This is a genomic window from Streptomyces africanus, assembly GCF_030816955.1.
In the GTDB taxonomy this organism is placed as follows: Bacteria; Actinomycetota; Actinomycetes; order Streptomycetales; family Streptomycetaceae; genus Streptomyces; species Streptomyces africanus.
Genome location: NZ_JAUSYP010000001.1, coordinates 333,916 through 563,512, shown reverse-complemented (window position 1 = coordinate 563,512; position 229,597 = coordinate 333,916). Strand labels below are relative to the sequence as shown.

Here is a 229,597-nt window from a genome sequence, read left to right as displayed (position 1 = left end):
TCGTCGTCTTCCTGGTGATGATCGCCGTCACCCAGGCCGGCAACAGCCAGTTCCTGTCCGAACAGGGCATCAAGGACCTGCTGCTGAACGCGACGATCCTCGTGCTGGTCGCCACCGGCCAGTCCCTCGTCGTCATCACCCGCAACGTCGACCTGTCCGTCGGATCCACGCTCGGCATCAGCGCCTTCGCCGCCGGCACGTATCTCCAGGGCGGCGGCAACGCGGTCGTGGCGATCGCGCTGGCGATCCTGCTCGGCATCGGCTTCGGACTGCTCAACGGCCTGCTCGTCAGCCTCGGCCAGGTGCCCGCGCTCGTCGTCACCCTCGGCACGCTCTACATCATCCGCGGCGTCGACTCCATCTGGGTCGGCTCCAGCCAGATCACCGCGGCCGATCTGCCCGGCGGATTCGTCGACTTCGGCTCCGGCGGCATCTCGGCGGTGCCGTACCTGGCGCTGATCGCCCTGGTGGTGTTGGTGGCGACGGCCTATTACCTCAAGCACTTCGCCAGCGGCCGGGAGCTGTACGCCCTGGGTTCCAACCCCGAGGCCGCCCGCCTCGCCGGCATCCCCGTGCGCAAGCGGATCCTCGCCGCGTACACCTTCTGCGGCGCCCTCGCCGGGCTCGCCGGCGCGATGTACCTCGCCCGGTTCGGCAACGTCGACTCCGGCACCGGCAACGGATACGAACTGACCGTCGTCAGCGCGGTCGTGGTCGGCGGTGTCGTCTTCACCGGCGGCTCCGGCAGTGTCTACGGCGCGGCCCTCGGTGCGCTGCTGCTGACCTCCATCAACAGTGTGCTGCCCGCCCTCGGCGTCAGCTCCGTGTGGGTGCTCGCGATCAACGGCATCCTGCTCATCCTCGCCATCGCGGTCGACCGGATCGTCGCGCTGCGCGTGGCCTCCGCCCTGAAGAAGAGGAACGCCCGCCATGGCTGACATCTCCCTGAGCCGAGCGATCCGCTGGGACACGGTCGTCGGCGCCCTCCTCATCGTCGTCCTGCTGTTCTCCTTCGGCTTCGTCGACGGGTTCGGCAACGCGCTCAACCTGTCGTTCCTGATCGGCAACACGCTGCCGATCGCGCTGATCGCGCTGCCGATGACCCTGCTGGTCGTCTCCGGGGAGATCGACCTGTCGGTGGCGTCCACGGCGGGGCTGTCCGGCGCGGTGATGGGCGCGCTGTGGAACCAGGGCATGGCCATCGAGACGATCATCCCGATCTGTCTGCTGCTGGGTGTCGTCTGCGGGCTGGTGAACGGACTGCTGGTGACCAGGCTGGGGTTGCCGTCGCTGGCCGTCACCATCGGCACGCTCGCCGCGTACCGGGGTATCGCGCAGATCGTGCTCGGCTCCGACGCGGTGACCGACTTCCCCACCCAGTACCTGGACTTCGCGGCCGGGCGCATCGGCGACACGTTCATCCCGTACGCCTTCCTGCCGTTCCTCGTCCTGCTCGCCATCGCCGTGGTCGCGCTGCACGCCACGCCGTTCGGGCGGTCGCTGTTCGCGATCGGGGCGAGTGAGGAGGCCGCGCGGTTCGCCGGGATCCGGGTGAAGCGGCAGAAGCTGCTGCTGTTCACGGTGACGGGGCTGATGGCTTCCCTCACGGGCATCTTCTGGGCGTTGCACTACGCGAGTGCGCGGTACGACAACGCCACCGGCCTCGAACTGTCCGTCGTGGCCGCCGTGTTGCTCGGCGGCATCGACTTCGACGGCGGCAAGGGCACGCTGGGCGGCGCGATCGCCGGGGTATTCCTCCTCGGCGCGCTGCAGAACGTGATGAGCCTCCAGGACGTGTCCGCCCAGTCCCAGATCGTCGTCACCGGCGTCCTGCTCGTTCTGTCCGTGCTCGGCCCCCGGGTCGTGCGGCAGATCTCCACAGCGAGGGCGGGCCGCAGAGCCGCCTCGACTCCCACCTCATAACTCAGCCCTTCCTCGTAAAGGACCAACGCCATGCGCAAGTCGACCCTCCGCCGCAGCTGCGCGGCCCTCGCCACCGCCACCTCGCTCGCCCTGGCGCTCACCGCCTGCGGCGGGGGCACCACCAAGAAGGACGTCGCGAACGAGGGCGGGTCCGCCGCCACCGCCGGCAAGGCCGACCCGAACGCGGCCACCAAGAAGGGCCTCACCGTCGGGTTCCTGCCCAAGCAGGTCAACAACCCGTACTTCACCTCCGCCGACAAGGGCGGCGAGAAGGCGCTGAAGGAGCTGGGCTCCAGCTACAAGGAGGTCGGCCCGTCCAGCGCGACCGACACCTCCGGGCAGGTCAGCTACGTCAACACGCTCACCCAGCAGCAGGTCGACGCGATGGCCGTCTCCGCGCAGGACCCGGGCGCCCTGTGCACCGCGCTGAAGCAGGCCATGAAGAACGGCATCAAGGTCGTCACGTACGACTCGGACACCACCGCCGACTGCCGCAACGCCTTCGTCTCGCAGGCCTCCGCCGAGGACCTGGGCCGCACCGAAGTGCAGCTGCTCGCCAAGCAGATCGGCTACAAGGGCGAGATCGCGATCCTGTCCGCCGCGCAGACCGCGACGAACCAGAACACGTGGATCGACTTCATGAAGGACGAGCTGAAGAAGCCCGAGTACAAGAACATGAAGCTGGTGAAGACCGCGTACGGCAACGACGATGCCCAGCAGTCCTTCCAGCAGACCCAGGGCCTGCTCCAGGAGTACCCGAACCTGAAGGGGATCATCTCCCCGACCACCGTCGGCATCAAGGCCGCCGCCCAGTACCTGTCGGGCTCCAAGTACAAGGGCAAGGTCAAGCTGACCGGCCTCGGCACCCCCAACGACATGCGCAAGTACGTCAAGAACGGCACCGTCGAGGCGTTCGAGCTGTGGGACCCGGCGAAGCTCGGCGAGCTGGCCGCCCGTACCGCCGTCGCCCTGTCCTCCGGGCAGATCACCGGCAAGGAGGGCGAGACCTTCAAGGCCGGCTCCATGGGCGAGTACACCATCGGCAAGGACGGCGTGATCAGCCTCGGCAAGCCGACCGTGTTCGACGCCAAGAACATCGACCAGTTCAACTTCTGATACCCGGAGGGTTGTTGATGCAGCGCGTGTGCTTCCTGCTGAAGGTCCGGGCGGACCGCCTCGACGAGTACCGCGAGCGGCACGCCGCCGTGTGGCCCGAGATGCTCGACGCCCTGAAGGCGACCGGCTGGCACAACTACTCGCTCTTCCTGCGCGAGGACGGACTCCTCGTCGGCTACCTGGAGACCGAGGACTTCGCGGCCGCCCAGGCCGGAATGGAAGCCACCGACGTCAACGCCCGCTGGCAGGCGGAGATGGCGCCGTTCTTCGAGTCGCTGGACGGCGCCCGGCCCGACGAGGCCATGAAACCGCTCACCGAAGTGTTCCACCTCGCCTGAACAATGGAGTTCATGAGATGCGCAGACGTACGTTGCTGGCCGCGGCCTTCGCGGGAGCCGTGGTGACCCCCGCGCTCGCCTCCGGCACCGCGCGGGCCGCCGACCCCGGGCCCTCCGTCACCCGGACGGGCACCACGACCCTCGACAGCCAGGCCGTCTTCTTCGTGTCGTACGACGGCCTGGTCAACAACAACTCGTTCCAGAAGAACGGTCTGCTGACCTACAAGGGCTACCAGTACGCCGTCTGGTACACCGCCGACCGCAACGCCGTCGTCGGACGACGGGTACTCGGCGGCAGCACCTGGTCGACGGTCAAGGTCGGTCACACCCTCAAGGCCGACGACTCCCACAACGTCATCTCCATGGGCGTCTCCAAGGCCGACGGCCGGCTGCACCTCAACATGGACTCCCACAGCGACGGCTTCACCTACGTCAAGTCGGCCGCCGGGCTCATGGACAACCCGGGCGGGCTGAGCTGGACCGCGAGCCGCTTCGGCGCGCCCCAGTCCACCCTGGACGGCCTCGCGCTGACCTCGCAGTTCACCTACCCGCAGTTCATATCGACGCCCGACGGCAAGCTCCAGCTGAGCTACCGTGTCGCCGTCTCCGGAAACGGCCGCAACGCGCTCGCCGAGTACGACGGCACCAAGTGGACCAACCTGGGGGAGTGGTCCGGCTCCACCGGCACGTACACCAGCGAGCACGGCTCCTCGACCGCCCGCAACATGTACTTGCACGGCATCGACTACGACCGGAACGGCCGGCTGCACTCCTTCTTCACCTGGCGCGAGCAGAACGGCGCCGTGATGTGCAACAGCGGCGGCATCACGAACCACGACACCGGCTACGTCTACTCCGACGACCGCGGCCGCACCTGGCGCAACAACGCCGGCACCGTCGTCGGCGTCACCGGCGGCTCCGACAAGGTGTCCGTGACCGACGCCGGCCTGGTCGTCGACCCGCTCAACCCGGACCACTCCCTGATGAACCAGGAGAGCCAGTTCACCGACTCGGCGGGCCGGCCGCACGCGATCATCTCCTACGTCCCGGGCCGCTTCGGTCAGTGCACCACGGACTACGTGGCCGACCGCACCGCCAACGGACGCGCCTTCCACGTCCGCAAGAACGCCTCGGGCTCCTGGCAGAAGACCGAGATCCCGGTCCCGCTGAACTCCAGCCAGCGCACCAAGCTGATCCTGGACAAGTACGACAACGCCTACGCCATCTTCCCCTTCGGGCGGATCGCCGGCGCCTCGGCGGCCTCCGGCTACACCGACTGGAAGATCCTGTTCGACGGCAGCGGCCTCAACGCCTTCGGCGAGGTCGTCATCGACGAGACGCGCGTCGCGCAGGACGGGGTGCTGTCCTTCATGTACCAGGAGAAGTCCAGCGGTACGACGCCCTCGGCGCTGCACGTCGTCGACTTCCGGCTGCCCGCCTGACCGCGCCCGGTTCCCGGGGCGGCGTGCCGTAATGTGAAGCCGCCCCGGCCGCCGCCCCCTCGTCTCCCCCTGGAGGTCCCTGCCCGATGGCCCAGTCGGTGGGTATCAAGGACGTCGCCCGCGCCGCCGGAGTCTCCGTCGGCACGGTGTCGAACGTGATCAACCGCCCGGACACGGTCGCCACCGAGACCCGGGCCCGCGTGCTGTCCGCGATAGACCGGCTCGGCTACGTCCGCAGCGAGTCCGCGCGCCAGCTGCGCGCGGGCCGCAGCCGCATCATGGGGCTGCTCGTCCTCGACATGGGCAACCCCTTCTTCGTCGATGTGGCCCGCGGTGCCGAACGCGCCGCACGGCAGGCCGGGCTCGGCGTGATGGTCTGCAACAGCGCCCAGAGCCCGGGCGAGGAGGCCGAGTACCTGTCGCTCTTCGCCGAGCAGCGCGTGCGCGGTGTGCTGCTCACCCCGGCCGACGCCACGGGCCGCAACATAGAGGCGTTCCGCCGGCACGGCATCCCGTTCGTCCTGGTCGACCGGGTCGCCGAGGGCACCACCGAGTGCTCCGTCTCCGTCGACGACGTCGCGGGCGGCGCCCTGGCCGTACGCCATCTCGTCGACGCCGGGCACCGCTCCATCGCCTACGTCAGCGGCCCGCCCGGCCTCAACCAGGTCCGCGACCGGCGCACCGGCGCCCTCGAAGCGCTCTCGGAGGCCGGGCTCGGCCCCGACGCGCTGCGCGAGCTGCCCACCGAACGGCTCGACGTCGCCGCCGGCCGGGACGCCGGCGCCCGCCTGCTCGGCCTCGCCGACCGGCCGACCGCCGTGTTCTGCGCCAACGACCTGCTGGCGCTCGGTGTCCTCCAGGCCATGTACGCGGCCGGTGTCGGCGTCCCGGACGACCTCGCCATCGTCGGCTACGACGACATCGAGTTCGCGGCGGCCGCCGCCGTCCCCCTCACCTCGGTACGGCAGCCCGCCGTCACCATGGGCGCCATGGCGGCCGACCTGCTCCTGGAGGAGACGGAGGAGGACGGCCCGGCCCGGCCGCACGAGCACCGGAGGGTCGTCCTCCAGCCGGAGCTGGTGGTCCGCCGCTCCAGTCTGTCCGCCCGCTGAGCCTGAACCGCCGTTCAGGAAGATTTCATGATCCGAAGGGGCCACCCGCGGACGCCCGCTGTGATGAACTGGGACGCGGTCCGAAAATCCGTCCGTCCCGGGAGCCCTGTTGACCTTCAGCTACCGTCAGCCCGGAGTCGTCCTCACCGACCGCCGCTTCACCGTCCCCCTCGACCACGGCCGCCCCGGGGGCGAGACGATCGAGCTGTACGCGCGCGAGGTCGTCGCGAGCGACAAGGCGCACCAGGACCTGCCGTGGCTGCTCTACCTCCAGGGCGGGCCCGGCTTCGGCGCGGACCGCTCCGTCGGCAGGCCCGGCTGGCTCGGCCGCGCGCTGAAGGAGTACCGCGTGCTCCTCCTCGACCAGCGCGGCACCGGCCACAGCACGCCCGCCAACCGGCAGACGCTCCCGCTGCGCGGCGGCCCCGCCGAGCAGGCCGACTACCTCACCCACTTCCGGGCCGACTCGATCGTCCGGGACTGCGAGGCCATCCGCGCGCAGGTCACCGGCGGCGCCCCCTGGACCGTCCTCGGCCAGAGCTTCGGCGGCTTCTGCCTGACCACCTACCTGTCCCTGGCGCCCGAGGGCCTGGCCACCGCCGTGATCACGGGCGGACTGCCCTCCCTGGACGCCCACGCCGACGACGTCTACCGGGCCGCCTTCCCGCGCATCGAACGCAAGGTCACCGCGCACTACGCCCGCTACCCGCAGGACGCCGAACGCGCCCGCCGGATCGCCGACCACCTCCTGACGCACGACGTGGTCCTGCCGAACGGCTACCGGTTCACCGTCGAGGCCTTCCAGTCCCTCGGCATCGTCCTCGGCACCGGCGACGGCACCCACCGCCTCCACTACCTCCTGGAGAACGCCTTCGTCCGCACCCCGCAGGGCTTCACGCTCTCCGACGCGTTCCAGGAGCAGGCGCAGGGCATGCTGTCCTACGCCCGCCACCCGCTGTACGCCCTCATCCACGAGGCCATCTACGGCCAGGACGCCCGGCCCACCGCCTGGTCGGCGGAGCGGGTGCGCGCCGAGTTCCCGCAGTTCGACGCAGCGAAGGCCCTCGCAGGAGACGAACCGCTGCTGTTCACCGGCGAGTCGATCCACCCCTGGATGTTCGACTGCGACCCGGCGCTGCGCCCCCTGCGCGAGACGGCCGACCTGCTCGCCGCCCGTACCGACTGGACACCCCTGTACGATCCGGCCCGCCTCGCCGCCAATGACGTACCCGTCGTCGCCGCCGTCTTCCACGACGACATGTACGTCGACACGGCCCACTCGCTGCGCACCGCCCGCGCCATCCGCGGCCTGCGCACCTGGGTCACGGACGAGTTCGAGCACGACGGCGTCCGGACCGGCGGCCAACGGGTCCTCGACCGGCTGCTGGAGCTGGTGCGGAACGAGGCGTGAGGGCGCCCGGAGACGTGGTGATGTCGGCGGCGCGGATTAGTCTGCGGGCATGACGACCACTCAACTCCAGCCCATGCCCGGCGACTGGCGGCGTGCCCTCGCGGTCGTGGCCCACCCCGACGACCTCGAGTACGGCTGCTCTGCGGCGATCGCGGCCTGGACCGACGAGGGCCGCGAGGTCGCCTACGTGCTGGCGACCCGGGGCGAGGCGGGCATCGACACACTGGAGCCCGAGCGGTGCGGTCCGCTGCGGGAGCGTGAACAGCTGGCGAGCGCGGCGGTGGTCGGCGTGTCGGCCGTGGAGTTCCTCGACCACAAGGACGGTGTCATCGAGTACGGCACCGCCCTGCGCCGCGACATCGCCGCCGCGATCCGCCGGCACCGGCCCGAGCTGGTCATCACGCTCAACCACCGGGACACCTGGGGCGGCGTCGCCTGGAACACCCCGGACCACGTGGCGGTCGGCCGGGCCACGCTCGACGCGGCCGGCGACGCCGGCAACCGGTGGATCTTCCCGGAGCTCACCGAGCAGGGCCTTCAGCCGTGGGACGGCGTGCGCTGGGTCGCCGTCGCCGGTTCCAGCAGCCCCACGCACGCGGTCGACGCGACGTCCGGCATGGAACGCGCGGTGCGCTCACTGCTGGAACACCGCACCTACATCGAGGCCCTGACCGACGAGGACCCGGAGACCTACGTCCGCGGCTTCCTCACCCGGCACGCCGAGGCCACCGGGGAGCGGTTCGGGGGCAAGCCGGCGGTGGCGTTCGAACTGTTCAGTAGATGACCGGGGAGGCGGGGCAGGCCACGACGTCGGCGAGTCCTCGTTTCGTATGCTGAACGTCATGCGAGATCACAAGGCCGCTCAGGCGGAACTGCGCGGCGACTGCGAGCGGTGCTTCGGGCTGTGCTGCGTCGCCCTGCCGTTCGCGGCCTCGGCCGACTTCGCCGTGGACAAGGACGCCGGCACACCCTGCCGCAACCTGCAGAGCGACCACCGCTGCGGCATCCACGCCAGGCTGCGGCAGAAGGGGTTCACCGGCTGCACGGTCTACGACTGCTTCGGCGCCGGGCAGCAGGTCTCGCAGATCACCTTCGGCGGCCGGGACTGGCGGTCCGGACCGCCGGAGCACGCCCGCCGCATGTTCGACGTCTTCCCGGTCGTCCGCCAGCTGCACGAGCTGCTGTGGTACCTGACCGAGGCGCTCGCCCTGCCCGCGGCCCGTCCCGTCCACGCCGATCTGCGCAGGGCCCTGGAGAAGACCGAGAAGCTGACCGGGCTGACCCCCGAGGAGCTCGCCGGACTGGACGTGGCGGCGCACCGCCAGGAGGTCAACGTCCTGCTGCTGAGGACGAGCGAGCTGGCCAGGGCCGGCACCAAGGGCCGCAAGAAGAACCGCCGGGGCGCGGACCTCATGGGCGCCCGCCTCAAGGGGGCCGACCTGCGCGGTGCAAACCTCCGCGGCGCCTACCTCATCGCCGCCGACCTCACGGGCGCGGACCTGCGGGACGCGGACCTGATCGGTGCCGACCTGCGCGACGCGGACCTCACGGACGCCGACCTGACCGGGGCGTTCTTCCTCACCCAGCCGCAGCTGAACGCGGCCCGGGGGAGTGCCGGGACCCGGCTGCCCGCGTCAGTCACCCGCCCCGGGCACTGGACAGCGCAGGTCTGAGGCCGGCTCCCGCACCGGCGTCCGCCGCTCGGGGTGCAGCCGCAGCCCCTCCGGCATCAGCGTCAGCCGCTCGGTCACGCGCAGCCGGTACGCCGGGTCGGGCCGCAGCTCGTAGCGGCGCAGCAGCAGGCCGAGCACCAGCGTCGCCTCGTGCAGGGCGAACTGGCGCCCGATGCAGGCCCGCGCCCCCGTCCCGAACGGCTTGAAGGTGTGCGGGGCCCGGGACCGTACGGCCTGCGCCTCGAAGCGGTCCGGGTCGAACCGCTCGGCGTCCGCGCCCCACACCTCGGTGTCCCGGTGCAGCATCGGCGTGAGCACCAGCGCCCACGCCCCGCGCCGCATGGGATGCTCCCCGGCGAGCACCGTGTCCTCCCGTGCCTCCCGGGCGAAGGCGGGTGCGGTGGGCCACAGCCGCAGCGACTCGTCCAGCACCCGGCGGACGTAGCGCAGCCGGGCCACCTGCTCGTAGGCCGGTTCCGCCGTGTCGCCCCAGACGCGGTCCACCTCGGCGCGGGCCCGGGCCGCGACCTCGGGGTGGCGGGAGAGGTAGTGCAGCGCGAAGGAGAGCGCCCCGGAGGTCGTCTCGTGGCCGGCGATGAGGAAGGTGATGACCTGGCGGCGGACGTTCTGGAGCGCCAGCCGCTCCCCGGTCTCGGGGTGGGCCGTCTCCAGCATCCGGTCGAGCAGGTCCCCGTCTCCGCTCCCGGTGGCGCGCCGGACCCGGATCAGCTCGTCGACCGTGCGGTTGAGGTGGGCGATGTCGGCCGCGTTGCGGCGGCTCGCGCTCCGCAGCAGGAGCGGAGCGAGCGGGAAGGGCACCGTGTTGAGCCGCTGCGCGTACGTCAGCGTGCCGACCATCGCGGTCACGAAGGGATGCGGCCGTGAGCGTTCGAACGACCCGAAGTCATGGCCGAAGCCGGTGCGCGCGATCGTCTCCAGCGTCAGCTTGGTCATGTCGCCGGGCACGTCCACCGCCCGGCCCGAGGCCACCGCCCGGTCCCAGTGCTCCGTCAGCTGCCGGGCGACGGCCAGCATCATCGGGTGGTAGCCGGCCATGGCCTCGCGGCTGAACCCCGGGGCGAGCACGTCGTGCGCCAGCTGCCAGTTCGGCTCGTGGTTGTACGCCGTGAACAGGCCGTCCCCGGCGACCGGCCGCAGGTTCGCTATGCCCAGCCCCACATGCTTGGCGAACCGCGCCTCGTCCGCGAGGTCGGCCGCGTGCCGGGCGCCCCACACGAACACGAACTCCTTGCCGAAGGCCTTCCGGCGGAAGACCGGGCCCAGTTCGCGGGCGTACCGCAGCGAGTCCTGGAGGGGAGTGCGGCGGTTCACGCCCACCACGTCACCGAGCAGCGGGATCCGGTGCGGCGGGTGCGGGATGCGCTCCAGCTCCGGCCAGCCCAGCTCGGCACTGCGGAACCCCTTCGGCAGCCCGTCCCGTGTCGGCGCCTCCGTCATGACGCGATCTCCCTTGATACAGCGGTGGGTTCGCACGTGTTGTACGTGGGTTCAATAGCGCGGTTCAGTCTGGTCCCGTTGTTGAACCGGCGTCAAGTACAGTGCGGGCATGGCCGCGAACCAGAGCGGGCGCACGCGCCGCCGGCTCAGCACCGAGGAGCGCCGGGAGCAGCTTCTGTCGGTCGGGGCGCGGCTGTTCTCGGAGAGTCCGTACGACGACGTGTGGATCGAGCAGGTCGCGGAGATCGCCGGGGTGTCGCGCGGGCTGCTGTACCACTACTTCCCGACCAAGCGGGACTTCTTCGCGGCGGTCGTCGAGCGCGAGAGCGAGCGGATGCTGCGCATGACGGCGGCGGTGCCCGGCGTCCCGGTGCGCGAGCAGCTCGCGGGCGGCCTCGACACGTTCCTGGAATACGTCCGGGCCCACGCCCACGGCTACCGCGCCTTCCACCGTGCCGACGCGGCCGGGGACCAGGCGGTGCGCCGGGTCTACCAGCGGGCCCTGGCCGCGCAGGAACGGCAGATCCTCGCGGCGCTCGCCGAGGATCCCGAGTTCGGCCCGGCCTTCGAGGAGCGGCCGGAGGTGCGGCTCGCGGTGCGCGGCTGGCTGGCGTTCACCACGTCCGTCTGTCTGGAGTGGCTGCGCGGCACGGAGTTGAGCCGGGATCAGGTGCGTGAGCTGTGTGCGCGCGCCCTGCTGGGTGTTCTCACTGTCTGAACGGCCTCGTGAAGATCACGTGACGTGGTTGGCTCACGCTCAGATCTTCGGTAAGTTAGGCAAGGCTTACCTAAGGAGGTCTGGGATGGGTGACGACAGCCACGACGGCAGCCACAGCTGGACGGCGGCCCCTGCCGCCGCGGAGCGGGCGCGCTCGGTGCTCGCCGCGGCGTGGTCCTGCTCGGTGACCGCGGAAGGCACGCGGGAGGAGCTGGTCGGCGCGCACACGGTGACCGAGGACGGCCGGGTGCTGTTGGACGTGCCCGGGGACAGCGCCCTGCTCGGGGCCGCGATCTGCGCGCCCCGCGGCGAGCCGTCCGCGGTGCTGGAGTTCGCCGACGTGGCGCCCGTCCCCGTGCGCAGCCGGATCCGCGCCCGGCTGTGGCTCGCGGGCTGGTTCACCGTCGAGGAGGAGAGCCGGCTGGCCTTCCGGGCCACGCGCGTGGTGCTGCGGCAGCCGTCCGGGGCCGTGGTCGTCGACCTCGACGATTTCGCCGCTGCCACGCCCGACCCGCTCGCCGCGGCCGAGGCCCGGCTGCTGACGCACCTCGCCGACTGCCACGCGGACGCGGTCGAGCGGCTCACCCGGCTCGTCGACTCCTACAGCCTGCACGGCGCGGTCCGCGTCCGGCCGCTCGCCGTCGACCGGCACGGACTGACCCTGCGCATCGAACGCGCCCGCGCCCACGGCGACGTACGGCTCGCCTTCCACGCACCCGCCGACGACGTCGCGCAGCTCACCGAGCGCATGCACGCCCTGCTCGGCCAGGCGACCGCCGCGGCCTGCCCGCGGGCCCTACAGCGGCAGCGCACAGACGGCGACCGGTGACGGAAACGGTTCACCGGCGCGCCGCAGCGCGCCGCTCGCCCCGTCCACGCTGAAGACGGTCACCGTGCCGGACTTCTGGTTCGCCGCGAACAGCAGCGTCCCCTCCGGCGAGAGGGCGATCTGGCGCGGGAAGTCCCCGCCCACCGGCACGGTGTCCAGCAGCTTGAGCCGGGCGCCGTCCGCCTCGACGGCGTAGCGTGTGAGGCTGTTGTCGCCGCGGTTGGCGAGGAAGGCGTGACGGCCGTTCGGGGTCACCAGGAACTGCGCCGGGTAGCTGGTGCCCGGACCGGTGCCCGTGGACTGCGGCTCACCGACCGTGACGCGACCGGAGGCGGGGTCGTAGGCGCAGACCGCCACCGTGTTGTCGACCTCGTTCGCGAGGTAGGCGTACCGGCCGCCGGGGTGGAACGTCAGGTGACGCGGGCCCGCACCGGGCCGGGTCCGCGCCTGTGCGACCTCGGTGAGCCTGCCGGCCTTCTCGTCGAACCGGTACGTGTAGACGGTGTCCGTACCCAGGTCCACGGCGAGCACATGCCCGCCGTCGGGGCTGGTGAAGACCTGGTGGGCGTGCGGACCCTCCTGGCCCGGACCCGGTGCCGGACGGGAGTGCCGGACGAGATCGGTCCGCTCGCCGAGGCCGCCCGAGGCGTCGATCGGATGCACCGCCACACTGCCCGAGCCGTAGTTCGCGCTGAACAGCCAGCGCCCGCCCGGATGCACCGACAGATGGCAGGGGCCCGCGCCGCCGGTGCTCCGGCTGCCCAGGATCTTCCGGTCGGACAGCCGGACGGCCGTCACGGCACCGTCGTCGCGCTCGTTCACCGCGTACAGCGTGTGGCGGTCCGGGTGGATCGCGAGGTACGACGGGTTGCCGACGCCGGTGAGCGTGCCCGTGCCGCTGATCCGGCCCGTCGCCGCGTCGTACGTGGCCAGGCCGAGGCCCTTGCCGCCGCCCTCGACGGAGGTGTAGGTGCCGAGGTAGAGGGGGCGCGGGCCGGACGGACGCCGGGCCTCGCGGGACGGGCTCACGCTCGCCTCGGGAGCCGTCGGGGGCGTCGGCGCCGGCGCGTCGTCGCAGGCGGGCAGCGCCGCCGCGGCGGCTCCGCCCGCCAGCGCGCCGACGAACCGGCGCCTGCTCCAGCCACCACTGCCCATGTCGCCCCTCAGGTCGTCACTCGTCCCCGCCGCGACAGCCACCTTGGCGTGGATCACCCGCCGGGTGCAACAACGGCACCGGGCGTTGCGCGGGCGCGGTCCACTCCAGGTGGTCGCTCAGCGAGAACGCTCGCCGACCCCCGTACGGTTCCGCCACATCTGCTCCTGGACGCCCAGGCGCTCCCGCAGCCGCGTCAGGCGCGGCATCCGCACGCGCTGCTCCCGCGACACCTGGTCCAGTTCCTCGAACAGGCGCCGGGTGCGGTGCTCGGTGTCGAGTTCGTCGAGGATCCGGTTGACCTCCGTCAGGACGGCACCGAGCAACTGCCAGTGTTCCGTCTCGCGCTCGGCCTCCTCGCGCAGCAGCAGGGCCAGCTTGTCGCGGGTGCCCGCCGCGGTGCGCAGTTCCGCGGTGAGACGTTCCTCCGCCGACTCGGCGCTCGCACTGAGGTGGGTGGTCACCAGCACCGCGAAACTCACCACCGCGTCGGCGATCTCGGACAGCAGCTGCTCCAGCGCGGCGCCCGTGTCGGACTCGAACAGCGGCTCCGGCGCGCGCTCCTTCGCGAGGTCCGTGAAGGAGCGCGCGAGCACGCGCAGGACGACCGTGCAGATCTCCAGGGTGTCCAGGCCGGTGCGCAGCACCACCCGGTGCAGCAGGCCCTCCCGCACGCGCGGGTTGAGCCGCAGGCTGTCCTCCGCCTGCCGGAGCGCCGCGTCCACCTCGACGATGTCGTGGTCCAGGCGCCGCGCCTCGTGCAGCCGCTCCGCCGCCTGGTCCGGGGGCGTACCGCCGGCGGCCTCCTCGCCCATGCGCAGCATCAGCTGCCGCAGCCGGCGCGCCAGCCCCTCGATCGACTCGCCTGCCTCCTCCACCCACACCGGAGGAGCCAGCAGCAGATTGCAGCCGAGCCCGACGACCGCGCCGATCAGCGTCTCCACCACCCGGGCCCAGGCGGTGTCCCCGACGGTGGTGACGCCGAGCACCAGCATCGCGCTGATCGCGACCTCGGGTACGTACTCCTCCACCCGGACCAGCCGTCCCACGGCCAGCGAGGCCACGAGGAGCAGCGCCAGGCTCCACCAGGTCAGGCCCACCAGGAGGCTGAACGCGATGGCGACCAGGACGCCGGTCACCACGGCGTTCACCCGCCGGAAGCCGTTGGTGAGCGTGGCGTACAGCGTCACCTGGACGACCAGCAGTGCCGTCAGGGGAGCGGTGAGCGGTGCCGGCTCGGGGCTCAGCCGCAGCGCGATGACGTACGCGATCGTCGCCGCGGTCGCGGACCGCACCGTCTGGACGACCACCGGGTCCCGGCGCTTGTGCAGGATCCGCCTGGCGTGCGCCGTCCACTCACGTACCTCTCGCATCCTCGGGCTGTTCCCCTTCCCTGGCGCATCGAACGCGTTCATGAAGGACGTTAACGCCGAGGGAAACCACGGGCGACCGAGGGCCTCAGGCGTACACCTTGTCGAGGAAGGCGGCCAGATGGCCCCGGGTCCGCTCGATCTGCTCCTGCAGGGTGAGGCTCTCCTCGAAGCGGGTCCCGTTCTCCGGCACCTTCTTCCCGCGCAGGTACAGCGAGCAGGCGAGGTCCGTGCACATGTACGCCCCGACGGAGTTGCCCTCACGTCCGGCCGCTCCCGCCTTGCGCGCGGTCATCAGCGACACACCGCCCCGGGGGTGCGTCGTCAGGCACAGCGAACACATGCTGCGCTGCAGAAAGCCCCGCTGCGCCGCCTGGAACCGCATCGCCAGGCCGACGACCCGCCCCTCGCGCTCGGCGACCAGATAACTCCGGTCGGGCGCCCCCGGATCCCGCCACCCGAGGAAGTCGAGATCGTCCCAGGGCCGCTCGGCGAGGTCCCGCGGGACGGTCAGACGCTTGGCCTCTCCCTTGGAGCAGTTGACAAACGAGTTGCGGATGTCCTGTTCGGTGAGTGATCTCATGGGAGGGCTCCTGGTCGTCGTCGGCGAAACCTAGGGGCCCTAGGTTTCGGGGTTCAGGGTAAAAGCATCGACGAATGGGGAGCCAGTGGATTTTCCTCAGGGCGCGTCGGCGCGCGCACGGGCGGCGCTGCGCCATGTGGCGGGCGGCTCGTCAGGACCCGCCGTCGATCCGCGAACGCGGATCACGCTGAACTTCCACCCGGATCGGTCGGCGGGCGAGGTGCCCGTTCTCGTGGCGCTCGCCCGGGACGGCGCCTACCACTCGCAGTTCGTCACCGGCACCAGCAACGGCGGCCTCACGGCCCGCCCCGGCGGCGACCGGTGGCGCTGGGAGAGCCGGATCTTCGGCGGGGCGTACGACGAGGCGGCCGCCCAGGAGCGGCCCGTGTACGGCGCCCTGAACTTCCGTCGGCAAGTGGTCGGCGCGGCGCCGCGCTTCGGCTCCTCGCACTTCCGGCTGCGCGCCGGCGTCCTGACCCGCGCCACGTTCTGCTACCCCGACAGCGCGGCCGAGCCGGCCGACTTCGGCGTGGCGGCCGGCATGTCGCTCATCGCGCTGGCCGAGGCGGACGAGCGGGACGCCCTCGACGACTACATCGAGGCGCACGTCCACGGCGGCGTGGACCTCGCCCGGGACGTGGAGGCACTGGTGCTCGACGCCTGCTACCGCGGCACACCGGTCGAGGCCGCGGCCCGGCGCCTGCCCTGCCCCGTCGAGTGGCACCCCGGCTACCGGATCACGGTGGCCGGACTGCGGCGCCACGCCGACTACCGCGGCCGGGAGTACGCCGAACTGGGCGCGCGGATCGCCCGGGACGGCCTCGTCGACCCGCGGGCCATCGGCGACGCCGCCCGGACGGGGCGGTACGACCTGCAGGACCTGAAGAAGGTGTGGCACACCCTCGCCCGCTTCGGAGCCCCGGAGGGAGCGGGCACCGCCTACTCCGCGGCCGGGGCCTGTGGCGGCCAGACCCCTGGGGTGAGCACCCCCAGCGCATAGGCGCGGGCCACCAGTTGGGTGCGGTTGGCGGCGTGCCAGCGGGAGGACAGGCGGCGCAGGTGGTAGGTGACGCCGTCGGTGGTGAGGCCGGTCTCGCGGGCGGCCCGGGCCGTGGTGGCGCCGGCGGCCAGCAGGGCCAGGATGCGGGCCTCCATGGGGGTGACCCGGGCCTGCTCGGCGGGCGGGGCGGTGGAGGGGGCGCGCTCGCCCTCCACGCGCAGCATCACCAGCAGCGCCGGTGTGTCCTCGACCGTGTCGCTCACCGGGTCCGCCGTCAGCTCCCCGTACCGCTCCGCGCCGCCGGGTGCCTCCCAGCAGACCGACACCTGGTAGCGCGAGCGGTGCCGCAGGCGCAGGGCCTGGGCGATGCGCTCCACCTGCGTGGCCTCCCGCGGGCTGAACAGGTCCAGGACGTCACGGCCGCGCAGCCGCCCCGGCGTCGTACCGCACTCCGCGGCCATCGCCGGATTGGCCAGCAGCACCGCGCCGTACACATCGCACACCGCGACCGGCATCGCGACCCGGTCGAAGAGGAGCAGGGCGCGGTTGCGCCATGTCACGGCCTCCTGCCGGGCCTGGTCCACGAGCTTCTCCTGCCACGCCGGGTCGCCCCCGCGCAAGAGCGACGCATCTGCTTGTACTACACAATCATGTAGGGCCGCGGCACGGCCCGCCGGGTCCCGTGGATCACGCTGGACCGCAGTACTTCCGTACCGCGAAAGGCAGTTGCCGCGTCATGCGCCCCACCGCACAGACCCCCCGGCCGCAAGACGGCCTCCCCGGCGTCCCCGTCGCCGACATCTCCGGCACCGGACCCGGCGACGCGCCCATCCAGCAGGCCATGGACCTGATGCGCGAGCACGGGCCGGTGTTCGTGCGGCGGCTGTACGGACGCGACACCCTGTTCGTGGGCGACCTGGACCTCGTGGCCGAACTCGCGGACGAGCAGCGGTTCGCCAAGCACATCGGGCCCGGCCTGGAGAACGTCCGCGAATTCGCCGCCGACGGCCTGTTCACCGCGTACAACGACGAGCCCAACTGGGCCAAGGCGCACGACATCCTCATGCCCGCCTTCGCGCTCGGCTCCATGCGGACCTACCACCCCGTGATGCTGAAGGTGGCCCGCAGGCTCATCGCGTCCTGGGACCGCGACGCCCGCGCCGGACACCCCGTCGACGTGCCCGGCGACATGACGCGCATGACGCTCGACACCATCGGACTCGCTGGATTCGGCTACGACTTCGGCTCCTTCGAGCGTTCCGAGCCGCACCCCTTCGTCGAGTCGATGGTCCGCTGCCTGGAGTGGAGCATGACCCGCCTCGCCCGTGTCCCGGGCCGGGACTACTCGGCGGCGGACGCGGCCTTCCGCGAGGACTCCGCCTATCTCGCCCGGGTCGTCGACGAGGTCATCGCCGCCCGCACCGGCACCGACCAGAGCCAGGCCGACGACCTGCTCGGCCTCATGCTCACCGCCGAGCACCCCGCCGACGGCAGCACCCTCGACGCCGCCAACATCCGCAACCAGGTCATCACCTTCCTCATCGCCGGCCACGAGACCACCTCCGGCGCCATGTCCTTCGCCCTGTACTACCTCGCCAAGCACCCGACCGCGCTCCAGTTGGTGCAGCGCGAGGTCGACGAGCTGTGGGGCGACCAGGCCGACCCCGAGCCCGCGTACGACGAGATCGGCCGGCTCACCTACACCCGCCAGGTCCTCAACGAGGCGCTCCGGCTGTGGCCCACCGCCGCCGTGTTCTCCCGGGAGGCCCGCGAGGACACGCTGCTCGGCGGCCGCATCCCGCTGCGCGCCGGGCAGTCCGCCCTGGTGCTCACGCCGATGCTGCACCGCCGGCCCGTCTGGGGCGACAACCCCGAGCTGTTCGACCCCTCCCGCTTCACGGCCGAGGCGGAGGCCGAGCGCCCGGTGCACGCCTTCAAGCCGTTCGGCACCGGGGAACGCGCCTGCATCGGAAGGCAGTTCGCCCTGCACGAGGCGACGATGCTGCTGGCCATGCTCGTCCACCGCTACCGGCTGAGCGACCACGCCGACTACCGGCTCCACGTCAAGGAGACCCTCACCCTCAAGCCCGAGGGCTTCACCCTCACGCTCACCCCGCGCACGCCCGCCGACCGCGCCCACGCGCCGCTGCCCGGCGCCGCCCCGGTCCGGGACTCCCGGTCGGCCGAACCGCAGGGCCTGCCCGCCCGCGTCCGCCCCGGCACCGCCGCCCTCTTCCTGCACGGCAGCAACTACGGCACCTGCCGCGACTTCGCCGCCCAGCTCGCCGACGAAGCCGCCGCGATCGGCTGCGAAACCCAGGTGGCACCCCTGGACGCCTACGCGGGCGGCCTGCCCACCGACCGGCCCGTCGTCATCACGGCCGCCTCCTACAACGGCCGCCCCACCGACGACGCCACCGCCTTCGCCGCCTGGCTGGAGGAGACCCACGACCTGTCCGGCGTGACCTACACCGTCCTCGGCGTCGGCGACCGCAACTGGGCCGCGACCTACCAGCACGTCCCCACCTCCATCGACGAGCGCCTCGCGGAGTCCGGCGCCGCCCGGCTGCTGGAGCGCGCCGCCGCCGACGCCTCCGGCGACCTCACCGGCACCGTCCGGGAGTTCACGGCGGACCTCCGCACCGCCCTGCTGGAGCGGTACGGAGACCCGGACGCCACGACCCCGGAGCCCGAGCCAACGGCCGCCTACGAGGTCCGCACCCTCACCGGCGGCCCGCTGGACGCCCTCGCCGAGCGGCACGAGCTCGTCCCCATGCGGGTCACCGAGGCGTACGACCTCACCGCGCCCGGCTACACACGCCGCAAGCGGTTCCTCCGCGTCGCGCTCCCGGACGGCGTCACCTACCGCACGGCCGACCACCTCACCGTGCTGCCCGCCAACCCCCCGGACCTCGTCACCCGCGCCGCCGCCGCGCTCGGCACCGACCTCGACACCGTCCTGGACATCCGCGCCACCCGCCCGCGCCGCGACGGCATCGCCGTCGACCGGCCCGTGACGGTACGGCAGCTCCTCACCCACCACGTGGAGCTGCAGGAGCGCCCCAGCGCCGGGCAGCTGGCCGCCCTCGCCGCCGCCAACCCCTGCCCGCCGGAGCGCACGGCTCTGGCCGCCCTCACCGACGACCCGCGCACCCTAGTGGAGATCCTCGAGGACCACCCGGCCCTGCGCGGCGCCCTGAACTGGCCGCAGCTCCTCGACCTCCTCACCCCGCTGCGCCCCCGCCACTACTCCATCTCCTCCTCGCCCGCCGTCGACCCCGGCCACGTGGACCTGATGGTCTCGCTGCTGGAGGCGCCGGCCCGCTCCGGCAGGGGCCTCTACCGGGGCACCGGCTCCGGACACCTCACCACCCTCCAGACCGGCGACACGGTGTACGCGCGCGTGCAGCCGTGCCGCGAGGCCTTCCGCATCGACGCCACCGGCGGATCCGCACCGGTCGTCATGATCGCGGCCGGCACCGGCCTCGCCCCGTTCCGCGGCGCCATCGCCGACCGCGCGGCGGCCCTCGCGGGAGGCGCCGAACTCGCCCCGGCCGTCTGCTACTTCGGCTGTGACGCGCCCGACGCCGACTTCCTGCACGCGGGCGAACTGCGCGCCGCCGAGAGGGCCGGAGCCGTCTCGCTCCGCCCCGCCTTCAGCGAGGCGCCCGAGGGCGAGGTGCGGTTCGTGCAGCACCGCATCGCCGCCGAGGCCGAGGAGGTCTGGGCCCTGCTGACCGCCGGGGCGCGGGTGTACGTCTGCGGGGACGGTTCGCGGATGGCGCCCGGAGTGCGGGAGGCGTTCCGTACCCTGTACCGCAAGCACACGCCGGGCGCCGACGAGACGGCCGCCGAACAGTGGCTCGACGGGCTGGTCGCGGACGGGCGTTACGTCGAGGACGTGTACGCGGCCGGCTGACCGAAGGCGAAGGGCGAGGTGGGCGCACGGTGGTGGACTCCTGGGAACGGGCCCGGCACATCCTGGAGGCGGCGGGCCTGGACCCCGGCCGCCTCGCCCACCTCGCCCCGCTGACCGGCGGCACGTACAACACCGTCGAGGAACTCCGCCTCACCGACGGCACCCGTTACGTGCTGAAGGTCCCGCCCGCGGCGGCCACCCCCGGCCTCCGCCACGAGCGCCGGCTCCTCGTCTCGGAGGCCGAGTTCTACCGCTCGGCCGCCCGCGCCGGAGTCACCGCACCGCAGCTCGTGTCCATGGGGGACGACTTCCTGCTGATGACGGCCTGCCCCGGCGACTCCTGGGACGGCTCGCTCACCGACGCGGAACAGACCGCGCTGCGCACGGAGCTGGGCCGCCAGACGGCCCTGCTGCACCGCGTGACGGGCCCCGGCTTCGGCTATCCCTCCGGCGCCCTCGGCCCGCTGGCCCCCGACTGGCGGACCGCGTTCACGACGATGTTCGACGCCGTCCTCGACGACGCCCGGCGCTACGGGGCGCGGCTGCCCCGCCCCGTTGACGCGGTGGCCCGTACCGCCCGGTCCGCGTACGACGCCCTCGACGAGGTCACCGTCCCGTGCCTCGTGCACTTCGACCTGTGGAGGGGCAACATCCTGGTCGACCGCTCGGGCGGCGACGCCCGCATCGGCGGCCTCATCGACGGGGAGCGCATGTTCTGGGGCGACCCCCTGGCCGACTTCGTCTCCCTGGCGCTGCTGGGCGACATCGAACGGGACGAGGCGTTCCTGGCGGGCTACCGGGAGGCCGACGGCAGGGCCCGTTTCGACGCCCCCGCCCGCCTCCGGCTGGCCCTGTACCGCGCGTACCTGTACCTGATCATGCTCACCGAGACGATTCCGCGCGAGGTCGGGGAGGAACAGGAGCGCTGGGTGCAGGAGAGGGTCGCTCCGGAACTGATCGCGGCCCTGGACGAGATCGAGGGGGCGTCCCGGCCTCCCTGTGAGCTCACCTCGTGAACACCCTGCCGGAGCGGGCACCGCGCTGAGGTTTCTCAGGTCACCGCGGAGGTACTCGCGTGGCGCCCGGACCAGTGAAGGGAGCACGCCGTGACCGACCACCGCCTCGAAGGACCCGGCGAGAACGGTGACCCCGTGCCGCGGGACATGCCGGACCAGCAGGCCGACGCCGGCGAGGACCCGTGGGAGGTCGCCCCGCGCTTCACGGGCACCGGCAAGGACCGGAAGGACGACGAGGACGAGGCCGACGAGCCTGCCGACGACGTCCCCGACACCGACGAAGCGGGGACGGGACGGCAGGGCGAACCGCGCTCGGGAACCGTCCACCCCGAGCATCCGGCGCCGGACGAGTCCTCCGCCTGATCCTCCGCCGGAGCGCCGTTCAGCGCTCCGGCGGTGTGAGCGCCGATGGCCGCAGCCGACCGTGGGGGCCGGCTGCGGCCATCGGTCGTCCTGGCCGGGGGACCCGCGGTCAGCCCACCTTGCGGCCCCGCAGCGGTTCCGTGCGTGCGCCCGCGCCCTGCTGAAGGCCCTGGAGGAACTCCTGAAGCACCTCCGTCGCCGTGTGCTCAGGCCGCCAGCCGAGTTCCGCACGCGCACGCGTGCAGTCCATCAGGGGCAGCCGCAGCACCGCGTCGAACAGGTGCGGGGAGGCGGGCAGCAGGTGCAGGCCCCAGGCGGCGGCGATCGCCGAACGGGCCGCGGTGCGCGGCAGCCGCACCGGGCGCGCACCGAGCATCTCGCCCAGCACCTGTGCGTCGACCGACTGCTCGGCCGCCAGATTGAAGGCACCCCGGGCGTCGGAGTGCACGGCCAGCCGGTACGCGTTCGCCGCGTCGTCCGTGTGCAGCGCCTGCACCCGCAGCCCCGGGATGTCGGGCAGGAAGGGCAGCAGCTCCGGGCGGGCCAGCGGGCCGGGCAGGAAACGCCCGCCGAAGATCCGGCGCTGCTCGCTCGCGGACTGCCGCTTGAAGAGGAAGGCGGGCCGCATCCGCACCACCCGCGTCTCGGGGTGGTCGCGCTCGAACGTGTCCAGCGCGCGCTCCAGATAGGCCTTCTCCCGGCAGTACGCGGCGTCCGGCCAGCCGTGCGTCGGCCACGACTCGTCCACCGCCCGGTCCTTCGGGCCCGGCGAGTACGCGCCGACCGACGAGGCGTGCACCAGCGCCGGCACGCCCGCTTCGGCCACCGCCTCGAACACCCGCATGCTGCCGAGCACATTGGTGCGCCAGGTCGCCGCCGGGTCGTGCGTCGGCTGGAACGCCCAGGCCAGATGGACCACCGCGGCGGCGCCCTGGAACTGCTCGACCAGATCAGCCTCCTCGGAGGCCAGGTCGACCGCCGACCAGTCCGTCTTCGGCGGCGACCAGTCGGGGATCCGCCGCGCCAGGCCCAGCACGGAGGTGACCTCCGGATCCTCCGAGAGGAGGCGCACGACGCTGGTGCCCACGTTGCCGGTGGCGCCCGTGACGACGACCCTCATGCCTGTTCCGCTGCTCACCATCCGCTCCTCTCGGCCGCGACCGTCCTCGGAGAGGACCGAGTACCCGAGTCGGGGCGAACGCACCGGGGCAGCCGATCGCGCGCGGGCAGAGGAAAGCCCCGGCCGGACGGGGGAATCACGGCCGGGGCGGCTCAGGAGGTGGACGTACGGCCCGGGGACACCGTCCCCTCCGCACCCACATGTCGTTCAACGGGGAACTACCTCTGGGTGTTCCGGGCTCGGACCTGTTTCCCGGTGATGTGTGTCACCGCTCCTCGTGCTCCGGGAGGATCTCTACCCACAGGTTCTCGGCCTGGAGCAGCAGTGTGCCGAGCACCGCCGTGTGCTCGGCGCCCAGCCCGGCGTGCTCCCGCAGCCTTTCCTGCAAGTACCGGTGCAGCTCCCGCATCCTCTCCTCCCTGTCGTCGTCCGGGCGGGGATCCGCGCTGCCGTTGAGCAGGCGGTCGGCCTCCGTGTTGCAGACCTCCCCGAGCATGTCCAGCAGATCCGCGTACGAGCGAAGGGCCGCGCCCTCGGGCGGGGCGGGCGTGCGGTTGCCGTCCACGGCCACCGCGAGGGCCCGGGTCAGGGCGGTGACGTGCCCGGTGACACGGCTGAGGCGTTCGTCCTCGTCCGGCGGCGGCAGGGGCATGTGCGGAACGCGGTGCAGGGCGCGCAGCGGGCCGTAGGTCAGGCGCAGGCTCTCCTGGCTCCAGCGGCGCGCCGAGCGCAACGCCTCCAGATGGTGCTCCAGCCGTGCCGAGGCGTTGAGCCAGCCGGCGGCGGTCTGTGCGTCCCAGTCGCCCTCGTGCAGGTCCGCGGCGATTGAGCGCAGCACGTCGCCCGATTCCCGGGCGAGGGTCGCGAGGTTCTCCCGGACGTCCCGCAGATGGATCGGCGGCAGCACGAGCGCGTTGACGGCGACGCCGATGACCGCGCCGAGCGCCGCCTGCCCCACCCGGTGCCCGACGCCGGCCAGGCCGGCCATGCCCGAGGTGAGGGTGAACAGCGCCGTGGTCGCCGCGTAGATGCCCTGGTCGCCGAAGCGGGGCCAGTTCGAGAGCAACATCAGCACGGGGACGGACAGGGCGAGCGCGCCCGTCGTGTCGCCGGTGAGGGCCAGCGTCGCCGAGGCCAGCACGGTGCCGACGCAGATCGCGCCGAACTGCCGTGCGCCCTGGACGAGCGAGCTGTAGACGGTGGCCTGCACCAGCACCAGTGCGACCCACGGCGCCATCAGGGCCAGCGGGTCGCCCATCCAGACGCCGCCCACCAGCCAGGCGATCACCGCCGCCGCGGCGGCCTTCAACGACTGGACGACCAGGTCCCGCTCCCGCCCGGGCTCCCGCCAGGCGGCCCGCACGGCCTCCACGACCCGCCGCGCCTCCCGCCGAACGGCGTCCAGCGGCCGCACGGAGCGGACGCCGTGCCCGAGGTCCTCCATCCGCTCCCGCAGGGCATTGGCGGCCACCCGGCTGTCCACGGCGCTGCGGGCCCGGGTCTCCCGGTCCTCCCGGTCTTCCCGGCTGTCGGGCGGTGCCTCCTGGGTCGTCTGCGTGTCCGTTGCTTTGCGGGGCGGTGCCTTCTCGGCTGTCCGGCTGTCTGTCGCTCGGTGGGCCCCCGCCTCCCGGGCCGACGCGTCGTCCGTCGTCGCCGCGTCCGGCCGTGCCTCCCGCGATACCTGGCTGTCACTCGTCTCGTCGGGTCCCGTCTCTCTGGCCGACGGGTTGTCTGTCGTCCTGTCGGGTCCCGTCCCCCGGGTCGACCCCCGGGAGGGGCCGGTGTCGTTCGTTGTCGCGGCTTCGTCCTTTCGGCGGCCGAAGGCGTGAGCCGCCCGTCGAACCACACTCCTCACACGCGTCATGCGCTGCGAGTATCCGCGTGACCGGGGGTTTCACGCCGCCTCATGCCAGCGGACTGTCCCGCAGGGACGACAGAAGGTGCGCGGGGTCGGCGTAGACCGCGTCCGCGCCGGCCTTCTCCAGGTCGGTGCGCGGGATGCCGCCGCACAGGACGCCCACACAGCGCACCCCGGCGCGGCTGCCCGCCCGCATGTCCCACACGGTGTCGCCGACGAAGACCGCACGCTCCGCCGGCACCCCGGCCAGCTCCAGGGCGTGCTCGACCGGCTCGGGCGCGGGCTTGCCCTCCTCCACGTCGTCGGCGCTGGCCGTGGCGGTGATGGCCTCGTCCGCGTCGATCGCCCGGCGCAGCGCGCTCAGCTCGGCGCCACCGGCGGAGGTGGCCAGTACCACGGCCCAGCCGTCCCGGTGCAGCCGCCGCAGGAGCGCCCCCGCCTCGGGCAGCGCGGGCAACCGGTCGAAGTACTGCCCGTACAGCGCCTTGTGCGCGGCGCTGATCGCCGCGTCCTGGTCCGTGTCCCGGTCCTCGCCGAGCAGGTGCGCGACGAGGTCGGTGGAGGCCAGGCCCACGGCCCGGTGAACGGCGTGCATCGGCACGTCGTGGCCCGCCTGCCGGAAGGCCTCCCACCACGTCACGACGTGCAGGTGGTTCGTGTCGACCAGTGTGCCGTCGACGTCGAACACGGCAGCCCGTTCCGCCTTCGCCATGCGTACGATCCCTTCCTCTCAGCCCACTCTCCGGCCCGACCGGGTACCACCTCAGCCGCCCGCCACGCCGGACGGCACCCGCCGCTCACGGGTCCAGGCCAGCAGCTCTTCCAGGGACCACGTGGTCACCACCCGCTCCGGCGGCACCCCGCACTCCTCCGCCCGCGCACACCCGTTGATCTGCCAGTCCAGCTGCCCCGGCGCGTGCGCGTCGGTGTCGACCGAGAACAGCACCCCCGCGTCCACGGCCCGGCGCAGCAGCCGCCGCGGCGGGTCGAGCCGCTCCGGCCGGCTGTTGATCTCCAATGCCGTGCCCGTCTCCGCGCACGCCGCGAACACCGCGTCCGCGTCGAACTCCGACTCCGGCCGCCCCCGCCCGGTCAGCAGCCGCCCCGTGCAGTGCCCGAGCACGTCCGAGTGCGGATCACGGACCGCGGCCACCATCCGCCGGGTCATCGACCGGGCGTCCATCCGCAGCTTGGAGTGCACCGACACCACCACCACGTCGAGCCGGTCCAGCAGCTCCGGCTCCTGGTCGAGGGAGCCGTCCTCGAGGATGTCGCACTCGATGCCGGTCAGCAGCCGGAACGGCGTCCAGGTCTCGTTCAGCTCCGCCACCACGTCCAGTTGCTCCCGCAGCCGCTCGGCCGACAGCCCCCGGGCCACCGTCAGACGCGGCGAGTGGTCGGTCAGCGCCGCCCACTCGTGCCCCAGCGCCGCCGCGGCCCGGCCCATCTCCTCGATCGGACTGCCGCCGTCCGACCAGTCGGAGTGCAGATGGCAGTCGCCGCGCAGCAGCGCCCGCAGCCGCTCGCCGCCCCGTACGGCAGGCGGCTCCTTCGCCTCGCCCTCCAGCTTGCGCAGATAGCCCGGCTCCTCACCGGCCAGTGCCTCCCGTACCACCTGCGCGGTCTTCGGCCCGACCCCCTTGAGCGACTCCAGCGACCCGGCGTCCGCCCGCCGGCGCACCTCGTCCTCGCCCAGCTCCTTCAGCACCCGGGACGCCGTACGGAAGGCGCGCACGCGGTAGGTCGGTGCCAGGGACCGCTCCAGCAGGAAGGCGATCCGGTCCAGTGCCTCGACGGGGTCCATCGCCACCTCCACCTCAAGGGTTCCCCAGCGCCCGGCGGGCCGCACGACGGGCGCGCGGTTTGCCCGGTACGCACCCGGGTACTGCGATGCCTCGTCCCGAACGCGCCGACGAGGAGGCCGCCATGCCCGACCCCACCGCACCCCCCGGCAAGGTCGCCGTGATCACCGGCGCCGACTCCGGCATCGGCAGGGCCACCGCCGTACGGCTCGCCGAGGCGGGCATGGACGTCGGCATCACCTGGCACAGCGACCACAAGGGAGCGGAGGAGACGGCCGAGGAGGTCCGGGCGCACGGGCGGCGGGCCGAGGTCGCCCGGATGGACCTCACCCGGCTGCCCGACGCCGCCGACACCGTCGACGAGTTGTGCGAGCGCCTCGGCCGTCTCGACGTGCTGGTCAACAACGCCGGGACCGGCACCATGACGCCCTTCCTCGACCTGGAGCTGTCCGACGTGCGCGAGGTCCTCGACGTCGATCTGGTCGGGCCGTTCCTGTGCGGGCAGAAGGCGGCCCGGCACATGATCAGGCAGGGCGACGGCGGGCGGATCGTCAACATCACGTCCGTCCACGAGCACCAGCCGCGCGTGGGCGCCGCCCCGTACTGCGCCGCCAAGGGCGGTCTCGGTCTGCTCACGCAGGTCATGGCGCTCGAACTCGCGGAGTACCGCATCACCGTCAACGCCGTCGCACCCGGCGAGATCTCCACGCCCATGACCGGGCAGGAGGACACCGACCCGCACACCGAGAGCCGTCCCGGCGTGCCGCTGGGCCGGCCCGGCGACGCCCGCGAGGTCGCCGCCGTCATCGCCTTCCTCGCCGGCCCGGACGCCTCGTACGTCACCGGCGCCTCCTGGAGCGTCGACGGCGGCATGCTCCGGATGGGCCCGCAGGCCGGCTCGCACCTGACGAGCGACGACTGGCGCCGCCCCTGAGCGGTCCGGCCCCTCCGGTCGGCGGCTGGACCCGGCACTACCGCCGGTTGCGCTCTAGGCTCGATGCATGACCGAAAGCGCGAGCCCGTACATGTCCCACCCGCGGATCATGGTGCTCGGGGTGCAGCCGGGCACACCGCCGTTCCGGATCGTGCAGATCGACGGCCAGGTGGTCGGTGAGGCCAAGGCCGTCATCGACGTACTGTCGGCCGCCGCCGCGTTCGGCATCACGGTCCATGACCTGGACGATCCGGACGTGGTCCGCTGGGTCGGCGGCGACAAGTTCACCTGGACCGTGCACTAGGCCTCGACCGTGCACCGAGTCGACCGTGCACCAGGTCTCGACCGTGCGCTAGGACTTTTCGGGCGCCGGCTTCTTCCCCGTCCGTACGCCGCGGGGCCGGCGCGCGTGGACCGCGCGGCTCAGGCGGCGGCCCAGGAGCAGGTAACCGATCAGCGCGCCCCCGGTGTTCAGGATGACGTCGTCGACGTCGAAGGCGCGGCCGGTGACCAGCGCGCCCTGGGCGAACTCCACCAGCAGCATCACCACGGCGGTCAGTAGCAGCACGCGCAGGATGCCGCGGGTGCGCGGGGCGACGACGGGCACGAGGACGCCGAAGGGGACGCCCAGCAGGATGTTGCCGCCGATCTGCCGGACGGCGTCCCGCAGTTCCGGCTGTTCGAGATAGGCCCTCAGGGAGCGCCCCGGGTGCAGATTGGTGTGGGTCAGCGCCTCCGACGCGGGCGACGGCTGGAGCGTGAGCCGGGCCAGCACCACGGCGAAGGCCACCATGAACGCGAAGGCGCACAGCATCGCCAGCAGCCGCACGGGCAGCGGCAGCTGGTGTCGCTCGCGGCCGGAGCCGGCCGTACGGGGACGTGAGGCTGCACCGGCCATTTTGTCCTCCAGTCTTCAACTTCCCTGGGTGATAAAGCGGTTACCCCCGGGTGCGCCGACGATGCCGCCGGGGGCCGTTCCCGGACACGGTTTCCCCGCCGTCCGCGGGGGCACTCCGCCCTGGGAGCCGCCGCGCGCCGTCGCGTCCCGCGGCCGGGGCGGTGCTTGGATGACCGCCACAACGATCAGCGCCCGTGGAGGTGGCGTGTGAACCGGCGTACGACGCTCCTCGCCGTGGCAGAGGTACCGCTGTGGTGGGCCGCGCTCACCGCGCTGTGGCTGGTCTTCATCTCCACCGTCGACCCGCTGGAACTCGCGGTCGGCGCGGGCGCGGCCCTCCTCGGGGCGCTCGCGGCGCGGGCCGCGCGACGGGCGGTGGCCGGACGGTGAACGGCTGGATCCTCGCCGCGACGCTCACCCTCGCCGCCGGCCTGACGGCGTCCCTGTGGGGCGTCGCCACCGGACCGCTGCGGCGCCGGGTCGTCGCCCAGAACCTGTCCACCGCGGTGGCCTGCCCGGGCCTGCTGCTCCTCGCGCAGGGCTACGACCGCCCCTCCTACGTCGATCTCGCCCTCGTTCTCGCCCTGCTCGGCCCGGTCGGCACGCTCGTCTTCGCCCGGCTGCTCGCCGGCGAACTGGCCGAGGACCCGCCCCGCGCCCGGGGCGTGACCTGGGCGGCGGCCGGCCTCGGGGCCGTGGTCGTGCTGGCGCTGTGCGCGGTCACGGGGCCGGGCCGGGCGATGGCGAAGCTCCTGGTGACCGGCGCCCTGCTGATCGGCGGCAACCTCGTCGCCTCGCGGGCGCTGACCGGAGGGGCCGGAGGGGCCGGTCGTGTATAGCGCCGGGCAGGGGAGAGGGCAGCCGTGGACGAAGCCGTGATCGCCGTCGCGCTGGTGCTGGTGGCGGCCTGTGCGACCGTGGCCGTGACCACCCGCGACCCCGTCCGCCAGGCCCTCGTGCTGTCCGTCCTCGGTGTCGTGCTCGCCGTGCTGTTCACCGTGCTCCAGGCCCCCGACGTCGGACTGTCGCAACTCGCGGTCGGCTCCGCGCTCACGCCGCTGTTGCTGCTGCTGACGGTCCGCAAGGTGAGACGGCGCGGGCAACGCGAGGGGAGCGGGAAGTGAGCCCCCGCACGCGGCTGTGGCTGCTCGCCGTGGGCGGCGCGGGCGTCGCCGCGCTGCTCGTCGCGGCCTGCCTCGGCCTGCCGGCCTTCGGCGGTGACCACCACCCCTACGGCGACCGCGCCGTCGAGGCGTCCCTGGCCCACCGCACCGCCAACACCATCGCCTCCGTCAACTTCGACCAGCGGGCCTTCGACACCCTCGGCGAACTGACCATCCTGTTCGCGGCCGTGCTCGGCTGCGTCGTCCTGCTGCGCCAGACCCGCGACGAGCACCGCGCCCGGCCCGAACCCGCCGAGGTCGCCCTGCCCGTACGCCGCTACGCCCTGCTCGTGCTGCCCGTCGCCCTGCTCACCGGCCTGTACGTCATCGCGCACGGGCAGCTCAGCCCCGGCGGCGGCTTCCAGGGCGGCGTGGCCGCCGCGACCGCCCTGCACCTGCTGTACCTGGGCGCCGACTACCGCGCCCTGGAACGCGTCCGGCCGGTCGCACTGTACGAGGTGGGCGACGGGGTCGCCGTCTGCGCCTACCTCGTCACGGGCGTCGCCGCGCTGCTCGGCGGCGCCGCCTTCCTCGCCAACACGCTGCTGCCGCACGGCACCTTCAACACCCTGTCCTCCGGCGGCACCGTCCCGCTGCTCAACGCCGCCGTCGGCATGGAGGTCGCCTGCGCCGTCGTCGTGCTGCTCGCCCGCTTCCTGGACCAGGCCGTCGAGATCGAGGAGGAGAGCGGAACGTGAGGCCGCTGTGATGGACGTGTTCGCCTACCTGGTCGCCGCGTGGGTCTTCCTGGCCGGCTGCTACGGCCTGGCCACCAGCCGCAATCTCATCCACGCCGTCGGCTGTCTGTCGGTGTGCCAGTCCGCCACCTATGTGCTGCTGCTGGCCGTCGGCTACCGGGACGGGGCCACCGCGCCCGTCTTCTCCGACCTGAAGCCCGGCGCACGGCCGGTCGTCGACCCGGTCGTGCAGGCCCTGGCCCTCACCGACGTCGTCGTCGGCGCCACCGTCACCGCACTGCTCCTCGCCCTCGTCGTGCAGGTGTCCAAGCGGCACGGCACCGTCGACCCCGACGAACTCTCCGAGCTGCGCGGCTGATGCACCACCTGCTGCCGCTCCTCGTCGCCGTCCCGCTGCTCGGGGCCGCCCTGCTGGCCGCCGCCGGCCGTCGCGTGCCCCGGGCCGCCGCCGAGTCCGCCGGCTGCGCGGTCTCCGCCGGAACCGCGGTGCTCGCGGTCGTGCTCCTGCTCGACTCCCCGCCACCGCAGGCGGAGTGGGTGGGCGGCTGGGTGCCCGTGCGCGGCGAGAGCGTCGGGATCGTCCTGGTGGGGGACGGGCCGGGGCTCGGCATGGCCGCGCTCGCCTCGACGCTGACCCTGGCCGCCCTGGTGTACTCCTGGCACTACTTCGACGAACCGCCGCGCGGGCACACCGGATCGTTCCCGGCGCTGCTGCTGCTCTTCCAGGCGGGCATGTGCGGCTTCGCGATCGCGGGCGACCTGTTCAACGCGTTCGTGTGGTTCGAGCTGATGAGCGTCGTCGCCTACGCGCTGACCGGCCACCGGGTCGAGGAGGCCCGGGCCGTGCAGGGCGCGCTGACCTTCGGCGTCGTCAACTCGCTGGGCGCGTACGCGATGCTGATGGGCATCGGGCTGCTGTATGCCCGCACCGGCGAGCTGGGCATGACGCGGATCGGGCGGGTGCTGGACGCGCACGGTCCGCCCGACGCGGTGGTCCTCGCGGGATTCGTCCTGGTCCTGACCGGGCTGCTGGTCAAGGGCGCGGCCGTCCCGTTCCACTTCTGGCTGCCGGACGCGCACGCCGTGGCCCCCACCCCGGTCTGCATGCTGCTGTCGGGCGTCATGGTGGAGCTCGGCGCCTTCGGCGTGTGGCGGACCTACGACACCGTCTTCTCCGGGCCGGGCGGGCTGCCCGCCGCCGACGTGGAGCGGGCCCTGGTGGCGCTCGGCGTGCTGACGGCGGTCGTCGGCGCGGTCATGTGCTGGTACCAGCGGCACATCAAACGGCTGCTGGCCTACTCGACCGTCGCCCACATGGGGCTGTTCCTCACCGGCATCGGCACCCTCACCCCGGAGGCGGACGACGGGGTCGCCCTCTACATCCTGGGACACGCCGGTGTGAAGGCGGCGCTGTTCGCCTGCACGGGCATCCTCCTCGACCGGTACGGCTCGGTCGACGAGCACGCGCTGTACGGCCGGGCCCGGCGGCTGCGCGGAGTGGCCGTGCTGTTCGTCGCGGGCGGTCTCGGCCTCGCCGGACTGCCGCCGTTCGGCACGGCGCTCGGCAAGTCGGTCACCGAGGAGGCCGTGGGCGGCCCGCTCACCGTGCTGTACGTCCTGGCGAGCGCGGTGACCGCCGGGGCCGTCCTGCGGGTCGCCGCGCGCGTGTTCCTCGGCCTCGGTCCCCGGCCGGAGGAAGGGGACGCGTACGAGACCACCGGCTCCGGCGAGGCGCCCGAGACCCGGCAGCGGCTGAGCCGGGTCCCGGACACCATGACGGCCGTCCCGGCGGTGCTGCTCGCCGGATCCCTCGCCGTCGGTGTGGTCCCCGGCTTCGGCGGCACGGTGGGGCATGCCGTGCAGGAGGCCGGAACCGGCGGCCTGGTGCACGTCTCCGTGCACTGGACCCCGCTCGGCGTCCTGCTCGGCCTCGTGTCCACCGCGCTGGCGCTCGCCCTCGCGGCGGTGGCCGTCACCCGGCCGCGGCTGTTCGCCGCGCCGGACCGTGCGCCGGCGCTGCGGCGCCTGCAGTCCGGGCACGTCGGGGACTACGTCGCGTGGCTGCTGGTGGGCACCACGCTGCTGGGCGCGCTGGCCCTGCCCGGAATCCTCGGGAGCTGATCAGCTCCCGTACGAGACGCGCACCTCCTCGAAGCCCAGGGAACGCAGCAGACCTTCGAGCATGCCCCTGGTGTTGCCCTCGGCGCGGGCGGTCAGCTCGCTCTCCTTCGCCGCGTCGCCGATGTGCCGTACCGCGAGTTTCTGCACGGCCTGTTCGCCGCCCGGGTTGTCCGAGAAGAGGTCGCCGAGGCGGTCGAGGAGACCGCGCTGCTTGGAGACCGCGTAGGAACGGTCGGGGTCCAGGGCCGGCTTGCCCAGCCGCGCGTGCGGCAGCCGGAGCGTGGCGGACGTGCGGTCGCCGTTGACCTGCACGTCGTCGTCGCCGACCTTGCCCAGGTCGACGTAGGCGTCGACGGTGCCCGCACCGACGTACAGGGTGCGGGTGCCGCGGATCGCGTCGGGGAGGAACTTGGCGTCCTTCTCCAGGTCCACGACGACCTGGAAGTTGCCGGAGGCGGCGTCGTAACGGCTGAGGTCCTGGATGGACTTCAGCAGCGCGGGGCCGGACCGGTCGTGCGTTTCGGTGCCGAACAGGTCCTTCAGACCCGGGATCACGCTCAGCCGGATCCCGGCGAAGAACACGACGAGCACCAGCACGAGGGCGCCCACCACCTTCGCCCAGCCGGGCACGCGCCGGGGGAGACGCTTGACGGGAGTCGTCATGCGACGGCCCTCCTTCCTACTGTCCGGATGCCCGTCACGGGCCTTGCCAGACCGGCGGGTTGAGGACAGGAGGACGTCAGCGGAAGCACCGCGGGGCGCACGCGGGCGTCATACCGGGCCGGAGGCCGCCTCCGGCTGCTCCAGGGCCGCGTCCAGCGTCGGCTGCGGGGGCAGCAGCCGGGACAGGCCGGTGATCCGCAGGACGCGCAGTGTCAGAGGGTGGGCGCAGACGAGGAGGAGCTGCCCTTCCCGGTCGAGCACCCGGCTCCTGGCCCGGTACAGCAGCCGCAGGCCCGAGCAGTCGAAGAACTCGATCCGGCTGAGGTCGATCACGACCCGGGCGGCGCGGCGGTTCGTCTCCCGGTCCAGGTGCGGGGCGATCTCCGTGGCCGCGGCGAGGTCGATCTCGCCGCGGAACTCCAGCACCGTGTGTCCCCGTTCCTGGCGGACGCGCAGATGCCGGGTGAGCGGTGCAGGTTCCTGCCGCACGACGAGATCGCCTCCAGCCTGCTCCGTGCGTGGGGAGGGGCCGCGGTCCTCAGAACCGTTCCCCGCCCTGCAAGTTACCCTCCAACGAGTGAATTTGAGCATGTTCGATTGACATATGTCTCTGAATTGCGGCCGAGTTGGCCGAGGTTCGCGCGGGGGCGTGCGCGGGCGTGAGCGCAGGCGTGATTCCGGGCGTGCGCCTCGGGGCACGACAGGGTGCCCCGGGCTACGACAGGGCGTGCCAGGCCTTGATCAGGGCTTGGCGGAACTGCTCGGTCTGGTGTGCCGTCAGGTCGCGCACCATCCGCTCCTCCAGCTCCCGGACGGGCCCGGCGTACTGTGAGAGCAGCTCCCGCCCGGCGTCGGTGAGCAGAATCAGCAGCTCGCGGCGGTTGCGGGGGTTGCGCTCCCGGCGCACCAGACCGCGGCCTTCGAGGGAGCGGACGAGGTCGGCGATGGACTGCGCGGTGACGAAGGAGTCGCGTGCCAGCTGGGCCGCCGACAGTCCGTCGTGCCGCTCCAGGACGGTCAGCGCGGTGTACTGCAGAGCGGTGATCCCGGAGGGCCTGACCAGGTCGTCCAGGTGGGAGCGCACGACGAGCTCCACCTGCTTGACCATGTAGAGCAGGGAAGGGGGCGCCTTGGTCACCTGTGCGTCGAGCATGGAGGCAGGTTAGACCATTGACAGGAAACCTGTCTGTAATGAGACTGCGAACCAACAGGAATCCTGTTTGTTGAAATCTTGGCGACGACGCTGAGGAGCGGCGATGACCACCTTCGAGAGGGAACCCGGACAGCTGTTCATCGGGGGACAGTGGCGCGAGGCCGCCGACGGGGCGCGCACCGAGGTGGTCGACCCGTCCCGGGGCACGGTCGTCACCACCGTCGCGGAGGCGGGCCCGGCCGACGTCGACGCGGCCGTGCGGGCCGCCCGCGAGGCCTACGACGACGGCGCCTGGTCCGGCCTGAGCGGCCGCGAGCGGGGCCGGGTGCTGCACCGCGTCGCCCAGCTGATCCGAGAGAACGCCGACGAGATCGCCGCGCTGGAGAGCCTCGACGTCGGCAAGCCGATCACGCTGTGCGGCGCGGTCGACGTGACGAACGCGGCCAACGACTACGAATACTTCGCCAACCTCGCCCAGAGCCAGGACGGCGCCCTGCGCGACACCCCCATGAACGCCCTCGCCTACACCCGGCGCGAGCCGCTCGGCGTGGTCGCCGCGATCACCCCGTTCAACTTCCCGCTGATCCTCGCCGGCAGCAAGCTCGGCCCCGCGCTGGCGGCCGGCAACACGGTCGTCCACAAGCCGGCCGACGAGACCCCGCTGAGCGCCCTGTACATGGCCCGGCTGCTGACGGAGGCGGGGGTGCCCGACGGCGTGGTCAACGTCGTGACCGGCAGCGGACCGGTGGCCGGCGAGGCGCTGCTGCGCCACCGCGGTGTCGACAAGGTCGCCTTCACGGGCTCCACGGCGATCGGCCGGCACGTGGCGAGCGTCGCCGGCGAGGCCCTCAAGCCCGTCACCATGGAGCTCGGCGGGAACGCGGCCCACCTCGTCTTCGAGGACGCCGACCTGGAGAAGGCGGTGGGCGCGGTCATCAAGGGCTTCGTCTTCAACACCGGCCAGTTCTGCATGGGCGGCCCGCGCCTGCTGGTGGCCCGCTCGGTGTACCCGACGCTGCTCGGCATCCTCGCCGAGGCCGTACCCGGCGTACCGGTCGGCGACCCGCGCGACCCGGCCACCGTCATCGGCCCGATGGCGGCCGAGAAGCACCTGAAGAAGGTCGAGGAGTACGTCGCCCTGGCCCGCAAGGAGGGCGCCCGGATCGTCTGCGGCGGCGAGCGGCTCGACCTGGACGGCGGCTACTACTACAAGCCGACCGTCATAGCCGACCTGTCGAACGACTCCCGGGTGATCCAGGAGGAGATCTTCGGCCCGGTCCTCACCGTGCAGCCCTTCGACGACGAGGACGAGGCCGTGGCCCTCGCCAACTCCACCCCCTACGGTCTGGCCTCGGGCGTCCAGACCACCAACCTCGCCCGCGCGCACCGGGTCGCCGACCGGCTCCAGGCCGGCATCGTCTGGGTCAACGACTGGGCGATGCTCGACCCCGCGGTGCCCTTCGGCGGCGTGAAGGACTCCGGCTACGGCCGCGAGTACGGGCCCGAGGCCCTCGCCGGTTACACCAAGGTCAAGTCCGTCGTCGTCTCGCTCGACTGAGACAGTCGTCAAGGAGCTCTTGCGATGCCCACCACCACCCGTGCCGCGGTCGTCGAGTCCGGCGGCGCGCCCTTCACCCTCTCCGACGTCGTCCTCGACGAACCCGGCCCGCACGAGGCGCTGGTCCGCATGGTCGCCACCGGCCTGTGCCACACCGACCTCGGTGTGGCGAGCGGCGGACTTCCCTTCCCGCTGCCCGGGGTCCTCGGCCACGAGGGCGCGGGCGTCGTCGAGGCCGTCGGCTCCGCCGTCACCGGCGTCACACCCGGCGACCACGTCCTGCTCTCCTTCACCTCCTGCGGCGACTGCCGCAACTGCCGCGGCGGGCACCCCGCGTACTGCGCGACCTGGCTGCCGCTGAACCTGCTCGGCGGCGGCCGGGCCGACGGCACGAGCACCATCAGCCGCGGGGGTCAGGCCCTGGGCGGGCACTTCTTCGGCCAGTCCTCCTTCGCCGAGCGTGCCCTGGCCGACGAGCGCAGCCTCGTCAAGGTCGACCCGGACGTGCCGCTGGAGTCCATCGCCCCGCTGGGCTGCGGCGTACAGACCGGGGTCGGCGCCGTCTGGAACGTCCTGAAGCCGGACACGGGCAGCACGGTCGTCGTCCTGGGCGCCGGAGCGGTCGGTCTGTCGGCCGTGATGGCGGCGGCCCTCACCCCGGCCACGCGGATCGTCGCCGTCGACCGGGTCGCCGAACGCCTGTCCCTGGCGACGGAACTGGGCGCCACGCACACCGTCGACACGAGCGGGACGGACCTCGCCCCGGCCCTCGCCGAGATCACCGGCGGCCAGGGCGCGGACGGTGTCGTGGAGACCACGGGCAACGTCGGCGTCCTGCGCCAGGGCGTCGACGCGCTCGGCGCCCGCGGCACCCTGGTCGTGGTCGGCGCCCCGCCCTTCGGCACCGAGGTCGCCCTGGAGGTCAACGGGCTGCTCGGCGGCAAGCGGATCGTGGGCCTCACCCTCGGCGACAGCGAGACCCAGACCATGATCCCCGCGCTGGTCCGCCTGGTGAAGGACGGCCGGCTGCCGCTGCACCGCCTGATCGGCACGTATCCCTTCGGGGACATCGACCGGGCGGTCCAGGACATGAGGTCGGGCAAGACGATCAAGCCGGTTCTGATGTTCTGACGCGGCCGGCCGTCATGGCCGGTCCGCATGAGAGCTCGGGGGCGCGGTGGACCGGCGGGTGCGGCTTTGCCGTGGCTTGTCGCGCAGTTCCCCGCGCCCCTTTGGAGCGCTCAGTCGTTCACCAGGACCAGCTTCCCCGTCGTCCGGCCCGTGTCGCCCGAGGCGTGGGCCTGCGCGGCGGCGGCCAGCGGGAAGGTTCCGGCGATCGTGGCGCGCAGCCTGCCCGTCCCGGCGAGTTCCGCGATCGTCTCCATGCCGGCGCGGTCGGCGTCGACCAGCATCCGGACCGCGCGTACACCGAGCCGCTCGGCTTCCTCGTAGAAGTCGTCCGAACCACCCGGCAGGATCGACACCACGACGCCGCCCGGCCGGAGCACGCGCAGGGAGCGCAGGGCGTTGTCGCCGCCGATCGTGTCCAGGACGACGTCGACGTCCTTCACGGCCTCGGTGAAGTCCGTCTCCCGGTAGTCCACGGTCTCGTCCACGCCGATCTCCCGCAGGAACGCGTGCTTGCCCGCGCTCGCGGTGCCGATGACATAGGCGCCGCGCTCCTTGGCGATCTGCACCGCCACGTGCCCGACCCCGCCCGCCGCGGCGTGGATCAGCACCCGCTGCCCGGGCCGGAGGTCCGCGTGTTCGGTCAGCGCCTGCCAGGCGGTCAGCGAGACCAGCGGGAGCGCGCCCGCCTGGACGTGGTCGATCCCGGCCGGCTTGCGGGCCAGGGCCCGCACCGGAGCGACGACGTACTCGGCGTGCGAACCGTGCCCGTACGGATACGGCAGCATGCCGAAGACCTCGTCACCGGGCGCGAACGCCGCGACACCGATGCCGACGGCCTCCACCACCCCGGAGACGTCCCAGCCGAGGACGAAGGGCGGCTCGCCCAGGAAGCCGCCGGTGGCGCGGTGCTTCCAGTCGGTCGGGTTGACCCCGGCGGCCCGCACCCGGACCAGCACCTCGTTCGGCCGGGGCGCCGGGCGCTCGACTTCCACTTCCTTCAGGACCTCCGGACCGCCGAGGACGTCCTGGCTGATGGCTCGCATCGTGTTCTGTGTGCTCATGGTCATCCAGCGTGCCCGCCCGCGCCCGGCCCGCCAATGGCAGGATGGCCAACCTTCGATAGGATCGTGCCATGCGACGTGAGCGAGTGGTGGTCCTGGCCCTGGACGGCGTGTATCCGTTCGAACTGGGCATCCCCAGCCGGATCCTGGGCGCGGCCGACGACCGGTACGAGGTGCTGACCTGCTCGGTCGACGGCGGTCCGGTGCGTACGAACGCGGACTTCGGCGTCACCGTGGAGCACGGCCCCGAGGCCCTGGCCACGGCCGACACCGTGGTGATCGCGCCCGTCGCGCCCGCCCACCTGACCGACGAGGTGCCCGGTGACGTCCTGGACGCACTCGCGCTCATCCGGCCCGGGACGCGCATCGTCTCCATCTGCACCGGCGCCTTCGTCCTCGCCGCCGCCGGGCTCCTCGACGGGCGCAGGGCGACCACCCACTGGCAGGTCGCCGACCACTTCCGGCGCATGTTCCCGCACGTCGACCTCGACCCCGACGTGCTGTTCGTCGACGACCACCCGGTCCTCACCTCCGCCGGAGCCGCTTCCGGCGTGGACGTCTGTCTGCACCTGGTCCGCAAGGACCACGGCAGCCGCCTGGCCAACACCGTCGCCCGCCGCTGCGTGGTCCCGCCGTTCCGGGACGGCGGCCAGGCCCAGTACATCGAACAGCCCGTCCCCGAACAGGGCGCCGCGAGCACCGCGGCCACCCGCTCCTGGGCGCTGGAACGCCTCGGCGAACCGCTCACCCTGGCCGACCTCGCGGGCCATGCCCGGATGAGCCTGCGCACCTTCGCCCGCCGCTTCCACGACGAGGTGGGCCTCAGCCCCGGCCGCTGGCTGATCCAGCAGCGGGTGGCCCGGGCCCGGCATCTGCTGGAGACCAGCGACCTCACCGTCGACCAGATCGCCGGCCGGGTCGGCTTCGCGACCGGAGCCTCCCTGCGCCAGCACCTGAGCGCGGCCATCGGGGTGACCCCGCAGGCCTACCGCCGCACGTTCCAGACCGCCCGCTGACCGGGCCACGACCCGGCGTCCGCTCAACTGGACGGGCAGCAAAGCCATTTGTCGACCTGTTGCCTTCTGTCGGAGCGTGACGGAACCCTCACGTCCGGCGGGGGGTGAGGTTGATCCTCTCAGGCGTAAACCCGATAAGGTTCCCATCGACGCCGCGAGTTGGCGCGATCGCGTCCAGCCGACTCGCAGTGCGTACTCATGAGTGCGGTCCACCCCCCTGTTCGATCGTGTTGCTTCGAAGGATGCAGATGGAACTCGCCACTCCGCCACCGGCGGCGCGGGCCCCTGTCGCCTGGTACAGCTGGTGGTTGATGCCGCTGGGCTTGGGAGGCGGGGCGGTTGCCGCCACGTTCATGAGCTCGGAGCGACTAACCACGGCCGTCGCCGGTGTCGCGGCGACTGCGGCCAGCGCCGTGTGCGTACGTCTGCTGCTGCGCACTCGCGCTCAACTCCACCGCGCGGAGGGCTCCTTCCGCACCACGCAGGCCGAGCACAACCAGCAGTGGCAGCAGCATGTCGCGGGCCTGGAACGGAAGTTCTCAGCCGAGCGCGCCACCCTGGAGTCCCAGCTCACCGAGCAGAACGCCTCGTACGAGCGGCGCCTCGCCGAGCAGAGCGCCACCTACGAGTCGCAGCTCGCCGACCAGTCCCGGGCCTACGAGGAACGGCTGGCCGAGCAGGTCAGGTCCTACGAGACCCAGCTCGCCGACCAGGCCGAGGTCTGGCAGGAGCAGCTGTCCCACCAACTCGCCGCCGTCGCCCGGCTCGCCGACGAGCAACTGCCCGATTCGATGGCCAAGTTGCGCTCCGGTGAGGCCATCGACGACATCCTGCCCACCGTCAACCAGTGCGCCAAGGTCAGTTCCGACCTCCAGGCGGAACTGCGCAAGCTGCTGCGCACCGCCCTGATCGGCCTGGAGGCGGAGTTCGACCGCTCCACCACCGCCGAGCAGGCCGTGATCAGCATCGGCAACCGCATCCACGTGCTGACCAGCAAGCTCCGCGGCCGGCTGCACGAGATGCAGGGCGAGCACGGCAGGCTCCCGGCCGTCGCACGCGGTCTGATGGAGCTCGACCAGGAACTCGGCCCCGCCGACTCGCTCGCCGCGAGCATCGGTGTGCTCGGCGGCTCGGACCGTCCGGGACGCCAGTGGCAGGAACCGCAGCGGCTGCTGAGCGTGGTGCGCGGCGGCATCGGCCGGATCAAGGACTTCCACCGCGTCCAGGTGCGCCATCTGCCCGAACTCGGCGTCGACGGCGGCCTGGTGGACCACCTGACCCTGATCTTCGCCCACCTCCTGGACAACGCGGCCCGCTACTCGCCGCCCACCGAGCCGGTGCTCATCTCCGGCAAGGAGGTCCCCAACGGCGTCGGCATCGAGATCCAGGACTCCGGCAAGGGTCTGAGCGAGGAGAAGAAGCGCGAGGCCGAGCACGCCCTCGCGGGCACCGCGCCCGGCGCGGGCCTCGGCGGCATCACCGAGGACGCGAGCATCGGCCTGCGCGTCGTCGGCGCCCTCGCCCGCCGCTACGGCATCCGGGTCACCTTCGCGGACTCCCCGTGGCTCGGCACCTCCGTGGTGGTCGTGGTCCCGCACAAGTACTTCAGCCCGCTGCCCGCGGCCGCCACCACCCAGGCCGCGCCCACCCCGGAGGCGCGTACCACCGCGGCCGCCCCGGCCCGCGAGACGGTCACCGCACCGGCGGCGGCCGCGCAGCCGGACAGCGTGGAGACCACACCCGGCGGACTCCCGCGGCGTCGCAGCAAGCGGAACGAGACGGACGGGCCCAGGCAGGCCGAGCGGACCGACCGGAGCACGGCCGTCTCCGCCGTCCCGCCGGACGCCTCCTTCTCCGGTCTCGCGGCCTTCGCCACCGCCGGACGCAACGCCGCAGAGGCCTCCCAGGCGGCCGACGACCGCGAGACCCCCGCCGGACGCGAGTCCACCGAGCACCGCACCGAAAAGAGCGACTAGTCCTCATGACGCAGCAAGGAACAGATGTGAGCTGGGCGCTCCGCGATCTCGTCGAGAGCATCCAGGAGATCCATTTCGCCCTCGTGGCCTCCAGCGACGGCAAGGCCATCACCTCCTACGGCGCCGAAGACCCCGACGACGTCGACCGCTTCGCCGCCGTGGTGGCCGGCCTCCAGGCCCTGGCCCAGCCGGTCGCCGAGCAGTTCCCCAAGTACGCCGGGCAGTTGCGCCTCGCGATGATCGAGGTCGACGGCGGGCACCTCTTCGTCGTCCGCGCCGGTGTGGAGACGTACCTCGGTGTCCTCGCCAGGGAGGGTCTCGACCAGGGTCTGCTCGGGCACCAGATGAGGGACCTGGCCCGCAGGATGGGTGAGCTCCTCGGCACCACTCCGCGCCTGGAGGAGCACTCTGGATGAGTGCTCCCCGCAGGCCGTCGGACCCGTCCGGTCTCGAGCGCTACTACGTCCTCACGGGAGGGCGCAGCGGACCGGGCGGTTCGGCGTCGAGCCTCGACGTGGCGACTCTCGTCGTTTCCCGCGCCGCCCCATTACCGGGCATGCAGCACGAGCACGAAGAGATCCTCCGGCGCTGCCGCGATCCGCTGTCGGTCGCCGAACTCGGCGCCCACCTCGGGCTGCCCTTCAACATTCTCGCGGTGCTGCTGTCGGACCTGCTGGACGCAGGCCGGGTGGAAGCCCGTGATCCCATCCCGGCACACGACGCCGGCCGCGGGCCCGACCTCGCGCTCCTTGAGGAGGTACTCAGTGGACTTGAAAGGCTTTGACCAACCCGGAGGGCGGGCGGCCGGGGACACCCGCTCGGTGAAGGTGATGATCGCCGGCGGGTTCGGCACCGGGAAGACCACCATGGTCCGGTCGGTCAGCGACATCAAGCCGCTCACCACCGAGGAGACTCTCACCCAGGCCAGCGTCGATGTCGACCGTCTCATCGGCGTCGCCGACAAGACGCAGACCACCGTCAGCCTGGACTTCGGCAAGATCGGCATCAACGAGAGCCTGGTGCTGTACCTGTTCGGCACGCCGGGCCAGGAGCGGTTCTGGTTCCTGTGGAACGGGCTGTTCAAGGGGGCTCTCGGCGCGATCGTCCTGGTGGACACGCGCCGCCTGGAGTCCAGTTTCCGGGCGATCGAGGAGATGGAGCGGCAGGACGTCCCCTTCGTCGTCGCGCTGAACGTCTTCCCCGACTCGAAGAACTACCCGGTCGAGGAGATCAGGGACGCCCTGGACATCCCCGACCACACCCCGGTCCTGGCCTTCGACGCCCGCGACCGGGCCTCCAGCCGTGACGTCCTCGTCGCCCTCATCCACCACCTGAAGGAACGCTCGGCCGTGGCCTTGGAGCCCCGATGAACGATGAGACCGCCCTGCACGGTTGCCCCGTCGCCCACCACGCCGCCGAACTGACCCGGCTCTACGGCCCGGAGGCCGCGACCGACCCGGCGGGCATCTACGAGCGGCTGCGCAAGGAACACGGCCCGGTCGCCCCCGTCCTGCTCGAGGGCGACGTGCCCGCCTGGCTGGTCCTCGGCTACCGCGACAACCGGCGGGTGCTCGACAACCCCCGCCAGTTCAGCCGGGACGCGCGGATCTGGCGGGACTGGCGGGAGGGCCGGATCGAGGAGACCTCGCCGATCATGCCGATGGTCGGCTGGCGCCCCGACTGCGTGTCCCAGGACGGCGAACCGCACCGCAGGCTGCGCGGCGCCGTCACCGACGGGCTGCAGGCGGCGGCCGTCCGGGGCATCCGGCGGCACGTCACGCACTTCGCGAACAAGCAGATCGACGCGTTCGCCGACGCCGGGCGCGCCGACCTCGTGGCCGACTACGCCGAGCAACTGCCGATGCTCGTGCTCACCAGGATGCTGGGCCTTCCCGCGGCGGACGGGCTACGCCTGATCGAGTCGTGCGCCCAGGTCTTCAAGGGCGGTGAGGGCGCCCTCGAGCACAACGAACAGATCATGCAGATCCTCGCGGAACTCGCCGAGCGCAAGCGGGCCGAGCCAGGCTCCGACTTCGCCACGGCCCTGCTGGAGCACCCGGCCGGCCTCGACCACGACGAGGTCGTCAGCCATCTGCGCCTGGTGCTGATCGCCGCGCACACCACCACCAGCAACCTGCTGGCCCGGGTCCTGCAACGGGTCCTCACCGACGCCGCCCGGCTGTCCGGTCTGGTCAGCGGGGAGCTGAACATCTCCTCAGTGGTGGAAGAGGTCATGTGGGACACCCCGCCGCTGTCCGTGCTGCCGGGCCGGTTCGCGACCGCCGACCTGGAGCTCGGAGGCCATCACGTCCAGGAGGGAGAACTGCTCATCCTGGGCCTGGCCGCAGGCAACCTCGACCCGGAGGTACGGCCCGACGCGGCCGTCGCCGTGCAGGGCAACCAGTCGCACCTGGCGTTCAGCGCCGGACCGCACGAGTGCCCGGGGCAGAACATCGGTCAGTCCATCATCGAGATCGGCGTGGACGTCCTGCTGCACCGGCTGCCGGACCTGCGCCTGGCCGTACCACCGGAAGAACTCAGCTCGACCGCCTCCACGTGGGAGTCCCGGCTGGACAGCCTGCCGGTCGAGTTCGCCGTCTAGACCACGCCGGCAGACCGTTGCCCGGCCGGCTTCCGGCCGGGCAACGCCGTGCGTGGGTGCAGGCGGTGGCTCACACGCCCAGCAGGTCGTCAACCGAGCTGCGTCCGGGGAGTTATTCATCGCCCTTCAGCAGCGGCCGTTCGGGGCGTTTGCGGTGGGGGACGATCAGGCCGGTGCCGAGGTAGGCGCCGTCGCCGGGTACGGCCATGCCCTGGCGGTGCTTTCGCGTCCGCGGTGGGGCCGGGCACAGGCTGGCCCTTACCACCACCAGGCGGGTGCGAGCAGCGGCCCGAGCCTTCAGGATCGAGGCGTCAGCCGTCGAGCCAGTCGCCTGCGACGCCCGTGGGACGGTATCCCGTGGCGTTCCAGAGGAAATGCGGGTGGGCACAGCCGAACATGTAGGCGAGCAGTGCGGTGTCTTCCCTTCCGGTCTGAGGGTCGTGCAGGGTGTGGAACCTCTCGGATCCGACTACGCCGGCGTCTTGTTGGACATGACGGGCACGGTCCGGCGATGGTGCGGCGCTGGATGCCTCCACGGCGGCGATGTAGGTGCGGCGCAAGATCTCCCATGCGCTGTCCGTGTTGCCGTACCACGGGCCGTGCAGTGCTTCGAAGGCATGGAGCTCGGCGTCGAAGAGGGGCCACGTCCGGGGGTATTGGGCTCGACAGCGTGCGGACAGCTCGGCGGTCCGGGTGCTCAGGGCCGGTGCGGTGGGCCGCGGGGCGATGGTGAGGGTGGTGCCGTGGGTGAGGATTCCGGTGCATGGGTTGGGCTGCAGGTCGCACAGCGGGCACTCCTCGGCCGGGGGGAGGCCCTGGGTGATGCCGTCGAACCACAGGGCGTGGCGGCCCGTGAGCCCCATCCAGACGATGGTGGTGGTCATCAGCCAGGTGTTCCACATCGGGCTGTGGGCCTCGGGCATGCAGCCGTACTTGACGAGGGCTATCGCGCAGGCAGCGTAGAGCGCCTTGGTGTGGGTGGGCATTTCGGCGAGCCAGAAGTTGCTGATCTCGCCGGTGAGGGCGTCGGCTCGTACATCGGCCATGTCGTCGATGACGCGGCACAGCAGCAGGGAGGCGAGGTTTTCTTCCTGCCAGAGTTCGGTGTCGGGGGCGACGTGCCAGAACAGGCAGTCCAGCATCTGCAGGGCTGAGTAGGCGCTCTGGTTGAGCGGGTTGGTCTGAGGGAGCATGACGCTGCCCGCATCGTGCTGTTGGAGCCAGTACTCGTCGACGGATCGCTTGTGGGCTGCGAAGAGTCCGGAGACCAGGGCCCGTGCGCTGTTGGTGCTGAAATTCTCGGCCAGGCGGCCTTCGACGTGTCGGGTGAGGCGCGTTGTGTCGATGGTGTCGATCACGCGTTTGTATTCGTGGAAGACGAGGATGTCGTCCTCGAAGCGGTGGCGGTGGCCGAGGTCTCGTTCGAGGTCGTTCATCTGCCGGGTCCAGGACCATCCACCGGTCAGGACGCTGTCGAGTTCCCGGCGGTATGGCCAGTTCTTGACGGTGAGGGGACGACCGGCGCTCTGCCGCCAACGGTAGTCGTCCAGCGTGCGTGCGGGGGGCGTGGGCAGCCGACGGCACAGAGGGCAGGCGCAGACGGTTGTCTGCTCCTCCTCGCGCGGCGGGGTGAGTGCCCGGCTCCTCCAGGCCCCTTCCAGCATCGTGCAGGTCAGTCTGCAGACCTCAATGTCGGTGCTGACTTGGGGGAAGGCTGCTTCGATCATGCGCAGGCTGGTGTCGAGGTGCCTCAACCTGGCGTAGCCCTCCTCGTCGGGCGGGAGGAACGCGGGCCGCGCCAGGTGGAGGGCTCCCTCCACCTGCAGCGTGGTGCTGGAGTGAGGGGGGCCGAATGCGTTCAGCCGCTGCTGAGCGGCGTTCTGGGACCTTCGGTACTGCTCCGTGCTCCCATTGATGTGTTTCACCAAGAGGCGGGCCAGGGTGTTCCCCGCCTCCGTGGGCTGGAGCTGGGCGCTTGGCTGCGCCGGGAGCGAGCTGTCGGCGGACGCCTTCGGAACAGCACCTGCGACTCGAGATTTCACACCGGTCTCCTAATAAGCTGTGGTCCTGGCAACGGAATCGATCGACCGTGGTCGTTGACCGGACGTGTCTGGGAATCTTCTGTACTTTCCGCGACGGCCTCGCCGGACAGCCGGACTCACGCGACCGGCTTTGGCTCCTGCTGCGAACGAGCGCGAGGGGCACGACTGCTGCGTTGACGGCACTCCTGGTGCAACGCGAGCACCTGCATCGCCGCCTCAGCTGTGTTGATCAGGAAGCACTCGCGGCCCGTCAGGCGTAGCGCGACCACTGGGTCCGAGATGTGCTACTTCGCTCGGGGGGTGTGGGTGGCTGACAGGGGTGTCGAAGGGCAGGTCGAACCGGACGTCCTGAGGCATGCGCTTCCTTTCGGGATACGGACCGCAGAGTCCCCCCCACCCCTGCGAGCGGACGGTGCCGTGACCACCCGCACACTCGAACTGGGCTTCGCAGTCCGAAAGTTGAACCGAGAAGCGGTACGAGGCTGCCCACGACGTGAATAAGCCATTCCGTGACCCCGCCGTGATCTCCGTTACTGCCCGAAGCACATGAGCTGCGTATACTCCCTCATCCCTCACCCGGTACCGGCTTGTCCACCGGGCCTCCGGAGGCCCGGAACGCCACACTGGTCGGAGTCCGTTCGATGACTCTCCAGGAGGCGCACCGACGATGACGTCCGCACCCGCACGCAGCACTGAGCAGCGCACGAAGGACACCCTGCACCGTCTCGAACACGACGTGGACGCCTGGGTCGCCACGGCCGGCAGCACGTCGGGGACCCCGTATCTGGTCCCGCTGTCGTTTCTGTGGAACGGCTCGTATCTGCTGTTCGCCACACCCGCGTCGAGCCCCACCGGGCGGAATCTGGCCGCGACCGGCCGCGCCCGCGTCGGCATCGGGCCGACCCGTGACGTCGTCCTGGTCGACGGCACCGTCGAGACCGTCCAGCCCGGGGAGCTGACCGAGCAGGACGCCGAACTCTTCGCCGCCAAGACCGGGTTCGACCCCCGTCGGCTGGCCACCCCGTACCTCTACTTCCGCGTCGTGCCGCAGCGGGTGCAGGCCTGGCGGGAGGCCGACGAGCTGGACGGCCGCGAACTCATGCGCGACGGACGGTGGTTGACGGCCGACTGAATCGGCCCGACCGGGATAACCGCAAGGTACGAGGCCGCGGGGCACGACCGCCCCGCGTCCGGAATCCTGCGGAGGAGACATGGCACTGGTGAAAGCGGGTGTCCTGGTGCTCGACTGTGCCGAGCCCGAGAAGCTCGCCGTGTTCTACAAGGAGCTGCTGGAGGGGGAGGAGGCGGACGCGACCGCCAACCGGGTGGAGATCAAGGGCGCCGACGGTTTCCGCATCGCCCTGCGCCGGGACGTCAACGCCACCCCGCCCAGCTGGCCCCGCCCCGAGAACTCCCTCCAGGCGCACCTGGAGTTCGTGGTGGACGACCTCGACGCGGTGGAACGCCGGGTCATCTCCCTCGGCGGACGCCCCCTGGAGGCCAAGGAGCCCTCGGGCCCCCTGGAGGAGCGCGGCTACGCCGACCCGGCAGGCCACTCCTTCACCCTGCGCCGCACCCCACCGACCGCACCGAAGCAGGGCTGAACGGGGCGGCGGGGGAGTGCGCGTGACCCCTCGCGCAGGACGGGCCGGCCCCGCCCGCCGCACCGGCGGGCGGGGCCGTGCCGTTCTCAGTCGCGGCCGCCCTTCTCCCCGGCCGGCCAGGTGCCGGTGGAACGCTCGATGGCCTTGGCGCCCGCGCGGTCCACGGCGCTGCGCACCACGGCGAAGATGGCGCCCTGGACCGCGGCGGCCAGCAGGATCTCCCCCCAGCCGCGGTCCTTGTCCAGCGCGTCGGGCGCGTCCTCCTCGTTGCGGATCGCCATCCAGGTCTTGCGGAAGGCCAGCCCGGCCAGCCAGCCGCTCGACCAGCCCAGCACGAACCCGAGGGGCTGGTAGGCGAAGGGCAGCTTCTTCTTCTTGGCCACGTGAATCTCCTTGGTCGGTGAGGGGTGGGTGGGTGGTCAGGATGTGTGGGCGGCCGGGACCCGCTCCTCGGCGCGGACCGGCCCGGGCGGCGTACCGTCACCGAACGGCCGGCCGCCCAGCTCCTCGCGGTGGTGCGGGGTCAGCCAGCCGGACAGGTCCGGGCCCAGCGGCACGATGCGGGTCGGGTTGATGCCCGTGTGCACCTGGTAGTAGTGGCGCTTGATGTGGTCGAAGTCGACGGTGTCGCCGAAGCCGGGCGTCTGGTAGAGGTCACGGACGTACCCCCACAGCACCCGGTTCTCCGTCAGCTTCCAGCGGTTGCACTTGAAGTGGCCGTGGTAGACCGCGTCGAAGCGGACCAGCGTGGTGAACAGCCGGATGTCCGCCTCGGTGATGGTGTCGCCGACGAGGTACCGCTGCCGTTCCAGCCGGTCCGCGAGCAGCTCCAGCCGCCGGAACACGCCCGCGCAGGCGGTCTCGTACTCCTCCTGCCCGGTGGCGAAACCCGCCCGGTACACGCCGTTGTTGACGTCCTCGTAGACGTCCGCCATCACCTCGTCGATCTCGTCGCGCAGCTTGTCCGGGTACAGGTCGGGCGCGCCCTGCCGGTGCAGGGCCGTCCATTCGGTCGCGAGGTCGAGCGTCAGCTGCTGGTAGTCGTTGGTGACCAGCTTTCCGCTGGGCACGTCCACGATCGCCGGCACGCTGACACCGCCGGGGTAGTCCGTCTCCCGCCGGTCGTACGCCTCACTCAGATAGCGGATGCCGAGGACCGGGTCGAGGCCGTCCTCGTCCAGCGTGAAGCGCCAGCTGCGGTCGTCCTGGACCGGGTCGGCGACGGCCAGGGACAGCGCGTCCTCCAGGCCGAGCAGCCGCCGGGAGACCAGCGACCGGCTCGCCCACGGGCAGGCGCGGCTGACGACCAGACGGTAGCGGCCGGCCTCCACCGGCCAGCCGTCCCGGCCATCGGCGGTGATCCGGTCCGAGAAATGCGCCTTGGACCGCTTGAACCTGCTCCTTCCGTAGGCGCTGTTGCCGTCGTCGCCGTCGTCGCGGCTCATGGGGATGACCTCCTTCGGCGTACGTGTGGCCTGCTTGTCGTGCGTGTGCCCTGGTGAACGCGTTCCCCTTTTTCCGCCGACGGCACGGTGTGAGCACCGCCGACCGGGGCAATCGGCGTGGGTGAGTGCAGAAGGATCTGATCGGAGGACACGCGTCACCGTGCTGGTGGCGCTCGCTGCCAACCTGGTGATCGCGGCGGCCAAGGCGGTCGGCGGCCTGGCCGCGGGATCACCGGCACTGCTGTCGGAGGCGGCCCACTCGGTGGCCGACAGCCTGAACGAGGTGTTCTTACTGGCTGCGCTGCGCCGCAGCCGCCGCCCCGCCGACCGGCGTCACCCCTTCGGCTACGGCAAGGAGCGGTTCTTCTGGTCGCTCCTCGCGGCCGTCGGGATCTTCGTCATGGGCGGCTGCTTCTCCTTCTTCCAGGGCTTCGAGGCCCTGGCGAGCGGAGCGGAGGAGGAACTCGGCGGCTATGTGGCCGGCCTGATCGTGCTCGGAATCGCCCTCCTCGCGGAGGGCGCCTCGCTGCTGCGCGCGCTGTACCAGGTGCGCCGGCAGGGCGGCATGGGCGCCGGGCTGCGCGACCCCGCCCTGCGTACGGTCGTCGCCGAGGACGGCACGGCGGTGCTCGGCGTCACGCTGGCCATCATCGGCATGGCGCTGCACATGGTCACGGGCCAGGTGGTCTGGGAGGCGTCCGCGTCCCTGGCGATCGGCGCGCTGCTGGTCTACGTCGCCTACCGGCTGGGCCGGGACGCCCGCGACCAGCTGATCGGCGAGGCGGCCGACCGGGAGGCGAGCGGGAAGATCCGGGAGTTGCTGCGGGCACAGCCCGAGATCGACAGCGTGGAGGCGCTCTTCACCATGAAGACGGGCCTCGACTCGGCCCTCGTGGCCGCCCGCGTCGACCTCGTGCCCGGCCTGGACAGCGAGCGCGTCGAGGACGTCGCCGTCCGCATCAAGCGCTCCATCGCCCGGACGGTCCCCGAGGCCGACCAGATCTTCCTCGATGTCACCGACCATCGCGCGCAGGAGGCAGCGGAAAGCCCCGCCGCGACGGGGGAACGCGGCGGGGCCTGACCCACGCGTGCCCCGTCGCCGACGGTTCATGCACCTCCCCGGAGAAGTTTTTCGCCGACCATCCGGACGGGCGGTCGGCTTCTCCGGCCCGCTCCGCGTGGTCGTCGTTCCGGGCGGGTCGGGAGCGGACACCACGGAGGCGTGCCCGGCGTCCCCGGGGCCTCGCGGGAGGGGCGGCGTTCCGTGCTCAGGCGAACGGGCGGTGTTCTGGGCCTCGGCGGCGGGCGGTGTTTCGGGCCTCGCTCGGCCGGTGGTGTTGGGCGCCCTGGCGGCCGGGTGGTGTTTCGGGCCTCGGCGGGAGGGTGGTGTTCTGGGCCGCGCTGGGCGGGTGGTGTTGGGGGGCTCGGCTGGCGGGTGGCGTTGGGGGCCCTGGCGGGCGGGTGGCGTTCTGGGCCTCGCTGGGCGGGTGGTGTTGGGGGCCCCGGCGGACAGGCGGCGTTCCGGGCCCCGCCGGGCGCGCGGCAACCCGTGCCCGCCGGACGGGCGAGGGCCGCTTCGCCCCTCCCTTCGGCCGGAGAACGGGTGGCTGGGCGGCCGGCCGCTGCCGGACCGCCCGGACTGCGCGTCCTCACCCGGCCGGAATGTCCGCCGGGGGCGCGCCCGAAGGCCTCCCGTCTCACCCGCCGTCGGCCGGCTCCAGCACGAACACCGGGATCTCACGGTCCGTCTTCTTCTGGTAGTCGGCATAGGCCGGATACGCCGCGACGGCGCGGTCCCACCACTCGGCCTTCTCCTGGCCCGTGACCTCACGGGCGGTCATGTCCTGCTTCACCGGACCGTCCTGGAGCTCCACATGCGGATCGGCCTTGATGTTGAAGTACCAGACCGGGTGCTTGGGCGAGCCGCCGAGGGAGGCGACCGCGGCGTACCGTCCCTCGTGCTCCACCCGCATCACCGGTGTCTTACGCAGCTTGCCGCTCCTGGCCCCCCGTGAGGTCAGGACGACCACCGGCATCGTCGAGCCCTGGAGGGTCGTGCCCTGCGTTCCGCCGGAGCTCTCGTACAGTTCCACCTGCTTGCGTACCCACTGTGTCGGGCTGGGTTCGTACTCGCCTTGGAGGGGCATGGCATCCGTCCCTTCGTCGTCTCACCGGTTGACCGGCATCCGCCTTCAACATCGATACGCCCGCGAATCATCCGTAAACCCACCGCTCTTATCCCGGAGCCACTGCCATCCGCACGGCCAGGACCGTCATTACGCCGCTCGCCACCAGTGCCGTACCCAGCCGGCCCCGGTGACCGGTCAGCGCCCGCCCCAGCAGCGCTCCGCTCCCGGCGAGCAGCGCCTGCCAGCTCGCCGAGGCGGCGAAGGCGGCGAGCACGAAGACGCCCTGCTCCGGAGGTCCGGCCGGGCCCGCGGCCCGGGAGCCGAGCACGAGGGCCGCGAAGTAGATCACGGTCGTGGGGTTGAGGAGGGTGATGCCGAGCAGCCCCAAGTAGGCCCGGGCGGGACCCGGGGGAGCGGGGACCGCCCGTGTGGCGAGCCGGTGGCCGCGGTACTCGCGCACGGCCGTGACCGCGCCCCACGCCGCCAGTGCGAGCAGCACCAGGACACAGACCCACCGCAGCGGCCCGAGCACCGGCCGCAGCGCGCCCGCCAGGGCCGCGCCCCCGAGCGTGGCCGCGAGGGCGTACAGCCCGTCGGCGGTGGCGACGCCGAGCGCGGCGCAGACACCGGTGCGCAGGGACGTGCGGGCGGTGAGGGAGACGAGGTACGTCCCGACGGCGCCGACGGGGACGGCGATGCCGTACCCGGCGAGCAGCCCCGCGACGAGCGCGGCCGTCATGACCGCGGCGGCGTCGGCCCTCCGCGGCGGCCGGACCGCTGCTGTCGGCGCGCGGCAGGAACGGCGGCGGACAGCGGCAGCAGGACGGTGACGACAGACATGGCTGGATCCTGGGCCCTGCCCCGCCCCACCGACAACCGGTTTTCCCACCGGCACCGGCACGCTGCCGCTTCCGGCAAGGGGCCGGCTCTCACCACCCGCCCCCCGAAGCCCGGCGTTCGAACGGCAAGACGGCGTTCCTCGGCCATGTTGCCGCCGCCGCCGATCTGGCCGAACTTCGCGTCGCTCCATAGGTGCCTGGGGCATCTAATGAAGATCGGCACGACGCACACTTCGTCTGCGAGGTCTTCATGACGGAAACGACCGCACCCGTCGCCTTCCCCCAGAGCCGGACCTGCCCCTACCAGCCGCCCGCCGCGTACGACTCGTTGCGCAGCGAGCGCCCCCTGACCCGTATCACCCTCTTCGACGGCCGTGAGGCGTGGCTGGTCAGCGGGCACGCGACCGCCCGCGCGCTGCTGGCCGACCCGCGTCTGTCCTCCGACCGCAGCCGTCCCGGCTTCCCCGCCCCGACCCGGCGATTCGCCGGGATCAAGAACCGCAGAACGGCCCTCCTCGGCGTCGACGACCCCGAGCACCGCGCCCAGCGGCGGATGGTCGTCGGCGACTTCACCCTCAAGCGGGCCGTCGAACTCCGGCCACGGATCCAGCAGATCGTGGACGAACGGCTCGACGCGATGATCGCCCAGGGGCCGCCCGCGGACCTGGTGAGCGCCTTCGCGCTGCCCGTGCCGTCCATGGTGATCTGCGCCCTGCTCGGCGTCCCGTACGCCGACCACGACTTCTTCGAGACCCAGTCACGACGGCTGCTGCGCGGCCCGGAGACCGCCGACGTGGAGGACGCCCGCGACCGGCTGGAGGCGTACTTCGGCGAGCTGATCGACCGCAAGCAGCGGGACCCCGGCACCGGCCTGCTCGACGACCTCGTCCACCGGCAGCTGCGCGAGGGCGCGCTCGACCGCGAGGGCCTGACCGCCCTGGCGCTCATCCTGCTGGTCGCGGGCCACGAGACGACCGCCAACATGATCTCGCTCGGCACCTTCACCCTGCTCCAGCACCCCGAACGGCTGGCCGAGCTGCGCGCCGACCCGCGGCTGCTGTCGGCGGCGGTCGAGGAGCTGATGCGGATGCTGTCGATCGCCGACGGCCTGCTGCGCCTGGCCGTCGAGGACATCGAGGTGGCCGGAACGACGATCCGCAAGGGTGACGGCGTGGTCTTCGCGACCTCCGTCATCAACCGCGACGAGACGGTCTACCCCGAGCCGGACAAGCTCGACTGGAGCCGCTCGGCCCGCCACCACGTCGCCTTCGGCTTCGGCATCCACCAGTGCCTCGGCCAGAACCTCGCCCGCGCCGAACTCGAGATCGCCCTGCACACCCTCTTCGACCGGCTGCCCACGCTGCGGCTGGCCGCCCCGGCCGAGGAGATCCCCTTCAAACCGGGCGACACGATCCAGGGGATGCTGGAACTCCCCGTGACTTGGTAAGAGGCTTCCGACATGCACATCGACATCGACAAGGACGTCTGCATCGGCGCGGGCCAGTGCGCCCTGACCGCCCCGGACGTGTTCACCCAGGACGACGACGGCTACAGCGCCCTGCTGCCCGGCCAGGAGGACGGCGGCGGGAACCCCCTGGTGCGGGAGGCGGCCCGGGCGTGCCCGGTGAGCGCCATCACCGTGTCGGAGACGGTGAGCTGAGGGGATCCGTGACCGACCGCCCGCCGCTGCCGCCCTTCACCCGGGACACCGCCGCGCAGAAGGTCCAGGCCGCCGAGGACGCCTGGAACACCCGCGACCCGCACAAGGTCGCCCTCGCCTACTCGGAGGACTCCGTCTGGCGCAACCGCGACACCTTCCTCACCGGGCGCGCCGAGATCGTCGAGTTCCTGACCGGGAAGTGGGAGCGCGAGCGGGAGTACGCGCTGCGCAAGGACCTGTGGGCCTTCGACGGCAACCGCATCGCGGTCCGCTTCCAGTACGAGTGCCGGGACGCGGAAGGCCGGTGGTGGCGCTCCTACGGCAACGAACTGTGGGAGTTCGACGAGCACGGCCTGATGACCCGCCGCGAGGCGAGCATCAACGACGTGCCGATCGAGGAGCGGGACCGCCGTATCTTCGGCCCGCGGCCGGAACGGGAGCGCGGAGCCACGTTCCCCGTCCGGTGAGCCCGATGGAGTGACTAGGGTTTCCGGGATGACGGAACAGGCCGCCCGGAAGCCCTTCCTCTACGTCGTCGTCTGCGCCGCCGGTATCGCCGCCGACGTCAGCAAACTGATCACCGCCGCCGAGGAGCGCGACTGGGAGGTCGGTGTCATCGCGACGCCCGTCGCCATGAACGGCTTCTTCGACACCGCGGCCGTCGAGGCCCAGACGGGCCGCCCGATCCGGTCCGCCTGGCGCACCCCGGGCGAGCCGCGCCCGTTCCCGGCGCCCGACGCCGTGGTCGTCGCACCCGCCACCTTCAACACCGTCAACAAGTGGGCGGCCGGCATCGCCGACACCCTCGCCCTGGGCACCCTGTGCGAGGTCGCGGGGCTGGGCGTGCCGGTCGCCGTCCTGCCGTGCGTGGCCGACGCGCTGGCCTCCCACCCCGCCTACCGGGACAGTCTCGAACGGCTGCGGGGCATGGGCGTACGGTTCGGGCAGCCGTACACCGGAGAGCCCGACGAGGACGGCGGCCGGCCGGAGTTCGGCTGGGAACGGGCGCTGGACCTGGTCGAACCCGGCTGACGCCTTCGAGTGCACACGAGCACGTACGCTCCCCCTGGAACACCTCCCGAAGGCAGGAGCAGCAACGATGCAGTACGTGAAGCTCGGTTCGACGGGCCTGGACGTCTCGCGGATCTGTCTGGGGTGCATGACCTACGGCTTGCCGGACCGGGGCCGGCACGAGTGGACCCTCGACGAAGAGGCCTCACGCCCGTTGATCCGGCAGGCGGTCGAGGCGGGGATCAACTTCTTCGACACGGCCAACGTCTACTCCGACGGCACCAGCGAGGAGATCGTCGGCCGGGCTCTGCGCGACTTCGCCCGCCGCGACGAGATCGTGCTCGCCACGAAGGTGCACGGCCGGATGCGGCCGGGGCCCAACGGCGGCGGACTGTCCCGCAAGGCGATCATCAGCGAGCTCGACCAGAGCCTCACCCGCCTCGGCACCGACTACGTCGACCTCTACCAGATCCACCGCTTCGACCCGCACACCCCCGTCGAGGAGACGATGGAGGCCCTGCACGACGTCGTCAAGGCCGGCAAGGTCCGCTACATCGGGGCGAGTTCGATGTACGCCTGGCAGTTCTCCAAGGCCCAGTACACCGCCCGGCTGAACGGCTGGACCCGCTTCGTCTCCATGCAGAACCACTACAACCTCCTCTACCGCGAGGAGGAGCGAGAGATGCTGCCCCTGTGCGCGGACCAGGGCGTCGGCGTGCTGCCCTGGAGCCCGCTCGCCCGCGGCCGTCTCACCCGCGACTGGGACACCACGACCGAGCGCAGCGCCACCGACACCTTCGGCAGCAACCTGTACCAGGAGGGCGACCGCACCATCGTCGAGGCGGTCACCCGCATCGCCGGGGAGCGGGACGTCCCCCGGGCCCAGGTCGCCCTCGCCTGGTTGCTTCACCAGGACACGGTGACGGCCCCGATCGTGGGAGCGTCGAAGCCGCAGCACCTGCAGGACGCGGTGGCAGCGGTGGAGCTGGAGCTCAGCGACAAGGAACTCGAGGAACTGGAGCGGCCCTACACACCGCATCCGATCGCCGGTCACTGAAACCGGCCCACGGGGAACCGGCGGACGACAGATCAGTGGGGCCCCCGCGGCGCGAACTCCGTCCCGCAGGGCCCCGCCCCCTCGCTCTCCGGGAGCACCACCCGCGCCCCGCTCATCGTCAACGTCCGGTAGAACCCCCCGATCCGCTCCGCAGACCGCCCCACGTAATGCCCGATGAACGACCGCCGGAACCGGTCCGCCGTGCCGTTCGGCTGCGACCCGTGCACCAGACTGCCGTTGAAGAACAGAACGTCCCCCGGCTCCATGTCCACCGGGACGGCGGCCAGACCGGGCGGCGGCGGAACGTACTCCCGCGCGAAGGACACCCCCGGGTCCGCCTCGTCCGGGCAGAACAGGTCCATCCGGTGCGTGCCCGGCACGACCTCCAGCCCGCCGTTCTCCCGGTCGATCACCTCGCAGGCCAGCCACGCCGCCACGCATGTGCCCGGCTCCACCCGCAGATAGAAGTTGTCCTGGTGCAGCGCCTGCCCCCGGGCACCCGGCGGCTTGAAGTAGAACATGCTCTGCGCGGCCAGGACCTCCTCCCCGAGGAGCACCTCCAGCACCGTCCGCAGCCGGGCGTCCAGCAGGACGTCGCGAGCGACGTCGTTGATCTCGTGCGGGTGTATCACCCGCGGCCAGACGTGCAGCGGATCGGCGCCCGGCCCCGACGCGCGCGGCTCGAAGTGCCCGGGAACCGGACCGGCCGCACGCAGCGCCGCGAACTCGTCGCACAGCCGCTCGGTCTCGTCGGCTCCGAAGAGCCCGCGCACGACCGTGAAACCGTCCTCCTCGAAATCCTCCCGGTACCGCCGGAGCGCGGCAGGGTCCAGAATGGGAGCGCCGGCGGCGCCGTTGCCTGTGACTGTCATGAACGCACTCCTCGGTCAGTGGTCCCCGGCACGACACGCTAGGCCACCGAGCCGTCGAGAGGGATGCCCGTGCGTGCTGACGGATTGCCCGGTACTGCTGAGCACGGGCACGACGGGGACCCCGCACCGCCCCCCGGCCTGGTCGTGCTCGGCCACTTCGACCAGCCGTCCGGCTACGTCGTCAACCGGCCGAGGGGGTCCGCGAGTTGGCTCTTCACCTGGACCACGGGAGGCCGTGGGCGGCTCTGGCAGGGCGGAGCGGATACCTCGGCCGGCCCGGGCCGCCTGGTGGTGCTCGCCCCGGGGGCCCCGCACCGTTACGCGGTCGAGCCCGGCGCCCGGCGCTGGCGGTTCTGGTGGGCGCACTGCCGGGCCCGCCCGTCGTGGGCCGCGTGGCTGCGGCCGTACGAGGCCGGTGACGGGATGTTCGTGGTCGCGTCCACCCCGGCCGGGGTGCACGGCCGTGTCGAGGCGGCGTTCCGGCGGATGCACGCCGACGCCCGCCGTCCCGGGGCCGGGCCACCACCGCCCGAGACGGTGGCCTCGGGGGATGCCGCAGACGACACTGCGGACCCGGACGGGCAGATCGCCGTCGCGCACGGCGGCGTCGCCCGCGAACTGGCCCTGTGCGCACTGGAGGAGATCGTCCTCCTCACCACCGCCGGTGCCCGGCCGGCGGCACCCCGTCCCGGACTCGACGCACGGATCCAACGGGCCCAGGAGCTGATCGACGCCGACCCGGGCGCCCCGCACACCGTCCGCTCACTGGCCGAACAGGTCTCCCTGTCGCCGTCCCGCTTCGCCCATCTGTTCAGCCGTCAGCTCGGCCGGTCGCCCATGCGCGCCCTGCGCGAGGCGCGGCTGCGTCACGCCGCCCGCCTGCTGGAAGGCACCGACCTGCCCGTGGAACGGGTCGCCGCGGCCTCGGGTTTCGCCAGCCCGTTCCACTTCAACCGCGTCTTCCGCGAGCGCTACGGGACACCTCCGGGGGCCTACCGGAACGCCGCTCACGGCGGCCGGTGGGGCTGAGCGGCGGTGTGGTCATTGGTTCCGGGACGAGCCCTCGAAAGGGCCGTGCCGGGAAGGTCCGCGGGTGTGAGCTGCTGTGCAGGCGGCAGTTCAATGGTTTTGGGGCGACGCTTCGGAGCCCCGGGCGAAAACGCGTCGGAAAAAACAGAACGGACAGTGCGGAAATCCCTTTCGCACCGCACATTGACGTTTTGTCAAAAGGCCCTGCCCGCCTACGCAATGCACGAAACCGTGAGATCACTTGTTCCCTGTCGCTGACCTGTGCAAAGGTGTGCCCTGTCGGCGTCCGGACAACACGCCTTTCTTCGCATGCGCGAGGCCACCGGGCCGACATACCCCTTGGTATGGACTTTCTTCCGCATGTCCTTGAGAGGAATGCAGCCGTGAACGACGCAGGCCCGTCGAATTCTCCGGGTCCGGCCCGCAGGATCGGCGCGACGGACGAGCAACTGAGCGCCGAGCTCAGGAAGTGGACGGGGGCGACCCCCGCGCTTCACCCCGTCGGCGAGCTGCTGGACCGGCACTGGGAGGCGGCCTCCGCCTACGCCCGGCTGTGCACCGACGGGCCGCGTTCCGCCGGAATACTCACCACCGCCGCATTCACCCGGATCTTCGGCGAAACCCTGCGCCAGACCGGCCCCACCTCCGCGTGGCGGCCCCATCTGCTCGTCACCGTGCGGCGTATCGCCGCCGAGTGGGCCACCGACCACAGACGCGACATGCTCCACCCGGAACTGCTGTCCGGGGCCGGCGAGGGGGAGCGGGTGAGTGCCCGGCTGCTGCCGCAGCAGCACCGGCGCCTGCTGTCCGGTGCCTTCCAGCGGCTGCCCCAGTCGGCGCGCTGTCTGCTGTGGCACGTCGAGGTCGAGGCCGAACCGCTCGCCGCCCCCGCCGGACTGCTCGGGCTGGACGAGGAGGGTGCCCGCGTCGAGCTGGACCGAGCCCGGGACCGGCTGCGCGAGGAGAGCCTCCAACTGCACCGCGAACTCGCGCCGGACGAGGAGTGCCGGCGCTATCTCCGCCTGCTCGACGTGACGTACCGGCGTGGCGGCCTCGGCATCGACCCGGATCTACGCGCGCATATCCAGGGCTGCGGGCACTGCGCCGCTGCCGCGGACCAGCTCGGCCGGTTCAACCACGGGCTCGGTCTCGCCCTGGCGGAGGCGGTGCTCGGCTGGGGCGGGCTGGAGTACGCGGAGAGCAGATCGAGCGGCGTCGCGGACAACGGCGTGACGGACGTGCCGCGGCCCGGCACGGAAACGGCCGCAACGGGGCCCGGCGCGGAGACGGCCGCCGCGGGGGCCGGACTCACCGCGGGTGTGGCCGGCGGGGAGGCCTTCCCCGACCCCGTAGTCCTCGCGGGCATGGCCGGGGAGTCGTTCACCGACCCGGTCGGCCCGCCGGCCGCCCCCGCGAGAGAGAAAACAGCGCACGCCCACGACGGCTTCCCCGCCCCGCCCGACGCCCCGCCGGCCGGTGGAACCACTCCCGGCCGGCGTGTCGCGGGCTCCCGCACCGCGGCCCGCAGATCCGCCCACAAGGCGGCCCGCCGTACGGCCCGCCGCCGCAACCTCACCGTGAGCATCCTGACCGTCAGCGGCCTGGTCGTCATCCCGCTGGTCCTGTGGTCCCTGGGCAACTCCGGCGAGGGCCCCCAGCAGGCCGGTGCGGGACGGCCGTCCGAGACGCCCGGCTCCGGTGCGGGAGAGCCGACGGGCGACCCGTCCTGGGTCGGGTCGGGCGATGCCGAGAAGGGTGCCCTGCGCGGCCGGCTGCACAACGTGGACTCGGGACTGTGCGTCGGCGTCGAGGGCGCGAAGGCCGTCGAGGACGCGGAGGCCGAGCTCACCCCCTGCTCCTCGGCCGCCGCCCAGCAGTGGACGTACGAGACCGACGGCCTGCTGCGCAACGGCGCCGCTCCCGGCCTGTGCCTGGACTCGCACCTCGGCTACTCGGTGCGGCTGGCCCCCTGCACGGGCGCGTCCCAGCCGGACTCCAGGAACATCCGCTACGACTTCACCCTCCAGGGCGCCCTGGTGCCCCGCTGGAACCAGGACCTCGCCCTGGCTCCGGCCGCGACCGACGGCTCGGGAGCCCTGGTCCTCAAGACCCGGGCGGACGACGAGGACCAGCGGTGGGCGATCGACACCTCCAAGGCGGACCTCCAGATGGAGGCCGTCAACTGGCACGCCGCCGCCCCGGCGCCGCGCCCCACCCCGACACCCACGCCCACGCCCTCGAAGACACCCACGGCGACACCGACCCCGTCCGCCACCCCGTCGGCAGCGCGCCCGACCCCGACCGGCGCGGCCCCCACCGACTCGGCCTGCGACCGCTACGGCTACCCCTGCGACGGGGACGGCCAGTACGGCTATCCGGGCTACGGCTATCCGGGCTACGGCTATCCGGGCTACGGCTACCCGGGTTACGGCTATGGGTACGGCGGCTACGGGGGCGGCCGCCGCTGACCGGACGCGCGGCTCAGCCCCCGACGACGCGCAGCGACAGCCACAGCGCCGCCACGGCCGGCACCAGCGCGGCCGGAACCGCGAGCAGCCCGAGCCGGGTGAACTCCCCGACTTCGACCCGGTGTCCGTGCTGCTGCACGATCCGCCGCCACAGCAGGGTCGCCAGCGATCCGGCGTAGGTCAGGTTGGGGCCGATGTTCACGCCGAGCAGCACCGCCAGTACGGCACCGGGGCCGGCTCCCGCGGTCAGCGGCAGGAGCACCAGGACCGCGGGCAGGTTGTTGATGAGGTTCGCCAGGACGGCGGCCAGCGCGGCCACGCCCAGCAGTGTGAGCAGGCCCGAGCCATCGGGCAGCGCTCGTTGGAGCGCGTCGGCGAGCCCGTGGTCGACGACCGCCCGCACGACGACGCCGAGGGCGAGCACGAACGCCAGGAACGCCGGGGCCGCGGACCGCACCACGGTCAGCGGGGTGGCCCGTCGCCGCAGCAGCGCCCGTCCGGCCAGCACGAGCGCACCGGCCAGGGCCGCCCAGGCCGGTGCGATCCCGAGGGCGGAGGCCACGACGAACCCGGCCAGCGTGCAGCCCACGGTGACCAGGGCGAACAGGGGCAGCTCTGGGGGCCGCGCGGGGTCGGGCGAGGGGAGCGGGGCGGTCAGCTCCTCGTCGAAGAAGCGCCGGAACACCAGGTACTCCGCGCCGATCGCCACCAGCCAGGGCAGCGCCATCAGCACAGCGAACCGGGTGAAGCTCAGCCCGCTCGCCGTGAAGGCCAGCAGGTTGGTCAGGTTGGAGACCGGCAGCAGCAGCGAGGCGGTGTTCGACAGATGGGCGCACGCATAGAGGTGCGGCCGGGCGTGGACGCCCATGCGGGTGGCGGTGGCGAGCACCACCGGTGTCAGCAGGACGACGGTGGCGTCCAGACTGAGCACGGCCGTGATGACGGAGGCCAGCGCGAACACCGCGGTCAGCAGCCGCGCGGGACGCCCAGCCGCCCAGCGGGCCATCCACGCCCCGCACGCCGTGAACAGCCCCTCGACGTCACAGAAGTGCGCGAGCACCAGCACGGCCGCGAGGAAGCCGACCACGGGCCCCAGCCGCTGAACCTCCTCCCACGCGTGGTCGGGAGAGATAGCTCCGACGGCGACCGCGAGCCCGGCGGCCGGCACCGCCAGCACGGCCTCGGGCAGCCCTCGCGGACGGAGTACGGCCCACACGAGCACGGCGGCCAGCAACGCCACGGACAGGACTTCGGCGAGCGGGGGGTTCAGGGCGGAGTCCTCCGGGGCGTGATCACAGCGTGCCCGCCCATGAAACCAGGGGTTGGTAAGAAAACTACGAGGGCCCCGTCGGTCTCACGGCCCGCTGCCCGCCTCGAACGCCGTCAGGAACACCGAGGACGCGTTTCCGCCGACCGGCACCTCACCGGCCGTCCACCGCACCTTCAGCGGTTTCCGCTCGTCCGGCGGAGTCACCAGCAGCGCCGCCGGAGTGGCGGCGTGGGCGCCGCTGACCTCGGGGTCGGCGTACCGCAGCCCCGCCCAGGCACTCCGGCCCGGCGCCAGGGTCACGGTCGCCGGCTCGCCGGGGGTGCGCTTCGGGTCGGGGCCCAGCTGCCGGCCGGACGCGTCCACGAACGCGGCACCCGGATAGCCGTGCAGGGTGCAGGTGCGCGAGGAGACGTTGGTCAGCACGACCGGGAAGTTGCGCTGCCCGGCCCCCGGATCCATCCGGCCGACGGACGCGCGCAGCTCGGAGGTGTGGCAGCGGGCACCGGCGCCGGCGGCGGGCACCTGCTGCGCGGCGGTCTCCGCGCGGTGCGCGGTTCCGCAGGCGGTCAGCGAGCCGAGAGCCGCGAGCGCGCTCGCGAGTAAGGCCCCCCGGCGTACGGACTGAGTCGTTGTGGCCATGCCCTTGCGGGTGTCCGCGGCGGCACCGGGAAAAACGCGGGCGGCGCCGGGAAAACCGCGGCCCTCACAGCTCGTCGAGCAGGGCCAGCTCCGCCCAGATCGTCTTGCCCTCGGCGGTGTGCCTGCTGCCCCAGCGCTGGGTGAGCTGGGCGACCAGGAGCAGACCGCGGCCCCCCTCGTCCCAGGTCTTGGCGCGGCGCAGGTGGGGCGCCGTGTGGTTGCTGTCGGACACTTCGCAGATCAGCGTGGACGCGTCGTGGATCAGTCGCAGCCGGATGGGCTGGGCGCCGTAGCGGATGGCGTTGGTGACCAGCTCGCTCACCACCAGTTCTCCGGTGAACGTGGCCTCGGTCAGCCCCCAGCGGTCGAGCTGGTCGACGACCTGCTTGCGGATGGGGGCCACCAGCGCCGGGTCGGCGGGGATGTCCCAGGTCGCCACCTGGGAGGACGGCAGGCCGCGGGTGCGGGCCAGCAGCAGGGCCACGTCGTCGGCGGAGCCGCTCGGCGGGAGCAACGCGTGCAGCACGCGGTCGCAGATCTCGTCCAGGGAATGGGAGGGGGCCGACAGCGCCTCGCGGAGCATCCGGTGGCTCGCGTCGACGTCCCGCTCGCGGCTCGCGACCAGCCCGTCCGTGTGGAACGCCAGGACGCTGCCCTCCCGCAGTTCCACCTCGGCGCTCTCGAACGGCAGTCCCCCGACACCGAGCGGGGGACCGGAGGGCAGATCGAGCTGCCGGGCCGGGCCGTCCGGCGGCACGAGCAGGGGTTGCGGGTGCCCGGCCCGGGCCAGGGTGCAGCGCCGTGACACGGGGTCGTACACCGCGTACAGGCAGGTCGCGCCCACCTCGCCGGTGCCGGCGTCGACGCCGGACTCCTGGGACAGCCGGACGACCAGGTCGTCGAGGTGGGTGAGCAGCTCGTCGGGAGCCAGGTCGATGTCGGCGAGGGTGCGGACGGCGGTGCGCAGCCGGCCCATGGTGGCCGAGGCCTGGATGCCGTGCCCGACGACGTCGCCGACGACCATCGCGACGCGCATCCCGGACAGCGGGATCACGTCGAACCAGTCGCCGCCCACGCCGGAGCGGGTGGCGGGCAGATAGCGGGAGGCCGCCTCCACGGCGGCCGTGCGCGGCAGAGTGCGGGGCAGCAGGCTGCGTTGCAGCGTGAGCGTCGTCTCGCGCTCGCGGGAGTAGCGGCGGGCGTTGTCGATGCAGACGGCGGCGCGGGCCGTGACCTCCTCGGCAAGCAGCACGTCGTCGTCGGTGAAGGGCTCGGGGCGCCGGAAGCGGGTGAAGACCGCGACCCCGAGGGTCGAGCCCCTGGCCTGGAGCGGCACGGACATCGTGGAGTGGATGCCGTACTCGTGTATCCGCCGGAACCGGACCGGGTCCCAGGCCAGCCACTTCTCGAGGTCGCCGTTGTCCGCTCCGGACGCCACGACCGTACGCCCCGCGATGAGCGAGGCGGCCTGCGGGGAGTTCTCCGGATAGACGTCCACCTGCCCGGGCTTGGCCACGGCCTCGGGGCTGCCCGAGTTGACCGACTGGTGGGCGGCCCGGCGCAGGCTCACCGGTGGGGCCGGCGGGGTCGGTTGCCCGGCGGACTCGCCGCCGTGCTCGCGTACGTCGAGCAGGTCGACGCTGACGAAGTCGGCGAGCGCCGGGACGCACACGTCCGCCAGCTCCTGGGCCGTACGGGTGACGTCGAGGGTGGTGCCGATGCGTACGCTCGCCTCGTTGACCAGCTGGAGCCGCTCCCGTGACCGGTACTGGTCGCTGAAGTCGTGGGCCGTCACGCACACGCCCCGCACCCGGCCCGCCTCGTCGGTGAGCGGTGCGAGCCGGGCCAGCCAGGCGTGCGCACTCCGGCTCTCGCCGCTGGCCTTCATGTACGTCTGCATGTCCTGCCGCCGGCCGGTGTTCAGCACGCGGCGCAGATTCTCCTCCAGCTCCGCGTTCTGCGGCCGGCTGCCGATGTCGGTGGGCCGCAGGCCCCGCAGCCGCTCGGCGGGCAGCCCGAGGAGGTCCGCCATGGCGTCGTTGACGCCGCGCAGCCGCAGCCGCTCGTCGAAGATCATCGTGGCGCAGGGCGACTGCGTCAGGGCGGCCCGCACCAGCGGGTCGTCCGGCAGCTCCCGGCCGGGGGCCTGAGGAGGCGAGACGGCGAGCCACTCGGTCGCTTCCGGGCCGTCCGGCGGTCTGCGGTGGGCGAGCACCCACGCGGAGACATCGTGCCCGTCGCGGTGACGCAGCGTGAGCGTCCCGTTCCAGCGGGAGTCGGCCGGCACGGGCGGCGGGGCCGCTCCGTCGGCCAGCAGCTCGGTCGCCGGGCGGCCCAGGACCTCGGCGGCCGTGTGGCCCAGCAGACGGTGGGCGCCCTCGCTCCACTCGGTGAGCGTGCCGTCGGCGGCGATGACGACACGGGCGGCCACGCCATCGTCGAACGGCTCGTCCGGGCTCATCGTCGCCACTCCATACGGACACTCACAGTGATCAGGGAGGTCGCTTGAGTTCCAGACTAGACGGTGGGCGCCCGACGTGGCCCGGTAACCCCTGCGCCGCCCGGCCGTGCACGGTCAAGGCGCGATTCCGGCCGATGTGACGCCTGGGGCAGAACGACGCTGCCGCACCCTTGACGGCCCGGTGTGACACCTCGACAGAATCTGTTTGTTCGCGATCAGTTGTGAGTATTTCTGGGCCCTAATGAGGGAGAGCCACCATGTCGGTCACGCGCAGATCGGTCCTGCTCGCCTCCGCCGCCGCGCCCGCGGCCGGAACACTGCTGGGCGCCCCGGAGGCGTGGGCCGCCGACGCGGCGCGTGGCGCGTCCGGCCGCCGCACCGTCGCGCTGCGCGACGGCTGGCGCTTCGCGCTGGTCAACCCGGGCGGGATCACCGACCCGACCGGCGCCTACGCCGACGCGGCCCAGCCCGGCTACGACGACTCGGAGTGGCGTGAGGTGGCGGTCCCGCACGACTGGAGCATCGAACAGACCCCCACCACCGACCACGGCACCACCAGTGGCACCGGCTTCCTCCCCGGCGGCCTCGGCTGGTACCGCCTCGCCTTCACGCTGCCGCCCGCGCTCGCCGGCAAGCGGATCTCGGTGGAGTTCGACGGCGTCTACATGGACTCCTCCGTCCACTGCAACGGCAAGGAGGCCGGCCGCCACCCCTACGGCTACACCGGCTTCGCCTTCGACCTGACCGACCTGGTGCACACCGACGGCACCACGAAGAACGTGCTCGCGGTCAAGGTCCAGAACCGGCTCCCCAGCAGCCGCTGGTACTCGGGCAGCGGCATCTACCGCGAGGCCCGCCTGGTGATCACCGAGCCGGTGCACGTGGCCCGCTGGGGCACCCGCGTCACCACACCCGAGATCTCCGCCGAACGGGCCGTCGTCCGGATCGAGACATCGGTCGTCAACGCGTCGGGCGCGGGCGCCGACGTCGAGGTCGTCTCCCGGATCGTCGACCCGAAGGGCCGGACGGTCGCCCGCACCTCCTCCACGGTCGCCGTCACCGAAGAGCGGACCGAGACCCACGAACTCACCGTCCGGCGCCCCCAGCTCTGGGACATCGCGGCCCCGCACCGCTACACCCTGCACACCGAGCTGCGCGTCGGCGGCCGGACCACCGACATCTACCGCACGGTCTTCGGCATCCGCACCTTCCGCTTCGACCCGGACGAGGGCTTCTTCCTCAACGGCACCCACCACAAGATCAAGGGCGTCGACCTCCACCACGACCTGGGCGCGCTCGGCGCCGCGGTCAGCCTCGACGCCGTCCGCCGTCAGATGGAGATCATGCGGTCCATGGGCGTCAACGCCCTGCGCACCTCCCACAACCCGCCCGCGCCCGAGGTGATCCAGGTCTGCGAGGAGCTGGGGATCATCATGCTGGTGGAGGCGTTCGACTGCTGGCGCACCGGAAAGAACCGGTACGACTACGGCCGGTTCTTCGACGAGTGGTGCGAGAAGGACGCCACCGAGATGGTGCGGGCGGCCCGCAACTCGCCCGCCGTCCTGATGTGGTCCATCGGCAACGAGGTCCCCGACTCCACCTCCACCGCCGGCCTCGCCATGGCCGACCGGATCATCGCCGCGATCAGGGCCGCGGACGACACCCGCCCGCTGGTCATCGGCTCCGACAAGTACCGCCGCCTCCCCGCCAAGGGCTCCGCGGCCGACCTGATGCTGGCCAAGCTCGACGGCCTCGGCCTCAACTACAACACCGCGAAGTCGGTGGACCAGCTGCACGCGGCCTACCCGCACCTGTTCCTCTTCGAGTCCGAGTCCTCGTCGGAGACCTCGACGCGGGGCGAGTACCAGGAGCCCGAGCACCTCAACACCGGCGAGAACTACACGCCGGGCAGGCGCGCGACCTCCTGCTACGACAACAATCTCGCCTCCTGGACCATGAGCGGCGAGTACGGCCACAAGAAGGACCGGGACCGCAAGTGGTTCGCCGGGCAGTTCCTTTGGTCGGGCATCGACTACATCGGCGAGCCCACGCCCTACGACGTCTTCCCGGTCAAGGCGTCCTTCTTCGGCGCCGTCGACACCGCGGGCTTCCCCAAGGACATGTACTACCTGTTCCGGAGCCAGTGGACCAGCGAGCCGATGGTCCATCTGCTGCCGATGACCTGGAACCACGCCGAGGGCGACACGGTCGAGGTCTGGGCGTACGCGAACGTCGACACCGTCGAGCTGTTCCTCAACGGAAAGTCCCTGGGCGTACGGCGGTTCGACACCAAGAAGACCGTCGACGGCCGCACGTACCTGGAGACGACCGAGGCGACCGGCGACGACAAGACCTTCACCGACGGCCCCTATCCCGGCAGTTACACCAGCCCGAACGGCAGCGCCGGCAAGCTCCACCTGACCTGGAAGGTGCCCTATGCGCCGGGCGAGCTGAAGGCGGTCGCACGGCGGGACGGCAAGGCGGTCGCCACCGACGTGCTGTGCACCGCCGGCGCCCCGCACGCGATACGCCTGACGCCGGACCGCGACTCCCTCGCCGCCGACGGGCGTTCACTGGTCTTCGTGACCGCCGAGGTGGTCGACCGGCGCGGTGTGGTGGTGCCCGACGCGGAGCACCTCCTCTCCTTCGAGGTGGCGGGCGGCTCCCTCGCCGGGCTCGACAACGGCCGCCAGGAGAGCGCCGAGCGCTACCAGGCGAGCACCCGCACCGCCTTCCACGGCAAGGCCCTCGCCATCGTCCGCTCCGGCACGAAGACGGGCACGGTGAAGGTGACGGCCCGCGCAGACGGCCTGCGCACCGGCACCGCGACCGTGCGCGCCACCCGGGCGGCGGACCGGGCCGGGACCACCCCGGCCGCCTTCCGGCCGGAGCACCCCGCGCCCGTCGACCACCCGCACGCGGACGCCAGTTACTCCGGCCGCCCGGACACCCTGCCCGCCGCCATGCTCGACGGCGACCCGGCCACCGGCTGGTCCAACGGCTTCTTCAAGCAGGCCACGGCCCTGCTGCCCGCCTTCGACGGCGCCCGCACCGAGGACTGGGTCACGGTCGACCACGGTCGTACCCGCGGCTACGACCGGGTGGACGTCTCCTTCACCGTGGACGCCACGCACAGCCTGCCCGCGGCGATCGAGGTGGCGGTCTGGGACGGCCGGACGTGGCGGGCCGTGGAGGACACGGCGGTCGACTGGGCCACCGCCTCCGACGCCCCGACCGTGATCACCTTCAAGGCCGTCCGGGGCTCCCGGATCCGGCTCACGATGACGAGCCGCCACCCCGACGAGGCCCGGGGCGCCCTCCGCATCAGCCGGCTGGAGACCCCGGCCGCCTGAAGCTCAACCGCGGCGGTCCGGACGGGCGGCGAACAGCCAGTCCCGTCCGGACCGTTGACGGGGCGTCACATCAGCCACAACCATGGCGTGCATCCACATCTGGGAGCGCTCCCACGACGAGCGTCACCCGCACCTCTCCAGAGGAGCCCGGACGTGAAACGACGCAGAACCGCCCTGTTGTCCCTGACGGCCCTGCTGGCGACCGCGCTCACCGCGCTGCCCTCCGCACCGGCCGGGGCCGAGGAGGTCGAGCAGGTCAGGAACGGCACCTTCGACACGACCATGGACCCGTGGTGGGCCACCAGCAACGTGACCGCGAGCGTGTCCGACGGCCGGCTCTGCGCCGACGTCCCCGGCGGCACCACCAACCGCTGGGACGCCGCCGTCGGGCAGAACGACATCACCCTCGTGAAGGGGGAGTCGTACCGCTTCTCCTTCAGCGCGACCGGCACGCCCGCCGGGCACGTCGTGCGGGCGATCGTGGGCCTGTCGGTGTCGCCGTACGACACCTACCACGAGGTGACGCCGCAGCTCAGCGTCTCCGGCGACACCTACTCCTACACCTTCACCGCACCGGCCGACACCACCCAGGGCCAGGTCGGCTTCCAGCTCGGCGGCAGCGCGGATCCCTGGCGCTTCTGCATGGACGACGTCTCCCTGCTCGGCGGGGTGACGCCGGAGCCGTACGAGCCCGACACCGGGCCCCGGGTCCGCGTCAACCAGGTCGCCTATCTGCCCGCCGGGCCGAAGAACGCCACCCTGGTCACCGACGCCACGGCGAAGCTGCCCTGGGAGCTGAAGAACTCCCGTGGGACGGTGGTCGCCCGGGGCACGACCGTGCCGCGTGGTGTCGACGCCTCCTCCGGGCAGAACGTCCACTCGATCGACTTCGGTGCGTTCCGCAAGAAGGGCACGGGCCTCACGCTCGTCGCCGACGGCGAGACCAGCCGCCCCTTCGACATCGACGCGAGCGCCTATGAGCGGCTCCGGCTGGACTCGGCGAAGTACTACTACACCCAGCGCAGCGGCATCGCGATACGCGACGACCTGCGGCCCGGCTACGGCCGCCCGGCCGGCCACGTGGGCGTGGCCCCCAACAAGGGCGACACCGACGTCCCGTGCCAGCCCGGCGTCTGCGACTACAGCCTGGACGTCAGCGGCGGCTGGTACGACGCCGGCGACCACGGCAAGTACGTCGTCAACGGCGGCATCTCCACCTGGGAGGTGCTGAGCACCCACGAACGCGCGCTGCACGCCCGCACCGGCGACCCCCGGGGGCTCGGCGACGGGACGCTCGCCATCCCCGAGAGCGGCAACAAGGTCCCCGACATCCTCGACGAGGCCCGCTGGGAGCTGGAGTTCCTGCTCAGGATGCAGGTGCCCGACGGCAGGCCGCTGGCCGGCATGGCCCACCACAAGATGCACGACGAGCAGTGGACCGGACTGCCGCTGCTGCCCAGCGACGACCCGCAGAAGCGCGAACTGCACCCGCCGTCCACCGCGGCCACCCTGAACCTCGCCGCCACGGCCGCGCAGGCGGCCCGTCTCTACCGGCCCTATGACAAGGCGTTCGCCGCCCGGGCGCTGGATGCCGCCCGCAAGGCCTGGTCGGCGGCGCTCGCCCACCCCGACCGCTACGCCTCCGACAGCGACGGCGTCGGCGGCGGAGCCTACGCCGACACCGACGTCACCGACGACTTCTACTGGGCGGCCGCCGAGCTGTACCTCACCACGGGTGAGAAGCGGTTCCAGGAGTACGTCCTGAATTCGCCGGTCCACACGGCCGACATCTTCGGCCCCATCGGCTTCGACTGGGCCCGCACGGGCGCGGCCGGACGGCTCGACCTCGCCACGGTGCCGAACCGGCTGCCCGGCCGGGACAAGGTCCGCCAGTCCGTCGTCAAGGCCGCCGACCGCTACCTGGCCACGCTGAAGGCCCAGCCCTACGGCATGCCGTACGCCCCGGACGGCAACCAGTACGACTGGGGCTCCAGCCATCAGGTCCTCAACAACGCCGTCGTCCTCGCCACGGCGTACGACATCACCGGCGCCCCGAAGTACCGCGACGGCGCGCTGCAGAGCATGGACTACATCCTGGGCCGCAACGCGCTGAACATCTCCTACGTCACCGGCTACGGCGAGGTCAGCGCCCACAACCAGCACAGCCGCTGGTACGCCCGCCAGCTCGACCCGAACCTGCCGAACCCGCCGAAGGGCACCCTCGCCGGCGGGCCGAACTCGGGCATCCAGGACCCCTACGCACAGAGCAAACTCCAGGGCTGCGTCGGCCAGTTCTGCTACATCGACGACATCCAGTCCTGGTCGACCAACGAGCACACGATCAACTGGAACGCCGCCCTGACCCGCATGGCCGCCTTCGCGGCGGACCAAGGGTAGGAGGCAGCCCGGGCGCGCCGGTGCCGGGGGAGTCCGCCGACAGGACGCCTCCGGCACCCGCGCGTAGCCTGGTGTCATGCACGCGGTGCGGGTAGACGGCATCGAGGTCGCCTACGACCGGGTGGGCCAGGGCCCGCCCCTGGTGCTCGCGCATGGTGCCACGACCGACGCCCGCCTGTTTCGTCCGCAGATCGCGGACCTGGCCGACGAGTTCACCGTCGTCGCCTGGGACGAGCCCGGGGCCGGCCGCTCCTCCGACGTACCGTCCTCCTTCGCCCTGGCGGACTACGCCCGCTGCCTTGCGGCCGTCATCGAGGACGTGGACCTCGGTCCGGCGCATGTCCTCGGCCTGTCGTGGGGCGGGACCGTGGTGCTGGAGCTCTACCGGCACCACGCCGAGCTCGTCCGGACGCTGCTCCTCGTGGACACCTACGCGGGCTGGAAGGGCTCGCTGCCCCCGGCGGAGGTGCGGTCGCGGGTCGAGGGGGCGGAGCGGATGCTCGCGGTCCCGGCCGAGGAGTTCGCCCCGACCATGCCCGGCCTGTTCGCCGGGCGGCCACCGGCCGAAGCCGTCCGCCTGCTGTCCGTGATGTCCGCCGACACGCGGCCCGGGAGCATGCGGACGGAGCTCACCGTCATGGCCGCGGCCGACCAGCGCGACCTGCTGCCCGGGATCACGGTGCCGACCCTGCTGCTGTGGGGCGAGCTCGACGCACGCTCGCCGGTGGACCTCGTGGCCCGTCCCCTCCTGGAGGCGATCCCGCAGGCCACCCTGGTCGTGCTGCCCGGCACCGGGCACCTCAGCAGCATCGAGGCCCCCGAGCCGTTCAACCGGACTGTCCGGGAGTTCTGCCGGGCCCATTCCTGAGCACGAGTTCCCCCGGGCGCTCGTGGGCGGTCAGGGTGTGCAGCCGTGCCTGGTCGAGCGGCTCGTGCACCTCGACGTACGCGCCGTGCGGCAGCCGCTTGATCACGCCGGTCTCCCTGCCGTGCAGCACCAGCTCCCGGTCGCGCAGCTGCAGCCCCAGACAGATCCGCCGGGTGACGACGAAGACGGCCGCCGGGACGGCGAACATCGCGATCCGCACAGCCCACGTCACCGTGTTGATCGACAGGTGGAGGCGGGTCGCCACGATGTCGTTGCCGCCGCCCGCCAGCAGCACCAGGTAGAGGCTGATCCAGGCGGCCCCGATCCCCGTGCGGACCGGCCGGTTGCGCGGCCGGTCCAGCAGATGGTGCTCGTGCCGGTCGCCGGTGAACCTGGCCTCCAGGAACGGGTAGACGCCGATGAAGAGCAGCAGCAGCGGGAACACCACGATCGGGATGAACACGCCCAGCACCAGCGTGTGGCCCCACAGCGTGATCTCCCAGCCGGGCATGATCCGCACCAGCCCCTCGGCGAAGCCGAGGTACCAGTCGGGCTGGGCGCCTGTGGACACCTGGTCGGCGCGGTAGGGCCCGTACGACCACACCGGGTTGATCGTCGCCACCGCCGCCATCAGCGCGAGCACTCCGAACACCAGGAAGAAGAAGCCGCCCGCCTTCGCGAGGTACACCGGCATGAAGGGCGCGCCCACGACATTGCGTTCGGTGCGCCCGGGGCCCGCGAACTGGGTGTGCTTGTGATAGACGACCAGCAGCACATGGACGACGATCAGCGCCGCCATCACCCCGGGGATCAGCAGGACGTGCAGTGAGTAGAAGCGGGCCACGATGTCGTCGCCGGGGAACTCGCCGCCGAACAGGAACATCGCCAGGTACGTGCCCACGATCGGCACCGACAGCAGCGCCCCGTGCACGAACCTCAGGCCCGTGCCCGACAGCAGATCGTCCGGCAGCGAGTAGCCGAACAGGCCCTCGAACAGGCCGAGGAAGAGCAACAGCCAGCCGAACAGCCAGTTGACCTCACGCGGCTTGCGGAACGACCCCGTGAAGAAGTGCCGCATCATGTGCGTCAGCATCCCGGCGACGAAGACCAGCGCCGCCCAGTGGTGCAGCTGCCGGATCAGCAGCCCGCCGCGCACGTCGAAGCTGATGTCCAGCGTGGACGCGTACGCCTCGGACATGCGCACGCCGTTCAGCGGCGCGTAACTCCCCTGGTAGGTCACCTCGTTCATCGACGGATGGAAGAACAGCGTCAGGTACACGCCGGTGAGGACCAGCACGACGAAGCTGTACAGGCAGATCTCGCCGAGCAGGAAGGACCAGTGGTCGGGGAACACCTTGCGCAGGTACTTCCGGCCGAGCGTGTGGATGCCGAGCCGGCCGTCGAACCAGTCGGCGAGGCGCTCGCCCCTCCCGGGCCGCCCGGCTGCGCTCATGCCGCCTCCCTGGGCAGGTGGGTGAGCTTGTCCGGGTTGGCGACGACGTAGATCCCGCACACCCGGTCGCCCTCCGGGGTGAGGTCCAGGACCAGGACGGCGTACGGCGCGTCGCCGTCGAACAGCACCGCAGCGTCGTCGCCGTTGACGCGCCGGTAGCGGAACACGGGGTTGCTCGGGCCGCCCCGCCCGGAGGTGAGCAGGCGGGCCACCTTGTCCCGGCCGTGCACCGGGCGCAGACTCGCCGGCCTGCGCTTGCCGCCGGCGTCCGTCCACGCCGTGACGTCCGGCGCAAGGACCTCCATCAGCTCGGCGATGTCCCCGCCGAGCGCCGCCCGCACGAACCGCTCGGTCGCCTCCCGCCGCACCCGCGGATGCGCCTCGTACCGGGGCCGCCGCGCGTTCACATGCTCCCGGGCCCGGTGCGCCAACTGCCGTACGGCGGCGGGGGAGCGGTCGATGATCCCGGCGATCTCGGCGTGCGGGTAGCCGAACACCTCGCCCAGGACGAACACGGCCCGCTCCAGCGGGGTGAGCGACTCCAGGACCACCAGCATCGCCAGTGACACCGACTCGGAGCGCAGGGCCGGGCCGTCGGCGGTGTCGGCGCCCTCGTCGGTGACCAGGGGCTCGGGCAGCCACGAGCCCACGTACGTCTCCTGCCTGCGGCTGATCACGGCACGGCGCCGCAGCGCGTGGTTGACCGCCACCCGGACGAGATAGGCCCGGGGGTTGTCGACGCCGGCCAGGGGAGCGCCCCCGCCGCGGGCCGTCCAGGACAGCCATGTCTCCTGCAGGACGTCCTCGGTGTCGGCGACGCTGCCCAGCATGTTGTAGACGACGCCGAACAGCAGCTCGCGGTGGTCGACGAACACCCCGGTCGCCTCGTCGAGCGGGGCGGTGGTGCCGGGTACGGGGATCTCGGTCATGCGTGGTCCTCCCAGAGACGCGCTCACTCCTGCGAGCCGCGCGGGGTCCCGGAATGTGACATCGCGCGGTGCGATGTGACGCAGATCTCAGCGGATGACCAGGGGCGCATCGCCTTAGGTACCGTGCACCTAGCCGTCTGACCTGGGAGTATTTACGAGTCAGTACCTCCAGCGGTACCGTGAAGGCATGCCAGCTCTCAACGTGGAGTTCAGCGACCGCGAGCTTGAGGACCTGCGGCAGATCGCCAAGGAGCGCGGTACGTCCATGAAGGCGCTCGTACGGGAGGCGGCCGCCGCCGACATAGCCCGCCACCGGGCGCTCCAGGAGGGCGCGGAGGCCTTCCGCAGGTTCTTCGCGACCCACGCCGACGAGTTCGCCGCCGCCTTCCCGGACGACGAACCGCCCGCCAAGGGCGAGGGGCGGGCTGCCTGACCGATGGCACCCGTCCTCCATATCGACGTGCCCTGGCTGCTCCAGCGCCACGAAGAGGTCCTGCCGGACCAGCCCACCATCAACGACTTCTCCGCGTTGGTGGCCGCGGTCGCCCGGCACCGTGTCGACCCGCCCCGCCTCGGCGTGAACTCCGACCCGGCCTGGCGGGCCGCCGCGCTGCTGCACACCATCACCCTGCTGCGGCCGCTCCCGTCGGCCAACGCCCGCTTCGCATGTGCGACGGCCGTGGCGTACATGTTCGTCAGCGGCGTCGGCATCGACCCGCCCTACGGTGCCCTCGTCGACCTCGCCCGCGACCTGATGTCCGGCACGACCGATGTCTACGGCGCGGCGGACCGGCTGCGGTCCTGGCAGATCTGAAATGTCGAAAACCGGTGCGAGCAGAGTATGTTTGTTCCCGTTTTGACTTTCTGTCAATGGGCTTGATGTTGCACCGGCGCCTTGTTGGTCCTGTGGGGGTTGTGCAAGAGTGAAACACACGTGCGGGGGGAATGGCCGAGTGTCGCACGCGATTTGCAGACCGGGTCCGATTCGCCGCTGGTGAATTCGCACCTCCCGCGCCCGTCAAAAAGGTACGCACCAACCGGGCTCCTTTTTCGGCGGCAGGACTTCTGTGTGCCACATTGCGCGTGGGAAGGAACCATCTCAGTGCCCACCCCCCACCCCCCTCGTCCCCCGTATCCCCCGCCCGGCGGGGATCCCGGGGAATCCGATGAATCTCTCGCCGCCCCCCTGAGAGGCAGCCCGGAGGGCGGGGTCGCCGCCCATTCCGTCGCGCTGCTGATGGCGCGGCACTGGCAGCCGGTGTACGAGTACGCGGTCATCTGTCTCGCCTCGTCGGCGCAGGTCGCCGAGATGGTCACCGGCACCGCCTTCCACCGGACCCTCAACCGCCTCGCCTTCGGCGAGTCGGCCGTCGCGCTGCGCCCGGCGCTTCTGGCGACCGTGCGGGACACGGTCCGGGAGTGGTCCGGCGACGATCGAATATCCGCCGTACTGCCGGCACTGCAGAAACCGGCCGGAGGACGCGGGCTGCGCGCGGCGACGGCCATGACGCCCGAAAATCGCGTCCTCGCGGAGCGGGCATTTCAGGCACTTCCCGCAGTCGCGCGCTGTTTGCTCTGGCACGTCGAGGTCGAGGCCGATCCTTTAAGCGTCCCGGCCGGTCTGCTGGGCATGGATACGAACCTCGCGTCGGCCGCACTCGAACAAGCGCGTGACACATTCCGCGAGGGTTGTGTACATGCTCATCGTGAACTCGCGCCGACCCAGGATTGCCGCTTCTACAACCGCCTCCTCGACGTGCCGATCCGCCGGGGCGGCGCACTGCTGCCCGATGTCCAGGACCATCTGGCGGAGTGCCGCTACTGCCGCAACGCGGCCGAACAACTGAGCCATTTCGAGGGCGGGCTGGGCCCGCTGATCGCCGAAGCGGTCCTCGGCTGGGGTGCCCGCCGCTACCTCGAATCGCGCCCGGGCCGGTCCTCGCACGGCACGCGGGGCGGACGCGCGGGCCGGCGCGGCGACGGGCGGCCCGGGGGCGGACGCCACCGCCTGCTGTCCCGGATCCCCGTGCGGGTCCGCCGCGTTCAGGGCGTGCGCATCCCGGACGCGCTGCGCTCCTCGCGGGCGCTGCTCTCGGGCGTCGGCGCGGTGTCGGCCGGGGTGCTCGCGACCGTGCTCATCATCAGCGCGTCGTCCTACGACGGCGGCCAGGCCGACCCGGCCGGCTCCAACAGCGCCGCCGGCGGCAACGGCGCCGGGTCCGTGACCCCGCCCGACACGGCCGGGCTGCCCACGGCACCGGGCGTGACACGGCTGCGCAACGCCGGCGCCGACCTGTGCCTCGACGTCCAAGACCTGCCGAAGGAGGGCTCGGGGACCGAGCTGGCGGAGTGCTCGGCGGCATGGACCCAGCAGTGGACGTACGAGAACGACGGACTGCTGCGCAGCGTGGCCGATCCCGGCCTGTGCCTGGACTCGCACAAGGACGCCGGCGTCGTCGTCCTCGGCACCTGCGCCGAGGAGGACGCCGAGCGGGCCGACGACGTGCGCTACGACCTGACCGTGCAAGGGCAGTTGCTGCCCCGCTGGGACGAGCAGCTAGCCCTCGCCGTCACCAACGACGACGCCGGTGCAGACATCGTCGTCAAGGTCCGCGACCGCTCCGACGAACAGCGCTGGCAGGCCGAGCCCGTGCCGACGACGGCGGGCTCCCTGTCGATCGAGGAGCAGGAGGGGCCGACGGCCCGGCAGGTGACCGTGCCCCACGGCCGCACGGCGTGACCACGGGCCCAGGCGCCCGAGCGGGGCTGCGCGGCGCACGCGTCGCGCAGCCCCGCTGGTCAGGCCGGGTCCTCGATGAGGTCGGCCGGACCGATCGTGCCCGGCGTGGCATGGCCCGACAGGGCGAGGGTCAGGTCGAGTTCGGCCAGCAGGCAGCGGACGACGTGTTCGACGCCCGATCGGCCGTCGAGGCCCAGACCGTAGACGTAGGGGCGGCCGACCAGGACGGCGCGGGCGCCGAGGGCGAGTGCCTTGAAGATGTCGTCGCCCGTGCGGACGCCGCTGTCGAAGAGGACGGTGAGCCGGTCCCCGACGGCCTCCGCGACGTGGGGCAGCGCGTCGGCCGCCGCGACGGACCCGGCCACCTGGCGCCCTCCGTGGTTGGAGACGACGACGCCGTCCATGCCCGCCGCCTCGGCCTGCCGGGCGTCGTCCGGGTGGAGCACGCCCTTGAGGACGATCGGGCCGTCCCAGTTCTCCCGCAGGAAGGCCAGGTCAGGCCAGGTCTTCGCCGGGTCGGCGAACATCCCGACGAAGTGCATCACGGCCGCGTTCGGATCCTCCTGCACCGGCTTGGCCAGACCCGCCTGGAAGGCCGGGTCCGAGAAGTAGTTGGCCGTGCCGACGCCGTGCAGGAACGGCAGATACGCCTGGTCGAGATCGCGCGGCCGCCACGCCAGCAGCGGCGTGTCCAGGGTGACCACGAGGACGCTGAACCCGGCCGCCTTGGCTCGGTTCAGGAAACTGCGGGCGACCTCCGGGTCCCTGGGCCAGTACAGCTGGAACCACCGCTCGGCGTCGCCCATCGCCTCGGCGACCTGCTCCATGGGCGTGCTCGACGCCGACGACAGGACGAACGGCACGCCCTGCGCGGCGGCGGCCCGGGCCGCGGCGGACTCGGCGTCCGGGTGCATGATCGACAGCACGCCGACCGGGGCCAGCGCCAGCGGGGCCGGCAGGGCACGGCCCAGCACCTCGACCGACAGGTCCCGTTCGTGCACGTCCCGCAGCATGCGCGGCACGATCCGACGACGCTCCAGAGCCGCCCGGTTGGCGCGGGCCGTGCTGCCGTTGCCCGCGCTGCCCGCCACGTAGCCGACCGGGCCGGGCCCGAGCCGCTGCTCGGTCAGCTCCTCCAGCCGGGTCAGATCGGTGGGCAGCCGCGGTACGGCACCCGTCATCCCGTTCAGATAGATCTCGTACTGGAAGTCCGCCCAGTGCTTGCCCACCGTACGCAGCCGCCTCTCGTCGTCTCCTCGTCGAGACCGTGCTCCACGGCAGACGATACCGAGCGGTATGCGCGACGGCGGATCAGGGGCGGGCCCCCGCTGCGTCCAGGAGGCGGGCGAGTGCCTGCGGCTGCGAGAACATCGGCCAGTGGCCGGTGTCCAGCTCCACCAGCTCCCAGCTGTCGCTCTTGAGCAGCTCGGCCACCGCCGGCATCGGCTCGTCTCCGTCGAGGAGGCACTTCACATACGTCGCCGGGAGATCGGCCAAGGGGCGGGTGAGCACGGCCGGTTCGGTGAGCGTGGCGCCCGGATGCGGAGTCGAACCGACGATGCGGGCGATCTGCTCGTCCGTCAGTCCCTGCCCCGCGTAGTCCGGCGCGCCGAGCGGCGGCCAGAACCCGTCGTGTTCGGCGATCGACTGCCGTACGTGGTCGCTCGGCCAGCCCGACAGGAACGACTCCCCGTCCACCGGCACGTTCGCGTCGACGAACACCACGCGGCGCAACCGGTCCCCGATGCGCTCGGCGGCCTGCCCCACCGGTACGCCCGCGTAGCTGTGCCCCACGAGGACGACGTCGCGCAGGCCGAGGCGTTCCACCTCGCCGACGATGTCCCGCACGTGCGTCTCCAGCCCGGCCGGTACGCCCTGCTTCTCGGCGAGCCCCGACAGCGTCAGCGGATGGACGTCATGCCCGGCGCCGCGCAGCTCCGCGGCCACCTCGTCCCACGCCCACGCCCCGAGCCACGCCCCCGCCACCAGTACGAAGTCGGTCATGCCGGCAACTTAGCCGAAGGGTCTGACAACGCCCCCTCGGCGCCGGGCCCGGTGATCGGCGGCACCGGCACCTCGACGGTCCTGGCCAGCCGCGCGCCCTCGGGCCCGTAGACCTCGCGGGGTTCGGGGAACAGCCACAGCAGCGTCAGGAACAGCACCGCCGCCACGACCAGCGACACGGGCAGTCCGATGTCGACGCCGTTCGCGAGGTCGCCGAGCGGCCCGACGAACTGCCCGGGCATGTTGGTGAAGAGCACGCCGATCAGCGCCGCCACCCACCAGGCGGTCATGCCCCGCCAGTTCCAGCCGTGCGCGAACCAGTAACGGCCGCCGCGCTGACGGCGGTTGAAGACCTGGAGCGCCTCCGGGTCGTACCAGCCGCGCCGGGTCCAGTAGCCCAGCATCATCACGACCATCCACGGCGTGGTGCAGGTGATGATCACCGTGGCGAAGGTGGAGATGGACCGCACGAGGTCGAGCCCGAACCGGCCCGCGAAGACGAACCCGATCGACAACGCGCCGACCAGCAGCGTCGCCTGGACCCGGGACAGCCTCGGGAACACCGACGAGAAGTCGAGCCCGGTCCCGTACAGCGCCGTCGTGCCCGTCGCCATGCCGCCGATCAGCGCGAGCAGGCAGACCGGCAGGAAGAACCAGCCCGGCGAGATCGCGAGCAGGCCGCCCACGAAGTCGGGGGCCGCCGGATCGACGTACTGCGGCGCCTTGTCCGCGATGATGCTCGCCGTCGTCAGGCCGAACAGGAACGGCAGCAGCGTCGCGAGCTGGGACAGGAACGCGGCTCCCATCACCTTCCGGCGCGAGGTGCTCGCCGGGATGTAGCGCGACCAGTCGCCGAGGAACGCACCGAACGACACCGGGTTCGACAGCACGATCAGCGCCGCCCCGATGAACGACGGCCAGAACAGGGCCGTCGTCGCCGCGTCCGCCGCGTCGGTGAAGACGCCCGCGTACGAGGGGTCGAAGTCCCCCGCGAACGCCACGATGCCGAGCAGGAACAGCGCGCTCGCCGAGGTCACCGCGATCTTGTTGACGAACAGCATGAACCGGAAGCCGTAGACGCACACCCAGAGGACCAGCACCGCGAACAGCGCGTACGCGACGGCGTAGGACAGGCCGCTCCGGCCGAGGCCGACGAGCCGGTGGGCGCCGCCGACCAGGGCGTCGCCGGAGCTCCACACCGAGAGGGAGAAGAACGCCACGGCCGTCAGCAGGGACAGGAAGGAGCCGATCACACGGCCGTGCACGCCCAGGTGCGCGGACGACGACACGGCGTTGTTGGTGCCGTTGACCGGGCCGAACACCGCCATCGGGCACAGGATCAGCGCGCCCGCGACGACCCCGAGGAGCGTCGCCGCGAGGCCCTGCCGGAAGGAGAGGCCGAACAGGATCGGGAAGGCGCCGAGGACGCAGGTGGAGAAGGTGTTGGCGCCGCCGAAGGCGAGCCGGAACAGGTCCAGCGGGGTGGCGGTGCGCTCGGCGTCGGGGATGCGGTCGACACCGTGGGTCTCGACCTCCGTCAGGGACGGGGCAGACGCGGCGGGGGAGGGGAGGTCGGCGCCCGGGGGACGTTCGGCCGGCGAGGACAAGGGGGCTCCAGCGGGGACGGGGCGGTGGAGCGCGGGGTGGCGCGGCGGTGGGGCGGACGGCCGCTCGCCGGCGCCGGGGTGTGCGGCGGCGCGCGGAAGCCGTCCTCTGGGGTTGTGCCGACCGTAGGGCGGCACAGGTGATCTACACCAGAGGACGGTTCATCCGTTTTCCGCGTTGTCAGTGGACGAATCCTCCACTCTTGGGTCACTCCTCATCGGGTGCGTTCGGCGTGTGGTCCGGCTCCGCGTCCGGGCCCTGCGCGCGTACCCGCTGTACGTGTTCCAGGGAGTCGCGCAACTCCGCGAGCCAGTCGTCGGTGTGGCGCTGGACCAGGCGCACGCACCAGGCCAGCGCGTCACTGCGGCTGCGGGCGACGCCGCCGGCGATCAGGGTGTCGAGGACCTGGCGTTCCGGCTGGCGCAGCCGGGTCATGACGGGTGCGGCCACGTGCGTGAACAGTGCCCGCTGCCCGCCGCACTCCACACCCCAGGACACCTTTCGGCGGAACCGGTGCTCGGCCTCCCGGGCCACGGCCATCCGGTCCTCACGCGTGCGTTCCCGGAACTCCTGCACCCGGCTCTCCAGGGCCGCGTCCCGTTCGGCGGCCGGGGCGTCCTCGGCCAGCCGGGGTGTGGGGATGCGGCCGATCACCGTGATCTCCTCGCGGTCGACCGTGATCTCGGTCAGTTCCTCGAAGAGGTCGTCGGGAAGGCGGCCGGCGAACCAGCCGCGCAGCTTCTCTCGCTGCTCTGTCGTAATCATGTAATGACGATTACTCGGCCGGAGCATGAACACAAGGGACAAGAAAACAGTCGGCTGAGAGCGGAATCGGAATGTTTCAGGCCTATTAACGAGCGCGCGGGAATCGGCCATCTGGCCGCTTCGTGTCGCCGGTGACCGTGTGGTTACGGGCTTCACGCGGGCGGATTCCGTAACTTCACGCCACTGATTCAACACGCAAGGTTACTGAAACCCGTGGGGTCGATGTGTGCTTCGGCGACGGACTCGGCAGACTCGCGTTCGCCGTCCCGGGCACCGACCGAGCACGGGCCGGCGCACCCTGTAATCGAGCGGAAGGATGCACACAATGCGGAACACCGCGCGCTGGGCCATGATCCTCGGACTGACGGCCACCGCCGTCTGCGGACCCCTCACCGGGGCCGCCCTCGCCACTCCGGGTCAGGCCCCCACCGCGCTCTACGCACCGTCGGCCCTCGTTCTCACGGTGGGTCACGGTGAGAGCGCGGCCGCCGCGACCCCGGAACGCGCGGTCACCCTGACCTGTGCACCGACGCCCTCCGGCACGCACCCGGTCGCCGGCTCCGCCTGCGCGGAACTGCGCGGCGTCGGCGGCGACATCTACGCCCTGACCGCGAGGGACGGCGTGATGTGCACCAAGCAGTACGACCCGGTGGTCGTCACCGTTGACGGTGTCTGGCAGGGCCAGAGGGTCTCGTACGAGCGCACGTTCTCCAACGAGTGCGTGAAGAACGCCTACGGCTCCGGCGTCTTCGCGTTCTGAGAGACCGGGATCGCGCTGTTCCCGTGAGGTACGGCGGTTCGAGGCTGGGGAGCCGGGCCGCTGACGCGGGGACCTGCGATCTCGCACAAGGGGGCCGGCGGGCGGAGTGGGGCCACCCGCCGGCCCCTGGGCTCACCGGCCACCGCGCACCGGGTTCAGACCCGGTCGCGGTGGCTCGTGTCGCACCACGGATAGCGGCGGCTGCGGCGGCAGGTGCACAGGGCCACGCGGAAGCGGTCCGAGGTGACGACGGAACCGTCCTCCAGTTCCACCTCCACCGGCCCCTCCATCAGCAGCGGACCCTTGCGCTGGACGGTGACTCGGCGCGGCGCCGTGGACCGGTCAGGCGTCGAGCGGTCAGACGTGGACCGGTCAGGCGTGGACCGGTCAGACGGGGAGCGCTCAGACGGGGAGTTCGGCACGGACGACCACCAGCTCTTCCTTGTCCTCGGCGGCGGGCAGCAGCCCCCGCTCCCGCAGCCAGCGTTCCCGGCCCCGCAGCACCGGGCCGAACGCGATCCGCCGCCGGCGCGTCACCGCGGCCTTCAGGCCGGACGCGCGCAGACACCCGACGGTCAGATCCGGGCCGCTGAGCGCGGACTGCACCACCAGCAGCACCCCGCCCGGACGCAGCAGGTCAGGCGCCTCCCGGCAGATCCGGTCCACGATCAGCCGTCCGTCGTCGCCCGCGTCCCACGCGCGGGCCGCGCCCCGCGGCCGTCCCGTGCCGCCCGGCGCCGGCACGTACGGCGGATTGGCCAGGATCAGGTCGAACGACTCGCCACGCACCGGATCGAAGAGGTTCCCGCGCCGGAGACGGACCGGCAGCCCCGACCGGGCGGCGTTCAGCCGCGCGGCCCACACCGCCCTCCGCGAGACGTCCACGGCGGTCACCCGGAAGCCCTGGCGCGCGGCCTCCAGGGCCAGGGCACCGCTGCCGGTGCCGACGTCCAGGACCTCCGCGCCCGGCGGCAACGGCTCGTCGGACAGGGCGCCGGCCAGCAGCTCGGTGTCTTCCTGCGGGGCGTACACGCCCGGGGGTACCAGTGGGTTCACGGCGCTCGGGTACCCGGCTCTTCAGGATATATGGGCTGTTTCACGGTCAAGCGGTGCACACAGTGACGAACGTGACGCACGCCAGTCGGCGAGCAGCCGGGCGCCGAAGCGGTCCTCGACGAACCCGGTGGCGTCGATCCCGAACGCGACGTCCGCGGCCAGCTGCGGCTCCTCCTCCAGCAGGCCGCCGATGACGTCGTGGCGCACCACCTGCTCGTGGACCGCGTCGGCCTCGACGTGCTCGTCGTAGAAGTGCTCGGCCGCCGGCCCGGCGCCGGTGCGGCGCATCGCCTCGGCGAGCCGCCGCGAACCCGGCGACGAGGTGATCTCGACCGTCGCGAAGTGGCCGACCAGGGCGCCCCTGAGTGACCGGTGCAGGCCGAAGAGGGACATGAGGTTCACGGTGACCAGGGCCTCGGCGCACGCCGCGTCGACGTAGCGGCCGTAGGTGGTGTCCAGCCCCAGATCCGTCATCAGGTCGGCGAACAGCCGGGCGTGCACACGGTCGGCCCGGCCGCCGCCCCACTCGTCGAACTCCACCGCCGCCATTCCCGCCTTCGCCCGGCCCCACAGCCGCGGCAGCACCCAGGCGTGCGGGTCGGCTTCCTTGAGGTGGTACAGGGAGCGCTGGGCCGCGTACTCGCGCAGGTGCCACAGCTCGCCCTCGTCGCGCAGGAAGTGGCTCACGCCCGTGCCGTCGACGGGCTCGACCAGGAGGCCCGCCAGCGCCCCGTCCACGCTGTCATGGACCCGCGCGTCGGCGCGCAGGGCGGACAGGAAGCGGTGTTCCAGGGCCGCGCGGGTGCGCAGCAGCTCGGGGTCCCACTCGCGGTCCGGGGACACCCCCGCGAACCCGCGGTAGTGCAGCTCGTAGCACAGGTACAGGGCCAGCTGGAGATCCTCGCCGTACACCGCGGCCCGGGCGACGTCCTCGAGGCGGGGCAGCCGGCCCGTACCCCGCAGGTACCCCTTGACGCCCTCGCTCAGTGGGCCGCGCGGGGCGGGCAGTCCTGGTGCTCCACGGTCGTGCTCCATGCGCCCCGGGTACCCGGCCGGCGGCCGGAGTCACCTACCCGCGTAGCGCCTGCGGAAAGGGGCCCCGGCACGCCGTGAAAGGGCCGGACCGGGTTCCTTCTCTCAGTCCCCGTGGGACTCCTCCTGGGCGCGCGTGTTGGGGGTGATGGCCTCTCCGGCCTCGCCCCGGTGGCGTCGCTGCTCGGCGGAGTCCTCGGTGCGGTTCTCGGCGTCCTCGACCTCGCGCAGGACCTCCTCCAGCGCCGTCTCGGGCTTCTTGCCGGAGCCGTCGTGGTTCTTCTCCTGGGACACGGGGGTCTCCTTCCGTTCGGTGTGTCCATTGTCGTCTGGTGGCGTTCAGGTGGAGGCGGCGGCGATGCGCAGCGGCACCGGGTCGGGAGGGTCCGCCTCCTCGGTGCGGCGGGTGACCTCCGCCCACCAGGCCGGGCCGTCCTCGATGTGCCGCAGCAGCACGCCCTCGCGGATCGCCCAGGGGCAGACCGTGACGGACCTGAGGCCGGTCAGCTTCATCGCGGTGTGCCCGACCACCGCTCCGGCCAGGCTCTGCGCGGCCCGCGGCGCGGAGATGCCGGGCAGCTGCGCGCGTTCGGCGGCGGGCAGGGCGGCCAGCCGCGGGATCGCCTCCCGCAGCGCCGCGCGGTGCAACACCCGGTCCACGAACGGGCCGTGGCGTCCGGGAGCCGTACCGCACAGCCGTCCCAGCTGCTGGAAGGTGCGGGAGGTGGCGACCGCGGTGCGCGGGCCCTCCCAGCGGATCCGTGCCGCGACGTCCCGCAGCTGGTGGCGGACCTTGCGGCGCAGCGCCCGCACCCGCTCCGGCGACGGCGGGTCCTCGTCCTGGAAGAACTCGTGGGTGAGCCGTCCCGCGCCCAGCGGCAGCGAGGCCACGAAATCGGGCAACCGGCCACGCCCGAAGGCGACTTCGAGAGAGCCGCCGCCGATGTCCAGCAGGGCGAGCGGACCCGACCGCCAGCCCATCCAGCGCCGGGCCCCGAGGAACGTCAGCTCCGCCTCGACCTCGCCCGGCAGGGTGCACAGGTCCACGCCGGTACGGGCCCGGACGGCGTGCAGCACCTCGTGCCGGTTCGACGCGCCGCGCACCACGGCGGTCGCGAACGCCAGCGGGGCGGCCGCGCCCCACCGGGCGGCGGTCCGGCCGGCCTCGGCGACCGCGTGCACCAGTTGTTCGACGGCCGGCTCAGGGATGGGTCCCCCCGGTGTGACCTGCTCGGACAGCCTGAGCCGCCACTTGGCGGTGTGCACCGGAAGCGGTACGCCGCCGTCCGCGTCCGCGACCACCAGTCTGACCGTGTTCGATCCCACGTCCACCACGCTGATTCGCATGGGCCGTGGGTACCCACTTCCCGGCGAGCCCAACGGTCAGGGCCCCGGCGTACGGCGAAGACACGCCACCGGGCGCGCCGGGGATCGTCACGCCATCTGGCGCCGTACCAGCTCGTGCAGCCGGCCGCCGGTGTCGGCGAGCAGCTGGGCGGGCGGGCCCTGCTGGACGACCTTGCCGTCCTCCATCACCACGACCCGGTCGGCGTCCATCACGGTCGACAGCCGGTGGGCGATGACGATCCGGGTGGCGTTGAGGGCCTTGGTGCTCTCGATGACCGTGCGCTGGGTCTCGTTGTCGAGGGCGCTGGTCGCCTCGTCGAAGAAGAGGATGCGCGGCCGGCGGATCAGCGCCTGGGCGATCATCAGCCGCTGGCGCTGGCCGCCGGAGACGGCGCCGCTGCCCGAGACGATGGTGTGCAGGCCCATCGGCATCCGCTTGATGTCCTCGGCGAGCCCGGCCATCTCGGCCGCCGCCATCGCCTCCTCCGGCGTGTACGGCTCGGTGCCGCAGATGACGTCCAGGATCGAGCCGGTGAACGGCTGCGCGTGCTGGAGCACCACCCCGCACTGGCGGCGCACCGCCGACTGGTCGAGCGCGGCCAGGTCCTGACCGTCGTAGAGGACGCTGCCCGACACCGGGCGGTCGAAGCCGATCAGCAGGCGCAGCAGCGTCGACTTGCCGCAGCCGCTCGGGCCGACGACCGCGACGAACTCGCCCGGCCGCACCTCGAACGACACGTCGTCCAGCACGAGCGGACCGTCGTCCGAGTAGCGGAAGGACAGCCGCCGCGCCTCCAGCGCCCCGGACAGCGGGCCCGGACGCGTGCTCGCCGTGCGCACCTCCGGCGTCGCGTCCAGCACCGGCTTGATCTCCTCGAACAGCGGCAGCGCCGCCACGGCCGAGACGAACGCGCCCGTCAGCTGGGTCACCGAGGTCAGCACCATCGTCACCGAGGTGTTGAAGGTGAGGAACGCGGCCGCCGACATCGATCCCCGGGCCGGACCCGCCAGCAGCATGAACATCAGCAGCGTGCACAGCGGCAGATACACCGCGCCCAGCACCGTCGTGAGGTTCTTGATGCGGCCGACCTTCTGCTGGAGCTCACGGCTGCGCGCGAACTGGGACGCCCACGCGGCGTACGCGTAGTTCTCGGCGGCGGCCACCCGCAGCTTGGGCAGACCGCGCAGCGTCTGGAAGGCCTGGTTGTTCAGCTTGTTGCTGAGCACGACCAGCCGCCGCTGCCACCGCACCTGCCACAGCCCCAGCCCGAGGAACACGGCCGCGATGACCACGAGCATGCCGATCGCGGCCATCGCCATCGGCACGCTGAACCACAGCAGCAGCCCCAGGTTCATCGCCCCGACCGTCACCGACTGGGCGACCGTCGGCCCGACTCCCGCCAGCAGTCTGCGGATCGAGCTGATGCCCATGGCCGCGCTGGCCAGTTCGCCGGTGGAGCGCTCGGTGAAGAACCTCGTCGGCAGCCTCAGCAGCCGGTCCCACACGGCCGGCTGGAGCGTGGCCTCGACCCGGCCCTCCAGCCGCAGGATGGTCAGGTTCTGCAACAGCATGAAGGCCGCCGACACCACGCTGCTGAGCATCACCGCCATACAGACCTGCACGATGAGGTCCGTCTGCGCCTTCGGCACGAACTCGCCGAGCACCTTGCCGGTCGCGATGGGCACCAGGGCGCCGATCGCCACCGTGACCAGTCCGCTGAGCAGCAGCCCCGTCAGGTCTCCCCGAATGCCCTGCATGCAGAACCGCAGCAGCCTCAGCGGACTGAGCCCCCGTTCCGGCAGCGGGCGGTAGAACATCACCGCGCGCGGCTCGAACTCGTCGGCGTTGGCCTTCTCGATCGGCGTCTCGCGGCCGGTCGACGGATGGACGGCGACGTATCCGCCGCGCCGCCACAGCAGCGCCACCGGCGCGCCCGACAGGGCACGGTGACCGACCAGCGGCCCGACGTTGTCCCGCCACCAGCGGCCGTCCAGGCGCACGGCCCGGGTGCGGACGCGGGAGGCCAGGGCGACCTGCTCGACCGGGTCGAGGCGGTCGCCGCCGGTGCCCTTCTGGGTGGGCTCGGTGAGGCTGATCCCGGCGGCCTGCGCGACCAGCTTGCACGCCGCGTACGTGGCGTCGGCGTCGGCCGCGGTGGTCCGCTTCGACGACCGCTTGCCGATGGAGGCGAGCAGCGTCTGGTCGGCCTGGGCGCGTACCGCCTCACCGGCCTTGATGCCCTCGGCCGTGCGCGACTCGTGGGTGCGCTCCAGCTGCTCGATCCAGCGGTCCAGCGTGGTCAGCAGGCGGTACTGCTGGTCGACCATGGACTGCCACAGCGCCGGGTCCATCAGCAGGTCGGCCGCGGCCTCCGCGCCGTACAGCGAGCCGTACTGCACGCTGCCCGGCGGCACCTGCATCCAGAACACGTCGTCGTCCGTGGGCGCGGCGGCCCCTTCGGTGGCCATCGGCGCCTGGAAGAGGATCGACAGGCTCCGGCCGACACCCAGGGCGAGGGCGTACTCCAGCGGACTCGTCGTCGGCGGCACGTACTGCGGGTTGCCGTACTCGTCGTACGACCAGGTCGCGGTGTTGGCGGGCTGGTACAGCTCGCGCAGGCCGATGCGGTGCACCACGCAGTCCCGCAGCGGGCGGGCCACCAGCGTGTGCTGGGGCCCCGGCACCGGTCCGAGCACCAGCGAGCCCGCCTCCAGGCGGCCCAGATGGTGCCAGTGGCCCTGCTGGCCGGCGTCCACCGCGAACAGGTCGACGGCACCCGACGCGACCAGCCACAGCACCTGCGGGCCCTCCAGGTCCAGGCGGTTGAACCCGGCGCAGTCGATGCGCGAGCCCATCTGCCCGAACGCGTTGAGGACGAGGTCGCCCTCATGTCCCTGAACGGCCGTCATCTCACCGCTCCCTGACCAGTGCCGCGTAGGCTCCGCCGCGCGCCACCAGGTCCTCGTGCCGTCCCCGCTCCACGACCGTGCCGTGCTGGAGGACGACGATCTCGTCACTGTCGCGGACGGTGCTGAGCCGGTGCGCGATCACCACACAGGCACAGCCGCGCCTGCGCAGGTTGTCCATCACGACCAGCTCGGTCTCCGCGTCCAGCGCGCTCGTCACCTCGTCGAGCACCAGGATGCTCGGCCGGCGCACCAGCGCCCGCGCGATCTCCAGGCGCTGGCGCTGCCCGCCGGAGAAGTTGCGCCCGTCCTGCTCGACCTTGCTGTGGATGCCGCCCGGACGCCGCGTGATCACGTCGTACAGGGCGGCGTCGCGCAGCGCGTCCTCCACCGCCTCGTCCGGGATCGACGGGTCCCACAGCGCCACGTTGTCGCGGACCGTGCCCTCGAAGAGGAACACGTCCTGGTCGACGAAGGAGACGGAGGCGGCCAGCGCCCCGCGCGGGATGTCCTCGATACGCTGTCCGTCGATGCGGATCACGCCGTCCCACGGCGCGTACAGGCCGGAGATCAGCCGGGACACCGTGGACTTGCCGCTGCCGGACCCGCCGACCAGCGCGACCTGCTGACCCGGACCGACCGTCAGGTCGAAGCCGGTGAGCAGGGGCTTGTCGAGCGGGCTGTAGCCGAAGGTGATGTTCTCCAGCTCGACATGGCCCTGCAGGCGGCGCGTCGACTCGCCGGACTCGGGGCGGCCGTAGAGCGGATCGGCCTTGAAGTTCTCCACGTCCTTCAGCCGCGCCACGTCGGCCGCGAAGTCCTGGATGCGGCCCGCGACGCCGTTGAGCCGGGTCAGCGGGGCCGTGAACCGGGTGACCAGGGCCTGGAAGGCGACCAGCAGACCGACCGAGATGTGGCCCTCGACCGCCCGCATGCCGCCGATCCAGAGGATCAGCGCGCTGTTCAGGGTCGCGAGCGTCGGCGCGACCACGCCCAGCCAGGCGCTCGGCACACCGAGCCGCTGCTGCTCCTCCAGCGTGGTGGCGTGCTGCCCGGCCCACTTGCGGAAGTAGCCGTCCTCGCCGCCGGTCGCCTTCATCGTCTCGATCAGCTGGAGGCCGGTGTAGGCGGTGTTGGTGAGCCGGGCCGTGTCGGCGCGCAGCTTCGCCGTGCGCGTGGCGCGCAGCCGGATCACCACCCGCATCGCGACGATGTTCAGCAGCGCCACGCCGATGCCGACGAACGTCAGCTGCGGGTCGTAGGTGTACAGCAGCACCGCGTACAGGACGACGACGACCGCGTCCACGCCCGCCGCCGCGAGGTCGCGGGACAGCGTCTCGGCGACCGCGTCGTTGGACTGGAGCCGCTGCACCAGGTCGGCCGGGCTGCGCTGGGAGAAGAACGTCACCGGCAGCCGCAGCAGATGGCGCAGGAAGCGGGCGCTGGACAGGGTGGAGGAGATGATGCGGCCGCGCAGCAGGTTGGCCTGCTGGAGCCAGGTGAGCACGACCGTGAGCAGCACGCACGCCGCCATCGACGCGAACAGCACGCCCAGCAGCGAGGTCTGGTTCCCGATCAGGAACTCGTCGATGTAGGTGCGGCTGAGCGCGGGCACCGCCGCGCCGACCGCCACCAGGAGCAGGCTCGACAGGACGGCGGCGGGCATCGTGCCCGCGGTGCCGCGCAGCCGCGCGGGCATGGCGCCCAGGATGCCGGGCTTGCGGCCGCCCCGGGTGAAGTCCTCGCCGGGTTCCATGACGAGCACGACACCGGTGAAGCTGCCGTCGAAGTCCTCCATGGGGACGAAACGGCGGCCCTTGCCGGGGTCGTTGATGTAGACGCCGCGGCGGCCGAAGCGGCGGCCCATGCCGTCGTAGACGACGTAGTGGTTGAACTCCCAGAACAGGATGGCCGGCGACTTCACCTCGGCGAGGGCGGCCAGGTCCATCTGCATGCCCTTGGCCGTCAGGCCGTAACTGCGGGCTGCCTTGAGGAGGTTGCTGGCGCGCGAGCCGTCGCGGGAGACGCCGCAGGCGATGCGCAGCTCCTCCAGCGGGACGTGCTTGCCGTAGTGGCCGAGCACCATCGCCAGGGAGGCGGCGCCGCACTCGACGGCCTCCATCTGGAGCACGGTGGGCGTGCGGACGGTCTTCGCCCCGGCCTTGGGCACCTTGCGCCTGGGCGGGGCGGCGCGGCGCCGGCCCCGGGTGTCCGGTGCGGTCGCGGTCACGGCAGCAGCCAGTCGACGGGACGCTGGTCGGCCAGCCGGATCGACCCCGAGGCCAGCGTCATGGAGGTCAGCTTGAACGGCGGCCCGTCCGCGGACGACCACTTGTACCCGCTCTTCGTGGCGGACGACTTGTCCAGCCGGACCGTCACGGCCACCGGCCTGCCCTTCTTCGTGAACTGCTCGCCCAGCTGGCTGTCCCCGAGGAACGCGGCGATCTGCTGCGGGGACTGGGCCGCGCGGTCCACGGACTTCACATGGCCGCGCAGCACGCCGTACTCCTGCGTCGGCACCGACTGCACGGTCAGGTCGACGGCGGCGTCGTCGGGTATCGAGGCGGCGTTCTCGGCGGGGACGTAGACCGTCGCGTACAGCGCGTCCTTGGTGTGGGCGACCTTCTCGACGGAGGCGACGTTCGCGCCGGTCTGGATGATCTGCCCGACGGTCGCGGCGAGCGCGGAGACACGGCCCGCGTCGAGGGTGCGGACGACGGTTTCGCCCTTGGGCGTACGGACCTTGAGCACGGGGGAGTTCGCCGGCAGCGTCTCGCCCTGCTGCGCGAGCACCGCGGTGACCTGGCCCGCGACGGGGCTCTGCAGGAGGTAACTGCCCTGCCCGTGCGTGAGGATGGCGGGTGCGCTGACGGTGGAGGTCACCGAGCCGGTCACCGCCCATACCGAGGCGGCCGCCATCGCGACGACCGTCACCGAGAGCACCAGCCAGCCCTGCGGGCGGGCGAAACGCACCGGAAGGTCGAGTTCCTCAGGTGACTGGAGCTTGGCGAGGGCCTGTTGGCGGAACTGCAAGGAACTTCCCTCACCCGTAGAAGAGGTTCTTACGGCCGTAGCAGAGGCTGTTACGGCACCCGAAGATCCCGGAACCGCCGGCTGCGGCTCCGGGAGTCAACGGCACTGGGGCTCGATCAGAGACCGGAGACCAGGTTGGTGACCGGGGCCGTGTTCAGGCCGGTGACACCCTCGACCGTGCCGACGGCCGTGTCGACCACGCCGGAAACCGGAGCGATGCCGTCGACGGTGTCGGTGACGGTGTTGACAGCGTTCACGGACAGGCCGCCGGAGATGGCGTCGAGCTGGGCGTCAGCGATCTCGACGGTCTCAACCTGGGGGGTGGAGTTCATGATGGAACTTCCCTTCATATGGATATCTCACAAGGGGGGAGCGGCCCCCTCTGGGGACAGATGACGGCCGCGACCGCGGGTGCCGGACTCTCGTTTCCGAGTGCCCTGTGCGGCCCCCGCAGTGCGATGGATCAAAGCACGCTGCGGGCGCGGGCTTCCAATCAACCACCCGTCCCACCAGGCAACTTGCGCCTCAGCCGCACCGAAGAGTGCAGGTCTGCGCACGCCTTCGTGGCCAGTTCTTCACATGCGTCACGGCATCGGCTCATCGGGCCCCTTGTTCCGGGGAGCGGCGAATCCGGCACTCCCGCCCCAAAGGCGTGACCGACGCGGTCGGCGCGTGGTCAATCCTCGACTCGGTGACCGGGTTGAGCATTCGGTGTGCAGATTCGCTGAAGGTGGGATTCGACTCCGTGATCACAACAGATCGTTCCCGCTCGGATACGGACTGTGTCGGTTCGGTGGGTCGTCACTGGAGCTGTGGCTGACACGCCGTCATCCGGCCATGGGCGGCCGTGGGCCGACGCCCCTCGCCTTCTGCGGCGTGCCGCTGTGACCAGGACGGTCGCAGACCGCGCGGTCGGTGCGCGGGTGGCGGGAGTTGGCTGATTCCGCGATGCGAACGGATCACTTGCAAACGGAATTGAACGCCCCAGGAAGCCCGTGCGTACCAACAGCCATCCAGGCGCCCCCCAAAGCTGCCGGACGGCGGCACCTACTCCGTTCCCCAGGAGGAGAGAAGTTTGAGTCACAAGCGAATTCCGAAGCGCAAGGCCGCGATAGCGGCGGGCAGCGTGGTGGCGCTCGGCGCGGCCGCGATCCTGCTCCCCAACGCCAACGCCTCGCAGGACGGTTCGTCCGACGGCGCGGCGGCCGCGCCGAAGACCCTGAAGGCGGGCGACGCCTCGGATCTCGCCTCGCAGCTCTCCGGGCTCCTCGGTGAGGCGTTCGGCGGCTCCTACTACGACAGCGACAGCCAGCAGCTCGTCGTCAACGTCGTACCGGGCGACAACAACAACGTGGTCGTGCAGGCGAAGGCGGCGGGCGCGAAGGTCCGCGAGGTCGACAACAGCTGGTCGGAGCTGAAGAGCGGGGCGCAGACCCTGAAGTCGGACGCGACCATCGCGGGCACCTCGTGGTCGATCGACCCGGTCACCAACAAGCTCCTGGTGACGGCCGACAGCACCGTGACCGGCGCCAAGTGGGACAGACTGGAGTCCACCGTGCAGAGCCTCGGCTCCGGCATGGCGACCCTCAAGAAGTCCTCGGGCACGTTCAAGCCGTTCGTCTCGGGCGGTGACGCCATCTTCGCGGGCGGCTCGCGCTGCTCCCTCGGCTTCAACGTCACCGCGGGCGACGGCTCGCCGGCCTTCCTGACGGCCGGTCACTGCACCCTCGGCGGCAACGAGTGGTCGGACACGCAGGGCGGCCAGCCGATCGCCACCGTCGACCAGGCGACCTTCCCCGGCGACGGCGACTTCGCGCTGGTGAAGTACGACGACCCGGCGACCGAGGCGCCCAGCGAGGTCAACACCGGCGACCAGACCGTCCAGATCACCGAGGCCGCGGAGGCGACCGTCGGCCAGGAGGTCTTCCGGATGGGCAGCACCACCGGGCTCAACGACGGCCAGGTCCTCGGCCTCGACGCCACGGTGAACTACCCGGAGGGCACGGTCACCGGCCTCATCCAGACCGACGTCTGCGCCGAGCCCGGCGACAGCGGCGGCTCGCTGTTCACCCAGGACGGTCTCGCGATCGGCCTGACCTCGGGCGGCAGCGGTGACTGCACGGCCGGCGGCGAGACGTTCTTCCAGCCGGTGACCACCGCCCTGGAAGCCGTGGGCGCGACCCTCGGCGCGGGCGGCGCGGCCGGCGGCGCGGGTGGAGAGGCCGGTGCGGGCGAGGGAGCCGGTGCCGGCGACGACGCCGGCGCTGGTGCCGGTGCCGGTGAGGAAGCGGGCGCCGGTGAGGAGGCTGGAGCCGGTGAGGCCGGTGCGGGCGGCGAGGCCGGTGCCGGTGAGGAGGCCGGTGCAGGCGGCGAGGCCGGTGCCGGTGAGGAAGCCGGCGCTGGTGCCGGTGCCGGTGAGGAGGCCGGGGCCGGGGCCGGTGCTGGTGCCGGTGAGCAGGCCGGCGGCGAGGAAGCGGGCGCCGGTGCGGGCGCCGGTCAGGACGCGGGCCAGGGTGCCGAGGACCACTCCGGTCTGACCGAGTCCCGCTGACCCGAAGACGTCGGCAAACGGTCCGACGATGCCGGCCTGGTTCCGCCACCTCCCTGGCGGGACCGGGCCGGCACACCGGCGTTTCCGTCGCCGAGTGGCTTGAGGCGTGCTCGGGCGGCTGGGGCGGGGGGTTCGTGGGCGTTCCCGGTCGCTGACCGGGCCGAGCCGGGGTTCCGGGTCGGCGGCGTCCACCGGCGTTTCCGTCGCCGAGTGGCTTGAGGCGTGCTCGGGCGGTTCTGGGGCCGGGGCGCTCGTGGGCGTTCCCGGTCGCCGGCCGTGGGCCTGGGCGGACAGCGCGGCGACGGTGGCGATGTCGGACAGGGCCGAGCCGCGGTTCCGGGCCGGCCCGGCCACGGGCGTGCGAAGCCACCGACCGGCCTGCGCCGCGCTTTCGCGGTTTCGGTCGGCGGTGGACCGGGTCGGTCCTCCGGCGGGAGGACCGGCCCGTCCGCGTGTCGGCGGAGTTCCGCGGGAGAACGGAACGTCCGGGGCCCTACCCGACGGCCCTGAGCAGCAACAGGGCGATGTCGTCGAGCCGTTCCTCTCCGTCCGCGCGGTGGTGCTCCGGACGGACGAGGCTGTCGGCCAGCTCGTCCAGCGGCTGGTCCCCGGCGTCGGCCAGGCGACGGCCCAGGCCCGCGAGGGCCTCCTCGAAGTCGGTGCCGGGGGACTCGACCAGCCCGTCGGTGTAGAGGACGAGCAGGGAGCCGGGGGCGAAGGCGACCTCCGTCGTCGGGTACACCGCGGAGGCGTCGATGCCCAGCAGCGGGCCGCCGGCCAGGTCGAGCACGCGTACCCGCCCGTCCGGGCGTCTCAGCAGCGGCGGCGGATGACCCGCCCGGGACATCACGGCCCGGCCGCGCGCCGGGTCGAGCCGCAGGTACAGGCAGCTGGCGAACAGGTCGGCCCCCAGGTCCAGCAGCAGCCGGTTGGTGCTGCGCATGACCTCCTCGGGCGCCTGCCCCACGGCCGTGTACGCGCGCACCGCGGTGCGGACCTGCCCCATCAGCCCGGCCGCCGTGACGTTGTGGCCCTGCACGTCCCCGATCACCGCCGCCGCCATGCCCTGGGTGCGCACCAGGTCGTAGAAGTCGCCGCCGATGTCCATGCCCTGCGTGGCCGGCACATAGCGGGCGGCCGCCTCGATGCCGGGCAGCGACGGCAGGGAGTGCGGCAGCAGCGCCTCCTGGAGGCCGTGCGCGAGCCGGTGCTTGGCGTCGTAGAGCAGCGCCCGCTCCAGCGCCTGGGCGATCAGCCCGGCCAGGCTGGTCATCACCGCCCGTTCCTCCGTCGGGAAGGGGTGCGGCTCGGCGTAGGAGAGCACGCACGTCCCCACCGGCCGACTCTGGACGATCAGCGGCAGATACGCCCAGGCCGCGAACCCGTCGGGCCGCGCGCCCCGCGCCGGGTAGAGGCGCTCCAGCTGCTCCTGCGACTCGAAGAAGGCGGGCACGCCCGTCCGCAGCACGTGCGTGCCGGGGGTCGGTTCGGTCAGCGGCATCCCGTCGAACCGTTCCACCACGGACGCGTCCCGGTACCCGCGATGCCCGAGCACCCGCAGCCGGTTGGCCCGCGAGCCCAGCAGGACCAGAGCCTGGCTGCCCACGGCCGGGGCGATCTCGTCCGCGACCAGCTGCACCACGTCCTGCACCCCGACCGCCTCGGTGAGCGCACTGGCCAGGTTCAGCACCTGCGTGATGGTGACCAGCCGGGTCGGCGTCCCGTCGGGCGGCGGTGCGGTCCGGTTCATCTCCGCCATGGCCCGCGCCCGGGTGATCCGGACGCTGAGGCCGGTCGTGCTCGGATACAACCGGAACGACAGCCACTCCCCGGGCGGGCGCAGCGCCACGAACGAGGCGGTGTGCTGGCTCATCAGCGCGGCCCGGTAACGGTCCTCGTACACCGGGTCGTTGAGCCACGGCACCGACGCCCACAGCTGGGTGCCGAGCAGCCGGCTGACCGGGACGTTCAGCAGCTCGGCCGCCGCCGCGTTGACGAAGCCGATCCGCCCGTGCAGATCCAGCGAGACCAGCCCGTACGGCAGCCGGCTCACCATCCGGGCCGCCTCGACCGTGCCGAGCGTGCCGGCCATCCCGCCCACCAGCGGCGAGGCGACCAGATCCGTCTCGGGATGCGGCGGGATGCTGTGCTCGGCGGCCCGCTCCAGCCGGACCGCCAGCCGCCCGCAGGCCGCCGTCAGATGCTCGCGCTCCCGGTCGGACAGATCCTGCGGATGCCCGCCCGGCCAGGTCACGAACACCGCGCCGTACACGGTGGACTCGGTGGCCACCGGCACCGCGGCCAGGGCGAACGGATAGGGCAGCACCATGGCGATCCGCGGGTAGCGGCGGGCCATCTCCTCCTCGCCGCCGACCCACACCAGCCGCCGCTCGCGCGCCGCGTCGGCGACCGGGATCGGCGCGCTCAGCCCCACCCGCTCCCAGGGCGCCGCAAAGGCCCGGGGCAGCCCCGCCATCACCGCCATCTCCAGCACGGGCTGGTCCCGGCCCAGCAGGTACACCGCGCCGGAGTGGGCGTGCACCTCGTCCATCATCGAGGCCAGCGCAAGGGACAGCAGGGGACGGCCGACCGGCGTCCTGGCGGCTGCCGGCGCCTGTGCGGACGACTGCCCGTCGGACACGCCGACCACCTCCTCGCACGGCCGCGCGACCGGACTCAGGAACAAATGTCCTCCCTGGCGGCCCGCCGCGCACGACGAGCGGCCCGGGGGGCCCGACCTGGTTACCGTCGGTCACACACGCGCGGCCCCCTTGCAGGCGCCCGCGTACCCCGACCGCCGCGACCCATGCCGCCGAAGCCGAAGCGCGTCAGGGCGTATGGGCGCCGCGCGTGCGCCCCCACGCACGTCGAGCTCACCACACGACGAGCTCGACATGACGACGTGGCGTACGGCGAGCCGAGGGGGTGGCAGTGATCCGGGTGCTTCTGGTGCACGACGAGTGTCTGGTGCGATCGGTGCCGGCGGAGTGGCTGCGGGACCAGCCCGATCTCGCGGTGCACGACACATCGTGGCGTGGCGCGCCCGGCCTGCTGTCGTCCGTCCGGCCGGACGTGTGCGCGGCGGATCTGGAGTGCGCGGATTCCTACGGCATCCCTCCGCTGGGCGAGCTGTGCCGGCCGGGCCCGGACCGGACGCCCCCACGCTTGCTCGTGCTCGCCAGTGCGAACCTGAAGACGGAGCGCTCCTCGGCGAAGTTCGCCCGGTAGAGCAGGTCGAGCAGCCGCTCCTGGTGCCCCTGCTCCTTGGCGAAGTGCAGCAGGCGGTGCATGTCGAAGGTGCTGCCGTGGTCGCGGCCCCGTTCGGTGGCTTTCGAGCGCCCGTGCCGGCCCGGCTCCACGGAACGCTCACGGGGGCTGCGCGGGTGTCTCATAAGCGCTGTAATGGCCAACGTGGTCAGTGAGGGCGCCCAAGAGCGCGGAACGCGAACGCTGCGTGCCGAAGGTGCCCTCAAAGCGATCGCGGTCGATCAGGAGTCGCCCGAACGGGTGCACCGCACCCTCGAACAGGCACTCGTCTTCGCCGGTGCCGCGTTCGTCGCCGTGTACGCGCCCGGCCAGGACGGGGAACTGCTCTGCCTCGTCGAGTCGGCCGGCGTGCCCAGGACGCTGTACGGGCTGCGCGACAGCTACCCGTGCGCCGGGCGGTCCCCGGTGGCCGAGGCCCACCGCGGCGGACGGCCGGTCTCGATGGGCCCGGCCGAACTCGCCGCGCACGCCCCGTTGCGGCGCGTGCCGTCCCAGGACTTCCATCTGATGGCCCTGCCCCTGCACGGGAACGGCGGCGGTTGCCTGCTCGCCGTGAGCGAGCGCTCCGCCGGGTTCGACACCGACGACCGCACGTGCCTGGAACTCGTCTCCGAGGCGGTCGCCTTCACAGCCCCGGCCGCGCCCGCCGAGGGGGGTGACCCGCCGCCGGGCGCCTTCAGCCTCGCCATGGACACCGGCCGCGTCCGGGTCGGCGACGATCTGCTGGACCTGTTCGGCCTGGACCCCGTGGAGTTCGACGGCCGGGTCGAGACCCTGCTCGGCCTGACCGTGCCGGAGGACCTGCCCTCGCTGATGTCCGTCGTGGAGGCGGACCACATGTCCATCGGCGACCGGGAGCTGGAGTTCCGGGTGCTCCAGCCCACCGGGCCGCCGAAGTGGCTCCGGCTGAGCGGGCGTCTCCTGCCCGGCGGCGAGGGCCACCCGGCGCGGCTCGTGGGCACCGTCGCCGACGCCTCCACCCTGCGCTCCGACGTCACCGACGTGGCCCGTGTCCAGCGTCTGGCCACCGCGCTGGCCACCGCCGTCACCGTCCGCGACGTCGGCGACGCCGTGGTCGCCGCCCTGCGCCGGCCGCTCGGGGCCGACCGGATCGCCCTCGCCGAGCTGGAGAGCGACCGGCTCGTCGTCACCGTCCTCGACCCGCCCGAACCCGAGGTCTGGCCCGAGCTGTGGCGCGCGGAGTGGCGCGGCGAGTGGCCCGACGCGCCCGTGCGCGCCATGCCCACCCTCGCCGCCGCGCTGCGCGAGGGCCGGGCCCGGATCTGGCCCGCCGGCAGCCCCCTGGAACGCGCCCTGGCCGAGGTCGGCCCCGGCGGCCTCGCCGTCCTGCCGCTGCCCGCCGGGAACCGGATGGCCGGAGCCTGCCTGATCGGCTGGGACACCCCGCACGACTTCGGCACCGACGAACGCGCCCTGCTCACCGCCTGCGCCGGCCTCGCCGGACAGGCCCTGGTGCGGGCCCGGGCCTTCGACGCCGAACACGAACTCGTCGGCATGCTCCAGCGCCAGCTGCTGCCGCGCCGCCTGCCCCGGCTGCCCGGCGCGGTCGCCGTCGCCCGCTACCTGCCCAGCACGGCGGGACTCGAACTCGGCGGCGACTGGTACGACGTCATCCCGCTGCCCGACCACCACGTCGCCCTGATCATCGGCGACGTCCAGGGACACAGCGCCGGCGCCGCCACCCTCATGGGCCAGATGCGCACCGCCCTGCGCGCCTACGCCGTCGAGGGACACCCGCCCGACGTGGTGGTCGGGCACGCCAACCGGCTGCTCATGGACATGGAGAGCGACCTCTTCGCCACCTGCGCCTATGTCGACATCGACCTGGAGGAGGGCTCCGCCTGGTGCGTGCGCGCCGGGCACCTGCCGCCGGTGCTGCGGTACCCGGACGGCCGGACCGAGATCGCCGAGGCCGAGGGCGGCCCGCCCCTCGGGGTGATCACCCAGGCCGACTTCCCCATGAGCCCGCTGCGCCTTGCGCCCGGCACCGTGATCGCTCTGGCCACGGACGGGCTCGTCGAGACGCCCGGCACCGACATCGACGAGGGCATGGCCCGCCTCGCCGGCCGGCTGGCCGACGCCGCCCCCGCCGACCTCGGTCTCGTCGCCGACGCCCTCCTCGGAAACGCCCCGCGCAGCGATGACGTCGCCCTGCTCCTGGTGCGCTACGACGGCATGGACCTGCGCCCGCTGCGGGAGAGCTGGACGGTGTGGCGCGTGCCGCAGGCGGTCGGGCACGCCCGCCGCTTCGCCCGGCGCACCCTGCGCGCCTGGGGCGTCACCGAGGACGTCGACGCCGTCCTGCTCGTCGTCTCCGAACTCGTCACCAACGCCCTCGTCCACACCGACGGCCAGGTCCGCATGGACCTCACGCTCATCAACAACCGCCTGCGCGTCGCCATCGCCGACGCCTCCCCGCGCAGCCCGGTACGGCCGGCCAGCATCAGCTGGGAGGCCACGGGCGGCCGGGGCATCCTCCTCGTCGAGGCCCTGTCAGCGACGTGGGGGACTCTGCCGGTCAGCGGCGGCAAGCAGGTGTGGGCGGAGATCGCGCTCGGGCGGTGAAGACCCTCCAGGATCACCTGTGACCGGGCCCGTTCGCCGGGGTACCCGGGCGGCGCAAGACGGAGAACCCGAGCCGAAGGAAGAGGAACGTCATGGCTCAGCATGTCCGCGACATCATGACCAGCGATCCGGCCACGGTCGAGCCGCAGACCTCCGTCGCCGAGGTGGCCCGCATCATGCGCGACGAGGACCTCGGCGTCGTCCTGGTGACGGACGGCGACGACCTGCGCGGTGTGGTCACCGACCGTGACCTGGTGGTCCGGTCGATCAGCCGGGGCGGGGACCCGGAGCGGACCACCGTGGCCGGCGCGTGCAGTGACGACCTGGTCACCGTCAGCCCCGACGACGACCTGGACCAAGCGGTGGAGCTGATGCGCGAGCACTCCGTGCGCCGTATCCCCGTCGTCGACCACGGCCACCCCGTGGGCATCGTCTCCCTGGGCGACATGGCCATGGAACGCGACCCGGACTCGGCGCTGGGCGACATCAGCGCCGCGCGTCCCAACACCTGACGACAGCACCCGGCCGGCCGGTCCCGCGCACGCACGGTGCGCGGGACCGCCGTATGCGGCGGGCAACAGCCCTGCGGCGCGCGGGACTTCAGAGCCCGGCCGGGACATCACGACCCGGGTTTGCTCGGTTTCTTCAAGGGGACTCGAACGGCAGAGGACGCAGAAGGAAGATGATGAGCCGTGACGACCATGGAGACCAGTGACAAGCCCCTCGCCCGTCGGCCCGAGACCGGCTGGTCGAAGGCACGCCGCCTGCGCGGCAAGGCCGCGCTGCGGACCTGCCTCCCCGCCGTGGAGGACCGGGCCACCACCCGGGCCGCGCGCTCCGAGCCGGACTGGAACATCGTCAGGGGCGAGGACTGACCGCTCCCCGGGGGGCCGCGCGGTGACGAGGGGCGTAACTGCGCGCATCGACAACTAAAAGAAGTGATGTTCACATCCGCCGGATCACGACTAAGGTGAACCGAATGAAGGCTCTCGTGCTGTCCGGCGGCGCAGGAACAAGACTGAGGCCGATCACACACACGTCGGCCAAGCAACTGGTGCCAGTGGCCAACAAGGCCGTGCTCTTCTACGGGTTGGAGTCGATCGCCGAGGCCGGCATCACCGACGTGGGAATGATCGTCGGGGACACGGCCGCGGAGATCGAGGAAGCGGTGGGTGACGGCTCGCAGTTCGGCCTCAAGGTCACCTACATCCCCCAGGAGCGGCCCCTGGGGCTGGCCCACGCGGTACTCATCGCCCGGGACTACCTCGGCGACGACGACTTCGTGATGTACCTCGGCGACAACTTCATCGTCGGAGGCATCACCGACCTCGTCGACGAGTTCCGCGGCAACCGGCCCGACGCCCAGATCCTGCTCACGCGCGTGGCCGACCCACGCGCCTTCGGTGTCGCCGAACTCGACCACTCCGGCCAGGTCATCGGCCTGGAGGAGAAACCCGACCGGCCCAAGAGCGATCTCGCCCTGGTCGGCGTCTACCTGTTCACCCCCCTGATCCACGAAGCGGTCCGCGCCATCGAACCGTCCTGGCGCGGCGAACTGGAGATCACCCACGCCATCCAGCACCTGATCGACTCCCGCGCCGACGTGCGCTCCACGGTCATCACGGGCTACTGGAAGGACACCGGCAACGTCGGCGACATGCTCGAGGTGAACCGCATGGTTCTCGAGGGCGTGGACCGCCGGATCGACGGCGACGTGGACACCACGTCGGAGACCATCGGGCGCGTGGTGGTGGAGGAGGGCGCGCGGATCGTCAACTCCCGCATCGTCGGCCCCGCCGTCATCGGTTCCGGCACCGTCATCAGCAACTCCTACGTGGGTCCCTTCACCTCCATAGCGGAGAACTGCCGGATCACCGACAGTGAAGTCGAGTTCTCCATCGTGCTGCGGGACTCCTCGATCCAGGGCGTCGGCCGGATCGAGGCCTCGCTGATCGGCCGGCACGTCGAGGTGACGCCGGCCCCCAGCGTCCCCAGCGCCCACCGCTTCGTCCTCGGAGACCACAGCAAGGTGCAGATCACTTCATGAACCTCCTCGTCACCGGCGCAGCCGGGTTCATCGGCTCCCGCTACGTCCGCGCAACTCTCGCCCCGGACACGCCCGACGCGCCGCGCATCACCGTGCTGGACAAACTCACCTACGCCGGCACCCTCGACAACCTCGAACTCGGCCATCCCCGGCTGGAGTTCGTACAGGGCGACATCTGCGACGCCGAACTGGTCGACAAGCTCATGGCCGACGCGGACCAGGTCGTGCACTTCGCCGCCGAGTCCCATGTGGACCGCTCGATCACCGGCGCGGCCGACTTCGTCCACACCAACGTGCTGGGCACCCAGACCCTGCTGGACGCCGCCCTGCGCCACGGCGTGGGCCCCTTCGTGCACGTCTCCACGGACGAGGTCTACGGCTCCATCGAGACCGGCTCGTGGCCGGAGGACCACCCGCTGCAGCCGAACTCCCCCTACTCGGCCTCCAAGGCCTCCTCCGACCTGCTCGCCCTGGCCTACCACCGCACCCACGGCCTGGACGTGCGCGTCACCCGGTGCTCCAACAACTACGGCCCGCACCAGTTCCCCGAGAAGGTCATCCCGCTGTTCGTCACCAACCTCCTCGACGGCCACAAGGTGCCGCTGTACGGCGAGGGGCGCAACGTCCGCGACTGGCTGCACGTGGACGACCACTGCCAGGGCATCGACCTCGTCCGCACCAAGGGCCGGCCCGGCGAGGTCTACAACATCGGCGGCGGCACCGAGCTCACCAACAAGGAACTCACCGGGCTGCTCCTCGACGCCTGCGGCGCGGACTGGGACCGGGTGGAGTACGTCGAGGACCGCAAGGGCCACGACCTGCGCTACTCCGTCGACTGGTCCAAGGCCCGCGACGAACTCGGCTACCGCCCCCGCCACGACTTCACCACCGGCCTCGCCGAGACGGTCGCCTGGTACCGCGACAACCGTGCCTGGTGGGAGCCCCTCAAGCAGCGCGTCGCCCAGGAGCGGGCATGAGGTGGCTGGTCACCGGGGCGGGCGGCATGCTCGGCCACGACGTGGTCGAGGAACTCACCCGGCGCGGCGAGGAGGTGGTGGGCCTGGACCGGGCCGCCCTGGACATCACCCGGTCCGACGCCGTCGACACGGCCGTGCGCGACCACCGGCCCGACCTGGTCGTGAACTGCGCCGCGTACACGGCCGTCGACGACGCCGAGAGCGACGAGGCCCGCGCTCTGCAGATCAACGGCGACGGACCGCGCCTGCTGGCCCGGGCCTGCGCCGCGCACGGCGCCCGCATGATCCACGTCTCCACGGACTACGTCTTCGCCGGCGAGGCCCGCACGACCCCCTACCCGGAGGATCATCCGACGGGCCCGCGCACCGCCTACGGCCGCACCAAGCTGGCCGGGGAACGGGCCGTGCTGGAGGAGCTGCCCGGGGCGAGCGCGATCGTGCGCACGGCTTGGCTCTACGGAGTCCACGGCGCTAACTTCGTGCGGACCATGATCGGTCTCGAAGCCCGCCGCGACACCGTCGACGTCGTCGACGACCAGCGCGGGCAGCCCACCTGGAGCGCGGACGTCGCCGAGCGGATCGCCGACCTCGGCGTACGGCTCGGCCCGGACGCGCACGGCGTCTTCCACGCCACCAGTTCCGGCGAGGCCACCTGGTACGAGCTGGCCCGCGAGGTGTTCGCCCTCGTCGGTGCCGACCAGGACCGGGTGCGCCCCACCAGCAGCGCGGCCTTCCCCCGGCCCGCGCCCCGCCCGGCGTACAGCGCCCTCGCGCACCGCCGGTGGCAGGAGATCGGCCTGCCGCTGCCGCGTGACTGGCGCTCCGCCCTGCACGAAGCACTGCCCCGTATCCGCAAGGAAGGTCCCCCTTCGTGAAACGCCATGAGTTCCTCCGGGAACTGCACAAGGTCAGCGCCAATCGCAACTACCTGGAGATCGGCGTCAACGACGGCCGCAGCCTGACGTTGTCCCGCGTCCCCAGCATCGCGATCGACCCCGCCTTCAAGGTGGTCTCGGAGCTGAAGTGCGACGTCCACCTGGTGAAGGCCACCAGCGACGACTTCTTCGCCCGTGACAACCCGCTCCAGCACCTCAAGGGCGGCCGTCACCCGCTGCGCAACCTGCGCCGCGGCCGCAGCCCGATCGGCTACTGGCGCAAAACGACGCTGGACCTGTCGTTCATCGACGGCATGCACCTGTTCGAGTTCGCACTGCGCGACTTCATGAACGTCGAGAAGTACTCGGACTGGTCCAGCGTGATCGTCCTCGACGACATGCTGCCGCGCAGCATCGACGAGGCGGCCCGGGACCGGCACACCAACGCCTGGACCGGCGACGTCTTCAAGATCACCGAGGTGCTGGCGCGTTACCGCCCCGACCTGGTCACGGTCCAGGTGGACACCGCGCCCACCGGCCAGCTCGTCGTCTTCGGCGCCGACCCGAACAACCGGGTCCTGCACGACAAGTACGACGAGATCATGGCCGAGTACAAGATCCCCGACCCCCAGAAGGTCCCCGAGGCGATCCTGGAACGGGCCGGCGCGGTACGCCCCGAGGCCCTCGTGGAAGCAGGCTTCTGGCGCCCCCTCGTCCAGGCCCGCAACCGCGGCCTGCCCCGCTCCATCGGCTGGGAGCCCCTGCGCAAGGCCCTGGAACAGGTGGGCGTCAGCCGCTGACCCCTCCGGCACCGTCGGCCGTCCTGCGGATCCGGGCCCGGGAGCTGCACGCACCCGGGCCTTCGGCGTGCCGGGGTGACGTGGCTCGGCCGTTGCGCGGGGGTGCCGGCCCAGGGGACCCGGGTGCCGGTGTGTCGGGGCGTTGCGGCGGCTGGTCGTACGGCGTGACGGGGGGCCGCGTGGCCTGGCTCCGCGGCGTGTGTCGCGTGCGCCGGCGGGCCGGTCGTTCGGTGTGTCGTTGCGCGGGCCAGTTCTACGGCGTGTCGCGGCCGTCGCGCGGACCGGCTCTGCGGCGTATCGGGGGAGTGAGGCTCTCCGGATGCGGTGGGCGCCGGCCTCAAGAACTGCGCGCCGCCCGGCCCCGCACGCTCCCAAGACGGTCCGGGTCGACTCCGGTCACTGGCACGAGGTGCGGGACCGCGAGGCCGCCCTCGTCCTGAGCCGACGGCGTTCGCGGGGCCGGGGCGCGTGACCCGCGCACGTCCTCTGCACGGATGCTGCGCCGTGGCACCGGACTGCGCCCGCACGACCTCGCCCCCAGCACCTGGCACGCGCCCCGCCCGGCCCTTCCAGGTCAGCCTCGGGCGTTGTGCCCCCTCAGGGCCCGCAACGCCCCGCGTGGCGTGGTCGGCGTCAGCCGTCCCCCCGCCGCCCCCGCAACTCCTCGTAATAGGCCAGGCACGTCTCATACGACGGCAGCAAGCCCTCGCGTTCCGCCTCGGCCAGGGTCGGGGCCTGGTCGTCCTTCGGGGAGAGGAGCGGCTCGATGCCGTCGGGCCACTCGATGCCCAGGGCCGGGTCGAGCGGGTGGATGCCGTGTTCGCGTTCCGGGGCGTAGCCCGCCGAGCACAGGTACACCACCGTCGCGTCGTCGGTCAGGGCCATGAACGCGTGGCCCAGCCCCTCCGCGAGGAACACCGCGTGCCGGGTGTCCTCGTCGAGCCGTACGGCCTCCCACTTCCCATAGGTGGGGGAGCCGACGCGGATGTCGATCACCACGTCCAGGACGGCACCGCGCACACACGTGACGTACTTGGCCTGGCTGGGCGGCACATCCGCGAAGTGCACACCGCGCAGCACGCCCCGCCGGGAGACCGAGCAGTTGGCCTGGGCCAGGGACAGGTCGTAGCCCGTGGCCTCACGGAACTCCGCGCCCCGGTACCACTCGTGGAAGCTGCCCCGGTCGTCCGGGAAGACCTTGGGCTCCAGAACCCAGGCGCCCTCTATCCCCAGTGGTCGCATGCTGTCACTGCCCTCCGATCCTGAGACGGGAAACCTTCCGGCGCGCGGCACCGAGCACGCGCCGCGCACGCCGCGCCAACCGCAGTGCGACACCGGGCTGCGGCACCGGCGCCACCTGCGCACGCCCATCCGCCGCGCGCAGCGCGAACGGCAGCCCGGTGTACAGCGGCCGGGCGGCGTCCGGGGCCAGACACAGGGCCACCCGCCACACCCCGCCCGAGAGGCTTTCCGCGGGCAGGGCCGCCGCGAGCACCGCCTCCGTCCGGCCCGCGGCGGGCGAGAGCGTGCCGGGCGCCTCCAAGATCTGCTGGGCGGAGACGAACCGCAGCCGCACCTCGGTCTCGCCGGGGACGTACAGCGGAAGCCGCGCCCGCACCTGATCCCCGGTGACGGTGACGGCGGACTGCTGCACGCGGCCCAGCCCGAGGCGCTTGCCGCGCGGGCCGAGCGCCAGGGAGAGGTTGCCGTGCGGCTCCGTCCAGTACGGCAGCGCCGTACGGCCTGCGACGACCCCGGCATCCGGCGTGGGCCGGCTCGGCGTCGGCGCCGGGCCCAGCCGGCATTCCTTGGTCCAGCCGCCCAGCTTGACCCGGACGAGCGCGTCCCAGACGCCGTCCCGCGGCAGGTCGGCCGGATCGACGGTGGCGGTCGCCCGCAGCACCAGCCGGACCTCCTCGCCGTCCCCGACGGGCACGGTCTCGCGCGTGAACCGCACGGGCTGGAAGTACTGCGCGGCACTGGACCGCTCCCGCAACAGCAGGTCGGCGGTGGCCTGGCCGAAGCGCGCGGCGGTCTGCGCGGCCACCCACTCCACCGCCTCCGTGACGTCCTTCGGCGCGTCGTCCAGCGGCGTCGCCTCGGAGTCGGCCGGGAAGGTCATCGGCTCGCCGCCCGAGGTGTACTCGGCGGTGAAGCCGATGCTGAGGGAGCCGTCTCGCCACTCCACGTGCCCGGGGGCCGCCTTGGGGGCGACACCCGCCTCCCACTGGGCGAAGGACACGACGTCCTCGTACCGGTCGGCCGCGGTCAGCGCGGCGACGACCTGCTGCGTCGGCTGGAGCCCGGCCGCGACGCCCGGACCGAACCGCTCGACGACGACCTCGTGGATCTCGGCGAACAGCTCCCTGCGGTAGTCGTCCGGCAGTTTCAGCAGGCGCCGGGCCCGCAGCCGCTCGACCATCTCCACGCGCAGCCAGCGCCGGAAGAGCTTGTCGCGCACCGGTCCCGGCTCGGTGTACCGCTCGACGACGTCGAGGGCCTCACGGAGGTTCTTGAAGTAGCCGACCGGATCGAAGCGCTCGAAGCCGGCGTTGGAGCCGTCGTCCCGCCGGAGGTGGTAGTAGCAGACGTAGTCGCTGAGCACGGAGACGTTCTCCGCGCGCAGATACGCCTCGGCGATGAAGACGTGGTCCTCCAGGCGCCGCCGGCCCTCGGGGAAGCGCAGGCCGATGCGGTCCAGGAAGGCACGGCGGAACATCTTGTGCGGGGTGAGGCTGTCGATGAGCGGGGCGTTCTCGACGGTGGCGCGCGGATGGTTGCGGCGGAACAGCTCCACCGGCACCCCGCGGCCCTTGCCGGCCATCTTGCCCACGACGACGTCGGCGCCGTTGGCCACGCCGTAGTCGTACATCCGCTCCAGGGCCTCGTCGCCCAGGTAGTCGTCGTTGTCGACGAACATGACGAACTCGCCGCGGGAGGCCTCGATGCCGACGTTGCGGGGCTTGCCCGACCAGCCGGAGTTCTCCTGGTGGATGACCTTCATCCGGGAGTCCTCGGCGGCGAGCGCGTCGAGCCGGGCCGGTGTCTCGTCGGTCGAGCCGTCGTCGACGAAGATCACCTCGTACTCGTCGGGAGGCAGCGACTGCCTCTGGAGCGAGGCGATGCAGTCCTCGATGTAGATCCCCGGGTTGTACACGGGGACGATGACGCTGACCTTGACCGGCATCGAGTTTCCGGGCCCCTTCGGGTCGCTTGCCGTAGACGTCCTGTTGTCTTGCGCGATGCCCGATGCTAACCCGGTCGACGATGCCGCCTCACCTTTCGAGACCTGGCCGTGATCATCTCCGGCCACGGGGCAACTGAGCTGCGCAGTCCCTCTGTTCGAAGATCGGCCGGCTTCCCGGGCGGGGCGGCGGGAAGCCTCTAGGGTGAGAAGGTGCGCCTGCTTTTCATGTCCGATACTCACCTGCCCAAGCGGGCCAAGGCCCTGCCCGCCCCGCTGCTGGCCGAACTCCCGCAGGCCGACGTCGTGTTCCACGCCGGCGACTGGGTCGACACGGCCACGCTCGACCTGCTGGAAGAGCGCTGCCGCAGGCTCGTCGGCGTGTACGGCAACAACGACGGACCGGACCTGCGCGCCCGGCTGCCCGAGGTGGCGTACGCGGACCTGGGCGGGCTGCGCTTCGGCGTGATCCACGAGACGGGCCCCGCCCAGGGCCGGGAGAAGCGCTGCGCCGCCCGCTTCCCCGACCTCGACGTGCTGGTCTTCGGCCACAGCCACATCCCCTGGGACACCACGGCCCCCACCGGCCTGCGCCTGCTCAACCCGGGCTCCCCGACGGACCGCCGCCGCCAGCCCCACTGCACGTACCTGACCGCCGGCGTCGCCGACGGCCGGCTCACCGACGTCGAACTGCACCGGCTGCCGCCCCGCACACCCCGCTGACCCGCACCGGGCCCGAGCGCTGTGAATCCGCCGTCGAACCGCCGTGACATGATCGGCGCATGGTGCGGGACATGCGGGACAAGGGGTACCTCCTGGACAACCGGCAGGCCGAGGCCGGTACGCGCTTCGACGCGCTGTCCGCCCTCTTCGACGCCTCGACGTTCCGGCACTTCGAGCAGGTCGGCGTCGCCGAGGGGTGGCGGTGCTGGGAGGTCGGGGCCGGCGGCCCGAGCGTCGCCGCGTGGCTCCGCGAGCGCGTCGGACCGCGCGGGCGCGTGCTCGCCACCGACATCGACGTGTCCTGGACCGAGGCGGCCGTGACCGACGGAGTCGAGGTGCTCCGGCACGACGTCGGCCGCGACGAACCCCCGGCCGGGCCCTTCGACCTGATCCACGCCCGCCTCGTCCTGGTCCACGTGACCGAGCGCGACGCCGCGCTGCGCACCATGGTCCAGGCCCTGCGCCCCGGCGGCCGGCTGCTCGTCGAGGATGCCGACCCCGCGCTCCAGCCGCTGATCTGCCCCGACGAGTACGGCCCCGAGCAGGAGCTGGCCAACCGGCTCCGCACCGGCTTCCGTGAGCTGCTGCGGCAGCGTGGCGCCGATCTCTCCTACGGACGCAGGCTGCCGCGCTTGCTGCGCGAGGCCGGCCTCGTCGAGGTCGAGGCCGACGCCTACTTTCCGATCACCTCGCCCGCGTGCGACGTCCTGGAGGCGGCCACCGTCCGGCAGGTGCGGGACCAGCTCGTCGCCGAGGGCCTCGCCACGGACGAGGAGATCGATCGGCACCTCGCCGACGTAGAGGCGGGGCGCCTCGACCTCGCCACCTCACCGATGGTCTCGGCCTGGGGCCGACGGCCCGCCGGCGACGCCCCGCGGTCCTGACTCACCGGGGCGGGGCGGATGCACCGCTCCCTCCGTGGCGGTGAGCGGGGCCCCGCTGCCGCCCCAGCGCAGTGCGACGATCTCGGCGGCGACGGACACCGCCACCTCCTCGGGCGTACGGGCCCCGAGGTCGAGCCCGACCGGTGACCGCAGCCGGGACAGCTCCCGCTCGGTGAGCCCGGCCTCGGCCAGCCGCTTCGCCCGGTCGGCGTGGGTACGGCGGCTGCCCATCGCCCCGATGTAGGCGGCGGGCCGGCGCAGTGCCTCCTGGAGCAGCGGCACGTCGAACTTGGGGTCGTGGGTGAGGACGCAGACGACCGTGCGCTCGTCGGTGTCCGTGTCCCGCAGGTAGCGGTGCGGCCACTCGGCGACCACTTCGACGCCCTCGGGGAAGCGCCGGGGCGTGGCGAAGACGGGGCGGGCGTCACAGACGGTCACCCGGTAGCCGAGGAAGTCGCCGATGCGGGCGACGGCCGCCGCGTAGTCGATCGCGCCGAAGACCAGCATCCGCGGCGGCGGTGCGAAGGACTGGAGGAACACGCTGACGGAGTCCTCGCGGCGCTGCCCCCGGGGCCCGTAGTGCCGCAGACCGGTGGCACCGAGAGCGAGCTCGCCGCGCGCGTCGGCGGTGACGGCCGCGTCCAGGCCGTCCGCACCCAGCGTGCCCGACACCCGGTCCGGCCGGACGGCGAGCGCCGCCCCGCGCGGCGCCGGGCCGTCGGTCACCGTCGCCAGGGTCACCGGCTCTCCGGCCGCGACGCAGTCCACGACCGTGCCGAAGGAGGGATCCAGCTCCGGTGTGACGGGCCGCACGAGCAGCGTGATCTCACCGCCGCAGGTCAGACCGACGCCGAAGGCGTCCTCGTCGCTGTAGCCGAAGGTCTCCAGCCGGGCCTCGCCGCTCGCCACGACGTCCTGCGCCAGCTCGAACACCGCGCCCTCGACACAGCCCCCGGACACACTGCCCACGACCTCCTCGTCCGGACCCACCGCCATCGCCGCGCCCGGGTCGCGCGGCGCGCTGCGGCTGACCTCGACTACCGTCGCGAGCCCGAACGGGAGCCCGGCGGCGTACCAGCGGCCGAGCACCGGGAGGATGTCACGCACGACCGGCTCCTTCCATGCAGCCCACCGGGTACCCCGGCATGGGTTAATTCCGTTGTGGCCCACCGGGCCGGTCTGCTGCACTGCACGGGTCGACGACGTCACCGAGTCCCGAGGAGCCCCAGATGCGCACTGCGTCCATGTCCCCCCAGACAGGAACGGCTCTCTCCCCGAAGGACATGACGCTTCGTGCAGTTGCTCAACCTTGGCATTCTCGCCCATGTCGACGCAGGTAAGACCAGCCTGACCGAGCGGCTGCTCCATTCGGCCGGGGTGATCGACGAGGTCGGCCGCGTCGACGACGGGAACACCCGTACCGACACCCTCGCGCTGGAGCGGCAGCGTGGCATCACCATCAAGTCCGCCGTCGTCTCGTTCCCGCTCGACGGTGTGACGGTCAACCTCATCGACACACCCGGTCACCCGGACTTCATCGCCGAGGTGGAGCGCGTGCTCGGTGTGCTGGACGGCGCCGTCCTCGTGATCTCCGCCGTCGAAGGGGTGCAGGCGCAGACGCGGGTGCTGATGCGGACGCTTCAGCGGTTGCGCATCCCGACCCTGCTCTTCGTCAACAAGATCGACCGGCGCGGGGCGCGGGACGAGGAGGTGCTGCGGTCGATCGCGGCCCGCCTGACACCCGCGATCGTGCCGATGGGAACCGCCACCGGCCTCGGCACACGCGCGGCCCGCTTCACGCCTGGGCCCGGCCCGGCCGCCGCCCTCGACGTGCTGACCGAGCACGACGACATCCTGCTGGCCGCGTACGTCGAGGACACCGTCACGGACGCCCTCCTGCGCGGGTCGCTCGTCACACAGACCCGGGAGGCCCTGGTCCACCCGGTCTACTTCGGCTCCGCCGCCACCGGCGCCGGCGTGGACGCGCTCCTGTCCGGCATCGGGGAACTGCTGCCGGCCGCCGGCGGGGACGCGGACGGGCCGGTCTCCGGCACCGTGTTCAAGGTCGAGCGGGGCCCGGCGGGGGAGAAGGTCGCCTACGCCCGGATGTTCTCCGGCACCCTGCGCACCCGGGACCGGATCCCCTGCGGAGCGGACGGCGCCGAGGGCCGGATCACCGGGATCAGCGTCTTCGGCCACGGCACGGACACCCGCGCGGACGCCGTCGCCGCCGGACAGATCGCCCGGCTGTGGGGTCTCGCCGACATCAGGATCGGCGACGCGATCGGCGAACCCCGCAAGGCGTACGAGCACGTCTTCGCCCCGCCCACCCTGGAGACGGTCGTGGTCCCCGGCGCCGGTGTGCACAGGGGCGCACTGCACCTCGCGCTCACCCAGCTCGCCGAACAGGACCCGCTGATCGGCCTGCGCCACGACGAACGCCGGCAGGAGACGTCCGTCTCCCTCTACGGCGAGGTGCAGAAGGAGGTCGTCCAGGCGACCCTGGCCGACGAGTACGGTCTCCACGTCACCTTCCGCGAGACCACGCCGCTGTGCGTCGAACGGCTCGTCGGCACCGGGCATGCGGTGGAGTTCAACAAGAAGGAGGGGAACCCGTTCCTCGCGACGGTCGGCCTGCGCGTCGAGCCCGCACCGGCCGGCTCGGGCGTCGGCTTCCGGCTGGAGGTGGAGCTCGGCTCCATGCCGTACGCCTTCTTCAAGGCCGTCGAGGACACCGTGCGCGAGACGCTCGGCCAGGGGCTGCACGGCTGGCAGGTCCCCGACTGCACGGTCACCATGACCCACAGCGGCTACTCGCCCCGCCAGAGCCACGCCCACCAGGGCTTCGACAAGAGCATGTCGAGCACCGGAGCCGACTTCCGGGGCGTCACCCCGCTGGTGCTGATCGAGGCGCTGCGGCGGGCCGGGACACGCGTCCACGAGCCGATGCACCGCTTCCGTATCGAGGCCCCGGCCGACACCCTCGGCGCCCTGCTGCCGGCCCTCGCCGGGCTCGCGGCCGTACCGGAGACCACGCGGAACCGGGGCGACCTCTGCGTCCTCGAAGGCACCGTGCCGGCGGCCCGGGTGCACGCCCTCGGACACCTGCTGCCGGGGCTGACGCGCGGTGAGGGAGAACTGGAGAGCGCCTTCGACCACTATGCGCCCGTCACGCACGGCACGATTCCGGAGCGTCCGCGCACCGACCACAACCCGCTGAACAGGAAGGAGTACTTGTTGAACGTGACACGAAGAGTGGGTGGTTGAGGTGTGCGCGCTGGCCGAGAGGGAACTTACTCCAGAGTCAGGGGTGTTGACGGTGTCCTGAAATCACCGGACTGTAGTGGACATGCCGACTATCCGAGTACGTCTGCTGGTTGTCCTGGCTGTCCTCTTCGGCTCCCTGTCGGTGGCGGGCGTCCCGCCCGCCACCGACGCGTCCCCTCCCGGCTCCCTCTGGTTCGACGACCCGACCGTCACCGTGAAGAACGGCCGCTTCACCGACGCCTCCGGCCGCGAGGTCGTCCTGCGCGGCTACAACGTCTCCGGTGAGACCAAGCTGGCGGAGAACGGCGGCCTGCCCTTCGCCTCCGTCGCCGACGCGCGCAAGTCCGCGACCGCGCTGCGCGCCCTCGGCGGCGGCAACACCGTCCGCTTCCTGCTCTCCTGGGCGTACGCCGAGCGCGAGCGGGGCAAGGTGGACACCGCCTACCTGGCAGCCGCCACCGACCAGATGAAGGCCTTCCTCGACGCCGGCATCCGCGTCTACCCCGACTTCCACCAGGACCTCTACTCCCGGCACCTCTTCGACGCCGACAGCTGGTACACGGGCGACGGTGCGCCCAAGTGGGCGGTGGATGCCGGGAACTACCCGGACGAGTCCTGCGGGATCTGCCTCTTCTGGGGGCAGAACATCACCCAGAACGAGGCCGTGAAGCGTGCCTCGTACGACTTCTGGCACAACGCGCACGGCGTGCAGGACGCGTTCCTCGCCACCGCCGAGAAGACCATGGCGTACGTCCAACAGCACCTGAGCGCCGACCAGTTCAAGGGCATCGCCGGCTTCGACCCCTACAACGAGCCGCACGCGGGCGTCTACGACTCCGGGCAGACCAGCCGCGCCTGGGAGAAGGACGTGCTGTGGCCGTTCTTCGAGAAGTTCCGGGCCCGCATGGACGCGGCCGGCTGGCGCGACAAGCCCGCCTTCGTGGAACCGAACCTGTTCTGGAACGCCAACATCGACTTCCAGAAGCAGGAGGGCGGCCTGCTCGACGCCGGAAAGCTCGGCCCGCGCTACGTCTTCAACACCCACTTCTACGACCAGAAGGCCATCTCCGGTGTCTTCATGTGGGGCAAGGCGGCCGACGGCCAGTACGCGGGCGACTTCCGCACGGTCCGCGACCGGGCCGCCGCCGCACAGACCGCCGCCGTCGTCAGCGAGTTCGGGCACCCGCTGGCGGGCAACGTCTCCGACAAGGCGCCGACCGTCCTCAAAGCGATGTACCAGGCCCTCGACTCCCGCCTGAAGGGCGCCGACTGGTGGTCCGACCCGGCGGCCTCGGGGCCGGTGCTCTCCGGTTCGCAGTGGCAGTGGGACATCTACAACGGCCGCCACCGCGAGCTGATGAACGGCAACCCCGACAAGGTGCTCACCACCGGTGACGCCTGGAACGACGAGGACCTGTCCGCCGTACGCCTCGACGACTCGGGCAAGCCGGTACTGCGCCAGGACGCCCGGCTCCTGGACCGCCTCTACCCGAGCGCCACCGCCGGCACGACCGTCGGCTTCACCTACGAGGACCGCTCCCGGGACGGCTCTACGACCCTGACCTGGAACCCGGTGCCGAACTCGCTGCCGAACGTGAAGCGGCTGGTGGGCTCCGGGCAGTACGGGCTGCTGCTGTGGCGCTCGGACGGCGGCCGGGCACCCACCGAACTGCACCTGCCGACGAGCTTCCCGACCGCGTCCACCACGGTCGTCTCCGACCTGGGCACGTCCCACGCCCCGCCCGCCTACACCTCGACCACCCCGGTCGGCGTGGCCCAGGAGCCCGGCGGCACGGGAAGCCGCCGCCTGCTGCTCACCGCGCCGGACTCGGGCGTCCTGCACTACGCACTGGTGACCAACGGGGCGACGGCTCCCTCGGCGGATCTGCTGGACGCGGCCCGCTCCGAGCTGGCGGCGTGGACCGCGAAGGAGGTCAGCTAGCCGACGGGCTCGTCCAGCCGGCCTCCACCTGACCGAGCCGGACCCGCTGCGGGTGGTCCCCGACCGGCACGGACACGGTCTTCTTCCCGGTGGCGAAGTCGATGGCCGTGACCTGGTCGGAGCCGCTCTCGGAGATGACACAACTCCTGCCGTCACCGCTGACCGTGGCCCAGTAGGGCTTGGCGGCGGTGACGAGCGGGCCCTCCTGGAGGGTGCCGCGGTCGACGACCGTGGCGTAGTCGTCCATGGTCCCCGCGACGCACAGCTTCTTGCCGTCCGGGCTCATCGAAAGGCCGTGGTGGCGCGAGTCGTTGACGAAGGTGGTGCGGTCGTCGCTGGTCGCCGGGTTCTTCGGCAGGGTCTTCGTGCGGGTGATCTTGTCGGAGGCCAGGTCGTACTCGAAGAAGCCGTTGAAGAACGACACCTGGAAGTACAGCTTCGACTCGTCCGGCGAGAACACCGCCGGCCGGACCGCGTCGGAGAAGTCCTTCAGACCGATCGCGTCCAGGCGCGAGCGCATGTCGATGACCTTGACCTGCTGGTACGTGGTCGCGTCGATGACGGTGATGCGGCGGTCGCCCTTCGTCCAGTCCAGCCACGGGGCGTCGGTCTGCGTGTTCACGTCGCCGATCGACATGTTGTAGATGTACTTGCCGTCCTTGGTGAAGATGTTCTCGTGCGGCTTGTCGCCGGTGGTGGCCTTGCCGAGCTGCTTGCCGGTCTCGATGTCCAGGACGTGCACGGTGTTGCCGGTGGACGCCGACACGGCGACCCGTTTGCCGTCGGGGGAGACGGCCATGTGGTCGGCGCGGAAACCGGACACCGGGAAGCGCCAGTTGATCCGCCCGGAGGCGAGGTCGATCGAGACGACGTCGGCGAAGCTGGGCCGGGAGACGACCACCGACTTCCCGTCCGGCGTGGAGTACATGTCGTCGACGAACTGGTCGTGTCCCTCGCCGACGCTGTTGCGGATCGTCATGAAGGCGATCCATCTGATCGGATCGGCGTTGATCTCCGCCATCCGCTCGTCCTTGTCGGGAACGACGTCGATCCGGCCGATCTTCGCGAAGTCCCCGGTGGACTTGATGACTTCGGCGGTGCCGTCCCAGTTGTTGCCCACGAACAGCACCTGGCGCAGCGCGGCGGAGGCGTCGGGGGCGTCCGCGTGGGCGGCGGTCGCGGGAACGGTGGCGGTCAAAGCCAGGGCGGCGGTCAGGGAGCACAGGTGCCGTCGTCGGAATGCGGGCATGGCTGATCCCTCCTCTGCGGGTGGGGTGAGGAATCTGAACACACGTACTTTCAGAGTCAACTTACTGCAAAGTAAGGAAGGGGTGGCCTTCTCCACAAGACCACGGCCACGACAAAATCGCGTGCGGGCGAAGACGGGTGTTCGGGCGATGTTCGGGCGAAGATGGTGTTCGAGCGACAGAGGGGGAGCCGGTGCCGGGCAGACTCAGAGCGCCGACCGGCCGCTACGGCGGCAAGACCGCCGAGGAGCGGCAGGCCGAGCGGCGCCGGCGGTTCCTGGACGCCGCGCTCCAGCTGTTCGGCGACACCCCCGGCTTCCGCGCCACCACCGTCGCGGCGCTCAGCGAGGCGGCCGGGCTGTCGACCCGTCAGTTCTACGAGGAGTTCCGCACCCTGGAGGACGTGCTCGCGGCGCTGCACCTGAAGGTCAACGACTGGGCCGAGGCGGCGGTGCTGGAGGCCGCCGCCGGTGCGGCGGACCTGCCGCTCGTCGAGCGCGCGACCGCCATCTTCCGCGCCTACGCCGGGAACGTCACCGCCGATCCGCGCCGGATCCGCATCACCTTCGTCGAGATCATCGGCGTCAGCCCGCGCCTGGAGGAACAGCGGCTCGCCCGCCGGGCCGGCTGGGTCGACCTCATCTGCGCCGAGGCCCGGGCGGCCGCCGCGCGCGGGGAGGCGGCACCCCGCGACTACCGCCTCGCGGCGACGGGTTTCATCGGCAGCGTCAACGGCCTGCTGCACGACTGGAGCGCCGGCTGGGTCGACGCGACGCTGGACGAGGTCGTCGACGAACTCGTCCGGCAGCTGCTGGGGATCCTGCGGCCCCCGGGGTGGAGCCCGCGGAGGTGACTCAGAGTCGCGTACGTCCGCATCCGGCCGTCCGGGCCGCGGGGAAGGCCCGCCGGTACTCGCCGGGCGACACCCCGAGGTTCCTGAGGAAGTGGTGGCGGAGATTGTTGGCCGTGCCGAGGCCGCTCAGCTCCCCGACCTTCTCGATGGGCAGATCCGTCGACTCCAGCAGTGACCGGGCGCGCCCGAGTCGCTGGTCGAGAAGCCACTGGAGCGGTGTCGTCCCGGTGGCGGCCTGGAGCCGCCGGTAGAACGTGCGGGGGCTCATCGCGGCCCGCCGCGCCAGGTCGGCCACCGTCAGCGGCCGGTCCAGGTGGGCCCGCGCCCAGGCGAGGACGGGCGCCAGTCCCTCGTCGTCACCCGCCGGCACGGGCAGCTCGATGAACTGCGCCTGCCCGCCCGGCCGGTGGGCCGGCACCACCATGCGGCGCGCCAGCTGGTTGGCGACGTGCGCGCCGAGATCGCGCCGCACCAGATGCAGACACAGGTCGAGTCCGGCGGTCAGCCCGGCGCTGGTGAGCACGTCGCCGTCGTCCACGTACAGCACCGACGCGTCCACGTGCACCTTCGGGTAGCGCTCGGCCAGCTGTGCGGTGTGCATCCAGTGGGCGGTGGCGCGCCGCCCGTCGAGCAGCCCCGCCTCGGCGAGCGCGAAGGCACCGGTGCACAGGGAGACCATGCGGGCACCCGCGTCATGAGCCCGGCACAGGGCGTCGATCAGCGCCCGCGGCAGCGGTTTGCCCTCCTCGACGCACGGGTCGGGCACCGACGGCACGATGACCGTGTCGGCACCGACCAGGTCGTCCAGCCCGTAGCGGGTGCGCAGACTCAGGCCATGACCGTCCGCCGCACCGTCCCCCTCCGCCTGCCCGGCCCCGGTCCCGCACAGCCGCAGGTCGTACCAGGGGTCGGCCAGATCGGGCTGCGGCTTGCCGAACACGGTGCACGGGATGCTCAGTTCGTACAGATCCCACGAGGGGACCCCGATCTCCTCGGTCACGACCACGGCGACAGAACCGGCACTCATACTCCGCAGCCTATGGCAGGAATTTGGTGGAGGCCGTCACTGCTGTCACTGTTCCCGATCTTCGTGCCCTGCGAACGTGGCCGTACGTGATCACACGTCACCTTGCAAGCAGCTACGAGGAGTTGGGCATGAACGCAGGACACCGCCGGCCGGTCACCGTCGTCGGACTGGGCTCGATGGGCTCGGCACTGGCAGCCGCGCTGCTGGACCGGGGCCACCCGACCACCGTCTGGAACCGGACTCCGGACAAGGCCCGCCCTCTGGTCGACCGCGGCGCCCGCCTGGCCGCCACACCGCAGGAGGCGATCGCCGCCTCTCCGCTGACCATCGCCTGCGTGCTGGACTACGAGGCGCTGTACACCGTCCTCGACCCGGCCGCCGGCGACCTGGCGGGCAGAACGCTGGTCAACCTCACCTCCGGCTCCCCCGAGCAGGCCCAGGAGGCCGTCAAGTGGGCCGACTCCCACGGGGCCGGCTACCTCGACGGCGCCATCATGACCACCCCGCCCGGCGTCGGCGACCCCGCCATGATGTTCCTCTACAGCGGCTCCAAGGAGGTCTTCGACGCCCACCGCTCCACCCTGGCGTCCTTCGGCGACCCCCTCCACCTGGGCACCGACCCCGGCCTCGCCTCCCTCTACGACGCCGCCCTGCTCGGACTGATGTGGGCCACCATGACCGGCTGGCTGCACGGCACCGCACTGGTCGGCGCCGAGGGGACGTCCGCCACCGCCTTCACCCCGGTGGCGATCCGCTGGCTGAACGCGGTGGCGGGCTTCCTGAGCACATACGCGCCCCAGGTGGACGCCGGCCGTTACCCGGGCGACGACGCCACCGTCGACGTGCAGATCGCGGCCATCGACCATCTCCTCCACGCGGCGGCGGCCCGCGGCGTCGACAACGCGCTGCCGGAGCTCCTGAAGGCCGCCATGGAGAAGGCCGCCGCCGCCGGCCACGGACAGGACAGTTACGCCAGCCTGATCGAGGTCCTGAGGAACCCCGCCGGCAGCGGGGCCTGACACCGGCTACGACAGGCCCTGGACCGACACCAGCACCACGAGGTCCGCCGCCACCAGCAGCGCGAAGCCCAGCAGCGATCCGGCCAGCAGCCGTGCGCGGAGCCTGCGGTACACCGCCTCGTACTCGCCGCGCAGTTCCTGCCCGCGCCGCGCCGTCTGCTGCCAGGAGGCCCGGGCGAGGGCGAGGTGCTCCGCCGCGAACAGGCGCTCCGCCTCCTCCCGTTGGGCCTCCGGCAGCCGGTCGAGCCCGGCGGCGAAGCGCGCGGCGGCCGCGCGGGCCTCCTCGTGCGCGGCGGCGGCCAGCAGATGGCCCTCGACCTCGTTGTGGAACGCCCGCAGGTCCACGTCCGCGGGCAGACCCTCCATGGCGGTCATCGCAGCGTCAGCTCCCGCTCCGCCGCCGCGACATCCGCATGGTGCAGGTCGAACGCCGGGGACTCGCTGCGGATCCGGGGGAGGGCGACGAAGTTGTGGCGGGGCGGCGGGCAGGAGGTGGCCCACTCCAGGGAACGACCGTAGCCCCACGGGTCGTCGGCCGTGACCCGCTCGCCGTACTTCGCCGTCTTCCAGACGTTGTAGAAGAACGGCAGCATCGACATGCCGAGCAGGAATGAACTGATCGTCGACACCGTGTTGAGCGTCGTCAGGCCCTCCACCGCCAGATAGTCGGGGATCCGCCGCTGCATGCCCTGCGCGCCCAGCCAGTGCTGGACGAGGAACGTGCCGTGGAAGCCGATGAACAGCGTCCAGAAGGTGATCTTGCCGAGGCGCTCGTCGAGCATCTTGCCGGTGAACTTCGGCCACCAGAAGTGGAAGCCGGAGAACATCGCGAACACCACCGTCCCGAAGATGACGTAGTGGAAGTGGGCCACCACGAAGTACGAGTCGGAGACGTGGAAGTCGATCGGCGGCGAGGCCAGCAGCACGCCCGTGAGCCCGCCGAACACGAACGTGATGAGGAAGCCGGTCGCCCACAGCATCGGTGTCTCGAAGGACAGCGAACCCTTCCACATGGTGCCGATCCAGTTGAAGAACTTCACACCGGTCGGGACCGCGATCAGGAAGGTCATGAAGGAGAAGAACGGCAGCAGCACACCGCCGGTGACGTACATGTGGTGCGCCCACACCGTCACGGACAGACCCGCGATCGCGATGGTCGCGCCGATCAGACCCGTGTAACCGAACATCGGCTTGCGGGAGAAGACCGGAATGACCTCGGAGATGATCCCGAAGAACGGCAGCGCGATGATGTACACCTCTGGATGGCCGAAGAACCAGAAGAGGTGTTGCCACAGCAACGCGCCGCCGTTGGCGGAGTCGAAGACGTGCGCGCCGAACTTGCGGTCCGCCTCCAGGGCGAACAGGGCCGCGGCCAGGACCGGGAAGGCGAGCAGGACCAGCACACCGGTCAGCAGCACGTTCCAGGTGAAGATCGGCATGCGGAACATCGTCATGCCCGGGGCGCGCATGCAGATGATCGTGGTGATGAAGTTGACCGAGCCGAGGATGGTGCCGAAGCCGGAGAAGGCCAGACCCATGATCCACATGTCGGCGCCGATGCCCGGAGAGCGGATCGCGTCCGAGAGCGGGCTGTAGGCGAACCAGCCGAAGTCGGCCGCGCCCTGCGGCGTGAGGAAGCCGCCCACGGCGATGAGCGAGCCGAACAGATACAGCCAGTAGGCGAACATGTTCAGCCGGGGGAAGGCCACGTCCGGCGCGCCGATCTGCAGCGGCATGATCCAGTTCGCGAAGCCGGCGAACAGCGGCGTCGCGAACATCAGCAGCATGATCGTGCCGTGCATCGTGAACGCCTGGTTGAACTGCTCGTTCGACATGATCTGCAGACCGGGCCGGGCGAGCTCGGCGCGCATGAACAGTGCCATCACGCCGCCGATGACGAAGAACGCGAACGACGTCACCAGGTACAGCGTGCCGATCGTCTTGTGATCCGTGGTGGTCAGCCACTTCAGGTGCCTCATGCCCCGCCTGTGTCCGCGCCCCGCCCGGACGTCACACTTTCCCGACGCGACGAGAATCACGAAAACGGGTGTGACGATCGAGAAGGTGCCGGACACGAACGGGACATGAGCAACGACGAGATCTTCGCCGCTGCCTATCGCGAGCACTACTGGGCGGTCAGCCGCTATGTCGCGCGGCGACTGGACGGGCGGGCCGGCGAGGTGGAGGAAGTGGTGGCGGAGGTGTTCACGGTCGCCTGGCGGCGCCGGGCCGACCTGCCCTCCTCCCCGCTGCCCTGGCTGTACGGCGTGGCACGCAACTGCCTGGCCAACACGGTGCGCGGCCACGGACGCCGCCGCCGGCTCGTCGACCGGCTCGGTAACGACGACACCGCGCACGGGCGGCACATCGCGGCGGGCCCCGAGGCCGACACGCCCGGCGCCTGGGTCCACGAGGCCCTCGCCCGGCTCTCCGCGGCCGACCAGGAGGTGCTGCGCCTGACCGCCTGGGAGGAACTCGGCATCGACGAGGTCGCGATCGCCCTCGGCTGCGGCAGGCGGGCCGCGGCGATGCGGCTGCACCGGGCCCGCCGCCGCCTCAGAGCGGAGATCGACGGGATGCGCCCCGCGGACATGGCGGACACGGGCCACTCACTGGGTAAGGGGGACCGGCGATGACCGACATCCTCTCCGCTCCCGGGCCCGCGCCGGGCGACGGCCCGCCGACGCCGCGCCTCACGAGCCCAGCGGACGCGCATGCTCTTCGTACCGCGCCCCTGACCCCCCGCCGCACCCGGGCCCCACGCCCCCTGCCCGCCGCCGCCCACGTGACCGCCCCTAAGGAACACGGCCATGGCTGACGAACTCGAACTGCTGCGCGGTGCCAACCCGGTGCCGTCCGACGGCCCCCACTTCGGCGACGGCCCCCTGGACCACGGCGCCGAGCGTCGGCTGGAGCGGCTGCTGCGTGAGCGGCCGCCAGGCCGTCTGCGGGAGCGGCTGTGGCCCGGCACGGGCCGGCCCCGGCTGGCCTGGGGGCTCGTCGCCACGGCCGTCGTCGCCGCCCTGGCGCTGACCCTCGTACTGAGCGGCCCGAACACCACACCGGCGGTCGCCGCACCCCGTCCGCTGGTGGTGCAGACCGGCTCCACCCCCCTGCCCCTGGGCCGGCTGGCCGAGCGCGCCGAGCAGGCCGCCGCCGACGGCTCGCCCCGCCTGCGCAAGGGCACGCACGTGCAGTCCTGGAGCATGGGCATGTCGGACGACAAGCCCCCGATCACGCTGCCCGAGGAGCGCATCGTGCGCTGGCGGGCCGACGGCAGTCACACGGAGCTCGTCGTGGCGACCGACCCGAGGCATCCGGGCCGACCGGTCCTCTCCGGCGCGGGCGACGAGCCGCACCTCGTCGACGACGGGCACGTCCTGAGCGACCAGACCTATCCGCCGAGCTGGAGCGACGCCCCGCCCCAGTCCCCGCCGCCGCACGACCCCGCCCGGCTGCGCGCCTATCTGACGGAAGCTCAGTACTCGGACACTCCGCTGACCACGCCCCAGCTGCTGGACGCCGTCAAGGTGCTGCTCGACCACTGGACCCTCGGCGCCCGGGAGACCGCGGCGCTCGCCCGCCTCCTGGCCGGCACCGAGGGACTGCGGCCCGTCGGCCAGGTGACCGACCGCCTCGGGCGACGCGGTCAGGCGTACGTGTACGATGGCCCCGGCGCCCACCACATGCTGATCATGAACCCGGTCACCGGCGCCGTCCTCGGCCTGGAGACCACCTTCTCCACCGCCGAACCCGAGTACGGCGTCAAGAAGGGCGACGTCATGTCGTACAGCGCCTGGATGCGCTGACACCGTCGCGGCGGCTCTCCTACTCGTCCCAGGCCTGAACCAGGGTCTGTTCGGCGATCTTGCCGTTCCGCAGCGAGAGCATGGACTCGGACAGGACGCGCACACCGTCCGCGTACTGGCAGCTCTCGCTGTAGGCGGCCTCGTCGCCCTGGATGACGCACCGCTCCAGCTTGTGGGTCATGTCGCGGCTGTAGACGTCCTCCAGCATCCGGCTGATCTCGTCCCGGCCGTGCAGGACCTTGGGGTGGCTGGGCTGGGTCGTGTGGTCGACGATGCGGAACTCCGCGTCGTCCGCGTAGAGCGAGAGCAGAACGTCCGGGCTCTGTTCCACACCCTGGCGCAGTGTCTCTCTGTCGAAGGCGGGGTCTGCCGCGGTTCCCATGATGACCTCCTTCGAAGGGCCGCGACCCGGTCGGGAGCGGGCCGCGCGGGGTCTCTCCTGTCGAGCCTCCTCCCGTCCGGCGGGCTGAGCAAGCGCAGCCGGACCACCGGGCCTGCCGGGTGAGCGGAACCGCCCGCCAGGGTCCGTGCCCGCCGGCTCAGTCCGCCGAGGCCAGGAACTGGGTCGCCGCCAGCTCCGCGTAGAGCGGGTCGGCGGTCACCAGCTCACGGTGCGTGCCGACCGCCCGCACCCGGCCCGCGTCCATCACCACGATCCGGTCGGCCATCGTCACCGTGGACAGCCGGTGCGCCACCACGAGGACCGTGGTCGTACGGGCCACGTCCGCGACGGTGTCGCGCAGTGCCGCCTCGTTGACCGCGTCCAGCTGCGAGGTCGCCTCGTCGAGCAGCAGCAGCCGGGGGCGGCGCAGCAGAGCCCGGGCGATGGCGACCCGCTGCCGCTCGCCGCCCGACAGCTTGGTGCCACGATGCCCGACGAGCGTGTCGAGGCCGGCGGGCAGCCGGGCGACCAGGCCGTCGAGACGGGTGGTCTTCAGCACCCGGGCGAGGGCGTCGTCGTCCGCCTCCGGATTGCCCAGCAGCAGATTGTCCCGCAGGGAGCCCGACAGGACCGGCGCGTCCTGCTCCACGTAGCCGATCGCCGCGCGCAGTTGCGTCAGCTCCCAGTCGGCGAGGTCGCGCCCGTCGAACGTGATCACCCCGGATTCCGGATCGTAGAACCGCTCGATCAGCGAGAACACGGTGGTCTTGCCGGCGCCGGACGGGCCCACGAACGCCGTCATGCCCTGCGCGGGCACGGCGAACGTCACGCCGTGGTGGACGTACGGCAGATCGTCGGCGTAGCGGAAGCGGACGTCGTCGAAGGCGAGGGCGGCGGGCTGCGCACCGGGGGAGGGGAGCGGGGCGGCAGCCGCCGCGGGTTCGGCGGGCAGCAGCAGCGCCTCCTGGATGCGGGTGAGGGCGGCGGCGCCCGTCTGGTACTGCGTGACGGCGCCGACGACCTGCTGTATCGGCGACATCAGATAGAAGACGAACAACAGGAACGCGACCAGCGTGCCCACGTCGATCGCGCCGGTCGCCACGCGCGCGCCGCCCACCGCGAGCACCGTGATGAAGGCGATCTGCATGGCGAGCCCCGCCGTGTTGCCCGCGGCCGCCGACCACTTGGCGGCCCGCACGCTCTGCCGCCACGACTCCTGCGCCGCCTCGTGCAGTGTGCGCTCCTCCCGGTGCTCGGCACCGGACGCCTTCACGGTGCGCAGGGCGCCGAGGATCCGCTCCAGCGAGGCACCCATGACACCCACCGCGTCCTGCGCCTGCCGGCTCGCCTTGTTGATCCGCGGCACGATCACGCCGAGGATCACGCCCGCGCCCACGATCACGGCCAGGGTGACGCCCAGCAGCACGGGCTCCACAAGGCCCATCATCACCACCGTGGCGACGAGCGTGAGCCCGCCCGTGCCCAGCCCGACCAGCGAGTCGGTGGTGACCTCGCGCAGCAGGGTGGTGTCGGAGGTGATCCGGGCCATCAGGTCGCCCGGCTCGGTGCGGTCCACGGCTCCGACGCGCAGCCGCAGCAGATACGACGACAGCGAGCGCCGCGCGCCGAGCACCACCGACTCGGCGGTGCGCCGCAGCACGTACGAACCCAGCGCGCCGACCGCCGCGTTGGCCACGACCAGGGCCGACATCAGCAGCAGCGCGCCGGTGATGGCCCGGTCGTGCGCCAGATCGTCGATCAGGCCGCGTGCCACCAGCGGCAGCATCAGCCCGGTCGCCCCGGTGACCAGCGAGAGCACGGCACCGGCGATCAGGGACCGGCGGTGCGGCCGTACGTATCCGAGGAGCAGGCGCCAGGCGGGTGTACCGGTCTTGGTCTCTGCGATGCTCACGTCGCTCCTTCGGCGTCGGGAGCTGTCAGGTTACGGGGGCCGCCGGGTGCGGTGCCCCGCGTTTTCGGGCCCCGCGTGAGCTGGTGATACGGCGCCGCCGGTGGCTGATCCGCATCCCTTACCGATCAGTCGCGCGTAGGGTCGGAAAGGACGGCATCCGGGCCGACGAAGGAGTCAGCATGGCGCAGGAAGTACGTGGTGTGATCGCACCCGGCAAGGACGAGCCGGTACGGATCGAGACGATCGTCGTGCCCGATCCCGGCCCGGGGGAGGCGGTCGTGCGCGTCCAGGCCTGCGGGGTGTGCCACACCGACCTGCACTACAAGCAGGGCGGCATCAGCGACGACTTCCCCTTCCTGCTCGGCCACGAGGCCGCGGGCGTCGTCGAGGCGGTCGGCGACGGCGTCACCGACGTCGAGCCCGGTGACTTCGTCATCCTCAACTGGCGTGCGGTGTGCGGGAAATGTCGCGCCTGTCTGCGCGGGCGGCCCTGGTACTGCTTCGACACCCACAACGCCCAGCAGAAGATGACCCTGACCGACGGCACCGAGCTGTCCCCGGCCCTCGGCATCGGCGCCTTCGCCGAGAAGACCCTCGTCGCCGCCGGGCAGTGCACCAGGGTCGACCCGGCCGTCGCCCCGCAGGTGGCCGGACTGCTCGGCTGCGGTGTCATGGCCGGCATCGGCGCCGCGATCAACACCGGGAACGTCGGGCGGGGCGACACGGTCGCCGTCATCGGCTGCGGCGGCGTCGGCGACGCGGCCGTCGCCGGCTCGCACCTCGCCGGAGCGGCGAGGATCATCGCCGTCGACATCGACGACCGCAAGCTGGAGACCGCCCGGACCATGGGCGCCACCCACACCGTCAACTCGCGCGAGACCGACCCGGTCGAGGCGATCCGCGAACTCACCGGCGGTTTCGGGGCCGACGTCGTCATCGAGGCCGTCGGCCGCCCGGAGACGTACAAGCAGGCCTTCTACGCCCGCGACCTCGCCGGCACGGTCGTCCTGGTCGGCGTGCCCACCCCCGAGATGAAACTCGAACTGCCGCTGCTGGACGTGTTCGGGCGGGGCGGGGCGCTGAAGTCGTCGTGGTATGGCGACTGCCTGCCCTCCCGCGACTTCCCCATGCTGATCGACCTGCATCTGCAGGGGCGCCTGGACCTGGGTGCGTTCGTCAGCGAGACCATCCAGCTGGACGAGGTGGAGAAGGCGTTCGAGCGGATGCACCACGGCGACGTGCTGCGCTCGGTGGTGGTGCTGTGATGACCGCCCGCGTCGAACACCTCGTCACCTCAGGGCAGTTCAGCCTCGACGGCGGCACCTGGGACGTCGACAACAACGTGTGGATCGTCGGCGACGATCATGAGGCGATCGTCATCGACGCCGCCCACGACGCCGACGCCATCGCCCGGGCCGTCGGAGACCGCCGGCTCACGGCCATCGTGTGCACCCACGCCCACAACGACCACATCGACGCCGCCCCCGCCCTCGCCGAGCGCACCGGGGCCACCATCTGGCTGCACCACGACGACCTGCCGCTGTGGAAGCAGACCCACCCGGACCGCGAGCCCGACGCCTGGCTCGTCGACGGCCAGGTGATCGAGGCCGGCGGCGCCGACCTGCGGGTCCTGCACACCCCGGGGCACGCGCCCGGCGCGGTGTGCCTGTACGACCCTCAGCTCGCCACCGTCTTCACCGGGGACACCCTCTTCCAGGGCGGCCCCGGCGCCACCGGCCGGTCCTTCTCGCACTTCCCGACGATCATCGACTCGATCCGCGACCGCCTCCTCACGCTGCCGCCCGGGACGAAGGTCCTCACCGGCCACGGAGACGCCACGACCATCGGCGCGGAGGCCCCGCACCTCCAGGAGTGGATCGCCCGCGGCCACTGACCGCGTGTCGCCGGCGAAAGGCGACAGAAGATGTCCGGCTTACCCGTCACCGTGGAGGCGACAAACAGCCACGGTCTCGGGAGGTCGGACATGTCAGCTCCGCTGAAGGGCAAGGTCGCACTGGTCGCCGGTGCGACCCGGGGCGCCGGACGGGGCATGGCGGTGGAGCTCGGCGCGGCAGGCGCCACCGTCTACGTCACCGGACGCAGCACGCGCACCCGCCGCTCGGAGTACGACCGGCCCGAGACCATCGAGGACACCGCCGACCTGGTCACCGAGGCCGGCGGGCAGGGCGTCGCCGTACCCACCGACCACCTCGACCCGGCGCAGGTCCGCGCCCTCGTCGACCGCATCGCCGACGAACAGGGCCGGCTCGACGTCCTGGTCAACGACATCTGGGGCGGCGAGAAGCTCTTCGAGTGGGAGACCCCGCTCTGGGAGCACGACCTCGACAACGGCCTGCGCCTGCTCAGGCTCGCGGTCGAGACGCACGCCATCACCAGCCACCACGCCCTGCCCCTGCTGCTGCGCCGGCCCGGCGGCCTGGTCGTCGAGGTCACCGACGGCACCGCCGACTACAACGGCGACCACTACCGCGTGAACTTCTTCTACGACCTCGCCAAGGCCTCCGTCCTGCGCATGGCCTTCGCCCTCGCCCAGGAACTCGGCCCGCGCGGCGCCACCGCCGTCGCCCTCACCCCCGGCTGGCTGCGCTCGGAGATGATGCTCGACGCCTACGGGGTACGGGAGGACAACTGGCGCGACGCCCTGGAGCGCGTCCCCCACTTCGCCATCTCGGAGACCCCGCGCTACGTGGGCCGGGCCGTGGCCGCGCTCGCCGCCGACCCGGACGTGGCGCGCTGGAACGGCCGGTCCCTCTCCAGCGGCGCCCTGGCCCGGGAGTACGGCTTCACGGACCTCGACGGCAGCCGTCCGGACGCCTGGCGCTACCTGGTCGAGGTGCAGGACGCGGGCAAGCCGGCCGACACGACCGACTACCGATGAGAGGCCGGCCGTGTGGTGAGGTATGTCACCGTTTCGTCGCAGACTGCGGGACCGCACAACCGAACCCCCCGTCCGCCCGTCTAGCTGGCAGGGATCGCAGACCACCGACCACTTCCGAAAGGGCATGGCCAACCATGGGGGACGTACGCAGACGGGGCGCCATCGCGCTCGGGATCACCGCACTGGTGGCACCGCTCACACTTGCGCTCGGTGCCGGCCCGGCCGCGGCCGCGAGCTGCACCACGCAGACCGGCCCGTACCAGAAGCAGGTCGAGAAGTTCCTGGGCCGCCCGGTCGACGGCAAGCAGTCCGCCGCCGACTGCAAGGCGATCCAGGCCTTCCAGACCAAGCACGGCATCTCCCCGAACGCCGGCTACGCCGGGTCCATCACCTGGGGCGTGATGGACCTGATGCAGAAGCAGAAGGCCGTCGGGACGAACCCCAACAAGGACGGCAAGTGTCCGGTGAACAAGGGCCGGATCGCCTGCGTGAACCTGAGCCTCCAGCTGAGCTGGATCCAGGACGGCAAGAAGCTCGTCTACGGCCCCGTCCCGGTCCGCACGGGCCGCGACGGCTACGAGACCCGCACCGGCCTGAAGAAGATCTACTGGCGGGACATCGACCACGTCTCGTCGATCTACGACGTGCCGATGCCCTACAGCCAGTTCTTCGACGGCGGCCAGGCCTTCCACTCGGTCGGCGTCAGCATGTGGAACCCGCCGGGCTCGCACGGCTGCGTCAACATGACCAAGGCCGACGCCAAGAAGTACTGGTCACTGCTGAAGAAGAACGACGACGTCTTCGTGTACGGCCGCAAGCCGGGCACCTGATCCGGGCACCCGGCTCGCACGCGCCGCTCCGGGGCCCTACAGGGGCGCGTCCCCGAAGTCCGGGATCTCCAGCCGTACCCCGCCCTGCCGCGCCGACTCGTGCGCGATGATGCCCGGCAGGGTGTAGCGGGCGGCCACCCACGCGTTCACCGACGGCAGGCTGCGCGTGTTGACGGCGGTCACGAAGTCGTCCACCAGGAAGTGGTGGCTGCCCTCGTGGCCGTTGTGGAGGTGGTCGAACTCCCTCGGCAGCCGCGCACGGTCGTGCACGGGAGCCGACCCGGAGGTGAAGGCGGCCCGCAGCTCGGGCGCGATGTGCTGGAGCGACGGGTCGTCGGGCGCCATGGTGGGCTTGGGCTCCAGCAGTTCGCTGATGTCCTTCACCCCCTGCTTGTCCTGCCACAGGGCGACCGTCGCGAGCTGCTCCATGCTCGCCTCGGTGCCGAAGAAGCGGAAGCGCGACTCCCGTATGTGCGAGGGGTAGCCGACCCGCCGGAACTCGTTCGTACGGAACGAGCCGCCGCCCGCCACCTCGAACAGCGCGGTGGCGTTGGAGAAGTCGTTGCCGAACTGGCTGATCTCCTTGTCGAAGACACCGTCGCCCCGGTCGTCGACGACCCCGATCGCCGACACGCTGACCGCGTGCGTCCGCCAGGCGCCCAGCACCCCGCCGACCGCGTGCGTCGGGTACAGCAGCGGGGGATAGCTGGCGGTGGCCTTCCAGTTCTCGCCGCCGCTGTACTGGTACGCCTCGTAGAACCCCAGGTCCATGTCGTGGACGTAGTCGCCCTCGGCGTAGAACAGCCGCCCGAAGGCGCCCTCGGCGATCTGGTTGCGGGCGTGGACCGTCGCCGGGTTGTACTCGCTGGTCTCGCCCATCATGTAGGTCAGTCCGGTGGCCTTGACGGCGTCGATGATCGCCGCGATCTCCTCCGCGGTGATCGCCATGGGGACCGCCGAGTACACGTGCTTGCCGGCGTTGAGGCCCTGGAGCACCAGCGGCCCGTGCGTCCAGCGCTGGGTGAAGATCGCGACGGCGTCGACGTCCTCCGACTCCAGCATGGCCTGGTACGACGGGAAGGTGCCCGTCAGCCCCTGGGCGGAGGCGAGTTGCCCGGCCCTCTCGGGCAGCAGGTCGGTGACGTAGACGTCGCTGACGCCGGGGTGGGCCTGGAACAGCGTGGCGAACTGGCCCGAGAACTGTCCGGCGCCGACGATGCCGATGGAGAACGTCATGTGAGGCGTGCCCTTCACTGGTCGGGGATCACTGCGAGAGGATGAGGTTGATCTGTTCGTTGGTCTCGTCGAGGCTGCTGACCGGCTTTCCGTTGCCGTAGATGTCCTCCATCGCGGGCGACATGAGCGCCGTCATGTCCGCCGAGTAGCTGGCGATCGGGTACGAGAAGGTCCGGAAGTCCTTCTTGTCGGCCACGGGCTTGGTGAACGACGAGACGTCGATGCCCTTCTTCCGGTACGCGGCGACGGCGGCTTCGGTCCCGGCCTTCGTCGCGGGGAAGACGACGCCGTACCGGCCGACGACCTTCTGGCATGCGTCCGAGGCCAGATACGCCACCCACTTCTTGGCGCCCGCCTTGTTCTTGGAGGCCTTGGTGACGGAGTCGGCGAGGCCGTTCATCATCGTGGCGCGCTTGCCGGTCGGGCCGATGGGCGTCAGGGCGGTCTTGATGTCCCGGCCCTTGAAGCCCGCGTACGTGGAGATCATCCAGGCCCCGTCGAACGCGGTGGCCGCCTTGCCCGCCGCGATCTGCGTGTTCTGCTGGTTGGACTGGACGTTGTAGTCCGACAGGGGCGGCATGTAGCCCTTCTTCGCCAGTCCGAAGTACCACTGGACAACCGACTGGAAGGTCTTGCTGTCGTACTGGTACTGCGTGCCCCAGCGTGGCTTGTCCAGGTAGCTCCACCCGGCGGAGGCCGCGAAGTTGCTCCACTGCGTCTGGCCGTCGCCGAAGCCGCCCCCCGCCCGTGGCCAGGCCGTACACCTTGACGTTGTTCTTGTCGAAGCCCGGCTCGTCGCCCCGCTTGCCGTTCCTGTCGATCGTGAGGTGGGCGATGGCCTTCTCGAAGGTGCCGCCGTCCTTCGGGTTCCAGGACAGGCTGTTCAGCTGCTCGGCGGTGAGGCCGGCGGCCTTCGTCATCTTCGAGTTGTAGAACAACGCGACCGTGTCCCAGTCCTTGGGGGCGCCGTAGCGGTGGCCGTCCTTCCCGATCCAGTTGGCGGCGAGGCCGGGCTGGTAGTCGGAGTTCTGGATGCCGAGGTCGTCGAGCGGTTCGAGGACCTTCAGGTCGGCGTACTGGCCGAAGTTCTGGATGTGGTCCGTGAACACGTCCGGCTGGGTGCCGGCGATGAACCCGGCGGTGAGCTTGGTCCAGTAGTCGCTCCAGCCCAACTGGGTGATCTTGACGTTCAGTCCCGGGTTCTCCTTCTCGAACCCCTTGGCACAGGCCTGGTAGGCGGGCAGCTGGTTGGCGTCCCACAGCCAGTACGTGACCGTGTGCGCGGAGGACCCGGCGGCGCCTTGCTGCGCGCATCCGCTGACCAGGGACAGCGCCAGCGCTCCGGTCGCCGCGACGAGCGTACGCAAACGAATTCGCATGACAGTCCCTCTACTTGATCCCGGTGAAGCCGATGGAGCTGACGATGCGGCGCGCGAAGCAGGCGAACAGCACCAGCATCGGCAGCGCGGCGATCAGCGTCGCCGCCATGAGCCCGGACCAGTCGACGCCGGTCGCCGGGGTCTGCGCCCGGAAGATCGCCAGCGCCACGGTCAGCACCCGCGAGCTGTCGCTGTAGGAGACCATCAGCGGCCAGAAGTAGTCGTTCCAGGAGGTGATGTACGTCAGCACGCCCAGCGTGACGATCGGCGTGGACGCCATCGGCAGCACCACCCGGAAGAAGATCTTGATCTTCCCGGCGCCGTCGAGCAGCGCGGCCTCCTCGACCTCCTGCGGGATGTTCATGAAGAACTGCCGCAGGAAGAACACCGCGAACGGCGTCATGAACATGGTGGGCAGGGCGATGCCGAGGAGCGTGTCCACCAGGTGCAGTTGCTTGATGAGCACGAAGTTCGGCAGCAGGGTGAAGATGGCGGGCACCATCATCCCGGCCAGGAACAGGCCGAACACCTTGTCCCTCCCGCGCCAGCGCAGCCGCGAGAAGGCGTACGCAGCCATCGCGGAGAAGAAGAGCTGACAGCCGGTGATCAGGGTCGAGACCAGCACCGAGTTGAGCAGATAGCGCCAGAAGTCGAGCCCGCCGCCGGCACCGCCCTGTTTGACGGCCTCCTCGGTCGACTGCATTCCCAGGGCGCGTTCGAAGCCGCTCGTGGTGAGGTCCACGGGCAGGGGGTTGGTCGGATCCGCGTTGAGCCCCGCGTTGGTGGACAGCGCGGTGCGCAGGATCCAGTAGAACGGCAGCAGGGTGATGAGGACGATCAGCCCCATCACGGTCCAGGCGGCGGCCCGCCCGAGGGGGAACCTGCGCCGCACCGGTCGCAGGGTCGTCGGCGTCGTTGTCGTCACGGCAGCCATACCGGTGTCTCCCTTCCGTCAGCCGAGGTCGGTCCGGCCGGCCCGGGTGAGCCGGTACTGGAGGACGGTGATCGCGCTCAGCACGACCAGCAGGGCGACGGACATGGCCGAGGCGTAGCCGAACTGGAAGCGCCCGAAGGCCGAGCCGTAGATGTAGTACTGGAGCACGTTGGTCGCGTTCGCCGGACCGCCCGCGGTGGTCACGGCCACGGTGTCGAACACCTGGAACGACCCGATCACCGTCATGATCAGCACGACCGCGAGCACCGGCCGCAGCAGCGGCATGGTGATCCGCCAGAACATCCGCCACTCGCTCGCGCCGTCCACCCGGGCCGCCTCGTACATGTCGCCCGGGATCGCCTGGAGACCGGCGAACAGCAGCAGCGCGGTGTACCCGACGTGCCGCCACACGTTGATGAGCGCGATCGTCGGGATCGCCCAGGTCTCGTCGGCGAGGAACGGGATGCGGTCGACGCCGACGGCGCTGATGATCTCGTTGCCGATGCCGAGCTGGGTGTCGAGGATCCAGAGCCAGACCAGACCGGCGACGACGTTCGACATCAGGTACGGCGTGAGCACGATGCCGCGCAGCATCGCCGACTGGGTCAGCCGCTGGAGGAGGACGGCGATGGCGAGCGCCGCGACCGTCTGCACCCCGATGTTGATGACGACGTACTCGACGGTGACCTTCAACGAGCTCCAGAAGATGGGGTCGTGGACCATCCGGACGTAGTTGTCCAGGCCCACCCACTGAGCCGGTGTCAGCAGGTTGAAGCGGGTGAAGCTCAGGTAGATGCCCCGGAGCGTCGGCCAGAGCAGGAAGACCACGAAGCCGAGCAGCGCCGGCGCGATGAAGAGCGCGGCCAGCCGTCCGTCACCCCGGTTCTCGCCCACGTCGGTCCGTCGTGTCCTGGGTTTGCTGCGGGCCTTCGCCGCGTCGCCCACGGGCAGACGCGACGGAGGGCTGCTGGAGGCGATGGTCATCGGGAGACTCCCTCGCTGCGGCGGCTCGTCCTCTGGCGGGACTTACTTTTGGCGCGAAACAATTGCTGCGTCAAGAGGGGTGCAAACATCTTTTCGCAGGGACCTTCATCGCCTTAGAGTGGTCATGTTGGTTTCAGTGCGAAAGAAAATGGGCGAGGGGAGTCGCACCGACATGACCGCAGGCATCGCCAGCTGGCCGCCGCTGAGCCCGGGAGAGCGCTCGGTGGCCATCGAGGTGCTCGTGCACGGCCCGCTGTCGCGCACCGAACTCGCCCGCAGGCTGGGACTGTCGGCCGGCAGCCTCACCCGGCTGACCAAGCCGTTGATCGAGTCCGGCCTGCTGGTCGAGGTGGCGGAGGCGGGCGTGCCGGCGGAGGCGCGCCAGGGCCGCCCGTCGACACCGCTGGACGTCGTCGCCGACTCCTGGTCCTTCCTGGGCTTCAAGATCACCGAGGACATGGTCTACGGCGTCGTCACCACGCTCAGAAGCGACATCGTCGCCCGCCACGACCGTCCGCTCACCACTCATGACCCGGCCGAAGTCGCCGATGTGCTCGGGGAGATGACCGCCGAGCTGGTCCGCGACCATCCCCGGCTCGCCGGGATCGGCATCGGGGTCGGCGGTTTCGTCCAGGACCGTGCCGTGGTCGGGGAGTCCCCGTTCCTGCTGTGGCGGGACGTGCCCCTGGCCGACCTCGTCGAGGAGCGCACCGGGCTGCCCGTCGTCGTGGAGAACGACGTCGCCGCCCTGGTCGAGTCCGAGACCTGGTTCGGTGCCGGACGCGGCCTGGACCGCTTCGTCGTCCTCACCATCGGCGCCGGCATCGGCTACGGGCTGGTCCTGGGCGGCAAGCGGGTCGCCTACGCCGAGGAGGACCGCGGCTTCGGCCGGCACTGGATCGTCGACCCCAACGGACCGCTCACCCCGGACGGCCGGCGCGGCAGTGCCGTCTCGCTGCTGACCATCCCCAACATCCGCTATCAGGTCCAGGCCGCCACCGGCCGCGACCGGACCTACGAGGAGATCCTCGCGGCGGCCGCCGCCGGGGACCCGATGCCCGCCCGGGTCGTCGACGAGGCCGCCCGGGCGCTGGGCACGCTCGTCGCGCAGATCTCCAACTTCGTGATGCCGCAGAAGATCCTGCTCGCGGGGGAGGGGGTCGGGCTGATGGACGTGGCCGGCAAGACGGTCGAGGACACCGTCCGCGACAACCGGCATCCCCTGGCCACCCCGGTCGAACTGGAGACGAAGGTGTCCGATTTTCACGACTGGGCGCGCGGTGCGGCCGTTCTGGCCATCAAGGTGCTGGTGCTGGGATCGGCCGAAGTGTGAACAGGCTCACGTTTACTGGGAGATGGACGTGATCAGCGACACTGTCCGGAATGACCGTTTACCTCACGATTACTCACATCGTCTTCACCTGCGGCGACGTATGCTTCACAGCATGTCCACCACTGTTGAATCCTCTTCCCAGCGAACGGCTGACGAGGTCAACGAGGAGATCCGGGCCCTGTGGCGCCGGTCGGGCGGGACACTGAGCGTCGAGCAGCGCGAGGAATACCAGCGGCTCGTCCTGGAGTGGGCCGCCGCGGCCCCGCAGTCCGCGCCCGCGGCCTGAGCGTCAGCCAGGTCCGCTGACGCATCGGACCCTCGTCCCGGGGCACCCCTGATCCAATGGGTGCCCTTCTCGCACTTTCCTCGGCCGTCGTCTACGGCATCGTCGACTTCGCCGGCGGTCTGCTGTCCCGGCACATCCATCACGCCGCCGTCACCTTCCTCGGCCAGCTCGGCGGACTGCTGCTCGCCTGGGCCGCCGCGCTCCTCATCCCCGCCGACACCGTCCACACCGCCGACCTGCTGTGGGGCGCGCTGTCCGGCGTCGGCAGCGGCGTCGCCATGCGGTTCCTCAACCGCGGGCTGAGCAGCGGCGCGATGAGCGTCGTGGTGCCCGTGAGCGCCGTCACCGGCGTCGCGCTGTCGGTGCTGTGCGGGGTGCTCGTCCTCGGCGACCGCCCGGGGGCCCTGGCCTGGCTGGGCATCGCCGTCACGGTGCCCGCGCTGTGGTTCGTCTCCGGAGGCAGGGGCGGCGCGGGCAAAGGGACGGCGGACGGACTGCTCGCCAGCGCCGGCGTGGCCGTGCAGTACCTCGCCCTCGGGCAGGCGGCCGCCGCGAGCGGACTGTGGCCCGTCGCCGCGGGCCGTGTCGCCGCGGTCCTCGTCCTCCTGCCGGACGCCGCACGCCACGCCCGCCGGCTGAGGCTGCCGCCCGGCCGCTGCCTCCAGGCCCTCTCCATCGGGGCCGGCGCGGCCCTCGGCCTCGTGCTGTATCTGCTCGCCGCGCAGCGCCAGTTGCTCGCCATCGCCGTCGTCCTCGCGTCCCTCTACCCGGCCCTGCCGGTCATCCTCGGCCTCGCCCTCCTGCACGAGCGGATCAGCCGGCGCCAGGCGCTGGGGCTGCTGGGAGCGGGCGTGGCGACGGTGCTGCTCACACTGGGGTGAGGCAGAGCCGCCCCCGGCGTCGGCGCGCTCACGCGTCACCCTCGTCCTCCGGCCGCGAATGGAACCGGAAGCCGACCCCGACCCCGTCCCGCAGCGCCGCCTCATACGCGGCCCAGGAGAGTGCGAGATCCTGCCAGGGCAGACCGACCGGGGTGTAGACCGTCACCTGCCCGGCATGGGCGCGCGCCGGGACGGTCCCGTCGACGACCCGGCCCAGCACGGCCGCGGCATCCTCCCGGCCCAGCCCCGCACTGCCCAGCGCCCCGGACGTCATGGCCAGGTCGAGATCGTCCACGATCACGCGCGCATGCCGCAGCAACCCGGCATCCAGTTCCGCCTTGCCCGGCTCGTCCGCTCCCAGTGAGGTGATGTGCGCGCCCGGCCGGATGTCCGGAAGGTGCAGCAGCGGGAGGCGGGACCAGGTCGCGGTGACGACGCTGTCACAGGTGCGGGCGACCTCCCGCGCACTGCCCACCACCTGGCATGCGAGTCCGGCCCGTTGCCAGGACTCGGCCATCCGGTGAGCCCGTCCGCCGTCGGCGTCGTGGATGACGAGCCGCTCGACCGTGCGCAGCCGGGTCAGCCCGCGCAGCGTCATCTCCGCCTGGGCTCCGGCGCCGATGATCCCCACAGCGCGTGCTCCCGCCGGGCTGAGCAGGTCGGTGGCCAATGCCGCCGACAGCCCGGTCCGCCACGCGGTCACGAAGGCGGAGTCCAGCAGCGCGACCAACTCCCCGGTCCTCAGGTCGTGGAGACAGACGATGCCGGAGATCGCCGGGTCGGAGCCCGGGAACTTGGCGTTCACCTTGACCGTGTAGGCGGGGATGCCGGGCAGCAGCCCCGGCAGCAGGACGGCGATGCTCCCGGCGGATGTCGGCAGGCTCTGGCGCACGCGCTGCGGGGACGTCCGCGTGCCGAGGGCCGCGACAAAGCCCTGGCGCAGCGCTGGGAGCATGTCCTCGGGTGTGACCACCCGCTGGAGCTCGGTGGCGCCGAGCAGTACGGTCATGAGGCGTCCTCACCCCGACGTACCGACGTCATCCCCAAGTAGCCGAGTAGTACTGCCGATACGCCTTGCGGTCCTGCTCCGCGCGGATCCACCGGGTCGCCACCAGGGCGACGAGACTGCCCGCGATGACCAGCAGGCCGGGGCCGACGTTGCGCGGGTCGGTGAGGCGGGTCAGCAGGCCCGACACATCCTCGCCCGTGACCGGCGCCGACGAGCCGGGCGAGGCGGCGCCCTGCGAGGCCGCCGGTGCGGGGGAGGCGCCGGTGCCGCCGGCCTGCTTGGCCACGATCAGCTTGACGCCCAGCTCGGTCAGCGCCTTCGTCACCGGCTGGAAGAACGTCGTACCGCCCGCCGTGCAGTCCCCGCTGCCGCCCGACGTCACCCCGAGCGCGATGCCGTCGGCGAACATCGGGCCGCCACTGTCGCCGGGTTCGGCGCACACGTTCGTCTCGATGAGACCGGTGACCGTGCCCTCGGGGTAGTTGACCGTCGCGTTCAGCGCGGTCACCTCCCCCTCGCGCAGCCCGCTGGTGCTGCCGCTGCGGAAGATCTTCTGCCCGACCTCCGCATCGGCCACGCCCGTGATCCGCACACCTTTGCCGCCACCGACCGCCACGACGTCCGCACCCTCGCCCGCACGGCCGCTGTCGTACTTCACCAGGGAGTAGTCGTCACCGGGGAAGCTCCCCTTGAGCGACGAGCCGACCTGCTGCCGGCCCCGGTCGTCCGCGAACCAGACGGAACCGTCGGGCCCGCAGTGCCCGGCCGTGAGGATGTAGTCGGTCGTCCCGTCGGTCACGTTGAAGCCCGCCGAACAGCGCCCGGCCGTCGACAGGATGGGCTGCGCGCCGTTGACCCGCGTCGTGAACGTGCCCTCGGTGCGCTCCATGCGCACGAAGCCGCCGATGCCCTCCGCGACGTCGGTCAGCCGCGACCAGTCGGAGGCGGAGACGGTGCTGTCGCCCCGGACCACCACCTCGTTGCTCTTGTAGTCCAGGGCCCAGGCGGTACCGGGCACCCGAGGCGCCGAACGCAGCGTCGCGGTGGCCGACTTGAGGTCGCTCATGCTGTGGCGCACCATCTTCGCCCGCGCACCGGCGCGCTCGACCTCGTCGGCCGCCTTCTCGTCCGTGACCGCGACGACCGGCCGGCCCGCGGAGTCGACCCAGCTGCCCGCCGTACGGGAGGTGCCGAGCCGGGATACCAGGTCGGTGCCCATGCTCGTGGCCGGCCGCGCGGAGTACGGGACGCCGATCGATGGGTCAGGGGGCTCGCTCGCCACGGCGCGCGTGACCATCGTTCCTCCGAGAAGGAGTCCGCCGACGGCCGCCAGCCGTGTCACTCGCCGGACGACCCGTCGTCGTGCGTGCCTCATGCATGGCTCCCGAACCCGAACATCACGATGTGAACACCGCGGGGCACTCCTTGAGTTGAGTGCCCTCTTCCCATACGGGGCGCAGCCGTGCCGTGTTCACCGCACGCGTGATCTCTTCACCGCCGGCCGGCGGCGGGAACGGCCGGACCGTGGTCCGCCGGAGCGATGAGCAGGGCCCGGCTGCGCGCGTCGCCCCACACCGAGGCCGGATCGACGTAGGGCCGCAGCAGGGCGGTGAGCGCGGGGTCCCCGCGTCCGTTCAGCTCGTCGGAGGCGATCTTGCGGGCGATCCCCGCGAGGAAGTCCGCCACCTGCACGCGCGCGTCCTCGCGCGCGACGACCAGCCGCAACCCCGCCAGGCCGACCCCCGCCTGCCGGGCCGTCTCCTCGATCCAGGCGATGCGGTCCGGGGTCAGCATGTTCTGCCGGTCGTGCACCAGACCGACCGGATGCCCGTCACCGCTCCACAGCGCCGCCGTCCGGACGATCGCCGGCAGCAGCGGGTTGAGCACCGGGATCAGGGGCGGCCCGGCCAGGAACGCCGCCCGGTAGGACACCGCGCGGGCCCGGGTCGCGGCCAGCCGTTCGAGGACCTCCGTCACATCCGTGTCCGGACGGGTGCGCCGCAGAGTGTCGACCGTGTCGTAGAAGACCTCCACGGGGGCGCCCGGCTCCCCGTTGTTGCGCACCCGCAGCAGCTGGTTGGCCGCCTCCAGGAACGCCCGCCAGCCGTCCTCCCCGAAGGTCCGGCGGCCGCCGCGGAACAGGGTGACGGCCGCGCCCGGGTCGCCCAGCAGCAGGCCGACGGCGCGGTCGACCACGAAGAAGGTCTTCTCCATGAGATGCACCCGCGCCCGCCCGTGGATCGGCCCGTCCGGCGCGAGCAGCCACTCCAGCACCGCGCGGTGCTTCTCCCGCAGCAGATGGTTCGCCTTGTACTCCTCGGCCGGCGAGCGGATCCGGTCCCGGATCTCCCGCACGGCCGCCGCTGCCGTCACCACGGACAGCGACATGCCGGCGTGCGCGAACACGTCGGTGTTCCCGCCGGTGAGGTTCTCGCCGTCCGACCCGGACTCGTCGCAGGCGATCTCCAGGAACGGGCCTTCGGCCCCTCCCCGCTCCCCGTCCTCACGATTCCCGCTCACTGCACAGCCCCCTATCGTGTGCCCATGACCAGGATCCCGCACGAGACGTCCGGTGAACCGAATCCGCTGCAGGCCCTGACTCTCGACCATCTCCGCCGCCGTACGAGCATGAAGTGGCGCACCTATCCCGAGGACGTGCTGCCGGTCTGGGTGGCGGAGATGGACGTGCCGCTCGCCGAGCCCGTCGTACGCGCCGTCACGGACGCGCTCCGCCTCGGCGACACCGGCTACCCCGCCGGCACGGCGTATGCGGAGGCGCTGGCCGCCTTCGCCGGGAAGCGGTGGAACTGGGACGGGCTCGCCGTGGAGCGCACCGCGATAGTGCCCGACGTCATGCTGGGCGTCGTCGAGATGCTCGAGCTGGTCACCGGGTACGGGGACGCGGTGGTCGTGAACCCGCCGGTGTACCCGCCGTTCTACCAGTTCGTCGAGCACATGGACCGGCGCGTGGTTCAGGCCCCGCTCGGGGCGGACGGGCGCCTCGACCTCGACGTCCTGGAGGAGACCTTCCGGCAGGCGGTCGCGGGCGGAGCACGGGCCGCCTACCTGCTGTGCAGCCCCCACAACCCGACCGGCACCGTGCACACCGCCGAGGAACTGTCCGCCGTCGCCGCGCTCGCCGAGCGGTACGGCGTCCGCGTCGTCGCCGACGAGATCCACGCGCCGCTCGTGGTCGGCGGCACCGGCTTCGTGCCGTACCTCAGCGTGCCCGGCGCCGAGCGGGGACTGTCGCTCATGTCGGCCTCGAAGGCGTGGAACCTGGCCGGGCTCAAGGCCGCCCTCGCGATCGCCGGGCCCGGGGCCGGCGCCGACCTGGCCCGGATGCCCGAGGAGGTCGGGCACGGCCCGAGCCACATCGGCGTCATCGCCCACACCGCCGCCCTGCGCGACGGCGTCACCTGGCTGGACGCCCTCCTGTCCGGCCTCGACGCAAACCGGCGGCTGCTCGCGGACCTGCTGGCCGAGCACCTGCCCGCGATCCGCTACCGCCCGGGCGACGCCACCTACCTCGCCTGGCTCGACTGCCGTGCGCTCGGCCTCGGCGACGACCCGGCGGACGCCTTGCTGCACCGCGGCCGGGTGGCCCTCAACTCCGGCCTCCCCTTCGGCACCGGCGGCGCCGGACACGCCCGCTTCAACCTGGCGACCTCGCCCGAGGTGATCGGGGAGGCGGTACGGAGAATGGCCGCCGCGCTCCACTGAAACCCGGGGGGAGGCACGCCGCGCGGGAGGCGCTCGTACACTGCCCGGCATGGACGACAGTGCGCCGGCCGAACTGGGCGAGGGCAAGTACCTGCTGATCACCAGCTACCGCAGGAACGGTACGCCGGTCGCCACCCCCGTCTGGGTGGTGCGCGACGGGAACGCGCTCGGCGCCTGGACGCCGGCCGACTCCTGGAAGGTGAAGCGGATCCGCAACCGCGCCGACGTCCTGGTCGGCCCCTGCGACCTGCGCGGCAACCCCACGGGCGAGCAGGTGCCCGCGACGGCCGAGATCTGCGACGCCGCCACCACCGCCCGTTACCGGCAGCTGATCGCCCGCAAGTACGGCCTGGTCGGCCGGCTCAGCCTGCTCGGCAGCCGGCTGCGCCGAGGCCTCGACGGCACGGTGGGCATCCGCCTCACGCTGACGCCCTGAGCTCGGCTTCGGCACGCGCCGTCACGCGCTGGCCTCGGCTTCGGCGCGCGCCGTCACGCGCTGGCCTCGGCTTCGGCGCGCGCCGTCACGCGCTGGCCTCGGCTTCGGCGCGCGCCGTCACGCGCTGGCCTCGGCTTCGGCGCGCGCCGTCACGCGCTGGCCCGGCTTCGGCACGCGGGATTCCCGCCCGGCCCGCCCGGCCCGTCCGCGGTGACGCCGTACGAGGCGATGCCGTACGGGAACCCGGCTTCGCCACACGCGCCCTGACGCGCTGCCCCCGGCTTCGGCACCCGCGCCCTGTCGCGCTGACAGCCGCCCCGGCACGCACTTCCGGGAAGCGCTTTCCGCGCGGGAGAGTGGACGGCCCCTCCCCGGGACAGATCACCTGTCATGAGCCGAAATCCCGTCCTGCGCGCAGCCGTCGTCGGCACGGGCCACCGGGCCCAGCTGTTCACCCGGGGCCTCGCCGAACGCCCCGGCCACCTCGTGGCCGCGTTGTGCGACCCCAGCCCGACCCGGATGGCCTTCCACAACCGGCTGCTGACCGAGGCCGGCGCTCCGGCGGCCACCGTGTGGGAGCCCGACCGCTTCACCGACCTGCTCGCCGAGCAGGACATCGACGAGGTCGTCGTCACCACCGTCGACGCCGAGCACGACCGCTACATCGTCCCGGCCCTGAAGGCGGGCTGCCGCGTCGTCACCGAGAAACCGTTGACCGTCGACGCCGAGCGCTGCGCCCGCATCCTCGACACCGTCCGCGAGACCGGCAACTCCCTCACCGTCGCCTTCAACTACCGCTTCAACCCCGTGCACGAGAAGGTCCGCGCCCTGCTCGCCGACGGCGCGATCGGCGAGGTGCTCTCGGTGCACTTCGAGTGGCTGCTCGACGTACGGCACGGCGCCGACTACTTCCGCCGCTGGCACCGCGAGAAGCACCACAGCGGCGGCCTGATGGTGCACAAGTCCTCGCACCACTTCGACCTGGTGAACTGGTGGCTCGGCGACGAGCCCCGGGAGGTCTTCGGCTACGGGCGGCTCGGCTTCTACGGCCGCGAGGCGGGGGAGCGGCACGGACTGCGCCGGGAGTACGACCGCGCCCACGGCGCCGACCGGGCCGCCGACGACCCCTTCGCCCTGGACCTCGCGGCCAACGACACCCTGCGCGCCCTCTACCTGGACGCCGAACGCGACGACGGCTATCTGCGCGACCGGAACGTCTTCGACGGGCCGATCACCATCGAGGACGACATGTCCGTCCTCGTGCGTTACGCGCGCGGCGCGACGATGACGTACCACCTGACGGCCTACTCCCCGTGGGAGGGCTACCGGGTGATGTTCAACGGCAGCGCGGGCCGGCTGGAACTGGAGGTCGAGGAGAGCCGCTGGCAGCCGCCGCTGACCCGGGTCACCTCGGCCGCGGGTGCCCTGCACGGGGACACGGCGGCGGAGCACGCGGGCGGCGCCCGCCTCACCCTGCGCCCGCTGTGGCAGCCCCCGGCGGACGTGCCGCTCGCGGTCGCCCACGAGGCCCACGGCGGCGGCGACCCGCGCATGCTCGACGCGCTGTTCGGCTCCGCCGATCCCAGCCGTCCGGCGGACACGGCGGCGGCGACCCACCCGACGGCCACCGAACGCGACGGGGCGCTCGCCCTGGCGGTCGGTCTCGCGGCCAACCGCAGCTTCGAGACGGGACGACCCGTGCGCACCGGTGAACTGCTCCCCGGGATCCGGTGACCGGACCGCCCGTCAGCGCCAGGCCCGGTACGGCTCGTCCAGCAGCTGGAAGACCGGCTCGCCCCGTACCGGGTCCTTGGCCGTGGACAGCCGCACACGGTCCCCGCTGTGGATGCCGATCGGCGGGCCCATCACCCGGCCCCGCACGATGAACCCCTCGGACATCTCGATCAGGGACACATTGCGCGCCGCGGGGGTGTTGCGGTGCATCACCGTGGAGTGGCGGACGGTGCCCACGCCCTCGCTGCGCTCCGTCCGCAGTTCGCTGCCGCGGCAGACCGGACACAGCACCCGGTGGTACATGGCGGTGCCGCACCAAGTGCAGCGCTGGAAGAGGATGGCCTCGGTGTCCGGGCCCTTGGGGTCGAGCAGACCCGTCGGGGAGCCGGCTGCCTGCTGAGTGACGGTTCCTGAGTGGTGGTACACGCTGGTCAACTCCCTGCACTCGGCCGGAATCCCGTGTGCGTGCTCACCCGCGCACACGTGTGCCCGGTTCGCCGTGCCACCGCGCACGCAGCACAGAGTATGGCACTCAGTGCCACTCGTAAAGGCACTCCGTTCCCTCAATATGCGGACGCTCAGCCGCGCCCCAGCGTCGACTCGATCTCCTGCACGACCCGCCACAACGGCGCGTCGCGCCGCGAGACGACGACCACCACGTCCTCGGGCTGCTCCCCGGCCGGGGGCACCGGCGTGCCGCCGAACGCGGACTGCACGTACGCCAGCGCGTGGTCCACGGTGGCGCTCGCCTCGCCCTGGCCGTCCGAACGCAGCCAGGAGCGCAGCGCGTTGTTGTGCGCCGCGACCACCGCCGCCGCGATCACATCGGCCTGGAGGGTCCCGTCCCGGCGGGCCGCGAAACGCCGGCGCAGATACTCGGCGAGGGCGCGCTCGTAACGCCACACCACCGACAGCTCGTAGGCGCGCAGCCCCGGGACCTTCTTGGTGAGGCGGTAGCGCTGTACCGAGAACGTCGGGTTCTCGGCGTACATCCGCAGCACGAGCCGAGCCGCGTCGCAGACCCGCCGCACGGGTTCCTCGTCGCCGGTGCCCGCCGCCAGGAAGGCCGTCATGTCGGCCAGGCACCGCTCGTGGTCCGGGAAGACCACGTCCTCCTTGGAGGGGAAGTAGCGGAAGAAGGAGCGCCGTCCGACCCCGGCCAGCGCCACGATGTCGTCGATGGTGGTCTGCTCGTAACCCCGTTCGAGGAACAACTGGAAGGCTGCCGCCACCAGGGCGTCCCGCATCGGCGGCTTTCCGGTGCCGGCGTCGGCTTTCTCGGAGCTCATGAGCGGGAACGTAGCACCCGGAAGGGTACGCATGGCACTCAGTGCACTCCCGGGGAGGAACCGAGTTCCCTCTGAACCCGAGGGGCGGCAGCCGCGTATCTAGCGGCAGCCGCGCACGCGGCGGCAGGACGATCCCCGAAGACGGGCGCCCCCGAGCCCGGACGGAAGGAGAGCAGCGTGTCGACACCGTCCGAGCCCCGGCAACCGCACGACGGCCCGGCCCTCGAACCCATCCGTGTCCTGCGGCCTCGCCGCACCGACGCCCTCGCGGAACTGATGCGGGAGTACCGCGAGGAGATCGCCTCGGCACGGGACGGCGACGAGCCCGGCAGCAACAGCTTCAAGGACTCCGACGGCCACGAGCCTCGCCGTCACGCGCCCGGCGGCTACGAGTCCGTCGTCCTGCCCCGGCGGCCGGCCGGCTCCGAGGATCTGACGCAGGAACTCCCGCCCCTGACCCGCGAGCGCGGCGACGGCCGAGCCGGGCCAGGATCCGGACTGCGCCGGGCAGCCGTCGCGGTGGCCGTCGCCGCCGCGGCGGTGCTCGGCTTCGGCGGTGCCGCCCTCCTGCTCCCCGGCGAGAACACCGACGACAAGGCGGCTCCCGCGCCCCGCCCCACGGCGTCCGCCTCCGCCCCTGCTCCGACCCAGCCCCCCACACCCGCCCCGCCCGCCGCCGACCCCGACGGCCCGGGCACCCTCCGGGAGGGAGCCGCCGGCCCGGAGGTGACCGAGCTCCAGGAACGCCTCCTGCGCATCCCGGACGTCTACCGGGACGGCTCCACCGACGGTCGCTACGACCCCACACTGACCGCGGCGGTCGCCCGCTTCCAGCTCTGGTACGGCATCCGCGGCGACGAAACCGGCGTCTACGGCAACGACACCCGCCTCGCCCTGGAATCCCGCACGGCACAGGGCACCGGCTGACCGCCCCCGCCCGCAGTACTCGGCGCGGCATCACCGCCCCTCGGGAGGGCACCCGGGATCACCCGGGATGGCAACCGCACCTCCGGCATGGTGAGGTGAGGGAAACCGAGGGGAGCGGCCGCGCGGGTGAAGGAGAGGTGTGGGCATGGCGGGCATGGATGCGTTCATCGGGCGGCTGGACCCCGACATGTGCGTCGTCACGGCCGTCGCTGGCGGTGAACGGGCGGGGTGCCTGGTCGGATTCGCCTCGCAGTGCTCGATCCATCCCGTGCGGTTCGTCGTATGGCTGTCCGAGGTGAACCACACCTTCCGGGTGGCCCGGGACTCCGAGGTGCTCGCGGTGCACCTGCTCGCCCGTGAACAGCACGGCCTCGCGGAGCGGTTCGGCGGCCGGACCGGCGACCGGACGGACAAGTTCGAAGGCATCCGGCTGCGCGAGGCGTACGGCGGGGCCGTCGTGCTGGCGGACGCGCCGGCCTGGTTCGTCGGCCGGATCGTGACGCGCGCGGGCGGCGGCGACCACATCGGCTTTGTCCTCGACCCGGTCGAGTGGGGCGGCGACGAGACGTACGACGGGCCGCTGCTGCGCCTCTCCGGCGCCTACACCATCAAGCCCGGTCACCCGGTCGACTGAGCCGGGTCCCGTCTCTCGAACCCAGCTCAGCCTCCAGAACGCTCGGAACCCGGACGTCCACGACACACACGTCGTCCCGCCGCTCGTCCGGCAGCATCCGGGCGAGCAACGGCCCCAGCGCCGCAGGCCCGTCCGCGTGCGAGGCCGCCACGGCCTCGGCGAGACGCTCCATACCCCGGTCGATGCTCTCCGGAGGGTGCTCGACCAGACCGTCGGTGAACAGGATGAGCCGGTCACCCGGTTCGAGACGGCACTCCGCCTCCTCGAAGACCGGAGCCGTGGTCGCTCCGAGCAGCATGCCCTTGGGGCGACCCAGATAGCGTGCCTCGCCGTCCCGCAGCAGCAGGGGCGGGGGATGCCCGGCCTGGGCCCAGACCAGACGGCGCTGCCCGGGGTCGTACCGGGCCAGCACCATGGTGGCCGTCGCGTGGGAATCGCGGGAGTGCAGCAGCAGCGTGTTCAGCCGGGTGAGCGCGCCGGTCAGCGAGGAGCCCGTGATGACCATGCCCTTGGCCGTGAAGCGGAGCTGGGCCATCGTGGCGACGGCGTCGACGCCGTGCCCGGCGACGTCGCCGACCACCAGCAGCGCGTCCCGGTCGGGCAGTTCCACGGCGCTGAACCAGTCACCGCCGACGTGCACACCCGACTGGGCGGGCAGATACGCGACCTCGACGCGCAGTCCCGCCAGGTGGACGGGCCGGTTGGCCAGCGGCAGCAGCGCGTGCTGGAGCCGGGACGCCAGGGTCCGCTCGGCCTGGAGCACGTCGTGCTGTGTGAGGATCGCCTGCTCGCTCTCGACCAGGGCCAGCTCCGCCCGCCGCCGGGCCGTCATGTCCTGGACGACACCGTGCACCTCGACGGGCGTGCCGTGCATGTCGGTCACGGCCTCGGCCACGAGCCGCAGATGCCGGATGCCGCCGCTCGTCCTGACGCGGAACGGCAGGTCGAACGCCCGTCCCCGCCGGACGAGGTCGCGTACGGCGCGGGTCAGCGCGGGCGCGTCCTCGGGCAGTGCGAGTTCCGGCATCCCGGCGAGCCGCACGGGCCCCTGTGCGGGGTCCCGGCCGAAGATGGCGAACACCTGGGTCGACCAGGAGGCCTCCTGCGTGGCCAGGTTCCAGTTCGCCCAGCCGAGGTTGCCCAGCCGCTGGAGATCCGCCAGCCGCTGCTCCTGCCGGTCGGAGGAGCCGTGCCGGATCCAGCTGACGACCAGCGCGTCGTCCAGCCGCGCCACCCGCGCCGAGTACGTGGACAGCGCCGCGATGCCCGCCACGACCTCCTCGTGCGCGAACGGTTCGCTCTCGTACGGCTCACCGGTGGCCAGGGTGTGCAGGCAGCCCTGCCACAGCGGCTCCTCCGTCAGCGCGGGCCGGAACTCCAGCAGCCGCCGGCCGGCCAGTTCCTCCCCGGGGCGGCCCAGCAGGTCACCCGCCCGCGCGGTCGCCGCCTCAACCCGGAAGTCCTCGGTCTCGCCGGACGCGGCCCGCAGGGGGCTGAGCAGCATCGCCGCGAGCGGCAGCGCGTCGAACAGTGTCTGCACCGCGTCCGTGGCGGCGTCGCCGGCCCGCTCGGGCGGTGCGTCGAAGGCGCGCAGCCGGCCGGCGCACAGCCCGGTGACGCCCCGCAGATGCGCGCGGTCGCGGGGTGTGAACGATCCGGCGTGGGCGCGCAGCACACCGATGCAGACCCGCGCCGAGCCCGCCGTGAGCACGGGCAGCCAGGCGCGCGAACGCCACCGCTCGGGCGGGTCCCCGATCAGCAGGTCCCGCCGCTCGTGCGAGGCTATGTCCTCCAGCCAGCACGGTTCGCCCGCCCGCAGCGCGTCCAGCGCCGGGATTCCGCTCAGCGGCGGCACCTGGCTCCACTGCGCGGCCAGCCGGTCGTCGACGCCGGCGTGCCCGATCAGTTCGAGTCCGCCGTCGGTCCTTCGGGTGTAGATCATGACGGCGTCGGCCGCCATGTCGGGCGCGAGGTGCTCCAGTAGACACCGGGCGAGGTCGGACGGTGTCATCACCCGGACGAGGGCCTGCCCGAGGCGGGCCAGGGCGGCGGAGACGTCGTCCGGAGCGGCCGTCTCCATCAGGGCGGCGGTGCCGGAGCCGGGAGTGTCGGCGCCGAGCGGCTCGGTCGCCTCGCCGGGGCCGGGTGCCGTGGGCGCCAGGGACCCGAGGGTGATCCAGCACTCCTCCAGCAGGGTGTGACGCGCCGCCTTGGCCCGCTGGAGCAACTGCTCGTCCGCCGCGTCGGCGGAACACCCGGTCAGCGCCATCACGGCGCCCTTGGCCCGTTCGACGACAGCCGACGTCGCCGCCTGGTCGCGCAGCCGGTCCAGTTCGGCACGCTGCCGGGCGACGATCTTGGCCAGTTCGACCAGGTCCGGTGCGGCACCGGGCTCCGCCGGTGTCACGGGCTCGCTCGTCACGCGTTGAGCATCGCATACCCGGGCCCGTTCGAAGACTGCCTTGTGCGCACGGGCAGCTCCCGATTCCCGGAGGCCACTTGGGTCACAGCAGCCTCGGGGCCCTCAGTCGCCGTCGCGCGGATACAGCCACAGCCGCAGCAGCCGGCTGAGCCTCGGCATCACCAGATAGGTCAGCACCGGCAGCAGTACCAGCGGGAACACGGCGGCCCGCAGCGGCAGCGGCCAGCCGGTGGTGTGGGGCGTGACCAGCCACTGGACGAGCAGAGTGAAGGGGTACGCGCCGAGGAACGTCGTGAGGACCATCTTCCACCGGGGCGGGGACTGCACGGTGGTGCCGGGCAGGCTGAACCAGGTCTCCATCCCGGTCGTCGACTGGCGTTCGCTGCTGACCTCGGTGGCGATGTCCTCGATCCGCCGGTGCCAGTGCGCGCGCTCCTCGGACTCCAGCCAGGCGGCGAGGCGGTGTTGGTCGGACCAGCGCAGCACCGCGTGGTAGCGGTGGCCGTCCTCGGGCGTGAGCCAGGAGACGCCCTCGTTGCCCGGGAACTGTCTGGCACAGCGGGTGATGCCGCGCGTCCACTCCTCGAACTGCCGCTCCCGGCCGGGACGTACCTGCCAGGTCAGAACCGTGGTCACCGGCTCACCGCGCCGGATTTCGGTGGTGCTCATCCGCTCACGGGTGCCACGCCTGAGGCGGGGCATGCCGAGAGGGTCAGCGGTGTGCCTCCACCAGCGCCTGGGTGACCGCCCGCACGCTGCGCGCGATGTGCTGCAACTGCATGACCTCCGCCGCGTACAGCTTGATCGTGTGCTCGATGACGCCCTCGTGCAGACCGAGTCCCGGCAGGTCGGCGCGGGCGGTCTGGAGGGCGGTGCGGGCCACCCTGAGCTCCTGCTGGACCTGGATGTGGGCATGCCGGGCGAGCAGGACGGGGTGGCGGACGAACACGGGGTAGCCGGCGTAGCGCGCGGGCACCAGCTCGCGCAGCCACTTGGCCGCCGAGCGCTCCCAGTCGTAGCTCCCGGGGGTCTTGACCTGGCAGGGCCAGTCCGGGCTGATGCGCGTGGACGTCAGGGGCATGATCATCGCTTCCGGGTGTGCGGCGTCGTGAGGGTGGACGACGGGTCGGGGCGGCCCCGGCCTAGGGGATGACCGGGGCCGCCACGGACACCCGGGACGCCGAAGCGGGTAGGAGCCGGCCCCTCGGGTGCGGAACGGATCCGGAAGGGCCGGGTCGCGATCCGTGTGCAGTATTTATATATGCCATCCGGTTTTCAAGCGGCATGAAAACATTCATGCGCGCTTTGTTGTGGACTGCCGCTCAGTCCCGGAGGAAGAAGTGGTGCTGGTCGGCGACCTGCTCGTACTCCTCGAGCCGGGCCTGGGTCCGTTCCGGGTCCGCGTCCGTCATGGCCTGGAGCAGCGCCGAGCACATCACGCCCGGGGCGGCGTAGGAGTCGAAGACCAGGCGTGACCCGGTCCCGATGGCGAAGGCGACGTCGGCCTCGTCCGCGAGCGGCCCGAGCGCCAGGTCGGTGATCAGGGCGACCTTGAGCCCGGCGCCCCGCGCGACCCGGACGGCCGTCAGGGTCTCCTGGGCGTGCCGGGGCATGGAGAACGCCAGCACCCAGGTGCCGCCCGCCTCCCGCGACTGGAGCAGCGCGTCGTAGGCGACGCTGCCGCCCCGTGTGACGAGCCGTACGTCCGGGTGGATCCGGCGGGCGGCGTAGGCGAAGTACTCGGCCAGGGAGACGGAGATGCGCAGGCCGAGGACCGTCAGCGGGGTCGAGGACGACAGTTTGCGGCCGATGTCGATCACCAGGTTCGGGTCGGCGAAGTCCCGCCGCAGATTCTCCAGGTTCTCGATCTCGGCGTCGACCGCCGCCTGGAGCTCGTTGCCCCGGTTCTCCTCGTCAGGGCCGCCGCCCGCGAGGGTGCCGAGCGCGATCGACTGGAGCTTCTCCCGCAGCGCCGGGTAACCGCTGAAGCCGACCGCAGAGGCGAACCGCGTCACCGAGGGCTGGCTCACGCCGACCCGGTCCGCGAGATCCGTGATGGACAGGAACGCCGCCTCGGTGATGTTCTCGATCAGGTACTGGGCGATACGCCGCTGGCCCGGGGACAGCCGGGGCCGGTCGAAGAGCGCCCTGAGCTGGGCGGACGGGGAGAGCTCCGCTTCGGGGGCGGCTTTCCCCGAGGTGATCGCGGATGCCTGTGCGCGTGCCTGCTGCGGCGATGGCACCGGTTCGCCTCCTTCGTCTCCCAGGGACGTTCAACATAGCTCACGCCCAGTGGTGACCAGGGCTTCTGCGCACAGCACATGAGGTGCCCGGCAGAGGGATACCCGGACGCCGGGCGGGAACCCGCCGCGCCAGCACATCCCGACACGACGGACGAGGAGCCATCTCATGACCGTCCCCGAGGAGAACCGGCCGAAGACGCAGACCACGGACGAGGTCCTGGAACACCAGGACGAGAACCAGCCTCGGCCGCCGGGCGCGACCGGCCGCACCATGCGCGAGGCCCTGGAGGAGGCCGAGGTGCGACCCGACGACTACGACGAGCATTAGCACGCTCCAGGCCACCGCAACCCGAACCGACGACGCTTCCGGCAGGTGAGACCGCATGGGCGCACTGAGTGCGCTGGAGGAGACACTGGAGAACCGATGGGAGGCCCTGTGGGCACGGGTCCTCGACAAGGAGCCGGTCGAGGTCCTCGACGCCCTGCGGCACGAGTGCGACGACAACGCCGTGGTGTGCCGGGCGGGCCGGATCATGGTCCCCAACGCCTACGACGTGGAACTCGCCGACGAGGTGCACGACCAGCTGACGCGCCACGGCACCAGCGTGGGCCAGGCCCTCACCGACAGCCTGTCCCGCCACGCGGAACGCAGGGGCTACGAGTTCGCGGGCCCGCTCGCGGTACACGTCGCGAGGTGCCCGGACGTGCCCAACGGCCGCTATCGCGTGGCCAGTCGCGTCATGCAGCACGTGAGCACGGACGGCTTCTTCCACGCGACTCATTGACCCGCACACGACACATGGCCCCGTTCAACGGCGATAGATCGTGATCGAGTGCCCGACATCGTCGACCGGGCGGCTGCCGCCGATCAACTCGGCCAGCCGCCCGGTCGCTTTCGCGGCCGCGGAGTCCGACACCACCAGCACCCCCCGCACGTCACCGGCCGGCACCCTACGAGGATCACCGGCCCGGATGCCGTAGAAGGACGGCACCCCGCTGCCCTTGTACACCAGCCACACCCGCTCACCGCGGTACCGCTCGCGCAGCCGCTCCGCGAGGCGCCCCAGATCCTGCCCCCAGTCCACGTTCGAGTCGTGCAGGAACTCCCGCGTCCTGCCCGGCCCGCCGAACGCCTCGTTGGCGTACGGCAGGTAATAGGGGTACGTACGCAGCGAACTGACGGCGACGAACGCCACCAGCACGCCCACGCCGACCGAGACCCACTGCCGGCGCACCACGAGAACGCACCCCGCCGCCACCGCGAGGAACAGCGGCAGGAAGACGGCGTACCGCGTGCCGAAGTCCCGTGCCCCCTGCATGACCGCCGCCAGCAGCACCAGCGGCGGAGCCAGCACGTAGGGCGCGGCCGGCCGCAGGCGGCGCACCGCCACCACGACGACCGCCCCGGCGGCCCACAGCGCGAGCATCCCGAGCGGCGTCTTCACCAGCAGCGCGGACGGCAGGTAGTACCAGAGCGGGCCCGAGTACAGCCGGCCGAACAGAAAGCCCTGCCACGGCCGGTTCTCCAGCCCGAACTGGACCCGCATTCCGTCCCGGTACGCCTCCGGGAACGGCAGGAGCCGGACCAGCAGCCCGCGCAGCCCGTGCACCACGGGAACATGCTGCTCCGGAGCCCAGCGCAGCCTCGGATCGACCATCAGATACGCGGTCCACACGACCGCGATCGCCGCCAGAGCCACCAAGCCCGCCCCGACGGCCGCACGCACGAGGCGCCGGCCTCCTTCGGACGCGTGCCACACCGACCCGGCGGCCAGAGCCATGAGCACCGGTACGGCCGGAAGCATGCTCATCTTGGTGGCCAGGGCCGCCCCCAGCGCCACCCCCGCGAGCGGCACGTACAGCCGGGGCCTCCGGCGCGCCCGCCACAGCAGCCACGCCGACGTCAGCACGAACCCGGCGGCCGGCACGTCGAGCGTGGCGAGCGAGCCGTGCGCGATGACGTCGGGGGAGAAGCAGTACAGGGCGAGCGCGGCCAACGCCCCGGCCGTCCCGACCAGTTCACGGGCGAAGGCGAAGACGACCAGCCCGAACAGCAGCGTCAGCGCGATCACGGGGAGGCGGGCCCACAGCATCAGCCGCCAGGGGTCGTTGCCCGTCCCGTAGAGCAAGTGCCGCCCCACCGCGCCCTGGTCCCCGGTGAAGGCGGGGTCGACACGCGGGTCCACGAGGGCCACCCCGGTGCCGATGAGGAGCTTGCCGAGCGGCGGGTGCTCGGGGTTGTGGCGCAGCCGGTGCTGGTGCGTGTACTCGGCGGCGGCGCCCACGTACACCGGTTCGTCGATCGTCGGGGTCTGCCGCACGGCGGTGCTGACCATGGCGAAGGCCATCGCCGCGAGCAGCACGGACACCAGGAGCGGCAGCGGCCACCGTCTGCCGGACCACCGGGTGGCCCCCGCCGGCGACGGCGGGGGGAGCGACAGCGGCCGGGGGACGGCGGGAGCGGTCCAGAGGTCCCTCATGGACCCACTCTGCACCAGCCCCCCCGCCGCTCGGGCGTCACCGCTTCACGAGTCGCACCGACAGACCGTCAGCGGTGTGCACGGGCACGGCCCGCAGGGTCGTCGAGTCCAGCTCGACACGGTCGAACCGGCCGCGCAGCGCCGGAGCCGACAGGACCGGGACGGTGGTGCCCGCGAGCGGCGGCCGCTCGGCGTCGAGCCGCAGCGACAGCACGCTGCCCCGGTCGAGCAGCACGCGCCGGCTCACCGTGAGCGCCGGGCCCTGGTTCTTGCGCAGCTCCAGCTCCAGCGTCGACTCGCCCTCCTGGACGTACGAGCCGCGCACCCGCAGGGCCATGTCCGCGCGCAGGGTGCCGCCCGTGACCCGGACGTCGCCCTGCCCCAGGGCGCTCGGGGACGCGGCGACCAGCGTGCCGTCCTCGACGACGGTCCCGCCGTGGTACCGGTTGTGGCCGGTCAGCGTGAGCGTGCCCGTGCCGCGCTTGGTCAGCCCGCCGTCGCCCTCGATGTCGTTGCGCCAGCTGTCCGCGGCGTGGAAGCCACCGGCCGCCGCGTCCAGCGTCACCGTGACGTCGGTGTCGAAGGCGCCGTACCCGTCCGCCGCCGCGAACAGGTTCAGCCGGCCCCACTGCTCGAAGGCGTCCAGCAGGACGTACCCGGAGGGCAGTCCGGTCGTGCGCAGCACCTCGCGGCGCTGGGCCGCGTTCAGGTACGGCAGCCGTGTCTCCAGCAGGACCTCCGCGCCCTTCGGCACGGTGAGCGGGTCCTCGCGCCCGCGGCGGGGCAGGACGTACGTCAACCGGTGCACGACCGCACGGGCGTTGGCCTGGCGGTCGGCGTAGGCGTCGTCGGCGTCCGAGTGGGCGTAGGCGTACAGCGTGTCCGGCGTCGTGCCGGTCTTCTCGGTGAAGTAGGCGAGGGCCTGGGCGCGTGCCGCCGCCTTGAGTTCCGCGTTCGCCGGGTCGGCCAGTGTCGCCGCGGTCAGGGCGGTCGCCATGATCCGGCCGCCGATGACGTCGACGGTGGAGTGCATGCCCGACATGATCCGGGTGTGGCTGAGCTCGAACGCCCGCGTCACCAGCTCCTGGAAACGCTCGGGCACCGCGTACGCGTAGGCCAGACCGGCCAGATGGAAGGCGTTGGTGTGGCCGCTCGGGAACCCGCCGTCCTCCTGAGGGGCCTCGGAGCGCTGGCGCAGCAACTGCGGGGCCACGACCACGTCCGAGTCGTACACCGGGTAGCCGAGGGCGTCCTTCTTCCCGGTGTCGACGACCTCGCTGTCCTCGTTCATCCGCCACGGACGCGGGTACTGGAAGGCGAACTTGGCCGGGTTGCCCGAGGCGTACGGCCCGCGCACGGTGTCGACCAGCTTGGCCACCTTGCCGAGGTCCGAGTCGTAGGAGCCCGCGCCGAGTGCGGATCCGGCTGGGGCGTCGGCGGGCAGGGTGTCGTTGATCTTCCCGGGGGGCGTGCCGTCCGGGGCGGTGGTGATCGACGTGACCGCCTTGGCGCCCGACGTGTACAGGCCGGCGAGCGGGCCCAGGCCGCCGATCATGGCGTAGCTCTGGTGCCGGCGGTCGTAGAGGAAGGCCTCCTTGGCCTGCGCCTCGGTGCGGGCCTGCGTGATGCGGGCGCAGTAGCGCATGTTGGCGCGCAGCACCTCGCGGTCCAGGACGCGGCCGGTGTTCCAGGCGCCGCCGGTCTTCCACACCTCGGACATGCCGCCCAGGATCCGGACGACCGCGTTGGTCTCGGGCGTCTGGTTCGTCATGACGTTCGACTGGTAGTCGTCGACGAACGCGGCGGGGCCCGTGGCGGCCTTCGCGTCGGCGGCGCCGAGCCACGTGGCGAAGGCCGGCGCGGCCAGCAGGCCGGCCGAGGTGCCGAGGGAGGTCTTGAGGAAACCGCGCCGGTCGACGGACGCGGTGGTGGACTGCCCGGCTGGTGACGGCATGCTGTGCCTCTCCTGAGTTCTGCGAGGGGGTCTGCGACAGAGTTCTGCGGCCGCACTTCGGCCGTGCGGCCGCGGGACGAGCGAGGAACTTCGGCCGTGCGGCCGGGGGACGAGCGAAGATCTACGGCCGTGTGGCGACCCTTCGGAGAGGGATCGGCCACCAGCCGGTGTCCGGAGCGTGAACGGCGGCCGCCCGGCTCACAGCAGCGAACGGGCCAGCGCCACCGCGCCCTCGACCGGCGGCACCCGCAGCGGCTGCGGCCGGGCCCCGGGCAGGGACTCGGCCAGCGCGGAGGTGAACGCCTCGTACAGCGCGGGCTGGGCGAGGACCGTGCCGCCCGCCACCACCACGTCGTCCACCGGGACCCCGCGCGCGGCGAGCCGTACGACGAGCGCGGCGAGCGCCCGCCCGCCGTCGGCGATCACCGCCCGGGCGAGCGGCGAGCCCGCCTCGGCGGCGTCGAACACGGCGGGGGAGCGGCGGCCCCACTCGGCGGAGACGTCCGTGGCGGCCTCCAGCGCGGCGCCGAGCGCGGGCACCTCGGCCACCCCGAACGCGGCGACCAGCCCGGTCGCCAGCGCGTCGGGCTCCTCGCCCCGGTCGTGCGCGGCCCAGACGGCGCGCGCGGCCTCACGGACGAGGCCGGCCGCGCCGCCCTCGTCCCCCAGCACCGCGCCCCAGCCGCCGACCTGGACCGCGGCGCCGTCGGGCAGCCGCCCCACCGCGACCGAACCGGTACCGGCGACCAGTCCGACGCCCTTGTCCAGCCCCGCGGCGGGAACGAGCAGTTCGGCATCGCCCACGACGAGCGCGGGCACCCCCAGCCGCTCCTGAAGGGCGGCGCGGATGCCCGCGCACTGGCGTGGGGTCTCGCAGGCGTGACCGCCCACGGCGAGAGCGGACGGTCGTACGTGAGGAGGCAGGGCGTCGGCGACCAGAGCGGCCAGCCAGTCGGCGGCGGCCCCGGGGTCGTGCGGCCGCCATCCCGAACTGCTGCGGACCTGGTCGACGACGTCCTCGTCGCCCGCGAAGGCGCGCAGATGTGTCTTGGTGCCGCCCACGTCGATACCGACCGCGTAAGGCGTGGAGTCCTGCACGGGTCCTCTTTCGTCGTTGCGCGGCACGGCGACGGCAGGCGAACCGCTCGTCGGACCACGGCAGTTGAAGAGGTAGGGAAGCCCCGGGACGGGCTTCTGCGGAACACGGCAGGCGAGTACCGTGAAGTTCGTTAGGAAGTTAACTAACGAAGTAGGGTGCGCGTCAAGAGGCACGGAATCCCGATGCCGCGCGACCCCTGCCGCCGCCCTGCACGGCCGCAGCACGACCTGGGGAGACCATGCACCTGAGCGAGAGTGCCCGTGTGGTGTTCGACGTACTGGCCGGGACGGGCACGGCCACCCGTCCCCAGCTGGCGGCCGGTGCGGGCCTTTCCAAGCCGACCGTCTCCTCCGCCGTGGCCGAGCTCGAAGCCGTCGAGCTCGCCGCCCACTCCGGCAGGGCCTCCGGCGGCACCGGCCGCAGCGCCGCGATCTACCGTCTCGGACCGGCCGCCGGCGCCGTGCTCGCGGTCGACCTGGGGCCCGCCGTGACCCGGGTGCGCGGCTGCGCCCTGGACGGCACCCTGCTCGCCGAGGGCGCCGGTTCCCGCCGGGACGCGGCCGACACCGTCCGCAAGGTCCTCGACGCCCTGCCCGCCGGGGCCCCGCTGCGGGCCGTCGTCGTCGCCGTCGGTGACGTCCCCACACGGGACCGTGCCGGGGAGCGCCCCGCGACCGCCAAGGCCGGTCCCGTCTTCGACGCCATGGCGGTCGCCCTGCCCGAGGGCGTCCCCGTCCACCTGGAGAACAACGTCAACTGTGCCGCCCTCGCCGAGCTCCACGAGGGCGCCGCCGTCGGCCGTGACACCTTCGGCTACCTGCGCATCGGCGTCGGCATCGGTCTCGCCGTCGTGATCGGCGGCCGGGTGCTGCGCGGCGCGAACGGCGCCGCCGGCGAGGTGGCCCGGCTGCCCTACCCCTGGGACGACGACCGCGCCCCGCGCCACGAGGGCCTGGAGCAGCGCATGGGCTCGCGCACCCTGCTGCGCCGGGCGGCCGAGGCCTGGCAGGAGACCGACGGGCCCCGTCCGCGCACCGCCGAGCGGCTCCTCGCCCTGGCCGGGCAGGGGCATGCCACGGCCGGTGCCGTGGTCGCCTCGCACGCCGCCGACGTGGGCCGGCTCGCCGCCGCCGTCGCCGCCGTACTGGACCCCGGCCTGATCGTCCTGGGCGGCGGCACGGGAGCGGATCCGCAGCTCCTGCCCGGTGTGCGGGCCGAGCTGGCCCGGCTGAGCTGGCCCACCGAGGTGGTCAGCAGCGTGGTGGGCGACACCGGCACGGTGGCGGGCGCCAGCAGGCTCGCGGTCGCCCATGGAATTCAAACCGTGACCGGAGCTGTACGGGCGAAGCATTGACGGCTGCGCCATCGGTCTGCCAATGTCCGGACAAGCGCTTTCTGAGTCGGCCGGGACGCCGACTCCGGGTGAGCCTCCCGCCCGTACGAGAAGTACGGCAGCCGCACGAGGGCGTGCTTGTGCGACGCCGGCCGTCATGGCCGGGGACCCCACCCGTCAAGGCGTCGCGGCCGGGCGAGGCCGTGCCCCCGGAAAGCGAATCTTTCCCGCAAACTGCACCCGTGCCGCCTCGGCTGGCGCCGTGCTTCCTCCGCTACGACGAAAAGGGATCGAAGATGACCAGTGTGGGTGTGCGGCGCTCCCGCCGACTCGGCCGCGGCGGCATACGCCGCGTGGTTCCCCTCGCTGCCGTGGCCACGGCAGGTGCCCTTCTGCTCTCCGCCTGCGGGTCGGGGTCCGACTCGGGCGGGAACGCCAAGTCGCTGACGTTCTGGATCTCCACGGTTCCGGGGCAGGACGCGGGCTGGAAGAAGATGGTGACGCAGTACAAGAAGGAAACCGGCGTCAAGATCAACCTCGTCAACATCCCCTACGACGGGTACCCGACGAAGCTGCACAACGCCGCGCAGGCGAACTCTCTGCCCGACGTGGCGGCCGTGCCGGCGCTGGACCCGATCTGGGCGAACAAGCTGATCGACCTCAGCTCCATCGCCAACAAGAAGAGCAACAAGATCAACGCCAACTTCCTCGCCAAGGACTCGTCCGGGAAGGTGCTGTCCATCCCCTCGGACGTCACCGCGTCCGGCATGTTCATCAACAAGACGCTGTTCGAGAAGGCCGGCGTCTCCTTCCCGACCTCGCCCCAGAAGACCTGGACCTGGACCGAATTCATCAAGGCGGCGGACAAGGTCCGGGAGAAGACCGGTGCCAAGTACTCCCTGACCTTCGACCAGTCGCCGTCCCGGCTCCGCGCCATGGTGTACGAGCTCGGAGGCAAGTACGTCCACGCGGACTCCTCCGGCAAGTTCTCGGTGGACGCCGCGACCAGGAAGGCCGTGAAGCGCTTCGTCGGGCTGAACGACGACAAGACCATGCCGAAGTCGGTGTGGACCAGCGGCGCCGACCCGTCGGCCATGTTCCAGAGCGGTGACGTGGTCGCCTACTGGTCCGGCGTGTGGCAGGTTCCCGCCTTCGCGGAGAGCATCAAGAAGTTCGACTGGGCGAGCGTTCCGACTCCCGCCGAGCCGGTGCAGGCCAGCGACGTCAACAGCGGCGGCATGACGGTGGGCTTCAACAACAACGGCGCCGCGGCCGACGCCGCGACGAAGTTCCTGAGCTGGCTGTACGAGCCGGCGCACTACCAGGAGCTGTGCGAGACGTCCGGCTTCCTGCCGGTCGAGAGCGGCCTCAACCCGAAGTACCCCTTCAAGTCCGAGGCGGCGCAGGCGGCGTTCAAGCTGTACAACGAGTCGATCCCGCTCTACGCCCCGATCTCCGGCTACTTCAACACCGCGCAGACGAAGTGGGTGCTGAAGGGCAAGAGCCTCCCCGAGGACCCGACCAAGACGGAGCTCGGCAAGGCGATCAACGGCCAGCAGTCGGTCGACAAGGCGCTGGACAACATCGTGGACGTCTACAACCAGCAGGTCGGCGGCTGAGCGCAGCCCGGCAGGCCCGGGCGGCGGGGTCGAGACACCGCCGCCCGGGCCTGGGGCCCCCGCGTGATGCCGGGCTCGTGGCCTGAGCCCACAGGAACCCATTCCACCAGCACGGAGTCAGGAAGATGACCAAACGCGCCCCGGACGTGTCCGCGAGCCCGCCCAGGAGACGCAGTAAGTACACCCTTGCGCCGCTCGTCCTCATCGCGGCCAACGTCGTGCTGTTCGCGCTGTTCTTCGTCTGGCCGGCCGTGATCGGGCTCGTCTACTCCTTCACGAACTACACGGGCGTAGGGGTGTTCCAGTTCGTCGGACTGGACAACTACCAGAACCTGTTCGGGGACTCCACCTTCTACGACGCGCTGACCCGGACGCTGCTGTACGCCGTGCTCTTCGTCCCGCTGAACTTCGCGTTCTCGCTGCTCATCGCCAACATGGTGGTGAGCAAGCACGCCAAGGGCGCCTCGGTCGCCCGCGTCGTCTTCTTCATCCCGTGGCTTCTGTCGCCCATCGTCGTGGGTGTCCTGTGGCGGTGGCTGTTCGGTGAGAACTTCGGACTGGTGAACTACCTCATCCACGAGCTCGGCGGGAGCGCCGTGCCCTGGCAGTCGAACGCCGACCTGTCGCTGCTGGTGGTGGTGATGGCGGCGTCCTGGGCCTGGACGGGCTTCTCGATGCTGCTGTTCATCGCGGCGATCAAGAACGTACCGGTGTCGTACTACGAGGCGGCCTCGCTCGACGGCGCCGGTCCGTGGCGCCAGTTCTTCCACATCACGCTGCCGAGCATCGCGCCCACCTCGTTCATCGTCATCCTGCTCAATACGATCAACGCGATGAAGGAATACCCGGTGTTCGTCGCCCTCAACAACGGCGGACCCGGAACGTCGAACAACCTGATGGTCCAGTACATCTATGAGACCGGCTTCAAACGGGGCCAGATCGGCTACGCGAGCGCCGCGTCGTTCGTGCTCATGCTCATCCTGATGGCCGTCGCGATCATCCAGCTGATCGTCAACCGGCGGGTGGAGAACCGATGACAACCACAGACATGCCACGCCCGGTCGACGCCGGATCCGGACGGCCCGTCTCCAAGAAGCGGCCCCGCGGCGCGGCCACCGGTGGGCTCCGGCAGGCGGTGTCCGCGACGACACTGCTGTGGCTGCTGGCCTGCCTCTACGGGCTGCCGGTGCTGTGGTTCATCCTCAGCTCCCTCAAGCCGGCCGGCGACCTGTTCTCCTATCCGCTGACGCTGGTTCCGCACGACCCCACCCTGTCGGGTTTCAAGGCAGCGTGGAACAGCGCCAACTTCTCCCAGTACTTCATCAACACGACCATCGTGTGCGTGATCACGACGATCCTCACGGTGGGTGTCAGCTGCTGCACCGGGTACGCGCTGGCCAAGTACGACAACAGGTGGCTCAAGGTCTTCTTCCTGTGCATCCTGGCCACCACGATGCTGCCGTCCGAGGTCATGCTCGCCCCGGAGTTCCTGGTCGTCCGTGACCTCGGCCTCTACAACTCGTTCGCCGGCATCATCCTCCCGGCCGTCCTCACCGCGACCGGATGCTTCATGTTCCGCCAGTTCTTCCTGACGGTTCCCGACGAACTCGTCGAAGCCGCGCGCATCGACGGCGCCCGTGAACTGTCGATCTTCCTGCGGATCATGGTGCCGCTCTCCCGGCCCATCATGCTGACCCTCGCCATCCTGTCCTTCCAGTGGCGCTGGAACGACTACATCTGGCCGCTTCTGATGCTCAACGACCCCAACAAGTTCACCGTGCAGATCGGTATCCAGAGCATCGTCGGGGCGCAGAACATCAACTGGTCGGTACTGCTCGGCGCATCGGTCATCTCCATGATCCCTCTGATCGCCATCTTCCTGGTCTTCCAGCGTTACGTCATGGGCGCCGACATCAATGCCGGACTGAAGGACTGACCTCGGGCATGAAGGGCTGATCCACCCGTGCACCTCCCTCACCAGCGCGGCCCGTTGCACGACCTCCCGGACACCCCGGAGGCGTACGACGCCGTCCTCGCCGACGTCACCGAGCAGGCCCTGGCCCGCATGACGCCGGAGGGCAACCTCGAACACCCCGACTGCGTCGACGACATCGGCGACACGTCCCTGGGCGTCACCTCCCTGCTCGCCCTCGCCTGGCAGCGCACCCAGGACCCCCGCCTGCCGGAGGCGGTACGCCGCAGCCTCGCCTTCCACCTGGACGAGCGGGTCCACACCGAGGACAACCCGGGCTACCCCAACCTCCGGGTGCGCAACTCCGGTCTGCCGTACGCCCGTTACACCCTGGCGGCAGGAGCCCACCCCATCGGTGACTGGCCGAGCACGGTGTGGGCGCTGCTCCAGGCGGTCAACGTCCTGGACGCGGCGGACGGCCTCGTCGACGACGCACAGCGCGCCCGGCTCCTCGACGTGGCGCACGGCTACTGGCGCTGGCTCACCAAGGCCACGTTCTTCAACCCGCAGGAGGCCGGCAACCAGGCGATCGGCTGCGTCGTCGGCGGCCTGATGCTGGCCCGGCACCTGCCGCCCGCCGAGGGCGACCCGGTGCGCCGGGAGGCCCTGCGGCTGTACGAGGACGAGATCCGCGCCCACCGGGTCGCCGACCGCGGCGCCCTCCTGCCCCCGGAGCACGGCGGCGCCTACGACAACAACTACGGCCCGATCTCCCTGTCCTTCCTCGCCCAGGCCCACCTGGTCAGCGGCGAGGAGGTCTTCGCCGAGGACGGCGACGCGCTCGCCCGCTACATCGACGCCCGCCTGACGAACGGCGGCTTCGACAACGGCGGCCCGCGCTACAGCGAGCAGCACTCCGCCTTCGAGTCGGTGCTGGGCCTGCGCTACTTCAGCGCCCGCATCGGCTCCGACCTGGGCCGCTACCGGGGCGACAGCCGCTGGGCCCGGCACGCGGTCAAGGCGGACGGCGGCGTCGACGGCCACTTCGCGTGGATGCTGGTCTGGCAGATCCAGGACACCACGCGCTGGCACCGCGAGCCGTCCCGGGCGGTGGCCCGGCACCAGCTGCGCGCGGGCACGGTGTCGGTGGCCTTCGACGACCGCATGACCCCGTCGGTCGTCGAGGCGGGCGGTACCTACTACCTGGCCGCCGCCGTCAACCGCCAGCACGGCTTCGGCCCCGTCACCGACGGCTTCCTGCTCTGCCGCCCGATGGGCGAGGTCCGCGTCCGTGACGTCCGCGCCGACGGCCTGGCGGCCAAGCTGGTCACCAAGCCCGTCGTCGGCCGCGACCACGTCCTGCGCCATGTACGTTCCCTTTACGTCACCGACGGCACCAGCCTGTGGACGACCGTGGCCGTGGAACGCCTCGACGGCACCCCGTACCTGCTGGCAGGCTTGCCGTACGCCGAGGACGACGGCGACCGGGTCCGGCGTACGGCGCACGCGGCCGTGTCCTGCGCCGGCACCCTGCGCCTGACCCACCCCGACGCGGAGGGCACCGAGCACTTCGACGCCCGCGCCGAACTCACCCAGGAACAGGCAGCGTTCGCCCTCGCCGAGGACCCGCGCGGCTACGGCAACCCGGACGAGGGCTGGCGCCACCTGATCAGCTCGACCGCGCTGGAGGCCGGCCCCCTCCGGGACGGACCGGACGACCTGCACGTCTTCGCGGTCCGCTACGGCTCCGCCGAGCCGTGCGCGGTGTCCGTCGAACGGAGCCCGGAGGGCCTGACGGTACGGACGGACACCTTCACCGCCGTGATAGGGGACCCGGCCGGGGACGCCCACGCCGAGCCGCGGTTGACCCTGCGCGCGACCACCGACTGAGGGATCGTGGCGCGCGCCCGACCCGACGAGTCCTAGGGGGTGTTCCGAACTGCGCGTGTCATGTCCCCAGAATAGGAAGAGGGAACCAGGATCGGGCGGGCCGTGAGAAGAGCACTACGACCACGAGCCGCTCCCGCTCACTCGAGGTCGCGCACCACCAGGTCCGCACGCTCCCGCGTCGCCGCGACCAGTGCGGCGTTGGGCTGGTCCGAGCGCAGCACCCAGGCCACCGCCTCGTCGTGGCTCTTGCCGAACTCCTCGTGCCGGGCCACCAGCCGGCGCATGCGCTCGTCCTCGTCGAGCTCGCAGAACCACACCTCGTCCAGCTCGGCCCGGACGCGCCGCCAAGCGCCCCTGTCCAGCAGCAGGTAGTTCCCCTCCGTCACGACCAGCCGGGCCGCCGGCGGCACCGGGATCGCCCCCGCGACCGGCTGCTCCAGCGCCCGTTCGAAACCGGGCGCGTACACGATGCCGTCATCCGGCTCCTGGCAGCGCAGCCGCCGCAGCAGCGCCGCGTACCCGGCCGCGTCGAAGGTGTCCGGCGCGCCCTTGCGCTCCCGCAGGGCGAGCCGCACCAGTTCGGCGTCGGCGAGATGGAAACCGTCCATGGGGACGTGCGCCACCCACGGGTCGCCGGATCCGTTCAGTTCCCGCACCAGCCGCTCGGCGAGCGTCGACTTGCCCGCGCCGGGGCTGCCGGCGATACCGAGGATCGCGCGCCGGCCGCCCTGGGGCAGGGCCCGGGCACGGCGGACGAGGTCGTCGAAGGTCAGCGGCATACAGCAGAGTCTGTCACCCCCCGGAGTGTGGCGTGCGCCACTCACTGGACATCGCCGGCCGGGGAACCGGACCTGTATGACACAGCTCGGTCTCCCCGAAGACATCCACGCCTGCCTCTTCGACCTCGACGGTGTCGTCACCAAGACGGCCGTCGTGCACGCGGCCGCCTGGAAGGAGATGTTCGACGCCTTCCTGCGCGAGCGCGACGGCGCGGACTTCCGGCCGTTCGACGCGGCGGACTACGACGAGTACGTCGACGGGCGACCACGCGCCGACGGCGTGCGCACCTTCCTGGCGTCCCGCGGCATCGACCTGCCCGACGGCGAACCGGACGACCCACCCGGCGCGCAGACCGTGCACGGGCTCGGCAACCGCAAGAACGAGCTGGTCCTGGAGAAGATCCGCACCGACGGTGTCGAGGCCTACGACGGCACCCTGCGCTACCTGGAGGCGGTCCGGGCCCACGGACTGAGCACCGCGATCGTCTCCTCCAGCGCCAACTGCCGTGATGTGCTGCGCTCGATCGGCGCCGAGCACTTCTTCGACGTCCGCATCGACGGCGTGGTCGCATCCGAGCGCAAGCTGCCCGGCAAACCGCACCCCGACACGTTCCTGGCCGCCGCCGAGGACCTCGGCATCGAACCGGCCGAAGCCGCCGTGTTCGAGGACGCCCTGGCCGGCATGGACGCGGGCCGCGCGGGCCGTTTCGGATACGTCGTCGGCGTCGACCGCGTCGGACAGACCGAGGCGCTGTACGCACACGGCGCCGACGTCGTGGTGAAGGACCTCGCCGAACTGGGGGGCACGCGGTGATCGCACAGCGGGCGTACACCGTCGAACCCTGGACGGTGCGCGAGACGGAGCTCAACCTCGACGTCCTGGCCCAGAGCGAGTCCGTGTTCGCCCTGTCCAACGGCCACGTCGGCTGGCGCGGCAACCTCGACGAGGGCGAGCCGCACGGCCTGCCCGGCTCCTACCTCAACGGCGTCCACGAACTGCACCCGCTGCCCTACGCCGAGGCCGGATACGGCTACCCCGAGTCCGGCCAGACGTCCATCAACGTCACCAACGGCAAGGTGCTGCGCCTCCTGGTCGACGACGAGCCGTTCGACCTGCGCTACGGGCGGCTCGTCACCCACGAGCGGACCCTGGACCTGCGGCGCGGCGTGCTGGAACGGGTCTGCGAGTGGACCTCCCCGGCCGGCTCGACGGTCCGGGTGCGCTCCACGCGGCTGGTCTCCCTGACCCAGCGGGCGATCGCCGCCGTGGCGTACGAGGTGGAGCCCGTCGACAGCCGTACCCGCGTGGTCGTCCAGTCGGAGCTCGTCGCCAACGAGAGCCTGCCCGAGCCGGACGGCGACCCGCGCGCGGCACGGGCGCTGAAGTCGCCGCTGGAACCGGAGGAGGACCTCGCCTCGGGCAGCCGGCTGCGCCTGGTCCACCGCACCCGGCGCAGCGGCCTGCGGGTCGCCGTGGCCGCCGACCACCTGGTCACCGGCCCGGAGCGGACCACCACCAGCAGCGAGAGCAACGTGGACGTGGCCCGGCTGACCGTCACCTCGGTCCTGGAGCCGGGGGAGCGGCTGCGGGTGGAGAAGCTGGTCGCGCACGGCTGGTCCGCCGCCCGCTCCCGGCCCGCGATGAGCGACCAGGTCGAGGCGGCCCTCGCGGCGGCCGCGCACAGCGGCTGGTGGGGGCTCCTGAAGGACCAGCGGGCCTACCTCGACGCCTTCTGGGCGCGCGCCGACGTCGAGGTCGACGGCGACGAGGAGATCCAGCAGGCCGTCCGCTTCGCCCTCTTCCACGTCCTGCAGGCCGGCGCCCGCGCCGAACAGCGCGCCATCCCCGCCAAGGGACTCACCGGCTCCGGCTACGACGGCCACGCCTTCTGGGACACCGAGGCCTTCGTCCTGCCGCTGCTGACCTACACCGCGCCGGCCGCGGCCGCCGAGGCCCTGCGCTGGCGCCTCGACACCCTGCCCGCCGCCCGGGAGCGCGCGGCCCAGCTCGGCCTGCGCGGCGCCGCGTTCCCCTGGCGCACCATCGAGGGCTCGGAAGGATCGGCGTACTGGCCGGCCGGCACGGCCGCCTTCCACGTCGGCGCCGACATCGCGGACGCCGTGGTGCGGTACGTGGCGGTCACCGGCGACGAGGAGTTCGAGCGCGAGGTGGGCGTGGAGCTGCTGGTGGAGACCGCCCGCCTGTGGCGCTCCCTCGGCCACCACGACGACCGGGGCGTCTTCCACATCGACGGCGTCACCGGACCGGACGAGTACAGCGCGATCGCCGACGACAACACGTACACCAACCTCATGGCCCGGGCGAACCTGCTGGCCGCCGCCGACGCCTGCAAACGCCACCCCGACGAGGCGGCCCGGCTCGGCGCCGACGAGGAGGAGCGGGCCGCCTGGCGGGACGCCGCCGAGGCCGTGCACGTCTCCTACGACGAGGAGCTCGGCGTGCACGAACAGCACGCCGGCTTCACCCGCTACCAGCGCTGGGACTTCGCCCGCACCGGCCCGGACCAGTACCCGCTGATGCTGCACTTCCCGTACTTCGACCTGTACCGCAAGCAGGTGATCAAGCAGGCGGACCTGGTGCTGGCCATGTACAGCTGCGGCAGCTTCTTCGACGAGTACTACGACGAGGAGCAGATCGCCCGCAACTTCGCCTACTACGAGCCGCTGACCGTACGGGACTCCTCCCTGTCGGCCTGCGTCCAGGCCGTCCTGGCCGCCCAGACCGGCCACCTGGACCTGGCCTGCGCCTACACGGCCGAGGCCGCGCTGATGGACCTCGGGGACCTGGAGCACAACACCCGCGACGGACTGCACATCGCCTCGCTGGCCGGCACCTGGATGGCGCTGGTCGCCGGGTTCGGCGGTATGCGCTGCGCCGACGGCGGCCTGCGGTTCGCGCCGCGCCTGCCCGAGCGGTACAGCCGGCTGGCCTTCTCGGTGGGGTTCCTCGGCCGTTGCCTGCGGGTGGAGCTGACCGCCGGTCAGGCCACGTACACGCTGCGCTCGGGCCCACCCCTGACGATCCGTCACCACGGCACCGAGGTGACGGTACGTGAGGACACCCCCGTCACCCGCCCCGTTCCCCCGCCGACCCGGCGTCCGGCCCCGAGCCAGCCACCGCACCGCGCCCCGAACACCCGCTGACCTCCGGATCGCGTCAGGCACTTGGCCGAATTCCGGTCTGCACGTCCCCACCCCGCGGGTTAGCTTGGCCGTGTTTTCCGATCATCGGACCTCTGCCTTCGGCCCGCGGGCCGTGGAGGTCGCAGCGGCCCTACGCGCGTAGGGGTAAGGGGTGGACGATGTCCGACGGTGCGAACGCCATTCTCGTTCGCAGGCGAAGACGCACGCAGACGGCCGAGCCGGGCACCAGCCGCAGGAGCCGCGTCGACGGACCGCTCGCCGCGGTGGCCGCCGTCTTCACCGTCGCGCAACTCGTCCTCGTCCGGCCCGTCCTCGGCCTCGGCTGGGACGAGATCGTCTACGTCAGCCAGGTCACCTCCGACACCCCGGCGGCCTTCTTCAGCGCACCGCGCTCCCGGGGCGTCTCCCTGCTCGTGGCGCCGATCGCGTCCTGGTCGTCGTCCACGCCGCTGCTGCGGGTCTACCTCGCCCTGCTGTCCGGCGTCGCCCTCTACCTGGCCCTGCGCGCCTGGCGCGGCCTGTTCCCCATCCGGGTCCTGGCCGTCGGCGGCGCCCTCTTAGCCTCCCTGTGGGTGACCCTCTTCTACGGTCCGCAGGCCATGCCCAACTACTGGGTCGCGATCGGCGCCCTGATCAGCGTGGGCTGCTTCCTGCGGGCCCGGACGCAACCCTCCGCCCGGGCGGCGCTGTGGGGCGTCGCCGCGGGCGCCGCCCTCATGGCGTGGATGCGGCCCACCGACGCGGTCTGGGTGACCGTGCCGCTGCTCGTCCTCGCCCTGGTGCGCCGCCACTGGCGCCTCCTCCTCGTGCTCGTGGCAGGCCTCGCGGCCGGTGCCGTCGAGTGGGTGATCGAGGCCTACGTCGGTCACGGCGGTCTCGGGCAGCGGCTGTCGGACGCTTCCCGCATCCAGGGCGGACTGGGCTGGCAGATCGCGGTCGACGACCAGCTGCGCAGCCTGGGCGGACGGGCCCTGTGCCGGCCGTGCACCGGGTCGATGCCCCACCCGGTGGTCACCGTCTGGTGGTTCGTCCTGCCCGTCCTCGCCGGCCTCGGCCTGCTCGTCGCGGCCCGGGCCCGGCGCCTGGGGCGGACCCTGGTCCCCCTGGCCTGCGCCGCCACGGCCGCACTGCCGTACCTCTTCATGATCGGCTACGCGGCGCCCCGCTTCCTCCAGCCGGCCTACGCGCTGCTCGCCATCCCGGTCGCCGATGCCCTGTGGCACCTGGTCAGAACCCCGGGCCGGACGTGGCGGCCGGTGGCCGCCACCCTGGTCGCGCTCGGCCTGGCCGGCCATCTGGCGGTCCAGATCGCCGTCCTGGAAAGCACCGTCTCCCGCAACACCGAAAGCCGCCGCGACTGGGACCGCACCGCCGGAGCGCTGCACCGCCTCGGCGTCCGCCCGCCCTGCCTGCTCACCGGGCACGAGGCCATCCCGATCGGCTACTACACCGACTGCTCCTCGGGCGCGACCTCCGGCCACAACGAGAACACCACGGTGGCGGACGTCCTGCGCACCGCGGACCGTCTCCCGGTCGCCCACATCGCACCGGCCGGCGGCACACCGCCCCGCTACGCCCGCACCTGGCCCGTCCACCGGATCTCGGACCTGGACGTCCGCGTCGCACCGCCGGCGCGGCGGAACAACGGCCACTGAGGCCTCAACTCGCGTTTCCCGCCCGCCCGGTCCAGGTAGGAGTCGGGAGACGACGGTCACGGACGAGGGGGAACGCCATGGCGGGGATCGACCACGAGGGCCGGCTGGGGGAGGAGTTCTTCACACCGGGCTCCTCGTCCTTCACCGAGTTCCTGGCGGCCCACCGCCCCGAACTGCTGGGCACCCGCCGGATCCTCCCGGACGGCGTTCGCGCCGAGGGCGTCCCGCACGGCACGACCGTGCTGGCCCTCACCTTCGGCGACGGCGTGCTGATCGCCGGCGACCGGCGGGCGACCATGGGAAATCTGATCGCCCAGCGGGACCTGGAGAAGGTGTACCCCGCCGACGATCACACCGCCGTGGCCTTCGCCGGTTCCGTCGGGCTCGCGCTCGACCTGGTGAAGCTCTACCAGGTCGAGCTGACGCACTTCGAGAAGGTCGAGGGCATCCCCATGACCCTCGCCGCGAAGGCCACCCGGCTGGCCACGATGATCCGGGGCAACCTGGGCCAGGCCATGCAGGGCCTCGCCGTCGTCCCGCTGCTCGCCGGCTACGACCCCGCGGGTCCCGAGGGCGGGCGCGGCCGTATCTTCGGTTTCGACGTTGCCGGCGGCCGCTACGAGAAGTTCGGCTTCCACGCCGAGGGCTCCGGCTCGCCGTACGCCCGGGGCGCGTTGAAGAAACTGTTCCGCCCCGGCATGTCCCGGCGCGAGGCCGCCCTGGCCGCGCTCCAGGCGCTGTACGACGCGGCCGACGACGACTCCGCGACCGGCGGCCCGGATCTCACCCGCCGCATCTATCCCATCGTGTCCGTCATCACCGAGGACGGCTTCGAGCGCCTGCCGGAGACGGAGACGGAGGAGCTCAGCCGCGAGATGGTCGAGCAGCGCCGCGGCCGGCCGGACGGACCGAACGCCTCGGTGTGACACCCGGCCGGGGGCGCCCGGCTCCGCGGAGTTCTCGGGCCCGCGGAGTTTTCGGTTCGTGGGGTTTTCGGTCCGCGGAGATTTCGGATCCATGGAGTTTTCGCATCCATGGACAAGACCTGTCGCGGGCTTTACTGCACATGGATTGCAGGTACTGGAGGATGGCGCGAGGCTGTTCCCCGCAGCCGTCCGTCCGACAGAAAGACCTTCCCCCCGATGACGGCCGCCCCTGAGTCCACTCCACCCCTCCCCGCCCCGGCTGCGGCCCAGCGCACGGCCCGGCACCGCGTCCGTCCCTCCATGACGCGGCAGGAGTGGGCCAGGGTCGGGGGGATGGCCACCGTCATCGTGGCCCTGCACGTGATCGGCTGGTTCACCCTCGTCGTGATCGTCGCCCCCGAGCACCACGCCATCGGCACTCAGACCTTCGGCGTCGGCATCGGCGTCACCGCGTACACGCTCGGCATGCGGCACGCCTTCGACGCCGACCACATCGCCGCCATCGACAACACCACCCGCAAACTGATGGGCGAGGGGCAGCGGCCGCTGTCCGTCGGCTTCTGGTTCTCCCTCGGCCACTCCAGCGTCGTCTTCGTCCTGGCCTTCCTGCTCACCCTCGGCGTGAAGACCCTGGCCGGGCCGGTCCGCGACGGCGGCTCCTCGCTGCACGACGTCACCGTCCTGATCGGCACGACCGTCTCCGGGACGTTCCTCTACCTCATCGCGGCCGTCAACCTCGTCATCCTCGCTGGCACCTGGAAGGTCTTCCGCCGGATGCGCTCGGGCCACTACGACGAGGCAGCCCTGGAGGAACAACTGAACAACCGCGGCTTCATGAACCGGCTCCTGGGCCGTGTCATGCAGTCGGTCTCCAAGCCCGGGCAGATGTACCCGCTGGGCCTCCTGTTCGGCCTCGGCTTCGACACCGCCACCGAGATCGCCCTGCTCGTCCTGGCCGGCTCCGGCGCCGCGTCCGGTCTGCCCTGGTACGCGATCCTGTGCCTGCCCGTCCTGTTCGCCGCCGGGATGTGCCTCCTCGACACCGTCGACGGCTCGTTCATGAACTTCGCCTACGGCTGGGCCTTCTCCAAGCCGGTCCGCAAGGTCTATTACAACCTCACGATCACCGGCCTGTCCGTGGCCGTGGCCCTGCTCATCGGGACCGTCGAACTCCTCGGTCTGCTCGTGACGCGGCTCGGCCTGCACGGCCCCTTCTGGGACTGGATCTCCGGCGTCGACCTCAACGTCCTGGGGTACGCCGTCGTGGCGCTGTTCGTCGCCACGTGGGTCGTCGCGCTGCTGGTGTGGAGGCTGGGACGCATCGAGGAGAAGTGGCCGGTCGACCTGGCCCGGCCGGGGCGGGAAGGTTAGAGCCCGCGTAACGGGAAACGCGGAACGGGCACATGAGACAGACGAACGAGACGCACGAGTCGACGCAGCGCGACAGGGAGGCAGAAGTGATGGGCACGGAACCGATGCGCCCCGAGCCGATGGCGGACGACGCGTACCAGCCCACCGGGAGCAACGAGGAGCAGGAGGACGCCGCGCCTCTGGACCTCCAGGACGCCGTCGACGAACGGACCTACGACGACACCCTCGACGAGGGCTACTCCCCGCCGGAGAAGCCGCTCGGCGTCACCAAGCGCGGCACGACCGCCGCCGAGCAGCACGAGGGCGAGACGCTCGACGACCGCCTCGCCCAGGAGGTCCCCGACGTGTCCGCCGAGCCCGCCGGGGACGGCGTGGGGGACACCCCCGACGGCGACGGCGAGCCGGTCGACCCGGAGGCGGGCACCGCCCGTGCGGGCCGCCTGGTCGCCCCGGACGAGGGCGCCCACCCCGACACGACGAAGGAGACCGTCGCCACGGACATCGGCATCGACGGGGGTGCGGCCGGCGCGGAGGAGGCGGCGGTCCACGTGGTGGAGGACGACAGCGCCCTGCCGGAGGACGACGACGGGGCGTGACGCTCTGCCGGGGGGCTACGGCAGCAGCTTCTCCAGCGCGGCCGGGCCCTCCGCCGCCAGCTTGCGCCTGGCCCATTCCAGGGTGTGCGGGGTGAGGTCCTTGCCCGAGGCGAGGACGAGGTCCTCCGGCGACACGTCGGTGCCGGTGCGGGCGTGGAGCAGGCGGTCCGGGGTGGTGCGGTCCTCGGGCGGCCGGGACGCGGCGGGCTGTGAAGTCGACATGTTCTCTGCTCCTAGGGTCCGGATCGCTGGTGCGGCCCCGGTGCTGAAAAACGGGTCCGATATCACCATTCACCGCGAGAGCCCAGCATGCATCCGGAGAGCCCCGCCCCCGGGCACCGGAACCCCGCCGACCGTGCGACGCAAGCCCCGCCCGCCGCCGTCAGGGCCCCTCCCGCGCACGGGGCGCGAGCACGAGCATCGTGACGTCGTCCCGCACATCCGGGCAGTACCGGACGAGGTCGGTCCACACCCGCTCCGCCGGCGCCACCGGATCCCCGTCGGCGAGGCCCGGCAGCCGCTCGGCGAGAGGATAGAAGACCCCGCCCGCGTCCCTGGCCTCGGTGACACCGTCGGACGCGAGGAACAGCCGGTCACCGGCCCGCAGCCGCACCGGGACGACCTTCGGCCCAGTGGCCTCGGCGAGGCCCAGCCCCAGCGGCGTGCACGGCTCGACGCCCAGCTCGACGACCCGCCCGCCCCGCAGCAACAAGGGCCCGGACTGCCCGCACGCCACGATCCGCACCACACTCGCGTCGGCGGAGAAGTCCAGCAGCACCGCCGTCGCGAACAGCTCGGCGTGCGGCTCGCCCGCGGAGTCCACCACCAGCCTCCGGTCGAGCCGGGCCGCCACCGCCTCCGGATCCGGCTGGTCCAGCACCGCCTGGCCCGACCCGCTCCGGCAGCGGCGGCACCACGGCCAGCGGCGGGATCGCACCCAGCAGGAAGCCGATGTCGAGCGGCTCCGGACTGATCAGCTCAGCCGTGCAGACGCCCGCCAGGCCGATGTCCCGGCCCGGGGTCCCGTCCCGGCCACGGCCCCTGTCCCGGCGCGGCAGCCGGGCGCGTGCACCACTCACACCACCACGCTGCTACGCCCCACCCGGCGCCGCACTCCGGGCCCGCGCCCGCTGGTGCTCCGACCGCACAGGAGGAAAATCCGTTGCCGGAACAGCAGCAGCCTCGATGCAATGCCTCCATGACTCATGACGGCCCGGCGGACCATGTGGAGCAGAACCGGCGCTTCTGGAATGACGAGGCGGCTGCGTGGCACGGGCCGCTCGCCCGTGACCACTGGGCGCAGGAGGAACCGTCCTGGGGATTATGGGCCACCCCTGAGTCGCAGGTTTCCCTGCTTCCCGACGGCATCGACGGGATGCGCACCATCGAGTTGGGCTGCGGTACTGCCTACGTTTCCGCTTGGCTGGCCAGAGCAGGAGCCCACCCGGTCGGGATCGACCTCTCGGAGAAGCAGCTCGCCACTGCTCGCGCGATGCAGGCGGAGTTCGGTATCGACTTCCCCCTTGTCCTGGGCGATGCCGAGAAGGTGCCCTACGAGGACAACACGTTCGGCCTGGCGATCAGCGAGTACGGCGCCTCGCTGTGGTGCGACCCTTACCAGTGGATCCCGGAGGCAGCCCGGCTTCTCGTTCCTGGAGGCCGGCTGGTGTTCTCGCGCTACTCACCGCTGTTCGCGCTGTGTGTACCGCCCGAGGGACCGGCATCCACCACTTTGTCCCGCGGCCAATTCGGCCTGACGCGGCTGGACTGGGGGAATCACGTGGAGTTCGTCCTGCCGCACGGTGAGATGCTCCGTCTGCTGCGGGACTGCGGCTTCGTCGTCGAAGACCTCATTGAGGTCCAGGCACCCCGGACTGCGCGGGACTACAGCGAAGTTTCCGCCGACTGGGCCCGGCAATGGCCCAGCGAGGAAATCTGGAAAGCCCGGCTGGCAGGCTGAGCCGGCCTTGTCCCGGGCAGCGCCTCGGCGCGGTGACCCATGCATGTCCCGGCAGTCACGCGGGAGCTGACGTGCGAGCCAGTTCGTAGGCGAAGTCGACCGTTTCGGTGAGGCGGTCGTTGACCGTATGGCGGCCGAGTTCGGCCATGAGGTCGGCGTCGAACGCGGAGGCATGATCGGCGAGCACTGAGGGCGGTAGGAACGAGGTGGACCGGATGTGGCCGGCGAGTTCGGGAATCGTCCAGTGGTGCTCGACCGAGAACTCGTGGCGTCCGGCGACGTCGAACCCGGCACGGGACAGTACTTCGTGGTCTGGGTCCTGCTGCCGCGCTCGGTCCCAACCGGGCGGGACGCGACCGGACGCGCCGAGGGTGTTCTGCCACGAGCGCAGCAGCCTGCCGAGCGCCTGCTGCCAGTCCCGGGGCCCGGCCCACGGCGAGGTCGACCAGCACAACGCGAGGCAGCCGCCGGGCTTGAGCCAGGTGCAGGCGCGCTGGGCCACCAGGGAGCGGTTCAGCCGGTGAAAGGCATTGCCGATGACGATCAGCTCGAAGCCGCCCGGCTCGGCATCGAGATCTTCGGCACGGGCGGTGACCGCCCGGACGTGGGCTGCGCCGACGGCGTCTGCCTTGGCGCGGACCACCTCGGTCATGCCCGGTTCGGCGTCCACGGCCCGAACGTCCGTGAACCGGTCGCGCAGGGGGAAGGCGAGTTGGCCGGTGCCGCACGCCAGATCCAGCAGGCGTCCGCGCCCTGAGGGGGCGGCCCGGCGCGCGAGGTCGGCGATCATCGCGTCGGGGTAGGGGAGCCGAAACTGCTCGTAGTATCCGCCCGTCCCCTGGTAGAGGCCGGGGTCGAACCTCACCTGACTGTCCACGCGACCACCATGACATGGGGCGGCCCGGTCCAGGAACGTGGCCGGACGCAAGCAGGCCGATGTCCCTTGCTGAAGACGCCACTTGGGGACATCATTGATCGCTTGACCGGCTCTTGGGGGCCACTTGAGGGCGCGTCGGAAAGCGCGTTGGACGGTCCCTCGCCCACCACGCATCCCGGAGGAATTCCGTGACCGATGTGGTCGTCCGCGCGCTCGACGCGACCGACGCCGATCTCTTCGACACCCTGCCCGATCCGCTGGGCGCCCGCGAGGCCCACCGGCTGACCCGGCATCGCCCCGACTGGAAGCGGGTGGTCCTGCGCGACGGCAGGGTCGTGGCCCGCGGCGCCTGGTGGGGCGGCCCCGACGACACCGAGCCCGTCAACCTCAACTGGTTCGACGTGACGGACGGCGAGGAGGAAGCGGGCGCCGTCCTCCTGCGCTCCGCCCCCTGGCAGGTGGAACTGGAACTGAACCTGCCCGCGGGCTGGTGCGACGACCCGGCCCTGCGCAGCGCGGCCGAGGCCCGTGTCACCGCCGCACGGAAGGCCGGCTACGACCTCCTGGTGGAACGCCTGTTGTACCGGTGGACCCCGGACCGCCCGAGCGGCCCGGGCGTCTGGTGTTCCGTGCCGAACCGGACGACGCCGTGTTCTTCGACGCGCTGCGCCGCATCCACTCCGTCACGCTGGACGCCCATGCGCTGAAGGCCATCGAGCAGGGCGGACTCGACCGGGCGGCCCAGGAGGAACTCGACTTCTTCCGCTGGTGCCCCTCGCCCCGCGAGTGGTGGCAGGTCGCGCACACACCACAGGGCGAACCGGTCGGCATCCACATCCCGGCCCACAACCCGTCGGGCCCGTGCATCGGCTTCATCGGAGTCCTGCCCGAACAGCGGGGCCACGGCTACGCCTACGACCTCTTGGCCGAGTGCACCCACTTCCTGGTCGGGCAGGGCGCCGAGTTCATCGCGGCCGCCACGGACCAGGGCAACTTCCCCATGGCCGCGAACTTCACCAAGGCCGGTTTCCCGGTCGTCAGGGAACGCCTCAACCTCGCACCGGCGTAGGAACCGTTCCGCTGCCGGCCGCTCCCTGGCCGCCACCGTGCAACGCCCCCTAGCGCGCGCCGCCGTTCAGCAGGTCCTCGGCCGCCGTGAGAATCTCGGTCACCCGCAGGCCGAACGCCGCGTCGCAGGCGTGCGGGCGTCCGGTCCGGGCGGCGGCGCGCAGGGCGTCCGCGGCCCGCATCAACGGAGGGACCGCTCCGTCGGAGCTCTCCGGCAGGACCGCGACCCCGGTCTCCCCGAGGAGTTCCACGGCGGCACCGGACGCGGCGGGCGGTGCCGTCAGGCTCAGGGTGAGGGTGCTCGACGCGCCGCCGGTGTGGTCGAGGACGACATGGGCCGTGTCGCCGGGGCCGTACGCCGCCGCCGTCACGCGTCGCACATCGCCGAGCACCGGCAGCAGGACGGACAGGGCGTGCGGCCCGACGTCCCACAGGGCGCCCTTCTCCCGCCGCCACGGCGTCGCGAAGGGGCTTTCGCTGCTGAACACCGCCCCGAGCCACTGCGCCCGCCCCGTGAACCAGCCCGGCACCGCCGCCTGCTCGGTGATCCACGCCGCCGGCTCGGGCTGGAAGCGGGTCGTGAAGAACACGACGGAGGCGACCCCCGCCTCCTCGACGGCCTCGACCACCGCCCGGCCCTGCTCCACCGTCACCGCCAGCGGCTTGTCGAGCAGCAGGTGACACCCGGCCCGCGCCGCCCGCGCGGCGAGGTCGGCCTGCACCTTTGGAGGCAGGGCCACGGCGACCGCGTCCACGTCGGCGAACAGCGCCTCCACGTCGTCGTAGGCCCGGACACCGTGCCGCTCCGCCAGTTCCTTCGTCGCCTCGGGACGGCGCCCCCACACTCCGGCGAAGTCGAGCCCGTCGTGCCCGCTGAGGGCGGGTGCGTGGGCCATCTGCGCCCATGGGCCGGTGCCGAGCAGTCCTATGCGCATGCCGCCGCCTCTCCACGGTGCCGTGACAGCCGACGGCCGTGCCCCGGCCGCCCGCTCGCCGAAGAGCGTGTCATACGGAACCGGTCGCAGGGGAGTCCAGGCGCCCTGCGCACCTCAGTCGCCGGGAAGCGACTGCTCAGCCCAAATGGTCTTGCCGTTGGTCACCTGGCGGGATCCCCAGCCCTGGGTGAGCTGAGCGACGAGCAGCAACCCGCGTCCGCCTTCGTCGAAGGTATGGGCCCGGCGCAGATGGGGCGCGGTACTGCTGCCGTCGGACACCTCACAGATGAGGGTGCGGTCGTAGATCAGTCTGAGCTCGATCGGAGACCGGCCGTACCGGATGGCGTTGGTGACCAGCTCGCTGACGACCAGCTCGGTCACGAACACGGCGTCGTCCAAGCCCCACTCGGACAGTTGCAGGCAAGCGGCCTTGCGCACCTCGGCGACCGCGGCGGGGTCCGGCGGCACCCGCCAGGTCGCCACGTGGGAGGCGTCGAGGGCTCGGGTGCGGGCCACGAGGAGCGCCACGTCATCGGAGGGGCGGTCCCCGAGCAGGGTGCGCAACAGGGCGTCGCACACGGCCTCCAGATCGTGAGCCGGTCGCCGCAGCACCTCGCGCATGGCGGCGATCCCCTCGTCGATGTCACGGCCGCGGACCTCGACGAGCCCGTCCGTGAAGAGGACGAGGAGGCTGCCCTCGGCCAGTTCCAGCTCGGTCGACTCGAAGGGCAGGCCGCCCAGGCCGAGGGGCGGGCCCGCCGGAACGTCGAGGAACTCGACCGTGCCGTCAGGTGCCACAAGGGCCGGCCCTGGGTGGCCGGCGCGGGCGATCGTGCAGTGGCGCGAGACGGGGTCGTAGACGGCGTACAGACAGGTGGCGCCGATGTCACCGCCGAGCGGGGCCGTGGTGTCGCCGCCGGCAGCATGGTTGACCAGGTCGTCGAGGTGGGTCAGCAACTCGTCGGGGGGAAGGTCGACATCGGCCAGCGTGCGGACGGCGGTGCGCAGCCGTCCCATGGTCGCCGAGGCCTGGATGCCGTGACCCACGACGTCACCGACGACCAGGGCGACCCGGGCGCCGGAGAGCGGGATGACGTCGAACCAGTCGCCGCCGACACCGGCCCGGGTGCTGGCGGGCAGATAACGGGAGGCGACATCGAGAGCCGCCTGCTCGGGGAGACGCTGCGGCAGCAGGCTGCTCTGCAACGTGAGGGAGGTGTCGCGCTCGCGTGTGTACCGCCGGGCGTTGTCGATGCACACGGCGGCGCGAGCGGTGATCTCCTGAGCCAGCAGCAGGTCGTCCTGCTGGAAACCCTGGGGCCGGCGATGGCGGGAGAACGTGGCCACGCCCAGGGTGAGGCCACGCGCACGCATGGGTACCGCCAGCACGGAGTGGAACCCGAAGTGGCCGCATGCGTTCGGCCCGGTCCGGGGCCGTCCGGTCCAGATCCTCCAGCGCGGCGGGCGTGATGTGCTCGATGAGTGGCCGCTCCGCGGTCAGGCACTCCGCCGCGGTGGAACCCTCCGGGTAGGCGGCCACCGTCCCGGGCCGCACCACGGCTTCGGGGCAGCCCTCCAGAACCGACTGAAAGGCGACCCGGCGCAGCATCACCGGACCGTGCGGAGAACCCTGCGGCGGATCCTCGCCTCCCTCGATCGACGGCAGGAGATCGACCGTGACGAAGTCCGCGAACCGCGGGACGGCCACGTCGGCGAGTTCCTGAGCGGTACGGGGCAGGTCGAGGGTGCTGCCGATCCGCAGGCTGGCGTCGTTGACCAGGACCAGTCGCTGCCGTGCGAGGTGCTGCTCCGTCACGTCGTGCGCCGACAGCAGGACACCTTCGAGCCGACCGTCGGAGCCCCGCACAGGGACGAGCGACACCGACCACACGCTCTCCCGCTCATGGCCGGCCAGGTGCAGCGCGGCTCCGAGCTCGTGGAGACAACCGGTCTCCAGCGCGGTTCGCATGCCCTCCTCGGCCCGTTCGCTCTCCGGGTCGAGGACGATCTCCGTCACCCGCAGGCCGCGCATCTCCTGCTCGGACAGGCCCATCACACGTTCCATGTCGGCGTTCGCCCACCGCAGCCGCAGTCCGGTGTCGTACAGCGCCATGGCGTAGGGAGCCTGGGCGAAACTACGCCGCACGAACGCGTCGTCCTCAGGCGTAGGTGCCGGTCTGGCCACGGGTGACACCAGCAGCCAGTCGTCCCCGACGGTCTCCCGGTGATGGGCCAGCAGCCCGAGGGTGACGCGGTGGCCGTCCCGGTGCAGCAGCGTGGCCGTGCCGCTCCACCTGCGCAGGCCGGTCAGCGAGGGCAACGCGTGGGTCGGAGCGGCGTCCCCGAGAAGCACGGCCGCCTTCCGGCCGACCACCTCGGCGGCTCGGTAACCGAGCAGCCGCCGTGCCCCTTCGTTCCACGCGGTCACGATGCCGAGGTCATTGACGACGACCCTGGCGGTGGCCGCACCGTCGACACGTTCCTGCGGCCAAGCGCTCGGGCCGTCGTCCGAGGCGGACGCGGATCCGATCATGACGTCATCTGCCCTCGATCCCGCCTTGGTGGCCTGGTGCCCAGGAGCGCCCTGAACCCGAGGTGCGTCGCACCTTCACTATTACGACACTAGACAACAAGAGTGACAGACAGGCGTGTATCGGTCCTCATGTCAGGACGGCGGCACCGACCCGGGCGGAGGGCGGCACCCATGACGGGCAACGGCAAGAGGTGGCCGGACCAGGCCGAGTGGGCCGGGAAGATCTACAGCTCGGGCTGGCGCGCATCCGACGGCGGCACACGCCAGGTGATCGAACCGGCCACGGGACATGCGCTGGCCGAGGTCGGCGTCGCCTCCCCCGCGGACGTCGCACGGGCCGGCGCACGGGCCGCCCAGGCCGCCGGAGACTGGGCCGCGGCGGCTCCTTCCGAGCGTATCGAGGTGCTGCTGCGCGCATCCTCCGCGCTGCGGGAACACAGCGCCACGTTCCGCGACTGGATCGTCCGCGAGTCGGCCGGCGTCCCCGCCAAGGGCGACTACGAGATCACCGCCGCCCTCGCCCAGCTGACGCACGCCGTGGGACTCGCGTCCCTGCCCAGGGGCGAGGTCCTGGCCCCGCAGACCCCCGGTGGAACGAGTCTGGCGTGGCGGGTGCCCCTCGGCGTCGTCGGCGTCATCAACCCATGGAACGCGCCGCTCCTGTTCGCGGTGCGCGCGCTGGCGCCCGCACTGGCGCTGGGCAACACCGTGCTGCTCAAGCCCGACCCCCTCACTCCGGTGTCCGGGGGCGTCCTCGTCGCGCAGCTGTTCGAGGACGCCGGACTGCCCGACGGGGTGCTGCACGTCCTGCCGGGCGGCGCGCAGACCGGGCAGGCGGTCGCGGCGGATCCTCATGTCGCCATGGTGGCGTTCACCGGTTCCGCCGAGGTCGGACGCGTCGTGGCCCGCGTGGCGGGGGAGGGGCTGAAACGGGTCGTCCTGGAGCTCGGCGGCAAGAACTCGCTCGTCGTGCTCGAGGACGCCGATGTGGACGCGGCCGCCTTGGCCGGAGCCGTGAGCAGCTTCGGATACCAGGGACAGGCGTGCGTCGCCGCCGGCCGCCACCTGATCCATGCCGATCTGGTCGAGGCGTACACCGACGCCCTGATCGCGCACGCGCGGGCCCTGCGCGTCGGTGACCCCCGCTTGGACGGCGTCGGTATCGGGCCGATCATCAGCGAGCGGCTGGCCACCAGGATCGAGCGCATCGTCGACGAGAGCGTGGCCGGTGGGGCGCGGGTGCTCACGGGCGGGCGACGCGACGGACTCTTCTACCCGCCCACCGTCCTGGACCGCGTCGACCGGGCCATGCCCGCGTTCACCGAGGAGATCTTCGGTCCCGTCGCTCCTGTCATTCCCTTTCACAGCGAGGCGGAGGCCGTCGCGATCGCCAACGACACCGCCTACGGCCTGACGGCCGCCGTGCACTCCGGCTCCGTACCGAGGGCGACCGCTGTCGCCGGGCGACTGCGCACCGGCATGGTCCACATCAACGACGTCTCCGCCAAGGACGCCGCGAACGCCCCCTTCGGAGGCATGGGCATCTCCGGCAACGGCTCCCGCATCGGCGGCACGGCCAGTCTGGAGGAGTTCACCCAGTGGCGCTGGATGACGGCACCCGGACCGGTGTGACCTCGCACGAACGGCGGGCCGAAACAAGAAAGGCAAGGAGTCCTCTCCTTGCCACTCTCAAGCTATAACACACAGGGGGTCTTGCGGCAAGGCCCCATGTCTCCCGCAAACTGTCCCGCCTAGGCCCAGGACCTGCGGAAACGGGAGCATGACGTGACCCCCCTGACCACGAGCGCGTTCGACCTTCCCGACCGCCTCTCACACAAAGCCGACCCGGCGCTGATCGCCGGGGACGAGCGGCACTTCGCCGCCGTCGCCGACTGCCTGGAGCAGTCGATCGCCGAACTGTCCGGGCGTCTCGAAGCCGAGCGCAAGGCCCCCGGCGGCAAGGGGCGGCAGGCCATGGACCGGGACGCCGAGATCTACCGGCTCACCGCCCGCCTGCGCGCGCTGCGCCGCTTCGGACTCGACCTGTGCCTCGGACACATGGTCGCCACCGACGGCTCCGAGCCCGTGTACGTGGGACGGCTCGGCCTCACGGACCGTGAGGGGCGCCGTCTGCTGGTCGACTGGCGATCCCCCGCGGCCGAGCCGTTCTTCGGGGCCACCCATGCCAACCCGATGGGGCTCGCCAGCCGTCGCCGGTACCGCTGGACCGGCGGCCGGGTCAGCGACTACTGGGACGAGGTGTTCACCGCCGACGCCTTCGACGGGCACGCCGCGCTCGACGACCAGTCCGCCTTCATCGCGAGCCTGGGCACCAACCGCTCGCCCCGGATGCGGGACGTGCTCGGCACCATCCAGTCCGACCAGGACGCCATCATCCGCGCCGGTTCGCGCGGTGCCCTCGTCGTCGACGGCGGGCCGGGCACCGGCAAGACCGTCGTCGCTCTGCACCGCTCCGCGTACCTCCTCTACTCCGACCCGCGCCTCGGGCAGCACCGCCGGGGCGGCGTGCTGTTCGTCGGCCCGCACCGGCCCTACCTGTCCTACGTCTCCGACGTCCTGCCCAGCCTCGGCGAGGAGGGCGTGCAGACCTGCATCCTGCGGGACCTCGTCGACGAGGGGGCGGTGGCGGAGGAGGAGACCGACCCGGACGTGGCCCGGCTGAAGTCGTCCGCGGACATGGTGCGCGCGATCGAGAAGGCCGTCCGGTTCTACGAGGAACCGCCCACCGACGCCATGACGGTCACGACCCACTGGTCCGACATCCGCCTGAGCGCCGCCGACTGGGCGGTGGCGTTCGACGCGGCGGAACCCGGCACGCCGCACAACGAGGCCCGCGACCAGGTCTGGGAGGAACTGCTGACGATCCTGGTGGACAAGCACGAGGGTGAGGTCTCCGAGGCCCTGCTGCGCAAGTCGCTGGCACAGGACCGGGAGTTGCTCACGGCCTTCAACCGGGCCTGGCCCGTCCTGGAGGCGACCGACCTCGTCGGGGACCTCTGGTCGGTACCGGCCTACCTTCGGATGTGCGCTCCCTGGCTCAGCCGTGACGAGGTGCGCACGCTGCAACGCGCGCAGCCCCAGGCCTGGACGGTGTCCGACCTGCCGCTGCTGGACGCGGCCCGGCAGCGGCTCGGCGACCCGGAGACGTCCCGGCGCGAGCGCCGGAGGGAGGCCGCCGTCGCCGCTCAGCGCGAGCGGATGGCCGACGTCATCGACGACCTGCTTCAGGCCCACAGCTACGACGACGGCGAAGGCGTGCTGGTCATGCTGCACGGGCAGGACATGCGCAACTCCCTGGTCGACGAGAGCGCCCTGCCCACCGCCGACCCGGACCGGCTCGCCGGACCGTTCGTGCACATCGTCGTGGACGAAGCCCAGGAACTGACCGACGCGGAGTGGCAGATGCTGCTGCTGCGCTGCCCGTCCCGCAGCTTCACCATCGTCGGGGACCGGGCCCAGGCCCGGCACGGGTTCACGGAGTCGTGGCGGGAACGGCTGGAGCGGGTCGGGTTCGACCGGGTCGACCTGGCCTCACTGAGCATCAACTACCGGACACCGGCGGAGATCATGGCGGAGGCCGAGCCGGTCATCCGGGCGGCGCTGCCGGACGCCAACGTGCCGACGTCGATCCGCAGCGGTGGTGTTCCGGTCGAGTACGGGCCGGTCTCGGAGCTGAGCTCGGTCCTCGACACCTGGCTGGCCGCGCACGCCGACGGGATCGCGTGTGTCATCGGCGATCCCACGTTCCGCCCGGCGTCCTCCCGCGTCCGGTCGCTGACCCCGGAGCTGTCGAAGGGGCTGGAGTTCGACCTGGTCGTCCTCGTCGACCCGCAGGACTTCGGCACGGGCATCGAAGGGGCGGTCGACCACTATGTCGCGATGACCCGGGCGACCCAGCAGCTCGTCGTCCTCACGAGCTCCTGACACGGGCTCCGGCCGGGGCCCTCCCGCAGTGGGGGCCCCGGCCGGAGGTTCAAGGACGCCGCCTAGGCGGCGAGCTCCTTGCGGATGCGGTCCAGCATGAACGCCGACGACTCCCGGGCCCGCTCCTCCCAGGCGAAGACACACGACGTGGCGACACCGTCGAAGCCCAGCTCGCGCAGCGTGCCGAAGAAGGCGTCCCAGTCGACCTCGCCCTGGCCGATGTCCAGGTGCTGGTGGATGCGGGCCGGGGTGCCCGGCGGGTTGAGGATGTAGCGCAGGCCGGACGAGCCCTTGTGGTTGAAGGAGTCCGCGATGTGCACGTGCTGGAGCTTGTCACCGGCGTAGCGCATCATCGCCGCGATGTCGGCGCCGACCTCGGAAGCCCCGGAGAGGTGGAAGGAGTGCGGGGCGCAGTAGAGGTAGTTCACCCACGGCTTGTTGATCGCGCGGACGAGATCGACGGCGGGCGTGTTCTCCTCGCAGAAGTCGTCCGGGTGCGCCTCCAGGTTCAGAGCGATGCCTTCGCGCTCGAACACCGGCAGCAACTCCTCCAGCGAACGCCAGAAGGCGGCCTCGCTCTCGGCGGCGCGCTCGGGGCGGCCGTTGAACTCCGAATTCATCAGCGGGCATTCGAGCTCGACGGTGATCTCGATCATCCGCTTCCAGTAGCGGACGGCGGCCTGCCGCTCGGTCTCGTCCGGCGAGGACCACTTGTACAGCGGCAGCACCGAGGAGAGCTGCACGCCGTGCCGGCGTAGCGACTGCTTCAGCTCCGCCACCCGCGCGTCGTCCGCACGCGGATGCAGGAAGAACGGCATGAAGTCCGCACGCGGCGACAACTCGATGTACTCGTAGCCGAGTTCGGCCACCGTACGCACCATGTCGTCGATCGGCAGGGCGCGGAACATATAGGGGTCGAGGGCGATCTTCACGCGGTCCCTCCGTAGAACGCGGGGCGGGGCTTCATGTCGGTGGTGACGCTCTCGCCGCCGGTCTCCAGGGACCGGACGGCGGCGTCGGTGATGACGGTGGCGGCGTAGCCGTCCCAGGAGGACGGGCCGGTGGGCTCGGCGCCGGCGGCCACCGAGGCGACCCACTCGCGGAACTCGGTGTCGAAGGCCTCCGCGAACCGGTCCTTCCAGTCCTGGAGCACACCCATGCCGTGCCGGGCCGCGGTGCGGATCCCGACGGCCGCCGGGTCGGGCAGCCGGACCAGGCCGTCCTCGCCGACGACCTCGCACTGGATGTCGTAGCCGTACTGGCAGTTGACGAAGACCTCCAGGTCGATACGGACGCCCTCGGCGGTCTCGAAGACCATGATCTGCGGGTCCTTCAGGTGCGCGAACCGCTTGCTCGTCGGGCGCGGGGTGACCACCTGCGCGGAGACGATCTCGTCGTCGAGCAGCCAGCGCAGCACGTCGATCTCGTGCACGGCCGTGTCCTGGGCGGCCATGGCGGAGTGGTACGACTCGGGCACCGTCGGGTTGCGGTGGGCGCAGTGCACGATCAGCGGGGCCCCGAGCGAGCCGGTCGACAGGACCTCCTTCATCTGGCGGTAGCCGGCGTCGAAGCGGCGCATGAAGCCGACCTGCACCAGGCGGCGGCCGTGCGCCCGCTCGGCCTCGACGATCCGCAGACAGTCCTCGGCGGTCGTGGCCAGCGGTTTCTCGCAGAACACCGGCTTGCCGGCCGCGATCGCGTCCAGGACGTGCTCGGCGTGGGTGGGTCCCCAGGAGGTGACGAGGACGGCGTCCACGTCGGGGGAGGCGATCAGCTCCGCTCCCGTGGGCAGCGCGGTGGCCCCCACCTGGGCCGCCACCTCGGCGGCGCGCTCGGCGTCGATGTCGGTCACGGCCGTGACGGCGGCCCCGGTGACGACCTCGGTGAGCCGCCGGATGTGGTCCTGGCCGATCATTCCGGCGCCGATGACGCCTACACGTACGGTCATGGTCGTTCCTTCGAAGGGAGGGTCAGGAGAAGCGGGTGCGGAGTTCGGCTTCGAGGGTTTCGAGGGTGCGGCCCTTGGTCTCGGGGACGTAGCGCTTGACGAAGGCGAGCGACAGCAGGCCCGCCACCACGAACAGGAAGAAGGTGTTGGAGATCCCGATCCCGGAGACCAGGGACGGGAAGACCAGCCCGATCACGAAGTTGGTCAGCCACAGCACCACGGCCGCGATCCCCATGCCGAAGCCGCGCATCCGCATCGGGAAGATCTCCGACAGCATCAGCCAGGTCACCGGGGAGATCGCGCCCTGCTGGAAGGCGAGGAAGGTGACCGTCATGGCGAGCACCGCGAACGCCCGTGCGTCACCCGAGGGCAGGGCCAGGGAAAAGACGCCGATGAGCAACAGCGCGGCGGTCGTGCCGGCCTGGCCGGTCATCAGCATCGGGCGGCGCGGTACCCGGCCCAGCAGCCAGATGCCGACGAAGGTGGCCAGCACCGAGATCACACCGTTGGCGATGTTCGCCGTCAGCGCGCTGTCGGCGGCGAAACCGGCGTCGGTGAGGATCTGCGTGCCGTAGTACATGATCGTGTTGACGCCGGTGATCTGCTGCACGATCGCGATGCCGAACCCGACGAACATCAGCTTGCGCACCCACGGCGTGCTCTTCATGTCCTGCCAGCCGCCGAGCTTGGCCTGCTCGTCCTTGACGGCGAGCGCGGACACCTCCTTCAGCTCGGCCTCGGCCCGGGCCCGGGAGCGCACCTGCTTGAGGACGTCGAGGGCCTCCCCGAAGCGGCTGCGGGAGGCCAGCCAGCGCGGGCTCTCCGGCATCACCAGCATGCCGAACCAGAGCACCACCGCCGGCACCGTCGCGATGACCAGCATCCAGCGCCACACGCCACCGGACTCGCCGCCGACCTGGGCGATGATCGCGTTGGAGGTGAAGGCCAGCAGCTGACCGCTGACGATCATCAGCTCGTTGCGCGTGACGAGGGCACCGCGCCGCTCGGCGGGCGACACCTCCGCGAGATACACCGGCACCGTCACCGACGCGCCGCCGACCGCGAGACCGAGCACGAAGCGTGCCACGATCATCACCTCGGTCGTCGGGGCGAGCGTGCAGCCGAGCGCCCCGACGAAGAACAGCACGGCCAGCAGCAGGATGTTGCGTCGCCTGCCGCGCGCGTCGGACAACCGGCCGCCGGTGACCGCGCCCAGCGCGGCACCCAGCAGCAGCGAGCTGGTGACCATGCCCTCGGTGACCGGGGTCAGGCCGAGGTCCTCGGTCATGTAGGGCAGGGCGCCGTTGATGACGCCGGTGTCGTAGCCGAAGAGCAGACCACCGAACGTGGCGATGATCGTGATCAGCCTCAGCCGCCGCCTGACCGCCGGGGGAGCGTCGTCCGCGACGGCGGTGGCGGGGGGCGGGATGGGGGCCGGTGTCGTGTCGTCCCTGACGTCCATGGCCGCTCCTTACCTGTCGATGTTCGGGCGCCGGGTACCCGACAGACCGCAACCGGCCAGGTGTTCACGGGTGCTGACCGCGATCGGCAGTGGCACCTCGGGAGCACACGGGTACAGGTCCTGCTCGACGATCACGAACAACTCGGCGTCGAGCTTGGCGAGTTCGTCCACCACATCGGCCGGCTTCGGCACCCCGGCCGGCGGTGACACGCACACCCCGCGCTTCACGGCCTCGCCGAACGACAGGTCCTCGGCCGCGACCTGCGCCAGGATCTCCGGGTCCATCTGCTTGATGTGCACGTAGCCGACCCGCTCACCGAAACGGCGGATCAGATCGAGGTTGTCCCCGCCGCCGTAGGCGACATGGCCCGTGTCCAGGCAGAGGTTGGTGTAACGGCTGTCGGACTCGTTGAGCAGCCGTTCGATCTCGGCTTGCGTCTGGAGGTGGCTGTCGGCGTGCGGATGGACGACCAGCCGTACGTCGTACTCCTCCAGCAGCAGTTTGCCCAGCCGGTCGGCGGCTTGGCCGAACCCGGCCCACTGCTCGGCGGTCAGCTCGGGCGACTCGGTGAACGCACCCGTCTTCTCGTCCCGGTACATCGGCGGGATGAAGACGAGATGGTGCGCCCCGGCGGCGGCGGTCAGCGCGGCGACCTGCCGGACATGGGCGAGCATCTCGTCCCAGGCCCCGGGCCGGTGCAGCGCGCCGAACGCGGTGCCGCCGGAGACCTTCAGCCCTCGGGCGTCCAGTTCGGCCTTCAGCCGCTTGGGGTCGGTGGGGAGATAGCCGTACGGGCCGAGCTCCAGCCACTCGTACCCGGCCTGGGCCAGCTCGTCGAGGAAACGGGTGTACGACACCTGGTGCTCGTCGTCGGGGAACCAGACTCCCCAGGAGTCGGGGGCGGAGCCGAGGCACAGGTTGCCGACGGTCGTACGCAGCGGGGCTGGCACCGTTGCCATGGTGAGAGTCCTTCGGGGGGAGGAAGGGGACAGGCGTGAAACTGATGCGCGCTACTAGCGCGCTCTAGTTCGAGTACGATGACCCCTGTCCAAATGTCATGTCAATACGTTGTTGCCGGGAGATTGCCGGGTCCTGGTACGGGCCCCGGGGCGGGACCCCCGTAAGGTGGTCGGCGTCGGAGGGTGGGTTCACACGTGGATGCATCGGGCAGGCAGCGGCCCACGATGGCGGATGTCGCCGAGAAGGCGGGCGTGTCCCGCGCGCTCGTCTCGATCATCTTCCGCAACCAGGCGGGGGCCAGTCAGGAGACCCGGGAACGGGTCCTGCGCGTCGCCGACGAGATCGGTTACCGGCCCGACAGCGCGGCCCGGCTGCTGGCCCGTGGCCGCAGCCGCACGCTCGGCGTGATGTTCACCGTGCACCAGACCTTCCACACGGACCTCATCACCGGCATCTACCCCGAGGCCGAGCGGCTCGGTTACGACGTCCTGCTCTCCGGCGCCACCCACGGCCGCAGCGAGGCCAAGGCGGTCGAGGCGCTGCTCAGCCACCGCTGCGAGGCGGTGATCCTGCTCGGCCCGGACGCCGACCCCGCCTACCTCGCCGAGCTCGGACAGCGCACGGTCACCGTCTCGATCAGCCGCCGGGTGCCCCAGGCCCATGTCGACTTCGTGCACTCCGCCGAGGGCAAGGGCGTCCGGCAGGCCATGGACCACCTGGTGGAGCTGGGGCACCGCCGGATCGTGCACATCGACGGCGGACGCGGTCCCGGTTCGGCGGAGCGGCGGCGTGCCTACCGGGCAGCGATGCGGCGCCACGGGCTGGAGGACCGGGCGCGGGTGATCCCCGGCGAGCACACCGAGGAGTCCGGTATCGAGACCGGCCGGCTGCTGCTGGCCGAACGCGACAGCGGGCGGCCGCTGCCGACGGCGGTGCTCGCCGGCAACGACCGCTGTGCCATGGGGCTGCTGATGGCCCTGACCCGGTCGGGCATCGAGGTCCCGCGCGACCTGTCCGTCGTCGGCTACGACGACAGCCACCTCTCCCACCTGATGCCGATCGGCCTGACCACCGTCCGCCAGGACGCGTCCCTCATGGCCGAGCACGCGGTCCGCTTCGCCGTCGAACGGCTGGAGAACCGGGAACTGCCGCCGAGGGAGGCGGTGCTGGATCCCAAGCTGGTGGTACGGGGGACGAGCGGGCCTGCCCGGGAGGACACCCTCTAGGGGGCGTCCGCCTAGCGCGTGCCCTTCTTGGCGAACTCCGCGACGCTGTCGACGTTGTCCTTCGTGACGAAGGCCGGCCCGGTGAGCACGGGAGCGGTGCTGCCGCCGCTGAAGTTGCCGTTCGTCCTGTAGAGCCACAGGCCGTCGACGGCGAGGTAGCCCTGGAGGTAGGGCTGCTGGTCGACGGCGAACTGGATGTCCCCGCCCTGGATGGCGGCGACGAGGTCCTTGTTGAGGTCGAAGGTGGCGACCTTGGCCTTGCTGCCGGCGTCCTTGACCGACTGTATGGCGGTCATGGCGATCGGGGCGCCCAGCGTGACCACCTGGTCGATGCTGGAGTCCTTCTGGAGCTTGGCCGTCAGGGTCGACTTCACGGAGGGCATGTCGGTGCCGTTGACGTACAGGTTCTCCGTCGTGCCCTTGAAGCCCTTCTTCAGGCCGGCGCAGCGCGCCTCCAGTGCGACCTGGCCCTGCTCCTGGATCACGCAGACGGCGTGCTTGGCGCCCTGCTGGTTGAGGCGCGCGCCGAAGGCCTGGCCCGCGATGTTCTCGTCCTGGCCGAAGTACTCGAGCATGCCGAGTTCCCGCCAGTTGTCCAGGCCGGAGTTGAAGCCGACGACGGGGATGCCGGCCGCCTTGGCCTTGGCCACGACCGCCTTCATGGCGTCGGGCTTGGCGGCGGTGAGCGCGATGCCGTCGACCTTCTGGTCGATGGCGTTCTGCACCAGGTTGGCCTGGTTCCCGGCGACGGGGTCGCTGGAGTAGACGAGCTTGATGTTGTCCTTCGCGGCCGCCGCCTGGGCGCCCTTGCGGATCAGGTCCCAGAAGGTGTCGCCGGGTGCCGCGTGCGTGACCATGGCGACGGTCATCCGCGGGGTGGTGGCCTTGCCCGCGGTGGCGGCGTCGTCGCCGGTCTCGGACTTCTTTCCGCCGGAGCCGCTGGAGCAGCCGGCGGCGAGCAGGGCGCCCACGAGGACGGCGGTGGTCAGGGCGGCGGATCTGTGGTGTCTGCGCATGTCGGGTGCACCTCGGTGTGCTGGGGAGAGCGGGCCGTGCCCGGTCCGGGGAGGCAACTGGAGCGCGTCACTAGCGCGCTCTAGTGGCAGGTACTATGCGGGCGCCTCCGGGTGATGTCAACAGCTTTGTCAGGACGTACCAACAAACGTGACGTTCCGACGAACAGGACGTTCCGGCAGAACGGGGCCGCCCGCACACACCGGCAGTGCACGGTGTGTGCGGGCGGCCCCGCGCGGCGTACGGTCCCTGACCGTCCGGTCGGTCCTGCTCAGCTCTCCGATTCGGTGATGTTGACCATCCATGGGACGCCGAAGCGGTCCGTGCACATGCCGAAAACGTCGCCCCACATCTGCTTCTCCAGCGGTACCGACACCGAGCCGCCCTCGGACAGCTTCTCCCAGTAGCCGCTCAGCTCGGCGTCGTCGTCGCCGCTCAGGCTCACCGAGAAGGGCTGGCCCGGCGCGGACTCCATGCCCGGCGGGTTGTCGGCGCCCATCAAGGTGAAGCCGCCGGGGGTCTCCAGCATGCCGTGCATGATCTTGTCGGCGTTCGGGGCGTCCGCGTGGCCGAAGTCGCCGTAGGTGTTGAGGGACAGGGTGCCGCCGAAGACCTCCTGGTAGAACTCCAGCGCCTGCCGGGCGTCACCGTTGAAGGACAGGTACGGGTTGAGACGCGAGACCATGAGAACCTCCGTGACGGGGCCGAGGGGGATGTGGACGGCGCTCATGACAACGGCCCCTACTGCATCGGCGGCGATGGGGACGTGCGCCGGCTCGGTCTGCGAAGGCTCACGCCTCTTCGGACGGCCCGTTGTTCCAGTCGTACGGGCCGCCGCCGCGCCACTCGATCAGCTCGGTGTCGTCGACGGCCGTGTCGGTGGTGGGCAGGCCCTCACGGTGCAGCAGGTCCAGTACGTCGAAGAGGCTGTAGGCGACGCCCATGCGCTCGCCGTGGATGGTCACCAGCCGTCCGCCGTCCGACGCGGGCGGCTGCACGACCACGGGGGGTTGACCGTCCATAGCCCCACCATGCTCCCGAAACCGCCGGTTCGCAGCTCGGCCGCGCCCATCAGGGGTCCTTGAGCGGGCGCCGGGGCCCTGTGCGCCGGTGACAAGGCGCGATCCGGAAACTGAGTTCTCATCAGCACCCCCTGAGGGACCTCGGCCCGCAGCCCTAGCGTCCGTGGCATGGACATGAACCTTGCGAGAAGAGGGAAGTGGCGCGGCGCCGCACTGGCGGTGCTGCTGACCGCCGGGACGCTCACGGCCGCCGCTCCGGGTGCCCGGGCCGACGGCGCGCGGTCCGAGACGCCGGTCGCGTCGACGTCGCCGGTGACCGGGGTGACGGAGTCGGTGGTGCGGGTGAAGGCGCCGCTGCCGGAGTCGGCCGGGCCGCGGCCGGCCGCCTGCGACTGGCTGTCGTACCTGCGCTACCGCTCCGCGGGCGGTCCGGCCGCCTCGGCCGACGCGGACCGGATCCTCGTCGCCCAGCCCGGCATCCTGGAAGGGGCCGGGGCGTTCGACAGCGTGGCCCGCAACACCGTGGCGCGCGCGGCGGAACAGGGCCTGCACATCGAGTTCTGGGCGCTGGACCGGCGCTCCAACTGCCTGGAGGACCGCACCGGCATCGCCTCCGGCGACCAGCACGCCGCCGTCGACTACTACTACCGCGGCAAGCAGGTCGGCGGCCGGACCTTCGGCGGCTACGCCCGCAACGGGGAACTGGGATGGATGGCGAAGCTCGGCATCGAGCAGACCGTACGCGATCAGTACGACCTGCTCACCGCGGAGTTGCCGGACCAGGGACTGCGGAAGCGGAAGGTGCTGTGCGGCGGGCATTCGCTGGGCGGTGTGATCACCGGGTACTTCGCCGCCGCCGACTTCGACGGTGACCGGGCCACCACGGCGGACGCCGGCTACAACCAGTGCGCCGGCTACTTCGCCCTCGACACGACCGTCTCCACCTCGCTCGCCGACCTCAGCGGCAGCCTGCCGGACGACACCAACCTGCCCGACATCGGCCTCGGTTACGGCGTGGTGCAGGCCGGCCTCGACACCGGGGTGCTGCCGCGCACGCTGTCCGCGCCGGTGCTGCTCAACCCCGAGACCATGACCCTGCTCGGCATCGCCGGGATGGGCGCCCTCAAGGACCCCGACGCCGAGGCCGACCTGCCCCGGTACCTGCCCTCCAACCTCAACATCGAGGCGACCCACCGCTTCCTGTTCTCCAAGGACACCGCCGCCTTCCTCACCGGCAAGCCCGCCGTGAAGGACTTCCGGCTCACCAACGGGGCGGTGCTCGGGGCGCTGCTGGACGACAACTCCGTACCGCTGGCGTTCCTCCAGACCAGCGTCGGCTTCTTCGACGGCGGGCCGATCGCCGACAAGAGCTTCCCCGTGGCCAACGGCGGTGAACAGCAGCCGGGGCTGTACGGCACCGCGTACAAGGCCATCCCGGACCGGCCGCAGGGACCGCTCTACACCTGGCGCAACTACGACCGCGTCGGCGACCCCGACGACCCCGGCCACCGGTCGGCCGACGGCACCCCGTTCACCGGCCCCGGCGAGGAGGTCACCGACGTGCGGCAACTGGCCCGCAGTCTGGCCGAGCAGCCGCTGGACTTCACCGAGCAGTACTTCCCGACCAAGCTGGTGACGGACATCCAGCTGTCCACCTCGCCGCAGGTCAAGAAGCTCGTCGTCCATCCCGGCGGGCTCACCGCCAACCCGGTGCTCACCGTCCTCGCCGGTGAGGGGCTCCTGGCCGGCCGGGCCCCGGCCGAGCTCCACCCCGTGGTCGCCGACGGCTACCAGCACCTCGACGTCCTGACCGCCGCGCCCGTCCAGAACAACGGCCGGCCCGAGATCGTCTCCACCAGTCTCGCCGGTTTCGCGCGGTCGCCGCGCTGACCCTCCGCGTACGTACACAAGGGGCCCGGGAGGAGATCCTCCCGGGCCCTTCGGTGTGCTGCCGGGGTCAGAGCCTGCCCGCGGCGAACGTGGCCGCCTGGTCGGCGTTGTCGCGGTAGCCGAGGTGCGCCCCGACATTGCCGCCGCCGCTCTCGCAGACGGGGTCACCCTTGGCGCAGATGTCCAGGGTGCGGCTCTGGTACGTGCCGGTGACGCTCTTGCCGAGGGCCCGGATCGGGTTGCCGAACAGCAGCACCGCGGCGACCTTCGGCTCGACCGCCGCGGGCAGCGTGGCCACGATGGGGCTGCCGACCACCGCGCCCGCGCTGCTGATGCCGATCGAGTTGTCGACGACGTTCGCGCCCTGCGAATAGCCGACGAGCACGAACCGCTGATTCGGGCAGGCGGCGGCCTGGCTCTTCACATGGTCCACCAGGTCCCTGTTGCCCTGCGCGGCGGACGTCAGGGAAAGGTCCGCCGGATAATTCACCGCATAGCTCGACAGGCTTTTGCCCGCCGCTTTCTTCTGCAGCGCGGAATACACCGGGTCGCCGACGATGAAGCCGAGCGTGCCCGGCTCGAAGGTGCCGCGTGCCGAGACGACTTCGACGTCGGAGCAGGCCGCGGCCGTGGCCGAGGGAGCCGAGAGGGTGGCCAGACCGGCCCCGCCGGCCAGCGAGAGCGCGGCGAGACACAAACGGATACGCATGGGGAATCCTCTGCGGGTGGGGCGCGTGGAGCGCCTGCGAAAAAGGACGGCCCGAACGTATTCGCTGTGTCTCCCGGAGTGTTATGGACGGGATTATGAAATCGCCGCAGTTTTTTATCGCCGAATGAGTACGTCGCCGATTGAGTGCCGGCATTCAGTTCTGTGGTGTGCGCAGTGACTCCGCGCGCAACGCGAGAATCAGGTCGAGGCGGGTTTCCGGGTCGTGCAGGGCGTCGCCGAAGAGCTTCTCCAGCTGGCGCAGGCGGTAGCGGACCGTCTGCGGGTGGATGTGCAGCCGGGTGGCGACGTCCGGCACGTTGCTGCCGCTGAGGAGCCACGCCAGCAGGGTCTCGGCGAGCCGCTCGCGCTGCCCGGCCGAGACCGCGTCGAGCGGCGCGAGAACCCGCGCCTGGAGCCGTTCCAGCAGCGGCTCGTCGCCGTACAGCAGCAGCGTCGACAGATGGTCGGCGCACCGCACCACGCCCTGGCGGGGGAGCACCCCGCGGCCCATCAGCCCGAGTGCCCGGGTGGCGAGGCGCAGCGACTGCGCGGCGTCGGTGACCGCGACGGTCGGGCCGATCGCGGCGGGCCGGCCGCGCAGCGCCAGCGTGAACGCCCGGCCGCCGAAGCGGCCGGAACCGTCCGGATCGGGCACCAGCATGCGCGGCGGCCGGGACTCCATGTCCACCAGCGCGCCCGCCGCGGCCAGCGGCCGGTCCTCCTCCCGCCGGTCCGGCGCCGCCGCGAGCGCCACGACGGCGACCGTCCGGGGCACCGGCCAGCGCGCGCTGTGCGCCAGGTCCTGCACGGCCTCCAGCGCCACCGGCCCGTCCTCCAGCAGCAGGTCGAGCAGCCGTCTGCGGCGCCGCTCCAGCTCGTCCGAGTTGCGCAGCTGAGCCTCCGCGTAGCCGGCCGCGGCCGCCTCGGCGACCTCGTGCACCGTCCGGAACGCCAGCTCGCCGAGCGCCGCGACGACCGTGGAGTCCAGGCCGAGTTCCTCCGCCGTCTGCCCCATCAGCCGCCAGGCGTGCAGCCCCCCGACCCGCAGCGCGGACTGCAACGCGTCCAGGCTGCGGCCCTCCAGGGCCTCGCCGCGCCCCAGTTCGTAGTACGTCGCCGCGATCGCGCCCCCGTCGTCGCGCGGGTCGGCTATGTGGTCGACGAACAGGGTCAGCGCCTGCACCACCCCGGCCCGCAGGTTTCTGCCGTACGGCCCGTCGGCGGGCCGGGCGTACTCGGGGACCTGACGGCGGACCTCCTCCTCCACCTGGTCGGCGACGGCCGCCAGCTGGGCGCGCAGCAGCTTCGCCAGCTCGGGCGGCATCGGTGGCATACCGGGGCGGTCCGGCACGCCCTGCTGGGCAGGCACAGCCATCACGGACACTCCTTTCGAGCGGAAGCGGCTCACCCGCGGGCTGTTGCCGCTGTGACGCGTGGGAAGTCCAGTGTTGGACGGACGACCCCTGCGCTCCGTTCCGTGCCCCGACGGCACCCCCGTCACTCCGGCACGCCCAGCGCTTGGGCGAGCATCGGCCACGAGGCGGTGAACTCCCGCTTCCAGTAGGGCCAGTCGTGTCCTCCTCCCGAGTAGAGGTGCGTGGTGGCCCGGATGCCGAGGCGGGCGAGGGTGCCGGCGAAGCCCTGCGCCGAGGGCCATAGGGCGCTCTCCAGCACCCCGGGCAGCGGATCGCCGCCGCTGCCGTCGCCCACGCCGCTGCCCTGCGAGACGTACAGGGCGGTGCCGCGCAGCCCCGTGGCGCGGGCCCGCGGGTTGAAGTCCCGCCAGGTCAGCAGGTTCAGCAGCGGGTGGCCCCACAGGGACGCGGCCGGCAGGTTCTCGCGGGCCACGATGGCGTCCATGATGGGGGGCACGCCGGGGGCGGTGGTGTCGAGGATGCCGCTGTAGGAGGCCGCTGCCGTGAACGCCCCGGGGTGGCGGGCCGCGTGGGCCATCGCGCCGTAACCGCCGGTGGAGACTCCGGCGACCGCCCGTACGCCGGAGGCCCGGTAGTCCCGGGCGAGCAGCGCCGGCACCTCCTTGACTTGGAACGTCTCGTAGTCGGGGCCGCCGCGCCAGACGCTGGGGATGCCCGTGGGGCCGGCGTCCGGCATCGCCACGATCAGGTCGCGGCCCTCGGTGAAGGCCTCGATGCCGGTCTCCCGGGTCCAGGACGTGTAGTCGTCGTGGGCGCCGTGCAGCAGGTACAGCACGGGGTACTTCTTCTCGGGCCGCGCACCGAAGTCCGACGGCAGGATCAGCCGGACCGGCGCGCTGCGGCCGAGCGCGGCGGAGGGCACGGACACGTCCAGCGTGCGCGGCCCGAGCCGGGTGGCGGCCGCGGCACGGGCCGTGCCGCCCGCGGCCCCGAACAAGGCGGCGAGGCCGGCGGCGGCCGTCGCTCTGGCGACAGTGCGCCGGGAAACTCCGGCAGCGGGCTTGGGCGGCAGGTCGGGCATGGCGGCTCCTCGGTTGGCGATTCAGGGGGCCCGTTCGGCGAGCACCCGGCTCAGGTGGGCGGCGATCTCGTCGACGTGCGGCGGATCGAGCAGCGACAGATGGTGACCGGGCACCGGCACGACCTCCAGGCGCGGGCACACCTCGTCCCAGCCCAGCGCCTCGTCGTCCCGTTCGTACGCCGGGTCGCGCACGGTGTGGGGCGCGGCCTCGGTGGCGCGGTAGAGGAGGACCGGCCCGTCGTACCCGCCGGGCCGGTGCGACTCCCCGATGCCCATGTCCAGGTAGGAGGCGCGCTGGTGCTCCAGCGCCGCGGGCGGCACGTCGGCGGCCTCGCGCAGCGCCCGCAGCACGGTGTCGATGCGGTCCCGGTCGTCGTCCATGGCCACGAGCTCGTCGTACGGCAGCTCCAGCCGCACCCCGTAGGCGTCGGCGACGTGGCCGGCGAAGCCCTCGAAATGCGCCCGGATCCGGTCGGCGCGCGTCACGCCGGGCCGGGGGAGGGGGCGTACGGAGTCGAGGAGCACGACCAGCGGCACGTCCCGTCCGGCAGCGGTCAGCTGCCGCGCGGTCTCCTGGGCGACGAACCCGCCGAAGGACCAACCGCCCAGCAGACAGGGCCCGTCGGGGCGGGCGGCGGCGATCGCCTCGGCGTAGCGCCGCGCCTTCTCCGGCACGGTCCGGGCCTCCTCGATCCGCTCCAGCCCGTACACCGGCCGGTCCTCGCCGAGCCGCTCGGCGAGCGTCCGGTAGACGGTCACCGGGCCGCCGGCCGCATGGACGAGGAACAGCGGGGGCCGGGAACCGGTGGCGCGCAGCGGTCGCAGCGGCGTGTCCTCGCGGGGGAGGGCGTTGCGGATCCGGGCGGCGGCGTCCTCGACCGTGGCGGCGGCGAACAGGTCGCGCAGGGGCAGCTCGACACCGAACTCGCGCTCCACGGCGGTGCGGACCCGGACGGCCATCAGCGAGTCCAGGCCCAGATCCGCCAGGGCGGTGCGCGGGGTGACGCGGGCCGGCGGGTGGCCGGTGACGGCGGCGATGTGGTGGGTCAGCCGGGCCAGGACCGACGAGGGCTCCACCTCGGCGGCGGGCTCCGCCGGTTCCGGCTCCGGCTCGGTGCGGGCCCGGCCGTCCGTCCACCAGTGCCGTACGTGCCGCCACCGGGGCACCGGCAGGTCGACGACCCGGCCGGGCGGCACCGGCAGCCGCTGGCCCGCCACGTACAGGGCGCCCAGCTGCCCGGCGAACGCCTCCGCCCCGTCGGCGTCCCGGCGCAGTGTGGCCAGGGCGAGGGCATCGGGCACGGTGTCGGCGACGGCCCCGGCCAGCACCGGGTGGGGTGAGATCTCGACGAAGGCCGAACGGCCGTCGGCCGCTGCCGCCGCGAGCGCCCGGTCCAGGCGGACGGGCCGCCTGAGGTTGGCTGCCCAGTGGGCCGCGTCGAACACGCAGTCGCCGCGCGGGTCGTCGAGCACGGTGGAGTACACCGGGACACGCGGCCGCCGGCCCCGGATGCCCGACAGCGCCTCGGCGAGCTCCGGCAGCAGCGCGTCGACCTGCGGCGAGTGCCCGGCACCGACGACCCGCATGGCCCGGGCCGCCCGGCCCTGACCCTCCAGCCGGCGCACGAGCCCGGCCACCGCGGCCTCCTCGCCCGTGACGACCTTCTGCCGGGGCGAGGAGTGCACGGCGACGTGCACCCCCGGGAAGTCCCGCTCCAGGGAGTCCAGTTCGGCGTCGTCCAGGTCCACCACGGCCATCGCGCCGCCGCTCAGCCCGCTCAGCAGCCGGGCCCGTACGGCGATGACACGCGCCCCGTCCGCCACGTCCAGCGCGCCCGCGCACACCGCCGCCGCGACCTCGCCCATGGAGTGGCCGATCACCGCGGCGGGCTCGACCCCGTACGAACGCCACAGCTCGGCCAGTGCCAGCTGGAGGCCGAACAGGACGGGCTGGGCGACGTCCAGGCGGTCGAGGCCGGCTCCAGAGGACAGATGGTCGTACAGGGACAGGCCGCACTCCGGGGCGAGTTGCGGGTCGAGTTTCTCCACGGCCGCGGCGAACGCGGGTTCCTCGGCCAGCAGCCTGCGCCCCATGCCCGGCCACTGGCTGCCGTAGCCGGAGAAGACCCACACCGTGCCGCGTCCCACCCGGTCGAGCTCCCCGGTCACCACCCGCGCGTCCGGGAGTCCCGCCGCCAACGCGCCCAGGGCATCGGAGAGTTCGGCGCGGTCCCGGGCGACCACGGCGGCGCGTACGGGGCCGCGGCCCGTACGCCCGGCCAGGGTGCGGGCCACGTCGGCGGGGTGCGCGGTGCTCTCGCGCAGCCAGTCGGCGAGCCGGCCCGCCGTGTCGCGGACGCGCCCCGCGTCGAGGTCGGACAGCACATGCAGGCGGGCGGCGGGCTCCTCGGCCGGCCGTACGGGGGCCAGGCCGGGCGGCCCCTCCTCCAGCACCACATGCGCGTTGGTGCCGCCGAAGCCGAACCCGGAGACGCCCGCGAGGGCGGTGCCGCCGTAGCGGGGCCAGGGCTCCGGCTCGGTCACCACCCGAAGCCGCTCGTCCGCGAGGGACGTGCCCTCCGTGCAGTGCAGGGACGGCGGGATGCTGTCGTGGTGCAGGGCCAGCACGGTCTTCACCAGGCCCGCGACGCCCGCGGCGGACTCCAGGTGCCCCAGGTTGCCCTTGACGGAACCCAGCAGCAGCGGCTGGTCCGGGTCGCGGCCCGCGCCGAGCACCGCGCCCAGCGCGCCCGCCTCGATCGGGTCGCCCAGAGGGGTGCCGGTGCCGTGCGCCTCCACGTAGTCGACCTGGGCCGCGGCGAGCCCCGCCCGTGCGTACGCGCTCTCCAGCAGCGCCTGCTGCGCGGCCGGGTTGGGCGCCATCAGGCCGTTCGAGCGGCCGTCGGAGTTGACGGCGGTGGCGCGGACGACGGCCAGGACGCGGTCGCCGTCCCGTTCCGCGTCGGACAGCCGCTTCAGGATCACGGCCGCGCAGCCCTCGCCGCGCCCGATGCCGTCGGCCGCCGCCGCGAACGGCTTGCACCGCCCGTCCGGTGCGAGCGCGCCCGCCCTGCGGAAGGCGACGGTGACGGCCGGCGACAGCAGCAGGTTGACCCCGGCGGCGATCGCGAGGTCGCTCTCGCCCGTGCGCAGGCTGACGCAGGCGTGGTGCACGGCGACCAGCGAGGACGAGCACGCCGTGTCGACGGCCAGGCTCGGTCCCCGCGTGTCCAGGACGTAGGCGAGCCGTCCGGCGGTCACGCTCAGGGCGCCTCCGGCCGGCGCCCAGGGATCGACGGCGGCGGGATCGGCGCCCGTGAGCTGCCCGTACTCGGGGGCCGACACCCCGACGAACACCCCGGTGGCGGTGCCCGCCAGGGACCCGGCCGGGACGGCGGCGTGGTCGAGCGCCTCGTGGACGACCTCCAGCAGGATCCGCTGCTGGGGGTCCATCACCGCCGCCTCGCGCGGGGTGATGCGGAAGAAGTCCGCGTCGAACCCGGCGATGTCGTCGAGATAGCCGCCGTACGGATGCGCGTCAGCGGGCGGGAAGGCGGTGAAGTCGCGCCAGCGGTCCTCCGGGACGCGCCGGATCGCGTCGACGCCCTCGCTCAGCAGCCGCCAGTAGCCGTCCGGGCCGTGCACCCCGCCGGGCAGCCGGCAGCCGACCCCGACGACGGCGACCGGCTCGGCCGTCACGCCCGGCAGTCCGGCTCGCGACCCGGGCGCTACCGCGGCTCCCGGGGCATCCGAGGCCCCTGAAGCGCCCAGGGCCGCCGAGGCCTCCGAGGCTCCTGAGGCCTCCATGCCGCACAGCCGCGCCACCAGGGCCTGACCGGTGGGCGTCTCCCACAGCAGCGTCGTCGGCAGCTCCCGGCCCGTCGCCCGGGACAGTTCACCGGCCAGGGCGACCGCGTCCCGCGAGGACATGCCGAGGTCGGCGAGCGGCCGGTCCATCGGAACGTTCTCGGGCGAGGCGCCGTACCAGACGGCCACCCGTTCGGCGATCAGCCGGCGCAGCGCGCCCTCGTCGAGGGGGCTCATCCCGCGGTACCCGCCGTCGCCGCGGTGGCCTGCCCGCCGTACGCGCCCTCCAGATACCGGGCCCGGGTCAGCGCCCGCGACACCTTCCCGCTGGAGGTACGCGGCACCGTGCCCGGCGGCACCAGGACGACGTCGGCGAGCCGCAGCCCGTGCCGGGCGGAGACGGCACCGCGCACGGCCCGCGCCACGGCCGGCACGTCCAGCTCGGCGAGGCGCACGCTCCGCGCGTGTTCCGCCACGATCACCACCCGCTCACCACCACCGCCGCCGGGCACGGCGAACGCCGCGAGCCGGTCCCGGCGCACCGCGGGGTCCGCGTCCTGGGCCGTCGCCTCGACGTCCTGCGGATAGTGATTGCGGCCGTCGACGATGATCAAGTCCTTCAACCGTCCCGTGACGACCAGCTGTCCCTCCAGCACCGTCCCCAGATCGCCCGTCCGCAGCCAGCCGCCCGGAGCGGCTTCGGCGTCCGCGAACTCGGCGCCGAAGACGTCCCCCGGCCCCCGGTTCCAGTAGCCCCGGCCGACATTCGGCCCCTGGACCCAGATCTCGCCGACCTCGCCCTCCGACAGCAGGGCCCGCGTCACCGGGTCGGCGATACGGACCCGCTGGCCCGCCGGGGTGCCACAGCCCGCCAGCAGCACCGCCCGGGGATCGTCCGGCCGGGCCGGCAGGGCCTTCCCGGCGGTCAGGGCGTCACGGTCGAGCGCGAACCGGCCGAGCGGCTCACCCGGCCGGGCCGCGCAGACGAACACGGTGGCCTCGGCCAGCCCGTACGACGGGCAGTGCGTCTCCGGCGCCAGGCCCTGCCCGGCGAACGCGGCGTGGAAACGGTCGGCCGTGCCCGGGCGGACCGGCTCACTGCCGTTGATCAGCGCCGTCACCCGGTCCAGCCGCAGCCCCTCCTTCTGGTCATCGGAGACGGTCGCAGCGCAGTAGTCGTAGGCGAAGTTGGGCGCGGCGCTCACCGCGTCCGGATGAGCCGAGAGCAGCCGCAGCCAACGCACCGGCTCGTGCAGGAAGGCGGCCGGGTCCATCAGCACCGACAGCACCCCTCGTGCCACCGGGGCCGCGACGCTCAGCACCAGACCCATGTCGTGGTAGAGCGGCAGCCAGCCCACGCAGGTCACCGGGCGGGCGTCGGCACCGTAGGCGGCCAGTGCCTGGCGGGCGTTGGCGACGACGTTGCCGTGGGTGATCTCCACACCCGCCGGGGCGCGGGTCGAACCGGAGGTGTACTGGAGATAGGCGGTCGCCCCGGCGTCCGGCGAGACGGGCCGCCAGTCCCGGGCGGCTTCGTCCGTCACCTGGTCGGCCACCACGATCCGCGGTCCGTCGGGGCCGAGGAAGTCGCGCACCTCGTCCCGGCAGCGGCTCGTGGTCACGACGACCGAGGGACACGCGTCGGCCAGGACACCCGCGAGCCGGTCCGCGTGCCCGGGCAGGCCCGGCGGATACAGCGGCACGGCGACCAGCCCGGCGGCCAGGGCCGCGAGGAAGGCGGTCACGTACTCCGTGCCCTGCGGGCACAGCAACGCGACCCGCTCTCCCGGACCGGCCTGACCGGCGAGGCGCGCGGCCAGCGCCCGCACCCGCACGTCCAGGCGACGCCAGGTCAGGGTGCGATGGACGCCGCGCGAGTGCGGTGCCGGGTGCTCGACGAAGGTGAACGCCCTGCGGTCCGGGGTGTTTTCGGCCCAGTGCCGGACGTACTCCGGCAGCGTCGGGCACACGGGCGCGAGCGGGGGGCGGCGGCTGTCCATCAGGCGGGGCTCCTCACGGCGCGTATCGGCCTAGGGGTCGCAAAGGGGGGAGAGGGAGGCGGCTAGAGCGGGATGTTGCCGTGCCGGCGTTCCGGCATCGGCGCGCGTTTGCCGCGCAGGGCGCGCAGCGCGCGGCAGACCTGCTCCCGGGTCTCCCGCGGCGCGATGACGGCGTCGACATAGCCGCGCTCGGCGGCGAGATAGGGCGTGCCGTGGGTGCGCTCGTACGCGGTGAGCAGGCGGGCGCGCAGCGCCTCGGGGTCGTCGGCCGCGGCGAGTTCCCGCCGGTGCAGCACGCCCACGGCCCCCTCGGCGCCCATGACGGCGATCCGGGCGGTGGGCCAGGCGAGGTTCACGTCGGCGCCCAGATGCTTGGAGCCCATCACCGCGTAACCGCCGCCGTACGCCTTGCGCACCACGACCGTGACCTTGGGGACGGTCGCCTCGGCATAGGCGTACAGCAGCTTCGCCCCGCGCCGGATGATGCCGGCCTGCTCCTGCCGTACCCCGGACAGATACCCGGGCACGTCGGCGAAGGTCAGCAGCGGAATGCCGAACGCGTCGCAGAACCGCACGAACCGCGCCGCCTTCTCGGAGGCGTCGATGTCGAGGACCCCGGCGGCGTGCAGCGGCTGGTTGGCGACGACACCCACCGAGCGGCCCTCGATCCGGGCCAGGGCGCAGATGATGTTCGGCGCGAACAGCTCCTGCACATGGAGCAGCTCACCGTCGTCGACGACCGCGTGCAGGATCGCCCGCATGTCGTACGCCTCGCCCAGCCGGTCCGGGACGACCTCGTCGAGCGGCGCCCCCGGCGGAGCGTGCCCCGGGGCGTACTCCGGGGGCCGTTCCAGGTTGTTGGCCGGGAGGTACGACAGCAGGTCGCGCACGGTGTCGAGGGCGTCCTCCTCGTCGGCGGCCAGGAAGTGGGCGTTGCCGTTGACGGTGTTGCTGGTGCGGGCGCCGCCCAGCTCCTCGGCCGTGGTGCGTTCGCCGGTGACCGTCTCGATGACGTCCGGTCCTGTGACGAACATGTGCGAGGCGCCGTCCACCATCACCGTGAAGTCGGTGATCGCCGGTGAGTACGCGGCGCCGCCCGCACACGGCCCCAGGACGACCGAGATCTGCGGGATCACCCCGGACGCCTTGACGTTGCGGCGCACCAGCTCGGCGTAGAGGGCGAGCGAGGCGACGCCCTCCTGGATACGGGCCCCGCCGGAGTCGTTGAGGCCGATCACCGGGCAGCCGGTCTTCAGGGCCAGCTCCATCAGCGCGACGGTCTTCTCGCCGAAGGCCTCGCCCATGCTGCCGCCGAACACCGTGGAGTCCTGGGCGAACACGCACACCGGGCGGCCGTCGACCGTGCCGTACCCGGTGATCACCCCGTCGCCGTAGGGGCGGCGGCTGCCGCCCTCCGCGGCGGGCCGGGCCCGGACGAACAGGCCGGTCTCCGTGAAGGAGTCCTTGTCCACGAGCCGTTCGATCCGCTCCCGGGCCGAGAACTCCCCGCGTCTGCGCGGTCCGCCCGGGGCCACCGCCTGGTCCCGGCGGCGTTCCAGGCCTGCGACGCGCTCCGCGGTGCTCCCGGGCACGTGCGCCGCCGTTTCCCCCGGACCGGATGTTGTCACCTCTGTGCTCACAACCACCTCCGAAGCGGTTCTCGAATATGGCAGTGAGGCGGGGGAGTGCCGGGCGGATCGCCGTTCTGTGTGGGGGAGGTGAGTCCATCGGCGCGGGCTTTCATCCCCGCGTGACAAGGGACCGCCCGGCCCGGCCGCCGGGTGCGGGCGTGATTCAGCTGCCCGAGTGCTGAATGCGTTCTCCTTCTTCTATTGGACCTCGGGGCCGCCCGGCGTCCAGGCTGGAGTGCACCATCGCCCGACAGCCTCAGCGACAGCCGGAAGAGGTCACGAGCACATGCACACCCGCCGCATCGGTGATGTCGACGTCAGCGCGATCGGCCTGGGCGCGATGCCCATGTCCATCGAGGGACGACCCGACGAGGAACGCTCCCTCGCCACCATCCACGCCGCGCTCGATGCCGGAGTGACCCTGATCGACACCGCGGACGCCTACCACCAGGGCGCCGACGAGGTCGGTCACAACGAGACCCTGATAGCCAAGGCCCTCGCCTCCCACGACCGCGGCGGCGATGTCCTGGTCGCCACCAAGGGCGGTCATCTGCGCCCCGGTGACGGCAGCTGGACACTGGACGGCAGCCCCCGCCACCTCAAGGAGGCCTGCGAGGCGTCCCTGCGGCGGCTCGGCGTCGAGGCCATCGGGCTCTACCAGTTCCACCGCCCCGACCCGCGTGTCCCCTACGCCGAATCCGTCGGCGCGGTCCGGGACCTGCTGGACGAGGGCAAGATCCGCATGGCCGGCATCTCCAATGCGAACCCCGAGCAGATCCGGCTGGCGGGCGAGATCCTCGGCGGCCGTCTGGTCTCCGTGCAGAACCAGTTCTCCCCGGCCTTCCGGTCCAGCGAACCGGAGCTGGACCTGTGCGACGAACTCGGCATCGCCTTCCTGCCCTGGAGCCCCCTCGGCGGGATCTCCAAGGCCGGCGAACTCGGCTCCGGGCACGTGGCGTTCGCCCGTATCGCCGAGGCTCACGGGGTGAGCCCGCAGCGGGTGTGCCTGGCGTGGATGCTCGCCAAGTCGCCCGTGGTCGTCCCGATCCCGGGCGCCAGCCGCCCCGAGACCATCCGCGACTCGCTCGCCGCGACCGACCTCGTCCTGACGCCGGAGGAACTGGCGGAGCTGGACGCGGCCTGAGCCGACCTGAACATCGGTCAGACCCCTGACGGACAGTCAGAGACGGTAAGTTTTCCGTCACATCCGCCCCTGGTGAGAAAAACATGTGAATGTTTCCGCGTGGTTCGGGCATACGCAGCGAAAACAGAGAGAGGGGCGCTACGTGCTCGTACCGGACCGGAAGGTCGTCAGGGAGTTGCTGACGCGGTATGCGTCGCTGAGGATCACTCAGGCGGAGAGGCACGTGCCGACGGCGGCACGCGAGCTTGAGGATGTCAGCTACACGCTGTGCGTGATGATGGGAACGTCCGACATCACCGACGCCATCGCCAAGGCCGACACCCTGCTGCTCACCAAGGAGCGGTCCGAGGAAGCGGACGCGGACGGGGAGAACGGTCTGACGCTGGTCGGCTGACTCGTAGGGCCCGGTCATGAACCGGGTGTCGCCCCGGCGGCCTGTGAACGGGCCGCCGGGGCTTTCGTCTTCCCGTGGAACGCCGTGCGATACGCGTACGGCGTCGTGCCCACCACCTTGCGGAACCGCTCGCGGAACGCCGTCGGCGAGCCGAACCCCGCCTGCCGCGCGATCCGTTCCACGCAGTGGTCGGTGTTCTCCAGCAGATACTGGGCGCGCCGCACCCGCGCCCGCAGCAGCCACTGCAACGGCGTGGTCCCGGTCTGCTCGCGGAAGCGGCGGCTGAACGTCCGCTCGCTCATTCCCGCACGCTCCGCCAGCGCGCTCAGCGTCACCTCGTGGGCGAGGTTGTCCTCGATCCACTCCAGCAGCGGCTCCAGCGCCGACCCCCGCGGCACCGGCGGGTGCTCGTGCACGATGAACTGGGCCTGTCCGCCCTCCCGTTCCAGCGGCATGACCGACATCCGGGCGATGTTCGCCGCGACGGCCGACCCCAGGTCCCGCCGGATCATGTGCAGACACAGGTCCAGCGCGGCGGCCGCACCGGCCGAGGTGAGGATCTGCCCGTTGTCGACGTACAGCACGTCCGGTTCCACCTCGACCCGCGGGAAACGGCGGGCCAGCTCACCCGCGGCCACCCAGTGCGTGGTGGCGCGCAGCCCGTCCAGCAGCCCGGCCTCCGCCAGCACGAAGGCGCCCACGCACACGGACGCGATCCGGGTACCGGCCTCGGCGGCCTGCCGCAGGGCCGCCAGCACCCGGGCGGACGGTGGCGGGGCCTCGGGGGAGCAGCCCGGCACGATGATCGTATCGGCCTCCGTCAGCGCCTCCAGGCCCCGCTCGATACGCAGGGTGAAACCGCCGTCCGCGCGCACCTCCGGCGTCTCGGCGCACAACCGGACCCGGTAGGCCGGCCGCCCGTCCGGCATGTGGGTCCAGGCGAACGTCTGCTGGGGCGCCGCCATGTCGAACGGCACCACTCGGTCGAGAACCAGGATCGCCACGGAGTGCATGACCGCCACCCTAGGCGCATTCCCGCCAGGCGCACGAACCGCCGAATCACCGGCTCGCGGCACAAGAGAGCAGGTCACACGAGTTGGCGGGAATCCGTTGGAAGCTGTCGTTTCAGCCCATGGGCGATCACCTCCGGGCTCTCTAACGTGGTCCCGCCACCGTCGATCGCATCATGGAAAGAGCCCCGGTGACCAAGATCCTGCTGTCCCTGCACGTGCTGGCCGCCATCGTCGCCATCGGTCCCGTGACCGTCGCGGCCAGCATGTTCCCGCCCGCGGCGCGCCGCGCCGTCCCCGCGGGCGGCCACGCCCCCGACGCGTCGGCGGTGAGCACGGTCGCGCTGCTGCACCGCATCTGCCGCGTCTACGCCGGTGTCGGACTGACCGTCCCGCTCCTCGGGTTCGCCACCGGTGCCGCGATGGGCGTCCTGGGCAGCGGATGGCTCGTGACGTCCATCGCGCTGACCGCCGCCGCAGCGGGCATCCTGGTCGCCTTCGTCCTGCCCCGCCAGGAGGAACTCCTCGGCCAACTGAACGGCGAACAGGCCGTCGAGCACCGAAGCACCGTTCAACTCGCCATGTTCACCGGCATCTTCAACCTCCTGTGGGCGACGGTCACCGTCCTGATGGTCGTCCGGCCGGGCTCCACGACAGGAGCCTGAGCCCCCGCCGGCCGCATGTCACGGATGTCCGGTCTGCGTCAAGTCCACCCGGGGAATTCACACTCAGGGACACCGGTCCGCCTACACTCGGCTCTCTCGCCCCCGCACGGGGCCGACGAGCAGAAAGGCGCGTTGACGGGTGTTCCAGGATTCCCCCATCTACGACCGACTCATCGCGGAGTGCGGCGATGTCCCCGCACAGGTTCGCCGCGAGGCCGAACGCGTGAGCAGGGAACTGGAGCTGGTCATGCGGCCCGCGCAGTCCCCCGGCTACGACCGCCCGCACTCCCCGGGCGCCGGATGGCAGCGTACGGCCATGCTGCCCGGGCCGCGGCCGCAGTGAACCAGGACCGGTGGACGGCCGGCCCGGGTGCTCAACGGGCCGTGATGTTCGCGCCGTTGACGCGCGACGGCGCTTCGGGGACGGGCCGGGCCAGCCACTCGGCGATGGTGCGGGCGATCGGCTGGCCCGTCTCCACCTCGACGAACCCGAACTGCCCCGACTGATTGCACTCCAGGAACCACCAGGCCCCGTCCGCGTCCTCGACGAAGTCGAAGGCCCCGTACGCCAGTTCGGCCTCCCTCAGATAGGCCCGGACCCCCGGCGCGATGGACGACGGCACGTCGGTGGGCTGCCACGGCGCGCCGGGCGGGGCGAACCGTACGTCCACCTCGTCGGGGTCCGCGTCCGCCGCTTTGCGGGCTGCCAGCATCCGGTCGCCCACCACGGTGAGACGTATGTCGGCCCGCTTGGAGATCCGCCGCTGGAACAGCGTCGGCCCGAACGCGACGGCGGAGAAATCCGTGTCGGGCGCGACCCGGCTGGTCGGCACGGCCCGGGGCGGGTCCTGCGGATGCGCGCCCGACACCGGCTTGACCACCAGGTCCGGGTAGCGCTCCGAGAACTCACGGGCGGCGCGCGGGAACGTCGTGATCAGCGTCGCGGGCACGGGCAGGCCGCACCGCTGGGCGAGGCGCAGCTGCCAGGGCTTGTGCCGGGCCCGGCGGGCCGCGTCGGGGTGGTTCATCCAGCGCGCGTCCGAGCCCCGCAGCATCCCGTAGAGCGCCTGGGCGCTCTCCTCGGTCAGCCACGCGGACGGCTGGGCCGCCCGTCCCGCCGGGGTACCCGGCCGGCGGACCCACACCGACCGGAGCCCGCCGATGCTCACCAGCCGCCCCCCGGCGGACAGGTGGCCGCGGAACCGGCCGTGGACGTACTCCCCGGACAGCGCGACACCGCCGGTCAGATCGGCGGGGTCGACGCGGACCACCGGAATCCCGGCCGCGTTCAGGTGCACGACCACCATGTCCGCGGTCACGTCCTCCTCGCAGGTGAGGATCAGTACCGTCATCTTCGGCGGCCCGCGGTCAGTCGTCGAAGTGCGTCTTGGAGCCGGCGGTGGACGTCGTGGTGCCGACCTCCCTCAACAGGGCGAAGTCGGAGGCGGCCACCCGGCCGTCGTGGAGCACGTTCAACTGCAGTCCGGCGTCGTACACGTACGGAATGGCAGCTTCCAACTCCACTGCCGGGCGCGCGTAGTTGAGCGCGAACGGTTGCATCGTCTCTCCCTCGTCGGTGCTGCGCCGATCGAGCCGGATCCAGGGGCACGGCCACCCGGTCCGCCGACTCGTTTCGGCTCCCAGAGACTTATACGAATCGAACGGGTGGTTGGTTTCCTTACTTTCCGTAGTCATCGGGCCGGTTGGCGGTCCGGCCGGTGTGCCGGCTTGCGCTCCCGCTCGCCGAGGGAGCCACGGACGGTGCGCAGAGCGAGCAGCAGAACACCGATGTCGTCCAGGTACACCGGATCGGGCAACACGTCGGCGGGCAGCACGAAATAGAGAACCGCGCCCCAGAAGACCCAGCGCGGGCCCGTGGGCAGCCCCGCGCGACGCAGCTCGCGCCGGGTCCTGACCAGTCGCACGAGGATGCCGACGGCGAAGACGAGAACGATGGCCGCGAGAACCGCGGCCAGGGTGATCACCGTGGTGGTCGTATCCACGGGCTGCCCTCCTCCTGGCGTCCGCGACACGGGGTGTCCCTTCCTGGATTCCCGTTTCCGGCCGCTGTATTGCGCCCGGGGCCCGACATGTCGGCGCGTCGGCGGATTTTCCGTGCCGCCGCGGGTGCGGGCGGTCATCCCGGTGGCCCACCCGAGTGGCACGGCGTGACGGGGCCGCCTAGTAATGGTCAGCGTAACGTCGCTCGTCACACGACGGGGGGCGCAGGAGCGGCCGCACTCTTCCCCATGGAGGCGAGGATGACCACCTGCTCTTCATCACCCCGCTCGGACGGACCTGCCATACCGAACGAGCCGAACGGGGCCGCCCAGCCGTCCGCCGAGACCACCGTCGCCACCGGCACGTACCAGGCGGAGCAGACGAGCACGCAGCCCGCCGCCGAGCAGGAGACGTACGGTTCTTCCGACCGGCCGGGCGGCGAGCCCGGCGCCCGGCCCGCCACCCCGGTCTCGGACGAGGCGGACATGAGCTTCGCCCGGCCCGCCGCGCCCGGCCCGGACCAGCCGGACCGGGCGCACGCGCAGGCTGCCGCCCCGGGCTTGGACCTGTCGGGTGAGGCGCAGGCTGCTGCCCCTGGCTTGGACCTGTCGGGTGAGGCGCAGGCTGCTGCCCTTGGCTTGGACCTGTCGGGTGAGGCGCAGGCGCAGGTTGCCGCCCCCGGCCTGGACCGGGCGGACCCGGCGCCCCGGCCCGCTCCCCCCGGCCCGGGCACGGCGACCGACTGGTCTGCCGCCCCCGCCCCGGGCGACGCGCGTACGCAGTCCGCTCCCGCCGGCTCGAACCCGGCGGTCGAGCGGTTTTCCGCGCCGGGCCAGGACTGGACGGACCCCGCGAAGGCGCGTCCCGCCCCGCCCGCACAGGAATGGACGGACCCCGCGGAGGCGCGTCCCGCCCCGCCCGCACAGGAATGGACGGACCCCGCGGAGGCGCGTCCCGCTCCGCCCGCACCGGACTGGACGGACCCCGCGGAGGCGCGTCCCGCTCCGCCCGCACAGGAATGGACGGACCCCGCGGAGGCGCGTCCCGCCCCGCCCCCACAGGAATGGCTGGATCCGGCCGAGGTACGGCCCGTCGCTCCCGCCCCGGACCGTACGGACCAGGCGCCGGCCGAGCCCGACCGGCCCGCCACCTCCGGCCCGGACGAGGCCGCGCGGTCTCCCGAGCGGGAGCCGGGCGACAGCGACCAGCCCGCCGCGCCCGAGCCGGGCGACCCCGCTCACCCCGCCGCGTCCGGACAGGACGAGACGGACCAGCCGAGCGCGCGGCCGTTCGTCATCCGCTCGCTCGACGACAACCCGGTGGAGCTCCGGCCCGGCACCGCACCGGGCGCCGCGGTGCCGTACGGCGACGCCGTCAGCGATCTGGTGCACGCCGCCGTGGCGGACCGGCCTCTGGAGGAGGTCGTCGCCCTCATCACCTCGTTGGAGAGGTCGCCCGACCACGCGGAGGCGAAGGTCGACGCGCTCCGCACGGCCGGAGTGGACCGGTCCGTCGAGGACGTCTCCCGGCTGATCGCCCTGCTGACGAAGCCCCCGCGCGACGCCGACTGCGCCGACGAGGCCATCCGGGCCGCGGCCGCCCACCGCCCGGTGGAGGAGGTGACCCGGCTGGTGACCCTCCTGCACAAGGAGCCGCAGATGCCGCACGTCCGCGAGGAGGCGCTCCGGGCAGCCGCCACCCGCCGGTCCGTCGGGGAGCTGGTCGAGCTGATCGACCGCCTGGGCCTTGAGCGTCTGGACCGCAACGGGCGCCTGCCGGCCGGGACGTCACGTCCGGACGACGCGCCACGGAAACCCGGGAAGCCCGGTCGGCCGGGCAAGCGCCGCGCGGCACGCCCGACCGGGACCGGCGAGACCTCTGAGACCCCTGAGACTCATGAGACCCGCCGGACGCGCGACGACTCGCCCCCGGATCGCGCCCGTGCGGACCGGCTCGCCAGGTCCGTGTCCTGGTCGGGCTGGCTCGCCGCCCTGGCGCTGGTCCTGTGCGCGGTGGCCCACTTCCCGCTGCAGCGCGGCGGAGCGTCCCTGCGTCTGCACGCGTTCGGCCTCGGCCTGTCGGTGCTGTGCACGGTCCTGGCCCTGCTGCTGGCACTGCGTCCCGTCGCGCTGGTGCTGGCCGGCGCGGTGGTGGTGCCCACGGTGCTGGCCGCGGCCCAGGCGTACGGGAATTCCTTCCCCTCGGCGTCCCTGCCCCGGGCCGTGGACCTCGCACTCGCCCCGCCGTGGCTCGTCGCCGCGACCGCCGTGTGCGCGGCACTGCTGGCCCTCGTCGCGCTGGTCTTCCGTATGGTGGCGCCCCTCGCGGGCCGGCAGTGGGCGCCCGCGCCGCCGCCCGAGGCACGCCGGCTGGCGGAGTGACGCCTACACGCCCCGCACCGGACCGGATCCGCCCACTGCGGAGCCGGTCCGGGCGTCGTTCGCCGTCCGGCCGTCGAGCAGCCCGGTCAGTACCCGGTCGGGCGTCAGCGGCAGTTCGCGGAAGCGGACGCCGGTGGCGTGGTGGACCGCGTTGCCGATCGCCGCGGCCGTCCCGACGATGCCGATCTCTCCGATCCCCTTGCTGCCCATGGGGTTGAGACGGGGATCGTCCTCGTCCAGCCAGTGCGCCTCGATCCTGTCGACGTCGGCGTGCACCGGCACGTGGTACGACGCCAGATCCGACTCCGTGAAGTCACCGAACGCGGCGTCCATCGTGCTGCCCTCGGTCAGCGCCATGCCCAGGCCCATCGTCATGCCGCCGACGAACTGGGAGCGTGCCGTACGGGCGTTGAGGATGCGCCCCGCGGCGTACACCCCGAGCAGCCGGCCGACCCGGACCTCGCCGGTGACCGTGTCCACGGCGACCTCGGCGAAGTGCGCCCCGAAGGCGTGCCGCGCCCAGTCGCTCCCGGCGTCCGCCGAGCCCCGGGTGTCGGCGCGGGCGTCGAGGCCCTGCTCGGGCAGCGGCCCTGTGTGTTCGGCCAGCCGCCGTGCCAGCCGAGTGCAGGCCTCGTGGACGGCCCAGCCCCAGGAGGCGGTGCCGGACGAGCCGCCGGCCAGCGGCGCCGACGGGAGTTCGGTGCTGCCGACATCGATCCGCACCCGCTCCAGCGGCGCGCCGAGGGCGTCGGCACCGACCTGCGCGAGCACGGTCCGGGCGCCCGTACCGATGTCCGTGGCGTTGACCCGCACCAGGAACGTCCCGTCGGGCAGCGCCCGGGCCGACGCCGTGGCGGGCCACACCATGACGGGATACGTCGCCGCCGCCACCCCCGTCCCCCGCAGCAGGGGCCCGTCCCGGCGGGAGCCCGGCCGGGGATCGCGCCCGGCCCATCCGAAGCGGCGGGCGCCATCGCGCAGACACTCCACCAGGTGCCTGCTGCTGAACGGCTTGCCGCTGTCGGGTTCGACGTCCGGCTCGTTGCGGACGCGCAGCTCGACCGGGTCCATGCCCAGCTCGGCGGCGAGTTCGTCCATCGCGGACTCCAGCGCGTACATGCCCGGCGCCTCGCCCGGCGCCCGCATCCATGACGGCGAGGGCACGTCCAGCGCCGCGACCCGGTGCTCCGTACGGCTGTGGGGCGCCGCGTACATCACCCGCGCCGGCACCGCCGCCTGCTCCACGAACTCCTTGATCCGGGAGGTGTGCGTCGTGACCTCGTGCACCAGGGAGGTGAGATGCCCGTCCGCGTCGGCGCCGAGCCGCAGCCGGTGCAGGGTGGGAGCGCGATGCCCGACGACGGCGGGCAGGTACCGGCGGGGCAGTGCCACGGTGACCGCCCGCCCGGTCTGGCGTGCCGCCATCGCGGCGAGCACGACGTCGGGCCGTGGCGTGCCCTTGGAGCCGAAGCCGCCGCCGACGTGCTCGGCGGTGACGACGACCCGGTCCTCGGGAACGCCGAACAGCCCGGCGAGCACGCCCTGTACGGCACCGGTGCCCTGGCTGGAGGTGTGCACGATGAGCCGGCCGTCCTCCCAGCGGGCGGTGCTGGTGTGCGGCTCCATGGGGTGGTTGTGCAACGGCGGCACCCGGTAGGCGACATCGACCCGGGCGGTCGAGGCACCGAACGCCCCGTCGGGGTCGCCGTGTTCGCGGACGGCCGGATAACCGGCGCCCGCCTCCTCGGGGACGTACACCCCCGGGTGCGAGGCGGTGAGGGTCACATCGTGTTCCTCGGCGGCGTAGTCGACACGGACCGCGGCGGCACCGGCCCGCGCCGCCTCCAGGGTCTCGGCCACCACCAGGGCAACGAACCAGCCGCGGTGCGGAACCCGGGGGTCCTGGAGCACGGCGAGCGTGGGATCGTCCGGCTCGGCGAGCCGTGGCGCGTTCTCGTGGGTGAGGACGGCGAGCACACCGGGCACGGCCAGCGCGGCCGCCGTGTCCACGCCGGTCACCCGGCCCCGGGCGACGGCCGCCGGCACGGGCCAGGCCTGGGCCCGGCCGGGGTAGTGGTACTCGGCGGCGTAGCGGGCGGTGCCGCCGACCTTCTCCCGGCCCTCCCGGCGCTCGGCAGGGGCTCCCACACTGCCGGTCATGAAGTCCTCCTCGTCAGCGCCGCGTCGGCGAGCCGGGACAGCACGTCCAGGGCGATTCCCCGGGCCAGCGGCACCTTGTAGGCGTTGTCCCGCAGCGGCTGCGCGGCGGACAGTTCCAGGTCGACGGCGTGCTCGAACGCGGCGGCGGTCGGAGCCGCACCCAGCAGCGCCTCCTCCGCCCGCCGGGCCCGCCACGGCCGGTGCGCCAGCGCCCCGAACGCGAGCCCCACGCCGCCGACCACACCGTCCGACACCCGCAGCACGGCCGCGACGGACGCGAGCGCGAAGGCGTACGAGGCCCGGTCGCGGGCCTTGCGGTACGCCGACGCAAGCCCTGCCGTGGCGGCCGGCAGCACCACGCCCGTGACGAGCTCGCCGGGCCGGATCTCGGTGTCCTGCTCCGGCCGGTCCCCGGGCAGCCGGTGGAAGTCCGCCGCCGCGACACTCCGGGCGCCCTCGGGGCCGTACAGCTCGACACGCCCGTCCAGCGCGGCCAGCGCCACCGCCATGTCCGACGGATGGGTGGCGATGCAGTGTGCGGAGTGCCCGAGCACCGCGTGGTCACGGTGGACGCCGTCCCGGGCGCCGCAGCCGCTGCCCGGCTCGCGCTTGTTGCACGGCTTCGACAGGTCCTGGAAGTACGGGCACCGGGTCCGCTGGAGCAGATTGCCGCCGGTCGTCGCCGCGTTGCGCAACTGCCCGGACGCCCCCGCGAGCACCGCCTGCGACAGCGCCGGGTAACGGTCGCGCACGAGGGGGTGGGCCGCGAGGTCGCTGTTGCGGACCATCGCCCCGATCCGCAGCGCACCGTCCGGCAGCTCCTCCACCGCGTCCAGCGGCAGACGGGTGACGTCGACGAGCGCGGCGGGCCGCTCGACACCGAGCTTCATCAGATCGACGAGGTTGGTGCCGCCGCCGAGATAACGGGCGCCGGGGTGGGAGGCGTACGCGGAGGTCGCCTCCTCGACGCTCCCGGCGCGGACGTAGGCGAACTCCTTCACGGGATCACGTCCTCCACGGCCTCGGCGATCCGCGGATACGCACCGCACCGGCACAGGTTGCCGCTCAGCCGCTCCCGGATCTCCTCCCGGTCCAGCGTGACCGGCTCGCCCGAGGGCGTCGCCGGGTCGGTGACGTGCGAGGGATGACCGGCGGCCGCCTCGGCGAGCATGCCGGCCGCGGAGCAGATCTGGCCCGGGGTGCAGTAGCCGCACTGGAAGGCGTCGCGCTCCAGGAAGGCCTGTTGCAGGGGGTGGGGCCCCTCGCCGTCGCCGGACAGCCCTTCGATCGTGGTGACCTCACAGCCGTCCAGGGCGACCGCGAACAGCAGACAGCTGTTGACTCGCCGCCCGTCCACCAGGACCGTGCAGGCACCGCACTGGCCGTGGTCGCAGCCCTTCTTGGCGCCCGTGAGGTCCAGATCCTCCCGCAGGAGGTCCAGCAGGACCCGCCGGTGGTCGACGGTGAGGGTGTGGGGTTTGCCGTTGACGCGGAGCGTCGTCTCCGAGTGGTGCTGGTCGTTGCCCATGGCGTGGTGGACCTTCCCGGACGGGCCGTACTGCCGTACGGACCGCGTATCCACCAGACCACGACCGACACGTGCACCCTCTGAAGACGGCTCCTAGTCCTCGTCCCGCGAGGGGGTCACCGGGCGCTGGGACCTGCTCTTCAGCCGTTCGAACGTGCGTGTGAGCTGTTGCAGCGGAGACGCCGCGGGGGCGTCGGAGGGCTGCTGCCGCACGGGAGCGGCCTCGGCGGACTCCTGGTAGACGGCCAGCGCCTCGTGGGCCCGTTCGGCCGCCTCCCGGTACAGGTCACGGGACTTCGTCATGGCCTCCAGCGCCTCCGCGTACATGGCCACCAGACCGCGCTGGCGCTCCAGCTCCTCCTCGAGGGTCAGCAGGTGCCAGTTCTCCCGCAAGGCGGTGAGGGCGTCCTCGGCGCCGTCGGGCAGAGGTCTGGGCAGCGCGGCGTACCGCGTCACCGCGTCGACGAGGTCGGCCGGCTCCGAGCCGTCGAGGAAGACCGCGCGGACGGAGAAGTCCTCGGCGGCGTAGCCGTCCGGCTCCGGGGTGCCGGGCAGCACCACCGCACCGCCGCGCGGCACCTGCACACCGGAATCCCGCAGAGCCCAGTTGACCCCCCGCAGCTGCTGCGGCGCGGCCCGATGCTCCACCACACGGTGCCGCAGCCCCGCCGGCAGCCACCGCGCCACCGGCAACCGGCCTCGCTCGTCCGTGGACATCGCCTCGTGGACGACCACGTGGATGTGCCACCCGCCGGGCACCGCGTTCCTGAACAGGCGCCGCGTGTCCTTGTCGTCGCGGGGGAGCGGATTGATCGTCCGCAGGGACAGCTCCGCGGCGCCGTCCCGGTCCCAGGCGACGTCCGGCTCCTCCGGCCAGAACAGCGCGGCGGGCGACGGCCAGTCGTAGTTCCACGGCCGCTCGGCCTCCGCGACCAGGATCCACTCCTGCCCGCCGTCCGGCCCGGGCGTCACGCCGATCCGGGCCCGCACGGTCACCGTCTCCTCCACCCGCCAGCGGGCCTCGAAGACCCGCTCGGCCGGGGCGGCCTCGGCTCCGGCGTCGGTCCCGGCCTCGGTCCCGGCTTCGGGCACTTCGAGAAAGTCGTCGATGGCCCGACTTCGCTTGCGCTGCTCCAGCGAGTGCCGGAGCACGTCTTCCGCGGCGCCTTCGGCATGGCGGCCACGAGCCAGCCACACCGTGTCGGGAGTCATGGGGCGGACGGTGGGGGAAGTCGGCATGGGTCCAACTGTGAACGGGGGCAGGGGCGCCTGCCAGTATCGTCGCCGCAGGCCGACGGGCATAACCCGGGGTCACACACAGGGCAGCGCCCTGCGGCGCCCGGCAGCGCCAGGGGGCAGCACCGGGTGCTCGGAGGCGCGCGGCGCGCACGGGGTGTGCGCGCCGCGCGCAGGGCGGCGGATCACACTCGTGGCACCACCGGCACCAGGTCCCGACAATGGTCCGCACGAGCAGGGCCCGCCCACCATCCGCATCGGGGCGGGTCCTGCTCGCCTGCCGTCAGGCCCTCTGGGGTGCCGCCGCCCGGGCGACGTCGCTGGGTAGTGGACGACATCCCGCTGGGCGGGGCAGTACTACGGGCGGCCCACACAGCAGGGCCGAACAGGTCGGCGCCGACGGCCTCGGCCGGCGCCGGCCGGCGTCCGGGCGGTGACTGACGCACCGCCGCGATCCACGTGCGCACCGCCGCGATCCAGGTGCGCAAGGGGCCGGCCCGCCCGCGCAGGGGCCGCCGGTACGACGACGACCGGGCCGTCAGACCCGGCTGCACGCCCTCCCCGCTTCCCCCCCCGTGCCTTCACGCAGGTCCGGCCGTGGTGCCGCGCAGGACGAGGCGTGGGGTGAGGACGACCTCGCGGGGTTCGGTGCGGTCCTGGTCGAGGCGCTCGACCGCGGCGGTCACCGCGTGGCGGGCCTGTTCCCGGGCGCTCTGGCTGACCGTGGTCAGGTTGAAGCAGCTCAGCCGGGAGAGCGTGTCGTCGTCGTAGCCGACGACGGAGACCCGGCCCGGGACGGCGACGCCCGCTCGGGTCAGGGCGGCCAGCACACCGATGGCCGACTGGTCGTTGAACGCGACGACCGCGGTGGGCAGCCGGGGGCCGCTGAGGAGATGGCGGGCGGCGCGTTCGCCGGCCGCCTCGGTCTGGTCTCCGGTGAGCACCCGGATCTGCTCGCCCAGTCCGTGGCGGCGCATGGCGGTGCGGTAGCCGCGCCGCCGGTCGGTGGCGATGACGCCCTTGCCACCGTCGACATAGACGATCTCGCGGTGGCCGAGACCGACGAGATGACCGACGATCTGGCCCACGCCGTCGTCGTCCGCGGTGCGCACGACGTCCAGGGCCGAGTCGGCGATGCGGCGGCCGACGGCGATGACGGGGGTCTTGTTGTCGAGGGCGGCGAGCGCGTCGGCGGGCGACGTCGGGCCGAGCAGGATCAGTGCCTCGCTGCGGAAGGCCAGCAGTGTCTCCACTGCCGTCTGTTCGTCGCGGGTGCGGGTGAGGGTGCTCAGGACGAGGTCGTAGCCGACCTCCTCGGCCGCGGTGTGCAGGTGCTCGACCAGTTCGGCGTGGAACGGGCTGCGGATGTCGACCATGACACCGAGCAGCCGGCTGCGCCTGCTGGCCAGCGTGCTGGCGGTGCGGTCCACCTGGTAGCCGAGGTCGGCAGCCGCCTTGAGGACGCGCTGCCGAGTCCGCTCGCTGGGGCCGGGCACGCCGCGCAGCACCAGGGACACCGACGCCGTGGACACGCCCACCCGCGCGGCCACGTCCTCCAACCTCGGACGCTTGTGCCCGCCGTTGCGGTGACGCATGGAACCACTGTCGTCCACTTGTACCTCCGCGCGGCACATCTCCCCGTGCAACACCCTTGACACGATCACGAAACCAGGCTGATAGTACCAGAACTTAAAGCGCTTTAAATTGTCCTGATGTTCTAAAGAGCCCAGCCTGTGAGTACGAGGCCTTGAGCGCCCCTCCTCTCCGGCGGCCCTCCGAAATCCGCGGATCCCCCCTCTCCTCCCTGCACAGTGAGGTGCACGCCCATGACCCGCACACCGCTTCCCCGCTCCCGCAGAATCGTCCCCGCAGTAGCGGTGGCCGCCGTGGCCGCCCTGGCCCTCGCGGGCTGTTCCAGCAACTCGGGCGGGAAGAAGGCGGAGGAGAGCGCCGGCAACGTCGCCGTCGGCAAGGCCTCCACGCCGCGTATGACGATCGCGATGGTCACCCACGCGCCCTCCGGTGACACCTTCTGGGACACCATCCGCAAGGGCGCCGAAGCGGCCGCTGCGAAGGACAACGTCAAGCTGATCTACTCCAACGACGAGAACGCCGGCGACCAGGCCAACCTGGTGCAGAACGCGATCGACCAGAAGGTCGACGGCATCGCGGTCACCCTCGCCAAGCCCGACGCCCTGAAAGCCGTCGTCGCCACGGCCGAGAAGGCCGGCATCCCCGTGGTCGGCCTCAACGCGGGCCTGGGCGCCTGGAAGCAGCAGAAACTGCTGTCGTTCTTCGGCCAGGACGAGTCCGTCTCCGGCCAGGCCCTCGGCTCCAAGCTCAACGGCACCGGCGCCAAGCACGCCTTGTGCGTGATCCAGGCCCAGGGCGACGTCAACCTCGAAGAGCGCTGCGCCGGAGTGAAGAAGACCTTCAGCGGCAAGACGGACATCCTCTACGTCAACGGCACGGACATGCCGTCGGTGAAGTCGACCATCACGGCCAGGTTGAAGCAGGACTCCTCGATCGACGAAGTGGTCACCCTCGGCGCGCCCATCGCGCTGACCGCCGCGCAGTCGGTCTCCGAGTCGGGCAGCAAGGTGAAGATCGCGACCTTCGACCTGAACAAGGACCTGGTGTCCGCCATCGAGAAGGGCACCATCCAGTTCGCGGTCGACCAGCAGCCCTTCCTGCAGGGATACCTGGCGGTCGACTCCCTCTGGCTCTACAAGACGAACGGCAACTTCAGCGGCGGCGGCGAGCAGCCCGTGCTGACCGGACCGGCCTTCGTCGACAAGTCCAACGTCGACGCCGTCGCCGAGTTCGCCGCCAAGGGAACCCGGTGATGAGCCCCATGAAGATCGCCCTCGACCCGTACATGATCCGTCACGTGCCGCTCCTCGAACTGCCCTCGGTGGTCGCCGAGTTGGGATACGAGTGGATCGAGCTGTCGCCCCGGGAGGACTTCATTCCGTTCTTCCGCCATCCGCGCGTGGACGACGCGACGGTGCGGAAGTTCCGTAAGGCGCTGGACGCGGCGGGTGTCGGCATCTCCTCGTTGCTGCCGCTGTTCCGCTGGTCCGGCCCGGACGAGGACGCCCGGCAGGCCGCCGTACGGTACTGGAAGCGCTCGATCCAGATCGCCGCCGACCTCGGCGTGAACAGCATGATCTCGGAGTTCAACGGACGCCCCGAGGACCCCGATCGCAGTGAGGCTCAGTTCTGGAAGTCCCTGGACGAGCTGCTGCCGGTGTTCGAGCGAGAGGGCGTCAAGCTGGCGCTGGAGCCGCACCCGGACGACTTCATCGAGAACGGCTACGACGCGATCAACTTGATCCGGGGGATCAACAACCCCGACGTCACGTTTCTCTACTGCGCCCCGCACACCTTCCACATCGGCGACGACGCCCCCGGCATCATCGCGTACGCGGGCGACCTGCTCACCCACGTCCACCTGGCCGACGCGTTCGACCACACCGCGTCCTCGGGCAACCGCTACATCCTCAACCCGCCCGGCACAACGGCCCGTATCCACCAGCACCTCGACATGGGGCAGGGCGAGGTGGACTTCGACGAGCTCTTCCGTGAACTGCGCGCGAACGGCTTCGACGGCACCCTCACCGCTTGCGTGTTCGCCTGGGAGGAGCGCGCCAAGGAGTCCTCGGTGTTCATGCGCAAAAAGATCGACGAGTACCTGACCACCTGGCCGTGACGGGTCGTGGCCCCGCCGGCTCCGGTCTCGTCGACGAGGCCGCATGGTGCTCCAACCCACCTGGTGATGAGGGGGCTTGTTCCTTCCACACCGATCCTGATCACTACTCCTTCGAAGGGCACCGCCATGACCTCGTCCGCCCAACCCCTCTCCGTCGCGGTGATCGGCGCCGGCATGGCCGGCCGCAGTCACGCTGCCGGATACCGCAACGTCCACACGGTCTTCGGTGCCGGTCTGCCGCCCGTCCGGCTGGCCGCGATCGCCGATGCCAATGTCGAACTCGGCGAGGACGCCGCCCGCCGTTACGGCTACGAGAAGGCGCTGCCGAGCTGGGAGGCCGTCGCCGAGGACCCGACGATCGACGCGGTCTCCGTCGTCGTGGCAAATGATCTGCACCGTCCGATCGCTGAGGCGCTGATCGCCGCCGGAAAGCATGTGCTGTGCGAGAAGCCGTTGGCCGGGTCGCTCGAAGACGCCCGTGCCATGGCCGAGTTGGAACGGGATGCCGAGGTGGTGACGGCCGCCGGGTACTCCTTCCGGCGTTCGCCCGGCATCGCGGCGATCCGCGAGCATGTGCGTGCCGGTGAGCTGGGCGATCCGACGCTGTTCAGCGGCCGTTACTGGTGCGACTACGCGACCGACCCGAACGGGCCCCTGAGCTGGCGCTTCAAGGGCGGCGCCGGTTCCGGTGCGCTCGGGGACATCGGTTCGCACGTCATCGACGTCGCCGAGTACGTCGCCGGGCCCATCACCTCGGTCTCCGGCGCCTCGTTGTCGACACAGATCACCAAGCGGCCGCTGCCGTTGGGCGCGGTCGTCGGGCACCACGCCGTTCCCGTGTCGGAGGAGGTGGGCGAGGTGGAGAACGAGGACACCGCGTCCTTCACGGCCCGTTTCGAGTCGGGTCTGGTCGGCACCTTCTCGGTGACGCGCACCGGCTTCGGTCTGCCCAACGGGCTCGCCTTCGACGTTCTGGGCGTGGGCGGGCGGGCCGCCTTCGACCAGCACCGGCCCGCCGAGTACCTCTTCGACGACGCGCAGCCCGAGGCCCGTACGCGCGGGGCCCGGCAGATCATCGTCGGCCCGCAGCTGCCGTACTTCGCGGGTGGTGTTCCGATGGAGGCGCCGGGTGTGGGCGCCGGCAACGCCGACCACTTCACCTACCAGGCCCGGGCCTTCCTCGACCAGGTCGCGGGGGTCGCCGAGCCGTTGCCGGCCTGCGCCACGTTCGCCGACGCGCTGCGGACCATGGAGATCATCCGGGCCGTCGTCGAGTCCTCGCGCGACGGCGGTGCCGCCGTCGACGTCCCGCCCGCAGCCTGACCTCCGCACGTACCCAAGGAGCACGCGCATGGCCCTCAAGCTCGGCGCCTACACCGCCTGTCTGCACGACCGCACTCTCCCCGAGGCCCTCGACATACTCAAGGAGAACGGCCTGACCTCGGTGGAGGTCAACACCGGCGGTTTCATCCCATCCCCGCACTGCCCGGTCGACCTGCTGCTGTCCTCGGCCACCGCGCGCGAGGAGTACCTGGAGGCCTTCGCCGACCGCGGGATGGAACTGACCGGCCTCAACTGCAACGGCAACCCGCTCAACCCGCTCCCGGGTGTCGGCCCCAAGCACGCCGACGACCTGCGTCGCACGATCCGCCTCGCAGGCATGCTCGGTGTGAAGCACGTCGTGACCATGTCCGGCACGCCGGGTTCGGACCCGGATGCCAAGTACCCCTCCTGGGTCGTGAATCCGTGGGACGGCGTGTACATGGACGTCCTGGACTACCAGTGGGGCGTGGCCGTCGAGTTCTGGAAGGAGATCGACGCTCTGGCCCGCGAGAACGACGTCCGGGTCGCTGTCGAGATGCATCCGCACAATCTCGTCTTCTCTCCCGTCACGCTGAAGCGGCTCGTCGACGAGGGGGGCCTGACGAACGTCGGCGCCGAGATGGACCCCTCCCATCTGATGTGGCAGGGCATGGACGTCGTCGCCTGCATCAAGTGGCTCGGCCCGCTGGTCTTCCACGCCGCAGCCAAGGACGCGGTGCTCTGCCCGGGCGCCGACATCCGCGGCGTGCTCGACACGTCCTTCACCCGGGTGCCGGCCGACGCGCCGGGCAAGGTGCCCACGGGGTACGGCTTCTGGTGCAACGCCTGGCCGGAGAACCCGGCTTGGAAGTTCGTGGCGGTCGGCCTCGGCAACGACGTCCCCTTCTGGACCGAGTTCCTGCGCGCCCTCGCCGAGATCGACCCCGGCATGGCCGTCAACATCGAGCACGAGGACGCCGCCTACTCCCGGACCGAAGGGCTCGCCCTGGCCGCCAAGAACCTGCACAGCGCCGCGGCGGCCTTCTGACCAGGGCCGGGCGGCGATCGAGGCAGCGGCTCCGCTGCGTGTGAAGGAGGTAGGCCCAGGTGGCGGCGGACGGCTGATCCCCGATCCGCAGGACAGCGGCTCCGGATCCGGTGTGCGGTACCTCAGTCGACTTGTGTCGCGGCCCGTGTGAGGCCGGCCTCGATCCGGCTCAGGGCCTCTAGAGCCTCGGCCTGCTCCTTGGGGGTCAGGTCATTGACGACGCTGGCCTCCAGATCGAGCCACGCGTGCTCCACCTCTTGCCGCAGAGCGTTGCTGGCGGCCGTGGGTTCCACGATGGTGGCCCGCTTGTCGCTGGTGGAGGGGCGGCGGCGTACGAAGCCCGCGTTCTCCAGGCGTTGAATGGTGCGGGTCATGGTGGCGGCGTCGGAGCCGAGCAGGCGGACGAGGTCGGTCTGACGCTGGGGGCCGCGGTCCCACAGCTGCATCATGACCAGTTCCTGTCCTGGATGGAGACCGACCCGACGCAGCAGCTGCCCGGCGAGCATGCGGTGCACGCGGGCCACGCGGAGGATCGCGTGACTGAGGGGACCGGCCGCGACGGACGGTGGCAGCGGCAAGGGGCCGCCCGCCGACGCCGTCGTCCGGGCTGTGGCCGAGCCACTTGCGTCCGTTTTCTCCGGCTGGGTCATTTCTTCCTCGCTGGGTGGCCTGGGCTTGCTCGAACAAGTAGAAATTACTGCCCTACTGGGTCTCCACACCTGTGACGAGTCCCTTTGGGCTGCTCATAGACGATCCGAGTGACGTGGATCACGGGTGCGGGGGGATGGTTCTGTGGTGTTTACTTGTTCAGACAGTAAACCACGCAATCGGCGCTGGTACGTCATGGGCTGCGGTAAGCGGTGGCCCGCCTGTGAGACGAGGAAGGTAATCATGTCGACGGCATTCCAGTCCTACGACCTCAGTGGCAAGCAACTGGCCAATCGCATCGTGATGGCTCCGATGACCCGCAGTCGCGCGTACGGTCCCGGGCAGTGCCCGACCGACCTGATGGTGACCTATTACGCGCAGCGGGCGAGTGCCGGTCTCATCGTCACGGAGGGCGTCCAGCCGTCGGTGATCGGCCAGGGTTACCCCGACACGCCGGGCATCCACTCGGCCGAGCAGGTCGCGGCCTGGCGCAGGGTGACGGACGCCGTGCACGCGGAGGGCGGTGTGATCTACCTGCAGCTGATGCACACCGGCCGGATCGGCCACCCGAGCCTCACGGGCCTTCAGCCGGTCGGCCCGTCCGCCGCCACAGCCAAGGGGCAGGTCTACACGCAGAGCGGCCCGCAGGACTTCGTGACGCCGAAGGAACTCACCGAGGCCGAGATCCTCGAGACGATCGCCGACTTCGCCTCCGCCGCGCGCAACGCGATCGAGGCCGGCTTCGACGGCGTGGAGCTGCACGGCGCCAACGGCTACCTCATCCACCAGTTCCTCGCGCCGAACTCCAACCAGCGCACCGACGGTTGGGGCGGTTCGCCGCAGGCCCGCATCCGCTTCGCCGTCGAGACCGCCAAGGCCGTCGCCGCGGCCATCGGCGCGGACAAGGTCGGCTTCCGCATCTCCCCCGGAAACCCCTTCAACGACATCGACGAGTCCGACCGGGTCGACGTGGAGGCGACCTACACCGCACTGGTCGACGCGCTCGCCCCGCTGGGCCTGGCCTACCTGCACCAGATGGAGGCCCCCGAGATCCGCGACCTGACCCTCCGCCTGCGCAAGCAGTTCCCGGGCACCTACATCCTCAACCCCTTCACCGCCCCGCGGCCCACGGGCCCGGAGGAGCTGCAGCTGATCGAGGACGGCACCGCCGACCTGATCGCCTACGGCGCCCTGTTCCTGGCCAACCCCGACCTGCCCGAGCGGCTGGCCGCCGGCGGTCCCTTCAACAGCCCGGACCCGGCCGCCTTCTACGGCGGTGACCACACCGGCTACACCGACTACCCGACTCTCGACTGACCTTCGTCACCCAGGCCTGTGTGCCCCCGGCTCGGTGGATCCGGCCGGGGGCACACGTGCGGGCAGGCAGGTTTACCTGTCCGAACAACTCGGGAGCTGAAGCAGAGCCGGCGGCGAGCGGTGTCGCCCGGCCCGTCACCGGTGCTGCGCCTTGCCCAGCTCGTCGGTGAATCGGGCGAGGGCATCCTCGGCCGTGGGGACGGGGCCGAACAGCTGCTCCTGCCGGCGGGGGTCGGCGACGTAGCGGCCGGTCTCGAACCAGCGGAACATCGCAGCCAGGTCTTTGATCAGGGGCATGAAGCGGCTGGCGACCGCTCCTGCGGCGCGGGCGACGGCGGACGGGACGGCCACCACCTTGATCTTCTTTCCGGCCCGGCGGCCCATCACGTCGGCCACCTCTCGCATGCTGACCGGACGGTCCCAGCCGATGTCGATCCGCTCACCGGCCTCGGCCTCGACGTCGACCGCGGCCGCCAGGTACGCCGCGAGATCGGAGGTGTGGACGAAGGTCAGAGGGACGGTGGCCTTGCCGATCCACACCATGCGGCCCTTGTCGACCGGGTCGCCCGCCATGCTCGCGACCTGGTCGAGGAACGCCCCTGGGCGCAGGGCGACGAACGGGACGCCGAGCTGTTCGAGCTTGTCCTCGGCGAGCTTCTTGTGCCAGAAGTGCGGGACACCGGGCGTCTGGTCGCTGGTGAGGATGCTGGTCAGGACGAACCTTCGGATGCCGGTGCGGTGGGCGGCCTCGGCGAGGTTGGCGTTGCCGACGGTGTCGATGTCGTGCGCGTTCTTGCCGCCGCGGGTGTAGCCGGCGGCGGTGGTGATGACGGCATCGGCGCCGTTCATCGCGGCGACGAGGGAGTCGAGGTCGAGCATGTCGCCGCGGGCGATCCCGACACCCCGGCTTTCGAGCCTGCTCGCGTCGGTGGTGGGCCGGACCAGGGCGCGGACGTTCTTGCCGCGCCCCAGCAGTTCGTCGACGACCTTGCCCCCGAGGGAGCCGGTCGCGCCGACGACGAGGACCGGGAGGGTGGTGGTCATGGGGGCCTCACTTTGCATCAGGTCAGTAGTGGGGGGATCGGGCGGGCGGAGCAGTGGTGCCCGCGGGACGTGAGCGCCGTCGGTCCACCGGCTCGGCTCACCGGAGTTCTCCCGGGAATCGGGAAGCCTGCCTTACCTCCAGGTCGTAACGGGGCGCGACCGGGGGGAGTTACTTGGCTTCTTCCTGCGGAAGAGGGCGGCTGTTGATCGCGTCGGCGATGGCGTAGGCGGTACGGACGAAGGACTCTGCCTGCTCCGCCGACAGGTTCAGCGCGGAGGTCTCCTCCAGGGCCCGCCACATGGCTGCCAGGGGCTCGCGCATGGCACGGCCCTTGTCGGTGAGGTGGACGACCATGACGCGCCGGTCGTGCTGGGCAGGCTCGCGGACGAGCAGGCCGGCGTCCTGCATGCGGCGTAGGGACTTGGAGACGGTGGAGTGGTCCAGTCCGACGCTTTCGAGCAGCTCGGACTGGGTCTGACCGTCCCGGTCCAGGAGGTGCATCAGCAGCAGTTCCTGTCCGGGATGCAGGTCCATCTCGCGGAGCATGGCGGCGGCGCGGGCGCGGTGAGCGCGGGCGAGCTGGAAGATCGCGTAGCTCATCGGCCCTTCGCCGGCCGTGGCGGGGACGCGGGGTGTGGGGGCGGGCATGGTTCGGTTCCTCAGACGGTGTGGGTGGGGTAGTCGGTGTAGCCGGCCACTCCGCCGCCGTAGAAGGTCGCCGGGTCGGGGTGTTCAGCGACGCGTCAGAGCGTAGCCGCTCGGCCGGGTCCGGGTTGGCCGGCGCGAGGGCAACGACGGTGACAAGGTCGGCCGTGCCCTGGCCGGTGCCTTTGGGGTGATCAGCCGAGGGTGAGGACGAGCTTGCCCCGGACATGTCCGGCGTCGCTGACCTGCTGGGCCGTGGCGGCCTGGTGGAGCGGGTAGGCGGTGACGGTGGTGACGACCTTGCCGGTCGCGGCGTCCTGGGCGAGGGCGGCCAGGCGGGCGGCCGAGCGTTCCTGAGGACTGTTGGCGAAGGTGATGCCGAGCTGGTGGGCGCGGAAGTCGGCGATGGTGACGATGCGCTCGGTGCCGCCGCGCAGGGCGATGGAGTCCTCCAGGGCTCCCTTCCCCGCCACGTCGAACACCGCGTCCACGCCGTCGGGGGCGAGCGCCCGGACCCGCTCGACCAGGCCCTCGCCGTACACGGTCGCGGTGGCGCCGAGCGCGGCGAGGTAGTCCTGGTTGGCGGGCCCGGCGGTGCCGATGACACGCGCCCCGCGGGCCGTGGCGAGCTGGACCGCCAGGGTTCCGACCGCTCCGGCCGCGCCGTGCATCAGCACGGTTTCCCCGGCGGTGACGCCGAGCAGGTCCAGCACCCGCTCGGCCGTCGCGCCCGCCACGGGGAGCGCGACCGCGTGCTGCCAGTCGAGGCCGGCGGGCTTGGGGGCCACGGTGGTGGCCAGCGCGTACTCGGCGTACGAGCCGGTGTCCGACCAGCCCAGCACCTCGTCACCCACCCGCACGTCGCGCACGCCCTCACCCACGGCGTCCACCACCCCGGCGAGCTCGTGACCCGGGACGGAGGGCAGCGGCGTCGGGAACACGGCCTCCAGTGTCCCGGAGCGGATCTTGCCGTCCAGGGCGTTCAGTCCGGCCGCCCTGACCCGGACGCGGACCTGCCCGGGGCCGGGCTGCGGGACCTCGATGTCCGCCTCGCGCAGCACTTCCGTGCCTCCGAAACGGTCGAACAGGATGGCTTTCATGACGACTCCTCTTGTGCCACCACCCACTTAGGTGGCTGGCCACGTAATCACGGTAACAGCAAACATGTGGCTAGCCAAATATTTGCAGCCGCTCGGGCTGCGCGAGATCGGCCGCGGTCAGTCGGTCCCCAGGGGGCGGCGGTCGATGAGGGAGATTCATGCCGGAGCGAGCCTTGCACTCAGGGCGCCGAGAGGGCGGCGACCGAGGCAGTGCGGGCCGTGACGTCAGCGATGGACAGGACCGCCGTAGGGGCGGTGCCGCCGAAAGGCGGAGACGGTCGTCGCTGCCGCGGCGCTCTCCTGGGGGCGCGGCCCAGCCGGTCTGGTCGCTCTCCCTACTCGCAGGGCTTCACGTCCCCGAACCGGATGGATCGCATGCCGACATGCCCGGTGCGGAGGTGGGTGCCGGTGCTGCGCGAGGAGTCCGCCGTCGGCCGGCCGGCCGATGTGCCCGGTGCCCCCACTCATGCCTCGCTGCGCTCAGCCCGACTCCCCGGCCTCGCGCAGGAGTTGGCAGAGGACGGGTGACCGGCAACTTCTACAGCTTCGGCAAACCTCGACGATTACCCGGCGCGGGGCGGAGGCGCGCCCGACCGCTGGGCCAGTGTTCTGCGCCTGTGCGAAGATCTACCGGCCCTGTCGGGCCCCATCCTGCCCAGAAACGATTCCTCGGAGAGCCCATGCGTCGCGCCTTCGTCCTCTCCGCTGCTGTCCTCCTGCTCTGCACCGCCTGTTCCGGCGGTCCGGACAATCACTCGGGGGAGAGTGCGGAGAAGGCCGTGGATCACGGGGCGGCCGTGCGCGCCGCGATAGAGAAGACGAGCGCGGACAGCGCCCGCGTGGACGAGAAGATCGAACTGCGGTCCGCCGACAGCCCCACGACGTACGTCTTCACGATCGCCGGCGCCTTCGACCTGGGGGATGACAGGGGCCGGCTGACGGTGGAGTTCGAGGACAGCGGCATGGACCCCGTCGAGGAGGTCTTCGTCGGCGACACCGTCTATGTGCGGGGCTCGCGGGCGGTGGACGGGAGCGAGTGGGCCTCGGCCGTCCGCAGCGAGGCCCAGACCCGCTACTTCCTGCGGGCGCCGCTGAACGACCCCGAGCACCTGCTCCGCCAGGTGAAGGCGATGCGGCAGGTGTCGAACGAGGGCGAGGAGCAGGTGAACGGCGCCCCTGCGGTGCACTACCGGGGCACGATCGACCACGCCACCGCGACGCTCCGGATGACGACGGATACGAAACAGGGGCTGGACGACCTGCGCGAGAAGCTGGGCGACGACATGCCCGTCTACGCGGACGTGTGGGTCGACGGGAAGGGGCGCGCGGTCCAGGCCCGGCTGTCCTGCTTCGGCGGTGTGAAGGCCATGACGACGATGACGCTGTCGGACTTCGGGACGCCGGTGAAGGCCGAGGCGCCGTCGGCAGAGCAGGTCGTCCCCGTGACGGCGGGCGAGGACGTCCTGCTGGCCTGAGTGTGGGCGAGCCCGGAGAGGAGCCCCGTCTGACCAGGTCCAGGTGTTCCAGCCCTGGCCGTGCACTTCCGCCGGCTCTGGCGTGGTCCCGACGTGCGCGACCTTCTCGCAACCGGGGAAGCGCACGAGGACTGATGCGACGAAGTCGTACTTCGTGCGGCGTGGGCTCCGGAACCGACGGTGTGTGGTCCGCTGCCGTGCTCCGGCGGCAACGCGACCCGGGGTACGACATCGTCGGCTCCTGGCCCGCCCTTATCGGGCGACGTAGCCGCCGTCGACGGGAAGGGCGACTCCGACGACGAAGCCGGCCCCGGGGCTGCACAGCCACAGGACGGCCTGGGCGATCTCGTCGGCGGTACCGAGCCGGTTGATGGGCGGGTTGGCTTCGGCCTCGGCGCGGTCGAGTTCTCCCTTGGCGATCATGTCGCTGACCATGGGAGTGTCGATGGTGCCGGGGCAGACGGCGTTGACGCGGATGCCGCGCGGGGCGTATTCGAGTGCGGCGCTGGTGGTCAGACCGATCACGCCGTGTTTGGAGGCGTGGTAGGAGGCGCGGCCGGGCAGGCCGACCAGGCCGCCGAGCGAGGAGCAGTTGACGATGGCTCCGCTGCCCTGGGCACGCATGTGCCGCAGTTCGTGCTTCATACAGGCCCATACGCCGCGGAGGTTGATGGCGTTGACGCGGTCGAAGCGTTCGGCGTGTTCGTCGGCGGCGTCGCTGGGCGGGATCTGGATGCCCGCGTTGTTGTAGGCCATGTCGAGGCGGCCGAAGGTCTCCACGGTGCGGTCGACCGCGGCGGCGACCTGGTCCTCCAGGGCGCGTAGTAGGCCAGGTCACCGGCCTTCGGTGCGACCGGGGCCGGGGCGCCGGAGATGTCGAGCTTGCGCGAGGGATAAGCGATCCGCTCCGTCTGGTGGAAGTCCTCCAGATCGAGGCTGAGCGGGAGCAGGGAGGCGAAGTCGCGGGCTACGGTGTTGTCGTCGAGGGTGGCATCGACCGGTTGGCCGTCGATGGTGACCTGGATGTTCATGGCGGTGTTCCTGTCGGACGATGCGGTGGATGCCGGGCGTGTCGGCGTCTGTTGCTGTCCCGAAGGGGACGACGCGGAGGAGGCGGCGGGCGAGTTGTCGGTGCAGGCGGTGACGGCAAGCACAAGGGCCGCGGCTACGGCACCACGGGCTGCCAGGGCGGAAAACGCGGTCGGCATCACGGGGCGGCCAGGGATTCAGCCGGGCAGGGGCTCGGAGTAGTGGCGGAAGCCGTCGCGCTCCGTGTGGATGTCGAACAGGCGCCGGGCCAGGGCGTCGGGGCTGCTGTGTTCGGCGTCGGGCCGGATGGAGCCGGGGACGATCAGCTGCGCGGCGTGGATGTTCTCGGCGGCGAGGGTGTCGTGGAGCATGCGGGCGTAGGCGCTCTCGGCGGCGAAGGCGACCGAGGTGCCGGCGACGTTCGGGTTGGGTCGTACGGCGCTGCCGCCGTTGACGAACAACAGCGTGCCGCGTCCCAGGTCTCGCATGCCGGGCAGGACGGCGTTCACGCAGGTGACGGGGCCCTTGACGGAGAAGGCGAGCGGGGCGTCGAGATCGTCGGCGCCGGTGTCCAGGACCGGCTTCATGAAGTCGGCTCGGGGCACGGGGCTGTACTGAAGGATTTCGACGGTCCCCAGCGAGGTCCCGGCTGCGTCCAGGGCCGCGGTCAGGGATTCGACGTCGAGGACGTCGGCGGCGAAGCCGCGGGCCTCGATGCCGTCGCGCGCCAGCTCGGCCGTCAGGCTGTCCAGGCGCTGGGTGTTGCGGGCGATGAGAGCGACGCACCGATGAGGGCGAATGTGGTCACGGTGAGTCCTTGGTGGCGAGGGACAGTGCCGGGGCCGGGCTTCGGATGCCCGGCCTCATCTTCACCGATCCGGCGATGCGCAGCCTGTACGCGGACTGGGAGAGCTCGGCGCGGATCGCCGTGGCGCAGGTGCGGATGGAGGCGGCGAAGTATCCCGAGGATCCCCGTCTCATCGAGCTGGTCGGTGAACTGTCCACACGGGACAAGCAGTTCGCCCAGTGGTGGGGCAACCACCACGTCGCCGCCCGCACCGTGGGCACCAAGACCCTGAACCATCCGGTCGTGGGAGAACTCGTCCTGGACTGGGACACTCTCACCGCCAACACCGACCCCGACCAGCACCTGACCGTCTGGACGGCCGCTCCCGGTTCTCCCACCCACGAGCGGCTGCGCATCCTCGCCTCCTGGGCCACCGAGCAGAACATGGCGCCCTCTTCAACCCTCCGCTGACCGATGCCGCCGCCTCAGTCGACGCCGGTCGTGGAGGACATTCGGTGGCATTGGCACTTCCACAGGCCGGTGGGGCTTCAGTGGGGGAAGCGGCCGGTGGATCGGTCCGGTGGCCCGGGACAGGGGCCGCCCCGTGCCCCGGTTGGTGTGGGCGATGATCTCCGCGGTGATGGAGACGGCCGTCTCCTCGGGGGTGCGGGCGCCGAGGTCGAGGCCGATCGGGGAGTGCAGGCCGGCGAGCTGTTCGTCGGAAACGCCGGCCTCGCTCAGCAGGCGGAGGCGTTCGTCGTGGGTGCGCCGGGAGCCCAACGCGCCGACGTAGCCCACCGGCAGGTCGAGGGCGAGCCGCAGCAGCGGGATGTCGAATTTGGCGTCGTGGGTGAGGACGCAGACGGCGGTGCGAGAGTCCACGGCCGTCTGTGACAAGGAGCGGTGGGGCCAGTCGACCACGACCTCGTCGGCGTACGGGAAGCGGGCGGGCGTGGCGAAGACGGGGCGGGCGTCGCACACGGTGACCCCGGTAGCCGAGGAAGTGGCCGGCCTGGCTGAGTGCGGCGGCGAAGTCGACGGCACCGAAGATCAGCATGCGGGGGCGGGACGCGTGGACGTGGACGAGGACGGTCATCGGTTCGGGGCAGCCGTCCCCGTTCCCGCCGACCGTGACACGGGTGGTACGCCCGGCCCGCAGCAGGGCCCGGGCCCCCTCCGGCCACCAGCTTGTCCGCCGGCCCGCCGTCCAGGGTGCCGTAGGTGACGCTGCCGCCGGCGACGACGCTCAGGGCGGAGCCGATGAGGCCGCGGGGGCCGGCCACCACCTGGGCCACGGCGGTGGGGCGGCCCTGGACGACGTCGGCGAGGGCGGCGGCGAGGTGCGCCTGGACCGCGGGATCGACGCACTGGACGAGGACGTCGAGGTCTCCGCCGCAGGTCAGTCCTACGGCGAAGGCGTCGTCGGAGTACCCGAAGCGGGCGCGTTGCGGGGCTCCCCGGTCGCTGAGCACCTGTCGGCACAGTTCGTAGACCGCGCCTTCGACGCAGCCGCCGGAGATGCTGCCGACGGCGTTGCGCCCTCGTCCACCGCGACCGACGTGCCGACCGGCAGGGGTGCACTGCCGGTGACGTCGACGACAGTGGCCAGGGCGAAAGGGCGTCCCTCGCGGCACCAACGGTGCAGTGTGTCCGCGATGTTCAGCATGAACGGGTCCTTCGTGCAAGGGATGAGGGGCCGCCACCGCGCCGCGGGGGAGCGCCGTCACGCGGCGGCGGCCCGGGTAGTCGGCTCAGATCAACGCCTCGGCGGTGATGGGCAGTTCACGGACCCGGCGGCCGGTGGCGTTGAAGACCGCGTTGCCGATCGCGGCCGCCACCCCCACCTGGACGACCTCGCCGAGCCCCTTCACCCCCAGCGCGTTGCCCGCGTTGTCCTCGCCGTCCAGGTAGATCGCCCGGACCTCGGGGACATCGGCGTTCACGGGCACGAGGTAGTCGGCGAGGTTGGCGTTTGACGATCCGCCCGTCACGGTGGTCGGTGACCGTGTGCTCCAGCAGAGCGGTGCCGATGCCGCCCACGATGCCGCCGATCGCCTGGCTCTCGGCGAGCTTCGGGCTGATGATGCGGCCCGCGTCGTACACCCCGAGCATCCGCCGCACCCGCACCAGCCCCAGGGTCGCGTCGACGGCGACCTCGGCGAAGGTCGCGTTGTAGGCGTTGTAGGACTCCCGTTCGGGAGTCGGCGGACCGGCGTAGGTGCCGCGTGCTTCCAGGTGGGAGCGGTCGTGGCGGGCCAGCAG

The 229,597-nt window shown here is 72.0% G+C and carries 199 protein-coding genes and 13 pseudogenes (2 of these 212 running past the window's edge); 109 read left to right on the top strand and 103 right to left on the bottom strand.

Annotation, left to right across the window (positions count from 1 at the left end):
* From QF034_RS02895 to QF034_RS02855, 9 genes are all read left to right on the top strand, one after another.
* Positions 1-938: the 3' portion of an ABC transporter permease gene (locus tag QF034_RS02895; protein WP_307173394.1), read on the top strand. The gene continues 103 nt to the left of window position 1, outside the view; 938 of the gene's 1,041 nt are visible here — the last part of the coding sequence; its start codon lies beyond the left edge, outside the window; its stop codon occupies positions 936-938.
* Positions 931-1,923 (top strand): ABC transporter permease, encoded by a 993-nt coding sequence (locus QF034_RS02890; RefSeq protein WP_307173393.1) that lies wholly within the window; start codon positions 931-933, stop codon positions 1,921-1,923. Before QF034_RS02895 ends, QF034_RS02890 begins: the two co-directional genes overlap by 8 nt.
* A 30-nt stretch (positions 1,924-1,953) precedes the next feature.
* Positions 1,954-3,039 (top strand): rhamnose ABC transporter substrate-binding protein, encoded by a 1,086-nt coding sequence (gene rhaS / locus QF034_RS02885; protein WP_307173392.1) that lies wholly within the window; start codon positions 1,954-1,956, stop codon positions 3,037-3,039.
* Positions 3,040-3,056: 17 nt separating this feature from the next.
* Entirely contained in the window at positions 3,057-3,377 is a 321-nt protein-coding gene (locus QF034_RS02880; protein WP_020272132.1) for an L-rhamnose mutarotase, read from the top strand.
* Positions 3,378-3,394: 17 nt separating this feature from the next.
* A complete protein-coding gene (locus QF034_RS02875) occupies positions 3,395-4,819 on the top strand; it encodes a BNR repeat-containing protein (RefSeq protein ID WP_307173391.1) in 1,425 nt (474 codons plus the stop codon).
* A gap of 86 nt (positions 4,820-4,905) precedes the next feature.
* Entirely contained in the window at positions 4,906-5,931 is a 1,026-nt protein-coding gene (locus tag QF034_RS02870) for a LacI family DNA-binding transcriptional regulator (RefSeq protein WP_307173390.1), read from the top strand.
* A 109-nt stretch (positions 5,932-6,040) separates the two neighbouring features.
* A complete protein-coding gene (locus QF034_RS02865) occupies positions 6,041-7,342 on the top strand; it encodes an alpha/beta fold hydrolase (RefSeq protein ID WP_307173389.1) in 1,302 nt (433 codons plus the stop codon).
* A 49-nt stretch (positions 7,343-7,391) separates the two neighbouring features.
* Positions 7,392-8,126 carry a PIG-L deacetylase family protein gene (locus QF034_RS02860; RefSeq protein ID WP_307173388.1) on the top strand — a complete coding sequence of 245 codons (735 nt, stop codon included), beginning with the start codon at positions 7,392-7,394 and terminating at the stop codon, positions 8,124-8,126.
* Between the two features lie 46 nt (positions 8,127-8,172).
* The gene (locus QF034_RS02855; protein WP_307173387.1) at positions 8,173-9,015 is read left to right on the top strand and encodes a pentapeptide repeat-containing protein; all 843 of its coding nucleotides are present in this window, start codon (positions 8,173-8,175) and stop codon (positions 9,013-9,015) included.
* Here the strand turns inward: QF034_RS02855 and QF034_RS02850 are convergent.
* Positions 8,977-10,473: a cytochrome P450 gene (locus QF034_RS02850; RefSeq protein ID WP_307173386.1), complete on the bottom strand. Its 1,497-nt coding sequence runs from the start codon at positions 10,471-10,473 to the stop codon at positions 8,977-8,979. The genes QF034_RS02855 and QF034_RS02850 overlap by 39 nt on opposite strands.
* Positions 10,474-10,582: 109 nt before the next feature.
* Between QF034_RS02850 and QF034_RS02845 the strand changes: the two genes are divergently transcribed.
* Together QF034_RS02845 and QF034_RS02840 are read left to right on the top strand one after the other, a co-directional pair.
* The gene (locus QF034_RS02845) at positions 10,583-11,191 is read left to right on the top strand and encodes a TetR/AcrR family transcriptional regulator (RefSeq protein ID WP_307173385.1); all 609 of its coding nucleotides are present in this window, start codon (positions 10,583-10,585) and stop codon (positions 11,189-11,191) included.
* An 85-nt stretch (positions 11,192-11,276) separates the two neighbouring features.
* Positions 11,277-12,020, top strand: coding sequence for a DUF2470 domain-containing protein (locus QF034_RS02840; protein WP_307173384.1), 744 nt, complete (start codon positions 11,277-11,279; stop codon positions 12,018-12,020).
* Here the strand turns inward: QF034_RS02840 and QF034_RS02835 are convergent.
* The 3 genes from QF034_RS02835 to QF034_RS02825 all read right to left on the bottom strand — a co-directional run bounded on the left by QF034_RS02835 (position 11,988) and on the right by QF034_RS02825 (position 15,126).
* Positions 11,988-13,175: a lactonase family protein gene (locus tag QF034_RS02835; protein WP_307179784.1), complete on the bottom strand. Its 1,188-nt coding sequence runs from the start codon at positions 13,173-13,175 to the stop codon at positions 11,988-11,990. The two genes, QF034_RS02840 and QF034_RS02835, sit on opposite strands and share 33 nt — an antisense overlap.
* A gap of 117 nt (positions 13,176-13,292) precedes the next feature.
* The gene (locus QF034_RS02830; RefSeq protein WP_307173383.1) at positions 13,293-14,546 is read right to left on the bottom strand and encodes an FUSC family protein; all 1,254 of its coding nucleotides are present in this window, start codon (positions 14,544-14,546) and stop codon (positions 13,293-13,295) included.
* An 85-nt stretch (positions 14,547-14,631) separates the two neighbouring features.
* A complete protein-coding gene (locus QF034_RS02825; protein ID WP_307173382.1) occupies positions 14,632-15,126 on the bottom strand; it encodes an FBP domain-containing protein in 495 nt (164 codons plus the stop codon).
* An 85-nt stretch (positions 15,127-15,211) separates the two neighbouring features.
* Between QF034_RS02825 and QF034_RS02820 the strand changes: the two genes are divergently transcribed.
* Complete coding sequence (locus tag QF034_RS02820; RefSeq protein ID WP_307173381.1) at positions 15,212-16,126, top strand: DUF3626 domain-containing protein; 915 nt, start codon at positions 15,212-15,214, stop codon at positions 16,124-16,126.
* Here the strand turns inward: QF034_RS02820 and QF034_RS02815 are convergent.
* Complete coding sequence (locus QF034_RS02815) at positions 16,066-16,710, bottom strand: PAS domain S-box protein (RefSeq protein WP_307173380.1); 645 nt, start codon at positions 16,708-16,710, stop codon at positions 16,066-16,068. The two genes, QF034_RS02820 and QF034_RS02815, sit on opposite strands and share 61 nt — an antisense overlap.
* A gap of 152 nt (positions 16,711-16,862) precedes the next feature.
* Between QF034_RS02815 and QF034_RS02810 the strand changes: the two genes are divergently transcribed.
* The 3 genes from QF034_RS02810 (at position 16,863) to QF034_RS02800 (ending at position 21,424) form a co-directional block, all read left to right on the top strand.
* Positions 16,863-20,045 carry a cytochrome P450 gene (locus QF034_RS02810; RefSeq protein WP_307173379.1) on the top strand — a complete coding sequence of 1,061 codons (3,183 nt, stop codon included), beginning with the start codon at positions 16,863-16,865 and terminating at the stop codon, positions 20,043-20,045.
* Between the two features lie 29 nt (positions 20,046-20,074).
* Positions 20,075-21,061: a phosphotransferase family protein gene (locus tag QF034_RS02805; protein ID WP_307173378.1), complete on the top strand. Its 987-nt coding sequence runs from the start codon at positions 20,075-20,077 to the stop codon at positions 21,059-21,061.
* 90 nt (positions 21,062-21,151) lie between these two features.
* A complete protein-coding gene (locus tag QF034_RS02800; RefSeq protein ID WP_086565192.1) occupies positions 21,152-21,424 on the top strand; it encodes a hypothetical protein in 273 nt (90 codons plus the stop codon).
* A gap of 109 nt (positions 21,425-21,533) precedes the next feature.
* Here the strand turns inward: QF034_RS02800 and QF034_RS02795 are convergent, their stop codons facing one another.
* From QF034_RS02795 to QF034_RS02780, 4 genes are all read right to left on the bottom strand, one after another.
* Complete coding sequence (locus QF034_RS02795; RefSeq protein ID WP_307173377.1) at positions 21,534-22,562, bottom strand: SDR family oxidoreductase; 1,029 nt, start codon at positions 22,560-22,562, stop codon at positions 21,534-21,536.
* A gap of 247 nt (positions 22,563-22,809) precedes the next feature.
* Positions 22,810-23,988, bottom strand: coding sequence for an FUSC family protein (locus QF034_RS02790; protein WP_307179783.1), 1,179 nt, complete (start codon positions 23,986-23,988; stop codon positions 22,810-22,812).
* Between the two features lie 460 nt (positions 23,989-24,448).
* On the bottom strand, positions 24,449-25,114 hold the full coding sequence (locus tag QF034_RS02785) for an HAD family hydrolase (RefSeq protein WP_307173376.1): 666 nt from the start codon (positions 25,112-25,114) through the stop codon (positions 24,449-24,451).
* Between the two features lie 51 nt (positions 25,115-25,165).
* Entirely contained in the window at positions 25,166-26,206 is a 1,041-nt protein-coding gene (locus QF034_RS02780; RefSeq protein ID WP_307173375.1) for a PHP domain-containing protein, read from the bottom strand.
* 122 nt (positions 26,207-26,328) lie between these two features.
* On the opposite strand from QF034_RS02780, the gene QF034_RS02775 reads away from it, so the two are divergent.
* Positions 26,329-27,138 (top strand): SDR family oxidoreductase, encoded by an 810-nt coding sequence (locus QF034_RS02775; protein WP_307173374.1) that lies wholly within the window; start codon positions 26,329-26,331, stop codon positions 27,136-27,138.
* Positions 27,139-27,205: 67 nt separating this feature from the next.
* Positions 27,206-27,442, top strand: coding sequence for a hypothetical protein (locus QF034_RS02770; protein WP_307173373.1), 237 nt, complete (start codon positions 27,206-27,208; stop codon positions 27,440-27,442).
* 48 nt (positions 27,443-27,490) lie between these two features.
* Here the strand turns inward: QF034_RS02770 and QF034_RS02765 are convergent, their stop codons facing one another.
* The gene (locus QF034_RS02765; RefSeq protein ID WP_307173372.1) at positions 27,491-28,036 is read right to left on the bottom strand and encodes a VanZ family protein; all 546 of its coding nucleotides are present in this window, start codon (positions 28,034-28,036) and stop codon (positions 27,491-27,493) included.
* A 234-nt stretch (positions 28,037-28,270) separates the two neighbouring features.
* Between QF034_RS02765 and QF034_RS02760 the strand changes: the two genes are divergently transcribed.
* Genes QF034_RS02760 through QF034_RS02735 form a run of 6 tightly spaced genes read left to right on the top strand, consistent with a single transcriptional unit; the run spans position 28,271 to position 32,018 of the window.
* Positions 28,271-28,426: a hypothetical protein gene (locus QF034_RS02760; RefSeq protein ID WP_370880762.1), complete on the top strand. Its 156-nt coding sequence runs from the start codon at positions 28,271-28,273 to the stop codon at positions 28,424-28,426.
* The gene (locus tag QF034_RS02755; protein WP_307173370.1) at positions 28,423-28,875 is read left to right on the top strand and encodes a monovalent cation/H+ antiporter complex subunit F; all 453 of its coding nucleotides are present in this window, start codon (positions 28,423-28,425) and stop codon (positions 28,873-28,875) included. The genes QF034_RS02760 and QF034_RS02755 overlap by 4 nt, the downstream gene beginning before the upstream one ends.
* A gap of 24 nt (positions 28,876-28,899) precedes the next feature.
* A complete protein-coding gene (locus QF034_RS02750; RefSeq protein ID WP_307173369.1) occupies positions 28,900-29,160 on the top strand; it encodes a Na(+)/H(+) antiporter subunit B in 261 nt (86 codons plus the stop codon).
* Positions 29,157-29,897, top strand: coding sequence for an MnhB domain-containing protein (locus QF034_RS02745; protein WP_307173368.1), 741 nt, complete (start codon positions 29,157-29,159; stop codon positions 29,895-29,897). Before QF034_RS02750 ends, QF034_RS02745 begins: the two co-directional genes overlap by 4 nt.
* Before the next feature lie 10 nt (positions 29,898-29,907).
* On the top strand, positions 29,908-30,255 hold the full coding sequence (locus QF034_RS02740) for a sodium:proton antiporter (RefSeq protein WP_307173367.1): 348 nt from the start codon (positions 29,908-29,910) through the stop codon (positions 30,253-30,255).
* Entirely contained in the window at positions 30,255-32,018 is a 1,764-nt protein-coding gene (locus QF034_RS02735) for a complex I subunit 5 family protein (protein ID WP_307173365.1), read from the top strand. The genes QF034_RS02740 and QF034_RS02735 overlap by 1 nt, the downstream gene beginning before the upstream one ends.
* Here the strand turns inward: QF034_RS02735 and QF034_RS02730 are convergent, their stop codons facing one another.
* The 3 genes from QF034_RS02730 to QF034_RS02720 form a co-directional block, all read right to left on the bottom strand.
* Positions 32,019-32,681, bottom strand: a complete 663-nt coding sequence (locus tag QF034_RS02730; protein WP_307173364.1) for a DUF4230 domain-containing protein — start codon at positions 32,679-32,681, stop codon at positions 32,019-32,021.
* A 108-nt stretch (positions 32,682-32,789) separates the two neighbouring features.
* Entirely contained in the window at positions 32,790-33,170 is a 381-nt protein-coding gene (locus tag QF034_RS02725; protein WP_307173363.1) for an anti-sigma factor antagonist, read from the bottom strand.
* Between the two features lie 226 nt (positions 33,171-33,396).
* Positions 33,397-33,834, bottom strand: coding sequence for a MarR family winged helix-turn-helix transcriptional regulator (locus QF034_RS02720; RefSeq protein WP_307173362.1), 438 nt, complete (start codon positions 33,832-33,834; stop codon positions 33,397-33,399).
* A gap of 103 nt (positions 33,835-33,937) precedes the next feature.
* Between QF034_RS02720 and QF034_RS02715 the strand changes: the two genes are divergently transcribed.
* Both QF034_RS02715 and QF034_RS02710 read left to right on the top strand, forming a co-directional pair.
* Positions 33,938-35,392 (top strand): aldehyde dehydrogenase family protein, encoded by a 1,455-nt coding sequence (locus QF034_RS02715; protein ID WP_307173361.1) that lies wholly within the window; start codon positions 33,938-33,940, stop codon positions 35,390-35,392.
* Positions 35,393-35,416: 24 nt separating this feature from the next.
* Positions 35,417-36,523 (top strand): NAD(P)-dependent alcohol dehydrogenase, encoded by a 1,107-nt coding sequence (locus QF034_RS02710; protein ID WP_307173360.1) that lies wholly within the window; start codon positions 35,417-35,419, stop codon positions 36,521-36,523.
* A 110-nt stretch (positions 36,524-36,633) separates the two neighbouring features.
* Here the strand turns inward: QF034_RS02710 and QF034_RS02705 are convergent, their stop codons facing one another.
* Entirely contained in the window at positions 36,634-37,584 is a 951-nt protein-coding gene (locus QF034_RS02705; RefSeq protein WP_307173359.1) for an NADP-dependent oxidoreductase, read from the bottom strand.
* A gap of 71 nt (positions 37,585-37,655) precedes the next feature.
* Here QF034_RS02705 and QF034_RS02700 point away from each other — a divergent pair, with 71 nt between their 5' ends.
* From QF034_RS02700 to QF034_RS02675, 6 genes are all read left to right on the top strand, one after another.
* Positions 37,656-38,600, top strand: coding sequence for a GlxA family transcriptional regulator (locus QF034_RS02700; RefSeq protein WP_307173358.1), 945 nt, complete (start codon positions 37,656-37,658; stop codon positions 38,598-38,600).
* Between the two features lie 248 nt (positions 38,601-38,848).
* Positions 38,849-40,576: an ATP-binding protein gene (locus QF034_RS02695; protein ID WP_307173357.1), complete on the top strand. Its 1,728-nt coding sequence runs from the start codon at positions 38,849-38,851 to the stop codon at positions 40,574-40,576.
* A gap of 5 nt (positions 40,577-40,581) precedes the next feature.
* On the top strand, positions 40,582-40,992 hold the full coding sequence (locus QF034_RS02690; RefSeq protein WP_307173356.1) for a roadblock/LC7 domain-containing protein: 411 nt from the start codon (positions 40,582-40,584) through the stop codon (positions 40,990-40,992).
* Positions 40,989-41,360 (top strand): DUF742 domain-containing protein, encoded by a 372-nt coding sequence (locus QF034_RS02685; RefSeq protein WP_037668707.1) that lies wholly within the window; start codon positions 40,989-40,991, stop codon positions 41,358-41,360. Before QF034_RS02690 ends, QF034_RS02685 begins: the two co-directional genes overlap by 4 nt.
* Positions 41,341-41,946: a GTP-binding protein gene (locus tag QF034_RS02680; protein ID WP_307173355.1), complete on the top strand. Its 606-nt coding sequence runs from the start codon at positions 41,341-41,343 to the stop codon at positions 41,944-41,946. Before QF034_RS02685 ends, QF034_RS02680 begins: the two co-directional genes overlap by 20 nt.
* Positions 41,943-43,178, top strand: a complete 1,236-nt coding sequence (locus QF034_RS02675; protein ID WP_307173354.1) for a cytochrome P450 — start codon at positions 41,943-41,945, stop codon at positions 43,176-43,178. The genes QF034_RS02680 and QF034_RS02675 overlap by 4 nt, the downstream gene beginning before the upstream one ends.
* Before the next feature lie 115 nt (positions 43,179-43,293).
* Here QF034_RS02675 and QF034_RS02670 read toward each other — a convergent pair.
* Together QF034_RS02670 and QF034_RS02665 are read right to left on the bottom strand one after the other, a co-directional pair.
* Positions 43,294-43,392 (bottom strand): annotated as a pseudogene (locus tag QF034_RS02670) (IS5/IS1182 family transposase); the annotation flags it as partial.
* A gap of 97 nt (positions 43,393-43,489) precedes the next feature.
* On the bottom strand, positions 43,490-45,103 hold the full coding sequence (locus QF034_RS02665) for a hypothetical protein (RefSeq protein WP_307179782.1): 1,614 nt from the start codon (positions 45,101-45,103) through the stop codon (positions 43,490-43,492).
* 784 nt (positions 45,104-45,887) lie between these two features.
* Between QF034_RS02665 and QF034_RS02660 the strand changes: the two genes are divergently transcribed.
* Complete coding sequence (locus tag QF034_RS02660) at positions 45,888-46,352, top strand: pyridoxamine 5'-phosphate oxidase family protein (RefSeq protein WP_307173353.1); 465 nt, start codon at positions 45,888-45,890, stop codon at positions 46,350-46,352.
* A 79-nt stretch (positions 46,353-46,431) separates the two neighbouring features.
* Positions 46,432-46,824, top strand: coding sequence for a VOC family protein (locus QF034_RS02655; RefSeq protein WP_086565168.1), 393 nt, complete (start codon positions 46,432-46,434; stop codon positions 46,822-46,824).
* 86 nt (positions 46,825-46,910) lie between these two features.
* Here the strand turns inward: QF034_RS02655 and QF034_RS02650 are convergent, their stop codons facing one another.
* Complete coding sequence (locus tag QF034_RS02650; protein WP_086565167.1) at positions 46,911-47,207, bottom strand: DUF4235 domain-containing protein; 297 nt, start codon at positions 47,205-47,207, stop codon at positions 46,911-46,913.
* Between the two features lie 36 nt (positions 47,208-47,243).
* Complete coding sequence (locus QF034_RS02645) at positions 47,244-48,269, bottom strand: glutathione S-transferase family protein (protein ID WP_307173352.1); 1,026 nt, start codon at positions 48,267-48,269, stop codon at positions 47,244-47,246.
* A 160-nt stretch (positions 48,270-48,429) separates the two neighbouring features.
* Between QF034_RS02645 and QF034_RS02640 the strand changes: the two genes are divergently transcribed.
* Complete coding sequence (locus QF034_RS02640; RefSeq protein ID WP_370880761.1) at positions 48,430-49,350, top strand: cation diffusion facilitator family transporter; 921 nt, start codon at positions 48,430-48,432, stop codon at positions 49,348-49,350.
* A gap of 616 nt (positions 49,351-49,966) precedes the next feature.
* Here the strand turns inward: QF034_RS02640 and QF034_RS02635 are convergent.
* Both QF034_RS02635 and QF034_RS02630 read right to left on the bottom strand, forming a co-directional pair.
* Positions 49,967-50,416, bottom strand: a complete 450-nt coding sequence (locus QF034_RS02635; RefSeq protein ID WP_307173351.1) for a nitroreductase family deazaflavin-dependent oxidoreductase — start codon at positions 50,414-50,416, stop codon at positions 49,967-49,969.
* An 88-nt stretch (positions 50,417-50,504) separates the two neighbouring features.
* Positions 50,505-51,137 (bottom strand): LysE family transporter, encoded by a 633-nt coding sequence (locus tag QF034_RS02630; RefSeq protein WP_307173350.1) that lies wholly within the window; start codon positions 51,135-51,137, stop codon positions 50,505-50,507.
* 350 nt (positions 51,138-51,487) lie between these two features.
* Between QF034_RS02630 and QF034_RS02625 the strand changes: the two genes are divergently transcribed.
* From QF034_RS02625 to QF034_RS02605, 5 genes are all read left to right on the top strand, one after another.
* On the top strand, positions 51,488-52,684 hold the full coding sequence (locus QF034_RS02625; protein ID WP_307173349.1) for a cytochrome P450: 1,197 nt from the start codon (positions 51,488-51,490) through the stop codon (positions 52,682-52,684).
* A gap of 12 nt (positions 52,685-52,696) precedes the next feature.
* Positions 52,697-52,897: a ferredoxin gene (locus tag QF034_RS02620; protein WP_307173348.1), complete on the top strand. Its 201-nt coding sequence runs from the start codon at positions 52,697-52,699 to the stop codon at positions 52,895-52,897.
* Between the two features lie 8 nt (positions 52,898-52,905).
* Positions 52,906-53,364: a nuclear transport factor 2 family protein gene (locus QF034_RS02615; protein WP_307173346.1), complete on the top strand. Its 459-nt coding sequence runs from the start codon at positions 52,906-52,908 to the stop codon at positions 53,362-53,364.
* A gap of 28 nt (positions 53,365-53,392) precedes the next feature.
* The gene (locus QF034_RS02610; protein ID WP_307173345.1) at positions 53,393-53,929 is read left to right on the top strand and encodes a flavoprotein; all 537 of its coding nucleotides are present in this window, start codon (positions 53,393-53,395) and stop codon (positions 53,927-53,929) included.
* 67 nt (positions 53,930-53,996) lie between these two features.
* On the top strand, positions 53,997-54,965 hold the full coding sequence (locus tag QF034_RS02605; protein WP_307173344.1) for an aldo/keto reductase: 969 nt from the start codon (positions 53,997-53,999) through the stop codon (positions 54,963-54,965).
* Positions 54,966-54,997: 32 nt separating this feature from the next.
* Here the strand turns inward: QF034_RS02605 and QF034_RS02600 are convergent, their stop codons facing one another.
* Positions 54,998-55,837, bottom strand: a complete 840-nt coding sequence (locus tag QF034_RS02600) for a phytanoyl-CoA dioxygenase family protein (protein WP_307173343.1) — start codon at positions 55,835-55,837, stop codon at positions 54,998-55,000.
* A gap of 63 nt (positions 55,838-55,900) precedes the next feature.
* Between QF034_RS02600 and QF034_RS02595 the strand changes: the two genes are divergently transcribed.
* The gene (locus tag QF034_RS02595; protein WP_307173342.1) at positions 55,901-56,866 is read left to right on the top strand and encodes a helix-turn-helix domain-containing protein; all 966 of its coding nucleotides are present in this window, start codon (positions 55,901-55,903) and stop codon (positions 56,864-56,866) included.
* A 383-nt stretch (positions 56,867-57,249) separates the two neighbouring features.
* Entirely contained in the window at positions 57,250-59,334 is a 2,085-nt protein-coding gene (locus QF034_RS02590) for a ricin-type beta-trefoil lectin domain protein (RefSeq protein WP_307173341.1), read from the top strand.
* Positions 59,335-59,347: 13 nt separating this feature from the next.
* Here the strand turns inward: QF034_RS02590 and QF034_RS02585 are convergent, their stop codons facing one another.
* The 3 genes from QF034_RS02585 to QF034_RS02575 form a co-directional block, all read right to left on the bottom strand.
* Positions 59,348-60,574 (bottom strand): SLC13 family permease, encoded by a 1,227-nt coding sequence (locus QF034_RS02585; RefSeq protein WP_370880760.1) that lies wholly within the window; start codon positions 60,572-60,574, stop codon positions 59,348-59,350.
* Positions 60,575-60,688: 114 nt separating this feature from the next.
* Positions 60,689-61,243, bottom strand: a complete 555-nt coding sequence (locus QF034_RS02580) for a DUF4232 domain-containing protein (protein WP_307173340.1) — start codon at positions 61,241-61,243, stop codon at positions 60,689-60,691.
* A 64-nt stretch (positions 61,244-61,307) separates the two neighbouring features.
* Positions 61,308-63,704: a SpoIIE family protein phosphatase gene (locus tag QF034_RS02575; protein ID WP_307173339.1), complete on the bottom strand. Its 2,397-nt coding sequence runs from the start codon at positions 63,702-63,704 to the stop codon at positions 61,308-61,310.
* Positions 63,705-63,961: 257 nt separating this feature from the next.
* On the opposite strand from QF034_RS02575, the gene QF034_RS02570 reads away from it, so the two are divergent.
* The 3 genes from QF034_RS02570 to QF034_RS02560 all read left to right on the top strand — a co-directional run bounded on the left by QF034_RS02570 (position 63,962) and on the right by QF034_RS02560 (position 70,322).
* The gene (locus QF034_RS02570) at positions 63,962-67,057 is read left to right on the top strand and encodes a glycoside hydrolase family 2 TIM barrel-domain containing protein (RefSeq protein ID WP_307173338.1); all 3,096 of its coding nucleotides are present in this window, start codon (positions 63,962-63,964) and stop codon (positions 67,055-67,057) included.
* A gap of 153 nt (positions 67,058-67,210) precedes the next feature.
* On the top strand, positions 67,211-69,454 hold the full coding sequence (locus tag QF034_RS02565) for a glycoside hydrolase family 9 protein (RefSeq protein ID WP_307173337.1): 2,244 nt from the start codon (positions 67,211-67,213) through the stop codon (positions 69,452-69,454).
* A 76-nt stretch (positions 69,455-69,530) separates the two neighbouring features.
* Positions 69,531-70,322: an alpha/beta fold hydrolase gene (locus QF034_RS02560; protein WP_307173336.1), complete on the top strand. Its 792-nt coding sequence runs from the start codon at positions 69,531-69,533 to the stop codon at positions 70,320-70,322.
* Here the strand turns inward: QF034_RS02560 and qcrB are convergent.
* Positions 70,282-71,775 carry a cytochrome bc1 complex cytochrome b subunit gene (qcrB, locus tag QF034_RS02555; protein ID WP_307173335.1) on the bottom strand — a complete coding sequence of 498 codons (1,494 nt, stop codon included), beginning with the start codon at positions 71,773-71,775 and terminating at the stop codon, positions 70,282-70,284. The genes QF034_RS02560 and qcrB overlap by 41 nt on opposite strands.
* A complete protein-coding gene (locus QF034_RS02550) occupies positions 71,772-72,704 on the bottom strand; it encodes a sigma-70 family RNA polymerase sigma factor (RefSeq protein WP_307173334.1) in 933 nt (310 codons plus the stop codon). The genes qcrB and QF034_RS02550 overlap by 4 nt, the downstream gene beginning before the upstream one ends.
* 187 nt (positions 72,705-72,891) lie before the next feature.
* On the opposite strand from QF034_RS02550, the gene QF034_RS02545 reads away from it, so the two are divergent.
* From QF034_RS02545 to QF034_RS02535, 3 genes are all read left to right on the top strand, one after another.
* Positions 72,892-73,137, top strand: coding sequence for a hypothetical protein (locus tag QF034_RS02545; protein ID WP_030845137.1), 246 nt, complete (start codon positions 72,892-72,894; stop codon positions 73,135-73,137).
* Between the two features lie 3 nt (positions 73,138-73,140).
* Positions 73,141-73,518, top strand: a complete 378-nt coding sequence (locus QF034_RS02540; RefSeq protein ID WP_029181218.1) for a hypothetical protein — start codon at positions 73,141-73,143, stop codon at positions 73,516-73,518.
* A gap of 288 nt (positions 73,519-73,806) precedes the next feature.
* Positions 73,807-75,444, top strand: coding sequence for an RICIN domain-containing protein (locus QF034_RS02535; protein ID WP_307173333.1), 1,638 nt, complete (start codon positions 73,807-73,809; stop codon positions 75,442-75,444).
* A gap of 59 nt (positions 75,445-75,503) precedes the next feature.
* Here QF034_RS02535 and QF034_RS02530 read toward each other — a convergent pair whose 3' ends face one another.
* The 4 genes from QF034_RS02530 to abmR form a co-directional block, all read right to left on the bottom strand.
* Positions 75,504-76,673 (bottom strand): lactate 2-monooxygenase, encoded by a 1,170-nt coding sequence (locus QF034_RS02530; protein WP_307173332.1) that lies wholly within the window; start codon positions 76,671-76,673, stop codon positions 75,504-75,506.
* Positions 76,674-76,755: 82 nt separating this feature from the next.
* A complete protein-coding gene (locus QF034_RS02525; RefSeq protein WP_307173331.1) occupies positions 76,756-77,448 on the bottom strand; it encodes an alpha/beta fold hydrolase in 693 nt (230 codons plus the stop codon).
* Positions 77,445-79,055 carry a purine-cytosine permease family protein gene (locus tag QF034_RS02520; protein WP_307173330.1) on the bottom strand — a complete coding sequence of 537 codons (1,611 nt, stop codon included), beginning with the start codon at positions 79,053-79,055 and terminating at the stop codon, positions 77,445-77,447. Before QF034_RS02520 ends, QF034_RS02525 begins: the two co-directional genes overlap by 4 nt.
* 205 nt (positions 79,056-79,260) lie before the next feature.
* Positions 79,261-79,818, bottom strand: coding sequence for an ATP-binding transcription factor AbmR (abmR, locus tag QF034_RS02515; RefSeq protein WP_307173329.1), 558 nt, complete (start codon positions 79,816-79,818; stop codon positions 79,261-79,263).
* A 325-nt stretch (positions 79,819-80,143) separates the two neighbouring features.
* Here abmR and QF034_RS02510 point away from each other — a divergent pair, with 325 nt between their 5' ends.
* Positions 80,144-80,578, top strand: coding sequence for a protease inhibitor (locus QF034_RS02510; protein WP_307173328.1), 435 nt, complete (start codon positions 80,144-80,146; stop codon positions 80,576-80,578).
* 155 nt (positions 80,579-80,733) lie between these two features.
* Here the strand turns inward: QF034_RS02510 and QF034_RS02505 are convergent, their stop codons facing one another.
* The 9 genes from QF034_RS02505 to QF034_RS02465 all read right to left on the bottom strand — a co-directional run bounded on the left by QF034_RS02505 (position 80,734) and on the right by QF034_RS02465 (position 90,285).
* Positions 80,734-80,874 carry a CDGSH iron-sulfur domain-containing protein gene (locus QF034_RS02505; protein ID WP_086561427.1) on the bottom strand — a complete coding sequence of 47 codons (141 nt, stop codon included), beginning with the start codon at positions 80,872-80,874 and terminating at the stop codon, positions 80,734-80,736.
* A 106-nt stretch (positions 80,875-80,980) separates the two neighbouring features.
* Entirely contained in the window at positions 80,981-81,634 is a 654-nt protein-coding gene (locus QF034_RS02500; protein ID WP_307173327.1) for a HemK2/MTQ2 family protein methyltransferase, read from the bottom strand.
* A 21-nt stretch (positions 81,635-81,655) separates the two neighbouring features.
* Complete coding sequence (locus QF034_RS02495) at positions 81,656-82,669, bottom strand: iron-containing redox enzyme family protein (protein WP_307173326.1); 1,014 nt, start codon at positions 82,667-82,669, stop codon at positions 81,656-81,658.
* A gap of 102 nt (positions 82,670-82,771) precedes the next feature.
* Positions 82,772-82,960, bottom strand: a complete 189-nt coding sequence (locus QF034_RS02490; protein ID WP_307173325.1) for a hypothetical protein — start codon at positions 82,958-82,960, stop codon at positions 82,772-82,774.
* 45 nt (positions 82,961-83,005) lie between these two features.
* A complete protein-coding gene (locus QF034_RS02485) occupies positions 83,006-84,013 on the bottom strand; it encodes a Ppx/GppA family phosphatase (protein ID WP_307173324.1) in 1,008 nt (335 codons plus the stop codon).
* 87 nt (positions 84,014-84,100) lie between these two features.
* The gene (locus QF034_RS02480; RefSeq protein ID WP_307173323.1) at positions 84,101-86,923 is read right to left on the bottom strand and encodes an NHLP bacteriocin export ABC transporter permease/ATPase subunit; all 2,823 of its coding nucleotides are present in this window, start codon (positions 86,921-86,923) and stop codon (positions 84,101-84,103) included.
* A 1-nt stretch (position 86,924) separates the two neighbouring features.
* Positions 86,925-89,150 (bottom strand): NHLP family bacteriocin export ABC transporter peptidase/permease/ATPase subunit, encoded by a 2,226-nt coding sequence (locus QF034_RS02475; RefSeq protein WP_307173322.1) that lies wholly within the window; start codon positions 89,148-89,150, stop codon positions 86,925-86,927.
* Complete coding sequence (locus tag QF034_RS02470) at positions 89,147-89,953, bottom strand: biotin/lipoyl-containing protein (RefSeq protein ID WP_307173321.1); 807 nt, start codon at positions 89,951-89,953, stop codon at positions 89,147-89,149. Before QF034_RS02470 ends, QF034_RS02475 begins: the two co-directional genes overlap by 4 nt.
* A gap of 116 nt (positions 89,954-90,069) precedes the next feature.
* Positions 90,070-90,285 (bottom strand): type A2 lantipeptide, encoded by a 216-nt coding sequence (locus QF034_RS02465; protein ID WP_307173320.1) that lies wholly within the window; start codon positions 90,283-90,285, stop codon positions 90,070-90,072.
* A 743-nt stretch (positions 90,286-91,028) separates the two neighbouring features.
* On the opposite strand from QF034_RS02465, the gene QF034_RS02460 reads away from it, so the two are divergent.
* On the top strand, positions 91,029-92,504 hold the full coding sequence (locus QF034_RS02460) for a S1 family peptidase (RefSeq protein ID WP_307173319.1): 1,476 nt from the start codon (positions 91,029-91,031) through the stop codon (positions 92,502-92,504).
* Between the two features lie 493 nt (positions 92,505-92,997).
* Here QF034_RS02460 and QF034_RS02455 read toward each other — a convergent pair whose 3' ends face one another.
* Positions 92,998-95,154: a SpoIIE family protein phosphatase gene (locus QF034_RS02455; RefSeq protein WP_370880930.1), complete on the bottom strand. Its 2,157-nt coding sequence runs from the start codon at positions 95,152-95,154 to the stop codon at positions 92,998-93,000.
* Between the two features lie 281 nt (positions 95,155-95,435).
* On the opposite strand from QF034_RS02455, the pseudogene QF034_RS02450 reads away from it, so the two are divergent.
* Positions 95,436-95,693 (top strand): annotated as a pseudogene (locus QF034_RS02450) (helix-turn-helix domain-containing protein); the annotation flags it as partial.
* A 2-nt stretch (positions 95,694-95,695) separates the two neighbouring features.
* Here the strand turns inward: QF034_RS02450 and QF034_RS02445 are convergent.
* Positions 95,696-95,824: pseudogene (locus tag QF034_RS02445) on the bottom strand (DsbA family oxidoreductase); the annotation flags it as partial.
* 82 nt (positions 95,825-95,906) lie between these two features.
* Here QF034_RS02445 and QF034_RS02440 point away from each other — a divergent pair.
* The 7 genes from QF034_RS02440 to QF034_RS02410 all read left to right on the top strand — a co-directional run bounded on the left by QF034_RS02440 (position 95,907) and on the right by QF034_RS02410 (position 103,056).
* Positions 95,907-98,357, top strand: coding sequence for a SpoIIE family protein phosphatase (locus QF034_RS02440; protein WP_307173317.1), 2,451 nt, complete (start codon positions 95,907-95,909; stop codon positions 98,355-98,357).
* Between the two features lie 92 nt (positions 98,358-98,449).
* Positions 98,450-98,869: a CBS domain-containing protein gene (locus QF034_RS02435; protein ID WP_086564086.1), complete on the top strand. Its 420-nt coding sequence runs from the start codon at positions 98,450-98,452 to the stop codon at positions 98,867-98,869.
* Between the two features lie 180 nt (positions 98,870-99,049).
* On the top strand, positions 99,050-99,232 hold the full coding sequence (locus tag QF034_RS02430) for a hypothetical protein (RefSeq protein ID WP_307180113.1): 183 nt from the start codon (positions 99,050-99,052) through the stop codon (positions 99,230-99,232).
* A 104-nt stretch (positions 99,233-99,336) separates the two neighbouring features.
* Entirely contained in the window at positions 99,337-100,404 is a 1,068-nt protein-coding gene (locus QF034_RS02425) for a glucose-1-phosphate thymidylyltransferase (protein ID WP_307173316.1), read from the top strand.
* Positions 100,401-101,381: a dTDP-glucose 4,6-dehydratase gene (gene rfbB / locus QF034_RS02420; RefSeq protein WP_307173315.1), complete on the top strand. Its 981-nt coding sequence runs from the start codon at positions 100,401-100,403 to the stop codon at positions 101,379-101,381. The genes QF034_RS02425 and rfbB overlap by 4 nt, the downstream gene beginning before the upstream one ends.
* On the top strand, positions 101,378-102,256 hold the full coding sequence (gene rfbD, locus QF034_RS02415; protein ID WP_307173314.1) for a dTDP-4-dehydrorhamnose reductase: 879 nt from the start codon (positions 101,378-101,380) through the stop codon (positions 102,254-102,256). Before rfbB ends, rfbD begins: the two co-directional genes overlap by 4 nt.
* Complete coding sequence (locus tag QF034_RS02410) at positions 102,253-103,056, top strand: class I SAM-dependent methyltransferase (protein ID WP_274821613.1); 804 nt, start codon at positions 102,253-102,255, stop codon at positions 103,054-103,056. The genes rfbD and QF034_RS02410 overlap by 4 nt, the downstream gene beginning before the upstream one ends.
* A gap of 633 nt (positions 103,057-103,689) precedes the next feature.
* Here the strand turns inward: QF034_RS02410 and rfbC are convergent.
* Complete coding sequence (gene rfbC, locus QF034_RS02405) at positions 103,690-104,298, bottom strand: dTDP-4-dehydrorhamnose 3,5-epimerase (RefSeq protein WP_307173313.1); 609 nt, start codon at positions 104,296-104,298, stop codon at positions 103,690-103,692.
* Positions 104,299-104,302: 4 nt separating this feature from the next.
* Positions 104,303-106,243 (bottom strand): glycosyltransferase family 2 protein, encoded by a 1,941-nt coding sequence (locus QF034_RS02400; RefSeq protein WP_307173312.1) that lies wholly within the window; start codon positions 106,241-106,243, stop codon positions 104,303-104,305.
* A gap of 210 nt (positions 106,244-106,453) precedes the next feature.
* On the opposite strand from QF034_RS02400, the gene QF034_RS02395 reads away from it, so the two are divergent.
* Together QF034_RS02395 and QF034_RS02390 are read left to right on the top strand one after the other, a co-directional pair.
* The gene (locus QF034_RS02395; RefSeq protein WP_307173311.1) at positions 106,454-106,963 is read left to right on the top strand and encodes a metallophosphoesterase family protein; all 510 of its coding nucleotides are present in this window, start codon (positions 106,454-106,456) and stop codon (positions 106,961-106,963) included.
* Between the two features lie 71 nt (positions 106,964-107,034).
* On the top strand, positions 107,035-107,847 hold the full coding sequence (locus tag QF034_RS02390) for a methyltransferase domain-containing protein (RefSeq protein ID WP_307173310.1): 813 nt from the start codon (positions 107,035-107,037) through the stop codon (positions 107,845-107,847).
* Here QF034_RS02390 and QF034_RS02385 read toward each other — a convergent pair.
* Positions 107,791-108,954 (bottom strand): XdhC family protein, encoded by a 1,164-nt coding sequence (locus tag QF034_RS02385; RefSeq protein WP_307173309.1) that lies wholly within the window; start codon positions 108,952-108,954, stop codon positions 107,791-107,793. The genes QF034_RS02390 and QF034_RS02385 overlap by 57 nt on opposite strands.
* A gap of 186 nt (positions 108,955-109,140) precedes the next feature.
* Here QF034_RS02385 and QF034_RS02380 point away from each other — a divergent pair, with 186 nt between their 5' ends.
* Both QF034_RS02380 and QF034_RS02375 read left to right on the top strand, forming a co-directional pair.
* Positions 109,141-111,114 carry an elongation factor G gene (locus QF034_RS02380; protein ID WP_307173308.1) on the top strand — a complete coding sequence of 658 codons (1,974 nt, stop codon included), beginning with the start codon at positions 109,141-109,143 and terminating at the stop codon, positions 111,112-111,114.
* Positions 111,115-111,196: 82 nt separating this feature from the next.
* Positions 111,197-113,056, top strand: a complete 1,860-nt coding sequence (locus QF034_RS02375) for a cellulase family glycosylhydrolase (RefSeq protein ID WP_307173307.1) — start codon at positions 111,197-111,199, stop codon at positions 113,054-113,056.
* Here the strand turns inward: QF034_RS02375 and QF034_RS02370 are convergent.
* Positions 113,049-114,305 carry a YncE family protein gene (locus QF034_RS02370; protein WP_307173306.1) on the bottom strand — a complete coding sequence of 419 codons (1,257 nt, stop codon included), beginning with the start codon at positions 114,303-114,305 and terminating at the stop codon, positions 113,049-113,051. The genes QF034_RS02375 and QF034_RS02370 overlap by 8 nt on opposite strands.
* A gap of 191 nt (positions 114,306-114,496) precedes the next feature.
* Between QF034_RS02370 and QF034_RS02365 the strand changes: the two genes are divergently transcribed.
* Positions 114,497-115,156: a TetR/AcrR family transcriptional regulator gene (locus QF034_RS02365; protein ID WP_307173305.1), complete on the top strand. Its 660-nt coding sequence runs from the start codon at positions 114,497-114,499 to the stop codon at positions 115,154-115,156.
* A 1-nt stretch (position 115,157) separates the two neighbouring features.
* On the opposite strand, the gene QF034_RS02360 is transcribed toward QF034_RS02365, so the two are convergent.
* A complete protein-coding gene (locus QF034_RS02360; protein ID WP_442480581.1) occupies positions 115,158-116,162 on the bottom strand; it encodes a GlxA family transcriptional regulator in 1,005 nt (334 codons plus the stop codon).
* Positions 116,163-116,311: 149 nt separating this feature from the next.
* Here QF034_RS02360 and QF034_RS02355 point away from each other — a divergent pair, with 149 nt between their 5' ends.
* Positions 116,312-117,202 carry an NAD(P)-dependent oxidoreductase gene (locus QF034_RS02355; protein WP_307173303.1) on the top strand — a complete coding sequence of 297 codons (891 nt, stop codon included), beginning with the start codon at positions 116,312-116,314 and terminating at the stop codon, positions 117,200-117,202.
* A 6-nt stretch (positions 117,203-117,208) separates the two neighbouring features.
* On the opposite strand, the gene QF034_RS02350 is transcribed toward QF034_RS02355, so the two are convergent.
* Both QF034_RS02350 and ctaD read right to left on the bottom strand, forming a co-directional pair.
* A complete protein-coding gene (locus tag QF034_RS02350; RefSeq protein ID WP_307173302.1) occupies positions 117,209-117,577 on the bottom strand; it encodes a hypothetical protein in 369 nt (122 codons plus the stop codon).
* Entirely contained in the window at positions 117,574-119,181 is a 1,608-nt protein-coding gene (gene ctaD, locus QF034_RS02345) for an aa3-type cytochrome oxidase subunit I (protein ID WP_307173301.1), read from the bottom strand. The genes QF034_RS02350 and ctaD overlap by 4 nt, the downstream gene beginning before the upstream one ends.
* Before the next feature lie 105 nt (positions 119,182-119,286).
* Here ctaD and QF034_RS02340 point away from each other — a divergent pair, with 105 nt between their 5' ends.
* Complete coding sequence (locus QF034_RS02340; protein WP_307173300.1) at positions 119,287-119,838, top strand: RNA polymerase sigma factor; 552 nt, start codon at positions 119,287-119,289, stop codon at positions 119,836-119,838.
* A 174-nt stretch (positions 119,839-120,012) separates the two neighbouring features.
* Positions 120,013-121,011 carry a CU044_5270 family protein gene (locus QF034_RS02335; RefSeq protein WP_307173299.1) on the top strand — a complete coding sequence of 333 codons (999 nt, stop codon included), beginning with the start codon at positions 120,013-120,015 and terminating at the stop codon, positions 121,009-121,011.
* A 19-nt stretch (positions 121,012-121,030) separates the two neighbouring features.
* Here the strand turns inward: QF034_RS02335 and QF034_RS02330 are convergent, their stop codons facing one another.
* Together QF034_RS02330 and QF034_RS02325 are read right to left on the bottom strand one after the other, a co-directional pair.
* A complete protein-coding gene (locus QF034_RS02330) occupies positions 121,031-121,393 on the bottom strand; it encodes a nuclear transport factor 2 family protein (RefSeq protein ID WP_086565125.1) in 363 nt (120 codons plus the stop codon).
* Between the two features lie 157 nt (positions 121,394-121,550).
* Entirely contained in the window at positions 121,551-123,305 is a 1,755-nt protein-coding gene (locus QF034_RS02325) for an ABC transporter ATP-binding protein (protein WP_307173298.1), read from the bottom strand.
* A gap of 179 nt (positions 123,306-123,484) precedes the next feature.
* Here QF034_RS02325 and QF034_RS02320 point away from each other — a divergent pair, with 179 nt between their 5' ends.
* From QF034_RS02320 to QF034_RS02305, 4 genes are all read left to right on the top strand, one after another.
* Positions 123,485-124,570 (top strand): S-(hydroxymethyl)mycothiol dehydrogenase, encoded by a 1,086-nt coding sequence (locus tag QF034_RS02320; RefSeq protein WP_307173297.1) that lies wholly within the window; start codon positions 123,485-123,487, stop codon positions 124,568-124,570.
* The gene (locus tag QF034_RS02315; RefSeq protein ID WP_307173296.1) at positions 124,570-125,199 is read left to right on the top strand and encodes an MBL fold metallo-hydrolase; all 630 of its coding nucleotides are present in this window, start codon (positions 124,570-124,572) and stop codon (positions 125,197-125,199) included. Before QF034_RS02320 ends, QF034_RS02315 begins: the two co-directional genes overlap by 1 nt.
* 90 nt (positions 125,200-125,289) lie before the next feature.
* On the top strand, positions 125,290-126,204 hold the full coding sequence (locus QF034_RS02310; RefSeq protein WP_307173295.1) for an SDR family oxidoreductase: 915 nt from the start codon (positions 125,290-125,292) through the stop codon (positions 126,202-126,204).
* A gap of 134 nt (positions 126,205-126,338) precedes the next feature.
* Positions 126,339-127,034 (top strand): L,D-transpeptidase, encoded by a 696-nt coding sequence (locus QF034_RS02305; protein WP_307173294.1) that lies wholly within the window; start codon positions 126,339-126,341, stop codon positions 127,032-127,034.
* Positions 127,035-127,070: 36 nt separating this feature from the next.
* On the opposite strand, the gene QF034_RS02300 is transcribed toward QF034_RS02305, so the two are convergent.
* The 4 genes and pseudogenes from QF034_RS02300 to QF034_RS02285 all read right to left on the bottom strand — a co-directional run bounded on the left by QF034_RS02300 (position 127,071) and on the right by QF034_RS02285 (position 131,567).
* Positions 127,071-128,270: a Gfo/Idh/MocA family protein gene (locus tag QF034_RS02300; RefSeq protein WP_307173293.1), complete on the bottom strand. Its 1,200-nt coding sequence runs from the start codon at positions 128,268-128,270 to the stop codon at positions 127,071-127,073.
* 28 nt (positions 128,271-128,298) lie between these two features.
* Positions 128,299-129,649 (bottom strand): annotated as a pseudogene (locus tag QF034_RS02295) (ABC transporter substrate-binding protein).
* Positions 129,650-129,659: 10 nt separating this feature from the next.
* Positions 129,660-130,583 carry a carbohydrate ABC transporter permease gene (locus QF034_RS02290; RefSeq protein WP_307173292.1) on the bottom strand — a complete coding sequence of 308 codons (924 nt, stop codon included), beginning with the start codon at positions 130,581-130,583 and terminating at the stop codon, positions 129,660-129,662.
* A gap of 18 nt (positions 130,584-130,601) precedes the next feature.
* Positions 130,602-131,567: a carbohydrate ABC transporter permease gene (locus tag QF034_RS02285; protein ID WP_307173291.1), complete on the bottom strand. Its 966-nt coding sequence runs from the start codon at positions 131,565-131,567 to the stop codon at positions 130,602-130,604.
* Between the two features lie 172 nt (positions 131,568-131,739).
* Between QF034_RS02285 and QF034_RS02280 the strand changes: the two genes are divergently transcribed.
* From QF034_RS02280 to QF034_RS02270, 3 genes are all read left to right on the top strand, one after another.
* Positions 131,740-132,900 (top strand): ROK family transcriptional regulator, encoded by a 1,161-nt coding sequence (locus QF034_RS02280; protein WP_307173290.1) that lies wholly within the window; start codon positions 131,740-131,742, stop codon positions 132,898-132,900.
* A gap of 100 nt (positions 132,901-133,000) precedes the next feature.
* Entirely contained in the window at positions 133,001-133,186 is a 186-nt protein-coding gene (locus tag QF034_RS02275) for a hypothetical protein (RefSeq protein ID WP_037667954.1), read from the top strand.
* Between the two features lie 56 nt (positions 133,187-133,242).
* Positions 133,243-134,067, top strand: coding sequence for a DMT family transporter (locus tag QF034_RS02270; RefSeq protein WP_307173289.1), 825 nt, complete (start codon positions 133,243-133,245; stop codon positions 134,065-134,067).
* 28 nt (positions 134,068-134,095) lie between these two features.
* On the opposite strand, the gene QF034_RS02265 is transcribed toward QF034_RS02270, so the two are convergent.
* The 3 genes from QF034_RS02265 to QF034_RS02255 form a co-directional block, all read right to left on the bottom strand.
* Entirely contained in the window at positions 134,096-135,076 is a 981-nt protein-coding gene (locus QF034_RS02265) for an ornithine cyclodeaminase family protein (protein ID WP_307173288.1), read from the bottom strand.
* A gap of 28 nt (positions 135,077-135,104) precedes the next feature.
* Positions 135,105-136,451 carry a S1 family peptidase gene (locus tag QF034_RS02260; RefSeq protein ID WP_307173287.1) on the bottom strand — a complete coding sequence of 449 codons (1,347 nt, stop codon included), beginning with the start codon at positions 136,449-136,451 and terminating at the stop codon, positions 135,105-135,107.
* Between the two features lie 116 nt (positions 136,452-136,567).
* Positions 136,568-137,596 carry a hypothetical protein gene (locus tag QF034_RS02255; protein ID WP_307173286.1) on the bottom strand — a complete coding sequence of 343 codons (1,029 nt, stop codon included), beginning with the start codon at positions 137,594-137,596 and terminating at the stop codon, positions 136,568-136,570.
* 24 nt (positions 137,597-137,620) lie between these two features.
* On the opposite strand from QF034_RS02255, the gene QF034_RS02250 reads away from it, so the two are divergent.
* From QF034_RS02250 to QF034_RS02240, 3 genes are all read left to right on the top strand, one after another.
* Entirely contained in the window at positions 137,621-138,799 is a 1,179-nt protein-coding gene (locus QF034_RS02250; protein ID WP_307173285.1) for a MalY/PatB family protein, read from the top strand.
* A 49-nt stretch (positions 138,800-138,848) separates the two neighbouring features.
* Positions 138,849-139,235, top strand: a complete 387-nt coding sequence (locus QF034_RS02245; RefSeq protein ID WP_307173284.1) for a PPOX class F420-dependent oxidoreductase — start codon at positions 138,849-138,851, stop codon at positions 139,233-139,235.
* A gap of 390 nt (positions 139,236-139,625) precedes the next feature.
* Complete coding sequence (locus tag QF034_RS02240) at positions 139,626-140,969, top strand: Gfo/Idh/MocA family protein (protein ID WP_307173283.1); 1,344 nt, start codon at positions 139,626-139,628, stop codon at positions 140,967-140,969.
* Between the two features lie 12 nt (positions 140,970-140,981).
* On the opposite strand, the gene QF034_RS02235 is transcribed toward QF034_RS02240, so the two are convergent.
* A complete protein-coding gene (locus QF034_RS02235; protein WP_307173282.1) occupies positions 140,982-141,395 on the bottom strand; it encodes a Zn-ribbon domain-containing OB-fold protein in 414 nt (137 codons plus the stop codon).
* 152 nt (positions 141,396-141,547) lie between these two features.
* A complete protein-coding gene (locus QF034_RS02230; protein ID WP_307179779.1) occupies positions 141,548-142,216 on the bottom strand; it encodes a TetR family transcriptional regulator in 669 nt (222 codons plus the stop codon).
* A 219-nt stretch (positions 142,217-142,435) separates the two neighbouring features.
* On the opposite strand from QF034_RS02230, the gene QF034_RS02225 reads away from it, so the two are divergent.
* Together QF034_RS02225 and QF034_RS02220 are read left to right on the top strand one after the other, a co-directional pair.
* Positions 142,436-143,185 carry a peptidoglycan-binding domain-containing protein gene (locus QF034_RS02225; RefSeq protein ID WP_307173281.1) on the top strand — a complete coding sequence of 250 codons (750 nt, stop codon included), beginning with the start codon at positions 142,436-142,438 and terminating at the stop codon, positions 143,183-143,185.
* 145 nt (positions 143,186-143,330) lie between these two features.
* Positions 143,331-143,819, top strand: coding sequence for a flavin reductase family protein (locus QF034_RS02220; protein WP_307173280.1), 489 nt, complete (start codon positions 143,331-143,333; stop codon positions 143,817-143,819).
* Here QF034_RS02220 and QF034_RS02215 read toward each other — a convergent pair.
* The 4 genes from QF034_RS02215 to QF034_RS02200 all read right to left on the bottom strand — a co-directional run bounded on the left by QF034_RS02215 (position 143,794) and on the right by QF034_RS02200 (position 148,484).
* Complete coding sequence (locus QF034_RS02215) at positions 143,794-146,241, bottom strand: SpoIIE family protein phosphatase (protein ID WP_307173279.1); 2,448 nt, start codon at positions 146,239-146,241, stop codon at positions 143,794-143,796. The two genes, QF034_RS02220 and QF034_RS02215, sit on opposite strands and share 26 nt — an antisense overlap.
* Positions 146,242-146,343: 102 nt before the next feature.
* Positions 146,344-146,910, bottom strand: a complete 567-nt coding sequence (locus QF034_RS02210) for an antibiotic biosynthesis monooxygenase (RefSeq protein WP_307173278.1) — start codon at positions 146,908-146,910, stop codon at positions 146,344-146,346.
* 43 nt (positions 146,911-146,953) lie between these two features.
* Positions 146,954-147,328: a hypothetical protein gene (locus QF034_RS02205; RefSeq protein ID WP_307173277.1), complete on the bottom strand. Its 375-nt coding sequence runs from the start codon at positions 147,326-147,328 to the stop codon at positions 146,954-146,956.
* A 235-nt stretch (positions 147,329-147,563) separates the two neighbouring features.
* Positions 147,564-148,484, bottom strand: a complete 921-nt coding sequence (locus QF034_RS02200) for a MurR/RpiR family transcriptional regulator (protein ID WP_307173276.1) — start codon at positions 148,482-148,484, stop codon at positions 147,564-147,566.
* 166 nt (positions 148,485-148,650) lie between these two features.
* Here QF034_RS02200 and QF034_RS02195 point away from each other — a divergent pair, with 166 nt between their 5' ends.
* Both QF034_RS02195 and QF034_RS02190 read left to right on the top strand, forming a co-directional pair.
* On the top strand, positions 148,651-148,812 hold the full coding sequence (locus tag QF034_RS02195; protein ID WP_307173275.1) for a hypothetical protein: 162 nt from the start codon (positions 148,651-148,653) through the stop codon (positions 148,810-148,812).
* Positions 148,813-148,867: 55 nt separating this feature from the next.
* Complete coding sequence (locus QF034_RS02190) at positions 148,868-149,269, top strand: DUF3662 domain-containing protein (RefSeq protein WP_307173274.1); 402 nt, start codon at positions 148,868-148,870, stop codon at positions 149,267-149,269.
* 24 nt (positions 149,270-149,293) lie between these two features.
* On the opposite strand, the gene QF034_RS02185 is transcribed toward QF034_RS02190, so the two are convergent.
* The 3 genes from QF034_RS02185 to QF034_RS02175 form a co-directional block, all read right to left on the bottom strand.
* Positions 149,294-150,832, bottom strand: a complete 1,539-nt coding sequence (locus QF034_RS02185; RefSeq protein WP_307179778.1) for an ArnT family glycosyltransferase — start codon at positions 150,830-150,832, stop codon at positions 149,294-149,296.
* 169 nt (positions 150,833-151,001) lie between these two features.
* Positions 151,002-152,918: a phosphatase PAP2 family protein gene (locus QF034_RS02180; protein WP_307173273.1), complete on the bottom strand. Its 1,917-nt coding sequence runs from the start codon at positions 152,916-152,918 to the stop codon at positions 151,002-151,004.
* Between the two features lie 198 nt (positions 152,919-153,116).
* Positions 153,117-154,016 (bottom strand): N-acetylglucosamine kinase, encoded by a 900-nt coding sequence (locus QF034_RS02175; RefSeq protein WP_307173272.1) that lies wholly within the window; start codon positions 154,014-154,016, stop codon positions 153,117-153,119.
* Between the two features lie 239 nt (positions 154,017-154,255).
* Here QF034_RS02175 and QF034_RS02170 point away from each other — a divergent pair, with 239 nt between their 5' ends.
* The 5 genes from QF034_RS02170 (at position 154,256) to QF034_RS02150 (ending at position 160,771) form a co-directional block, all read left to right on the top strand.
* Positions 154,256-155,371, top strand: a complete 1,116-nt coding sequence (locus QF034_RS02170) for an ROK family protein (protein WP_307173271.1) — start codon at positions 154,256-154,258, stop codon at positions 155,369-155,371.
* Between the two features lie 275 nt (positions 155,372-155,646).
* Entirely contained in the window at positions 155,647-156,969 is a 1,323-nt protein-coding gene (locus tag QF034_RS02165) for an ABC transporter substrate-binding protein (RefSeq protein ID WP_307173270.1), read from the top strand.
* 125 nt (positions 156,970-157,094) lie between these two features.
* Complete coding sequence (locus QF034_RS02160; RefSeq protein ID WP_307173269.1) at positions 157,095-158,006, top strand: carbohydrate ABC transporter permease; 912 nt, start codon at positions 157,095-157,097, stop codon at positions 158,004-158,006.
* A complete protein-coding gene (locus QF034_RS02155) occupies positions 158,003-158,905 on the top strand; it encodes a carbohydrate ABC transporter permease (protein WP_020273670.1) in 903 nt (300 codons plus the stop codon). The genes QF034_RS02160 and QF034_RS02155 overlap by 4 nt, the downstream gene beginning before the upstream one ends.
* Before the next feature lie 27 nt (positions 158,906-158,932).
* Positions 158,933-160,771, top strand: a complete 1,839-nt coding sequence (locus tag QF034_RS02150; RefSeq protein ID WP_307173268.1) for a hypothetical protein — start codon at positions 158,933-158,935, stop codon at positions 160,769-160,771.
* A 137-nt stretch (positions 160,772-160,908) separates the two neighbouring features.
* Here QF034_RS02150 and QF034_RS02145 read toward each other — a convergent pair whose 3' ends face one another.
* Positions 160,909-161,550 carry a nucleoside/nucleotide kinase family protein gene (locus tag QF034_RS02145; RefSeq protein WP_307173267.1) on the bottom strand — a complete coding sequence of 214 codons (642 nt, stop codon included), beginning with the start codon at positions 161,548-161,550 and terminating at the stop codon, positions 160,909-160,911.
* Between the two features lie 76 nt (positions 161,551-161,626).
* On the opposite strand from QF034_RS02145, the gene QF034_RS02140 reads away from it, so the two are divergent.
* The 6 genes from QF034_RS02140 (at position 161,627) to QF034_RS02115 (ending at position 169,263) form a co-directional block, all read left to right on the top strand.
* Positions 161,627-162,364: an HAD family hydrolase gene (locus QF034_RS02140; RefSeq protein ID WP_307173266.1), complete on the top strand. Its 738-nt coding sequence runs from the start codon at positions 161,627-161,629 to the stop codon at positions 162,362-162,364.
* The gene (locus QF034_RS02135) at positions 162,361-164,715 is read left to right on the top strand and encodes a glycoside hydrolase family 65 protein (RefSeq protein WP_307173265.1); all 2,355 of its coding nucleotides are present in this window, start codon (positions 162,361-162,363) and stop codon (positions 164,713-164,715) included. Before QF034_RS02140 ends, QF034_RS02135 begins: the two co-directional genes overlap by 4 nt.
* A gap of 158 nt (positions 164,716-164,873) precedes the next feature.
* Positions 164,874-166,370 (top strand): hypothetical protein, encoded by a 1,497-nt coding sequence (locus tag QF034_RS02130; RefSeq protein WP_307173264.1) that lies wholly within the window; start codon positions 164,874-164,876, stop codon positions 166,368-166,370.
* A gap of 77 nt (positions 166,371-166,447) precedes the next feature.
* Positions 166,448-167,296: a proteasome subunit beta gene (gene prcB / locus QF034_RS02125; protein ID WP_307173263.1), complete on the top strand. Its 849-nt coding sequence runs from the start codon at positions 166,448-166,450 to the stop codon at positions 167,294-167,296.
* Between the two features lie 216 nt (positions 167,297-167,512).
* Complete coding sequence (gene nicT / locus QF034_RS02120) at positions 167,513-168,667, top strand: Nickel transporter NicT (RefSeq protein WP_307173262.1); 1,155 nt, start codon at positions 167,513-167,515, stop codon at positions 168,665-168,667.
* A gap of 104 nt (positions 168,668-168,771) precedes the next feature.
* Positions 168,772-169,263 (top strand): DUF5709 domain-containing protein, encoded by a 492-nt coding sequence (locus QF034_RS02115; protein ID WP_307179777.1) that lies wholly within the window; start codon positions 168,772-168,774, stop codon positions 169,261-169,263.
* A 15-nt stretch (positions 169,264-169,278) separates the two neighbouring features.
* Here QF034_RS02115 and QF034_RS02110 read toward each other — a convergent pair whose 3' ends face one another.
* Together QF034_RS02110 and QF034_RS02105 are read right to left on the bottom strand one after the other, a co-directional pair.
* Positions 169,279-169,485, bottom strand: coding sequence for a hypothetical protein (locus tag QF034_RS02110; protein WP_086559617.1), 207 nt, complete (start codon positions 169,483-169,485; stop codon positions 169,279-169,281).
* 160 nt (positions 169,486-169,645) lie between these two features.
* The gene (locus tag QF034_RS02105) at positions 169,646-170,143 is read right to left on the bottom strand and encodes a PP2C family protein-serine/threonine phosphatase (protein WP_370880759.1); all 498 of its coding nucleotides are present in this window, start codon (positions 170,141-170,143) and stop codon (positions 169,646-169,648) included.
* A 318-nt stretch (positions 170,144-170,461) separates the two neighbouring features.
* On the opposite strand from QF034_RS02105, the gene QF034_RS02100 reads away from it, so the two are divergent.
* On the top strand, positions 170,462-171,223 hold the full coding sequence (locus QF034_RS02100) for a class I SAM-dependent methyltransferase (protein WP_307173261.1): 762 nt from the start codon (positions 170,462-170,464) through the stop codon (positions 171,221-171,223).
* Positions 171,224-171,278: 55 nt separating this feature from the next.
* Here the strand turns inward: QF034_RS02100 and QF034_RS02095 are convergent, their stop codons facing one another.
* A complete protein-coding gene (locus tag QF034_RS02095; RefSeq protein ID WP_307173260.1) occupies positions 171,279-172,100 on the bottom strand; it encodes a class I SAM-dependent methyltransferase in 822 nt (273 codons plus the stop codon).
* A 188-nt stretch (positions 172,101-172,288) separates the two neighbouring features.
* On the opposite strand from QF034_RS02095, the pseudogene QF034_RS02090 reads away from it, so the two are divergent.
* Positions 172,289-173,169 (top strand): annotated as a pseudogene (locus tag QF034_RS02090) (GNAT family N-acetyltransferase).
* 49 nt (positions 173,170-173,218) lie between these two features.
* On the opposite strand, the gene QF034_RS02085 reads toward QF034_RS02090, so the two are convergent.
* Both QF034_RS02085 and QF034_RS02080 read right to left on the bottom strand, forming a co-directional pair.
* Positions 173,219-174,103: a Gfo/Idh/MocA family protein gene (locus QF034_RS02085; RefSeq protein WP_307173259.1), complete on the bottom strand. Its 885-nt coding sequence runs from the start codon at positions 174,101-174,103 to the stop codon at positions 173,219-173,221.
* Between the two features lie 114 nt (positions 174,104-174,217).
* Positions 174,218-176,636: pseudogene (locus tag QF034_RS02080) on the bottom strand (SpoIIE family protein phosphatase).
* 171 nt (positions 176,637-176,807) lie between these two features.
* Here QF034_RS02080 and QF034_RS02075 point away from each other — a divergent pair.
* Entirely contained in the window at positions 176,808-178,268 is a 1,461-nt protein-coding gene (locus QF034_RS02075) for an aldehyde dehydrogenase family protein (protein WP_307173258.1), read from the top strand.
* A 153-nt stretch (positions 178,269-178,421) separates the two neighbouring features.
* Positions 178,422-180,581 carry an RNA polymerase recycling motor ATPase HelR gene (gene helR / locus QF034_RS02070; protein WP_307173257.1) on the top strand — a complete coding sequence of 720 codons (2,160 nt, stop codon included), beginning with the start codon at positions 178,422-178,424 and terminating at the stop codon, positions 180,579-180,581.
* Positions 180,582-180,643: 62 nt separating this feature from the next.
* On the opposite strand, the gene QF034_RS02065 is transcribed toward helR, so the two are convergent.
* Genes QF034_RS02065 through QF034_RS02050 form a run of 4 tightly spaced genes read right to left on the bottom strand, consistent with a single transcriptional unit; the run spans position 180,644 to position 184,951 of the window.
* Positions 180,644-181,513: a sugar phosphate isomerase/epimerase family protein gene (locus QF034_RS02065; RefSeq protein ID WP_307173256.1), complete on the bottom strand. Its 870-nt coding sequence runs from the start codon at positions 181,511-181,513 to the stop codon at positions 180,644-180,646.
* Positions 181,510-182,529 (bottom strand): Gfo/Idh/MocA family protein, encoded by a 1,020-nt coding sequence (locus QF034_RS02060; RefSeq protein ID WP_307173255.1) that lies wholly within the window; start codon positions 182,527-182,529, stop codon positions 181,510-181,512. The genes QF034_RS02065 and QF034_RS02060 overlap by 4 nt, the downstream gene beginning before the upstream one ends.
* Positions 182,530-182,551: 22 nt before the next feature.
* Positions 182,552-183,991 carry a sugar porter family MFS transporter gene (locus QF034_RS02055; protein ID WP_307173254.1) on the bottom strand — a complete coding sequence of 480 codons (1,440 nt, stop codon included), beginning with the start codon at positions 183,989-183,991 and terminating at the stop codon, positions 182,552-182,554.
* 9 nt (positions 183,992-184,000) lie between these two features.
* A complete protein-coding gene (locus tag QF034_RS02050) occupies positions 184,001-184,951 on the bottom strand; it encodes a TIM barrel protein (RefSeq protein ID WP_307173253.1) in 951 nt (316 codons plus the stop codon).
* A 225-nt stretch (positions 184,952-185,176) separates the two neighbouring features.
* Between QF034_RS02050 and QF034_RS02045 the strand changes: the two genes are divergently transcribed.
* On the top strand, positions 185,177-186,178 hold the full coding sequence (locus tag QF034_RS02045; protein WP_307173252.1) for a LacI family DNA-binding transcriptional regulator: 1,002 nt from the start codon (positions 185,177-185,179) through the stop codon (positions 186,176-186,178).
* 11 nt (positions 186,179-186,189) lie between these two features.
* Here the strand turns inward: QF034_RS02045 and QF034_RS02040 are convergent, their stop codons facing one another.
* From QF034_RS02040 to QF034_RS02030, 3 genes are all read right to left on the bottom strand, one after another.
* On the bottom strand, positions 186,190-187,194 hold the full coding sequence (locus QF034_RS02040) for a substrate-binding domain-containing protein (RefSeq protein WP_307173251.1): 1,005 nt from the start codon (positions 187,192-187,194) through the stop codon (positions 186,190-186,192).
* A gap of 269 nt (positions 187,195-187,463) precedes the next feature.
* Positions 187,464-187,877, bottom strand: coding sequence for a VOC family protein (locus tag QF034_RS02035; protein ID WP_307179776.1), 414 nt, complete (start codon positions 187,875-187,877; stop codon positions 187,464-187,466).
* A 106-nt stretch (positions 187,878-187,983) separates the two neighbouring features.
* Positions 187,984-188,214: a hypothetical protein gene (locus tag QF034_RS02030; protein ID WP_307173250.1), complete on the bottom strand. Its 231-nt coding sequence runs from the start codon at positions 188,212-188,214 to the stop codon at positions 187,984-187,986.
* A 168-nt stretch (positions 188,215-188,382) separates the two neighbouring features.
* On the opposite strand from QF034_RS02030, the gene QF034_RS02025 reads away from it, so the two are divergent.
* The gene (locus QF034_RS02025; RefSeq protein ID WP_307173249.1) at positions 188,383-190,104 is read left to right on the top strand and encodes a hypothetical protein; all 1,722 of its coding nucleotides are present in this window, start codon (positions 188,383-188,385) and stop codon (positions 190,102-190,104) included.
* Positions 190,105-190,171: 67 nt separating this feature from the next.
* On the opposite strand, the gene QF034_RS02020 is transcribed toward QF034_RS02025, so the two are convergent.
* From QF034_RS02020 to QF034_RS01995, 6 genes are all read right to left on the bottom strand, one after another.
* Entirely contained in the window at positions 190,172-190,813 is a 642-nt protein-coding gene (locus QF034_RS02020; protein WP_307173248.1) for a cutinase family protein, read from the bottom strand.
* Positions 190,814-190,967: 154 nt separating this feature from the next.
* Positions 190,968-192,188, bottom strand: a complete 1,221-nt coding sequence (locus QF034_RS02015; protein WP_307173247.1) for a PucR family transcriptional regulator — start codon at positions 192,186-192,188, stop codon at positions 190,968-190,970.
* Between the two features lie 122 nt (positions 192,189-192,310).
* Positions 192,311-193,270, bottom strand: coding sequence for an alpha/beta hydrolase (locus QF034_RS02010; RefSeq protein WP_307173246.1), 960 nt, complete (start codon positions 193,268-193,270; stop codon positions 192,311-192,313).
* Positions 193,271-193,291: 21 nt separating this feature from the next.
* Positions 193,292-197,314, bottom strand: coding sequence for a type I polyketide synthase (locus tag QF034_RS02005; RefSeq protein ID WP_307173245.1), 4,023 nt, complete (start codon positions 197,312-197,314; stop codon positions 193,292-193,294).
* Positions 197,311-199,077, bottom strand: coding sequence for a fatty acyl-AMP ligase (locus QF034_RS02000; RefSeq protein ID WP_307173244.1), 1,767 nt, complete (start codon positions 199,075-199,077; stop codon positions 197,311-197,313). The genes QF034_RS02005 and QF034_RS02000 overlap by 4 nt, the downstream gene beginning before the upstream one ends.
* 62 nt (positions 199,078-199,139) lie before the next feature.
* Entirely contained in the window at positions 199,140-200,669 is a 1,530-nt protein-coding gene (locus QF034_RS01995) for an acyl-CoA carboxylase subunit beta (protein ID WP_307173243.1), read from the bottom strand.
* 325 nt (positions 200,670-200,994) lie between these two features.
* Here QF034_RS01995 and QF034_RS01990 point away from each other — a divergent pair, with 325 nt between their 5' ends.
* Positions 200,995-201,852, top strand: a complete 858-nt coding sequence (locus tag QF034_RS01990; RefSeq protein ID WP_307173242.1) for an aldo/keto reductase — start codon at positions 200,995-200,997, stop codon at positions 201,850-201,852.
* 142 nt (positions 201,853-201,994) lie between these two features.
* Positions 201,995-202,246 carry a DUF5133 domain-containing protein gene (locus QF034_RS01985; protein WP_086559611.1) on the top strand — a complete coding sequence of 84 codons (252 nt, stop codon included), beginning with the start codon at positions 201,995-201,997 and terminating at the stop codon, positions 202,244-202,246.
* Between the two features lie 14 nt (positions 202,247-202,260).
* On the opposite strand, the gene QF034_RS01980 is transcribed toward QF034_RS01985, so the two are convergent.
* Positions 202,261-203,259: a GlxA family transcriptional regulator gene (locus QF034_RS01980; protein WP_307173241.1), complete on the bottom strand. Its 999-nt coding sequence runs from the start codon at positions 203,257-203,259 to the stop codon at positions 202,261-202,263.
* A gap of 188 nt (positions 203,260-203,447) precedes the next feature.
* On the opposite strand from QF034_RS01980, the gene QF034_RS01975 reads away from it, so the two are divergent.
* Positions 203,448-203,921, top strand: coding sequence for a hypothetical protein (locus QF034_RS01975; RefSeq protein ID WP_307173240.1), 474 nt, complete (start codon positions 203,448-203,450; stop codon positions 203,919-203,921).
* A 139-nt stretch (positions 203,922-204,060) separates the two neighbouring features.
* On the top strand, positions 204,061-204,264 hold the full coding sequence (locus QF034_RS01970; RefSeq protein ID WP_307173239.1) for a hypothetical protein: 204 nt from the start codon (positions 204,061-204,063) through the stop codon (positions 204,262-204,264).
* Between the two features lie 31 nt (positions 204,265-204,295).
* Here QF034_RS01970 and tgmB read toward each other — a convergent pair whose 3' ends face one another.
* The 3 genes from tgmB to QF034_RS01955 all read right to left on the bottom strand — a co-directional run bounded on the left by tgmB (position 204,296) and on the right by QF034_RS01955 (position 205,924).
* Entirely contained in the window at positions 204,296-205,273 is a 978-nt protein-coding gene (gene tgmB, locus QF034_RS01965) for an ATP-grasp ribosomal peptide maturase (RefSeq protein WP_307173238.1), read from the bottom strand.
* Between the two features lie 16 nt (positions 205,274-205,289).
* Positions 205,290-205,481, bottom strand: coding sequence for a putative ATP-grasp-modified RiPP (tgmA, locus tag QF034_RS01960; RefSeq protein WP_010038137.1), 192 nt, complete (start codon positions 205,479-205,481; stop codon positions 205,290-205,292).
* A 131-nt stretch (positions 205,482-205,612) separates the two neighbouring features.
* Entirely contained in the window at positions 205,613-205,924 is a 312-nt protein-coding gene (locus tag QF034_RS01955) for a YkvA family protein (protein ID WP_307173237.1), read from the bottom strand.
* Between the two features lie 258 nt (positions 205,925-206,182).
* On the opposite strand from QF034_RS01955, the gene QF034_RS01950 reads away from it, so the two are divergent.
* Positions 206,183-208,303, top strand: a complete 2,121-nt coding sequence (locus tag QF034_RS01950; protein WP_307173236.1) for a hypothetical protein — start codon at positions 206,183-206,185, stop codon at positions 208,301-208,303.
* 3 nt (positions 208,304-208,306) lie between these two features.
* Here the strand turns inward: QF034_RS01950 and QF034_RS01945 are convergent, their stop codons facing one another.
* The 5 genes from QF034_RS01945 to QF034_RS01925 all read right to left on the bottom strand — a co-directional run bounded on the left by QF034_RS01945 (position 208,307) and on the right by QF034_RS01925 (position 214,822).
* Positions 208,307-210,463: a xanthine dehydrogenase family protein molybdopterin-binding subunit gene (locus QF034_RS01945; protein WP_307173235.1), complete on the bottom strand. Its 2,157-nt coding sequence runs from the start codon at positions 210,461-210,463 to the stop codon at positions 208,307-208,309.
* Positions 210,460-211,464 (bottom strand): FAD binding domain-containing protein, encoded by a 1,005-nt coding sequence (locus QF034_RS01940; RefSeq protein WP_307173234.1) that lies wholly within the window; start codon positions 211,462-211,464, stop codon positions 210,460-210,462. The genes QF034_RS01945 and QF034_RS01940 overlap by 4 nt, the downstream gene beginning before the upstream one ends.
* Positions 211,461-211,991: a (2Fe-2S)-binding protein gene (locus QF034_RS01935; RefSeq protein WP_307179775.1), complete on the bottom strand. Its 531-nt coding sequence runs from the start codon at positions 211,989-211,991 to the stop codon at positions 211,461-211,463. The genes QF034_RS01940 and QF034_RS01935 overlap by 4 nt, the downstream gene beginning before the upstream one ends.
* A gap of 93 nt (positions 211,992-212,084) precedes the next feature.
* Positions 212,085-213,230 (bottom strand): hypothetical protein, encoded by a 1,146-nt coding sequence (locus QF034_RS01930; RefSeq protein WP_307173233.1) that lies wholly within the window; start codon positions 213,228-213,230, stop codon positions 212,085-212,087.
* Between the two features lie 578 nt (positions 213,231-213,808).
* Entirely contained in the window at positions 213,809-214,822 is a 1,014-nt protein-coding gene (locus QF034_RS01925) for a LacI family DNA-binding transcriptional regulator (protein ID WP_307173232.1), read from the bottom strand.
* A 231-nt stretch (positions 214,823-215,053) separates the two neighbouring features.
* On the opposite strand from QF034_RS01925, the gene QF034_RS01920 reads away from it, so the two are divergent.
* The 4 genes from QF034_RS01920 (at position 215,054) to QF034_RS01905 (ending at position 219,289) form a co-directional block, all read left to right on the top strand.
* Positions 215,054-216,073, top strand: a complete 1,020-nt coding sequence (locus QF034_RS01920; RefSeq protein ID WP_307173231.1) for a sugar ABC transporter substrate-binding protein — start codon at positions 215,054-215,056, stop codon at positions 216,071-216,073.
* Positions 216,074-216,081: 8 nt separating this feature from the next.
* Complete coding sequence (locus QF034_RS01915; protein ID WP_307179774.1) at positions 216,082-216,939, top strand: sugar phosphate isomerase/epimerase family protein; 858 nt, start codon at positions 216,082-216,084, stop codon at positions 216,937-216,939.
* A 126-nt stretch (positions 216,940-217,065) separates the two neighbouring features.
* Positions 217,066-218,262, top strand: a complete 1,197-nt coding sequence (locus tag QF034_RS01910; RefSeq protein ID WP_307173230.1) for a Gfo/Idh/MocA family protein — start codon at positions 217,066-217,068, stop codon at positions 218,260-218,262.
* 28 nt (positions 218,263-218,290) lie between these two features.
* A complete protein-coding gene (locus QF034_RS01905; RefSeq protein ID WP_307173229.1) occupies positions 218,291-219,289 on the top strand; it encodes a sugar phosphate isomerase/epimerase family protein in 999 nt (332 codons plus the stop codon).
* A gap of 122 nt (positions 219,290-219,411) precedes the next feature.
* On the opposite strand, the gene QF034_RS01900 is transcribed toward QF034_RS01905, so the two are convergent.
* The gene (locus QF034_RS01900) at positions 219,412-219,939 is read right to left on the bottom strand and encodes a MarR family winged helix-turn-helix transcriptional regulator (RefSeq protein ID WP_307173228.1); all 528 of its coding nucleotides are present in this window, start codon (positions 219,937-219,939) and stop codon (positions 219,412-219,414) included.
* Between the two features lie 241 nt (positions 219,940-220,180).
* Between QF034_RS01900 and QF034_RS01895 the strand changes: the two genes are divergently transcribed.
* Entirely contained in the window at positions 220,181-221,254 is a 1,074-nt protein-coding gene (locus QF034_RS01895; protein WP_307173227.1) for an alkene reductase, read from the top strand.
* 135 nt (positions 221,255-221,389) lie between these two features.
* Here QF034_RS01895 and QF034_RS01890 read toward each other — a convergent pair whose 3' ends face one another.
* The 3 genes from QF034_RS01890 to QF034_RS01875 all read right to left on the bottom strand — a co-directional run bounded on the left by QF034_RS01890 (position 221,390) and on the right by QF034_RS01875 (position 224,044).
* Positions 221,390-222,298 (bottom strand): SDR family oxidoreductase, encoded by a 909-nt coding sequence (locus tag QF034_RS01890; protein WP_307173226.1) that lies wholly within the window; start codon positions 222,296-222,298, stop codon positions 221,390-221,392.
* A gap of 169 nt (positions 222,299-222,467) precedes the next feature.
* Positions 222,468-222,947, bottom strand: coding sequence for a MarR family winged helix-turn-helix transcriptional regulator (locus QF034_RS01885; protein WP_086565066.1), 480 nt, complete (start codon positions 222,945-222,947; stop codon positions 222,468-222,470).
* 191 nt (positions 222,948-223,138) lie between these two features.
* Complete coding sequence (locus QF034_RS01875; RefSeq protein WP_307173225.1) at positions 223,139-224,044, bottom strand: NADP-dependent oxidoreductase; 906 nt, start codon at positions 224,042-224,044, stop codon at positions 223,139-223,141.
* A gap of 402 nt (positions 224,045-224,446) precedes the next feature.
* Between QF034_RS01875 and QF034_RS01870 the strand changes: the two are divergent.
* Positions 224,447-224,572 (top strand): annotated as a pseudogene (locus QF034_RS01870) (5,10-methylene tetrahydromethanopterin reductase); the annotation flags it as partial.
* A 152-nt stretch (positions 224,573-224,724) separates the two neighbouring features.
* Complete coding sequence (locus QF034_RS01865; RefSeq protein WP_307173224.1) at positions 224,725-225,519, top strand: SCO4651 family lipoprotein; 795 nt, start codon at positions 224,725-224,727, stop codon at positions 225,517-225,519.
* 252 nt (positions 225,520-225,771) lie between these two features.
* Here QF034_RS01865 and QF034_RS01860 read toward each other — a convergent pair.
* The 3 pseudogenes from QF034_RS01860 to QF034_RS01850 form a co-directional block, all read right to left on the bottom strand.
* Positions 225,772-226,332, bottom strand: a pseudogene (locus QF034_RS01860) (SDR family oxidoreductase); the annotation flags it as partial.
* A gap of 56 nt (positions 226,333-226,388) precedes the next feature.
* A pseudogene (locus QF034_RS01855) lies at positions 226,389-226,550 on the bottom strand (cyclophilin-like fold protein); the annotation flags it as partial.
* 195 nt (positions 226,551-226,745) lie between these two features.
* A pseudogene (locus QF034_RS01850) lies at positions 226,746-227,330 on the bottom strand (SDR family NAD(P)-dependent oxidoreductase); the annotation flags it as partial.
* 74 nt (positions 227,331-227,404) lie between these two features.
* Between QF034_RS01850 and QF034_RS01845 the strand changes: the two are divergent.
* A pseudogene (locus tag QF034_RS01845) lies at positions 227,405-227,806 on the top strand (MmyB family transcriptional regulator); the annotation flags it as partial.
* Here QF034_RS01845 and QF034_RS01840 read toward each other — a convergent pair.
* Positions 227,792-229,001 (bottom strand): annotated as a pseudogene (locus QF034_RS01840) (XdhC family protein). The pseudogenes QF034_RS01845 and QF034_RS01840 overlap by 15 nt on opposite strands.
* A gap of 85 nt (positions 229,002-229,086) precedes the next feature.
* Positions 229,087-229,597 (bottom strand): annotated as a pseudogene (locus tag QF034_RS01835) (xanthine dehydrogenase family protein molybdopterin-binding subunit); its annotated part runs 1,404 nt beyond the window's last position; the annotation flags it as partial.

Coding starts and splice junctions, on each gene's coding strand:
- QF034_RS02775 (WP_307173374.1), top strand. CDS start 26,329: ATGCCCGACCCCACCGCACCCCCCGGCAAGGTCGCCGTGATCACCGGC.
- QF034_RS02165 (WP_307173270.1), top strand. CDS start 155,647: ATGACCAGTGTGGGTGTGCGGCGCTCCCGCCGACTCGGCCGCGGCGGC.
- QF034_RS02320 (WP_307173297.1), top strand. CDS start 123,485: ATGGCGCAGGAAGTACGTGGTGTGATCGCACCCGGCAAGGACGAGCCG.
- rfbC (WP_307173313.1), bottom strand. CDS start 104,298: ATGCGACCACTGGGGATAGAGGGCGCCTGGGTTCTGGAGCCCAAGGTC.
- QF034_RS02580 (WP_307173340.1), bottom strand. CDS start 61,243: ATGGCCACAACGACTCAGTCCGTACGCCGGGGGGCCTTACTCGCGAGC.
- QF034_RS02765 (WP_307173372.1), bottom strand. CDS start 28,036: ATGGCCGGTGCAGCCTCACGTCCCCGTACGGCCGGCTCCGGCCGCGAG.
- QF034_RS02465 (WP_307173320.1), bottom strand. CDS start 90,285: ATGAACTCCACCCCCCAGGTTGAGACCGTCGAGATCGCTGACGCCCAG.
- QF034_RS02480 (WP_307173323.1), bottom strand. CDS start 86,923: ATGACGGCCGTTCAGGGACATGAGGGCGACCTCGTCCTCAACGCGTTC.
- QF034_RS01945 (WP_307173235.1), bottom strand. CDS start 210,463: ATGACCGGCAGTGTGGGAGCCCCTGCCGAGCGCCGGGAGGGCCGGGAG.
- QF034_RS02110 (WP_086559617.1), bottom strand. CDS start 169,485: ATGTCGACTTCACAGCCCGCCGCGTCCCGGCCGCCCGAGGACCGCACC.
- QF034_RS02210 (WP_307173278.1), bottom strand. CDS start 146,910: ATGAGCACCACCGAAATCCGGCGCGGTGAGCCGGTGACCACGGTTCTG.
- rfbD (WP_307173314.1), top strand. CDS start 101,378: ATGAGGTGGCTGGTCACCGGGGCGGGCGGCATGCTCGGCCACGACGTG.
- tgmA (WP_010038137.1), bottom strand. CDS start 205,481: ATGCAACCGTTCGCGCTCAACTACGCGCGCCCGGCAGTGGAGTTGGAA.
- QF034_RS02860 (WP_307173388.1), top strand. CDS start 7,392: ATGACGACCACTCAACTCCAGCCCATGCCCGGCGACTGGCGGCGTGCC.
- QF034_RS02185 (WP_307179778.1), bottom strand. CDS start 150,832: ATGGCCTTCGCCATGGTCAGCACCGCCGTGCGGCAGACCCCGACGATC.
- QF034_RS02145 (WP_307173267.1), bottom strand. CDS start 161,550: ATGCCGCTGACCTTCGACGACCTCGTCCGCCGTGCCCGGGCCCTGCCC.
- abmR (WP_307173329.1), bottom strand. CDS start 79,818: ATGATTACGACAGAGCAGCGAGAGAAGCTGCGCGGCTGGTTCGCCGGC.
- QF034_RS02870 (WP_307173390.1), top strand. CDS start 4,906: ATGGCCCAGTCGGTGGGTATCAAGGACGTCGCCCGCGCCGCCGGAGTC.
- QF034_RS02330 (WP_086565125.1), bottom strand. CDS start 121,393: ATGGGAACCGCGGCAGACCCCGCCTTCGACAGAGAGACACTGCGCCAG.
- QF034_RS01895 (WP_307173227.1), top strand. CDS start 220,181: ATGTCGACGGCATTCCAGTCCTACGACCTCAGTGGCAAGCAACTGGCC.
- QF034_RS01910 (WP_307173230.1), top strand. CDS start 217,066: ATGACCTCGTCCGCCCAACCCCTCTCCGTCGCGGTGATCGGCGCCGGC.
- rfbB (WP_307173315.1), top strand. CDS start 100,401: ATGAACCTCCTCGTCACCGGCGCAGCCGGGTTCATCGGCTCCCGCTAC.
- QF034_RS01875 (WP_307173225.1), bottom strand. CDS start 224,044: ATGAAAGCCATCCTGTTCGACCGTTTCGGAGGCACGGAAGTGCTGCGC.
- QF034_RS02690 (WP_307173356.1), top strand. CDS start 40,582: ATGACGCAGCAAGGAACAGATGTGAGCTGGGCGCTCCGCGATCTCGTC.
- QF034_RS02495 (WP_307173326.1), bottom strand. CDS start 82,669: ATGGAGCACGACCGTGGAGCACCAGGACTGCCCGCCCCGCGCGGCCCA.
- QF034_RS02660 (WP_307173353.1), top strand. CDS start 45,888: ATGACGTCCGCACCCGCACGCAGCACTGAGCAGCGCACGAAGGACACC.
- QF034_RS02610 (WP_307173345.1), top strand. CDS start 53,393: ATGACGGAACAGGCCGCCCGGAAGCCCTTCCTCTACGTCGTCGTCTGC.
- QF034_RS02625 (WP_307173349.1), top strand. CDS start 51,488: ATGACGGAAACGACCGCACCCGTCGCCTTCCCCCAGAGCCGGACCTGC.
- qcrB (WP_307173335.1), bottom strand. CDS start 71,775: ATGAGCGCAGCCGGGCGGCCCGGGAGGGGCGAGCGCCTCGCCGACTGG.
- QF034_RS02635 (WP_307173351.1), bottom strand. CDS start 50,416: ATGCCCCTCCAAGGCGAGTACGAACCCAGCCCGACACAGTGGGTACGC.
- QF034_RS02735 (WP_307173365.1), top strand. CDS start 30,255: ATGCACCACCTGCTGCCGCTCCTCGTCGCCGTCCCGCTGCTCGGGGCC.
- rhaS (WP_307173392.1), top strand. CDS start 1,954: ATGCGCAAGTCGACCCTCCGCCGCAGCTGCGCGGCCCTCGCCACCGCC.
- QF034_RS02835 (WP_307179784.1), bottom strand. CDS start 13,175: ATGGGCAGTGGTGGCTGGAGCAGGCGCCGGTTCGTCGGCGCGCTGGCG.
- QF034_RS02285 (WP_307173291.1), bottom strand. CDS start 131,567: ATGACCATCGCCTCCAGCAGCCCTCCGTCGCGTCTGCCCGTGGGCGAC.
- QF034_RS02250 (WP_307173285.1), top strand. CDS start 137,621: ATGACCAGGATCCCGCACGAGACGTCCGGTGAACCGAATCCGCTGCAG.
- QF034_RS02035 (WP_307179776.1), bottom strand. CDS start 187,877: ATGGTCTCGCGTCTCAACCCGTACCTGTCCTTCAACGGTGACGCCCGG.
- QF034_RS02600 (WP_307173343.1), bottom strand. CDS start 55,837: ATGACAGTCACAGGCAACGGCGCCGCCGGCGCTCCCATTCTGGACCCT.
- QF034_RS02435 (WP_086564086.1), top strand. CDS start 98,450: ATGGCTCAGCATGTCCGCGACATCATGACCAGCGATCCGGCCACGGTC.
- QF034_RS02020 (WP_307173248.1), bottom strand. CDS start 190,813: ATGCGTATCCGTTTGTGTCTCGCCGCGCTCTCGCTGGCCGGCGGGGCC.
- QF034_RS02655 (WP_086565168.1), top strand. CDS start 46,432: ATGGCACTGGTGAAAGCGGGTGTCCTGGTGCTCGACTGTGCCGAGCCC.
- QF034_RS02890 (WP_307173393.1), top strand. CDS start 931: ATGGCTGACATCTCCCTGAGCCGAGCGATCCGCTGGGACACGGTCGTC.
- prcB (WP_307173263.1), top strand. CDS start 166,448: ATGGCGGGGATCGACCACGAGGGCCGGCTGGGGGAGGAGTTCTTCACA.
- QF034_RS02155 (WP_020273670.1), top strand. CDS start 158,003: ATGACAACCACAGACATGCCACGCCCGGTCGACGCCGGATCCGGACGG.
- QF034_RS01925 (WP_307173232.1), bottom strand. CDS start 214,822: ATGCGTCACCGCAACGGCGGGCACAAGCGTCCGAGGTTGGAGGACGTG.
- ctaD (WP_307173301.1), bottom strand. CDS start 119,181: ATGAGGCACCTGAAGTGGCTGACCACCACGGATCACAAGACGATCGGC.
- QF034_RS02180 (WP_307173273.1), bottom strand. CDS start 152,918: ATGCCGTCACCAGCCGGGCAGTCCACCACCGCGTCCGTCGACCGGCGC.
- QF034_RS02790 (WP_307179783.1), bottom strand. CDS start 23,988: ATGGAGGACCTCGGGCACGGCGTCCGCTCCGTGCGGCCGCTGGACGCC.
- QF034_RS02715 (WP_307173361.1), top strand. CDS start 33,938: ATGACCACCTTCGAGAGGGAACCCGGACAGCTGTTCATCGGGGGACAG.
- QF034_RS02025 (WP_307173249.1), top strand. CDS start 188,383: ATGGACATGAACCTTGCGAGAAGAGGGAAGTGGCGCGGCGCCGCACTG.
- QF034_RS02375 (WP_307173307.1), top strand. CDS start 111,197: ATGCCGACTATCCGAGTACGTCTGCTGGTTGTCCTGGCTGTCCTCTTC.
- QF034_RS02340 (WP_307173300.1), top strand. CDS start 119,287: ATGAGCAACGACGAGATCTTCGCCGCTGCCTATCGCGAGCACTACTGG.
- QF034_RS02510 (WP_307173328.1), top strand. CDS start 80,144: ATGCGGAACACCGCGCGCTGGGCCATGATCCTCGGACTGACGGCCACC.
- QF034_RS02130 (WP_307173264.1), top strand. CDS start 164,874: ATGTCCGACGGTGCGAACGCCATTCTCGTTCGCAGGCGAAGACGCACG.
- QF034_RS02115 (WP_307179777.1), top strand. CDS start 168,772: ATGCGCCCCGAGCCGATGGCGGACGACGCGTACCAGCCCACCGGGAGC.
- QF034_RS02550 (WP_307173334.1), bottom strand. CDS start 72,704: ATGACCGAGATCCCCGTACCCGGCACCACCGCCCCGCTCGACGAGGCG.
- QF034_RS02260 (WP_307173287.1), bottom strand. CDS start 136,451: ATGAGGCACGCACGACGACGGGTCGTCCGGCGAGTGACACGGCTGGCG.
- QF034_RS02195 (WP_307173275.1), top strand. CDS start 148,651: ATGACCGTCCCCGAGGAGAACCGGCCGAAGACGCAGACCACGGACGAG.
- QF034_RS02055 (WP_307173254.1), bottom strand. CDS start 183,991: ATGGACGTCAGGGACGACACGACACCGGCCCCCATCCCGCCCCCCGCC.
- QF034_RS02880 (WP_020272132.1), top strand. CDS start 3,057: ATGCAGCGCGTGTGCTTCCTGCTGAAGGTCCGGGCGGACCGCCTCGAC.
- QF034_RS02305 (WP_307173294.1), top strand. CDS start 126,339: ATGGGGGACGTACGCAGACGGGGCGCCATCGCGCTCGGGATCACCGCA.
- QF034_RS02310 (WP_307173295.1), top strand. CDS start 125,290: ATGTCAGCTCCGCTGAAGGGCAAGGTCGCACTGGTCGCCGGTGCGACC.
- QF034_RS02160 (WP_307173269.1), top strand. CDS start 157,095: ATGACCAAACGCGCCCCGGACGTGTCCGCGAGCCCGCCCAGGAGACGC.
- QF034_RS02040 (WP_307173251.1), bottom strand. CDS start 187,194: ATGCGCAGACACCACAGATCCGCCGCCCTGACCACCGCCGTCCTCGTG.
- QF034_RS02575 (WP_307173339.1), bottom strand. CDS start 63,704: ATGAGCCCGGACGAGCCGTTCGACGATGGCGTGGCCGCCCGTGTCGTC.
- QF034_RS02595 (WP_307173342.1), top strand. CDS start 55,901: ATGCCCGTGCGTGCTGACGGATTGCCCGGTACTGCTGAGCACGGGCAC.
- QF034_RS01900 (WP_307173228.1), bottom strand. CDS start 219,939: ATGACCCAGCCGGAGAAAACGGACGCAAGTGGCTCGGCCACAGCCCGG.
- QF034_RS02265 (WP_307173288.1), bottom strand. CDS start 135,076: ATGACCGTACTGCTCGGCGCCACCGAGCTCCAGCGGGTGGTCACACCC.
- QF034_RS02645 (WP_307173352.1), bottom strand. CDS start 48,269: ATGAGCCGCGACGACGGCGACGACGGCAACAGCGCCTACGGAAGGAGC.
- QF034_RS02685 (WP_037668707.1), top strand. CDS start 40,989: ATGAGTGCTCCCCGCAGGCCGTCGGACCCGTCCGGTCTCGAGCGCTAC.
- QF034_RS02190 (WP_307173274.1), top strand. CDS start 148,868: ATGGGCGCACTGAGTGCGCTGGAGGAGACACTGGAGAACCGATGGGAG.
- QF034_RS02390 (WP_307173310.1), top strand. CDS start 107,035: ATGCGGGACAAGGGGTACCTCCTGGACAACCGGCAGGCCGAGGCCGGT.
- QF034_RS02840 (WP_307173384.1), top strand. CDS start 11,277: ATGGGTGACGACAGCCACGACGGCAGCCACAGCTGGACGGCGGCCCCT.
- QF034_RS02630 (WP_307173350.1), bottom strand. CDS start 51,137: ATGACGGCCGCGCTCGTCGCGGGGCTGCTCGCCGGGTACGGCATCGCC.
- QF034_RS02810 (WP_307173379.1), top strand. CDS start 16,863: ATGCGCCCCACCGCACAGACCCCCCGGCCGCAAGACGGCCTCCCCGGC.
- QF034_RS01980 (WP_307173241.1), bottom strand. CDS start 203,259: ATGCACTCCGTGGCGATCCTGGTTCTCGACCGAGTGGTGCCGTTCGAC.
- QF034_RS02240 (WP_307173283.1), top strand. CDS start 139,626: ATGAGCCGAAATCCCGTCCTGCGCGCAGCCGTCGTCGGCACGGGCCAC.
- QF034_RS02140 (WP_307173266.1), top strand. CDS start 161,627: ATGACACAGCTCGGTCTCCCCGAAGACATCCACGCCTGCCTCTTCGAC.
- QF034_RS02785 (WP_307173376.1), bottom strand. CDS start 25,114: ATGGCGAAGGCGGAACGGGCTGCCGTGTTCGACGTCGACGGCACACTG.
- QF034_RS02545 (WP_030845137.1), top strand. CDS start 72,892: ATGCCAGCTCTCAACGTGGAGTTCAGCGACCGCGAGCTTGAGGACCTG.
- QF034_RS02230 (WP_307179779.1), bottom strand. CDS start 142,216: ATGCGGGACGCCCTGGTGGCGGCAGCCTTCCAGTTGTTCCTCGAACGG.
- QF034_RS02675 (WP_307173354.1), top strand. CDS start 41,943: ATGAACGATGAGACCGCCCTGCACGGTTGCCCCGTCGCCCACCACGCC.
- QF034_RS02845 (WP_307173385.1), top strand. CDS start 10,583: ATGGCCGCGAACCAGAGCGGGCGCACGCGCCGCCGGCTCAGCACCGAG.
- QF034_RS02400 (WP_307173312.1), bottom strand. CDS start 106,243: ATGCCGGTCAAGGTCAGCGTCATCGTCCCCGTGTACAACCCGGGGATC.
- QF034_RS02525 (WP_307173331.1), bottom strand. CDS start 77,448: ATGACCGACTTCGTACTGGTGGCGGGGGCGTGGCTCGGGGCGTGGGCG.
- QF034_RS02280 (WP_307173290.1), top strand. CDS start 131,740: ATGACCGCAGGCATCGCCAGCTGGCCGCCGCTGAGCCCGGGAGAGCGC.
- QF034_RS02710 (WP_307173360.1), top strand. CDS start 35,417: ATGCCCACCACCACCCGTGCCGCGGTCGTCGAGTCCGGCGGCGCGCCC.
- QF034_RS02270 (WP_307173289.1), top strand. CDS start 133,243: ATGGGTGCCCTTCTCGCACTTTCCTCGGCCGTCGTCTACGGCATCGTC.
- QF034_RS02205 (WP_307173277.1), bottom strand. CDS start 147,328: ATGATCATGCCCCTGACGTCCACGCGCATCAGCCCGGACTGGCCCTGC.
- QF034_RS01915 (WP_307179774.1), top strand. CDS start 216,082: ATGAAGATCGCCCTCGACCCGTACATGATCCGTCACGTGCCGCTCCTC.
- QF034_RS02720 (WP_307173362.1), bottom strand. CDS start 33,834: ATGCTCGACGCACAGGTGACCAAGGCGCCCCCTTCCCTGCTCTACATG.
- QF034_RS02000 (WP_307173244.1), bottom strand. CDS start 199,077: ATGGACAGCCGCCGCCCCCCGCTCGCGCCCGTGTGCCCGACGCTGCCG.
- tgmB (WP_307173238.1), bottom strand. CDS start 205,273: ATGACGGTACTGATCCTCACCTGCGAGGAGGACGTGACCGCGGACATG.
- QF034_RS02440 (WP_307173317.1), top strand. CDS start 95,907: ATGGCCAACGTGGTCAGTGAGGGCGCCCAAGAGCGCGGAACGCGAACG.
- QF034_RS02605 (WP_307173344.1), top strand. CDS start 53,997: ATGCAGTACGTGAAGCTCGGTTCGACGGGCCTGGACGTCTCGCGGATC.
- QF034_RS02085 (WP_307173259.1), bottom strand. CDS start 174,103: ATGCGCATAGGACTGCTCGGCACCGGCCCATGGGCGCAGATGGCCCAC.
- QF034_RS02275 (WP_037667954.1), top strand. CDS start 133,001: ATGCTTCACAGCATGTCCACCACTGTTGAATCCTCTTCCCAGCGAACG.
- QF034_RS02015 (WP_307173247.1), bottom strand. CDS start 192,188: ATGGCTGTGCCTGCCCAGCAGGGCGTGCCGGACCGCCCCGGTATGCCA.
- QF034_RS01920 (WP_307173231.1), top strand. CDS start 215,054: ATGACCCGCACACCGCTTCCCCGCTCCCGCAGAATCGTCCCCGCAGTA.
- QF034_RS02075 (WP_307173258.1), top strand. CDS start 176,808: ATGACGGGCAACGGCAAGAGGTGGCCGGACCAGGCCGAGTGGGCCGGG.
- QF034_RS02560 (WP_307173336.1), top strand. CDS start 69,531: ATGCACGCGGTGCGGGTAGACGGCATCGAGGTCGCCTACGACCGGGTG.
- QF034_RS02170 (WP_307173271.1), top strand. CDS start 154,256: ATGCACCTGAGCGAGAGTGCCCGTGTGGTGTTCGACGTACTGGCCGGG.
- QF034_RS02540 (WP_029181218.1), top strand. CDS start 73,141: ATGGCACCCGTCCTCCATATCGACGTGCCCTGGCTGCTCCAGCGCCAC.
- QF034_RS02620 (WP_307173348.1), top strand. CDS start 52,697: ATGCACATCGACATCGACAAGGACGTCTGCATCGGCGCGGGCCAGTGC.
- QF034_RS02850 (WP_307173386.1), bottom strand. CDS start 10,473: ATGACGGAGGCGCCGACACGGGACGGGCTGCCGAAGGGGTTCCGCAGT.
- QF034_RS01930 (WP_307173233.1), bottom strand. CDS start 213,230: ATGCCGACTTCCCCCACCGTCCGCCCCATGACTCCCGACACGGTGTGG.
- QF034_RS02030 (WP_307173250.1), bottom strand. CDS start 188,214: ATGGACGGTCAACCCCCCGTGGTCGTGCAGCCGCCCGCGTCGGACGGC.
- nicT (WP_307173262.1), top strand. CDS start 167,513: ATGACGGCCGCCCCTGAGTCCACTCCACCCCTCCCCGCCCCGGCTGCG.
- QF034_RS02570 (WP_307173338.1), top strand. CDS start 63,962: ATGTCGGTCACGCGCAGATCGGTCCTGCTCGCCTCCGCCGCCGCGCCC.
- QF034_RS02370 (WP_307173306.1), bottom strand. CDS start 114,305: ATGCCCGCATTCCGACGACGGCACCTGTGCTCCCTGACCGCCGCCCTG.
- QF034_RS02830 (WP_307173383.1), bottom strand. CDS start 14,546: ATGCGAGAGGTACGTGAGTGGACGGCGCACGCCAGGCGGATCCTGCAC.
- QF034_RS02010 (WP_307173246.1), bottom strand. CDS start 193,270: ATGCCCGACCTGCCGCCCAAGCCCGCTGCCGGAGTTTCCCGGCGCACT.
- QF034_RS02060 (WP_307173255.1), bottom strand. CDS start 182,529: ATGACCGTACGTGTAGGCGTCATCGGCGCCGGAATGATCGGCCAGGAC.
- QF034_RS01885 (WP_086565066.1), bottom strand. CDS start 222,947: ATGCCCGCCCCCACACCCCGCGTCCCCGCCACGGCCGGCGAAGGGCCG.
- QF034_RS02045 (WP_307173252.1), top strand. CDS start 185,177: ATGGCGGATGTCGCCGAGAAGGCGGGCGTGTCCCGCGCGCTCGTCTCG.
- QF034_RS02300 (WP_307173293.1), bottom strand. CDS start 128,270: ATGACGTTCTCCATCGGCATCGTCGGCGCCGGACAGTTCTCGGGCCAG.
- QF034_RS02245 (WP_307173284.1), top strand. CDS start 138,849: ATGGACGACAGTGCGCCGGCCGAACTGGGCGAGGGCAAGTACCTGCTG.
- QF034_RS02740 (WP_307173367.1), top strand. CDS start 29,908: ATGGACGTGTTCGCCTACCTGGTCGCCGCGTGGGTCTTCCTGGCCGGC.
- QF034_RS02825 (WP_307173382.1), bottom strand. CDS start 15,126: ATGAGATCACTCACCGAACAGGACATCCGCAACTCGTTTGTCAACTGC.
- QF034_RS02050 (WP_307173253.1), bottom strand. CDS start 184,951: ATGGCAACGGTGCCAGCCCCGCTGCGTACGACCGTCGGCAACCTGTGC.
- QF034_RS02290 (WP_307173292.1), bottom strand. CDS start 130,583: ATGGCTGCCGTGACGACAACGACGCCGACGACCCTGCGACCGGTGCGG.
- QF034_RS01950 (WP_307173236.1), top strand. CDS start 206,183: ATGACCACCTGCTCTTCATCACCCCGCTCGGACGGACCTGCCATACCG.
- QF034_RS02730 (WP_307173364.1), bottom strand. CDS start 32,681: ATGACGACTCCCGTCAAGCGTCTCCCCCGGCGCGTGCCCGGCTGGGCG.
- QF034_RS02705 (WP_307173359.1), bottom strand. CDS start 37,584: ATGAGCACACAGAACACGATGCGAGCCATCAGCCAGGACGTCCTCGGC.
- QF034_RS02355 (WP_307173303.1), top strand. CDS start 116,312: ATGAACGCAGGACACCGCCGGCCGGTCACCGTCGTCGGACTGGGCTCG.
- QF034_RS02220 (WP_307173280.1), top strand. CDS start 143,331: ATGGCGGGCATGGATGCGTTCATCGGGCGGCTGGACCCCGACATGTGC.
- QF034_RS01990 (WP_307173242.1), top strand. CDS start 200,995: ATGCACACCCGCCGCATCGGTGATGTCGACGTCAGCGCGATCGGCCTG.
- QF034_RS02425 (WP_307173316.1), top strand. CDS start 99,337: ATGAAGGCTCTCGTGCTGTCCGGCGGCGCAGGAACAAGACTGAGGCCG.
- QF034_RS01890 (WP_307173226.1), bottom strand. CDS start 222,298: ATGACCACCACCCTCCCGGTCCTCGTCGTCGGCGCGACCGGCTCCCTC.
- QF034_RS02770 (WP_307173373.1), top strand. CDS start 27,206: ATGACCGAAAGCGCGAGCCCGTACATGTCCCACCCGCGGATCATGGTG.
- QF034_RS02335 (WP_307173299.1), top strand. CDS start 120,013: ATGGCTGACGAACTCGAACTGCTGCGCGGTGCCAACCCGGTGCCGTCC.
- QF034_RS02700 (WP_307173358.1), top strand. CDS start 37,656: ATGCGACGTGAGCGAGTGGTGGTCCTGGCCCTGGACGGCGTGTATCCG.
- QF034_RS02780 (WP_307173375.1), bottom strand. CDS start 26,206: ATGGACCCCGTCGAGGCACTGGACCGGATCGCCTTCCTGCTGGAGCGG.
- QF034_RS02875 (WP_307173391.1), top strand. CDS start 3,395: ATGCGCAGACGTACGTTGCTGGCCGCGGCCTTCGCGGGAGCCGTGGTG.
- QF034_RS02315 (WP_307173296.1), top strand. CDS start 124,570: ATGACCGCCCGCGTCGAACACCTCGTCACCTCAGGGCAGTTCAGCCTC.
- QF034_RS02485 (WP_307173324.1), bottom strand. CDS start 84,013: ATGCGAATCAGCGTGGTGGACGTGGGATCGAACACGGTCAGACTGGTG.
- QF034_RS02855 (WP_307173387.1), top strand. CDS start 8,173: ATGCTGAACGTCATGCGAGATCACAAGGCCGCTCAGGCGGAACTGCGC.
- QF034_RS02005 (WP_307173245.1), bottom strand. CDS start 197,314: ATGAGCCCCCTCGACGAGGGCGCGCTGCGCCGGCTGATCGCCGAACGG.
- QF034_RS01935 (WP_307179775.1), bottom strand. CDS start 211,991: ATGGGCAACGACCAGCACCACTCGGAGACGACGCTCCGCGTCAACGGC.
- QF034_RS02350 (WP_307173302.1), bottom strand. CDS start 117,577: ATGACCGCCATGGAGGGTCTGCCCGCGGACGTGGACCTGCGGGCGTTC.
- QF034_RS02100 (WP_307173261.1), top strand. CDS start 170,462: ATGACTCATGACGGCCCGGCGGACCATGTGGAGCAGAACCGGCGCTTC.
- QF034_RS01905 (WP_307173229.1), top strand. CDS start 218,291: ATGGCCCTCAAGCTCGGCGCCTACACCGCCTGTCTGCACGACCGCACT.
- QF034_RS02695 (WP_307173357.1), top strand. CDS start 38,849: ATGGAACTCGCCACTCCGCCACCGGCGGCGCGGGCCCCTGTCGCCTGG.
- QF034_RS01865 (WP_307173224.1), top strand. CDS start 224,725: ATGCGTCGCGCCTTCGTCCTCTCCGCTGCTGTCCTCCTGCTCTGCACC.